Origin of the sequence: Marinobacterium jannaschii DSM 6295, from assembly GCF_000620085.1 — a bacterium.
GTDB lineage: Bacteria > Pseudomonadota > Gammaproteobacteria > Pseudomonadales > Balneatricaceae > Pontibacterium > Pontibacterium jannaschii.
In genome coordinates, this window is the sequence record NZ_JHVJ01000010.1 from 1 (window position 1) to 229,481 (window position 229,481).

Sequence of the window (229,481 nt, forward strand, 5' to 3'; positions counted from 1 at the left end):
CGTCGGGCTCATAACCCGAAGGTCATAGGTTCAAATCCTGTCCCCGCTACCAAATATAGAAAGGCAGCCTTTATGGCTGCCTTTCGTCGTTTTAGGGTAGTTCAAAATGCCCTGCGGGTTGTAAGCCGGAGAAGAGTACGCCGGACTCGGCTCTTTATAACGGCCGGGAAGGTCGTTGCTTCCAGTCCCGCCCCGTTACCAAGCTTAGGAAGGCTGTTTTGTAGATGGCCTCTCGTCGTTTCGGACAAGTCATAACTTCCTTCGGGTGATCGAACAGTTTGCGTCGTAGCCTTATTGCTCTCAGCAGTGATTGAAAAGCACTGGCTCTGTACTCGATACCTTCATAATTATTGATCGATATCTTTTAATCCTGCTGTTCCCTGTGCCACTATTATTGCCATAGAGGCCGTGGATTCTGACGGTCATTACCGGATGCAGGAGTATAGGGTGAGTACAGAAAGAAGAGGGGGGCATTGGTTGCTTGTGACCTTGCTGGCACTCGCTCTGACCCTGAGTCTGTCCTTACCTGAACTGCCTCAGTTATCTTCTATACCTGATGCCGTTATGCAGTGTTGTGATGCCGGCCAGGATTGTCCGGATTTGACCGACTGTAATGGCACGGTCTGTAATTGTGCGATGGCAACACTGCCAGGTCTTACGTCAGTCGATTTCGCAATAGAAAGTAACGCTCATATACAGCAGGTAGGTGTTGGCCTGTTTGGTAGCCGCGCACCGCCCCCATCCCCACCGCCGAAGTTGCTTAGCTGAATCTATCGGCATTCAGTTAATTCATTCGGAGCTATTACTATGAAAAAGCTAGTTATTCTGGTGGCGCTGGGCGCTGCATTCCTGCCGTTGTCTTCTGTTCAGGCCGCTGACCCTTTCTGGGCTGAGGGGCGCAATGCTGAAGTACATGATATTCGCGTATATCACAGTCCGACCTGTGGCTGCTGTAAGGCCTGGATCAGTCATCTGAAAGAACACAACTTTCAGGTGCAGGATATAGAGATGAATGATCTGAGCGAGTTGAAGCGCCGTCTCGGGGTGCCTAAGCAAGGCGCATCCTGCCACACCGCCGTCGTCAACGATAAGGTGATCGAGGGGCATGTCCCTGCACAGGATATTAAGCGTCTGTTGGCGGGCAAGAGCGATACCCGCCTGCTGACTGTCCCGGGGATGCCATCCGGCGGTCCCGGTATGGATATGCCCGGCGCCCGCAAGGATAGCTTTGCCGTCTATGCGGTCAGTAGCGGCAATGAGGTTTCGGTGTTCAACGAGTACCAGGCAGATGCTGAGCAGGGTTACCGCTAACCCGCCTGATTACGGAGGGCACGCCGGGCGTGATCGCTCCGCGCTTTACCCTGGGGTTCTATCCGGGAAGGGATAGAACCTGATCGGTGAACAGCCAGTCTTGTTAAGCTGCAGGGTGATTTACGGCTGTTCGTACCTGCTTTGGATTATCAAAGCGAAAACTTGCTCCAAACGGATAAACCGGGCGTGCCGGAACATGGCAATCTTGAGCCGAAGTTTGAGGGACAGAGATTATGAAAAAAGCACGTCTGGAAAAAGTTATCGCATCGATCGAAACCTGCCTGGAACGCCCGCTGTCTGTGACCGAACTGGCGCAGCAGGTGCACTGGTCCCGCTGGCAGGTGCAGCGGACTTTCCTCGCCTGTTTCGGTTACAGCCTGGGCTATTACAGCCGCTGTCGTCGTCTGTCGATTGCGGCGGCTGCGTTGGTTGATACGGAACGCGCCATTCTTGATATTGCGGTAGCGGCTGGATTTGAGACTCAGCAGAGTTTCAGCCGTGCTTTCAGTCAGCAGTTTGGATTGTCGCCCAACCGGTATCGGTTGCGTGGTCAGATCTGTGATCTCTTTCCTCGGCTTGATCCCGGCGTTGCCTTATCAAGAGATGGAGAGTTTAAGATGGAACCAAAAATTATCAGTCATCAGGCCAAACAGTTGTGTGGTCTGGATACCCGGTTTAATGCGTTCGGATCACCTGATCCTGATGCGATGGAATTACTGCCGAGGCTTTGGCAGCAGATGCAGGCTGAGGTCAAAAAGCAGAATATTGCTGCCACGGTATACTGGGGTGTGGTTGATTCCTCGACGGCCAATGATCAGCTGCAGGGAATGACCTATATGGCGGGCTTTGAGGTCAAGCCAGGTAAAAGCTGTGCGAACCTAAAGCGGTTTGAAATACCTGCGCAGACCTATGCCTGCTATACTCATCAGGGGCCGCTGAGCCGAATCGGTGAAACCATCGAAGCGATATTCCGCGACTGGCTGCCAGCCAGTGAGTATCGCCATACCGGCGGGCCCGAGCTGGAACTCTATGACGAGCGCTTTGCGTTTGAGCATCCGGATTCTATCCTGGAGTACTGGGTGCCGGTGGAGAAAATAGCTGCTTCAGATCGCTGACCCGCCCGGGGACACTGCGGATAAGGCGGTGTTCCTTTTCTCGCTTCAGCTGCGGTTACAGCTTTCGGGCTAACTTGCGGATCACAACCGGTCGATCGCATATACGATATACTGTGCGAAAACGTCTGTAAGGGATTCCGAGACTGCTATGAAAAAACTGCTCCTGCTTACCCTGAGTCATCTCGCCATCGCGTTCGCTGGTTTTTCCGCCGGTATCTACCTGTTACCCGTGATTACCGCGACTGAATCACCGGCCTCGGCGGTGATGCAGGCGGTGGCGGCGAAAGCTGAGTATGAAGGCGTGTTTAAGCGAGACCTGCAAGACAGTGACTTCCTGCACTGGGGTGAGGGAAAGCTCTCGGTGGCTGCCGATGCGATTGTGTTTCAGGGAGAGCTGGCACCCGGGCCGGACTACAAACTGTATCTGTCACCTGAATTTGTCGAGACTGAAGCCGACTTCAACCGTCTGAAGGATCAGATGGTACGGATAGGCGATATTGATAGCTTCGATGGCTTCCTGCTATCCCTGCCGGAAGGCCTGAATCCGGCCCGCTACAGCACGGCGATTATCTGGTGTGAAACCTTTGGTCAGTTTATCTCGGCGGCACAATATCGCTGAGGCCAGGCCTGAGCTGTTCAGCCTGAAATCAGCTTGAGGGTCTATACCTCAGGTAGATGATAAGGGCAGGGCGCTGAAGGCGGTTTCCGGGGCTTGTGGGCTATCGCTTCCCGCAGGTACCCGCCTATGCGTGTCTTACTTCTGGTGCTGCTGTTTCTTTGCAGCCCGCTGTTGCAAGCAAGAATCGGCCCTCACAGCAGCTTTTCAGAGATCGATCAGAGTCCCTTGCACCGCCCGCTTATTCCAGTGGTACCTTTCTATGTTCATTCGCAGGATCGCAGCAACTACCGCCTGATCTGGGTACGGGTGAACCGGCTGAAATTTTTCTACGACCGCGATGGTGACCTGATGCTGTTCGCCGGTTTTATCCGCCTGTGTAACCGGGGGGCCGATGGCTGTGTCTGGCAGACGGTGCCTGCAGTGCGTCCTGCCGCCTACAGGTTTAAGAGCTGCTGGTCTGATCCGGGAGGCAATTGCGGTCAATATCAACCCGACCGACTGCGCTATCCGGTGTTCTATAAAGTCCCGGTGATGGAGCGCTTGTCGGTGTCGGACTCCTTCCTCTCGGGCCGGCTGGCCTTCCATAAGCGGATCACGCTGCCGCACTGTGACTTCTGCCGTTCGCTTAAGCTGACGCTGGTGAAGGAATCGCGAGCGGACTAAGCGAGCTTTTAATCAGCAAGCCTAAGGTCGTCCTGGCTGAGACGCTGGTGTGAACTACGCCAGACCCGGCGATGATTATGCTGGCCGGGAGGGTGCCCGTCGGCACCCTTTTAGTGCCGGCTGGTCAGGCTGCCTCGCGGGCGCGGGCGAGAAAGTTAAGGTTGATGCGGCTGTCGGGTTTCAGCGCCAGACGCTCGTGGGCCATCGCCTCGGCCAGATCCGTCAGGCCGCCGCGCAGGGCTGACTCGGTCAGGGTCCAGTCGATAATATCGCGCTGTGCGTGGCTGCCGCCGAAGCGGTTGACGATAAAGCGCGCCTCATGCAACTGGTGCGCGGCCTTACGGAAATCGCCGTGCCAGAAGGAGAAGAAGCCTTCTATCAGCGGCAGTGCCACCTGAGTGGCCCAGGCGGCGCATTCGGTGTTGTTGCCGGCCTGGGTTTGGAAGGCGGCACGAATCTCGTCGACCCGGTCATAGCGTCCGGCCCCCAGATAAGCCATCACGGCGTGCCAGTCATTAAATGGGTAGAGCCGGGCATCGGCATGCTGGTCCCAGCAAGCGGCCAGCTCCTGCCAGCGCTCGCCGACATTCCGGCCGGCCAGTGACAGGCGCCAGAGCAGAGCGGAGGCGTCGACCATATCCAGCGCCACTTCGCTGCGTTCGCTGCGCACCGGGCCATCGTAGATCGCCAGTGCCTGATCAAACTGCTGCAGGTCCAGATGGCAAAGCGCCAGGTGCCACCAGTTGTGCACCTTAAAGAAGTTGTCCGGCTGGGCCCAGTGCAGCTCGCGCTCGCGCATCCAGCCGATACCTTCTTCGGTACGGCCCTGCATCTCCAGCACATGAGCGACAGCGTGGTGGGCCCAGCAATCACGGGGTTCCAGCTCGGTGGCTTTGTGTCCCATCGCCTCGGCACGGTGGTAGTCGCCGCTTTCCTCGATGCCGAAGGCATACATCCCCAGCACAATCGAATAGCCCGGCGTCTGCGGTGACCATTGCGGCAGTACCCGGGCGATACGGTCGCGCATATCGCGGGCATTGGCGCGGTAGAAATCCATCAGATGGCCGGATTGCAGCGCCACCAGATCCAGCGGATAGCTGACGTTATGGTAGTCCAGCGCAGTGGCGGCAGCGCCCCAGTTACCCTCGAGTAACGGTTGCAGGGCGTGCAGCAGCGACTGCTCGCGGGCGGACAGCGCCAGCGATTCAATATCGGCGGTAAAGCCCCGGGCGGCGCTGGCGGCGGCCGGCTCGGTGGCAAAGGCATAAAGATAGGCGCGCACTATATGCGCCATGCTGAACTGCGGTGCCTGTTCGATGGCGCTGTCCAGCAGGGCTACCGGATCATCGAGATAGAGGTTAAAGGCGGATAGCGCCTGATTGTAGAGTTCCAGGGCAGGCTCAGAGGCCCCGGTCAGGGGATGGCCCTGTGGATCAGAGAGCATGATTGATACCTCCCAGAGTACAGCGTTGTCTGGAAAGCCTTACATGGCAGTAGCGAACGGCGACAGCTTGGTGCCGGTTCGCGGCTAACGTCCGGCCGGATGGCAGTTTGTTGGGGTACTGCAAAGTGTAGTCGCGATAAGCCCGGCCGGCCCCGTTCGCGACTGCGATTTAAGCCTGCAGCAGCTCATCCCTGATTCGTCGCAGCAGGTAGATCTCCCGCTGCAGTGACAATCCCTTCTTCTCACTGTGGGCCCAGGTGTGCTCGTTATGGGCCAGTGCTGCATGGATATTGATCCAGACAGGCGTCATGCCGTTCTGCAGTTCATGGGGCTCCAGCCGGTTCGGTCCCAGCTCCGCATCGATCTGGCAGTGGTAGCAGTAGGAGTCCATATGCATTACATCATGGCCATCGCGATACCAGGGGCGAAACTCCTCATAGCGGCCGAAGGGAATGATATCGCGGATATTATGTGCCCCGGTTTCCTCCTGCAGTTCGCGGATCAGAGCGTCTTCCAGCGCCTCGCCCTCATCGACCCCGCCGCCGGGCAGGGTGTAGTCGTCGTAGCGCCGGGTGTACAGCAGCAGGATCTCTTCGCCCTCCAGGATAATGGCGCGGCAGGCGCGGCGATGCAGGGTGTTACCGTCGTCGGGAGAGGCTTCAGGATGGGTAGCGGTTTTCAGCAGGCGCATGGCGGATTCTGGCGATTTCTGTAGAAAAGCGGCGATTATCACAGGAGCCTGACCAGATAGCTATTCCTGACTGGGATCAACAGGGGGATCTCCTTTATAATTCCTGAGCGGTTCTACCGTTTCGCATTCACTCTCAGAAGCAGTTCCTGATGATCGTTCCTGTTGTTCTTGCCGGAGGCAGTGGTCTCCGTCTCTGGCCGCTTTCCCGTGTCCAGCACCCGAAACAGTTCCACTGCCTCAGCGGCGAGCAGAGCCTGTTGCAGCAGACCCTGCAGCGGCTGCCGGATTGCGGTATTGATGCCCCCATTGTGGTCAGCAATGAGGAGCACCGCTTTCTGGTGGCCGAACAACTGCGGCAGATCGGCATTCGGGCACGTATCCTGCTTGAGCCGGAGGGGCGGAATACCGCGCCCTCAATCGCGCTGGCGGCGCTGGATCTAGAGCAGAGAGGTACGGCGGACGCGGTAATGCTGGTGCTGGCTGCCGACCACCAGATCCGCAATACCGAGCAGTTTCAGCGCCAGCTGATGAAGGCGATCGATGCTGCTGCCGATGGCAGCCTGGTGACCTTCGGCGTGGTCGCCGACTCGCCCGCCACCGGCTACGGCTATATCCGGGCCGAGGCGATCCGGCCCGGGGCAGAGCTATGTCGTATCGCTGAGTTTTGTGAAAAGCCCGATGCGGCTACCGCGCAGCACTACCTCGATTGCGGTGACTATTACTGGAACAGCGGAATCTTCGTGTTCCGTGCCGACAGTTATCTGCAGGCGCTACGGCAGCATTGTCCGGCGGTTTTCCAGGCCTGCCGGCAGGCGATCGCTGCACCACGACAGGATCAGGACTTTATCCGCATCGCACCGGAACCCTTCTGCCAGAGCCCCGATATCTCTATTGACTATGCGGTGATGGAATACACCCAGCAGGGGCTGATGCTGCCGCTGGATGTCGGCTGGAGTGATCTGGGCAGCTGGGGGGCCTTATGGGATCTGCATGACAAGGATGCACAACAGAATGTGATCCGTGGTGACGTCATTACCGAGCAGACCCGCGGCAGCTATATCCAGGCCGGTCATAAGCTGGTGAGCACCCTCGGCGTCGAGGATCTGGTGATTGTTGATACCGCCGACGCCCTGCTGGTGGCCGACCGGAAGAAAGTACAGGATGTCAAAGGACTGGTTAGCCAGCTGGCCGCCGCCGAGCGGGCGGAGCGGCTGCATCATCGCCAGGTACTGCGTCCCTGGGGCTGCTATGAAACCCTGGCGCGGGGCGAGCGTCACCATGTTAAACGGATCACCGTAAACCCCGGTGCCAGCCTGTCACTGCAACGCCACCAGTACCGAGCCGAACACTGGGTGGTGGTGGAAGGCACTGCCAGGGTCCGTTGTGGTGATCAACTGATGATCCTCAGCGAGGACCAGTCCACCTATATACCGGTCGGCGAGATCCATCAGTTATCCAATCCCGGCGTCACCCCGCTTGAGATTATCGAGGTGCAGTCCGGCAGCTATCTGGGTGAGGACGATATCACCCGCTTTGATGATGACTATGGCCGCAGCTAAGTCAGTGCCCGCTTACATTGAACGGGCGCAGCTACTATAGGCCTGCCGGAATTCTGCCTGTAACCACTCCATCAGCAACCGCACCCGTTGCAGGCGGTGCCGTGCTGGTGGACAGACCAGTGACAGTGGCGTATCCAGTCGCCATTGCGGCAATACTTCGACCAGCTCGCCCCGCACCAGGGCCTGATCGACATAGATATCGATCAGCCGGGCGACCCCCAGGCCCGCCTTGGCGGCCTGTAGCATTACCCGGCCATTGGCGATACGAAATCCTTCACCGGCATGCACGATGCAGTGCTCCTGATCTCTATAGAAGTGCCACTCACGGATGCTGCCACAGATTAACGGTAACCTTTTCAGCTGCTGCGGGTGGTCGATCTCGCCCGCCCGGGCCAGAAAGTCCGGGCTGGCGACATAGCGGGTACTGACTTTGTGCAGGGGACGGGCGACCAGGCTGGAGTCCGGCAGCTCGCCGATCCGCACCACCAGATCGAGATTTCCGGCCAGCAGGTCTTCGCTGCGGCTGGAGAAATCCAGCGCAATCTCAATACCGGGATACTGTTGCTGGAAACGAATCAGCAACGGCGCCACCACCTCTTCACCGATCAGCCCTCCCACCGAGTTAACGTTGATCCGTCCGCTCAGGCTGCTGGTACTTTGTACCGCCCAGTCAGCGGCATCATTGAGCTGCTGCAGGGCGCGGCGGCACTGCTCGGCATAGCCTTCGCCCACCTCCGTCAGGCGCAACCTGCGGGTGCTGCGTAACAGCAGCTGCACGCCCAGCTGTTGTTCCAGCGCACTGACCTGCTGGCTGAGGTTGGACTTGGAAAAGCCGGTCGCTTCAGCAGCAGCGGTAAAGCTGCCGTGCTCTGCAACCGCCAGAAAGGAGCGAATGCCCTGCCAGTTAAGATTGTTCATTAGTAATTAACAGTAATTTCAGATTGGTCGTATTTATCAAATTATAGCGATCCCTACAATGGCAGCCATCATTCGGGCCCCGAATGCAGTTTCAGATCAGATAAGTTGAAGAGGATCAGTTATGAGTAAGCCATTGGTTGTGATTACAGGTGCCAGCTCCGGAATCGGCGCGGCGATCGCCCGTCAGTTCAGCGCGGCGGGTTACTCCCTGCTGTTGCTGGCGCGCCGGGTAGAGCGTCTCGAAGCGCTGGCACTGCCGGATACGCTCTGCCGTCAGGTCGATGTAACCGAGCGTGATGCGCTGCTGGCGGCGGTACGGGAGGCGGAAGCGTTGTATGGCCCGGCAGAAGGCATCGTTAATAACGCCGGCTGTATGTTACTGGGTCAGCTTGATCAGCAACATCCGGCCGAATGGCAGCAGATGTACGATATCAACGTGATGGGCCTGCTGAATGGCATCCATGCGGTGGTGGCGGATATGAAAGCGCGCCGCAGCGGTACCATTATCAATATCAGTTCCATCGCCGGGCGCAAGACCTTCCCGAACCATGCCGCCTACTGCGGTACCAAATTCGCGGTCCATGCCATCAGCGAGAACCTGCGCGAAGAGGTGGCCGATGATAATGTGCGGGTGATTACGATTGCGCCGGGCGCGGTAGAGACCGAACTGTTGTCGCATACCACCTCGGATGAGATCCGCGCCGGTTACGAAGCCTGGAAAGAGAGCATGGATGGGGTGATCAGCCCGGACGATATTGCCCGCTCAACCCTGTTTGCCTTCCAGCAACCGCAAGGCGTCTGCATCCGCGAGATCGTGATCGCGGCCACGCGTCAGCAGCCTTAAAGCAAGCGCACAGGTTCCGACGGGGATGCCGGAGATAAGGAATGCGCCAGCGGCCACTAACGGGGTGTTGTCGCGCTGTTACCCGGATGTTCAGAATCAGGGTGCTGAGAGTCACTGCTGATTCTGAGTGCAGAGCAAGATTGGTCAGGCGGTTTCTGTCAGGCTCTGAGAGAATACGGCGTCACTGAAAGAGAGCCGAGCATGAAGCAGACAGTACAGGGCGAAATGCCAGCCCCGATACAGCGGGTGATCGACTATATCGATCACCACCTCGATGAGGAACTGAGCCTCGACCGGCTGAGCCAGGTGGCACATATCTCCCGCTTTCATTTCCACCGCCAGTTTTCCGCCTGGACTGGGATGACACTGGCGCGGGTAATCCAGTTACAGCGCCTGAAACGGGCCTCCTGGCAACTGGTTTTTGATCCGCAACTGCGCATTATCGATATCGCCCTGGAGGCCGGTTTTGACAGCCCGGAGGCCTTCGCACGTGCCTTTCGCAAGGCCTTCAGCCAGACCCCGAGCGACTTCCGCCAGAATCCGCAATGGCAGCCCTGGGTGGAGAAATACAAGGCGCTGCCATTTCGTGGCAAGCGTGACCAGCAGGTGCAGATCGTCGACTATCCCGAGACCCGGCTCGCCGTCTACCGTCATCATGGCGACCCCGCGCTGATTTATCAGTCGGTGCAGCACTTTATCGCCTACCGCCGCAGCGTCGGCCTGGCGCCGGATAAGACCCGCACCTTTAACCTGATCTATATGGACCCGGAGCAGGTCGAGCCGGAGGCGTTCTATATCGATCTTGCCTGCAGCCTGACGGCGAACCGGATACCTGCCGGAGAAGGCATTGTCGAAGGGCTGATTCCGGGCGGGCGCTGTGCCCTGTTACGCCACCACGGCACCCTCGAGAACATCGGCGACAGCGTACGCTACCTCTACTGCGACTGGCTGCCGCAAAGTGGCGAGCAGCTGCGTGACGATCCCTGCTTCTTTCACCATCTGACGCTGATCCCTCAGGTACATGAGCATAAGAACATCACCGATATCTACCTGCCGCTGTGCTAGCAACTAATCTCCAGCAAAAAGTTACGGCACTAAACTCAGGTTAATTATTCCTCCTCCCAGCCCGGTTACTCTGGCCCCACCAAGTAAAGGAGTAACTGACATGACAACACTAAGCCACAACTACCTGCGCGCATTGGAGATCGATCCGGCCGACTATCACCTTGGCGAGAATGAGCTCGCCACGGACGGATTGGAATTGCTGCGCCTGATTCATCAGCGTCATGTCACCCGCTACAGCTTTAACAACCTGGCGGTGGCGCTGCAGCAGGAGATGCCGCTGGACACTGAGGCCCTCTATAACAAGATCGTGGTACAGCAGCGCGGCGGCTACTGTTTCGAGCACAACAAGCTGGCCTTCGAAGTCATGACCGAGCTGGGCTTTAATCCACGTATCCTGATGGGACGGGTGATCTATAACCGTGATGTCGAAGTGCCGCGTACCCACCGTATCAGCCTGCTGACCCTGGGCGACGAGGAATATATCGTCGATGTCGGCTTTGGCCATTTCGGCCCGCGCTTTCCACTCAAGCTGGAGTTGGGCCTGGTGCAGGATCAGGGGGACAACTGCTACCGCATCGAGCAAAACCAGCGCGGCGAATACTGCTTCCAGATCCTCAAGGAGGGCGAATTCTTCACCCTCTATACCTTCGACCGGGCGCGCTACAACGAGGCGGACTGCGAAACGGGACACTTCTACTCCCACAAGCACCCGCAGGCGGGCTTTGTGAATAACCTGGTGGTGTGCCGCAAGTTTGACGACCACACCCTGTCACTGCGTAACGGTGAGATCCATCACCTCAGCCGGGGCGAGACCCGCATCGAAACCATCGACTCTGCGCCTGCGTTGCAGGACAAGCTGGCCAGCCGGTTGGCGGTCGACCTGGACCTGGCGGTGGCCGAATACCTGTTCGATCGCTTTGTGAGGTCGCTATGAGCCATCCCGTCAATCAACCTGTAAGCCGCGGGGGCAGCCACCGGCAAACACTCTATGCCTGGCTGGCCCTGCTGACCTGGGTCAGCCTGCTGGCCTCCTCCTTTGTGATCTCGGCCGAGATGGTACGGCACGCCTCGCCGGTGGTGAGCACCGGGCTGCGATTCATGATCGCCAGCCTGATCATGCTGCCGCTGGTGGCCGGGCAGCTGAAGCGCTATGCCAGCGTCGCGGCGATCGCCCGCTACAGCTTCACCAGCCTGTTTATGGTGCTGTTCTTCCTCGGCCTGTTTGAATCGCTGAAGACCACCACCGCCCTGAATACCGCGGTGATCTATACCCTGGTGCCGATCTTCAGCGTGGCGATCGCCTGGCTGGCCCTGCGTAACAGCACCGCCTGGCTGCCATTGCTGGGCTTTATCCTCGGCTCAGCCGGCGCCGTCTGGGTGTTGCTGGCCAGTCGCGGCCAGTCATTGCAGCTACACAGCGGCGACCTGATCTGCCTGCTGGCCTGCGTCAGTCTGGCGCTGCATGTCGTGTTGGCCCGGAAATGGGGTCATCTTATGCCCGCCCCGGTAGGTGCATTCTGGATACTGTTCTGCGGCAGCCTGATGTTGCTGCCTTTCCTGCTGCTGGGCGAGGGACTGGCACAGGTACAGTGGCATGACATCGCCTTCTGGCAGCCGCTGCTCTACCTGACGGTGTTTACCACCGTGATCACCGCAGTACTGCAGCAGTACCTGGTGCGCGCCGTGGGGCCGAAGAAACTGCTGGCCTTCACCTACCTGGTACCGACGCTGGTGGTGCTGTGGCAGCAGGGTGCGGGGATATTTTTCAGCCTGTTAATACTGCCGGGAATTGCCTTAACCCTGCTTGCCCTGTTATTGATAACGACCCGGCCGGAAGAAGTGCAGCAGGAGGCAACCACGGTATGAATCAACAACAGGCAGAACAGCTGTTTCTGGAATACTTTCGCAGCAAGGGGCAGGGTTTCGACTGCCCCGACTTCAGCGTGCTGGGGCTGGAGCCCGTGCTGCGCCACTATCGCAAAGGCGAGTACCTGTTTCGCCAGGGCGAACCTGCCCCCAAGCTGTTCTTCCTCGCCACCGGACTGGTGCGCTATGCCAGCGTCTCACCCGAAGGCAAAGAGTTTACCCAGGCCTTTATCGCCGCCCCTTCCATCTCCGGCTCTACCCGCGCTATGGTGCGCCAGAGCGAAGCCCTGTTCAGCATCGAAGTGCTGGAACCGGTGATCTGCCTCGAATTCGAATGGCTGCCGTTCTACAATCAGATGAAGCAACAACCCGGCTTCCTGGAAACCTATGTTGCCATCCTCGAAGCCTTGTTTATCATGAAGGAAGAACGCGAAAGCGCCTTCGTCAAACTCAGCGCCGAACAGCGCTATTTGCAGTTCCTGGAACAGGACGGCCACCTCGCCGACCGCATCCCCCTGCAACAGATCGCCTCCTATATCGGCATCACCCCCGTCGCCCTCAGCCGAATCCGCAAGAAGCTGAAGAGCTAGCAGAAAGGGGCAAGTGGTAACTGGTCCGCCGTAAGCCGTGACGACCATCGCTGGCGCCCCCAGCCAAAAATAACACTCGAATCCCATAGCGGCGATTTCAAGCCTACCCAATCCCTCAGAGCCCGCTGAGCTTAGCCGCAGAAACAAGCCAGATATCCCGAACTATTCAAACTCAACAGCGCTTCTATTAGCCCGCTGGCTGTTTAGATCGCGATAGAGGCCCGGATGACGTGGCCTGACTCAAACAAAATAGTCTCCGGAATATCCGAGGCGGTTCAGTCTGGCCTCAGATAGGCGCTGATTTTTCTAAAGCAATAGCATTCCAGGCTCCGGTGCTGCAGATAAAGACGTCAAGCACGCCAAAGAACACCGGCCAGCGGAGCTTAGGACCTGATTACGATATCGGCGGACACCTTAAACAATAAGCACAAAAAACCCAGCCTAATCGCTGGGTTATTTGCTATAGCCAGACAGCGGAAGGGAACGCTGCCAGGCCTGCTGCAGTGAGCTTATGCTGTCAGAATCTAACTCTGAACTTAGCTCTCTGCTTAGTGCTGGGTGTAGAGTTCTGGATTATAGGCAGAAGAATCGGAGAAGCTGCTCAGTTCAACCTGCTCTTTACTTACAAAATGCGTGTTGCTATTGATTTCAACACCCGAGCCAAGCTGGCTCTGTTCAACACTAACACTGTTACCGTAACCAAAAGCACCTGCAGAAGCGGCACCAGTAAAGATAGCAGAAGCCAAAGCGAAAACAATTGCGACGTTTTTCATGTGTGTATCCTCAAATTAAGATCTTGTAAAACTTTCAGTTCAATTGGGTCCGGATGATTTATTAACCTCAACGCACCGACGTCATCAGCACTCTGTGTAAGCTCCAATCCGGATTGTGCTGCCATGCTGGCTTCAGTCAGGGAAAGCAGTAGTGCTGCAGCTACGAATACCATCTTGATCATGTTCATAAGAAACCATCGAGTCGCAGTTGAGATTAAGTATCATCCTGATAGAATTTAACTCTGGTGTGCAATTAACTTGCGCGCAACCAACTTGAGAGCTATCTTAATTTCATGTTTGGTTGTGCGCAAGTTAATTGCGCGCACCATTTATATCAAATAGGAATAAGAATATGCCTGTTAATAACAGCGAATCCGCCTTATGCCTTGAAAAGCAGAGCTGCTTTTCCCTGTACAGTGCAGCGAACGCAATGGTGAGGTCGTACCGAACTGCACTATTAGAGCTAGATCTGACCTATCCGCAGTATCTGGCGATGATGGTGCTCTGGGCTGAGGATGGCATCACCGTTAAAGCAATGGGCGAGAAACTCCATATGGATTCAGGTACGACAACGCCTCTGTTAAAGCGCCTTGAAGCCAAAGGACTGCTGGAACGGGTGCGCTGTAAGCATGACGAACGCTCTTGCCTGTTGCATCTCACCGACGAGGGACGTGCACTACAAGAACGCGCCTCAGCAATCCCCGAAGCGATGGCGTGCAAGGCATCCTTATCTGAAGAAGAATCGGCCCAACTGAAACATCTTTGCGACAAATTACGCTTGGATCTATGTGGCCAGTAATATGGGGCTATACCTATGGTGATAGCTATTGCAGGGCTTGGGTTAGAAAAGAATAGAAAAAGGACACCCACAGAATAGAAAAAGGACACCCACCAAAATTTACAGCCGGGCCTGGCTGATCTACCGTCAATCCCGGTAGCCACGGAATGGCTACAACAGATGAATCTCATGGAGGAGTTCAGATGACCCGCGCCCGCTGTGAGCAGGTAAGCCTGCCCGATACCCCTTATTACCACTGTATAGCCCGCTGTGTTCGCCGCGCCTTTTTGTGTGGCTACGATCCGTTTTCGGGTCAGTCCTATGAGCATAGGCGGCAATGGATTCTTGGCCGCATAAAGTAGAAAAAGGACACCCACCAATAGCAAACAATAGCAAAAGGACACCCACCAAAATTTACAGCCGGGCCTGGCTGATCTACAGTCAATCCCGGTAGCCACGGAATGGCTGCAACAGATGAATCTCATGGAGGAGTTCAGATGACCCGCGCCCGCTGTGAGCAGGTAAGCCTGCCCGATACCCCTTATTACCACTGTATTGCCCGCTGTGTTCGCCGCGCCTTTTTGTGTGGCGACGATCCGTTTTCGGGTCAGTCCTATGAGCATAGGCGGCAATGGATTCTTGGCCGCATTGCGGAGCTGGATGCGGTATTTGCGATCGATATCTGTGCTTATGCCATTATGTCCAATCACTATCACCTGGTGCTGCGGGTGGATCAGGCCCAGGCCGAAGACTGGACGGATGCTGAGGTGATCCGGCGCTGGAGGCTGCTGTTTACCGGGCCGTTACTGATTCAGCGTTTTCTGGACGGTACCTGTCGATCGCCAGCAGAGCTGGATAAGGTCGCAGAGATCGTCGCTGAATGGCGCAGTCGGTTGGGTGATATCAGCTGGTTTATGCGCTGCCTCAATGAGCATATTGCCCGGCAGGCGAATCAGGAAGATGGTTGTACCGGGCGCTTCTGGGAGGGGCGTTTTAAGAGCCAGGCCCTGCTGGACGAGCAGGGATTGCTGACCTGTATGGCCTATGTCGATCTGAATCCGGTGCGGGCCGCAATGGCTGATAGCCCGGAGCGTTCTGACTTTACCTCTATCCAGCAGCGTATTCGGGAATACCAACAGCAACCGGCACAAGCCGCTTTGCCGGTACTGAGGCCGCTGTCTCCGAAGCAGTCGGATATCGAGCGGGCAATTCCGTTCGATCTGGCAGACTACTTTGCACTGGTCGACTGGACCGGGCGTTGTTGTCGTGATGACAAGCGAGGCCATATTCCTGACGGTTTGCCACCGATATTGCAGAGACTCGGAATTGATGCCGAACAGTGGCTACGGGCGATGCAGCCACAAGGCTTACAACTCAGTCGCGCGCTGGGACGGATAGACAAGCTGAAGCGATATGCCGGGCAGGTGGGGAATCAATGGCTGAAAGGCCTGGCGCAGTCGAAGCGGTTGTATATGCCGGTATAGGTCGGTTGGCACTGGCCGTTTTGAGCCTGTGCTTTTGCAGGATATTTTTATGGGTGTCCTGCTGACACTGACAGGCTGCCGAGCAAAGTGAGAGAGGTCAGGGCCGCGAAAAGTGCGCTGAAGGCTAGACTCTGTACCAGGATTCTAATGTTGCCTTTTGCAGGCACAGGTTTTGGAGCATTTTATGAAGAACGTTGTGATAGTTACCGGCGGTGGTCGCGGCATCGGCGCTGCTACTGCGAAACGTCTGGCCGCCAGTGGCTATGCGGTTTGTGTGAATTATCGTTCCGATGCGGACAGTGCCGCAAAGGTGGTGACTGAGATTACGCAAGAGGGTGGCACCGCTTTTCCGTTTAAGGCGGATGTCTCTGTTGAAGCTGAGGTGGAGGCGTTGTTTGATGCCGTGGAGGCTAGATATGGCAGTGTTACCCATCTGGTAAACAATGCCGGGGTATTATTTACCCAGATGCCGTTGGAGGAGATGAGCGTTGAACGCTTTAACCGGGTGCTGACCACCAATGTCACCAGCTGCTTTCTTTGCTGCAGGGCTTTCCTTAAAAGGGCGCAAGCAGCCAGGGCGATTGTGAATGTTTCCTCTGCAGCTGCCCGTACCGGCTCTCCCTTTGAGTATGTCGATTACGCCGCATCCAAGGGTGCGATGGATACCCTGACCAAAGGGCTGTCGCTTGAGGTCGCGGCAAAGGGGATTCGGGTAAACGCCGTCAGGCCGGGCTTTATCTATACCGATATGCATGCAGATGGTGGCGAGCCGGGTAGGGTCGACCGTCTGGCCGCGCAGATCCCGTTGCAGCGCGGCGGCACGGCGGAGGAGGTTGCTAATGCGATTATGTGGTTGCTGTCGGATGACGCTTCCTATGTTACCGGCTCCTTTATCGACCTGGCCGGTGGTAAGTAGGCCTCTGGCGTCTCTGTTGCGCAGGCGTTTTGCGGAGGCGGAATTAAACCAACTGTAGGCGATAGCGTTGTTATGGAAATTTCAGAGTTTAACCCGGCGCAATCTCAGGAAGTGATCGGACTGTTTAGCGATGTGTTTGTCGATGCCGAGGGTGAGGCTGAAGGCCGGCTGATCGGAAGCCTCGTCGCAGAGTTGATTGACACGACTGACAAGGACGATCTGATCGGCTTTGTCGCCAGCTTAGATAACAGATTGACCGGCGCTATTTTCTTCAGTCGTTTTACCCTTCCGACCGATAAAGTCGCATTTCTGCTGTCGCCGGTTGCAGTTGCAACCGAATGTCAGGGACGGGGCGTCGGCCAGCAGCTGATCCGCTTTGGCCTTGGGCAGCTGCAATCCCGGGGTGTCGAGCTGGCGCTTACCTATGGCGATCCGAATTACTATGGCAAAGTCGGATTTCAGCCGCTCAGCGAAAACGTTATCAAAGCACCGCTGAAACTCAGTTTTCCACATGGCTGGCTTGCCCAGGCTCTGGATGGCTCTGAAATTGAAGCGGTAGCAGGAGAGACCTGCTGCGTCAGAGCCTTGGATGATCAACAGTATTGGTAACGTCAATTGAGGGGAGTGTTGGGATTCGTTCCTCATCCCAACCTACGAACAGTCAGAAAGGGATTTAACCTGTTGAAAACATTTGTTGTCGTCAGCTTTGCGGCATTTATTGCGGGCTGCTCAGCCAAACCAGATGTCGTGGCCTATTCGGGTACTTATTCGGGAGCTGGGCCACATAGACTCTATGTTGTCAGTCATGGCTGGCATACAGGCCTGGTGGTGCCTGCGCCGCCAATACAGGCTGAGATTCCGGCGCTGTATCAGCGATTTAGCGACACGCCTTTTATCGAGTTTGGTTGGGGCGATAAGGGGTTTTATCAGGCCAAGGAGATCACTACTGGACTGACGTTGCAGGCAATCTTCTGGCCGACAGCATCGGTGGTGCATGCCGTGGCGGTGCCTGATGATGTCGAGGGCTACTTTGCGCATAGTGAGGTCGAGCAGTTATGCCTCACTGAGGCGGAACTGGCGTCTCTGACGAAATTTCTGGCAGGAAGCTTTGCCCGCACGGAGCAGGGGGCTGTTGTGTCGTTAAAAAATGGCATCTATGGCAACAGCCAGTTCTTTCAGGGCACTGGCGATTATTACCTGACAAACACCTGCAATAAGTGGACAGCCAAGGGCCTGAAAAGCATTGGCATGGATGTCGATCCGGCTTTTAAACTGACGGCGGGTAGTGTGATGAGTTATTTAAAAAACAGGGTGAAATCCATAGGTGGTACTGGGGCGTCTTGTCAGGCGCAGGCTCAGCTATAGGCTGCGATTGGGTATAGCGTCATCTACAATCTATTACGTCAAACCGATATCAGTTAAGGGAATTAACTCGTGCGCAAGGCTACTGACTCGATACTTCAGATTTTTTGTGGTGGGCCGGCAATTGTATATATGTTTATGCCTGTGTACTTACTGATGGAGCTGCCAGGCGATAGCATTTTAGCCGCATATTTAGATAAGCCTGCTAGCCAGTTCGGCTTGATTGATCTCCTTTTTATCATTCTATTTTTTCTGATTTGGTTTCTGTACTTTTTGATTGTTCTGTATGGGAATGCTTATCTTTGGTTAAAGCTCTCAAGCAAAGTCATTGGGAAACAAAGGGCTGCTGATATTTTTCTGCAAACGTACCGTGCACCGAAGCGAGGTCTTTTTAGAAATTCGAGTCGATCGATTGTCGCTTGGGTGCTTGGTGATCCATACGTGTGACGGGTTTATAAATTTTTCATTCTCAGCACTCCGATGCCAATCGGATAAACGGATAAACGGACTTTCTATGAATCCACGAACCCTCTATATCTTTTCCGGCCTGCCCGGGTCTGGCAAGTCCACCCTTGCCCGGATGCTTTCCAGTCACCTCAAAGCCGTCTATCTTCGGATCGATACGGTGGAGCAGGGACTGCGTGATCTCTGTGATATGCAGGTCGTGGGGGAGGGGTATCGGCTGAGTTACCGTATCGCCCGGGACAACCTTGAACTGGGGCTGAGCGTGGTGGCCGATAGCTGCAACCCGATCCAGCTGTCGCGGGATGAATGGCAGCAAGTGACAACCGGGCTGGGTGAAAATTTTGTGAATATCGAGATTGCTTGCTCTGATGCCAAAGAGCACCAATACCGGGTAGAAAGCCGCGAGAGTTCAATCGAAAACCTGCGATTACCCAGCTGGCAACAGGTGCAGGAGCGGGAGTACAAAGCCTGGGGTGATGAGGTAGTCAGGATTGATACGGCGGGTAAAATGCCGGATGAGTCTTTCGCCGAATTGTTGGAGAAGCTGGCGGCGAGGTAGTTATCTGAGATGGATTTGTTGGGATGTATTCCTCGTCCCAAGCTGCGGACTGTTTAGCCCGGTAGGGGTTTAAAAAACCGCGCGCAGCGCAAAGTACGCCACGCGCAGCTGTATAACTCTTAGGCTTTTTCAGCCGCGATCACGGTGAATTCCACCAGGATCTCAGGGCGGGCCATGCGTGCTTCGACGCAGGCGCGGGCAGGCTTTTCACCTTCGGCAACCCAGGCATCCCATACCGCATTCATGGCGGCGAAGTCTTTCATATCGCGCACGTAGATGGTGGTAGACAGGATGTGGTTACGGTCGCTGCCCGCTTCTTCCAGCAGGGCATCGATCTTGTCCAGGCAACGCTGGGTCTGTTCAGCGATATCCCACTCGGCTTCGCCGGCGGTCTGGCCGCACAGGTAAACGGTACCGTTGTGCTTGACGATTTTGCTCATGCGTTGAGTGGAACCACTGCGTTCGATAGTCACTTATATTGTCTCCAGTTACAGAACTTTGCGCTCAAAGCGGTCGATTCTAAAGGCATCCAGTGCAAATGAGGATGCCCCGTTTAAAATTAATTGCGCCATTACCTTACCGATGATCGGTCCCATCTGGAATCCGTGGGCGGAGAAGCCGAAGGCATGCCAGGCATTATCGGCGTTAGGACTGGCGCCGATCACCGGCAGGTTGTCCGGCATATAGGCTTCCAGTCCGGCCCACATCCGGTTGACGGTGGCGGTACGCATGATCGGGAAAAACTCGATGGCGTTGCGTGCCCCAGTCGCCAGTTTGCTGTAGTCGAGCCGGGTGCGGTTGTTTTCGCGATCGGCAAAACCCTTGGCGCCACCGCCGATCAGCACGGTGCCGTTTTCAAACTGTTTAAATGACAATGGACGGCTGACAGCCCCCACTACCGGGGTGGCGAAGTGTGGCATCCGGGTGGTGATCATCAGCATCGGGGCGCTGTGGCAGAGCGGCACATTATCGCCGATCTTTACGGCGATCTGGTCGGCCCAGGCCCCGGCGCAGTTGACCAGGTGCAGCGCTTCATACTGCGCTTCTGCGGTCTTAATCAGCCAGTTGCTGCCGACCTTACGGATTGTCTCGACACTGGCGCCTTCGATAAAGCGGGCACCGTGGCGTTCGGCAGCGCGACGGTAGGCGAGGGTGGACTGGTAGGGAATGGCGTAGCCGTCATCCTCCGACACCACGCCGCCGACACAGTAATCGGCCACATGGGGCAGGCGCTGGCGCAGCTCCTGCTGGTCGATCATCTTCTCGTGGAAGTGCCCCAGCTGGTGCATCTGCTGCTGGCGCTTTTTCAGGGTTTCTATATCGGCCTCATCGGCGGCGATATTGATCAGCGAGCGGGCACGAAAGCCGGTATCGGCGTCCAGTTCATCGTCCAGTTGATGCCATATTTGCATCGCGGCCTTGCTCAGCTCGACCTCGGCGATATGCCGCCCCAGCACCCGCACACCACCGGCGTTGACACCGGAAGCGTGACGCGAGACCCAGTCCTTCTCCAGTACGGTGACACTGACACCGGCCTTGGCCAGCTGGTAGGCGGTGGCGCAGCCCTGGATGCCGCCACCGATAATCAGCACATCTGAGTTCATGCCTTATCTCCTTTGTCGGCGGCTGGATGGGTGGCGGGCTCTAGCCGGGTAAAGTGGCTTAGTTCGGTCAGGTTGAGCAGGCGCATCGGCGAGCGCAGGCGGTAGTAGCCGACCTTGTCGACCGGCTCGCCGCGCCACTTCGCCAGTAGCTCGCTGACGGTATGGCCGCACTGGCGGCCCTGGCAGGGGCCCATGCCGCAGCGGGTCAGGCCTTTCAGTTCTTGCGGGCCGTTGCCACCTTGGGCGAAGCCCGCCTGGAGTTGGGCCACGGTGCGCTCTTCACAGCGACAAACCACGGTATCCGGCTCGTCCGGAATGCGGTGGGCATCAAGTGGTCGGTAGAGGCGGTCGATAAAGCGGCGGAAACGGTTGAGGCGATCGAGTTGCCGTTGATCGGCCGCGGCCTGCTGCTGTAGCTGACCCCGTGGAATCAGGTTAAGCCGTGCCAGCTGCTGCAGGGCGGCAAGACGCCCCATCAGGGCAGCGCCATCGGCACCGACGATGCCACTGCCATCGCCAGCGACGGCGATATTGTCGACTGAGCTCTGGCCCCAGTGGTTGAGTGTTGGTTTCCAGCACAGCTGTTGTGGACACCAATGGTGATCCACACCGGCGGCGCGGCTGATATTAAGGTTAGGGATCACTCCCTGGTGCAGGAAGATATGCCCGGCATCGATGCGGTGGGACTGACCACCGCTGCTAAAGCTGATCGCTTCGGCCTGGTTCTCGCCTTCGATGCGTAGCTCGCGGGCATAACGGTAGTGCGCTACCCCCGCCTGGCGGATCTCGTTCAGCAGGCTGATCCCCTTGCCGATCATGCCGGGGGCTGAAAGGGCACCCGTGATCTCGGTGGCCGCCTGCAGGTAGTTCTGTTTCGGGGTAGTGTCGATCAGCGCTTTGACCTTGATGCCGAGGCGCAGGTACTGGGCGACGATCAGGTAGAGCAAGGGGCCGCTGCCGACAAACACAGGCTGGTCACAGACCAGGGCGTCGGATTTCAGCATCACCTGGGCGCTGCCCGCAGACATCACGCCGGGCAGGTGCCAGCCCGGAATTGGAAACGGTCGCTCCATGGCACCGCAGCTGAGGATAATCTCGCGGGCGTGGAGGCTATGTGTGGTCTGTTCGCGTGAGAACAGCACTTCGCCATTATCACCTAGGTGCCAGACAGATGCTTGCTGCAGCTTCTCTGCGCTGCACTGCTGATAGGCTTCAACCAGCGTCTGGCCCTTAAGGTAATCGGGGCCCAATAGCGCGGGATCGCGCAATGGGCTTTGCGTCACATTGCGGTAGATCTGGCCACCGGGCAGTGCTTTATCGTCCAGTACCACCACGGATGCGCCAGCCTTGGAGGCGGTGATGGCGGCTGACATTCCTGCCGGGCCCGCACCGATAATGGCGATATCGTAGCTTTTCACCGCCGCTTCTGTGGCGGCATGATAGAAGTTGTCGGGTTTCACTGAGTGGTTAGCCATAGTGTTGCACCTTCGCAGAGGCCGGGGCAGATAGCGGAGGCGTCAAAGCAGCCTGGCTGGATTCGGTAATGGTCTGGCGTTTCACCTGCATCCCTTCCTCTGCCTGGCGCAGGCAGGCCTGCTGGTTGGGCTGGCCATCGATCTCGACCAGGCACTCGAAGCAGACGCCCATGGCGCAGTAGGCAGAACGCGGCTGTTCAGTCACCGGAGAGAGGCGGGTCATGGTCTCTCCGGCCTGAGCCATCGCCGCCCAGACCGAGCTGCCTTCAGGCACGCGGACCGGCTGGCCGTTGATCTCAAGGCGGACCTGTGGCTTGTCGGGTTGTTGGAGGGAACGGAACATAGTCTTTCCTGAAGGCGGTTGGCCTGCGGGCGTTGACCTCAGGTCAGCGCCCGCAGTGATTCTAACGGGGGAGCATCCCGGCGCTCTGGCGGCAATAGCGGCCAGTACGACCGCCGGGATCTTGTGGCGTATGCCTTGGTGCTAAGTGGCAGGACGCCTTACTGGTTGATCTGGTTCAGGATGCCCTGACCCCATTCCTTACCTACGTCCTGCAGGATCTGTGGCCATACTTCGGCACGGACTTTTTCAGCGGCGGCGGCCAGCTGGGCATCGGACAGCTTGACGATGGTGGCGCCGTACTCCGCCAGTTTCTGCTCATAGGCGCTCTGGTCAGACTCGGCCTTGCCCCAGCGCTTGGTTTCGAAGTCGGCCGCTGCCTGCTGCAGTGCCTGACGATCTTCGTCATTCAGATCGGCCAGGGTTTCGGCGTTGACGATCATGTACCACACCTCAAAGTGGGTGTTGACCGGGATATAGGTCTTGGTCACGTCGCGGAAAGAGGCGTAGTAACCTTCGGCACCGGAACCGATCACACCGTCAACCACACCGGTCTGTACCGCAGTGAAGGCTTCGGAGAACGGAATTGGCGAGCTGATATAGCCCAGGGCGTCGGAGGTGAGCTGGAAGCTCTTGATGCCCGGTACGCGGACCTTGATGCCTTTGTCGGTGTTCGGGTCGCCCGGATTGACCGCCTCACGGTTCAGCGCCACGCCGCCGAAGTAAACCGGATAGGCCGCCAGCATGGCGATATCCTGCTGGGCGTAGAGGCCTTTCATCGCATTGTAGATAGCGCCGCCCGGGCCGTAGATCTTGCGGGCCTGAGCCCAGTTCTCAGCCACGTAAGGGAAGGCGCTGATCTGCATCTTACGGGAGGCCGCCGTTGCTGCTGGCTGTACCGCCATATCGATGGCACCGACGGAGATACGCTCCTGTACCGTGGTGTAGTCGCCCAGGGCGCTGGCCGCGAAGATCTTGATCTTCACATCGCCGTCGGTAGAGCTATCGACCTGTTTCGCGAACTCTTTCAGCTCAACATCGATAATCGCACCCTGTGGGCGGATATGGCTCACTTTCAGGGTGGCCGCTTCTGCGGTGGCAGCCAGTGACAGGGAACCGGCCAGCATGGCGGCGCTCAGGGCTTTGCTCAGTCGAGTCAGTTTCATCATTTCAGTCCTCATTTACTTCTTTTTGTTTTTCAGGCCCGCAGGCAGTGCCTGCGGGAACGGTTGAATCGGGATCAGTAGCCGAATACCTGCGGCAACCACAGCGACAGGTCAGACCAGAAGGAGGTCAGGAATACCACCGGCAGGTAACCGGTCAGGATCAGGATCATCGCCGGGCGGATCACCTTGGTGACCTGCACCTTGCCGATACGGGCACCGAGATAGAGGATCGATGCGTATGGTGGAGTCACGCCCCCCATGGCGGTGTTGACACCCATGATGGCGGCGAACTGGATCGGGCTGACGCCAATCGCTTCCATCAGCGGCAGCAGCAGCGGCGCAATCAGGATGATGGCGGTGACGTCGTTCACTACCATGCCGACCAGGAACAGCAGGATGTTGATCAGAATCAGCAGGATGGTCTTGTCTTCGGTGATCGCGAAGATCGACTCCACCAGGGCCTGCGGAATGCTCTCCAGCACGAACATCTGCGACAGGATCATCGAGAACAGGATCATCAGCATGATCGCGCCCACCGAGGTGGAAGCCTCTTTGCCAGCACCGAAGAAGGTTTTCCAGTCCAGGCCTTTGTAGATCAGGAAGCCCACCGGAATGGCGTAGATCACGGCGACAGCCGCGGCTTCGGTCGGGGTCATAATGCCGCCGTAGATACCGCCGAGGATGATCACCGGCATCAGCAGTGCAGGTGTCGCCTTCAGGCCACGGTTGCTGGCTTCGATGACGAATTCCTTACCCTTAGGACGCTCTTCCAGGTTCAGCGGGAACTTGCGTGCCAGCCAGACATTGACCACCGAGAAGTTGGCCATAATCAGCAGGCCCGGACCCAGGGTGGCCAGGAAACAGGCCAGGATAGAGGTATCGGTAACCCAGCCATAGACGATCATGGTAACGCTGGGCGGGATCAGCAGCCCCAGCAGAGACGCATTGGCGATCAGGGCGGTGGCGTATTCACGCGGGTAGCCCTGTTTCTCCATTTCGGGGATCAGCAGCGGGCCGATCGCCGCGACACCGGTAAGACCTGAACCGGAGATCGCGCCGATCAGCGCACAGCTGATGGTTGCCACTACACCCAGTCCGCCACGCAGATGACCGACGAAGATATTCACAAAGCGCAGCAAGCTGGCGGCGATACCACTGACACTCATAATGGTGCCGGCCAGGACGAACAGCGGAATCGCCAGCAACACCGGGTTACCCAGCTGCTGGAAGCCCCACAGCATATTACCTTTCATTACCACGTCGCCGAGGAAATACATCACCATCAGGCCACCGCCGAAACAGTAGGGCAGCGGGATGCCCAGTGTCAGCAGAATCACCAGAACGGCAACTGCAAGCAGTGCTACTTCAACCATGGTTATGCTCCTCTTCGGCAGACAGGCTGCGGATGTGTTTCACCAGATGCCATGCGGTGTAGAGCATCATCAGCACCAGGCCACTCAGCAGCGCCACATCGACGTAGAAGGTAGGGATATAAAGGGTTGGACTTTCTTTCCAGACGCGCAGGGAGTACTTGGTAAAGTCCCAGGCCCAGTAGGTGAGCCAGCCACCCACCGCGAGGCTGATCACTTCACCGACAATCGCCAGCAGCACAAGCTGGCGCTTGGTTTTCAGGAAGATCTCCAGCACGTTAGCGCGGATATGGGTGTTTTCGCGGGAGGCGTTGACGGCGCCCAGTACGTACAGCCAGAGGGTGGGATAGAGCAGGCTCTCCTCCAGCCCCATCACCGGCACCTCCAGTACGTAGCGGGTGATCACCTGGACAAATTGTCCCAGGGCCACCAGGCAGATCAGCCCCGTTAGGAGAAGACTGACAAAACGGTTCATGAGCGGGTTTCCTCGAATCACAATCGTTGTTGTTATTGAGGAAATGTTCGCGCTCACGGGGTATAAAATCAAAACGATAATATTGATGAGTCTATAGATTTTTCCTATGATTTACGGAATATCCCTTAAAGATTAGATGGTTATGAATCTCAGTTTTCGACAGTTACAGGCGTTCCGGGAAGTAATGCGCACCGGCTCAATCTCCGAGGCGGCCCGCGCCCTTAACCGCACCCAGCCCGCCGTCAGTGCCATGATCGCCAGCCTGGAGGAGGAGCTGGGCCTGACCCTGTTCGAGCGCCAGCGTGGCCGCTTGATCCGTAAGCCGGAGGCGCAGTACTTTCTCGGCGAGGCGGAAGCGATATTGGAGCGGCTGGCGCAGTCGACCCGCACCATGAAGGAGATCGCCGACCTGCAGGAGGGACGGCTGCGCATCGCCTGTATGCCCGCCTCGTCGCAGTTTATGATGCCGCGCCTGGTGGCGGACTTTATCCGCGATAAGCCGCAGGTGAAGGTGTCGCTGATGATGCGTGCCTCTTCGATCATCGAGGAGTGGGTCGCTTCGCAGCAGTACGATATCGGCCTGGCCGAGACTCCGCCGCCCAACCATGCCCTGACCACCGAAACCTTCGAGCTGCGCTGCGTCTGCGCCTTGCGCCATGACGATCCACTGGCGGCCAAGGCGGTGATCGGACCTGAAGACCTGGCGGGCAAGCCGCTGGCGGTGCTGCAGGAGGATCATCCCAACCTGGTCGCCAGCCGCGAGGTGTTCCGCAAGGCCGGGGCGGAGTTCAATCCCCGCTTCGAGCTGCGTAACTACCAGCCGGCGCTGATGCTGGTGGAGGAGGGGCTTTGCTACTGTATCTGTGACCCGATGACCGCCAGCAGCTACTTCGAATATAAGCAGGCGGAACCGGCACTGGTGTTCCGTCCCTTTGTGCCGGAAGTCCGGCTCTCGGTGTCGATCCTGCAACCGGCACACCGCCCGGCATCGTTACTGACAGCCAGTTTTGTCGAGATCCTGGTGGAGGCGCTGGAGGCGATCGACCGCCAGTTTCATCCCGGCGATGCGACTGCCTGATTGAGTCGTCCCTGTTCTATTCCCGACGCCGGAGGTCGTGTCCGTGCCTGCGCCGTTATAGAGTCGACAGACACTGAAGCCAGAGCAGGGCGCAAGCGGAATGAAGATAACCGATATTGAAGTGATCCAGCTGCGGGTGCCTCCGCTTGAAGCCGACTGTGAGTGGGGGGAAGATGCCGTCATCGTGCGGGTGCATACCGACGAGGGGATAGTCGGCCTGGGCGAAGCGGACAGCTCGCCCGCAGTGGTGGCGGCCTGTATCGACGCGCCGCAATCGAACTTTTACAGCCAGGGACTGAAACGGCTGCTGATCGGCGAGAACCCGCTGGAGATCGAGCGCCTGTGGCAGAAGATGTACAAGGACAGCAACTACATGGGCCGCCGGGGTGCCGGTATCCATGCCCTCAGTGCCATTGATATAGCCCTCTGGGATATTGCTGCCCAGTTTTACGCCGTGCCCCTGCATATCCTGCTGGGCGGGCGTTACCGTGAGCGTATCGCTGCCTACGGTACTTTTATCCCTGATCAAGACCCGGCCCGCAGTGGCGAGATCGCCCGCCAGCTGGTGGCTGATGGTTACCGCAGCCTGAAGTTTGGTGGCGGTGTCTTCGGCGTCGAGGCGGATCGCGATGTGGCGATCGTCAAGGCGGTGCGCGAAGCCGTGGGGCAGGATATCCAGCTGCAGATCGACCTGGCCGGTCGCTGGCGCACCCGGGCCCATACCCTGGAGATGGCGCAGCGGCTGACACCTTACAACCTCAACTGGATCGAGGAACCGGTGCTGTCCGACGATCTGGAGGGTTATGCCCGGCTGGCGTCGCAACTCTCCTGCAAGGTCGCCGGGGGCGAGTCACTGACGACTCAGTGGGAGTTCAGGCAGTTCCTGGAACAGGCGCAGGTGGATATCGTGCAGCCGGATATCACCCGTTGTGGCGGTATTACCGAGATGAAGCGGATCTATAACCTGGCGCAGCTCTACAGTACCGAACTGGTGCCGCATGGCTTCAGTACCGGGGTTCTGCTGGCGGCGTCGGTACATTTTCTCGCTGCCTGCGAGTTCGGCACCCTGATGGAATACTCCCGCAGCAACAGCCCGCTGTTTACCGATCTGGTGACCAATCCGATCCGTTTCGAGGAGGGCTATCTGCAGGTACCACAGGGGCCGGGGCTGGGGGTGGTTCTGGATGAAGCGGTGATCGAGCGCTACCGGTTAAGCTGACCGCTACGCAGCGGAGACTTTCGGCTCTTCATGGCTGCGGATACTTTGCGGCAAACCACTGCTGCAGAAAGTCGATGCACTGCACCAGCTTGGTGGGTACAAAATGCCGGGCCGGATAGAGGGCATAGAGAGTAAGGCGGGGCTTGCTGGCATTTGGAAGTATTTCGATCACCTCACCGCGGCTGATCGCGCTGTTGCAGACGAAGTCGGGAATAAAACCGATACCACGCCCGCTCCTGATCGCCGCCATCATAAAGATGGTGCTGTTCACCTTCAGCTGGCCCTGAATCGCCACGCCTTCCTCAACCGGCCAGGTATTTTTGCCTTTGAAGTAGCTGTAGACGAAGCAGTTGTGCTGCTGAAGGTCGCTGGCTGATTCGATCGGCGGGTTATGTTCCAGGTACTCTGGTGAGGCACAGATACGGTAGTTAAACTCGGTCAGTGCCCGGCCCACATAGCTGGAGTCGAAGGGCTCGCTGGAGGCGCGAAAACCCAGATCGAAACCCTGTTCGACCAGGTCGATGCTTTCGTCACCGAGGTGGATATCCAGCTCGATATCCGGATAAGCCTGCATAAAGTCGGCAAACATCTCTGCCAGGTCGGTGATGCCCAGTGCCATCGGGGCATTGATCTTCAGCTTGCCCCGGGGCTTTTGCTGCAGCTGCTGGACAAAGTGATCGGCATCTTCAAGCCGGGACAGTATCTCCCGGGCCCGCTGCAGATAGCCTTCGCCGACATGGGTTAGCTGTATATTCCGGGTCGAACGGTGCAGTAACCTGACCCCCAGTTCATCTTCAAGGCGGCGGATCTCCTTACTGATCATCGACTTTGACGCGCCGACCTGCTCTGCCACCTTGGTAAAACTGCCGACATCGGCCAGGCGCACAAACAACCTGATTGCTCTTAATTTATCCATAGCGATCTTTATACCCCGATCGACGGTGATAAACACTCAGATATTGTTTCCAATATGAGGACGGTTGGTTTTCATTGTTGCCATATATCAATCTAACGCCAGGCCCTAGAGTTGTTTCATCGAATTCAGACCAACCGAACAGATGAGGACTTCGCGATGTATAAACTTTATTACCTGCCGGGCGCCTGCTCCCTGGCAACCCAGGTTGTACTGCGGGAACTGGACCAGCGCTTCGAGCTGATCGATAAGCAGGCGGTGGATAACTTCAGTGCTATCAACCCGGTCGGCGCTGTCCCGGTACTGGTCGATGGTGACCAGACGCTGCGGGAGGGGGCGGCAATCCTGCTCTATCTGCTCGATAAGCATCCCAACAGCCTGTTGCCCGAGGCCCCGGTTGCGCGTCAGCAGGCGATCGAAAATATCCTCTTTGCCAATGCCACCATGCATCCGGCCTATGGCCGCTTGTTTTTTATCCAGCAGGCGATTGATGAAGGCGGTGCAAAGCAGGCGGCATTCGATGCTGCCGCCCAGGCGATATCTGCGCTCTGGCAGAGTGTCGACCAGCAGCTGCAGCAACAGCCGTTTCTCGGCGGTGACAGCCCCTCTGTCGCGGACATTATGCTGACTGTCTACTACCGTTGGGGTGGGTCTTTCCCGGTCGATATTGTTGTCAGTGAGCGGGTTGCCCGAATGACCGAAAAGGTGATGGCGATGCCGTCGTTTGTACAGGCGCAGGCGGCGGAGCAGCAGTGACTATAAGTGGCGGCTCGCTCAGGCGCTCCGCCGCTTTTTATGTCTCTGGAAAAGAGATCAGGAGGCTCATATGACACAACAGAGTACAGAGAGCGGCAGCGATTTCGCACAGGTCGAACAGATAGTGCAGGGCTATTTCGAGGGTTTGTATCAGGGCGATGTGGCCAGGCTGCGGTCGATCTTTCACCCCGATGCCTATCTGAAGGCACCCAACCAGCGCAGAAGCCTGAATGAGTGGCTGGATGCGGTTGCCAGCCGACCGGTACCGCAACAGCTCGGCAGTGACTACAACTTCCGGATACTGTCCATCGAGGTGATCCGGGACCAGGCGATGGTGAAACTGGAATGCCCGCTGTTCGAGTTCTTCTACATCGATTTCCTCGGACTGCTGAAGGAAAACGGACAGTGGCTGATCGTCAACAAGATGTATACCGATGTGGCGTCCGACCGGTGTCATATAGAACAACCTGGCAGATTAACGGAGAGTGACTGATGCCCTACGTAAATATTAAAGTGACCAATGACGGCGTCACTCCACAGCAGAAACAGCGCCTGATCGAAGGCACCACAAAACTGCTGGTGGAGGTGCTGGATAAGGATCCGGCGACAACCTTTGTGGTGATCGACGAAGTCGACACCGAAAACTGGGGAATAGGGTACGATCAGGTGAGTGAACTGAGAAAGAATAAAGGTGATTGACCGCAGGAGCGATTAACCTGAGGCAATCAGGGGGCAGCCCTTATATATCAATGAGTGGGCTGCTCATCGGTTTTTCAGAACAGACTGGGACAGGATGATCCAAATGACGATGCAACAGTTGTTAAATATCGAGCTACCGGTTATTCAGGCACCGATGGCGGGTGTGCAGGGCAGCGACCTGGCGATTGCGGTTTCTAATGCCGGAGGCCTGGGCTCGCTGCCTTGCGCTATGCTCAGCCCGGATGCGTTGCGCGCAGAGCTGGAAAAGATCCGCCGGGGCACCGACAGGCCGTTTAACGTTAACTTTTTCTGTCATACCCCGCCTGAGCCAGACCCGCAGGCCGATGCTGACTGGCAGGCGTTGTTGCGTCCCTATTACACCGAACTGGCTATCGATCCTTCCACTATTGCCAGCGGCGCGGGCAGAACCCCGTTCAATGCCGAGGCACTGGAAGTACTGAAAGAGTTTGAACCGGCGGTGGTCAGTTTCCATTTTGGTTTACCGGCGCCGGAGCTGCTGGACGGGGTGCGCAGTTGGGGAGCGAAAATCCTCTCCTCGGCTACCACGCTGGAGGAGGCGCTGTGGCTACAGAGTCAGGGCGTGGATGGGGTGATCGCCCAGGGGCTGGAAGCGGGCGGCCATCGCGGTATCTTCCTGACCCGGGATATGACTACCCAAATGGGCACCTTTGCCCTGACCCGCCAGCTGGTCGCGGCGCTGAACCTGCCGGTGATTGCGGCCGGTGGCATTGCCGATGCCGCCGGAGTGCAGGCTGCTATGGCCTTGGGCGCGGCCGGGGTGCAGGTCGGCACCGCCTATCTGTTGTGCCCGGAGGCGAGCACCAGTGCGATCCACCGTGAGGTTCTGGCCTCGGAGGCCGCACGGCATACTGCCCTGACCAACCTGTTTTCCGGTGGACCGGCACGGGGTGTGGTCAATCGCCTGATGCGTGAACTGGGACCGGTTAATGCACTGAGTCCGGCTTTCCCGCTGGCAACGGCTGCCATAGCGCCGTTACGCGCCGCCGCCGAAGCGCAGGGCAGTGGCGATTTCTCACCTCTGTGGGCCGGCCAGAATACCCGCGGATGTAAGCCGGTCGCCGCCGCACAACTGACCCGCGAACTGGCGTCTGCGCTGGATTAATGGCCTGATAACCGGGGTTGGCCTACCTGATCCGGCTCGCACTACCTCAGATATAAAAAAGCCCCCGTTACCTGAATCAGGCAGCGGGGGCGAAAGCCGAGGTAATCAGCAACGGTTTAGAGTTTCCTCAGAACGCCATTTCCGGCACATGCTCCGGGACTACTATCTCTCCGGCGGTCTTTTCGACAATCTCTTCAACGGATACGCCCGGCGCTCTCTCCAGCAGCCAGAACTTACCTTCTTTAATTTCAATAAAGGCCAGGTCGGTCAGTACCCGTTTGATGCAACCCGCGCCGGTCAGCGGCAGGCTGCATTCAGACAGCAGCTTCGATTCGCCGTGCTTGCTGGCGTGGGTCATGGTGACGATGATGTTATCGGCACCCGCCACCAGGTCCATCGCGCCGCCCATACCTTTGATCAGCTTGCCCGGAACCATCCAGGAAGCGATATTGCCCTGGGTATCGACCTCAAAGGCACCCAGTACGGTGAGGTCGACATGACCGCCACGGATCATGGCGAAGGAGTCGGCGGAGGAGAAGATCGAAGCGCCGGTAATCGCCGTCACGGTCTGCTTACCGGCATTGATCATATCGGCATCGACTTCATCTTCGGTCGGAAACTGACCCATACCGAGCAGGCCGTTCTCGGACTGCAGCATCACTTCGATACCGTCAGGAACATAATTTGCCACCAGGGTCGGGATACCGATGCCCAGGTTGACGTAGTAACCATCTTTGAGTTCGCGGGCAACACGCTGTGCCATCTGTTCGCGGGAAAGTGCCATGGTAATTCTCCTCTTATCCCTTATGCATCAGCCTGACGAACAGTGCGCTGTTCGATACGTTTCTCGAAGTTGCCCAGTACCACGCGATTAACGTAGATACCCGGCGTCTGGATCTGGCTCGGGTCCAGCTCGCCCGGCTCGACGATCTCTTCCACTTCGACCACGGTGATCTTGCCCGCGGTTGCCACCATCGGGTTGAAGTTCTGTGCCGTGTGGCGGTAGATCACATTGCCGTAACGATCGGCCTTCCAGCCTTTGACGATGGCGAAATCACCGGTAATCGATTCTTCGAGGATATAGTCGCGGCCATCAAACTGACGTGACTCTTTGCCTTCACCGATCGGGGTACCAAAACCGGTAGCGGTATAAAAGGCCGGGATGCCAGCGCCGCCGGCACGCAGCTTCTCTGCCAGGGTGCCCTGAGGTGTCAGCTCGACTTCCAGCTCGCCTTCCATCATCTGCTTTTCGAACAGCGCGTTCTCACCGACGTAGGAGGAAACCATCTTGCTGATCTGCTTATCTTCCAGCAGCACGCCCAGACCGAAGCCGTCGACACCGCAGTTGTTGGAGACCACGGTCAGGCCGCGTACGCCCATACGCTTAATCTGTGCGATGCAGCCCTCAGGGATACCGCAGAGGCCAAAGCCACCGGCCAGTACCGTCATATTGTTATCCAGGCCTGCCAGCGCCTCTTCGTAACTGTCTACCACCTTGTCAAATCCGGACACGGTCTGATCTCCCATTCTTATTTTGAGTACCGCTCGGGGCCGGTCTGGCAAAGCGGCGTGCAAAGGGGCTTTCTGTCTGTTCAGCCCCGTGGTTGGTTGCCTTCTAGCATCAATCAACTAGTATGATTTAACAATTTTAAAAAAATGAAGAATTAATTTAAAAAGTAAATGAATGTATCCGTTAAGCAGATCCGGGCTTTCGTCGCCGTGGCAAGCACCCGCAGCTTTGCTGAAGCCGCTACGCTGATCCATCTGTCGCAGCCGGCGCTGAGTATCGCTATCAAAAACCTTGAGGAGGCTGTCGGCGGACCTCTGCTGGTGCGCAGCACCCGCAGCCTGGCACTGACGCCGGAAGGGGAGCAGTTCCTGCCGGTGGCGCAGGGGCTGATCCAGGACTGGGATGGCGCGCTGCAGGATCTGCACAGTCAGTTCACCCTGAAAAGGGGGCACCTCAGTGTGGCGGCGATGCCGTCCTTTGCCGCCCATCAGCTGCCGGTGGTGCTGTCGGCCTATCGCCAGCGCTATCCCAATATCGGTATACGGGTGCAGGATGTGGTGGCGGAAGCGGTGGTGGATATGGTGCGCAGCGGCCGGGTGGAACTGGGCATCGCCTTTGAGGTTGATGCGGCGGAAGATCTCTCCTTTACGCCGCTCTATCCGGAGCAGTTTGTCGCCGTACTGCCGCCAGAGCATCCGCTGCTGCAATATGATGAGCTGCGCTGGCCGATGATCGCCGCCGAGCCATTCCTGACCCTGCAGGCACCGTCGATGGTACGCCAGTTGATACTGGAATCGGTGGCAGAACAGGGGATCGAGCTGGATATTGAGTTTGAGTCACATCAGCTGGTGACCATCATTCGTATGGTGGTCTGTGGTCTGGGACTGAGCGTGGTGCCCTCGCTCTGTATCCCTCAGATCGAGCAGCAGGGCGGTCACTGGCGGCCGATCGGTTCGCCCCGGGTCGGGCGTGCCGTAGGGATCTGGCAGCGCCAGCGCTACCCCTTATCCAGTGCGGCCGAGGCGATGATCCGGGTGCTGGAGCAGGAGATCAAAGGCAAAACGCCGCTGTGATCTATGCTTAAAGGGAGCATAGTGACACAGGCAGTATAACTATGGTGGATGACCCGCACGCCCCGATTATGCGCAGCGCCGAGTTTCGCTTCTATGAGGAGCTGAACGATTTTCTCTGCCGCGACCTGCGCAAAACCAGCTTCAGCTACCGTTTTAACGGTCAGCCTTCTGTTAAAGACACCATCGAAGCGATCGGTGTCCCGCATACTGAAATTGACCTGATACTGGTGAATGGCCACTCGGTACCCTTCGATCATAAGCTGCAGGGCGGTGAGCAGGTGTCGGTCTACCCGGTATTCGAGAGCTTTGATATCTCACCGCTGATCCGGCTGCGGCCGGCACCCCTGCGCATCACCCGCTTTATCGTCGACGTCAACCTCGGCAAGCTGGCGCAGAAACTGCGCCTGCTGGGGTTCGATACCCTCTACCGGCGTGATTTCGAAGATGACGAGATCGTCGAGATTGCCGGTATCGAAAAACGTATCGTCCTGACCCGTGATAAAGGGATCTTCAAATACAGCGCCGTCAGCCACGGCTACTGGGTACGCAGTATGCAGCCCAAGGAGCAGCTGGTGGAAGTGGTGAACCGGTTACAGCTGGAGGGCAGTTTTGCCCCTATGTCGCGCTGTTCCGACTGCAACCAGAAACTGGTGGAAGCCGACAAGGCCTCACTCAATGGCCGGGTGCCGCCGAAGACCTGGCAGAACTTCGAGCAGTTTTTCCAGTGCGAGGGCTGTGAAAAGATCTATTGGAAAGGTTCCCACTACAAACGGATTCACCAGTGGATTGCGACATTGCGCGAGGAAAGCCAGTCGCTGTAAGCTCCGGTTCTGGATACCGGATAGCCCTGCCAGAACGGCGGCTCCGGCGAGTTCTTTTCAGGGAGGTTTGAATGGCGATCACCGGCGAATGTTTTTGTGGCGAGATCCGTTACCGGATTGAGGGAAAGCTGCGCGATGCCCGCTCCTGTCACTGTTCCCGTTGCCGCAAGGTGTTCAGTGCCCAGGCCTCGGCCTATGCCGAAGTCGAGCCCGGACAGTTTCACTGGGAGGCGGGTGAGGAATTACTGACCCGCTATGTGGGACAGCAGGGTTTTGGCCTGCAGTTCTGCAGCCGTTGCGGCTCTACTCTATGCGGCACCTTTAACGGTCAGGTGCATGGCGTGACTTTGGGCTGTGTTAATGGCGATCCCGATATCGAGATCGGCATGCATATTTATGTTGGCTCCAAGGCGAAGTGGGAGCGGATGCCGGAAGGCGTGGTGCAGTTTGAGGAAGGCCCGCCATCGTCCTCTGAATAAACAAAAAAAGCCGCCTGAACAAGCAGGCGGCAAAGGCAATATCGAAGGGTATTACCCGACTGAAGCAGCGATCAAGCCCGGCAACCTGCGAGCGAAGGGTGAGGCTAAGCAGGACCGGGTGTAGCTTCTGGCAGTCAGTCAGCTACCAGAGCCAAAGGGTTCATAGTTAGCTTAGGAAGTCTGCTCAGAAGGTTCGGGAAACCGACAGCAACAGGGTGTCGTCGTTACGGAAAGCGCCGTTGTTGACCTCGTCGCTGCTATCCACAGAGTTGATCAGGTAGCTGACCGACAGATCCAGCCCGGCCGCCGAGCCAGACAGGCCGATAGAGTAATCCTCATAGTCATCGATATCGGTTGAGCCCCAGTAGTCACCAAACGAGTGGCCGGCGTGCATATCGAGGTTGATCATATCGTTGATCGCATAGCTGTAGTCCAGCGCCAGATACTGGGCCGATTCACCGCTGTTGCCGTAATCGTTGGTGTATCCGAAGCTGAAGCTCAGGTCACCATAGTAGAGCGCACCGATCAGCTCGGCGTAGTCGATATCTCCGGCGTCATAGCCGGGATAGCTGTAGTAGTTGAACGACAGGTCATAGCTCAGGCTGTCGTTGATATCCGCACCATATCCAACGTAGTAATCCACTTCCAGATTGGCATCATCACCGCTGCCGAAATCCAGGTTGCTGCCCCAGATACCGGCATAGACACCGTTGTCATAGGCCACATCCAGGCTGCCCTGAATTGCCGCATCACCGGCGGTCTGTGAGATACCGCGGAAGCGGTAATCATTGGTGAAACCGACGGTACCGCTGACCTCGGCGGCTTTGACACTGGCAGAGAGCAGCACCGCGCCGATGGCCGCAGCCAGCAGGGCCGGACTTTTCAGGGAGATGGCTTTTTTCATTATCATGATTTCCTGTTGTTATTGTTGAATGAATGATTTCATTCTGAAGAAAGCCGCCGCACTGGTGATATACCCTTGTGAGGGTAGGGAGTTTCCCGGTGGTTTCCTGGGGGCAGGTAAACGTTTCGTGGAAGATTGCTCCGCGCGTGATGATGGTGATGGCTATGGCACGGAATTCAATCGCGCCCGGAACGCGCTGTGACAACTGAATCATATGGCCGCTCACTGCTCGCCGCCTCTACCCCTTCAGGGATATATCTGTGTCACTGTTTTTGCTCTTAGACTCGGGGTATTAACCAGCAGGAGAGTCAAAATAATGAAAAGCTATTCCGAGTGGCAGGCGCTGAGTGAAACCCTGACATTCCGCAGTCAGGCCTATATCAACGGTGGTTTCCAGCCTGCTGAGAGTGGTGAAACCTTTGCCTGCGTTAACCCGACTAACGAAAAACTGCTGGCCGAAGTGGCAAGCTGTGACGAGGCTGATGTGAACCTGGCGGTGCAGAACGCCCGTGAAACCTTTAATTCCGGAGTCTGGTCTGAGATGGCGCCGAAACAGCGTAAGAAAATACTGCTGAAACTGGCGTCACTGATCGAACAGCATCAGGACGAGTTCGCGCTGCTGGATACGCTGGATATGGGTAAGTCGATCTCCGAGATGCTGGCAATCGATGTGCCGGACAGCATCGACTGCTTCCAGTGGACTGCCGAGTGTATCGATAAGATCTACGGCGAAATTGCCCCGACCGGCAACGATACCCTGGCGCTGATCAGCCATGAGCCGGTCGGTGTGGTCGCGGCAATCACGCCGTGGAACTATCCGCTGATGATGGCGACCTGGAAACTGGCACCGGCACTGGCGGCCGGTAACAGCGTGATCCTGAAACCATCGGAGAAGTCTCCGCTCAGCGCCCTGCGTCTGGCCGAACTGGCAACCGAAGCCGGTATTCCGGATGGTGTTTTCAATGTGCTGCCGGGCTTCGGCCATACCGCGGGTAAGGCACTGGCGCTGCACAATGATGTCAATGTACTGGCCTTTACCGGATCGACCCGCGTGGCCGGGATGCTGATGGAGTATGCCGGCCAGTCCAATATGAAACGCGTCTGGCTGGAAGCGGGCGGTAAATCCCCCAATCTGATCTTCGATGACTGCGCCGATGTAAAACAGGCTGCGGCGGCTGCGGCGGGCGCGATCTTTACCAATCAGGGCGAGGTCTGCATCGCCTGTTCCCGTGTCTACGTACAGAAGTCGATCAAGGAAGAGTTTGTCGCCGCGCTGGTCGAAGCCGGTGCACGCTTCCAGCCGGGCGATCCGCTGGACCCGAATACCAATATGGGGCCGCTGGTGGATGCCGCCCAGCTGGAAACCGTCAGCCGCTATATCCGCTCGGCTCAGGAAGAGGGCGGCGAAGTGCTGCTGGGCGGCCTGCCGGATTATGTTGAGGGACAGGGTTTCTATGCCCGGCCGACGGTGATCGACAAGGCCCACAACGGTATGACCTTCGTTAAAGAGGAGATCTTTGGCCCGGTGCTGGCGATCTGCGAATTCGATACCGAGGAGGAAGCCATTGCCCTGGCGAATGACTCTCAGTACGGTCTCGGGGCTGCGATCTGGACGGCGAACCTGTCCCGTGCCCACCGGGTCAGCCGAAAGCTGCAGAGTGGTATGGTCTGGGTGAATACCTGGGGTGAAGGCGACAGCACCGTACCGTTTGGCGGCGTTAAGGCTTCCGGCAACGGCCGTGATAAGTCCCTGCACGCGCTGGAGAAATACACTGAATTGAAAAACGTTCTGATTCGGCTGTAATTTATACCCATCGAGGTCGTGGGTTTCGCTGCGCTCTACACCAGGCTACAGAGAATGTAGCGTGGGTTGAGGAACGAAACCCACGACCGGTTTCGGCACCAGAGTCCCTCACTCGCGGAGCGAGCTGTTACAGTAGTCCCTCGCCGCAGCCCCTACCTTTCCTGTCTGGCTCCATACCCTTCGGGCCGCTGGCGCTAACCGCTTACTTTCTGCTCGCTGCACTATCGGGGATTCTTCAATCATTCCGATAACGAGCAGGACGCCCGCTGATGACCGATCTGTTTACAATGCCAGACCTTCCTTTGTGGCAGCTTGTGCTGGCGGCAGTGATCGTCTTTGCGGCGGCCATTATGCGCGGCTTCAGCGGCTTTGGCTTCTCGGCCCTGACGGTAACCAGCCTGGCGCTGTTTATGCCGCCCAAACTGATTGTGCCGGTGATCTTCTTACTGGAGATCGCTGCCAGTGCCCACCTTTTACCCGGTGTTTTACGTCAGATCGATCGCAAGCTGTTGTTGCACCTGAGTATTGGCATGATGCTGTTTACCCCCGGCGGGGTCTGGTTGCTGGCGCACCTGGATGCCGACTACACCCGTCTGGTGATCTCCGGCCTGGTGCTGCTGATCGCACTGGTCTTGCTGGCCGGTATCCAGCAGAAAGAGAACAGTCCCTCACTACCTTTTGTTACCGGTTGTGTCTCCGGAGCGGTCAACGGCGCAGCCGCCATTGGCGGTCTGCCGGTGGTATTGATGATGCTCTACAGCGGGATGTCCGCCATCGCCACCCGTGCCACGCTGGTGGCTTACTTCGTCGTTACCGATATCTATGCCATGGCCTGGATGGGGCATCAGGACTTGCTGACCGCTGAAGTGGTAAGTTTAAGTCTGCTGGTACTGCTGCCGATGACCGCGGGCATCGGCCTCGGCAGCTGGCTGTTCAGGCGCTCGGGGCAGGGCGGCTTCCGTACCCTGGCACTGGTTTTGCTCCTGCTGGTGTCTGGAATCGGTCTGGTGCGGGCCGGTATGGCGGTAATGGCGGGGTAATCCATAGGGCTGGCGGTGTATGAAGCTATGCTCTCCCACGGTGAGAGGCCGTGAAAGTATCACCAATGACTAGGATGTAGGCTGGCGGTGAGCTAGCGAACCCCAGCAAAGGGATCGAATTTCGGTAATATTGCCTGCTTCACGACGATGTTGGGCTTTGTCGCTACGCTCCTCAGCACCAACCTACGTATTCTTGCACCGCCTCAGACCGGGGCAACGAGGGCTAAGCGCTAAGGCTGTTGCCGCTGGCGGCTTCCAGCTCATTGAGGTGAGCCAGGAACAGGGTAAATATCTCTGACTGGGTGGAGGTGTTGAGGCGGGTGTGGATGTTTTTCCGGTGTACCTTCACCGTGCCCAGGCTGATGTTGAGCATATTGGCGATCGCCTTGGAGGAGTGGCCCTGCAGGATCAGGCCGGAGATCTCCTGTTCGCGCCGGGTCAGGACGCCGCTGCCGAAGCTGCTCAGGGCCTGTTTCATGGCGCCATCTGACTTCTCGTACTGCACATATTCCTGCGACTGAGAGATCCAGAACTGGCGTACCAGTGAGTTGATGACCGGGTAGATCTCCTGCAGCCGGTTGAGTTCGGCGCGGGTGATAGTACCGAGGCTGGATTTGCGTCCCAGTGAGATAGCGCAGGTGATGCTGTTATCCAGCTCAATCACCAGATTGATCTCATCCACCAGATCGAAGTTCTTGTAGCAACTCTGGTAGTACTCGGTGGTTTCAAAACTGTCGGGGGCAATCTCGATCAGCCGGCTGACTGCCGGAATTTCACTGTTCTGTATGGCGTTAAACAGCGGGTCGAGAATAAACGCCTTATTGACGTAAGTGTGCAGGGTAGGGCTCTGTTCCGCCGGATCGGTAGGGTAGAGGATGATCGGCTTGAATGACTTCTTGAAGGTCACCATCAGCATGGTATCGAAGCGACAGAGGCTGTGCAGGTACTCCGCCAGAGCGTGAGGAAAGCTGCGCAAGCGGATATGGTCGATCAGGGTGGCAAGGTCCCTCTGACCACTGGCTGCATAGTTGTCCTGGCTGTACTTATGTTGCATGGCGATCTTGTTCCCCGCTACGGCTGGAGGTTGTGTCTGCATTGTCTATGCCCGGAAGAAAGCGGGTGCTTACACACCCGCGTTCACCTGAGGCTGCTTAGCTAACCGATTTCAGGGTCAGGTCAAAGCAGGTCAGCGCTTTGGCGCACAGCTGGTCGACCTCTTCGCGGCTGATCACCAGCGGTGGCGACAGCACCATACGGATGCCGACGGCACGCATGATGAGGCCATTCTCGAAGCAGTGATCACGGCAGATCAGGCCGATATCCAGATCGTCCGGGAACAGCTCCTTGTTCTCCTTGTCTTTCACCAGCGCAATCCCGGCAACCAGGCCGGTGCCTTCGATATGTCCCACCAGTGGGTGATCGGCCAGGGTTTCCCGCAGCTGCTGCTGGAAGTAAGGACCGATATCCTCCGCCACGTAGCTGACGATATTTTCCTGTTTCATCAGGCGGATATTGGCGATCGCCACGGCGGCTGCGACCGGATGGCCGGAGTAGGTGAAGCCGTGGTTGAAGTCTTCATCGTGCTCGATAAAGGCGTTGGCGATACGGTCACCTACGGCGACTGCCGCGATTGGCAGATAGCCGGAGGAGAGGCCCTTGGCCATCGACATAATGTCCGGCTTAATGCCCAGGGTTTCGCTGCCGAACCAGTTGCCGGTACGACCGAAACCACAGATTACCTCGTCGGCGGCCAGCAGAATATCGTACTTATTACAGATCTTCTGAATCTCTGCCCAGTAGTTGGCCGGTGGCACTATGACACCGCCCGCACCCTGGATTGGCTCGCCGATAAAGGCGGCAACATTGTCCGGGCCCACCGCCAGAATCTTCTCTTCCAGCGCCTTGGCGCAGGCCAGACCGAACTCCTCTTCGCTCATATCGCCCGCTTCGCCATACCAGTAAGGCTGGCGGATACGTTCGATATTCGGTACCAGCGGCGCGCCCTGCTTATGCATGCCACTCATGCCACCCAGGCTGGTGCCGCCGATGGTGCTGCCGTGGTAGGCATTTTCGCGGCTGATAATGATATTGCGGTAAGGCTTACCCTTAATCGCCCAGTACTGACGCACCATGCGCAGGATAGTATCGACCGCTTCAGAGCCGGAGTTGGCAAAGAAGATATGGTTCAGGTCACCCGGCGTGACGCTGGCAATCTCTTTCGCCAGCTCGGCCGCCGGCGTATGCGTGGTCTGGAAAAAGGTGTTGTAGTAGGGCAGCACCTGCATCTGCTCGTTCGCCGCCTCGACCAGCTCTTTGCGGCCATAGCCCATATTGACACACCAGAGCCCGGCCATGCCGTCCAGGATCTTGTTGCCTTCGCTGTCCCAGATGTAGACACCTTCCGCTTTGGTAATGACGCGGGCACCTTTTTTATTCAGCGCCCCGGTATTGGTAAAGGGGTGCATATGGTGGTCGGCATCGACTGCCTGAATGTCTGCGGTCAGCGGGGAACTGTTGTTTTTATCTTCGGCCATCTTTCTCTCCCGACACTGTTTTCCGGCCTGAAGCAAAGGCTGGAAATCATGCTGTGTTTTTCAGTATGGGTTGTGATCATAAAAAACGGGAACTTGTTCCCGCCGTACTCAAAATCTTCCTTAATATTGTGATCACAAAATTGGAATGTCAACAGAAAAGCTTAGATTGGCATTGATTAAAGTATGATCGATCTGAGCACGGTGAAGGGGGTTAGGCGCGGCCGGAAATGGTTTGATGCATGATGGCCTTGGGTCTTGCCGGGTGTTGGGGAGGGTCTGCAGCCGGTGATCTGCCCGGCTGCGCAGAGGGCGAAAAATCAGCTGACGGGGGCGGCGGATTGCTCGATAAAGCGGTGCAGCAGCTCGGGGGTTGCGGCAAAGGCAAAGCCCTCGCGGATATCGGAGGAGATCGCCAGCTGCAGCGCCAGTGCATCCTGTTTTTCGATCGCCCGCATCGCTTCGTTATGACGGTCGATGACGTAGTGTTCTTCCAGTTTGCTGGTCGCCAGGCGCATAAAGGGCCCCAGTTGCAGCCACAGGCTTTCGATCAGCGGCAGGGTGACCTGATGGGGGTTGGCGGTATAGAGCGCGCGGTGAAAATTCTGGTTGAGGATGCTGATCCGTTCCAGATCCCCCTCTTCCTGGGCCAGGTCGATGCAGCGGTCCAGCTCGCGCAGTTGCTGCAGTCTGTCGTTGTCGATATAGGGCAGCGCACGGGCGGCTGCGTGGGATTCAATGGCGATTCGGGCTTCGCACAGCTCGCTGAATTTCATCGCTGTCATACGCGGTACCATGACCCGGCGGTTGCCCTGAATCTCTAAGGCGTTTTCGGCGGCCAGCTGACGCAGCGCTTCGCGTACCGGCATCGGGCTGACGTCGAGAATGGCGGCCAGTTCGCGGATGGTCAGTGCCCGGCCGGGCAGAATCTGGCCGTTCATCACCGCCGAACGCAGCGTCTGATATACCCACTGGGTGATAGTTACAGACTCATCACGCTCGGTTAAGGTGATTTCTATCGGGGATTTCTTGTCCATGACTTCACAGAACCTCTGATTAAGTCCATCGCGCTCAGGTTTACCTTCGGCAGAGGACTTTTTCATAAGGGGTAAGTCCTGAAAGCCGTTGTCGAACGGATCTGCAGGGTGCTGATCACCGAAGTCCTGGCGTTTTTTCTACCTATTCTAATGCGATCACGTTTTTCGGTGCACGCCTTTTTTATCAAAAGTCGGTATTGACCAAAAAACAGAGATGTGATCACATTAAGTTAATGTTTGTGATCACATTTGATGTGTCTGGGCTATGCTTACACCGTATTGAACGGCAGAGCACCCGGCGCGGAAACGTGCGCAAGAAGGTTTCTGGAGAGAATCTTATATGTCTTCTAATAACGATAAAGAATTCGACCTGTTTATTACCGATCTGAACGGTAATCTGCGAGGCAAACGTATGCCTGCGAATTCGGTAGGTAAGGTAATGGAAGAGGGCGTTAAGCTGCCACGTTCCGTTATCGGTTTTGATTTCTGGGGCGACGATGTACTGGATAACGGTCTGGTGTTCGAAACCGGTGACAGTGACGGCATCTGTATGCCGGTACATGATTCTCCTGTCGATGTGCCCTGGGCGGAGTCTCCGCGGGCGCAGATACTGGCAACGATGTTTAACCCGGATGGCAGCCGCTTCGGTGCCGATCCGCGTCAGGTACTGAGTGCCGTCGTTGACCGCTTTAAAGCCAAAGGCCTGACGCCGGTGGTGGCGACCGAGCTGGAGTTTTACCTGATGGATGGCAAGTCGGAAGAGACTCAGCGTCCGCGTCCACCGGTGCTGGTGGAAGGGCATGGCCGTCGCCTGTCCGAAACGGACTGCTACTCTATCGATGAGATGGACGGTCTGTCAGCGTTCTTCACCGAGGTGCGTGAAGTCTGCGACGCTCAGGGCGTACCTGCCGACACTATTATCTCGGAGCTCGGTCCGGGCCAGTTTGAGATCAACCTTAATCACGTGCCCGATCCGATGCTGGCCGGTGATCAGGCGATCATGTTCAAACGCCTGGTGCGCGGTATCGCCCGTAAACACGGTTATGCTGCGACCTTTATGGCGAAGCCTTACGCCAAGAAGAGTGGCAACGGTTTCCATGTTCACTTCAGCCTGCTGAACGAAGAGGGCATCAACGTCTTCGATAATGGCGGTGATGAAGGGACTGACCTGCTGAAACATGCGGTGGCGGGCCTGATGCACACCATGGCCGACAGCATGCTGACCTTCGCACCTCATATGAACTCCTACCGCCGCTTTATGGTCGGTGCCCATGCGCCGACCTGCGCCAGCTGGGGTTATGAGAACCGTACCGTGGCGATCCGTATCCCGGAAAGCCCGCCGGTCGCCCGTCGTATCGAGCACCGTGTTGCCGGTGCCGATGCCAACCCTTATCTGGTGCTGGCAGCGATTCTGGCCGGTGCCCTGTATGGCATCGACAACAAGCTGATGCCGCCTGCGGCGATCACCGGAGATGCCTATGCCGAAACCAATCAGGATCTGGTATTGCCGAATAAGTGGGATGATGCCACGTCTATCTTCAATAACAGCGATGTATTGAAGGAGTACCTGGGCGAGGAGTTTGTGCGTGTCTTTACCGCCGCCAAACGCCAGGAGCAGCGCAAGCTGCATGAACGGATCTCTGATGTGGAATATGAATCCTATCTCGGATTCCTCTGATCTGAAGCCTCGCATGCCTGGGCAGGCATATAAGCGGGGCTTTTTTATGGCGGTCTGTTGCTCGCATAGCGAATGCAGGCGGCCCTGAAGGTACAAATACCCCCACAAGGGTATATAGCGCCGGTAGCGGTGTAACGTACATTCAAACAGGCCCCGACAGGATTCGGGGCTGCTGGTCAGGTCGGTGGCAGCCTGCAGGTTGTTGCCGGGACTATAAAAACAACAAACGACTTTGCGGACCTTCGCGGGCGTAACACCGCTGGGGCCGCACAGAGAACGCCTGAAAATGGAGATTGTAGATGCACCATAAGAAGATTGGTTTGACTGCTGCTCTGGCACTGGCCCTTTCCACCTCAGCGATGGCTGAAGAGAAAGTCCTCAACGTTTACAACTGGTCTGACTACATCGATCCGAAAGAGATCAAGCAGTTCGAGAAAGAGACCGGTATCAAGGTTAACTACGACGTATACGATTCCAACGAAGTGCTGGAAGCCAAACTGATGTCTGGCGGCAGCGGTTACGATGTAGTGGTACCGACCGGAGCTTTTCTGGAGCGTCAGGTACAGGCCGGAATCTATGCTGAGATCGATAAGTCGAAGCTGAAGAACTACGGCAACCTGGATGAAGTGCTGGTCGAGAAAGTTGCCCGTCACGATGCCGGCAATAAGCACAATGTGCCTTATGCCTGGGGCACCATTGGCCTGGGTTACAACGAAAAGATGGTCAAAGAGCGTCTGGGTAATGTATCCCTCGACTCGCTGGACCTGATCTTCAACCCTGAGGTGGCGGCCAAGTTGGCGGATTGTGGTATTGGTCTGCTGGATTCTCCGGCAGAGGTGATGTCTATCGCCATGAACTATGCCGGAATGGACCCGAACTCAGAGAAGAAGTCCGACCTGAAGAAAGCCACTGAGCTGATGAAGTCGGTGCGCGGCAGCTACAAGTATTTCCACTCTGGTAAATATATCTCCGATCTGGCCAACGGCGAGATCTGTGTCGCGCTGGGCTACAACGGCGATATCCTGCAGGCACAGAGCCGTGCCGAGGAAGCCGGGCAGGGACATAAGATCAAATACGCTATCCCGCAGGAAGGCACGCTGGTCTGGTTTGACCTGCTGGCGATTCCGGCCGATGCGCCAAACAAGGAATCGGCCTACGCCTTTATCGACTTCATCCTGAAGCCTGAAACCAGCGCCAGCATCTCTAACTTTGTTTACTACGCCGTAGCCAACAAAGCCGCCGAGCCGCTGTTGAATAAGGATGTTATCGGAAATCCGGGAATCTACCCGTCTGATGAAGTGAAGGCTAACCTGTTTACCCAGAATGCCCACACCGCCAAGTTTGACCGCTTGCTGACCCGCGCCTGGACCGGCATTAAAACAGGTCGCTAAGCCTGTATTGATCGCTGCGGCGACCGGCGGTGGCAGTGTTGTCACCGCCGGACTGACCGGCCGTCAGCGGCGAGTGGCTAACTAAGTACTTTTTCGCGAGAGCGCTTACTTAGCCATTTCCTGAGGGACTACTGTGTGCCAGTAGCAGGATCTGATGTCCCTAATAAGAATAAATAATCGAGGGTTTGATATGACTTCGTCTCAGCCAATCGACCTGCAGAACAGCACCATCGCTTCTGCCAGCCAGCAACCACTCTGGAAACAGGAGGGTGCTGAACCTTTCCTCCGGATTGAGAATGTCACCAAGAAATTTGATGACTTCACCGCCGTCGATAATATCTCGCTGGATATCTATAAGAACGAGCTGTTCTGCCTGCTGGGCGGTTCCGGCTCGGGTAAGAGTACCCTGTTGCGTATGCTGGCCGGGTTTGAATCTCCGACCAGTGGCCGCATCCTGATCGACGGCATCGATATGGCCGGTATCCAGCCCTGGAACCGGCCGGTCAATATGATGTTCCAGTCCTACGCCCTGTTTCCCCACCTCAGTGTGGCGGACAACGTCGCCTTTGGCCTTAAGCGCGAGGGTGTCTCCCGCAGTGAAGTGAAACAGCGGGTGGCGCAGATGCTGGATATGGTGCAGCTGGGACATCTGGGCAAGCGTAAACCGCACCAGCTATCCGGTGGCCAGCGTCAGCGTGTCGCCCTGGCCCGCGCCCTGATCAAGCGTCCGAAGTTACTGTTGCTGGATGAGCCGCTGGGGGCGCTGGATAAGAAGCTGCGTGAAGAGACCCAGTTCGAGCTGATCAATATCCAGGAGGAGCTGGGCGTGACCTTCGTGGTTGTGACCCATGACCAGGAAGAGGCGATGACCCTCGCCACCCGAATCGGCGTGATGAATCACGGTGTGATTGTCCAGACCGACGAGCCGCACGATGTCTACGAGTACCCGAACAGCCGCTTCGTTGCCGAGTTTATCGGCTCGGTGAACCTGTTTGAGGGCAAGGTAATTGAGGATGAGCCGGACCGGGTACGGATCGAGTCGCCGGAAGCCGGTGCCACCCTGTATGTTAACCACGGCATCAGTTGCGCTCCGGAACAGATTGTCCATGTGGCGGTCAGGCCGGAGAAAATCAAGATCAGCCACAACCGTCCGCAGCAGCAGGACAACTGCATCCAGGGCGAGATCGAAGATATTGCCTATATGGGCAGCCTGTCGGTGTTCCGGGTACGCCTGCCGAACGGCAAGGAAGTGCGGGTAACCCAGCCGAACTTTACCCGTTCAATGGGTGACCGTTTCACCTGGAACGACAAAGTGTTTTTGTGCTGGGATGAAGAAAGCAGCGTGGTGCTGACCGCATGAGTATTCTTTCCAGAGCAGCGTTGATACACGACGCGTCATCGAGGATGACAAAATACGACTTTATCCGCCGGGTGAACTGGGGTAAGACCGCCGTGGTGGCGGTACCGGCCCTGTGGCTGGCGGTATTCTTCTTTATCCCGTTTCTGGTGGTGTTCAAGATCTCGCTGTCTGAGGCCGCCATCGCGGTGCCGCCCTACAGCGCATTGTTAGAGTGGGACTTGGAAGAGGCCTACCTGACCCTGAAGCTGAACATCGGCAATTACCTCTACCTGCTGGAGGATGCGTTCTATCTCGATGCCTATCTCAGCTCGATACGCATCGCTGCGGTGTCAACTTTTTACACCCTGATTCTGGCGTTCCCGATTGCTTATATGATCGCCCGTGCCGAGGGTGGTAAGCGGGCGCTGTTGCTGGCGCTGGTGATCCTGCCGTTCTGGACTTCGTTCCTGCTGCGGGTGTACGCCTGGATGGGCTTCCTGAAGAAGAACGGAATCGTCAATGAGTTCCTGATGGCGACCGGCATTATCGATCAGCCGCTGGTGATGCTGCAGACCGACTTCGCCGTCTATATCGGCATCGTCTATACCTACCTGCCATTTATGGTGTTGCCGCTGTACAGCGCGCTGGAAAAGATGGATATGACCCTGCTGGAGGCCGCTGAAGACCTGGGCTGCCGCCCGATACAGAGCTTCTTCCTGATCACCCTGCCGCTGGCCGTTCCGGGCATCATTGCGGGCTGTCTGCTGGTGTTTATCCCGGCGGTGGGCGAGTTTGTGATTCCGGCCCTGTTGGGTGGCTCCGATACCCTGATGATCGGACGGGTACTGTGGGATGAGTTCTTCCTCAACCGTGACTGGCCGATGGCCTCGGCGGTTGCCATCGTAATGTTGATTGTACTGGTGTTGCCGATCATGCTGATCCGTAACGGCCAGGGTAAAGAGGAGACTGTCTGATGAAACGCAGATCGATCTTTCTGAATGTTTCCGCGGGCTTCGGCTTTCTCTTTCTCTATGCGCCGATTATCGCGCTGATCATCTACAGCTTTAACAAATCCAAGCTGGTGACGGTGTGGGGCGGCTGGTCGCTGAAATGGTACGCCGAGCTGATGCAGAACGAGCAGATCATCAACGCCGCGCTGCTCAGTCTGAAAATCGCCTTTATCAGTGCCTCGCTGGCCGTGGTGCTGGGCACCATGGCCGGCTTTGTGCTCAGCCGCTTCGGGCCGTTCCGCGGCAAGATGATCCTCTCCGGCTGGATCACCGCGCCGCTGGTGATGCCAGAGGTAATCACCGGTCTCTCCCTGTTGCTGCTGTTTGTGGCGATGGAAGGGATGTTCGGCTGGCCCTCGGGCCGGGGCACCGGCACCATTATTATCGCCCATACCACTTTCTGTATGGCCTATGTGGCGGTGATCGTGCAGGCACGCTTGTCCTCGATGGATGAAACGCTGGAGGAGGCGGCGATGGACCTGGGTGCCAAACCATCCTCGCTGTTCTTCCTGGTGACCCTGCCGCTGATCGCCCCGGCGATCATCTCCGGCTGGCTGCTGTCCTTCACCCTGTCGCTGGATGACCTGGTAATCGCCAGCTTCGTCTCCGGGCCGGGTAACAGCACCCTGCCGATGGTGATCTTCTCCAAGGTCCGCTTGGGAGTAACACCGGAAGTGAATGCGCTGGCGACGCTGATGATCGCGGTAGTGGCGATTGGCGTCATCGCGGCGATGTTCCAGATGCGCCGCCAGGCACGACTGCTGGCCAAGCCGGAATAGGGCGCAGACAAGATAAAGACCCTGCCGGGCCGCCGGAATATCCGGCGGCAGGCTTGTTGTCATAACAGTAAGTAGACAGTTCTAAGGTTACAGAAATGAAGATAGGTATTCTTGCCACCGGTATTACACCGGATGAGTTGCTGGGCGAGTTTGGCTCCTACGCCGATATGTTTGTGCAGCTGTTTGATCAGGCCCGTCAGCACTTTGAGTATGAAGTGTTTGATGTCCGTGACGATCAGTTTCCCGGCGGTGCGGAACAGTGCGACGGCTGGATCATTACCGGCTCAAAGTTCAATGTCTATCAGAACCTGCCCTGGATGCTGCGCCTGAAAGAGCTGATTCTTGAGATCCATGCGGCAGGCAAGCCTCTGGTGGGGATCTGCTTCGGTCATCAGATTATTGCCGAAGCCTTTGGCGGCCATGTGGATAAATATCCGGGTGGCTGGGGTGTTGGCCTGCACAGCTACGAGCTGCGTGGCGCCAGCGGCTTTATTAAAAATGCCCCGACCTCATTCAGCATCAGCGCCATGCACCAGGATCAGGTACTGAGCAAACCGGACAATGCCGAAGTCTTCGCTTCCTCCGAATTCTGCCAGTATGCCGGCCTGATCTACGACGACCGCATTGTCACCTTCCAGGCGCACCCGGAATTCAGCTTGCCCTACGAAGATGCCCTGGTTGAGTTGCGCAAGGGCGCTGTGATCCCGGATGACGCCGCTGAAGCGGGGTTGATCAGCCTGCGTGAGCCGGATGCAGCGACCGACTCCCATCTGGTTGCCGGCTGGATGGCCGACTTCCTGAAGGAGCGCGCTACTTCGTAACAACCGAGTTTACCCTTGTGGATGACTTAGGCCCCGCCGGTGCAAACCGGAGGGGCTTTTTTTATTTGGGGGCCCTGGGAGGGTGGGGCCATTTTAATTCCCTCAACAAGGCTATCCCGCTGCGAGTCCCATCTCGATTGTTACGCACCGTGGGAATGCACAGCGGTGGAACCCTGCAAGGGGATATGGGCGCTCTGTAGCGTGGTGTTGAGGGTAGCGAAACCCACGGATCTTTGGTTGCGCCCATGGCGCTGGTTCAGGGGCTGAGGTTGTGAAGGTCTTACCCATGAATCGGTGTAGGCTGGTGATGAGCTTGCGAGTCTCGGCAAATGACTCGAATTCCTGTGTTCTTGTCGACTTCACGGCACTGTTGGGATTTGTCGCTTCGCTCCTCATCACCAACCTACAGGTTCTTGCACCGCCTCGGGGTATGGGAATCAGGCAGGGTGAGTTGGTTGTTGTGGGAGGCCGCTCTGCGGGCGAAGGGTTTGGCTGTGAGGTTCATTCGCGCACGGAGTGCACTCCTGCAATATGCCCAATCCAGAGCCGAGATCCCGTAGCGTGGTATTGAGCGCAGCGAAACCCAAGGGGAGCTGTTCTCGTTCACAGGGTCTTCTTGGCAATGCATAAAAAATCCCCGGCCGGGGCCGGGGATAAGAACGCCTTCGATGCACTTCAAAGGTGTTAAGCAAAGCGTTTAGCGGTTTTAGCGTCCTGTTTTGATATCGGACCAGAGGCGGTTTTTGATTTTCGCCAGTTTCGGCGTCGGCTGGCTGGCGACGAAGAGGCGGTCCATGGTGGCCTTATCCGGGTAGATCGCCGGGTCTGAGGCGATCTCCTTGTCGATCAGCGCGGTGGCCTCTTTATTCGGGTTGGCGTACCAGACGTAGTCGGTGATCTCGGCAATGATCTCCGGACGCAGCAGGAAGTTGATAAACTTATGTGCGTTGTCCGCATTGCCGGCATCAGCCGGGATCAGCAGCATATCGAACCACACTTCGCTGCCTTCCTTAGGAATGGCGTATTTCACTTCGACGCCATTACCGGCCTCCTCGGCCCGGGCAGCGGCCTGGAAGACATCGCCGGAGAAGCCGACTGCAACACAGCTGTCGCCGTTGGCCAGGTCGTTGATGTACTGGGAGGAGGTGAACTGCTTCACATAAGGCCGCACCGAGCGCAGCACCTTGGCCGCCGGGGCGTTGCGTTTATGGTCTGAGCGTTTCAGGCTGTTGGGATCCTGACCGGCGTAGAGCAGGGCGAAGGGGATCATCTCATCCGGTGAGTCGAGGAAGGTGACGCCACACTCGGCGAGCTTCTCCATATTCTCCGGCTTGAAGACCAGATCCCAGCTGTTGACCGGGGCATCTTCGCCCAGGGCTTCGGCCACCTGTTTCGGGTTGTAGCCCAGGCCCGTAGTGCCCCAGAGGTAAGGCACGCCGTATTTAGCGCCCGGATCTTTCTTCTCCAGCTGGGCCATCAGGGTGTCATCAAGGTGGGGCAGGTTGCTCAGCTTGCTCTTATCCAGCGGCAGGAAGATACCGGCCTTGATCTGCAGCTCCATAAAGTGCGAGCTGGGTACCACCAGGTCATAGCCTGAGTTACCGGCCAGCAGCTTGGCTTCCAGGGTCTCGTTGCTGTCGTAAACATCGTAGGTCACCTTGATGCCGGTCTCTTTCTCAAACTTGTCGATCGTTGCGTCGGCGATATAGTCAGACCAGTTGTAGATCTTCAGTACTTCCTGCGCCTGGGCCTGAATCGGTGCCAGGGCTGCGCTCAGGCCGAGGGCCAGGGCGGAGAGGGTAAATTTAACACCGGACGGTAAAGCTGTTTTCATTATTTTCGCCTCACTTACAGTCAAATTCGGATAAGATCCGGCTGCCTTGTCAGCCGGATGCCGTCGCCTTTATACGTTCATCAGCAGGTATTCACGCTCCCAGGAGCTGATCACCTTATTAAAGGTCTCAAACTCGGCACGTTTAACGCCAATGTAAGCCTTGATGAACTGCTCGCCCATGATCTCGCCCAGCTCCGGGCTTTCCTCCAGCAAGCGCAGCGCCTCTTCCAGCGTGCGTGCCAGTTCGACCATATCACCCTCTTCGGCGGCAGCGTCGAAGGTTGGCTTGGTGGGCTTGAGTTTCTCTTTTAATCCCAGATAACCACAGGCCAGGCTGGCGGCAATTGCCAGGTACGGGTTGCAGTCCGCGCCCGGGAAGCGGTTTTCAATCCGGGTGGCGGCCGCCGGTGCGTCGGGAGCACGCAAGCCGGTGGTGCGGTTATCGATGCCCCACTTCATATTTACCGGTGCCGAGATCTCCGGCTCGAAACGGCGGTAGGAGTTGACGTTGGGGGCATAGAAACTGATCGCGTTAGGGGTGTATTTCTGCAGGCCGCCTAGGAAGTGATAGAACTGCTCGCTGAATTTCTCATCCTTGCCGGCGAAGATATTCTCGCCCGTGGCGACATCGATCAGGCTCTGGTGGATATGCATCGAGCTGCCGGGCTCTGCCTGCATCGGCTTGGCCATAAAGGTGGCGTAGACCCCGTGCTTCATCGCCGTCTCACGCAGGGTGCGCTTGAACACAAACACCTGGTCGGCCAGTTTCAGCGGATCGCCGTGAAGGAAGTTGATCTCCATCTGGGCGGCACCCGATTCGTGGATCAGGGTATCCACCTCCAGCCCCTGGGCTTCGCAGTAGTCATAGAGGGTATCGATAATCGGGTCAAACTCATTCACCGCATCGATGCTATAGGACTGACGAGCCACTTCGCGACGGCCGGAGCGGCCGATGGCGGGCTTGAGTTCATAGTCCGGGTCGGTGTTCTTCTGGATCAGGTAGAACTCCACTTCCGGGGCGATGACCGGTTTCAGTCCCTCTTTCTCGTACAGCGCCAGTACCTTACGCAGCACCGAACGGCTGGAGAGGGGATGCAGTTCGCCATCGCTGGTATAGCAGTCGTTGATCACCTGTGCGGTGGGCTCGCCAGCCCAGGGAACCAGCCGCAATGTATCCGGGTCCGGCTTCAGCACCATATCGCGGTCGCTGGCATCAACAATGTCGTAGTGGTTGTCGGCCCAGTCACCGGTCACGGTCTGCACCAGCAGGGTTTCCGGGATACGTCCGCCTTTTTCGTCCAGAAACTTCTGGGTGGGGTAAAACTTGCCGCGGGCGTTGCCGGTCATATCCGGCAGGGTGGACTCTACTTCAGTTATGGCGTTCTCTTTGAGAAACCTGCGTACGGCTTCCATACATCACCTTCTGTAGTCTTTGCAGGCAGACAATCGGTTGTCTGCGTTGCTCTCATTGTGCTGCGCAGTGTGATAATTCGCCAGCGCAAAGCGGGATTATTTGGTTGAACAATGATTCGGATTGGAAAGTCTCTGAAGTGTCTTTCTAAGTCGAATCATTATTCGGCTTTAAGGCTATGTCATATCTTCCTGTGGCGCAATCAAAAAATAGAATAAATATTCGGCTTATGGGTTGTTGGATATTTCTTTAATTAGAAGTATTATTCGGTTTTGTGGCCCTGGCTGATATTTGTGCTGGCTAATCAGCATGGCAACGGGCACTATCCGGAACACCGCATTCGCAGACAGCTAACAGTGGCCTGCGGTGTCCGGCCGATCTCACCGCACGGAGACAGATTATGGGTTTGCAAGGTTACGAGTCCTCCTACTACGCCGATTCGGCCAATGAGAAAAAGAGCTATCCGCGGCTGCAGGGCGATACCGAAGCTGATATCTGCGTCATCGGCGGCGGTTTTACCGGCTTGTCGGCGGCGCTGCATCTGGCTGAGAAGGGCTATTCGGTGGTGTTGCTGGAGGCGGAGAAAGTCGGCTGGGGGGCTTCCGGACGCAATGGCGGTCAGGTCTGCCAGGGCCACAATATGGGCCATGAAGAGCTGGTGAAGAAGGTGGGCCGCCAGGCCGCCGATGCCCTGTGGCAGATGTCGCTGGAGTCGGTCGACCTGGTACGGGAACTGATCGAGCGCCACCAGATCGACTGTGACCTGAAGCGCGGCGTGCTGCATGTGGCTTCCAAGCCGGATCATGCCAGCGAGATGCGGGAAACGGTGGCGTACAAGCAGCGGGTACTGGGCTATGACGCCATTTGCTACCTGGAGAAAGCTGAAGTCTCGGAGATGCTGGGCAACGATTGTTACCACGGTGGCGAGTACTGGACCGATGCGGCCCATCTGCATCCGCTTAACTATGCCCTCGGGCTGGCAACTGCGGCGGACAAGGCGGGGGTGCGGATCTTTGAGGACAGCCGGGTTGCGCATTACCAGTCCGGTGCCACCTCCGAGGTGGTGACGGCCGAAGGGCGGGTCAGGGCGAAGTACCTGCTACTGGCCTGCAATGGTTATCTTGGCAAGCTGGAGCCGCGCATTGCCGGGAAGATCATGCCGATCAACAACTTTATTATCGCCACCGAACCGCTGGATGAAGCGACCTGTCGCCGCATCAACCGCGATGATGTGGCGGTGGCTGACTCCCGGTTTGTGATTAATTACTTCAAGCTCTCCGGTGACAACCGCCTGTTGTGGGGCGGAGGCGAGAACTACAGCAGTCGCTTCCCGTCAGATATTCCCGCCTTTGTACGCCGTTATATGCTGCAGTACTACCCTGAGTTGAGTGATGTGAAGATCGATTACGGCTGGGGCGGTACCCTGGCGATCACCCTGAACCGGATGCCCTATTTTGACCGGGTGGAGGATAACCTTTTCGTGGCGCAGGGCTATTCCGGACACGGCGTGGCGCTGGCTACCCTGGGGGGGAAACTGGTGGCGGAGGCGATCAGTGGCACGGCGGAGAAGTTTGATGTCTTTGCCCGGGTGCCAACGCCGGGCTTTCCGGGCGGTACCCTGCTGCGCTGGCCGGGACTGGTAGCGGGAATGCTCTATTACTCAATGCGTGATCGTTTTTTCTAGGGGCGTATCGGGCCATCTGTATATAATGGCGCTGCCATTCCGGCTTAGGCAGCCTCAGACAGCTTGATCATGACATCGAAATCCTCCCAGACGTGCAGCGCCGATACCAAGATGGCGGACCTGCCGAAAAAGAAGCCTCAGGATCTGAAGCCGCGTAATGCGCCGGTGCAGGGGCGCTCGAAGCAGCGCTCTAAACAGATTATCGAAGTCACCGGCGAGCTGCTGGAGCGGGTCGGACTGGATGACCTCAATACCATCCTGATCGCCAAAGAGGTCGGTATCTCGGTCGGCTCACTTTACCACTACTTCCCCAACAAACACGCCATCCTCTATGCGATGGGGTCGAGCTGGCTGGATAACGTCGAAGCAGCGCTGGATAAGATCGGCAGCTGGTCGATCGAGCAGATGGAACCGGATCAGCTGGTGGCGGATATGCTGCAGGAAAAGCTCAAGGTCTACCGCCGTCAGAAAGCAATCCTGACCCTGGTGCAGGCGATGTTTTCGGTGCCGGAGCTGCGTGAGCTGGACAGCCGCCATGACGAGCTGGAGATCGGACGGATGGCAGAGATCTTTAAGCGGATGGGGATCAACCGCCACCTGAAGGAGCGTGAACGCCTCGGGCGGCTCTATCTGGAGACCACCCATGCGATCTTCCTGGTGGTGGTGCATCAGAAAGGCGAGCGCGCTAAGCGCACGCTGAATGACCTGCAGTTTATGATTAGCAGCCTGCTGCGCCAGCAGCTGGCGCAGTCAGATTGATGCTGCCCGATCAGGCGTTACTTTCTTCCTGACCGTTCCCCATCGCCAGCAAGCTGTCCTGCTGCTGGCCGACCAGGCTATCCAGATCGATCGCCGCGCGGCTTTGCTGGATCATCGCCACCAGATCCCCGGCGTACTCTGAGGCGCGCTCCGAAGTCATCCAGTCGTTGTAATCCACCATCGCCAGGTTATCCTGCTCGCCGATCAGCCAGGCCGAGTCGATATACTTGATCACATCCTCTTCATGGGCCTTAAGCAGACCTTCAAGGGCACCGTTGCGGGGATGGATATCACCCTCAGCGGTGAGTCCGGGCGGGCGGTTAAAGCGGAAGTTATCCACCACGGTCTGCAGGTCCAGCCCCTGGGATTCATAGCCGGACAGGGCCTGGCGCACCAGCTTTTCCAGCCGCTCGGCACGTTGCACTGCCTGATTCATAATCTCCTGTTTGGCTTCCGGGCCCTGGCTCTGGTAATAGTCCAGCCCGGTCCAGATCCCCTCACGATGGATGCGGGCGTTCATGCCCTGTTCCCAGGGTTCCAGTCCGTACTGCTCAAACACCACTTGTTCAGCCTTACGGGCATTACTGTCAATGGCGAGCCACTCCTGGCGGGTTTTCGGCAGGTCATCCAGTTGCTGCTGCTTCTGGCCGACCGCTTCGAGGTTGTTGGCAAACTGGCTGGCGAATGTCTGGATCTTCTCGGCGTCGGGATGCAGGCTGCCATCATCCATCTGCGCCGGATCATTGCCGGCCGCGAGGTTATCCAGCATATCCTGCAGGCTGTAGTTGGGTTCCAGGTCACCTAGCCGGCCGTAGAAACTGTCAGACAGCGGTTGGTAGAGGGTCTGGTAGCTGGCCAGCATAGCGCTGCGTTCGTTATGCATCATCTCGCTACCGACCGCATACTTCATTCCAGCGGCATCGCCCATACGCAGGGATATCTCGATTGAACGCTGCATCAGGTCGCTGGCAGCCTTGCTGTCGTAGCGGTTATACAGGGCCGTATCGACAGTGTCGTTGAACACATTCAAGCCCTTGCCACTGTCACCGACAGTACCATCGCCGTGGCGACTCAGAATGGTTTGAGCACTGCTGACCAGGCCTTCACTGGCTTCAAAATTGCCGTTCAGGCCGCTGTAGCGGTGCTTCTCCACGATGCGGTCCAGCTCAGGTGAGCGCTCGATCTGTTTCTGATCCAGCCATTCTGAGAGGTGAGTCGGCGAGGCTTTCAGTGCTTCATAGCTGTCCAGCATCTGATTGATTTCAGATTCGTGCTGCGACCAGAATGCGTCGAGCACCTCGGCCTTGGGTAGCACCGAGCCATCGGCATTTTCGCTGGGTTTGCGCCCTTCGGCGACATTGTCCAGCAGCTGGTCGAGGTCAGCTGAGCGCGGATACTCGTCCTGCAGCATATTCGCCATCTTGTTGGAGAGGCTGAAGTAATCATCCAGATATTGGCTGGCATGGCCGCGCCGCTCGGCGGTCATCTGCTCCAGGTAGCCCGCCGCTTCCGCTCCGATATCGCCTTCGCCGATCAAGCCCCACCACTGGCTGTTGGTCTGCTCGCTCCATTGAGTGACCTGGAAGATGTCCATGCTATCCACCGACATCACATTCATGCCGCTGGTCTGTTTGCCGACCAAGCCTTCGGCAACCAGTTCCTGGACCTCTGCCCGGGTGGCCGAATGGGAGTGGATCTGGGCCGGTGCGACACCGGGAAGAAGAGTGGAAAGTGAGATATTCATTGCAAATCCCTGCCTGTTAATAAGGTTCCTTGTTTTCCGGTAATTGCGCTGCTTCAGCGGCAAGGCTTAGCCCGTTTGACCTAACCAGACTGCCGGTCGGCGGCAAGGGGTTGTGTAAAAGGGGCATTAAATACCGGAAAACAGATAACAGAGGGATTAGGGCAAGTACTGTGCCAGTGATTTTGAGTACCTATTCAACGTCTGGTTTCCAGCCCGGCGGTTTGAGCAGGTAACGGCCGAATTCGCCGATACCGCGGGCTTGCTTCAGGTCGGCATAGAGGCTGGCAAACTCATGGAACTGTACCTTCAGCGGATTGGTGCTGGTCATTGGTGTCGTCAGACCATAGGTTGGCAGGCGTTCTTCGGCCTGAAAAGTGCCGAAGATCCGGTCCCAGACGATCAGAATGCCGCCGAAGTTCTTATCGATATAGCGCTTCTCCCGACCGTGGTGAACCCGGTGGTGTGAGGGCGTATTGAGTATCCACTCCAGTGGCCCCAACTTGCCGATCATCTCGTTATGAATCCAGAACTGGTAGGCCTGCACCAGAACTTCGGCGGCAAAGATCAGTATGGGATTAAAGCCCATCAACACCAGTGGCAGATGGAACAGCACCGAAACCACCGGATCGAACAGGCTGAAACGGAAGGCGGTCGCCGTGTTGTAGACCCCGGAACTGTGGTGGACGGAATGGGCGGCCCAGAAGACACGAATCCGATGCAGGGCGTAGTGCTCGATATAGTAGGTCAGGTCTGCCAGCAGCAGCACCAACAAGGCGGTGTAGCCATTGACCGGTTGTTGCCAGGGGATATAGGCGTAGAGGCTGTAGTAAAGGTAGATGGCTGCGCCGAACACCAACAGCTCGGAAAAATAGTAGGGTACCTGGGTAAACAGGCTGGAGAGGGTTTCCAGACCACGCGCACCGGTGAAGCGGCGCGTCAGCACCTCATTGAGCAGTTCCAGACTCAAAAACAGCACCGCAAACACCAGCACCCAGTCGTAGATCATAAAGGCGCTATATTCGATATATTCCAGCCAGCTGGATTCATTCATGATCGGACTCCCTTATTTCATACCGATAAAGGCGGTGACTTCCACAGGTTGCAACACTGCTGATGTAGTTGCGGGGGAAGCGGAGGACGTCGGGAGGATGCTGTCGTAAGCCAGCGCCTGCCAACCGAGGAAGACAAACATAGCGACCATGCTCAGGCTATAGATCACCCGCAAAGCCAGGTTGCGTTTCGGCAGTGTCATCGATCAGATCTCCCAGACGAAGCAGGAGGTGGCGACCAGCAGCCAGAGTGACAGGGTGCTCCAGTAGGCCCAGGGCTCGTCACTGCGTTGAAACTCGCGGTGTAGCCAGACGCGGCCCCGTACCAGGTCGTAGCCAGCCCAGAGCAACAGTAGTATTCCCAGGATATAAGGCAGGCTCATCAGTGTGTCTCCGCTGTGGCGGGTGATTGTTGAAGTCGTTCCAACAGATAGCCTGCCGCGGTGCGGGCGGGCTGACGGTACTGGGCATTCATTCCCAGTGGCGCCAGGGAATCCAGGTTGAAGTAGATCGATACGATGCCGTAGGCGACCGCAGCCAAAGTAGCCGTTTCTGCCGCTGGATAATCGGCTTGCAGGATAGCGGCGATATCATCGGTAAAGCCCTGCAGCCACTGCTGCATCCGCTGTTGCAGGGCCGGATCCCGCCCCGCTGAGAAGATCAGGGACTCGATTACCAGCACATATTCGGCATCGCTGTACTGATCGCAGAACAGGGTATCCAGCAGTGCCTCCGGGCGCTGCTCTGCGGGTAGCGAGCTGATCATCGCCTGCCATTGCGCGGCGGACTGCTGTAATACCCGATCGACCAGCAACTGGACCAGTTCCTCCCGGTTACCGACAAAGTGGCGTACCAGGCTGCGTTTCAATCCGGATTCCTCGGCGATATGCTCCAGGGTGCTGCCTTCTAATCCATAGCGTGCGACACAGCGGTAAAAGGCATTGAGGATCTCCTCGGTACGTTCCTCTTTCTTGCTGGGGCGTCCCATGATTTGCTCTCAAGTTAAATTGTCATTTTCGACAATTTAACTTACTATCTCGTTTATTGTCAATTATGACAATTTAAATATGTAAACTTGGCTCGGACCAGAAGAGGGCTTACAAGGTGCAGAAATCACTGCCAGAGATATACCAGCAATCAGCCAGCGCAGGCGCGGATCAGGCGCACTGCCTGCCGTTTGCCGTTTACCACGATGCGGAAATCTTCGCACTGGAAGTGGCGCAGCTGTTCCACAATGACTGGGTGTTTGCCTGTGCCGAGGCGAAACTGTCTGAGCCGGGTGATTACTTTGCACTGGATATCGCCGGTGAACCGGTTGCCCTGTTACGGGGCCGTGATGGTGAACTGCGGGGACTGTCCAATATCTGCCGCCACCGGGGTACGTCACTGCTGGACGACGGCTTTGGCCGCATCGAGAAAAATATTGTCTGTCCCTATCACGCCTGGACCTATGGTGACAATGGCGACCTGAAAGGCGTGCCCTTCGATAGCGACAATCAGGTCGACAAAGATCGCCACTGCCTGCCGCATTTTGCTGTGGCTTGCTGGCAGGGGCTGGTGTTTATCAATCTGGCCGAGAAGCCGCGTCCGTTCAGCGAGCGCGTTAAGGGGCTGGATGACTATCTGGCGTTGTTTGATCTGTCGCGCTATCGGCATGGCTACCATGCCGAGGCGGAACACTGGAACGCCAACTGGAAGCTAGCACTGGAAAACGGCATGGAAAGCTACCATCTATTTAAGGTGCATAAGGAGACACTGGAACCGATGACGCCGAGCAAGCAGGCATATTATGTCGCAGGCAGCAGTGAATGGACCCTGACCGGTGGCGCCATGAAAGACAACCGTAGCAAGGTGGTGAAGTGGCTCAGTGGCAGCTATCCCGAAGCCTATAATCACTATCTGCTGCTTTCGTTGCCGCCATCACTGGTGATGGTGATCACCTATGAGGGTGTCGACTGGATTCAGGTACTGCCGGATGGCCCCGAACAGTGCCGGGTGATTCCGGGTGGCCTGACAGAAAAGCCGGTTGCCAGTTTTGACAGCCCTGAGTTTCAGTTCACGGCATCCTTTCTGGCTGAGGATCAGGCAATCTGCGAGCGGGTACAAAGGGGCATGCACGCAACCAAAGGGCAGGGGGGCAAGCTGGTGGAGATGGAACAGATTCTGGTGGACTTTCGCCACTACCTGGCAAACCGGCTATTCGCCAGCCCGCCGGCACCCTTTTCCCAGACTGAGGCGGCGCAGCTGTTCCTGAAATAGCTTGTTGGAGCGGCTTGCCGCCGCAGGCTGAAACAGGGATAGTAAGCGCCGAATCCGTGGAAGCCAAAAGACTATGATCGACGCCACCAACCGCAAGATAATCGCCGCCCTGCAGGAAAACGCCCGTATCTCCTTTGCCGAGTTGGGTAAGAAGGTTCATCTGTCCGCACCGGCGGTGGCGGAGCGTATTCGCAAGCTGGAAAGCGCCGGAGTGATTACAGGATACTCGGTGAAGGTGGATCTGGATAAGGTGGGCTATCCGATCGTGGCGCTGGTGCAGTGTAAGGTGTACCGCACCAAGGAGCGGGAATTTAAGGCATTGATGCTGAGTTACGATGAGGTGGTGGCCTGCTACAACGTGACCGGCGAGCAGGCCTTTCTGGTGAAACTGGCGGTTAAGTCGATGACCGAGCTGGACGAGATCCTTGAAGCCTTTATCGATCTGAGTGACACCAATACCATGATGATCCTCTCACAACCGGTAGACCGCGCCCTGCCCGATACCTTTTTTAAATAAATCGCCTGGAGTCCTGTCAGCTCTGGGCAACCGCTTCTTCTTCGCGTTTTCTACTTGGCCACTGGCTGACCAGCATACCCGCCAGCATCAGGCTGCAACCCAGTAGCTCCTTGCTTCCGAAATGTTCGCCCAGCAACATCCAGCCACCCAAGACCGCGAAGATCGCCTCAGTAGAGAGGATCAGTGCCGTCACACTCGGTTCGACCCGGCGCTGGGCAATAATCTGCAGGGTGCAGGCGATACCACTGGACGCGATACCGGCATAGAGCAGTGGCATCCAGGCAGCACCAAAGTCACCCAGGCTTGGCGTCTCATAGAGCATCGCAGCAATGGTCGCCCAAACCGCCGCCACCAGGAACTGGGTGATCGACAGGCCGATCGCATCCACCTTACGTGACAGCCAGCCGATAATAATTACATGCGCCGTCCAGAACAGCGCACCGATCAGCTCCAGCATATCACCGTAACCGATGGTCAAGTCCGGCCCGATCGACAGACTGTACAGGCCCAGCACCGCCAGGATCACCCCGGCCCAAACCTGCCGGTTAGTGGTCTGGCCAAGAAAGATCCCGGCAATCGGCACCAGTACGATATACATCCCGGTAATAAAGCCGGCATTCCCCGCCGTGGTATACAGCAGCCCGATCTGCTGGAAGCTGAAGCCGCCAAACATAATGGTACCCGCCGCCAGGCCTCCCCACAGCAAGGTCTTACCCTGCGGCAGGCGCTTCTTGCCCATCAGGAACCACAGCGGCACCAGCGACAAGGCTCCCAACAGGAAACGCGCAGCATTAAAACTATGCGGCCCCAGATAGTCCATCCCCGCACTCTGGGCGACAAAGGCAAAGCCCCAGATCGCCGCCACGCTCATCAGTAACAGATGTGATGGTGTAACAAATGCCATCTCTAAATTCCCCATAATAAACTGTCTCGAATGGTGGATAGTTTAGAGAGGAAGAGGGCTTTCAGAACATAGCGAAGCTAAGGATATAAAGGCTGTAGGCCTGGCTTTTTAATCTGAATTTACTTCATAGCTTTGGAATCGAAAGTTCAGGGTAGCTGGGACTCTAGCGCCTCGGTTTGCCGGTTATCCCTCCGCTGAGTCTTGCTGCGACAGAAGTGTTCTTTGGTCTGGTGAAGGTTCCTTAGTCTATGCTGAGCAATATTGCTCGTCTGACGCCGTGAAAGCCGCCAGCTTGGAATTGTGCGGGCAAATGTGTAGCCGCAAACTTTGCTGCATTGCTTGCAGGATGTCGGCGAGTCTGAGAACAGGCGCTAGTAACGGGGGGCGACCTTATCGATGACTTGAGTTGCCAAGAGATGGAATCAAAAAGAAACATGATTCATGGGTAAGAGATGAGAGTCCTATGGACAACCTTGCCCTAAATTGAGTTTTGCAGTTTTCGAGACGGCGAAATTGATGAGGTAGGTATGAAGATTATTAGCTTTTTAATTATGCTCTTTCTGACTTGGCTTCCTGCTATAGGCAATGCTGAAGTGGATGGTGATCAATCGATTTTCCCTCAACAACTAACAGCTCGTAATCTGTTAACCTACTGTGCATCGAGTTCAATGACAGAGCTTGGCAGGACGCGACAACGGTATTGCTGGGGATTCGTAAGCGGTGTTGAGGAGGCTATTCGCCTTCCGTTACAACTATCCGTGCAGTCACCTAAGAAGACGGTTTGCGTGCCTAAAGGTTTATCGTCCAGGGAGCTGGCTAAAGAGTATATTTCATATGCTGGACGTCGGGATGCTAATCTGGATCGCCCTGCTGCGCAGGTTGTAATCGAGGCGCTTTCACACGCATATCCCTGCCGTACTAAAAAATCGAAGAGAGACGTCTGATCAAGCGGGCTTTTACATCAAGTTTATAGAAGCTGGATTCAGCGTCAGGGGTTATGGAGTAAAGGATGTCCGAAAGCTGTAAATATGATCATTTAGTTCATATCAGGGATCACTCTGAGCTGGGGCTTTATGAACTGATTCCGAATGTTGTCTGGATATTCGACCTGGATAAACATGGCTGGTGGTGGGGTAACTCCGCTGCGGTATCGTTCTGGAATCTGAACACTCTGCAGGAGCTGATCGATAAGGATCTCTCCGGTGATACCCAGGGAGCACGGGATCGCACTTTGCAGACCTTTGAGTTAGCGGCAAAGGATGGCCTGACCGTTGATCCCTGGACCACCTATCCCAATGGTAAACCTAAGACGCTGCTGATGATGCACCGGGCGGTATTGCTGGGGCCTGATAAGCATCGTGGCATCATCGCCTATATCAATGAGCAGGTTAACCTGGGTGAACAGCCTGAAAACCTGCTGTTGATGGAAGCGATGCGCTATACCCGGGTACCTGCGACCAGCTTCACCTTCGAGGGTGAGCCGCTGGTTGAAAATCCCGCTGCTACTGATGCCTATAAGCATTTGCATGAGCAACCTATACCGCAGGGCGATTGTGCCTTTATCGCGCGCTTTGTTGATCGTGAGGAGGGGCGTGCCTGCCTGAAGAGGATTCAGGATGGGGAGGAGGGACGCTGGGATTTCATTATGCAAACCAGCGAGGGTTCGCGTCGCCATAGCCTGGATATTCGCCGTACCCGCCACCCTTTGAATGGCGATTTCCTGTTTCTGGTGGTCGAGTACGACTTTACCGAGTTGTATGAGGCGCTGGCAGAGGTCGAGGCTGCGCGGGCAGATCTGCATGAAATCGCCATGACTGATACCCTCACCGGCGTTAGCAGCCTGCATTATATGCAGGAGGTCGCCGCAGCGGAGATCGCTCAGGCGGCACGGGCTGATTACCAGTTGGCGGTGATGTTTATCGATTTAGATGGGTTTAAGTCGATCAACGATGCCTTTGGCCATGAAGTTGGGGATAACGTTTTGTGTGAAGTCGCACAACGCGTTAAGGCCACTATTCCAACCGAGGATATGCTGGCGCGTATCGGCGGCGATGAGTTTGTTGTGCTGCTCTCTCATGACGCCTGTGCAGCGGGTACTGAGTTTACCGCTAACAGAATACTGAAAGAGATAGAGCAGCCACTAGCCCTCAACGGATATGAGCTTAGTGTCAGCGCCAGTATAGGCATCGCCTTTTACCCTAATGATGGCCGGGACCTGGAAGCGCTGTTAAAAACCGCAGATGACGCCATGTACAGCGTTAAAAGAAATGGTAAAAATGCCTTCGCCTGTGCTTAGGTGTTTTCTAATCATCTGGTTAATAATGTTGGCCCCACTGCTGGATCAATAACTAGGCCTAATCAAAGAAGGGACATATGAAGCGATTTTTCTTCCTGCTGGTTTCTATCACTGCAACTGTTCTAAGTGGTTGCGCTAACCAACCTTTGGTTCGTAGCTATAGCGGTGAGGTAAATGTACGTACGCTTCAGGTGGAGCTCGCGCCTATTCGGGATCCAGAGCAAAATTTAAGTGAAGATTATTCAAAGCTCACTAAGATCCTGAAAGGGGCTCAGGAGGTAATGGATCTGTTTGAGCCTAAGCATCGGGATAGATTGATTACGCAGTTGCATACTTTTGAAACAACCCTGGTAGAGGGTATTCGTGATCGGGCGGGTATTCCACTTAAGGCTGCGCAGAATTCAGAAGTTAGTATGCAATATGGGGATGAGAATGAGCTTGTAAGTATCGAGTATGATTATCCGCTGGTAGAGGGGGCTTATGTAAATTTATTTGCCACGGTTTACTACACTGAACGGTCAGACTTGGCGCTAGGGGCCGCAGAGTACAACGCAAATTTTATTGAGCTCGTCCCCGAGATTATCCTACAAATCGATGGCTATAACGAAAATGGTGATCTGTTTTGGCGCCACACCGCACGCTATGAATCGAAACAGGCATATAAGTTTGGCGACCAGTATGTGCTGGGCGTACCCACCAAGCGCCTCGATGAAGCACAGATTTTCCTGGTGCCTATGGCGAAGGGAGTGATTGAGGAATTGGCTTCGGTTGAGTAAGGATCAGCAGCTAGGTTGGGATAAGCCGCTTCGCGGCGCATCCCAACGTCAGCCGGTAATCAGGCTTTCTTCACAAACTGTGCGGTGATCATCATCTCGCCCGCACCGTCCACTTTGCAGTCGAGCTGGTGGTCTTTGCCTTCGACGATGCGTCGAATCACGGCTTTAGTGCCGATCTTCAGTACCTGAGAGCTACCCTTCACCTTAAGGTCTTTGATAAAGGTGACCTTATCACCGTCTTGCAGCAGGGTGCCGTTGGAGTCCTTGGCGGTTGGGGCTTCATCTTCGGCAGGGGCTTCTGACGGGTTCCACTCATGTGCGCATTCCGGGCAGATCAGCAGTTCCTGATCCTGGTATACGAATTCAGAGTTGCATTTAGGGCATGGTGGCAGGGACATAGGGTATTACTTCTTCCAATTAATTTGGCGTATATGGTAATGGGGCGATGCTGTCTTGGCGAGGGCAATTATCAGGATGGAAGGTGGGGTTTTAGCCGGACAGCCTCGATTGCATATTCCGACCGGGCTGCCCGCTGATTCAACTAGCCTACCTCACTCAAACTCGATCCAGGTGGTTTTCAGCTCGGTGTAGTCATCCATGGCATGGATTGACTTGTCGCGGCCGTTGCCGGATTCCTTAAAACCGCCGAAAGGCACGGTCATATCGCCGCCGAAGTAGTTGTTGATGCCCATGGTGCCGGTGCGGATGGCGGCGGCGACTTTGTGGGCGGTGTTGATGTTATTACTCCAGACGGCGCCGGCGAGGCCGTAGGGGGAGTCGTTGGCGATGGCGATGGCATCGTCCCTATCCTTGAACGGGATCACCGAGATCACCGGGCCGAAGATCTCTTCGCGGGCGATACGCATCTGGTTATTGACGTCGGCAAAGATGGTTGGCTGGTGGTAGAAACCGCCCTCGGTTTCGATCACTTCACCGCCCAGTACCAGACGGGCGCCTTCCTCAAGGCCGATTCTGACGTAGTTCTGAATGGTATCCAGCTGTTTCTGGTCGATCACCGGCCCCATCGGGGTAGCCGGGTCGAGCGGGTTGCCCGGTACCCAGCGCTTGGCTTTAGCCAGCACCATCTGCAGGAACTCATCGTAGATCGATTCCTCTACCAGCAGGCGGGTACCGGCGGTGCAGGTCTGGCCGGAGTTGTAGAAACCGGCGATCACGGCCAGGGCGGCGGCTTTCTTCAGGTTGGCATCGGCAAAGACGATATTGGCACTCTTACCGCCCAGCTCAAGGAAGGTGCGCTTGAGGTTGGACTGGCCGGAGTACTGGGTCAGCAGTTTACCGACGGCGGTAGAGCCGGTGAAGGTCTGGCCATCGATATCCGGGTGCAGTGAGAGGTGTTTGCCGAGGTTGATACCATCCCCCGGGAGTACCTGCAACACGCCATCGGGCAGGCCTGCTTCGCTCGCCAGCTGGGCGATGCGCAGGGCGGTAAACGGGGTTTTCGGATCGGGCTTGAGGATCACTGAGTTTCCGGTGGCCAGTGCCGGGGCCAGTTTCCAGGCGGTGGTGGAGAGTGGGTAGTTCCAGGGCACGATAGCGGTAACTACGCCCAGTGGCAGCCGGGTGACCAGCGCCAGGGTGTCGTGGCCGGTGGGGGCGATCTGTTCATAGACCTTATCGATCGCCTCGGCGGTCCAGCGGAAACAGTTGATGGCGCCGGGGATATCCACGTTGGTGCTGTCGCTGATTGGCTTACCGACATTGAGAGTCTCCATCAGTGCCAGCTCTTCGGCGTGTTGCTGCATCAGGTCGGCCCAGCGTAGCAGCACGTTTTTGCGCTGTGTCGGTGCCAGTCCTGACCAGATGCCGGATTCGAAGGTGTTACGGGCGATCGTTACTGCCTGGTCGGCATCTTCCGGGCCGCAGTCAGCCACTTCGGCCAGCAGCTCGCCAGTGGCGGGGTTGTAGATCGGCGCAGTGTTGCTTGACAGGGCCGGGCAGTCGGCACCGTTGATATAGGCTTGGGTCGGCAGGTTCAGTTCTGCAGCGGTGTGCTGCCAATCGCTCAGGTTCTTCTCAGTCATCTTCGGTCCCTTGAATGCAGTAGTCAGAGGCAATGGTTTGATGGTGCGCCGCCGGGCAGGCTTTTGCAATCGTCAATTAATCGTCCGTACGGATGCTCGCTAATCGACGGTGGCGCTGTGATCCAGTGGCTTCACCGAGGCCTTGCGGCGATCGCCCAGCTCGGAAATCAGCATGCCACTGAGGATCAGACCGGCACCGAGCAGGCCGCTGCTGCCGAGGTGCTCATCCAGGTAGAACCAGGCAGATAGATGGGCAAATACCGGTTCGAAGGCAAACACCAGTGCAACCTTATGCGCCGGTAGCAGGGTCTGACAGGCGGACTGGGCCCAGAAGGCGTAGGCGGTACCGAGGATTGAGGCGACCAATATCGCCAGCAGGATCATCGGTGCCAGCAGCTGGTCCTGCCACTGCACCGCAGCGGCCTCGGGATGGTAGAACGCCGGATCGGGACTGAGCCATGCTGCCAGGCTGCTATAAAGTGCCACGGCCAGCAGCTGCACGATGCTGAGCAGGATCACCGGTAGCTGCTTTACCAGACGCCCGGTCAGTACGATATGGGTGGCGAAGGCGAAGGCGCAGATCAGTACCAGCAGGTCGCCCTGGTTCAGTGCCAGCGAAACGCCCTCGCCCGAGGTCAGCAGGTAGAGGCCAGTGGTAGCAGCCAGCACGCCAAACCAGACATTGCGGCTGGCATGATGGCGAAACAACAGAAATCCCAGCACCGGCACCAGCGGTACATTGAGGCCGGTGATAAAGCCCGCGTTAGAGACGCTGGTGAAGCGCAGTCCTTCGGTCTGGGTATAGAAGCCGACAAACAGCATAAAGCCCAGCAGCAACCCGGCACCGAGCAGTTTCTGCACTTGTCCCTGCGGCAGCCTCTCGCGGCTGAACCAGAGCAACGGCAGCAGTGAGAGCGCCGCCAGGGCAAAGCGGATCGCATTAAAGGTATGGGTTGGAATGCGGGCCACCGCCAGGTCGATCAGTACAAATTCCACGCCCCAGACAAGACTGACCAGCAGTAATAGTCCGAGGGCGACACGCGGTGAACGGATAGTCATGGTTTATCTCCCGGATAAGAAAACGCCCCCGGCCAGATCGCTCTGACCGGGGGCGTAGCAGCTCAGCCCTGAAGGGGAGCTGTTCAGGCCATCATAAAGCCCAGTACCAGCAGGGCGGCGAAGCTGAACACCGCACCGATAATGGCGTAAGGGATCTGGGTCAGGGCATGCTGCATCGGTGTACAACCGGAACCCTGTGACGAGAGTACGGTGGAATCACTGAAGAAGCAGGCATGGCTGCCGAAGGCGGAGGCCGACAGCAGTGCACCGACGGTCAGCGGCATCGACATATCCATTGCCAGCGCCATCGGGATCACGATCGGCAGCGAAACCACAAACACCCCCCAGCTGGAGCCGGTGGCAAATACCACCGCTGCCATGGCGGCAAACACCAGCGCCGGCAGCAGCTCTTTCGACAGGTAAGGCGACAGGGAGTCGATGATGTATGGGGTCATGCCGAGCTGGTCATTAACCTCCTTAAGCATAAATCCGGCGCAGACCACGGCGATCGGGTGCAGCATCACCTTGAAGCCATCCAGCATCGAATCCACCAGCTGGCCGAAGTTCAGCAGGCTCTGCCAGAAGTAGAGCACCATGGTAAACATCGAGGCGACCAGCGCCCCCAGCAGCAGGTCGATCTCATAGTAGACACTGGCTGCAACCAGCACGGCCATCGGCAGCAGGAAGTTGATCAGGCCGACTATCGGCGAGGTTTTCTTTATACCGCTGATATCAAAGCCATCCTGCTGGCTGCCTTCCGGAATCGGCTGGCCGGCCTGGGCGCGTTGCTCGGCCTGTTTCATGGCGCCGAAGTCACCGAGGATGCCCGCAGCCACCAGGAATACCACCAGCAGCGCAATCCAGCCGTAGGCCATATACGGAATGGCATCGATATAAAGCGACATGCCGTTGCCTTCGCCAGCGGCGCCGTTCTCTTCCAACAGGGCGGCGAAGTAAACCGCCCAGGTGGAGACGGGCACCAGGATACAGACCGGGGCGGCGGTGGAATCGACCAGAAATGCCAGCTTTTCGCGGGAGATCTTGTAGCGGTCGGTAAGGTTCTTCATCGAGGCGGAGACCGCCAGCGAGTTGAGATAGTCGTCGATAAACACCATTACCCCAAGGCAACAGGTCGTCAGCATGGTGCCGCGCTTGGTCTTGATCCGGCGTGCCAGCAGCTCACCGAAGCTGAGGACGCTGCCACCGCGTTCCAGCATATTGATCAGGCCACCCATCATGCCGCATACCAGCACGATCCAGGCGATGGTTTCATCCATCACCACGCCCATCGACAGGTCGCCGAGGCCGGAGACCAGGTTGGTCGGATCAAGCAGTAACAGACCGGCGACGATACCGGCGAAGATCGATTCCAGCGGTTTCTTGGTGATCACGGCCACCACCAGGATCAGCAGGGCGGGTAGCAGGCTGTAGAAGCCATAGCTTTCGCCTTCCGTGTGCTGGGTCGAAAGAAAGGCGAAACCGGCCATAATGGCGGCAAAGAAAATCAGCCAGCGGGTGGGCTGTTGCATGCCCGATGACGGGGACTCAGCTAAATGAGTAGTGCTCGGTTGAGCGGCCTCTGTACTCATGGTGACACCTGTTTATATTTGTTATCTATCAGTAATCATGGCCCGCAACAGCACCGGTTGCGCCGGGTGTCGTCGCGGGATTCAGCATTGGCTGTCAGGCCGGTTGAGCAGTTGAAATCAGATGCCCAGCTTGTCGCGCAGGTTGTAGTACCAGGCACCCATCGCGGTGTATGGAATTCGCAGGGCGCGGCCTCCCGGGAACGGGTACTGCGGCAGTCCGGCGAAGATATCGTAGCGCTCAGCCTGACCCTGAATCGCGTCGGACAGCACCTTACCGGCGAGGTGAGAGCTGGTCACACCGTGGCCGCTGTAGCCCTGGGCGTAGTAAATATTGCTGCCGATACGGCCGAACTGGGGCAGACGCATCAGGGTGAGCAGGAAGTTACCGGTCCAGGCGTAGTCAACCTTGACGCCCTGCAGTTCGGGGAAGGTCTTCAGCATCTTCGGAACTATAAGAGACTCGATCTTGCCCGGTTCCCGTGCGCCATAGGTTACGCCGCCGCCGTAGATCAGTCGGCCGTCGCCGGAAAGTCTATAGTAATCAAGCAGGTAGTTGCAGTCTTCGACGCAGTTGTCCTTGGGCAGCAGGGCTTTCTGCTGGGCTTCGCTGAGCGGTTCGGTGGTGATCACCTGGGTGCCACAGGGCATCGCCTTGGATTCCAGCTGCGGGATCAGGCCGCCCAGGTAGGCGTTGCCTGCCACCACGGTGTAATCTGCGGTGACGCAGCCACTGGCGGTATGGATTTTGACCGGACTGCCTTCCTCGACACGGGTGACGACCGAGTCTTCATAGATGACGCCGCCGAGGGATTCCAGCGCCGCGGCTTCGCCTAGTACCAGGTTGAGCGGGTGGAAGTGACCGCCGGAGTGATCCATCAGGGCGCCGCTGTAACGATCGGTGCCGATATAGTTCTGGGTGTCGTCGGCGGATAGCAGTTCGAGGTGCTGGTGACCGTGGGCCTCCCAGAGTGTCTTTTTTTCTTCCAGCTCGCGCAGCTGCTTGCTGTTACAGGCGGCGAAGATACCGCCATCCTTCAGATCGCAGTTGATATTGTAGTCGGCGACCAGGCGGCGGATGATCTTGCCACCCTCGAAGGCCATCTTGCCCATCTCGGTGCCGGTATTCTTGCCGTAATGCTTTTCGATAAAGTCGATATCACGGCTGTAGCTGTGCACGATCTGGCCGCCATTGCGGCCCGAGGCTCCGAATCCGATCCGGGTCGCTTCCAATACGACAACCTTAAAGCCATTCTCGGCCAGGTGCAGGGCGGTGGACATTCCGGTGAATCCGGCGCCGATAACACAGATATCGGCGCGCACGTCGCCTTTGAGGGCAGGGCGCAGACTCTTATCGTTGGCGGAGGCCGCATAATATGAGCTGGTGTGTGAAGGTACAGACATGGGCGTTCTCTTCTTATTTGCCGGCTCAGATCCCCGGCTTTTATTCGCTGTAGCAGTTTGTGCCCGGGTGGCAGAAAGAGTGTGCATTGCCTCCCGTGGCTGACTGTCTTAAACGATACGGCCACTGTCACCGCTGGAGATATACCTATCAGGGTATATTTTTGCGTGATGTTGCCAGGGGCGGCCGACAGCAGCCCCATATAGTGGCGCTTACAGGCTTTGTTGCAGGCAGTCGGTGAAGGCGCTGATCACCTGTTCGTTGCTGTGTTTCTTGCGCCAGATTGCCGTGAAGGTATTGGTGTAGCCGTATTCCCTGGCAAACAGCGGTCGCATAACAGCGTCGAGGTTCCAGCTTTTGGCCAGGTGCTTCGGCAGGAAGCCGAGATATCCGCCACTGAGGATCAGGGTGGCGCGGGCCTCCTGATGGTGGGCCTTGGCCTGCTTATTCCACAGTCGCATATCCGGATGCAGCTCGCGTCCCGGCATCAGGCGAGGCGATTCGACAAAGCGGTGTTGCAGCAGCTCTTCCTTGCGTAGCTTGGCTTCCGGCTGTTCATAAAGAGGATGGCCCAGGCCGCAGTAGAGCAGCATCTCCTCCTGAAACAGGTCCAGCGTGTTCAGCTCGCTAAAGGGATGCGGCAGTACGGTGACGCCGATGTCGACTTTCTTCTCCAGTACGGCGGTACTGACATCATCCGAGGACATGGTGGTGATCTGTACCCGCACATCCGGCGCCTTCTCGGAGAAGCGGTCGAGGGCGCGGACGATACAGGAGTTGTGTGCGCCCAGCATATGCTCGGCAAACCCCAGATGCAGCTGGCCGAAGATTCGGTTGTGGGAGCGGTTAACCCGGTTGCGGAACTGGTCGACCGCGGTCAGCAGTTCCAGTGTCGCTTCATAGACCTCGATACCCTGATCGGTGAGGCTGAAGCCGCCGCGCCCGCGGGCACAGAGGCGCATATCGAGGCGCTTCTCCAGGTCGGCGATATAGTTGGAAATGGTGGAGTTAGCCAGGTTGAGCTGGAGCTCGGCGGCGGTGAAGCCTCCGGCCTCGACCACGGCCCTGAATACCCGCAGCAGGCGCAGGTCGACATCGGCCAGCTGTCCGGAGATCGCTGCTTTTTTACGTCCCATCACTGACTCCTTATACCTTGGCCTGCGCTTATTCCCGAGGAATCAGCGGTCCCAAAGTCGCATATACTTTGGGATATTTAAAAGTGATTTCACAAAAATCATTATATAAGCCATAGGTATGCTGGTCTATAAAGTCTCTAAACGGGCCTGAACGTGAAGGTCGCTTCCCCGGAGAGAGGGGATGCCGCCAGGATCCGGAAGTATTTTTTGGAGAGTCTGATGAGCACAATTATCTATCCAACCACCAACCTCAAGGCGACAGAGAGCCTGACGCTGGAACGTGGCGACGGCGCTTATGTGTATGACAATAACGGTAAACAGTATCTGGAAGCGCTGGCCGGTCTGTGGTGCACCTCGCTGGGCTATAACAACCGCGAGCTGATCGACACTGCGGCTGAGCAGATGGGTCAGCTCTCTTACTCCCATATGTTTGGTGGGAAAACCCATCAGGTGGGCATCGACCTGTCTGACAAGCTGGCTTCAATGGTGCCGGTTGAAAACGCCCGGGTGTTCTTTGGTAACTCCGGCAGTGATGCCAACGACAGCCATGTGAAGATGCTGCGTTACTACTTCAATGCGATCGGCAAGCCGGAGAAGTTTAAGATCATCGCCCGCGAGCGCGCCTATCACGGTGTGACGGTGGCGTCGGCATCCCTGACCGGCCTGGTACCCAACCACACCCACTTCGACCTGCCGTTCGAAGCGCTGGGTATCCTGCGTACCGATGCACCGCACTACTACCGTGGCGCGCTGCCGGGTGAGAGCGAGACTGAGTTTGTCGAGCGGATCACCAACAATCTGGAACAGCTGATCCTGCAGGAAGGCCCTGAGACGATCGCTGCCTTTATCGCTGAGCCGATCACCGGTGCCAGCGGCGTGATCGTGCCGCCGGCCGGTTACTACGAGAAGGTTCAGGCGATCCTCAACAAGTACGACATCCTGTTCTGGGCGGATGAAGTCATCACCGGTTTCGGTCGTACTGGTAACGATTTCGGCTGCACTACTATGAATATCCAGCAGCCGGATATGATGACCCTGGCAAAGCAGCTGTCGTCGGCCTATATGCCGATCAGTGCCTCGGTGATCAAGGGTGATATGTATGAAGCGATGATCGAGCCAAGCGCCCAGGTGGGTGTCTTCGGACACGGCTACACCTACTCCGGTCACCCGGTGGCGGCTGCGGTATCGCTGAAAACCCTGGAGATCTACCAGCGCGATAACATCTTCGGCCACGCTGCGGAGATGGGTGAGTATATGCAGAAGCGCCTGGCGGAATTCCGCAACCATCCATTGGTGGGTGAGATCCGGGGTAAGGGCCTGATCGCCGCGATCGAGCTGGTCGCCAATAAGGCGACCGGTGAGTCCTTCGAAGGCGGCAGGATTGGTGGCTTCGCCATGCAGGCATGCCAGAACCACGGCATGATTACCCGTGCCGTGGCGGGTAACTCGCTGGCATTCTGTCCGCCGCTGATCATCACTGAGGCACAGATCGATGAGATGATCGATAAACTGACCCTGGCACTGGAAGACACCCTGGACTTCGTCACCCGCGAGAACCTGCTTAAGGCTTAACCCCACTCCGGACTTTCCGGTTCCAGGCTAACGGCCGCAGGCAGAGGCTCAGTCTGCTTGCGGCTATTAGCCTGTCGCTTACAGCTTTCTTTATTACTTTGGCAACTTTGCGTCTTGCAGGGGGATCCTTCAGATCCCCCATTTTTTTGCCTTCAGCTTTTCCCCTTCAACCTCTTTTCTTCAAAAGAGAGCATTGCCCGCCTCCCAACACAGCTTGCAGCCGGTCAGGAACAGGAAACCGTAACAGAACCGGTAGAACAGGGTTTCATCGACCCGACTGTGCAGCTTGATCCCCAGCCAGACCCCGAATGCCGCCAGCGGCATCAGCACCAGTGAGGTGGTGATATTGCCCGGCTGTAACAGCCCCAGCATGCCGTATGGAATCAGCTTCATATAGTTGATGGCGGCGAAGAACAGCACCGTGGTACCGGCAAACAGGGATTTTTCCAGCCGTTGCGGTAGCAGGTAGAAATTCAGTGGCGGCCCGCCGGCATGGACGCTGAAACTGGTAAAGCCTGCCAGCAATCCCCAGAAACTGCCTCGCCCGGGGCTGGCGGGTTTAGCTTCAGGTAGCTGTTTATTCAGCGCCTGCCAGAAGGTGTTAAGACAGAATGACAGCGTAACACCGCCGATCAGCAGCTTCAGGTGGTCTTCACTCAGCTGATGGAAGCTCAGGGCACCCAGCGTAATTCCCAGTGCTGCAGCGGGCAGCAGTATCTTCAGGTTATTGCGGTCGAAGCGGCCGCGAAAGCCCCACATCGCCACCAGATCCATCAGGCAGAGTATCGGCAGCATGATGGCTGCGGCCTGTGTCGGAGCGATCACCAGCGCCAGCATCGGTACCGCCACCAGTGCCAGGCCGCCGCCGAAGCCGCCCTTGGAAATTCCCACAATCAGTACGGCCGGGATGGCAGCCAGGTAAAACGACGGATCGGTCAGCATAGCAGGCGCTTCAGTCAGAAAAGGGAGGGCCAGCATACACCGCCCGCCGGCGGGCAAGAAACTGCAGAAATCTGTGCTTAGCCGGCGTCTTTATGACAGTGCAGGGAGGCATGGCCTAAGCGGTATAAGTTCTGGTTATGCCTATAAGCGGATTTTGGCTTTGGCATCAGTTTTTTCTTGGGCTGGAAACAAAGCGGACATATTGGCTGCGTAGATTAGCGGGCGTGGCCGGGCAGCCAGTTTCTGACTACAGCGCGACCCCGCCTACAGCTGTCCAGATTTTCAGCCAGCCAGTGTCATTGTTGCGGCTGGTCATCCAATTTAAAACTTAAAGGAATGGTTCGATGGCTACTAAGCTTTTGCTTCTAGGTGCTGCAGTTGCGATGGCGAGCAACGCAATGGCGCAATGTCCTGCAGTTGCCGGTCCTGATGCGGGGGGGACGTTTCCCCATCTTTATGAGCTGGCTGAATATGAAAAGGCAAATAGCTGCACCCTGACATTTTCTGAAAACCCGGCGATTGCCGCACTGAACGCCCGCATCGCCGGTAACCCGGAGATTAAACCCCTGGCCCAGCGTCTGCCAGCAGAGCCGCTGGTGATCGCGCCTTACAAGCAGATCGGTCAGTACGGTGGTGTGCTGGACGGTATCTCCAAAGCGACGGAATCCGGTACTTCAGACCTGCTGGCCGTGCGCCATGTGAACCTGACCCGCTTCAGCGATGACCTGGCAACGGTGGTACCTAACGTTGCCAAATCCTGGGAGTGGAACAAAGACTACACCCAGCTGACCATGAAGCTGCGCAAGGGGCATAAGTGGTCTGATGGTGAGGCCTTCACCGCGGCCGATATCGCCTTCTGGTACAACCATCTGCTGATGGATAAAAACGTGGTGCAGTCGCCAAAAGACCGCTTCCTCTCCAACGGTAAGCCGATGAAGGTTGAAGCGCTGGATAAAACCACCGTCCGCTTTACCCTGAATGTACCTAAGCCAAGCCTGACTGCGATGTTTGCTCAGGACTATGCTCAGCCATTCCAGCCGATGCACCTGTTGGGCAAATTCCACCCGGCACTGAATAAGGACGCTGACAAGCTGGCGCAGCAACTGGGTTTCGAGAACGGCTATGCGCTGGTGAATTTCTACTACGGCCAGTCCGATTGGAAGGATATCCCGACGCCCCTGTTGAAGGATAAAGCGGCCACCGAGCGTCTGGTGAAGGCAGGCCTTACTGCCAATATGCCAACGCTGGAAGCCTATATCGTGGTTGAAGATACCCTGGAAGGACGCCGTCTGGTGGCCAACCCTTACTTTCACCAGGTAGATACCGCCGGTAACCAGTTGCCCTATATCAGCGAGATCAACGAAGTCTTTATCGGCGACGAAGATATTCAGACGGCGAAAATGATCGCCGGTGAGATTGACTACAAGACCCAGGCAGTAAACCTGCCGACGGCACCGGTGCTGCTGGAGAACAAGGACAAGGGCAACTATGAGGTTGCGCTGCGTCCGAATATCTCCCAGACCACTTATGCCTTCAATATGACCGACAAGGATCTGGAAAAGCGCGCGGTATTCAACGACATCAACTTCCGTCGCGGTATGTCGCTGGCCATTAACCGATCCCAGATCAACGAGATCGCCTACTTCAACCTGGGCAAACCGACCCAGTACACCGCGTTTGACGGTGATACGGCACCCTTTGTGACGGATGAACTCAAAGGCAGCTGGATTCAGTTCGACCAGGCTAAAGCCGGCACGCTGCTGGATCAGGCCGGTGTGGTCGACAAAGATGGCGATGGTGACCGCGACCTGCCATCCGGCAGGAAATTTGAGCTGACTCTGCAGTACTCCACCCAGGGTGCCGCGACTGAAGTGGCGGAGATTATCGCCGCCAACTGGAGCGCTGTCGGCGTCAAAACCAGCCTTAAAGAGGTGACCTCCGACGAGTACCGTAACTCCCAGTCGGCCAACGACCTGAGCGTGCTGCTGTGGGAGATGGGCCGCCCGCTGGCCACCATGGCCACCAAGACCGAAGACGTACTGCCGCCTTACGGTACCTTCTTCGACCTGCGAACCGGCATGCTGTGGGACCAGTACCGCAAGAGTAACGGCGCTGAAGGGGTGCAGCCGCCGGCAACCGTCGATGCGATGGAGCAGCTGGCGAACCGTTTCGTGACCCTGAATATCGGCAGCGATGCCTCCAACGAAACCGGTTATCAGATGGCGAAGCGTACGGTCGATGACCTCTTTATCAGCGGCACGGTAAAAGCGGTTCAGCCGATCTATTACAGCCGCAAGCTGGGCAACTTTGAAGTGCCTAAGACCCACTCCTACGACTACTACTGGAACTACCCGTATATGGCGACCCAGTGGTTTCTGTCTGAAGAGCAGCGCGTAGCGCAGCAGTAACTGAGAGAGTTGGCCGGTCCGGGGCCGCCCGGTCCGGTCTTTTTTGTCGCTGTGTCTTATGGTGTCACCTGTTGAACTGGATTCCCGGATGATCAACTTTTTTTCTGAAACCTGGCTGTTGTGGCTGCTGCTGTTAACCGGCGGTTCACTGTTTTGGGCCTCCAGAAACAGCCAGTATTTTCACTATGTTTTTAACCGTTTCTTGATGGCGCTGGTGGCTCTGCTGAGTGTCAGCATCATCGTTTTTTCCCTGATGGAGGTCCTGCCCGGCGACTGTGCCGAGAAGTGGATCGCCTACAAAAGTACCCAGGGTGAGATGATCACCCAGGCGGATATAGATGCCGAGCGTGCCCGTATGGGGCTGGATCAGCCGCTGCCTGTTCGCTGGGGTGAGTGGGTTACCGGCCTGACCCTTAAGGGTGACCTGGGCTTTAGCTGTTCCAAGCGTCAGTCCGTGAATCTGGCGCTGGGCGACCGGTTCTGGCTCAGCTTTATGTTCTGTATTGCCGGACTGGTGCTGGCCTATGTGATCGCAGTGCCGTTTGGCATCCTCTCGGCCTATGTGCTGAACAAGCCCTGGGTTGATCACAACCCGCAGCATGGTTCGCTGAAGCGGCTGCTGAATACCCTGGGACTGGGGCTGGCCAAGATCAGCGATGTGATGCTGCGAATCGTCAGCTATCTGGGGCTGGCGCTGCCCAACTTCCTGCTGGCACTGACCATTATCCTGCTCTACGTGTTTGCCGGTGAACCGACCCCGACCGGGCTGTTCTCTGACGAGTGGCGCAGCGAGCCGTGGTTTAACGAATCCGGTTTCCAGTGGGGCAAGCTGAATGATTTCCTTGGCCATATCTGGTTGCCGATCTTCGTTATCGGCTGGGCGGCGACGGCGCTGCAGCTGCAGACGGTGCGGGCGCTGGTGGTGGATGAATCCAGCAAGCTCTATGTGGATGCCGCCCGGGCCCGCGGCGTCGATGGCCTCAGCCTGTGGGCTAAGTATCCAGTGCGTCACTCGATCAGCCCGCTGTTTAACAGCGTCGGCTTCGATTTCCAGCGGGTGTTTAACGACCTGCCGATTGTGGCTCTGGTGATCGGCCTGACCGATGCCGCCGCGCTGTTGATTGAAGCACTGGCGATGACCAACGATCAGGAGCTGGCCGCTGCCATCCTGTTTCTGGTGGCGCTGGTGGTGATTTCGATGAACTTTATTACCGATATTGTGCTGGCCGCGGTCGATCCCCGCGTGCGTAAGAGCGTGATGGGAGGCTGAGCATGCTGAGTATCAGTTCGATTTTCAGGGGGCGGGCCGCCCGTCAGACAGCATCGCAGGATGATGCGTATTACACCGCCGGTCAGTTCGCACTGATTAAAGCGCGCTTTATGAAGAAGACTGCCGGTCTGGTGGCGGGCTTTGTGCTGTTGCTGATGCTGTTGATGGGGCTGTTTGCGCCCTTTTTTTCACCGGTTGACCCGGGCATAGACGGCGCCGATGAAAGCTACCGTCGTGGCGCGCCGCAGGCGGTCTATTTCTGGGATCAGAATGGTTTCTCCTGGCGGCCCTTTACCTACACCTATGTAAAGGACCAGCCCAAGACCGATTTCGCGGCGCTGCTGCAAGGCGGAGGCGGGTTAGCGGCGCTGGATAAACTGACCTCCAGTGGTGCGCTGAATGCGTCCAGCCAGAATAAATATACTGTGCATGAAGATCAGCGCCGTTACCTGCAGTTTTTTGTCCGGGGCTGGGAGTACTCGATTCTGTCGATCGACACCCTGGGGATCGATATCCGCTGGGACCGGCATCTGGTCGGGGTCGAGCAGGGGATGATCCACCTGATGGGGACCGACGAAGACGGCAAGGATGTCTTCAGTCGCACCCTGCATGCAATCTGGGTCACCATCAGTATCGCCATCGTGGCACTGATCGTGAAGCTGTTCAGCTCGCTGCTGGTGGGTGGTGTCAGCGGCTATTTCGGTGGCAGGGTAGACGCGGTGTTGATGAGTATCACCGAAGCAGTGCGGGTGATACCGCCGATTCCGATCTACCTTGCCTGCGCCGTAGCGCTGGCCCAGATCGACCTGACACCGACCCAGCGTTACTTCGCGATTGCCGTGGTGATTGGCGCACTGGACTTTGCCACCCTGGGACGCCGCCTGCGTACCCATATTCTGGTAGAGCGCACCCAGGATTACGTGCTGGCCGCGCAGTTGTCCGGTGCCAGCCATATGCGGGTGATCTGGCGTCACCTGGTGCCCAGCTTCGGCAGCTACATCATCGTCGATACCCTGATCAACTTTCCCTATGTGATTCTGGCTGAGACCAGCCTGAGCTTCCTTGGCCTCGGACTGACCGAACCGGTGAACAGTCTCGGTGTACTGTTGCAGAAAGCGCAGGACCCGGATATCCAGCAGAACATGGTGTGGCAGTTTTTCCCGGTGGCAGTGTTTGTCGCGCTAGTGATGGCCTTTGTCTTTGTCGGTGATGCCCTGCGTGATGCGGCGGACCCCTATTCAGAGAGAAACAAATAATGATGGCACTGAACCCTATGACTCCCTTACTTGATATTCAGGACCTGACCATCGACTTTCGCACCGATGAGGGACTGGTGCGGGCTGTGAATAACGTCAATCTCAAGCTGCATGCCGGCGAGGTTATGGGGCTGGTGGGTGAGAGCGGTTCCGGTAAGTCCGCCACCGCCAAGGCGATTATGCGGCTACATCCGGGCAATGCGCTGATCCGGCAGCCGAGCCGGATTCAGCTGCACAACGGCAAGCAGCCAGTCAATGTGCTGGGGCTGTCCGGGCGTAATCTGCGCATGGTGCGTGGCGGACTGGTATCGATGATCTTTCAGGAGCCGATGGCCAGCTTCGCCCCGGCGATCCCGATCGGCGAGCAGATTGTCGAAACCATCTGCATCCACCTTGGGCATGATCGTAAAGAAGCCCGCCGTATCGGCATCGAGCTGTTTGAGAGGGTGGGTATTCCGCTGCCCGAAAAGCGTTTCGACCAGTATGTGTTTGAGCTGTCCGGCGGTATGCGCCAGCGCGCCATGATCGCCACCGCCCTGGCGACCCGGCCGAAGCTGCTGATTGCCGATGAGCCGACCACGGCGCTGGATGTCACTATCCAGGCCCAGGTGCTGGAGCTGATGATGGAGCTGCGTGAGCAGATGGGCATGTCGATCCTGTTTATCACCCATGACCTGGGCGTGATCGGCAAAGTGGCCGATAACGTCAGCGTGATGCGTCAGGGGAAAGTGGTTGAAGCGGGTGCGGCTGACCGCGTGCTCTATCAGCCACAGCACAGCTATACCCGCCGCCTGCTGGATGCGCTGCCACATATACACAGCCTGCCGCAGCCGCCGGCACAGACCCCGGCACCGATTGTCAGCATCGACAATCTGTCGATTGACTATCAGTTGGCGGGTAGCGGCCGCAAGGGCGAGAGCTTCAGCGCGGTGCGGGATATCTCGCTGGATCTGCCGCAGGGACAGATTATCGGCCTGGTTGGCGAGAGTGGCTCCGGTAAGACCTCGCTGGGCAAGGCGATCCTCGGGGCGACGCCGATGTCGCAGGGGCAGGTGCGCTTTCATACCGAAGCCCCCTTTACGCTGAAGGCCGGGGCCAAAATCAAGCGCCGGCAGGTTGCCAGTGTAGCCCAGATGGTGTTTCAGGACCCCTACAGCTCGCTCAACCCGCGTCTGACGGTGCGCGATATTATCGCTGAACCGCTGGAGGCGATGGGGTTGACCGGCTCCCGTCAGGAGACTGATGCCCGGGTGATCGAGGTGGCGAAACGCTGTCACCTCAATGTCGATCACCTGCGCCGTTTTCCCCATGCTTTTTCCGGCGGGCAACGCCAGCGTATCAGTATCGCCCGGGCGCTGATCTGCAATCCGCAGTTCTTGGTGGCGGATGAATCGGTGGCGGCGCTGGATGTCTCTATTCAGGCAGAGATCCTTGGTCTGCTGAAGGAGCTGAAGCGGGAGTATGGCCTGACCATCCTGTTTATCTCCCACGATCTCAGCGTCATTGCCAACCTCTGTGATCATGTAGTGGTGATGAAACATGGTGAGCTGGTCGAACAGGGCAGTGTACGTAAGATCTTTACGGCACCGGAACAGGCTTACACCCGACGGCTGATCTCGGCGATTCCGCTGCTGGATCAGGCGCGGCTGGATGCGCAGGTGAAACAGCAGGTGAGAGCCTGACCTGGCGCAGACTGAGCATGGCTGCCGCGCAGCCATCGGTGATTATACAGAGCGGTAGGAGGTGTGCAGTTGGATCTGTCGATGTCAGAAATCAGGGCCTTTAATGCGACAGTCCGCTGTGGCAACTTTACCCGCGCAGCTGCGGAGCTGGGGGTCAGCCAGCCCGCCGTCACCTCGCAGATCCAGAAGCTGGAAACACGTTTCAGTGCGGAGATCTTTCAGCGCGTCAGCAAGGGGGTGCGCCTGACCCGCCTGGGGCTGAAGCTGTACCAACTGACCCGCCAGTACGACGATCTGGAGTCTTCAATCCGGGCGCTGGCGAATCCGGAAACCCAGCTGGAAAAGCCGGAGCTGAAACTGGCCACCTCATCGCCACGTATATTTATGCCGCTGATAGCCCGTTACAAGGCGCTGTTTCCCCGGGTTGAGCTGAAGATTGTGTATGGCAGCACTCAGGAGTGTCGTCAGATGCTACTGGGACGGGAGGTGGATATCGGTCTGTTTCCGCTGGAATCTCCGGAGCCAAAGGAACCGAACCTCTCCTCGCTGTCCTTCCACCGTCATCGCCTGGTGGCGATACTGCCGGTAGAGCACCCCCTGTCCGCCCGGGAAACGGTATCGGTGCATGAACTGATCGAACAACCGCTGATCTTTCTGCGCAACAACTCCTATACCCAGGAACTGGTTGAAAAGATCTTTGCGGTGAACAACCTGACACCACGGCCGGATATCCTGATGAACTCACGCCAGCACATGTGTGAGGCCGTCTCCTACGGCCTGGGGCTGGGCTTCTCCCTGAGCGGTGATATCTACAGCAGTCCCGGTTACTGCTGTGTTGCGATTACCGAAGTGGCGGAAGAAACCACCGAGCATATCGTCTGGCTGAAAGCGCGCGGACAGATCCCTGAAGTGCAGGATTTCGTCAATATTGCACTGGATCAACTCTATCAGCAGCAAAAGGATCAGGCTGAGTAGAACACCACCCTGATAAATAGGTAACATCAGCCTGTGATTACCGTCGAGGCTTAAGCAAGATTTAGCTGCAGTATTTAGGGTGATTGTCAGGGGGTAGCATCTAATGATACTAAACCGGTGGCCGTTTAGATCACGATAGAGGCCCGTTTGACATGATCTGTAGATTGAATTTTACGGTGTGGCTGTCAGTCAGGTTAGTAAATTGGAAAGTGCTGTTTGTTATGAAGGTTAAAAATGTTCGGTTGGATTAGGAGATTTTTAAAGGTAAGGTTTAATAAGGCGCCAAAGTTATTGCTGCTAAATCATAGAGGTGCGAAAAAACTTTGTCTTTATATGTAATGAATTTATTGGGTGTGTCGATTTGATTGTTTGATTATTAAATTTGCACTGTTCCTGCTTGTTGAGTTGAAGATTGATCGTAAAAGTGGAAGACCCTTGTAAAGGAAAATAGGTCTTCCGGATAAGTGGTATTTTGCCCCCCCCCCTCCCTCTGTTATGTGGTGGCTTATGAATTATCGACCTCCAGTGAAGTGCTTTCTAGTTTATAGGTGCTTAATATCTGGTTGCTAATTAGCTCTTTTAACTTAAAGCTGCCTATAATCGATAAGTGGTCGTCATCAAAGTAATATGAGCTTTCTTTGTTTCCTACGGGGCATGTTTTATTTGTGCACATTTCACTAGTTGGATCGATTATTATTACATTGTCGTGCTTTTTTGCTTCATCAATAATTATTTTGTTTGTTTCTTTCTGAAAATTAGTATGTTTTTCAAGAGATACCGACTTTGAACCTAGCCTGCCCTCATTTATTGCTCCGCTTGATATTGAGCTATAGTAAATCTTATCTGGGCTCTTTTCTTGCATTGGTGTTTGGAGCATTAAAATAACATTAATCCCAAGTTCTGCGTATTTTTTTAATGTGCGGCTTATGCCCAGTTTGAATGCTTTTATTGAGCTGGCTTTGTTGATTTCACTATTGTTGTCTTCGGATATATACTGCATTCCGTTGCCTGAATATTCACCCTTTGTGTAATAACTCCACCTTGCTGCCAGGAATACATAGTCAAACTTGTTGTTTTTAATGTAGTTGATGACTCTTGTATTTAGAACGTTGCAGTTTTTATGGTCTTGGTCGCCGCGCCTAGGATATATGCCTATTAGTGGTGGGCATCCACTATATCCAGTGTATGTTAATTCTAGGTTATGATCTTTTGAAATTTTTTCTATTACTGGCAGTGACGAGTACGAGTGGCTATCTCCAAATGCAAATATTTTTTCTTTTCCGTTGGTTATTCTGCAAAAATCGCTATCAGTGTTATGTTGGTAAGCTTTGTCAAAGCATTCATAGCTGCCTCTTTTTATACTGCTTATAATAGACTCTGGCATTGGGTTTAAATAGGAGTTGGGCTTGTATGAAAATATTAATATGCTGGCTGATCCTATAAATATAGCTAGATGTATCGGTTTGCAGTTTAAATAGTCGGTGGTGTCTGTGAATTTTTTTCTGAAGTTTATGGACTCAATGTGTTTGTTGCTCAGGTATCCTAGAGTTAGAGAAAGCATTATTCCATAATAAATCCACTGGTTGCTTAATGAGAAGTAATAAACTGCAACAGCTAACGGCCAATGCCATAAATAGATTGAATATGACCATTTCCCCAAGCTCTGAAAGATAAAGTTTCCAGTAATAGGGCTGTTTTTTCGTTGAGCTTGAATTATTAAAAAGGTGCCTGTTGCTGGAATTAATGCTAGATATCCAGGCCATATTTCTTCTTTTGATATGAAGGCATAAGAAATAATTATTAAGGATAGGCCTATTCCTTCTAAGTATGCTTTTTTTCTATCGCTACAGTTTAATGGATAAATGTAAGCAATGCCTCCAAGCATCATTTCCCACGCTCTTGTAGGTAGAAGGTAATAGGAAGGGTTAGGCCATTTGTAAGATGCAACTACACAAAAAATGAATCCGAATATTGTTCCAATCAGAATGATGGGCTTAATTACTTCTAATGAAGTGTACTTTCGCATTGCAACAAGTAATATAGGATAAATCAAATAGAATTGCCATTCGACGGATAATGACCATGTATGTAAAAGCCACTTTTCATGTGAGGCAGTATCGAAGTAACCCGACTCTCTCCAATAGATGATATTGGAAAAAAATCCCATGCTACTCCCTGCGTGCTTTCCCAATACGCTATAATCTAGTGGGTTTAAATAGAACCAGCCAAAGGAAAGTAGTGCAAGACAAAGAACGGCTAGCGCAGGAATAATCCTGTTTGCACGAGCAATGTAAAATTCAAAAATTGAGAAATTTTCTTCTTCTAAGCCTCTGAATATTATTCCTGTCATCAGGAATCCAGAAATCACAAAAAATACGTCTACGCCTGAGAATCCGCCGGGTAGCCAGCTGGGGTTGAAATGAAATACCACAACAGCTATTACTGCAATGGCTCTTAGCCCATTTATATCGTTTCTAAATCTCAAAACACTACACCCGATGAATTAAAAGCTGGACGTATTTTATAGGAATTAGTAGGCAAGGCAAGAATGGCTTCCTGTATCGTAGGTGTTGGGAAATACTAACCTGGCGGAAATCTGATTGGAGCTTTAACCACGTGATTGCTAGACATAACTTTGATTGCATGGGGCACATATCAGGCGACACTATTGTGGTTCAAACAGTCCGGAGATTCATTTGGCTGGTAAGTCTCAACCATCAGAGAAGAGCCCAAAGACCAAAAGCTTTGATCGTTTACTCTTGAGAGCGAGCCTGAAGGAGGGTGTTCATAGTTCCGTGTCATTTCCGGGTAAAGAGAGGCCTATCCCGCAACAGCCATTGAGGATCTTCACGCAGCATCTGAACCGCCCCGGATATTCCGGAGACTATTTTGTTTGAGTCAGGCTGCTTCACCTGACTCTTCCAACTGACGATAGTATGCCATTTTCAGCTCTACTAGCGGTACATTTCCAATCGGTTCAAGTAATCGGCGATTGTTGAACCAATCTACCCATTCCAACGTCGCGTATTCCACGGCTTCGAGTCCTTTCCAAGGGCCACGATGGTGGATTACCTCTGTCTTGAACAGGCCGATGATCGTCTCAGCCAGTGCGTTATCGTAGGAATCGCCGGTTGTGCCAACAGAAGCATCAATACCCTCATCAGCCATGCGCTCGGTGTACCGGATTGATAGGTATTGGCTACCTCGATCGCTGTGATGGATAAGCGCCAGAGTACGTTTTCGCGCCCAAAGGGCTTGCTCCAGAGCGTCTAGTACCAGCTCTGTTTTCATCGATTTCGATACAAGCCAACCGACAATGCTGCGGGCATAAATATCGATGACAAACGCAACGTAGACGAACCCTGACCAAGTTGCTACATATGCGAAATCGGCCAGCCAAAGCTGGTTGGGGCGCGTTGCCGTAAAATTACGCTTGACCAGGTCCGGCGCACGCTCTTGGGCGGGATCACTTACCGTAGTGAGAGGACGCTGTCCTCGCACCACACCACGAATATCCAGATTACGTATGAGCCGTTCTACGGTACAGCACGCGACATCCATGCCTTCACGCCGGAGTTGACGCCATTCCTTTCTCACACCATATACACGGAGATTTTCCTCCCACACCCGCTGAATTTCAGCCATTAGAAATTCATCCTGACGGCACCGCTCTGACCTTCGTGCAGGATTAGCTTCGAGGGCTTTATGGTGGTAATACGTTGACAGGGCGGTAGGTAGCAAGGCACAAATCGGCTCGACCCCATACCGAGCACGATGCTCGTCAATAAATGACACTGTCACGTGGGTTTCGGTCGAGCTCCGCCTGGGCGAAAAAAGCAGCTGCCTTGCGGAGAATCTCATTGGCCTGCTTCAATTCGCGGTTCTCGCGCTCTAGCTGCTTGAGTCGCTCGCGTTCCGAGGGGTTTACTGGGCTACCTTCCTGCGAAGTCTCAGCGCGTTTACACCAAGCTCTCTGGTGTGCAGCCAATTTTACTGGTAATAGAACAAATTGCCGCCCATTTGGACAGGTATTCGCCTTGCTGTTCAATCACTAACCGAACAGCCCGTTCACGGACTTCGGGGGAATATCGTTTTGGTGAGTTCATGACTCCATCCTCTCAAGATATGGAGTCTCCGGTAAAGCCGGGGTGGTTCAGTTGATCTCTGCAGGTGGTTTTTATGTAGATCATCAAAAGCTGCTTGTGTCGTTGTAGGGGAGTAGGCTTACAACACTCTCATGGGACATGGAGATACAAAAATCATTTAGAACTCCGTGTGTATGCTTGAGTGTTGGTAGCCGCAAAAAAATCATACAAAGGTCTTAGTGGCCTGATATGCCGGGTATTTCAGGGAATTAACGCCGTTTCCGCCAGTATTTGCCGTATTTTGATCGACCCATCTCCCTGCCCTTTGACGGGTATCAACTTAGTCTGATCACGGTTAGCTATAGTTAATAAGTCTGTCAGTACGGCCATGGGATCTGATCCGGTTGTCCGTTTTCAGCGAATAGATGGAAATAGCAGCGGGCAGGCAGACAGGCGCTCAGTCTGAAACCGGGCATAACTTTCGGGGCACCGGATTAAGAAGCAAAAATTGGGAGGCTTCTAGATGACCATATTGAATGAACTGCATCAGGATCATATCAATCTGAATAAGTTGCTGGTGATTCTGCGGCATAAGGTTGAGAAGCTCAGATCGGGAGAGCATCCTAATTTCGGTTTGATGGGGGATGTGGTGGAGTATATTTCCACCTACGCTGATGCCTACCATCATCCGCGCGAAGACAGAATGTATGAGTACCTGCGGGGCAGGAGCGACAATCTTGATCTGGCCATTGACGATTGTATTGCTCAGCACCGGCACCTTAAAAAACTAGGTGAAGAGCTGTGTGAGTCTGTAGACAGTATCCTGCATGATGCTGTGATGCCGATGGATGAGTTCACCGACAAGCTGGCGGCGTTTGTCGAAGAACAAAGCACACACCTCAACTTTGAAGAAGGCTCTCTGTTTCCCCTGGTTCAGGGTGTTGCAACCGAAAACGACTGGGCAACGCTCAATAATGACCTGCCGTCAGTTGAAGACCCGCTGTTCGGTGAAAAACAGGCCGCGCGCTATGCCGAGCTCTATCAGGAGCTGCTGGTGGATTTCAACAACGATTAGGCGATCTTGCCGTCAATCAAAGGGGTGGCAGCTGTCACGGGAGTGCTAGCTACGCCCTTTTCGCTGTACGGGATATAGATGACCCGGTTACGACCCCGGCTCTTTGCATCGTAAACGGCCTGATCCGCCAGCTGAATCAGCCGGTAGGAGAGGGGGGTAAAATCTTCAGTGATACTGCCATCCGGCTGATAGGTGGTGACACCGATCGAGGCGCTCATCCTGAAGGCAGTGCCATCATCTGCTTTAAACACCAGTTGGCTGAAGCGTTCGCGCAATGTGTCGGCCACCTGCATGCTCTGGGTCTGATCGCAGTCCGGCAGTAACAGGGCAAATTCCTCGCCGCCGTAGCGGGCGATCACATCGGTCTTACGCAGCTGGTTCTTGAGAAAGGTGCCGGTAGCGCGGAGCACCCGGTCGCCGGTCTGGTGGCCGTAGTTATCGTTTACCAGCTTAAAGTAATCCAGGTCTATAAACACACAGCCCAGAGGCTGATTCCCCCGGACCGCCCGGGAAAGCTCCTGCAGGATCTCGTTGTCGAATGCGCGGCGATTGCGTACCCGGGTCAGCATATCAATGGTGCTGAGCCGGCGCAGATTTTCCTGAATGATACTGTTTTCAATACAGATGGAGATCACGGATGCCAGGTGCTGGATATAATCGTAATGGAACTGCTTGCTGTAGCGGTTCGGGTCGTGGCTGCCGAGGTGAAGGCTGCCGATGAGGCAGTTATCCCGGATCAGGGGAAGCAGAGCGCAGGACTGGATCTGCTGATTGTTATTAAACAGTTCCGGTCGCATGCCGCCGGGCAGTTCACCTACCGACAGCCGCTTGTTGGGGTGGAAAAATGACAGTAACCGCTGGTCTTTCACAAAGCGCAGGCTGTTCGCCGGTGGCGGGGGAACGTAATCATCCAGCAGCAGCCGGGCCGCCTGTTCCGGGTCGAACAGAATCAGCGATACCGCATTAAGGCGAAAATACTCTTTAAACTCGATGAGCAGCAGGTCGAGCAGATCGGACAGGCGGGTGCAGGAAAGTAGTTTCAACTCCATATCAAAAAAGCTTTTAATAATGGCGTCATTGCGTTCTGCTTTACTGGCCATCAACCGGATAGTGCGCTTAAGTTCGCGATTCTCGCGTTCCAGCGGCTTTTGGCTCATCGTTACCCCGTCTAAGGATCTACGTCTTCGATTAATATGCAGGACTGCTCAGGCGGCAGTCCAGGATATGGCTTCTGAGAGCTCTAAATATATCGGAAGCGAAGACGACTTGAACTCTTTTTTTGCCCGACTTTGATTGTTGAGTGATTTTATCCGACAAATTACTGAGAATTGTGACAGTTAGCAGCAATTGACAGACTATAGACCTGTTATTCGTAGGCTCTTTCGAGACTTGCGACGCTTAGCGCGGGTGCATTCTCTCCCTGACCTGTTCGATCAGGCTGTTTGGAAACTGACGATAATCCGGATAGGGCATCAGGATTTGCCGCTGCCGGATAAACAGTCGGCCGTTCTCATCCAGCGCTTCAAAAGTATCTGTCTTCCCGGGGGCATATCCGAAGGCTTGCCAGCAGGCTTTGCCGGCCAGCAGATGCCAGCCATCATGAGGGCGCAGCGTCGGGGCGAAGCTGATATTTCCCTGCTGCCGTAAAAGCCTGTGGTCACGAAAGTTACGCCAGTCATCGTCCGGGGCGCAGATCTTGGCGAATATCGTCAGGATTTTGCGCCAGTTGTTACCGTTCAGTGAGATGATCTGGTCAGTCAGCGAACCGGGGTCTGCTGTGTTGTCGGGTAACACTGGTGGTGTGCTGAGGTACAGCGTTATATCTGCCTGTTCAGGCCCGATGAGATGTTCCAATGCGGGGTTCAGTCCTGGAATATTGGGTATCAGATACCGGATTGATTGCCTGACATCAGCTTCAGAAATGACAGGGCCTGTGCTTCATTCATGACAGCGGGTGAGAACTCGGTCTGGCCCATCTCTTTCAACAGGCGATAGAACTCTGCCGAGCCGGCGGCGTATCCCATTTTCCACCGCTCAAAGGTGGGGCTGTCGACCTCGCAGTAGGATATCAGGGTAATCTCGTCGTGGCGCGGGTCCTCTGCGATATCCAGGTACAGCTCGTTTAATGCGCTGCGTTCTCCCTCCAGTGCCTGGAGGAAATAGCGATTTTCGTAACAGAGCATGCCGCAGACCTCCAGACTGTCATTGTTGGCGCGGGCCTTGCCGAGAATATCCTTCAGATCAGAAAGGCTCATATCGCGGGTAGCACGGCTGAAATAGAGTAATCGTACCTGAGTCATAGTCCCTTCCTGTCTATAGGATATTTTCACTGAGGGAAGCCGGTAAATCATTGCACGGCTTCGGGATTAGCGCTTGCCGTATTAACTAACGCCTATTGCCAAAAGTTGTAAAGATAACTTAACAGTTCAGTCAGTCGACTCAGAAAATATAGCTATAGTTGTTTCAGAGTTGCAAGGAGACGCAAGATGAATGACCACTCTGATTCAGATCCTGTCCTGTTGGTCGCGGATGAGCCTCAGTTAATGACAGGGTTGTTACCAGGCTCCCTTAAAGCCACCCACTGTAATTCGTTCCGGGCCTGTAAGAAGATATTCCGCCAGTTCAACCCCTGGCTGATCGTGATGCATATCTCTGATGATGCCAGTGAGCAACGGGCAGGCCAGGTCGCCGGTTTTATACGCGAGGGGCTGGCGGACAGGGATGCCCGTATGATTGTGGCTCACCCGCCGGAATATTCGCTGAATGCGCTGGACTGGATGGAGCGATGGGATATTAATGGCTTTATCTGCCTGGACGAGCAGCGGGGGCAGTTAAACCAGCGCCTTATTCAGCGTGAAGCAGACGATTGGCTAAGGGCTTTTCGGGTCCGCCAGCAACATCAGGCAGAGAGTGATCTGCTGATGTGCATCACCCGCTTTTCCCGCTGTAACAAGGGCTTGTCAGAACTGTTGCAGGAGTTCTCCGCCATTATGGCGCGTCTGAGTCATGCGACAGCCTATGCACATATCAAAATCACCGATGATGTGGCTGGTACTGTAGAGCTTGCCAGACCCGATACCGGTGAGTTCCGGGGATTGCTGAAGGAGGCGCTGGGCTTGCCTGCGCTGCCTCCGTTTCTGAAGCGGGCCTATAGTGAGAAAAAGCCGCAGATCGACTTGCTGCCTGAAGAGGGAGCGATCTCCTCGCTGGAAGCCAGTTTCGGGGTATCCCTGGGCTCCTGTCTGGTCTTTCCTCTGGTGGTTTACGAACGGGTAATCTGCCTGATGGTATACCTGATACCGGAGGAGGCTTTGGCAGATATATCGATGCGGCAAGTCGAAATAGTGACCAAGGCGTCCGAACAGCTGACCATGTTGCTGGAGCGCCGCGAGTCGGAGCGCCGCCTCAGAAAGCAGTATGCGCGCTTAAAAACCACGCTGGTTACGCTTAAAAACACCCAGCAGCAACTGGCCCATAGCGAAAAGATGGCCTCTATCGGGCAGCTGGCGGCAGGCATTGCGCACGAGATAAATAATCCGCTCTCTTTCGTGATGAGTAATTTCAGCTCTATGGATGAGTACCTTGAAACGATCACCCGTATGCAGGAGCTGAACAACCAGTTACTGGATGCTATCGATATGGGACAGCAGGAGAAGGGAGAACAGCTGAAGACTGAGATCTCTACGCTGCAGCAACAGTCCGATCTGGGATTCGTTATGGAGGATATCCGGGATATTGTTGTGGAATCCCGTCAGGGCTTGCTGAGGGTTAAGGATATCATTACGGACCTGCGGACATTTGCGCGTGGGGATGAGGCGCCGGTTCAGCTGATCGATCTGGAGCAGGTCGTGGCGGCGACGATCAAGTTGCTGAAATATCAGATTGATGATCATGTCACGCTGGAACAGCAGCTTGGCGGTGCGCGGCCGTTTCATTGCCACAGTGGCTTTCTTCAGCAGGTGCTGACCAATCTGATAAAGAATGCCCTGCAGGCGATGCGCTCGGCGGAGGTTGCAGCGCCTCGACTGAGTATCGCGGCAGACTGGCAGGAGCAGCAGCTTGTATTGAAAATCAGGGACAACGGCCCCGGACTCAGTGAGGTGATGCAGCAAAAGATATTTGAGCCGTTTTTTACGACGAAATCGGTCGGGGAAGGAACCGGGCTGGGATTGTCCGTTACCTACAACCTGGTGAAAAAACTCGGCGGGAATATCCGGGTGGAGTCTGAGGAAGGCAGTTATACCGAGTTTATTATTGATCTTCCCTATGACAACGAAACTGAAACGAGCGCCACGCCCGACCGGCTGATTGAATCCTGAGTTTCTGCCTGGTGGCTGTGACGGATAGGCCGATATGGAAGCGGGGTGGCCAGCAGGTCGGCGGAGGCTGTTCGTTTTGCTGAAACTGAGAACATACAAATTGAAGTTCAGGTGTTATTCAGGCCTGACGTACTGTCTCTCAACGGTTACACTAGGGCCTTATTGATTGTGACAGTTGTTCTTTCAGGAGCGCCGGTCTGATCCGATATCAGTTAACCACAATCAGTACCTCTGTGGAAAATAAGGAACCGCGCAATGAATGATGCTTGCTTCCAGCTAAAAGGAAGTGCCGTAACCGCGATCGTGCTGGAGCTTTACCGGCCTGACAGTGAGGGATTCCGGCAGCAGTTGTCCGCTAAGGTGGAGCAGGCACCGGCCCTGTTTGAACAGTCTCCGGTTGTGATCAGCCTGGAGAAGCTGGAAGGCGAGTGTCAGCCGGATCAACTAACGGCTCTGATCCGCAGTTGTGAGGATGTGGGGCTGAAACCGATGGCCTTGAAACTGACGGACGAGCAGCAAGCGCTGGCCTCTGCAGTGTCCTTGCCACGCGTACCGCTGAGTGGCTCATCACGCAGCAGTGAGGCCTCCGCGCCCCAGCTTGCAGCAGTTGCCGAACCTGAGGTTGTGGTCGAGCGGGTGGTTGAGAAAGTTGTGGAACGGGTGGTTGAGGAAAAACTGGTTCAGCGGCCGAGTAAGATCATTTCACGGCCTGTCCGTTCGGGGCAGCAGGTGTATGCCGAAGGCGCTGACCTGATTATTCTGGCGCCGGTCAGCGAAGGAGCCGAAGTGCTGGCCGATGGCAGTGTGCATGTCTATGGTCCCTTGCGCGGGCGGGCGTTGGCCGGAGTTAAGGGAGACACTTCTGCCCGAATCTTCTGCCAGAGTCTGGAAGCCGAGCTGGTCTCTATAGCCGGTAACTTCAAATTAAGCGACGCACTGCATGGTGAGCGATGGAAGGCGACAGCACATGTCAGCCTGCAGGACGATCAACTGAATATCACACCGTTGTAATTAACTGTTTACGGTGTCTGAGAGCGATTTAAGAAAGTGGAGGCGGATTTGGCAAAGATCATTGTAGTGACCTCAGGTAAAGGCGGGGTCGGAAAAACGACGAGCAGTGCGGCAATCAGTACCGGACTGGCTCAGCGTGGTCATAAGACAGTCGTGATCGATTTCGACGTAGGTTTGCGAAACCTTGATCTGATCATGGGCTGCGAACGCCGTGTCGTTTACGACTTCGTCAATGTCATAAATGGTGAGGCGACGCTGAATCAGGCTCTGATTAAAGATAAGCGCAACGAAAACCTCTATATCCTGCCTGCATCCCAGACCCGCGATAAAGATGCCCTGACAGAAGAGGGCGTACAGAATGTGCTGAATGAGCTGAGCCGCGAGTTTGAGTTTATTATCTGTGACTCGCCGGCCGGGATTGAGCGTGGCGCGCAGATGGCTCTGTACTTTGCCGATGCCGCGATCGTGACCACCAACCCGGAAGTCTCTTCGGTACGTGACTCCGACCGTATCCTCGGTATCCTACAGAGCAAGTCCCGCCGTGCCGAATCCGGTGAGGCGCCGGTCGAAGAGCACCTGCTGCTGACCCGCTATAACCCTGAGCGGGTTGAAGCCGGCGAGATGCTGAGTGTGGCAGATGTGGAAGACATCCTGGCGGTACCTTTGCTGGGTGTGATCCCGGAATCACAGGCGGTACTGAAAGCTTCAAACCAGGGTGTGCCGGTGATCCTTGATGCCGAATCGGATGCCGGACAAGCCTATGCTGATGCGGTTTCCCGCCTGCTGGGTGAGGAGCGCGAGCACCGTTTCCTTGAAGTCCAGAAAAAGAAAGGCTTCCTGAGCCGTCTGCTGGGAGGTAAATAGTGGGTATCTTTGACTATTTCCGTAGCAAAGCGGAGCCAACCTCCGCTTCCGTTGCCAAGGAACGGTTGCAGATTATTGTTGCTCATGAACGCGGTGCCCGTCAGGGGCCGAACTACCTGCCTCAGATGCAGCGTGAGATCATCGAGGTGATCCGCAAATATGTTGCCATCGATGAAAAGCAGGTACAGATACAGCTGGAGAACATTGATGACTGCTCGGTTCTCGAACTGAATGTCACGCTGCCGGACTGATCTGCCAGTACTTCCGGCCTGATACTTCCCGGGGCGGGACCGCACCGGGAAGTATCAGCTGAGCCATTTCGCTGTGGACCTCTCTTTGTCCCGGCTCAATTCTTTCCCGTCAATGCCATCTCATAATATCTGCTTCTACATCCTGTCTGGAGCCAGGGATGCGCGACGAGATCATTTTTGTTGAACAGCAGCGCAGCAATAGCCGTGTTGTGCTGAGCGGACGTAATGTTCTGATGTCGGCCGGTTATGGCCTGCTGGCCTTGTTGCTGGGCTTTTCCTGTCTGGCGATCTTTCGCTACCCTCCCGGTATTTTGCAGATGTTGCTACTGATAGCGACCGTGATTGCTGTCGCAGGCAGCTGGCGCTGGTGCTCGATACAACGCCGTCTGGAGATTAACTTTAGCGATAAAAAGCTGCTGTTGAGCGGCAGGGACTGGGGGGCGATGGAGGGGACGTCAGTGCCACTGCAGGGGCGGCTGCAGCTGAAAAACTGCAGCGGTGGCTATGACAATGCGATGCGCGGGCGTTTCGTTTTAGTGTTGTGCCTGGACGGCGGGGCTGAGTACCGGCTGGGCCTGCATAGCCTGGGCGCCTTCAACCGTCAGAAACTGGCTGAATACGCCCGGGAGTTACAGCAGCTGAGCGCTGAGGGGCTCAGGCAGGGTTGAATCAGAGGGTTTTGCTGTTCTCTTCAAGCAGTTGTTCATAGCGTTTGTCTGTCAGGGTGCGCATAAAAGCAACCAGCGCATCTATCTTGCGATCAGACAGCGCAGGACCGGATTCCAGCTCTTTCAGTGACAGGGTACCAGCGACCTCCGGTGTACCCCATGGCTTGTCACTTTCCGGATTGATCCTGCGCTTCTGGCTGCGGCTGTTGTATTTGTCATAGAACAGGACGACGGTGCGCAGGTCCTGGAACACGCCGTTATGCATGTAAGGACCGGTGACAGCAACATTGCGCAGGGTCGGAACCTTAAACTTGCCATCCTGTGCCGGGTCATCCACGGCCGGATTGTTCAGCAGGCCGTGATCGATATTTCCACTGGCCCCATTGATCTTCCGCAATGCGGTATGTTCGGGTACGCCGATATTGTGATACTGATAGTTGGTGAAGGTTTCCCCGGCCGCGACCGGCGAGCGTTTCAACTGGTGGCACTGGTTGCAGTTGGTAAATTGCTGCGAGAAGAACAGGGTGCGGCCCAGTTCCTCCTGCGGTGTCATCTTATACTCGCCCTTCAGAAAGCGGTCATACTTTGAGTCGAAAGGTGCGAAGGTGTCGGTACTTTCAAAGGCGGCAATGCTTTCTGCCATAGCCGCATAGGTCTGGTCGGCGCTGGCAAATATCTGCTCACCAAACAGGACTTTAAAGCGGCTGACATAGTCCGGGTTCTCCTGCAAGCGCGCTGCGACCGTCGCTTTGTCTGGCATCGCCATTTCGCCCGGGTTCAGTGGCGGTCCGCCGGCCTGTGCGGCCAGGTCTGCTGCCCGGCCATCGTGAAACTGTCCGCCGACATAAACGCCCTGACGGTTGAGATGAAAGTCGGGGCTGAAACGAGCGTAGGCGGCTGTCGGGGCGTTACGGTCGCCCAGAGAATGACCGTCGTCGCCAAGGGATGCGGCACCGCCAACCCCGTTATCCCTGCTATCGATAAAGCCTTTGGCCGGGTCATGGCAGGTTGCACAGGACTGGCTGCGATTGAGCGAAAGATTCGGGTCAAAATACAGTTGCTCACCCAGTTGCGCCTTTGCCGACGCCTGCTCGGGTGCAATCTGCTGGTTATTATCAGAGCTGGACTGAGCAGAGCAGCCCTGTAGAACGAGAGCGGAAAACAGCAGATGTCCGGCGTATCGGGATAGCATGACGAACCTTTATTCAACAAATGTTAAGGCGATTGATAATTAACCTTATTATCAACAGTGTCAATAAAGCCATCCTAATAACTTGATCCGGGTCAGATTCACGCTCCGGGATGGGCGTGACATAGCTGAAAAAAGGGCCAATCGGGTATTTGACAGGGTTTTTTCTAACAATAGGGGCGCAGAGTTGTCGACTGTCTATACTGCAGTGCAGGACAACGTCTGACACGGAGGTTTTTAATGGCGAGTCGACTGAATCGCAAGGGTATTGCCGGGCGTCTGATTTTCTACATCCTGGTCGCCAGCTCAATCATCACCCTGCTTATTACGGCTGTGCATCTTTATATTGATTACAACCGTGACCTCAACCTGATTGATGAACGCCTGCAACAGGTTGAGAGCAGCTATCTGCAGAGCCTGACCGGCAGTGTCTGGGTGGATGATCGTGAACAGATCGAAATTCAGCTAAAGGGCTTGCTAAGCCTGCCTGACATGCAATATGTCGCCATCCATGATGGCGCAGGCGTACAGTTTGAGTTTGGCTCCTTGCAGGCCGAACACCGCGTTCGCGCTATGTTTCCCCTCAACTATGAGTTTGACGGGCAGACGATGGAGCTGGCCGAGCTGGAGGTGATCTTCAGCCTCTATGGCGTCTATCAGCGACTGCTGGATAAAGCGCTGATTCTGGTCGTTACCCAGGGCGTCAAAACCTTTGTTGTTTCCTCCTTTATCTTTCTGATCGTCCACCTGCTGGTGACCCGTCATCTGGTGACGATGGCTGACTATATGCTGAACTTTAACCGGGCAAGCATGGATCAGCCAATGGATCTGCATCGTCGCAATGAGAAAGCGATGGATGATGAATTCAGTCAGCTGGTTCATTCCATCAATACCATGCGTGAATCGATACGAAGTTCATACGATGAGATGGAGCGTGCCCGTATGGCAGCGGAGGAGGCTAACCGCCAGAAAAGTGCATTTGTCGCTAATATGAGCCACGAGATCCGTACTCCGATGAACGGGGTTATCGGCATGGCTGCGTTGCTGAGTGATACCAAACTGACTACGGAGCAGCGCGACTATACCGAGACGATCTCAAACTCCGCTCAGGCGCTGCTGGGGATTATTAACGATATCCTCGATTTCTCGAAGATCGAAGCCGGCAAGCTGGATATAGAGGCGATCGAATGCAATCTGCATCAGTGTATTGAGGGCGTCGCCGAGCTGCTTAGCCTCAGGGCCGCAGAAAAAGGTGTTGAGCTGAATCTGTATATCGCCCGGGATGTACCCTGCCAGGTTGAGGTTGATCCGGTCAGGCTGCGTCAGGTACTGATCAATCTGGCGAATAATGCCGTTAAGTTTACGCAGATTGGTGGTGTGGTGATCCATGTCAGCTGCACCGACAGAAACGAAGACCGCGCCCGCTTGAAGGTGTCGGTGCGTGACACCGGTATCGGAATTGCCAGCGATAAACTGGAGGGCATTTTCGATGACTTCGTACAGGCCGATGTAACCACGACCCGGAATTTCGGTGGTACCGGACTTGGCCTGGCTATTTCTCGTAAGCTGGTGCATCTGATGGGAGGCGATATTCACGTCAACAGCGTCATCAACCAGGGGTCGGAATTCTGGTTTGATCTGCCGGTGAAGATAGGCGAAGAGGTTGGAAATGAATGCGAGAACCAGCCGGTGTCGCTGGAGGGGGTCCCGGTGCTGGTGATCGACGATTACAACGTCAACATCCGCCTGACCACGGAGCAGCTGAAGCACTGGGGTATGCGGCCTCAGGGCTGTCAGGACCCGGAAAGAGGGTTGCTTGATGTGAAGGCAAGGGATCTGCAGGGTGATCCCTATAAGATCGTGATTATCGACAAAGTGATGCCCCAGATGAGTGGTGAGGAAGTTGCGCAGCGTATCCGCGCCTTGCAACTGGCACACCAGCCCGCCTTGCTGATGCATACCTCGGTCCCTGACCAGTTTGACACCGACTACTGTCAGCAGGCCGGCTTCGATGCCTATCTGACCCGGCCTGCCCGCCAGATCGACCTGAAATCAATGCTGAACTCATTGTTGCAGCCGGATCTTGAGATCGCCAGCGGTAAGCTGCTGACCAAGTACACCCTGAGGGAGGCCGCGCCGGTAAAAGAGAAGAAAACGGTCGAAGCGGCTCCGGGCCGGTCGCTGAAAGTGTTGCTGGTTGAGGATGTGAAAGTTAACCAGATGGTTGCGACGGCTTTCCTGACCAAGCAGGACTGTCAGGTGGAGATTGCCAATAACGGACAGGAGGCGGTCGAAATCTGGATGCGCCTGAGAGGGGAGATCGACCTGATCCTGATGGATTGCCAGATGCCGGTCCTTGACGGCTACGATGCAACCCGTCAGATCCGTGCCAGTGAAGAGGAGCATGAGCATGTCCGGATTATGGCGCTGACTGCCCATGCCCTGCCCGAAGAGAGCCAGAAGTGTCACGATGCGGGTATGGATGACTTCCTGACCAAACCGCTGAACTTTAGCCTGCTGACCAGCAAGCTGGATGAGGTTCGCGAGCAGAGTTCAGTTTCAGATGGTGCTATTGAAGAGGTTATCGGTTGATCCGGTAACGACAGGTCTGTTCTGAAACAGACGTAGCACGTTATCTGAGGGCTAATGAGCCTGGCTGTAAGGGGTGGCGACCTTGACCCCGGCCTGCCAGCCTCTTAGGCTTCTCTTTCCTATAGCAGGCTTTTGGCAGTCTCTGCTTGCCTCAAGCCCAGCGCTTGTTCCCCCGGATAATCGATCTGCGTGCAGATTCACAAGGATAGCGAATGGATGTTTTAAGGATCTGGCCGGTTCTTCTGTTGATACTCGCCTGGCCCCTGCAGGCGGGGTTACTGACAACAGAGGAACAGAACTGGCTGGAACAACATCCGGTTATTCGCTTCGCGCCCGATCCCTCATACCCTCCCGTTGAATTCTTTGACGAGAACAACCGTTATCAGGGCATCACGGCTGACTTCACCCGCATTATTCAGGAGCGAATCGGGGTCAGCCTTCAGGTGATCCGGATGGAGAACTGGAATCGGGTGCTTGAAGCTGCAAAGACACGTCAGATTGATGTCCTGGGGGCTGTCGACAGCACGCCAGGGCGTCAGCAGTTTATGAACTTCTCCAAACCCTATATCAACCTGCCAGCGGTGATTATTGTCCGTAAGGAGGTTGAGGGGGTACTGACGCTGGATGACCTGGCGGGTATGACTGTAGCGGTGATTAAAAACTACAAGACCACAGAGTATCTTATGCAGGCGCATCCTGAACTGAACCGGATAGAGGTGCCTGATGCGGTGAGTGGCCTGAGGCTGGTGTCCTTTGGCGTTGCCGATGCGATTGTGGTCAATAATGCGGTGTCGATTTACTACATCGAGAAAGAGGGATTAACCAATCTGCGGGCCGCCGGCGAATCGGGATTCGAGTGGAAGCTGCATTTTGCGGCCCGCAACGACCACCCGGAGCTGATCAGCATTCTGCAAAAGGGATTGGACAGTATCAGCGAAGAGGAAAAGCGCGATATCTACCGTCGCTGGATCAATCTGGATTATCCGGACTGGCTGATCTCACGGGATACGCTTTATAAACTCGGCATCCTGCTGGCGGCCTTGCTGGCCCTGATCGGGATGCTGTGGAATGTAACTCTTCAGCAGAAAGTCAGGCGTAAAACCAAGGCCCTTGAGATGGAGCTGGAAGCACGCTATGAGATGGAACAACGGCTGCGCCTGCTGGCGACCACTGATGAGCTGACCGGTGTCTATAACCGTCGTCACCTGCTACAGATCCTTGATACGGAGCTGGAGCGTAAGCGCCGCTATGGCCGTGACTTTGCGGTGTTGATGCTGGACGTGGACCACTTTAAGTCGATCAATGACAGTTATGGTCATGCTGCCGGGGATCTGGCATTGAAGCGCATTGTCGAAATTACCCGGACCGAGCTGCGCGACAGTGATCACTTTGGCCGTATGGGCGGTGAAGAGTTTGTCATCCTGCTGACGGAGGTGAACCCGGCTTCGGCCAGAATCGTCGCCGAGCGAATCAGGAGCTCTATTGCCGATTGCGAAATTCTGCTGCCCGGCGGTCAGTCTCTGGTTGCCACCGTCAGTATCGGGCTGTCATTTTCCGATCAGCTTAAGCAGGCAGATGATCTGCTGCACGAAGCGGACCAGGCGATGTATGAGGCCAAGTCTGCCGGGCGCAACCGGATTCGTCTCGCACGGGGTGTTTTGGTAGCATCAGATCTGAAGTCGCAATTGCAGATTTTCTGACCGCGAGCACCGCTATGTTTCTGAATTACTTTGCCTATGGCTCCAATATGTCCGCACCGCGTCTGGCTGCCCGGGTACCGGGGCTGGAAGTGCTGACCGTGGGGCGACTTGCCGGATATGCACTGTGCTGGCATAAGCCCGGACGGGATGGTTCAGGCAAGTGCGATATCGTCCGCAGTAGCGGTCATGATGTCTATGGCGTGGTCTATCGCCTGCCGCAGCAAGCCAAGCCGATACTGGACCGCTATGAGGGGCTGGGTGTCGGCTATCACGGGCGGGAGGTTGTGCTGGACTGTGGCGGTGACAGCCTGAGCGCTTTCACCTATGTGGCCGCAGTGACAGAGCGCGGACTGAAGCCTTTTTCGTGGTATAAGCACCACACCCTGTTCGGTGCCCGGCAACGTTTGCTGCCGGAATTCTACATTGAACAGATCTGCCGGGTTGATTCGATGACTGATCCGGATTCCGAGCGCCACAGGCGTGAGCTTGCGATCTATAGCGAAGCCGAGCTGCAGGAACTAAACCGGGGCGGGGCCGCTTAACCGCCGCCCCTCCCGGTTCTGCATACAGCGATCAGAACGTATTGCACAGGCGCAGCGCATCGTAGATAGCTGCATGGATATTGCGTGACGAAACAGCGTCACCGATTCGATAAAGCTGGAAAGCTGATGGGTTAAGCTGACCGGCAGGTTGTGGTTCCCCGGCGATCAGGGCTTCATAATCGACGGCCCCGCCGTTGGCAGACTCCGTCTTCAGGTCGAAGTAGAGTTCATCCAGAGCCACCGTGCCGTGCTCAATCACTACCTGATCCACTTCGCGGTGCCACTCGCGTTCGCTGTAGTCACTGCCCAGGGTCGCGAGCAGGCGTCCGTTATGGCGTTCGATCCGTTTCAGGCGCTTATTGATGGTCAGCTGCACATCGTGGGCTTCAAAGGTCTCGGCATAGGTGACGTGATTCAGTCCGCCCACCTCAGGCGCGAAGAACCGCTCGGGGGTCACCAGTTCCAGTGTGCAACCGCGGTTGGCGATCAGCTCGGCGGCCTGCAGGCCCGGATGGCCGCCGTTATCGTCAAATAGCAGCACCGAACCTGTGGGCTTCACGTCCCCGGAAAGGATATCCCAGCTTGAAAGTGCCAGTTCGCTGCCACTGTCGATACATTCGGTGTCTGGCAGGCCTCCGGTGGCAATAATCACGATGTCCGGCTGCCCGGCGCGAATATCTTCAGCCTCGGCATAGCAGTTGTAACGGAACTCTACGCCCGCCATTTCACACTGCTGCAGCCGCCAGTCAATGATGCCAATCATCTCCGAACGTCGTTCTCCCAGTGCAGACAGCTTAACCTGACCTCCGGCATAGGGCAGGGCTTCAAACACGGTGACCTGATGGCCTCGCTCGGCTGACACCCGGGCGGCTTCCAGCCCGGCGGGACCTGCCCCCACAACCACGACTTTCTTTTTACCGCCGCCGCTACGGGCAATAATATGCGGCATGGTCGCTTCGCGGCCGGTAGCCGCGTTATGGATACAGAGAGCCTCGCCGCCTTCGTATATGCGGTCGAGACAGTAGGTTGCCCCTACACAAGGGCGGATCTGATCTTCGAGGCCTTGCTCGATCTTACGTACGATATGCGGATCGGCAATATGGGCGCGGGTCATGCCCACCAGATCCAGCTTGCCCTCGGCGATCGCATGACGGGCGGTCGCCACGTCATTGATTCGCGCTGCGTGGAATACCGGAATACCGGTGGCTGCCTTGATATCGGCTGAGAAGTCGAGGTGAGGCGCGGACGGCATGCCGTGAGTTGGAATAACCTTTACCAGGCCCGCATCGGTGTCTATATGGCCGCGAATAACGTTAAGGAAATCGACCTGACCACTGGCCGCAAGTTGCTGCGCGATCGAAATACCCTCTTCGCGGCTCAGCCCCTTGTCACATTGCTCGTCGGCGACCATCCGCACGCCGACAATAAATTCTGAACCAACGGCGCTGCGGATGTGATCGAGCAGGCGGCGGGTAAAGTACATCCGTTCCTCAAGGCTGCCTCCATACTGATCATCACGGTGGTTAGTGGCCGGAGACCAGAAGGCATCCAGCAGGTGGCCGTAAGCCTCAATCTCAATACCATCCATCCCCGCGGCCTGCATCCGCTGGGCTGCAGTGGCGTAATCATCCAGGATACGTTCAATATCCCAGTCCTCTATCGCCTTCGGGAAGGCGCGGTGAGCGGGCTCCCTGATTGCAGAGGGGGAGACCACCGGCAGCCAGTCTCCCTTATTCCAGCCGGTACGCCGCCCCAGATGAGTCAGCTGAATCATCACCGCCGTGTCATGTTCATGGCACTCATCCGTGAGGCGTCTAAGCCAGGGAACGATCTCATCCTTGTAGGCATGGAGGTTGCCGAAAGCGGCGGGGGAGTCCCGTGAAACCAGTGCCGAACCCGCCGTCATGTTCAGTGCGATACCGCCTTTGGCTTTCTCGACATGATAGAGACGGTAGCGATCCTTCGGCATGCCGTCTTCGGAGTAGGCCGGTTCGTGGGCGGTGGAGATAATACGGTTTTTCAGCTGCAGGTGTTTAAGCTGGTAGGGCTGCAGCAACGGATCCTTGTTTTGCATGGGCACCTCTGCACATTTTATTGTTATGACCTCATTGCAGCCGAAACCTGAGATGGCTGCATTGTTCCCTGCGACGGTCACTGTGTTCAGAGCGAAGACGACTGTTGTGTTTGCGACCAGAGGGTCGTACTTTAGAAGTAATCGCTAAAAATGGAATGGCAACCCGGAGTTGCATGTCAGCTAAGGAGAGACCGGATGGCGTCGGTAAAACATGGTCAGGGTTTGGGGCGCAGGCTATTGCCTGTCATCCTGGGAGTTCTGTTTTCATCAATCGTGATCACCGTGTTTTACCTGCAAGATCTCCAGTCCCGCAAAGCGTTGCGAAAGGCCGAGCTTAAGGTTCATGCGCAAAGTGTGGCCCAGTGGCTGGACCAGAGTTTCAGTGATGTAAACAAGGTGCTGCGCGGATTGCAGCATGAGCCCATGGACTGCAGTGCCGAAACACTCTACCAGCTGCGTTCAGGACTGTTTCTGTTGCCCCAGATCGTCGAACTGGGATTGGTCGATCAGTTTGGGCAGCTGCATTGCACCAGCTGGCAGATGCTGATTCCACCGCGCAAAGTTAATGTGCCCCCGGCGCATCGCGGGTTAAGGGTCTACTGGCCGCTGACCTCTGAATATCTGGGTAAGCCTGCCCTGGTGCTGGCACGAACCCGCAGCGATGGCGGTGAGATCAATGCACTGATGTTACAGGCATGGCTGAAGAATCAGTTGCGTCGTCAGGTCAGCCCTCTGGGCTTTATTGCGCTGGTCGATGCCGATACCGGCACTCCGGTGGTGAAGGACGGTGTTTACAGCCTGCCCATCGGGCTTCAACCGCCACTGTTTCCGTTGTATGAACCCAGAGAGTCGACAGAACCCTTTGACGACAGGCGGGAGCACTATTTCTATATCCAACCCCTGCTGACCCAGCCAAACCTGGCGGTGGTGATCAGTGAAGAGACGCAGTGGCTCTATCGTGATATCTATCGACCCTCCTACCAGCAGGTGGTTGTCGCGCTGTTTTTAATGGGCATAAGTGTCTTTCTGGCCTGCCGTTTTCGGCGCTGGGCGACCGATCCAGTGCGTGAGCTAAGGGCTGCCGTTGACCGAAACCAGTTCTATAACCTCTATCAACCGCTGGTGGATGCATCGGATGGACATCTGTGTGGTGTCGAAGTGCTGATGCGCTGGTTGCACCCGGAAGAGGGTGTGGTGATGCCGGGTAACTTTATCCCGCTGGCCGAGCGCTCGGGTTTGCTGCCCCGCATGACCCTGAAGCAACTGGAACAGGTGCAGACTGACCTGACACCTGTGCTGGAGATCTATCCCGATCTGAAGGTTTCAGTGAATATCAATGCCGACTTCCTGATGAATCAGGCCTGTGTCACAGAGTTAATCAGCTATCGATATGCCCTGCCCGGACTGGCGATTGAGATCACCGAGGGGCAGATGCTGCGGCTGGAAGAGGCACAGATACAGCAGAGTCTGAACCTGATCTCCGGGGCGGGTATCCAGATCGCCATTGATGATTTTGGTACCGGCTATTGCGGCCTCGCCTATCTGCAGTCTATCCCGGTCGATATCCTTAAGGCAGACCGTTGCTTTGTCACGGCACTGGGGACCGATTCAGTCAATGCCCAGGTGCTGGAAACAATTCTGGAACTGGCCGCCAGGCTTGAGCTGATCGTGATCGCGGAAGGTGTTGAGCACCTGGCGCAGTCGATACGGTTGCGTGAACTGGGTGTGGATATACTGCAGGGGTTCTACCACGGTTATCCGGCCTCTGCAGACGCATTGAAGCGACAGATCGAGGCCGGCCAGTTTCTTGCGGTACAGCAGAATCTGACCAGTGCCGTCTATATCTGATGTGGGGCTTTGTATCCGTGGCCAGATCCGGCCACGGAAGCCGAGGTTGTCCAGCTTACGCCCTGGCTTTGGTTGCCATGTAACGATCGACACTGTCGACCACCGCCTGGGTGTGGGCGTCGATCTCCAGGTTGACCATCTGGCCCTCAGCGGCTTCGCCAAATACGGTCAGTGACAGGGTCTCGGGAATTAAATAGACATTGAAACCCTGATCCGTCGTCTCTCCCACGGTCAGGCTGCAGCCGTTCAGGGCCACAAAGCCTTTCGGGAACACATATTTCATCCACTCTTCGGCGACGTCGAACCAGAGCACACAGTTATTTTCCGGGCGTTCGATACGGCTGATCGATACCTGGGTATGAACATGGCCGGACAGCAGGTGGCCACCGATCTCGTCGCCGAAACGCGCAGCGCGTTCGAAGTTAACTTCATCGCCGGGACTGAGCTGGCCGAGGTTGGTCACTTTCAGGGTTTCCATAATCAGATCAAAGCTGACCTGATTCCCGTCGAAAGCGGTAACCGTCAGGCAGGTGCCATTAACCGCAATGCTGGCACCCAGCTGCAGATTATCAGCCCTATGTGCGGGCAGCTCCAGGGTCAGTCGCATAAACTGATCGGATCGCTCCTGTGCGATAACGCTGGCCTTGCCTTGTACAATTCCGGTAAACATGTGAATTCTCTCGTATATTTTCCTAATCTTTAAGCGTATCAAATAGGAGTGAGCCAGCGAACAGCTTATTGCGTATGACAACAGTTGTATCTTGCAGGCTTAAGATAGCCCGGTCCGGGCGATTCAGGGAACAGGCAGGATGGTGGTAGTAATCCTGAAAAGGAGTGGTGAATAGATTATGAAAGTTCTGGTTACAGGTGGTACCGGTTTTATCGGGCAGGCCCTGGTGCGAACCCGCCTTGCAAAAGGCGATGAGGTGACCTGCCTGAGTCGCAGTCCCACCAAGGTTAAGCAAGCTTTTGGTGACAGTGTTCGGGCGGTGTCATCGCTGGATCAGCTGAACGGCTTTGAATTTGCCGCAGTGGTGAATCTGGCCGGTGAGCCGATTGCCGATGGCCGCTGGAGTGAAAAACGCAAGCAGCGTATTCGCCTGAGCCGGGTTGAGTTCACAGAAGCGCTGGTGCGCTGGATTGGCGAACAGAAGAGTAAGCCGGCGGTACTGGTTAGTGGCTCTGCAATCGGCTATTACGGCAGTCACCGCGGGGATGAAGAGCTATCGGAGCAGGGCAGCGTGGTCTCGGGCTTTACCCATAGCCTCTGTGCTGACTGGGAGGCACGCGCATCCCGGGCTGAAATGCTGGGCGTGCGGGTTTGCCAAATCCGCACCGGTGTAGTGATGGGGCACGGGGGCGGTGCGCTGAAAAAAATGTTACCGCCATTCAGGCTCGGCCTGGGAGGCCCGGTTGGGCATGGCCAGCAGTGGATGTCCTGGGTGCATCTGGCGGATGAGGTCAGGGCGATAGAGTTCCTGCTTGAACATGACACCCTGCAGGGAGCATTCAACCTGACTTCTCCCCATGCGGTACGCAACCGCGACTTCAGCCAGGAGTTGGCGAGGGTGCTTAAACGGCCCGCGGTGCTGCCTTTGCCCGGCTGGGTGGTCGGGCTGATGCTGGGTGAGGGGGCGGAGCTGCTGCTTGAGGGGCAGAGAGTTTATCCGCAGCGGTTGCTGGAAGCGGGCTTTGAGTTTGTCTATCCCGAATTGCCGGCGGCGCTGGAAGAGATTGTTGGTCGATAAACCACAAGGTGGTCTGAACCAATGCCTCAGCCGCCCGCAAGCTTTATCGCTACGGGCGTGACAGGTCAGGCCTCTTCTGCCATCTCCTCGCTGCGAAGCTGGCGATCGCGCAGCCTGGAAGCCGCGTCAATCAGCAGGTCGCCGCGCCACTGCTCGGTCTCGTTGTGGTAGATATGGTGTTCCAGGTCCAGTATCAGGAAGTCCAGGGTCTGATTGGCTGCAGTCGTGCAGAGTGTCTCACAATTGAAGATAGAGGCATCGGGCCACAGCTTCTGAGCCCATTCGATCAACCTCAGCTTGGCGATCTCCGGCTCGTTATTGTCGCAGGCCTCACAGAGCAGCTGGAAGGCGCGCTGCTCGGCACGATGTTGTTCGTCATAAACCTGGGGCAGGTCGGCGATATCGATCTCTTCCTCAATCACTTCGTACTGGTCGTCTTTCTGGCTGCGCAGCCGGGCAAAGCTGTACCACCACCCCAGTGTGGCCGCCACTGCGATGGCGGTCAGCAGCCAAATCAGCAGATTACTGTCAGGCAGCGGCTCGGCCGCCGTTTCTGTGCTGAGTTGTGGCTGCAGTATCGGTTTGACGGTGACCTCTGCGGTACTGGCGACGGTTGATGTCGATTCGACCTGCAGGCGCCTGGGGCCCAGGGTGGCGGTGCTGCCTTTATCCTGGGTGACATTCCACCAGGGAATCTCGATGGCGGCGAGGGTAATCTCGCCCCGTTCCAGCGGGATCAGGGTCAGCTCTTCGGTACGGGTGCTGATGATCCCTTCCGGTGTGACCTTTTCATCCAGCCTGACGTTATCCAGGCGAATCTCTGCCAGTTCATTCTTTAACTGGGAAAGTGCCGGCAGTTCGGCGGCGGGAATACCCCAGGCGGTCAGCGTGACATGGCGCTTGATCGCTTCGCCCTCTCTGGCAGCGGTGACGCTCTCCAGGTTATCGCTCAGCTCTACGCGGCTGGATGGAACCCAATAGCCGGGGCGTTTCTGGAATGCCTGTGGCAGCACGGCCAGTTCGATCGCTTCACTTGTCACGGTTTCGGTGCCCGGAGCGCCGCTGCTGAAACGAACCGGTTCGATCACCAGATTGCCGCTGTACTTCGGAAAAATACCGTAGTGGCGTTCAATAACATGGTAGGTCTGGCCTTTGACCTGAGTGTCATAACGCTTCTCATCACTCAGGGTGCGGATCAGGGCTTCCTCAGAGAGAGGATCACTGAGCTTGTCGCTGGCAGATTCCGGTCCCTGGTAGAGCAGTCTGACCTTCAGCAGGGCCTGGCTGTTGATATACAGCTCATTGGTATCCAGCTCGGTTTCAATAAACTGTGACTGTTTCTGCAGGCCCGGTACGGTCAGGTTATTGGCCAGTACCGTCACCATAAAGGAGGGGGTGTACTCGTTGCCCACCGGCAGCGCGGGCAGCTGCAGACTGCCGGCACGCAATGGACGCAGCATAATGCGCCAGCGGGTGCTGAAGCGGCTTTCCCCTTTACTATGACTGGAGATGCTCATCTGCTTAGAGCCGAGAATCCGGAAGTCCTGCTGCAGCAGGCGCAGGTCCGGGCGCTGGCGACTGCGCTGATCGGCCTCAATGGTCATCAGCAGGGATTCGCCCTCGGTCACGGTCAGGCGGTCGAGTTGGGCTGTAATGGTAGCCTGGGCTGATAGGCTGAGACAGCAAAGCAGCAGGAGCAGATGGCGCATAATTTTTATCGTCAGCCCTTTATCGACTGGCCGGACTGACTGCAGGCAGTTCAATACGCCTTTCTGCGTCCGGTGTTTGATTGGTTGCAGGTCCGCTAAGCCGGACATTAACGGGGGTTATTATGTTTAAAGCGCCCGGTTATATCAATCACTGCCCTGAGCTGTGCGAGTGTAGCGGATTGCCCCGGTCCTGTATTAATTCTCTTCTATACTGCTTTGATCCAATTATAAAAACCTAAGGGATTGACGCTATGTACCAGTACCGCAGTGAGAGTAAGGAAGCCTTGCTGGCTCAGCTGGATGAGATGATCGGCGAGCGTTTGCCGGAAGAGCGTGCAGCCGTGCTCAAACGCTTTGCTTCCATCTACTACCGTTCGGCCGCGGCAGAGGATCTGGCGCAATGGCGACTGGATGATCTCTATGGCTCGACGCTGGCCTGCTGGCAGTTCCTGCAACGCAGGGATCCCGGCAACCCGCGGGTGCGTGTCTTTAATCCGGATTATGAGCAGCACGGCTGGCAGTCCACCCATACGGTTATCGAGGTGTTGCTGGAGGATATGCCGTTTATCGTCGACTCACTGCGAATGGAGATAAACCGCCGTAATCTGACCATTCATGCCATCCATAATTCGGTACTGAACCTGTGCAGAAACAGTGATAACCAGCTGGAGAGCCTGCTGGAACCAGAGTATGTGGGTGAAGACGTCGTTAAAGAATCGCTGGTCTTTATCGAGATCGATCGTCATACCGATCAGTCCCAGCTGGTTGAACTGGAACAGATATTCCTGGCGATTCTGGAAGATGTCCGCCTGGCGGTGGATGATTTTTATCAGATGGTGGCGCAGTGCGAATTGCTACAGGCTGAGTTTGAAAATGATATACCGGGGCTGCCATCACCGGAAGTCACTGAAGTGCGTGACTTTCTGCAGTGGCTGGAGCTTAACTTCACTTTTCTGGGCTACGAGGCCTTTCGTGTCGCGACGCAGGGTGAGACCAGCGCGCTGGTGCCGGTGGAAGGCAGCCAGCTCGGGCTGATGAAACTATCGGGTTGTGCCGATCAGGTTGCGTCAGAGCGGGCGCATATGATGGATGCAGAGGCATTTGCGGCAACGCCTGAACTGCTGGTGTTTTCAAAGTCTTCGCGCAAGTCCCGGGTTCATCGTCCGGCATACCCTGATCTGATTCGTATCAAACAATTTGATAGTGAGGGTAAGCTTTGCGGCGAGGTGCATTTTCTCGGTCTCTATACTTCCAGCGTCTATATTCAGAGTTCGCGCTTTATTCCCGTGGTCCGGCGTAAAGTTGACGCAGTGATGGCGCTTTCCGGCCTGCACCGGCAGGGACATGACTGGAAGGAGTTGCTGCAGATTCTGGAGATCTATCCCCGTGATGACCTTTTTCAGGGCAGCGTAGAGGAGCTGGCACAGATCTCCCGGGGCATTCTGCATATCCACGAACGCCGTCAGATCCGCCTGTTTCTGCGCCGGGATAGTTTTGGACAGTACTTCTCCTGCCTCGTCTATGCCCCACGCGATGTTTACAGCACGCATTTTCGTCAGAAGGTCCAGGCGATCCTCTGTGAGGCGCTTGACTGCGATCTGGTGGAGTTTACCACTTACTTTTCCGAATCGATCCTTGCCCGGACACAGTTTATCCTGCGCAGCAGTGCGGGTGATGTGACGGATCAGGCCGACGTCGAACGACTGGAACAGCAGTTACGGGATGCCGGTCGCAGCTGGGCAGATCATTTTTACGATGCCCTGGTGGAGTCGTTAGGCGAGGAGCAGGGAATCCTGATCTATAACCGCTACAACAAGGGGGTTCCTGCAGGCTACTGTTCTGACTTCAATCCGCGCACGGCGGTGGTCGATATGCAGCACATCCGCAAGTTGTCTGCGCAGCAGCCGATGCAGCTGAGTTTTTACCGGGCGCTGGAAAAGCAGGCCGATACGCTGAACTTCAAGCTGTTTAACCTGAACCAGCCATTACCGCTCTCCGACCTGCTGCCGGTGCTGGAAAATCTGGGGCTGAGGGTGATCGATGAGCATCCCTACCGGATTGATGCGGATGATCACTGTGTCTGGATTCACGACTTCAACCTGATCTATACCGGGCAGGAGTCGATATCGCTGAACGAACTGAAAGACCTGTTTCAGGAGGCGTTCCTCAGTATATGGCGCGGCCGGGCCGCGAATGACGACTTCAACCGGTTGGTGCTGTCTGCCCGCATAGGCTGGCGTGAGGTGGCGATGTTGAGAGCCTACGCCGCTTACATGAAGCAGATTCGATTCCCGATCAGTAGTGAAGCAGTCAGCGCAACCCTGAACCATCAGGTGCAGCTGACGGCACTGTTGGTGAAACTGTTTAATACCCGGTTTGATCCCACTAAGAGCAGCGTGCGCCAGCACGTCACGATAAAACAGCAGTTGCTGGATGGATTGGATGAGGTTGCCAGCCTGAATGAGGATAAGGTGATCCGGCAGTACCTCAACCTGATTGAGGCGACGTTGCGAACTAACTATTTTCAGACCCAGGATGGCCAGTCAAAGGCTCATATGAGCTTTAAGCTGTCCCCTCGGGAGATCCCGGATATTCCGCTGCCGCGGCCGATGTTTGAGATTTTCGTCTACTCGCCGGATATGGAAGGGGTTCACCTGCGTGGCGGCAAAGTCGCCCGTGGCGGATTGCGCTGGTCTGACCGGCAGGAGGATTACCGTACTGAGGTCCTGGGGCTGGTGAAGGCGCAACAGGTAAAAAACGCGGTAATCGTGCCTGTCGGGGCTAAAGGCGGCTTCGTTGCCAAGAAACTGCACGAGGGGATGAGCCGGGATGAATGGCTGGCAGAGGGCGTGCGTTGCTATCGCACCTTTATCAGTGGTCTGCTGGATATTACCGATAATCTGAAAGACGGTGTGGTTGTCGCGCCGCCAGAAGTGCTGCGTCATGATGAAGATGACACCTATCTGGTGGTCGCCGCCGACAAAGGTACGGCGACTTTCTCGGATATTGCCAATGAAATAGCTGCCAGTTATGACTTCTGGCTCGGTGATGCCTTTGCTTCCGGCGGAAGTCAGGGTTATGACCATAAGAAAATGGGGATTACAGCCCGGGGTGGCTGGGTGTCGGTTGAACGCCATTTCCGGGAGATGGGCGTCAATACCGCAGAGGATAACTTTAGCGTCGTGGCGATCGGGGACATGAGTGGGGATGTGTTCGGTAATGGTATGTTGTTGTCCCGGCATATCTGTCTGGTGGCCGCGTTTAACCATCAGCATATCTTTATCGATCCCACGCCGGACCCTGCCCGTAGCTGGGAAGAGCGCAAGCGCCTGTTCGACCTGCCACGCTCCAGCTGGACTGACTATGACAGTTCGCTGATCTCGGAAGGTGGCGGCATATTCTCGCGCAATGCCAAGTCTGTCACCCTGAGTAAGGAGCTGCGCCAGCTGATTGGTGTGACTCAGGAACGGATGACGCCGACGGAGCTGATCCGGGCTCTGCTTCGGGCACCGGTGGATCTGCTCTGGAATGGCGGCATCGGCACCTATGTTAAGGCCAGTGACGAAACGGATATGGATATCGGTGATAAGGCCAATGATGCACTGCGTATTAATGGTCGGGAGCTGCGGGCCAAGGTGGTCGGAGAGGGCGGCAACCTCGGCCTGAGCCAGAAGGCGCGGGTTGAATATGCCTTGAATGGTGGCCGCATGAACACCGATTTTATCGACAATGCCGGTGGTGTGGACTGCTCTGACCATGAGGTCAATATCAAAATCCTGCTGGACCAGATCGTCGATGCCGGTGATATGACCTCTAAGCAGCGCAATCGGTTACTGGAAGATATGACGGAGGATGTCAGTCGCCTGGTGTTGCGTAACAACTATCGTCAGGTACAGGCGATCTCTCTGGCCGAGATGCAGGCGCTGAATAATATGTCGGAATACCGACGCTTTATCAGCGGGCTGGAGCATGACGGCAAGCTGGACCGTGAACTGGAATTTATCCCTGACGATGAACAGCTGGCCGAACGGCATATTGCAGGCTTTGGCCTGACCCGGCCTGAACTGAGTGTGTTGATCTCATACAGCAAGGCGGAGATGAAACAGGCGCTGTTGGAAACACCAGTGCCCGATGATGCTTATCTCAGCGGCGAGCTGCGCCGGGCTTTCCCGGGCAACCTGTTGCAGGATTTCAGCGCGCCGCTGGCGCAGCATCGCCTGCGCCGGGAGATCGTTTCTACCGAGATCGCAAACCATATCGTTAACTTTATGGGCATCAACTTCGTTGACCGGCTGATTAAGTCGACCGGTGCCGATGTGGCCCAGGTGACACGAAGTTATATTCTGGCCCGCGATGTAATTGGCCTGCAACAGATCTGGCAAGAGATCGAGTGGCTCGATCATCAGGTGGCGGCGCAAACCCAGATGAAGATGATGCTGGAACTGCAGCACTTGGCCCGGCGGGCTACCCGCTGGTTTGTACGCAACCGCCGTGGTGAGATTGATTGCGCGGCTGAAGTGCAGCGCTGCAGCCAGCAGCTGGAAAAGCTGGTGGCTAATATGTCTGCACTGCTCTGTGGTGAGCCACTTAAAGTCTGGCAGAGAGCCTATGACGGTTATATCGGGCAGGGGATTCCCGAGTCACTGGCTGCACAGGTGGCTGCCAGCCGTATTCTGAACAGTTGCCTCAGCATTATCGAGGTGGCGGCCGAAACCGGCGTGCCGGTGGAAGATGTTGCCCGGGCATTCTTTGAGCTTGATGAACGTCTGCAGCTGCACTGGTTCTCGGTACAGCTGGATCATCTGACGGTGGATAACTATTGGCAGGGAATGGCACGGGAGACGTTCAGGGATGATCTGGAACTGCAGCAACGACACCTGCTACACAACATCCTCAGTAGCTGGCAGCCCGGGGAGGATGTTAATGAGAGTGTTGCGGACTGGCAGCAACAGCATTCGGAGCTTATTTCGCGCTGGGGCGCAATGCTGGATGAGCTGAAAGGAGGGGAGCAGAAAGAGTATGCGATGTTTGCCGTCGCAGTGAGAGAGCTGGCGGACCTTGCGCGTAACAGTCATTGTATTAAAGGGGATGTTGCCGAACCGGTTTGTTAAGCTGGACCACTGTGCGCTGGCTGGTATTATTGCCATCGTACAGTGGTGTGAACCGGTGAATACGTCCTGGGTGCGCTCTGTAACTGAGAGCCTGGCCGGATTAAAGCTGTTAAGTGAAATTGTCGCCTGGCGTGGCAAACGGCTAGTAGCCTTAGCGCCCGCCCGGCGGGGCTTTCAGATTTTTCACCGGTTCCGTAGGCAGTCCGGACGCCGATTCAGGGCTGCAGGTTTCAAAGAATGATCTGTTTAAATGACCATGCAGGATATTACCTTCGACCTTTACCTCAGCTCTGATGAATTTCTGAAACTTTATCAGGGCACCGCCAAAGATATAGTGACCCGCGCCCTCGATGGCCGGACGCTGCGTTTTCCAGCCAGGGTGATGCGCCAGTTTCTGTTACATGACGGTATCAGGGGCCGTTTCCGGCTGTTCTTTGATGCACAGGGAAAGTTTGACCGCATCGAGCGCCTGCGCTGAATTTCATTGTCGGGTCAGGCCTGTTCGCTTCGGCAACAGGCTCATCACTATTAAATAAGCGCCTAGTCGCCTATAATTCGGGCCAAATTTTTTGTCAGCAGAGAGTGACCATGCTTTACCCTGTCGCACGTTCCCTGATGTTCCGGTGTGATCCGGAGACTTCTCATGACCTGGCTCTGAAGACGATGAACCTGAGCGCCGAGCTGGGTATGCATCATCTTCTGGGGGCGGAGGTACAAGAACATCCGGTAGAAGTGATGGGGTTAAGGTTTCCGAATCCGGTCGGTCTTGCCGCAGGCCTGGATAAAAACGGCATCGCCGTGGATGGCCTTGCTGCTATGGGATTCGGCTTTGTCGAAGTCGGCACAGTAACGCCGCGCCCTCAGGCGGGTAACCCCAAGCCGCGTATCTTCCGACTGCCGCAGCAAAATGCCATTATCAACCGCATGGGGTTCAACAACGATGGGGTGGATCAGCTGCTGAAGAACCTTGATCGTAGTCGCTACAAAGGCATCCTGGGTATCAATATCGGTAAGAATAAAGATACGCCCAACGAAAATGCCAATGATGACTACCTCTACTGCATGCGCAAGGTTTACGGTCGCGCATCCTATATCACGGTAAACGTCTCTTCTCCTAATACTCCGGGCCTGCGCACGCTGCAGTTTGGTGACTCCCTTAACAGCCTGCTGGATGCACTGAAGACCGAACAGATCAAGCTGGCGGGTGTCCACAATCGCTACGTCCCGGTCGCGGTAAAAATCGCACCGGATATGACGGAAGAAGAGGTCGGTATGGTGGCGGCATCGCTCAAAGCCTATGAGTTGGATGGTGTCATCGCAACCAACACCACGCTGTCGCGCGAAGGTGTTGAAGGTCTGCCGCACGCCAGTGAGGCGGGAGGCTTGTCCGGTGCACCGGTAAGGAATAAGTCGACACGCACGATTAAGGCGCTGTCAGAAGCGCTGGATGGCGCACTGCCGATTATTGGTGTGGGGGGTATCACCGATGGGCTTGATGCGGCCGAAAAGATTGAAGCCGGTGCCAGCCTGGTGCAAATCTACAGCGGTTTTATCTATCGTGGACCAGAGCTGGTCAGTGATGCGGTGAAGGCGATCGCAGCATTACAGCGTTAATCGGCTGATTGAAGCTGAACTAAGTAGGGGCTCCTTACAAAGCCCCTCCTCGAATCTGTGGTTGCTAGTTTAGTGAAGCGCCGGATTTAACTGGATGGCGGATACACCGTCCATGCCATCCCAGTGGGCCTCTCGACCCTCGCGCCAGCCGCTCATCCAGTGGCTGCGCAAATCAGTTGTACTAACAGGGCATGTGTCTCTGGACTTGCCGTCCAGGCCCGCCCTAAAGCCTCGATTGAACAGGGTGCTACTACGATCTCGCTTCTGTCTCTTCATATGGATAAAGCCTCGCTTGGTTCTATCGTTTATTAAGAGCGAATACCTGAGACAGGGTATTCGTCGCAGGCTGTGAACCGATCCTTCGATTTGGGCTTCACAGATCTCTATTTCTATAGAAAAGCAGACGGTTTGGCGATTTAATTTCACTATCCTGTTATATGGTTGTCATAAATCGACTTAGAGTGCAGTTGCAAAAAGTCGAGTGCTTTCATCAGGTTAGGGCAAATCCCGATAAACAGTTGTTTGGCTGAATAGTTTTCAGCAAAAATCGATTAATTTTGAACCAATTTAACTTTCAGGCTGTAAAGCTGGGGTAACTAAGTGTCAACCAAGAAATTCTTTTTAACCTGTCCCAAGGGTATTGAAGCGCTGTTAGCGGAGGAGCTGGCATCGCTGGGAATCAGTGATGTACGCCAGACCGTTGCCGGTGTCTGGTTCGAGGGCGAATTGGTTGATGCTTACCGCGTATGCCTCTGGTCCCGCCTGGCGAACCGGGTGCTGTATCCTCTGGCGGAGTGTGATGTCGCATCGGCGCAACATCTGTATGACGGTGTTCAGCAGGTTAACTGGCTGGACCACCTGCGTGCCAGTGGCAGCCTGACAATCGATTTTACCGGCCGTTCAGAGGTTATTAACAATACCCAGTTTGGCGCTCAGAAAGTTAAGGACGCGATCGTTGACCAGATCCGCACCCTGACCGGTAACCGTCCATCAGTCGACCGCAAGCAGCCTGACTTGCGGGTGAATGTACACCTCTCCCGCGACCGTGCAGTGATCGCGCTGGACCTGTCCGGAGACAGCCTGCATCGCCGGGGCTATCGCCTGCAGGCAGGCATGGCGCCGATGAAGGAGAATCTGGCATCTGCAGTGCTGATGCGTAGCGGCTGGCCTGGAATTGCCACTCAGCATCCCCTGATGCTGGACCCGATGTGTGGTTCCGGAACCCTGCTGATCGAGGCGGCCATGATGGTGGCGGACATCGCTCCGGGCCTGCTTCGTCGTCAGTTTGGCTTCGATCGCTGGCTGCTGCACCGCAAACCGGAATGGCAGGCCTTACTCGATGAGGCAGAGCAGCGTCGTGAAGCGGGACTGGCCACGTTGCAGCATCGCTTTGTGGGGCGCGATATGGACGGGCGGGTATTGATCAGCGCCCGCGACAACGCCAAGCGTGCCGGTCTTGATGCATATATCCAGTTTGAGAAGGGGCGTCTTGAAGACCTTAAGGCTGAATCACTGCCTGCCCATGAGGCTGGTTTCCTGATATCCAACCCGCCCTACGGCGAGCGTCTGGGAGAAAACAACCAGCTCAAATTCCTCTATCGTCACCTAGGTGATCTGCTGAAGCAGCAGTTTGGTGGCTGGCTGGCGAGTATCTTCACCGGTAATCCTGACCTGTGCAAAGTGATGGGGCTGCGGGCTGAGAAGCAGTACAAGCTCTATAACGGCAGTATTGAGAGTCGTCTCTACCTGTATCCGATAGCGAAGAGAGAGGCTTCAGAAGCCTCTGAGCAGCAGGCGCGGCCGCTTTCCGAGGGCGCACAGATGTTTGCTAACCGGTTGCGTAAAAACATTAAAGGGATGGCTAAGTGGGTTAAGCGCGATGGCATACAGGCATATCGCCTCTATGATGCGGATATACCGGAGTATGCGGTAGCGGTCGATCTTTACGGCGATCAGGTTCATGTGCAGGAATATGCTGCGCCGAAAAGTGTTGATCCGGTGCGGGCCTTCACGCGCCTGAACGATGTGATGAGTGCGATTCCCGATGTGCTGGGGATAGCGCCGGAACAGGTCGTGCTAAAGCAGCGTCAGCGTCAGCAGGGTAAGGCGCAGTACGAGAAGCAGTCTGAAACAGCGCGCTTCTTCGAGGTAAACGAGCATGGCTGTCGCTTGCTGGTTAACCTGCATGATTACCTTGATACCGGCCTGTTCCTGGATCACCGTCCCGTCCGTAAGCACCTCCAGGGCATGGCGGATGGCAAGGACGTACTGAACCTGTTCTGCTATACCGCCTCAGCCTCGGTGCATATGGCCGTGGGTGGCGCTAAAACCACAACCAGTGTCGATATGTCTGCGACCTATCTGAACTGGGCCGAGCGTAACCTTGAGCTGAACGGCTTTAAGGGTAAGCACCATGCGCTGGTAAAGGCAGACTGTATTAAATGGCTGCACAGCCAGTTCAAGCCTGCCTACGACCTTATCTTTATGGATCCGCCGACATTCTCCAACTCCAAACGTATGCAGGGGGTGCTGGATGTGCAGCGTGACCACGTCGAGCTTGTGCGCTCTGCCATGGCCCTGCTGAGGCCGGGCGGGACGCTGGTTTTCTCGAATAACTATCGACGCTTCAAGCTCGACTATGAGGCGCTGGGCGAGTACGACTGCAACGACATCAGTCATAAGAGTCTGGACCCGGACTTCAAACGTAATCAGCGAATCCACAGCTGCTTCGAGATTCGTCATAAGGGCTGACCTGTTTTGGCACACTCTCTGCATTATCCCGTGCACTGATAAGAAGAGATTGTGTGCTGCGATGGTGCCGGATGCGCTAAATCGGTGCTAAACAGACGCCTTGGTCCGCGCAACTACAGGGCTGAGGCGTTTATTTAGATCGACCGGGTCTGTTTTATGATCGATTCAGGTGCATGCAATCTCTGCAATATAACTAGAACAGCGCACTAAAATAGTGCCTCTCACGGAGGGGTGGCTATATTTTGGTGCGGATGGCCAAGTTGAAGCAGGAGATGCTTGTGGATAATGTTAACAGCGCAGTCGAGACGCTGATTCAAAGCTCAAATACGCTCTTTATTCTGATGGGCGCAATAATGGTATTTGCCATGCATGCCGGTTTTGCGTTTCTAGAAGTGGGGACCGTGCGTCGCAAAAACCAGGTAAATGCGCTGGTTAAAATTATTACCGACTTCGGGTTTTCCGCCGTTGCCTATTTCTTTGTGGGTTACTGGATTGCCTATGGCGTTACCTTTTTTGAAGATGCCGAAACCTTGGCTCAGGCAAATGGCTACGAGCTGGTTAAGTTCTTTTTCCTGATGACCTTTGCTGCTGCGATTCCGGCCATTGTGTCCGGCGGTATCGCTGAGCGGGCGCGCTTCTGGCCGATTCTGGCGGCATCCTCCCTGACTGTGGCGTTCGTATATCCTTTCTTCGAAGGCATGATCTGGAATGGCAATTATGGTTTCCAGGCATGGCTGGAGGCGAGCTTCGGTGCCGGCTTCCATGACTTTGCCGGATCGGTGGTGGTTCACGGTGTCGGTGGCTGGATCGCGCTTGTGGCCGTTGTCATGCTGGGTATCCGTAACGGGCGCTATAAGGGCGGTAAGCTGGTCGCTTTTCCACCTTCCAATATTCCGTTCCTGGCGCTGGGTGCCTGGATTCTGTCAATCGGCTGGTTCGGCTTCAATGTGATGTCCGCCCAGACAATGGATGGAATTTCGGGGCTGGTCGCCGTCAATACCCTGATGGCCATGGTGGGCGGCATTATTTCAGCCCTGATCATCGGGCGTAATGACCCGGGCTTTATTCATAACGGCCCCCTGGCAGGGCTGGTGGCGGTCTGTGCCGGATCTGATGTTATGCACCCGATTGGTGCGTTGCTGGTGGGTGTGGTTGCCGGTGCGATCTTTGTGTATCTCTTCACGCTGCAGCAGAACAAATGGAAGATTGATGATGTGCTGGGGGTCTGGCCGTTGCATGGTGTCTGCGGCGCCTGGGGCGGTATTGCGGCTGGTATCTTCGGTTCTGAGGCGCTGGGTGGTCTGGGGGGTGTCAGCCTTGTATCCCAGCTTATCGGGACCGCAGCCGGTATATTCGTGGCGCTGGTTGGCGGTGTGATTGTTTACGGCGGCATTAAGGCGGTTACCGGATTGCGGCTGGATGAGGAGCAGGAATTCAACGGTGCTGACCTCAGTATCCACAAGATCGAGTCTACTTGTGACAACTGAGTAAGCTGACGAGCTACGGATGTACAGGATATGCAAAAGCCGGATGCTGAAAGGGTCCGGCTTTTTTGTGTCTTGTCGGGAGAGTTATTGCGGCAGGATATGGGGATTGGAAAAGCAATGCTGGGGTGCTTGGTCTGGGGCTTGGGTCAGGCGGGCTGTCGGTGTCAGTGGCAATTAAACTGCACCTGCCTTTGTGAACTGATAAAGCGAATTGGTCTTTGCTTACGTGCCCGTTAATATAATGCTGCAGTGTACGTAAACTGATTATTCCGGGAATGTTCTGGTTGGGTTATTTCAATTTCATGGTGTGAGTTTGAAAAGTGCTTAAACAAAAAAGGCTGCCCGTGGCAGCCTTTTTGTTTTCAGGGCGATTACTTGATATCGCGCTTGCTCGGGCCAGTGTAAAGCTGACGCGGGCGACCGATCTTGTTCGGGCTGGAGTGGAATTCGCTCCAGTGTGAGATCCAGCCGATTGTACGGGACAGGGCGAAGATCACGGTGAACATGTTGGTCGGGATGCCGATCGCTTTCAGGATGATACCGGAGTAGAAGTCGACGTTCGGGTACAGCTTGCGCTTCACGAAGTATTCGTCTTCCAGGGCAATCTGTTCCAGGCGCTTGGCGATCTTCAGCAGTGGCTCGTCCGCTACACCCAGCTCGGTCAGAACCTCGTCGCAGGTCTTCTTCATCACTTTAGCGCGAGGGTCGAAGTTGCGGTATACGCGGTGACCGAAGCCCATCAGGCGGAATGGATCGTTAGGGTCTTTTGCCTTCTCGATGAATTCCGGGATGTTATCTTCGTGGCCGATCTCTTCCAGCATGGTCAGTACGGCTTCGTTAGCACCGCCGTGAGCCGGTCCCCACAGCGCCGCGATACCCGAGGCGATACAGGCGAACGGGTTGGCGCCTGAGGAGCCAGCCAGTCGTACAGTGGAAGTAGAGGCGTTCTGCTCATGATCGGCATGCAGCAGGAAGATGCGATCCATTGCTTTGGCCAGTACCGGATTTGGACGGTACTCCTCGCATGGAGTGCCAAACATCATGTGCAGGAAGTTATCAGCGTAAGCCAGTTCATTGCGTGGATACATGAACGGCTGGCCGATGGAGTACTTGTAACACATCGCCGCCAGGGTAGGCATCTTGGCGATCAGGCGGTAAGCACATACTTCTCGATGGTAGGCGTCGTTGATGTCCAGGGAATCGTGGTAGAACGCAGACAGTGCGCCAACGCAGGCAACCATGATTGCCATTGGATGTGCGTCGCGGCGGAAGCCGTTGAAGAAGTGGCTCATCTGTTCGTGAACCATAGTGTGGCGAGAAACGGTGTTAACGAATTTCTCTTTTTCTTCAGCGGTCGGCAGATCGCCATTCAGCAGCAGGTAGCATACTTCCAGGTAATCTGACTGTTCTGCCAGCTGCTCGATCGGGTAGCCGCCGTGCAGCAGAACGCCGTTGGCTCCGTCGATGTAAGTGATTTTAGATTCACAAGCAGCTGTAGAGACGAAACCCGGATCGTACGTGAACAGACCCTGGCCGGTCAGTGGGCGAACGTCGATTACGTCAGGACCTTCTGTGCCGGAATAGACGGGGAGTTCGATTGCTTCATCCAGACCGTCGACCATCAAACGTGCTTTTTTGTCAGCCATGTAAGTGGCTCCTATCATTCTTGTTTATTTGTGCGACTTTCTTCTACTGCATCTCAGCAGTTGCACCCGGCTGAGATACGTCGCGACTTATACGAGTCTTGGCCCGATTAATAGGACCCACCCAATATAGAGACTGAAGCGGAATTGTCAATCCGACCAACTAGTATAGTTACCGCAATGCAGCATAAAGTGCCAAGGATTTAACTAGTAAACCCCCAAAGCGAAAATAATATTTTAGTTGTACGAATTTTTATCAGGATTTTTGCGGTGCTAGACAAAGGGTGTAGATTGCTATTGGGTTGATTGTATTGTGAATTCTAAATGCTTATACTCTCGCCCCGAAGTTTATGTGCCCAAAAAACGCCCAGAGAGCCGTCTTACGGGACGTGAGCTTTGATCGAGGTACTTATCTTCTAGCACTTCCTAGCAACCGTGCTCTGCAACAGGGCAGCAAAGTGTGAACAAGAGCCGTGAATAAAAAAAGACCTGTAAATTTAGATCTGCGAACCATTAAACAGCCACTGCCGGCTATATCTTCAATCCTGCACCGTGTAACAGGTGTTGCGTTGTTCTTCGGCGCAATCCTGATGATGTACGCGCTGGGATTGTCATTGGAGTCTCCGGAAGGCTTCGCTGAAGCACAAGAGATGCTTTCCGAGGGCTTCTTTGCCCGTTTGATCGCCTGGGGTATGGTGTCAGCTCTGCTGTATCACCTGCTTGCCGGTGTTAAACATCTGATTATGGATTTCGGTCACCTTGAAGAGCTCGAAAGCGGTCGTATGGCTGCTAAAGCGACTCTGATTGCAGGTGGCGTAGCTGTCCTTCTGGCGGGGGTATGGGTATGGTAACAAGCATCACCAGCTTTGGCCGTAGTGGCCTTTACGACTGGATGATTCAGCGTGTAACCGCTGGCGTCCTTCTCTGCTACACAATCTTTATGATTGGTTATCTGGCGTTCGGCGCAGACCTTTCCTACGACATGTGGAAGGGCCTGTTTGAAGGAACTGCCATGCGCATCTTTACCCTGCTGGCCGTGCTGTCCTTTGCAGCACACGTCTGGATTGGTATGTGGTCCGTATCAACTGACTACATTAAACCAACAGGGGCTCGTTTCCTGTTCCAGTCTGCCTGTGGTCTCCTGACGTTTATCTACGTCGTATGGAGCATTCAGATTCTGTGGGGTGTCTAAAAGATGTCTAAACTGCGTACTCTTACTTTTGACGCAATCGTAGTAGGTGGTGGCGGTGCCGGTATGCGTGCCGCGCTGCAGCTGGCCCAGTCCGGCCTCAACACTGCCTGCGTAACTAAAGTATTCCCAACCCGTTCTCATACCGTGTCTGCTCAGGGCGGCATCACTTGTGCGATCGCAAGTGCTGATCCGAATGATGACTGGCGCTGGCACATGTACGATACCGTTAAGGGTTCCGATTACATCGGTGACCAGGACGCTATCGAATACATGTGTTCCGTAGGCCCACAGGCTGTATTTGAACTGGATCACATGGGTCTGCCGTTCTCCCGTACAGAAACTGGTCGTATCTACCAGCGTCCGTTCGGTGGTCAGTCCAAGAACTTTGGTGAAGGCGGTCAGGCTGCCCGTACCTGTGCTGCAGCTGACCGTACCGGTCACGCCCTGCTGCACGCCCTGTATCAGGGCAACATGAAGGCAGGTACTACCTTCCTGAACGAATGGTACGCTGTTGATCTGGTGAAAAACGCCGAAGGCGCCGTTGTGGGTTGTATCGCAATCTGCATCGAAACCGGTGAAACCGTTTACATCAAAGCCAAGGCCACTGTTTTGGCAACAGGTGGTGCGGGCCGTATCTACGCGTCCACTACCAATGCCCTGATCAACACCGGTGACGGTGTAGGCATGTCCCTGCGTGCAGGCGTACCTGCTCAGGACATGGAGATGTGGCAGTTCCACCCAACCGGTATTGCCGGTGCCGGCGTTCTGGTAACAGAAGGCTGTCGTGGTGAGGGTGGCTACCTGATCAACAAGGACGGTGAGCGCTTTATGGAGCGTTACGCGCCTAACGCCAAAGACCTTGCCGGTCGTGACGTTGTTGCCCGTTCTATGATCCTGGAGATTCTGGATGGCCGCGGCGCTGGTGAAAACGGCGATCACGTATTCCTGAAGCTGGACCATCTGGGTGAGGAAGTTCTGCAGTCTCGTCTGCCAGGTATCTGTGAGCTGGCGAAGACATTTGCTGCGACCGATCCGGTTAAAGAGCCAATCCCTGTAGTGCCGACCTGTCACTACATGATGGGCGGTGTTGTGACCAATATCGGCGGTCAGGCGATTGCGCCGGATGCTGACGGTAATGATCACATCATTGACGGTCTGTTCGCCTGTGGTGAAGTTGCCTGTGTATCTGTACACGGTGCAAACCGCCTGGGTGGTAACTCCCTGCTTGACCTGGTGGTCTTTGGCCGCGCAGCAGGTATGCAGATCGAGAAGCAGATGCGTGAAGGCTATGATTCTCTGGATGCTACTCAGGAAGATATCGATCGTGCCATGGCGCGTCTGGATCGCCTGAACAACTCCACCGGCGGTGAGAGCGTAGCGGACGTACGTAAGGATCTGCAGAGCTGCATGCAGCTGTACTTCGGTGTATTCCGTGACGGCGAAAGCATGGAGAAAGGTCTGGAGCTGCTGAAAGAGATTCGTCAGCGTGTTGAGAATGTGCATCTGGAAGATAAGAGCCAGGCGTTCAACACTGCGCGTATCGAAGCTCTGGAGCTTGAGAACCTGATGGAAGTTGCTGAGGCAACGGCCATCGCAGCTATCACGCGTACCGAGTCCCGCGGTGCTCATGCCCGTAACGACTATACCGAACGTGATGATGAGAACTGGCTGTGCCACTCCGTCTTCTATCCGGCTGACAAAACTATCGGCAAGCGCGCTGTTAACTTCGCGCCTAAGACAGTTGATGCCTTCCCACCAAAAGTTCGTACCTACTAAGGAGCAGCTGTCATGTTGGTAAGTGTATACCGCTATAACCCTGAGACTGATGACGCTCCTTACATGCAGGATATCCATATTGATATCCCGGGTGGTAAGGACATCATGGTGCTGGACCTGCTTCAGCTTCTGAAGGAGAAGGATACAAGCCTGGCGTACCGCCGTTCCTGTCGTGAGGGCGTTTGTGGCTCTGACGGCCTGAACATGAACGGCACTAACGGTCTGGCCTGTATCACGCCGCTGTCTGCTGTTGTCGAAGATGACAAGCTGGTGCTGCGTCCGCTGCCAGGTCTGCCGGTTATCCGCGACCTGGTCGTTGATATGACCCAGTTCTACCGTGCGTATGAGAAGGTGAAGCCGTTCCTGATCAACGATACCCCTGCGCCGGCTATCGAGCGTCTGCAGTCTCCTGAAGAGCGTGCTGAGCTGGATGGTCTGTACGAGTGTATCCTGTGTGCGTGCTGCTCGACATCCTGCCCGTCTTTCTGGTGGAACCCGGACAAGTTCATCGGTCCTTCCGGTCTGCTGCAGGCTTACCGCTTCCTGGCGGATAGCCGTGATACAGCGACCCGTGAGCGACTGGCTGACCTTGATGATCCGTTCAGCGTATTCCGTTGCCACGGCATCATGAACTGTGTCAGCGTTTGTCCTAAAGGTCTTAACCCGACCAAGGCGATCGGTAAGATCCGTAACATGTTGCTGCAACAGGCAACCTGATACAGAGGGCGGTGCTTCGGCACCGCCTTTTTTTTGCCTGCGATTTGTAAAGCTTATCGAAGGTAAAGAAAAAAATGGCGATATTCGCCAATTTAACAAAAAGAATGATTTAAAGCTTTGCGACAAGGCTTTAAGATTACACACCCGTGAAGACATGCTGCATGGGTGGTGTGTCTCAGGTGATAAAACCGGTAATTTCGAAGAGGGGTCGCTTCGGCCTGAAATTCAGGTGCCAGGAGCAATAAGCCCCCTGAGCCAGGGTGATAAAGAATGCAAGAAGGCATCATGGAGTTGATGTGGAAGAATGCCCATCTATACGGTGGCAACCTCTCCTACGTCGAGCAGCTGTACGAGACCTATCTGATGGATCCGAACGCCGTTCCACAAGAGTGGCGTGACGAGTTTGACCGACTCCCCAAGGTTGGTGAAAATTTCTCTCAGGATGTTCCTCATTCAACGATTCAGGAACATTTCCTTTACCTCGCTAAGAATCAGAAGCGTGCTAACCCCGTCGCTGTGAGCTCCGTGAGTTCCGAGCACGAGAAGAAGCAGGTTCGTGTGTTGCGGATGATCAACGCCTATCGAGTGCGTGGACATCAGAACGCTTCACTGGACCCGCTGAATCTGCAGGAACGTGAGCCAGTGCAGGATCTCGATCCTCGCTTCCACGAACTGTCTGCGGCCGATTACGACACAACTTTCCAGCTGGGCTCACTGTTCTTCGGACCGGAAGAAGCACCACTGAAAGATATTCTGGCAGATCTTAAAAAGACTTACTGCACCACTGTCGGTGCTGAGTATATGCATATCGTAGATACTCAGGAAAAGCGCTGGATTCAGTCCCGCCTTGAGCCAGTGCGCAGCCATCCCCAGCTGGAAGCTGCAGAGCGTAAGCATATCCTGGAGCGTCTGACCGCTGCAGAAGGCCTGGAAAAATACCTGGGTTCCCGTTACGCCGGTGCCAAGCGTTTCGGCCTGGAGGGGGGCGAAGCCATGATCCCTCTGCTGGACGAACTGATCCAGCGCTCCGGTCGCGACGGTGCCAAAGAGCTGGTGATCGGTATGGCCCACCGAGGCCGTCTGAACACTCTGGTAAACATCTTCGGTAAGAACCCGGCTGAACTCTTCGGTGAGTTCGAAGGTAAGAAGATGGTGGAAACCTCCGGTGACGTTAAGTACCACCAGGGTTTCTCATCAAACGTGATGACCTCGGGTGGCGAAGTCCACATCGCGATGGCGTTTAACCCGTCTCACCTGGAGATCTCCGCACCGGTAGTTGAGGGTTCTGTACGTGCCCGTCAGGACCGTCGCAGTGATCCGGTTGGCACGACCGTAGTACCGGTCAATATCCACGGCGACCAGGCGTTTGCCGGTCAGGGCGTTGTTATGGAGACATTCCAGATGTCTCAGACACGTGCCTACAAAACCGGTGGTACTGTCCATATCGTTGTGAACAACCAGGTTGGTTTCACAACCTCCAAACAGGAAGACTCGCGCTCAACCGAATATGCAACGGATGTTGCCAAGATGGTTTCTGCGCCGATCTTTCACGTTAACGGCGATGATCCTGAAGCCGTTCGCTTCGTGACTCAGGTTGCTCTGGACTACCGTAACGAATTTAAGAAAGACGTTGTGATCGATCTGGTGTGTTACCGCCGCCGTGGTCATAACGAAGCGGATGAGCCTTCCGGTACCCAGCCGCTGATGTATGCCCAGATCAAGAAGCAGAAAACCACGCGTGAGCTTTACGCTCAGCGTCTGATCGAAGACGGTGTGCTGTCCGCAGACGACGCTAAACAGATGGAGAAAGACTACCGTCAGGCGTTGGAGAACGGCGAGCACGTTGCGAATGCCCTGGTGCAGCAGCCGAACGAAGAGCTGTTTGTTGACTGGAAGCCTTATCTGGGGCACAGCTGGTCTTTCGATTGTGAGACCGGTGTCGATCTGAAGCTGCTGCAGGAACTGGGCGCCAAGATCTGTGAAGTACCTGAAGGTTTTGCAGTACAGCGTCAGGTTCAGAAAATTATTGAAGACCGTAAGCGTATGGCTGCGGGTGCCATGGAGCTGAACTGGGGTATGGCGGAGTCTCTTGCCTATGCCTCTATTCTGGCCCAGGGACACCCGGTACGTCTGACCGGTCAGGACGTTGGTCGAGGCACGTTCTCCCACCGTCATGCGGTTCTGCATAACCAGAAAGATGCGAGCACCTTCATGCCGCTGCAGAACCTGTCGTCCGACCAGCCGCGTCTTACGCTGCATGACTCTTACCTCTCTGAGGAAGCAGTGCTGGCGTTTGAATACGGTTACGCGACAACCATGCCAAACGCACTCGTAATCTGGGAAGCTCAGTTCGGTGATTTTGCCAACGGTGCTCAGGTTGTTATTGACCAGTTTATTACCAGTGGTGAGCAGAAGTGGCAGCGCCTGTGTGGCCTGACCATGCTGTTGCCTCATGGCTTTGAAGGCCAGGGGCCAGAGCACAGTTCTGCTCGTCTGGAGCGTTACCTGCAGCTTTGTGCTGAACACAATATCCAGGTTTGTGTACCGACAACCCCGGCGCAGATTTTCCATCTGTTGCGTCGTCAGGTTGTACGTCCGCTGCGTAAGCCTCTGGTGATCATGTCACCGAAGAGCCTGCTGCGTCACAAACAGGCTATCTCCTCCCTGGACGAGCTGAGCACCGGTGGCTTTAAGCCGGTAATCGCTGAGTCCGAAGCGCTGGATCCTAAGGATGTTAAGCGTGTAGTTTTGTGTAGCGGTAAGGTCTACTACGACCTGTACAACCGTCGTGCGGAGCTGGAGAAGAAAGACGTTGCTATTGTACGTATCGAACAGCTTTATCCGTTCCCTGAACAGGCTATGGCTGAGGCGATCGCAGAATACAGCAACCTGGAAACTGTTGTTTGGTGTCAGGAAGAGCCGATGAACCAGGGGGCGTGGTACTGCTCTCAGCATCATATGCGCTCTGTGCTGCACAAACACGATCCGCAACTGCACCTGGAAGGCGTTGGCCGACCACATGCTGCTGCGCCTGCTGTGGGTTACATCTCTGTACACCTTGAACAGCAGGAAAAACTGGTTAACGAAGCAATCAACGGTTAATCAGGCGATCCGACAAAATTAGTCGCCTGACGTGCAAAGACGGTAAAGGAAAAAACATGTCCATCGAAATTAAAGCGCCGACATTCCCTGAATCTGTAGCAGACGGTACGGTCTCTACGTGGCATAAACAGCCTGGCGAGGCTGTCGCTGCTGACGAGCTGATCGTTGATATCGAAACTGATAAAGTCGTACTGGAAGTTGTAGCGCCAGCTGACGGCGTACTGAAAGACGTGATCAAAGGCGAAGGCGATACTGTCCTGAGCGATGAAGTGATCGCAATGTTTGAGGCGGGCGCTGCTCCAGCTGCTGCCCCGGTTGCTGTAGAAGCCGCGACGGCTGAAGCTGCTGCTGGCGAAGGCGACAAAGTTGGCCCGGCTGCACGCAAACTGATCGAAGAGAACGGCCTGGATGCTGCGGCGATTCCTGCTTCCGGCAAGAACGGCGGTATCACTAAGGAAGACGTTCTCAGCTACCTGAAAAACAAACCGGCTGCAGCACCTGCAGCGGCGGCACCTGCACCAGCGGCAGCCGCTCCGGCTGTTAACGTTGCGGCAGGTGAGCGCGTAGAGAAGCGTGTTCCTATGACGCGTCTGCGTGCGACTATCGCTAAGCGCCTGGTTGAAGCGCAGCAGAACGCTGCGATGCTGACCACTTACAACGAAGTCAACATGAAGCCGGTTATGGAACTGCGTAAGCAGTACAAAGACCTGTTCGAGAAGACCCATAACGGCACACGTCTTGGTTTCATGTCCTTCTTCGTGAAAGCGGCAACTGAAGCACTGAAAAAATTCCCGGCTGTTAACGCATCTATCGACGGTAACGACATGGTATATCACGGCTACCAGGATATCGGTGTGGCCGTATCCACAAACCGTGGCCTGATGGTACCGGTACTGCGTGATACTGACAGCATGAGCCTGGCTGACGTTGAGTCCACCATCGCTGATTTCGGTAAGCGTGGTCGTGACGGCAAGCTGGGTATGGACGATATGCAGGGTGGCACTTTCACCATCACTAACGGTGGTGTGTTCGGTTCCCTAATGTCTACGCCTATCCTGAATCCACCACAGACCGCTATCCTGGGTATGCACAAGATCCAGGAACGTCCTATGGCAGTTAACGGCCAGGTTGAGATTCTGCCAATGATGTATCTGGCACTGTCTTACGACCACCGTATGATTGATGGCAAGGAGGCTGTACAATTCCTCGTGACAATTAAAGACCTTCTGGAAGATCCTGCACGTATGCTCCTGGAAGTCTGAGTCAGCCCTTACGAAAACGAGAGAATTGATAGGATAGGTTAAGAAATGTCTCAAAAGTTTGACGTTATTGTTATCGGTGCCGGCCCTGGCGGTTACGTAGCTGCAATCCGCGCCGCACAACTGGGCCTGAAAACCGCATGCGTCGAGAAATGGATCGATGAGAAAGGTGCTCCTGTACTGGGTGGTACCTGTCTGAACGTGGGCTGTATCCCTTCTAAGGCTCTGCTGGAATCCACTCACCAGTTCCATAAAACCCAGCACGCTGACGTGCATGGCATCGCTACCGGCGAAGTCAGCATGGACGTGCCTAAGATGGTTGCGCGTAAAGACAAAATCGTTAAGAACCTGACTGGCGGTATCGGCGGTCTGTTCAAGGCGAATGGCGTAACCACACTGCAGGGCATGGGTAAACTGCTGGCTGATAAGAAAGTCGAAGTGACTGCCGCAGACGGTACTGCTACTGTCTACGAAGCTGATAACGTGATTCTGGCTTCCGGTTCTGTTCCTGTGAACATCCCGCCAGCACCGCTGACTGAAGGCCTGATCCTGGATAATGCCGGCGCCCTGGACATCGACGAGACGCCTAAGCGTCTGGGTGTTATCGGTGCAGGCGTAATCGGTCTGGAGATGGGTTCCGTATGGGCGCGTCTGGGCACCGAAGTTACTGTTCTTGAAGCGATGGACGAGTTCCTGGGCGCAGCGGATAAAGACGTTGCCAAAGAAGCTGCGAAAATCTTCAAGAAACAGAAGCTGGATATCAAGCTGGGTGCTCGCTGCACCGGTACCGAGATCATCGACGGTAAAGAAGTACTGGTTAAGTACACTGATTCCGAAGGTGATAAAGAGATCGTCGTAGACAAGCTGATCGTTGCTGTTGGCCGTAAGCCGCAGACTAATGGCCTGCTGTCTGAAGACTGTGGCGTTAAGCTGGACGAGCGTGGCTTTATCTTTGTTGATGAGCAGTGTAAGACTGCAGCACCGGGCGTTTACGCGATCGGTGACTCTGTTCGCGGCCCAATGCTGGCGCACAAAGCATCTGAAGAAGGCATCATGGTTGCAGACATCATCGCTGGTCATAAGGCTCAGATGAACTACGACGTGATCCCAAGCATCATCTACACACACCCTGAACTGGCGTGGGTTGGTAAGACTGAGCAGGAACTGAAAGCTGATGGCGTCGCTATCAAAGTAGGTAAGTTCCCGTTCGCTGCTTCCGGTCGTGCGATGGCCGCTGACGATACCGATGGTTTCGTTAAGATCATTGCGGACGAAGCGACTGACCGCATCCTGGGTGTACACATGGTTGGTGGTATCGCTTCTGAGCTGATCGCTCAGGCTGCTATCGCCATGGAATTCTGCTCCAGCGCTGAAGACCTGCAGCTGACTGTATTCGCTCACCCAACCGTGAGTGAAGCCGTACACGAAGCCGCCCTGGCTGTAGACGGTCACGCGATCCATATCGCCAACCGTAAGAAGCGCTAAGCAATACCTGTTTAAAAATTTCGGCTGGCCACTCCCGTGGTTGGCCGATTGAGCAAGAAGCTTGTCGTTGAAAATCCCCTAGGGGCTGTATTACGTATTCTCTCCATATGTTTTACAGAATAATCATTAGTGACAACACAACGGATTAGAGCATGAACCTTCACGAGTACCAGGGTAAACAGTTGTTTGCCGAATATGGTCTGCCGGTATCCAAAGGGATCGCGGTAGATACTCCGGAAGCAGCTGCTGAAGCAGCTAATACAATTGGCGGTGACAAATGGGTTGTAAAAGCCCAGGTTCACGCCGGCGGCCGCGGTAAAGCGGGCGGCGTTAAGCTGGTTGACAGCCCTGCTGAAGCGCAGGAATTCGCAGCTAACTGGCTGGGTAAAAACCTGGTCACTTACCAGACTGACGAAAATGGTCAGCCAGTTTCCCGCATTCTGGTTGAAACCTGCACTGATATCGCCAACGAGCTGTATCTGGGTGCGGTAGTCGACCGTTCTTCCCGCCGTATCGTTTTCATGGCATCCACTGAAGGTGGCGTGGAAATCGAGACTGTTGCAGAAGAAACCCCGGAAAAAATCCTGAAAGCAACTGTTGATCCTCTGACTGGCGCTCAGCCATACCAGGGTCGCGAGCTGGCTTTCAAACTGGGTCTGCAGGGCGACCAGATCAAGCAGTTCACCAAGATCTTCATGGGTCTGGCGAAAATGTTCCAGGAAAAAGATCTGGCGCTGCTGGAAATCAACCCGCTGGTTATCACTGACGAAGGAAACCTGCACTGCCTGGACGCTAAAGTAGCGATCGATGGCAATGCGGTATACCGTCACAAAGACCTGCAGGAAATGCATGATCCATCTCAGGAAGACGAGCGTGAAGCACGCGCGGCTGAGTGGGACCTGAACTACGTAGCACTGGACGGCAGCATCGGCTGCATGGTTAACGGTGCTGGCCTGGCAATGGGTACTATGGATATCGTATCCCTGCACGGTGGTTTCCCGGCTAACTTCCTGGACGTTGGTGGCGGTGCTACCAAAGAGCGTGTAACTGAAGCGTTCAAGATCATCCTGGAAGACAGCAAAGTTAAAGCGGTACTGGTTAACATCTTCGGCGGCATCGTACGTTGCGACCTGATTGCTGAAGGTATCATCGGTGCGGTTAAAGAAGTGGGTGTAAACGTACCGGTTGTTGTACGTCTGGAAGGTAACAATGCTGATCTGGGCTCTCAGCTGCTGTCTGAGTCTGGCCTGGACATCATCGCGGCTACCAGTCTGACTGACGCTGCTCAGCAGGCTGTTAAAGCAGCGGAGGGTAAATAATCATGTCCGTTCTGATTAACAAAGACACCAAAGTAATCTGTCAGGGTTTCACTGGTGGTCAGGGTACCTTCCACTCTGAACAGGCTATCGCTTACGGCACCAAGATGGTTGGTGGTGTAACGCCGGGCAAAGGTGGTTCCGAGCACCTGGGTCTGCCTGTATTCAACACCGTTGCTGAAGCTGTTGAAGCAACTGGCGCTGAAGCATCTGTTATCTACGTTCCTGCTCCTTTCTGTAAGGATTCCATCCTGGAAGCGGCGAACGGTGGTATCAAACTGATCGTTTGTATCACTGAGCACATCCCGGTTATGGATATGCTGGAATGTAAAGTTAAGTGTGACGAGCTGGGCGTTCGCCTGATCGGTCCTAACTGCCCGGGCGTTATCACTCCGGGTGAGTGCAAGATCGGCATCATGCCGGGTCACATCCACCTGCCAGGTAAAGTGGGCATCGTTTCCCGTTCCGGTACTCTGACGTATGAAGCTGTTAAGCAGACTACTGATGCCGGTTTCGGTCAGTCCACCTGTGTAGGTATCGGTGGTGACCCGATTCCTGGTTCTAACTTCATCGACATTCTGGAAATGTTCGAGAAGGATCCACAGACTGAAGCGATCGTAATGATCGGTGAGATCGGTGGTTCTGCTGAAGAAGAAGCGGCTGCATACATCAAAGCTAACGTGACTAAGCCTGTTGTCTCTTACATCGCCGGTGTTACTGCACCTGCTGGTAAGCGTATGGGTCACGCTGGTGCGATCATCTCTGGCGGTAAAGGTACTGCTGACGAGAAGTTTGCAGCTCTGGAAGACGCTGGTGTTAAGACTGTGCGCTCCCTGGCTTCTATCGGCGATGCGCTGAAAGAAGTAACTGGCTGGTAATCACCGGTCAGATCAGAAAGGGCTGCTTCGGCAGCCCTTTTTTGTGCCTGACTGTCAGGCGGCACTGGATCGATCCGTCTTGGGTCCGGAGGTTCCTTGGCCTTGCTTATTCCGGCTGAACGGATCTCTGCACGACCGTATAATGGTGCTCTTTTTCTTCTCACTGAGAACCTGCTGATGTCTGCTACTACTACCCGACCGCGCCATATACTGCCGCTCCTGGTTCTGGCTCAGTTTCTGGGGACATCGGGCTGGTTTGCCGGCAATGCCGTATTGCCTGATCTGCAGCTGGCCTGGGGGCTGGATGATCAGGCCGTAGCGCCTCTGACTAATTCGGTGCAGCTGGGGTTTATCGCCGGGGCGCTGCTGTTTGCGGTGCTGGCGCTGGCAGATCGGATACCCCCGGCCCGGCTTTTCTTTGTCTGCTCGGCTGGCGGCGGGGTTTGCAGCCTGGCTATTGCCTGGTGGGCGGAGAGCCTGACCCAGTTACTCTGGTTGCGGTTTGTCGGTGGGGTGATGCTGGCCGGGATCTATCCGGTGGGTATGAAAATCGCCGCGGGCTGGTATCCGCAGGGGTTGGGGAGGGCGCTGGGGTACCTGATCGGGGCGCTGGTGATGGGGACGGCATCCTCACACTTGCTATCCAGCTTTGCCGAGGTGGACTGGCGCAGGGTGATCGAAGGGGTCGGGCTGATGTCTCTGGCCGGAGGAGTTGTGGTACTGCTTGGCGTGCCGGATGGACCTGCAGCTTTCCATGGCAAGGGCCTGTCGCTGGCTGATATTCGTATCGCCGCCGGTCACCGACCGCTGTGGCTGTCGGCGGGAGGCTATTTTGGACATATGTGGGAGCTGTATGCCGTCTGGGCAATTGCTCCACTCTGGCTGGCACGCTGGGCCGAGATGAATGCGGCCGAGCCGAATCTCTCTTTCTACGGTTTTCTGGTGATTGCTGCCGGCGGAGTGGGCTGTATCGCCGGCGGAATCTGGTCCGGGCGTTATGGCAGTCTGGGGGTAGCGCGCCTGATGTTGGCGCTGTCCGGACTCTGCTGCCTGTTGTCACCGCTGGTCATGCAGTCAGGCTGGCTGCTGGTTGTACTGTTCTGGCTGGTCTGGGGATTTACCGTGGTGGCGGATTCGCCGCAGTTTTCGGCCCTGTCTGCACAAAACGCGCCCGCCAGGGTTGTTGGATCTGCCCTGACGCTGATTAACTGCCTGGGATACAGCCTGACCGTGGTGGCGGTGCAGGTTGTCGTATTCGCTATGAACTGGTGGCCGGTTGAGTGGGTGATGTGGCTGCTGATTCCCGGGCCGCTGCTGGGCGTATGGTGCCTGTCGCAGCTCAGGAATCAGGTTGCAGGCCCTGCAGTCTAGCGCCTGACTCCGGATCTTTTATTGTGCGGCCGGGCGAGTTTAACTGATTCGACCAAAGTTCAGGTTTATTTGCGACTCCTGTTGCTCACAAGCGACGATACTGGTATTACATCGCGCCTTCAAGCGGAGTGTTGCTCCGTTTCTCAGCCGTTTTTACTTAAGAGAGCAGGTGTGAATACCAGACTTAACAACGCCGATATCTTCGGCCTTGGTTTTATGACCTTTGCGTTTTTTCTCGGCGCGGGCAATATTATTTTTCCACCCCTGGCGGGGTTACTGGCCGGCGATCAGGTGATTCCTGCTATGGCCGGGTTTTTGACAACCGCAGTGGGCTTGCCGTTACTTGGTCTGTTTGCGGTAGCGAAAGCCGGTGGCGGCATTCCGACCATGACCCGCGTTCTGCCGGGCTGGATCGGTGCCCTGATTGCTGTATCTATCTTTATTATCATCGGTCCGTTGATCGCAGCCCCCCGCACCGCACTGGTGGCTTTCGAGCTGGGTGTACAGCCATTTATGGCGCCGGACGGCGGCGGCCAGCTGTTCTACTCTGTGCTGTTTTTTAGCATTGCCATGTTGCTGGCGCTGTTTCCCGGAAAGCTGATGGATTCGGTAGGTAAGATCCTTACTCCCGTGCTGATCCTGCTGCTCGGGGTACTGGCGGTGTCGGTGTTTTCCGGTGATGCCGCTGACTGGGGTACGGCTGCCGGCAAGTATGCCGAAGGCGCTTATGCCGAGGGCTTCGTCGAAGGCTATAACACCATGGATGCCCTGGCTTCGATCATGTTCGGTATGCTGATTATCGACCTGCTGAAAAAGAAAGGGGTAACCACGGCGGCGGCACAGTACCGCTATCTGGTGATCGCGGCAGTGATCGCGGCGGCCGGACTGGCGTTTGTCTATATCTCACTGTTTATGCTGGGCGCGGGTTATGGCTCTCTGGCCGCCGATGCTGCCAATGGTGGCCAGATTCTGACTGCCTACGTGGAATCCCGCTTCGGGATGCCGGGAATGCTTGTGCTGGCCGCCGTCATCACGCTGGCCTGCCTGACAACGGCAGTGGGTCTTCTGAGTGCATGCTCCGACTATTTCTCCAGCCTGACCAAATCACTTAGCTACAGCCATTTTGTAATGATTAACTCTGTTGCCTGTGTGGCGGTCGCGAACCTGGACCTGAGTCAGTTAATCAGCCTGAGCATTCCTTTACTGGTTGCGGTTTATCCGATCGCCATCGCGCTGATTCTGTTCAGCCTGGCATCCGGCCTGATGGCCCGGCCGCGACTCGCGCTGACGGTGGTATTACTGGTTTCTGCCGCATTTGGTCTGCTGGAAGGACTGAAAGTGGCGGGATTGTCACTGCAGACGCTGGCCTTCCTGCCGTTGTTTGATACCGGTATGGCCTGGGTGCTGCCGACGCTGAGCGTGTTGCTGTTGTTTGCGCTGCTGGGGCGCTTCAGCCCGAAAAGCGCGGAAACGGCCTGATCGCAACAGCCCCGGGTGCATTTGATGTGCCCGGGCTGTGGTCCGGACTAGGAATTCTTCCTAATTTTCGATTCTTGGCGGTTCTTCGGTTGACCTGATGAGCGGTTTTGGCGTGAAATGTCTCTTCACTTATCTTTTTAAGAATATGGACTGGCAGATGATGCTCTCGTACATGTCGTATAAGAATATTATCAATCACGCGCGCACTCATGTGCCTGCGCGCTCCTGCCTGTCCGTGTGCTGAACGGTTAATCAACCCAGCCGCGGCCTTCTCTCCGCGGCGAATACGACACTCTCACTTTCTCCGCGCCAGTTGCCTCCGGCTAACCTATGGAGAAACGAAAATGACTATCCTGTCCCTTATTCTGGCTGTTTACCGCCGTCTGAACGAAGTTATGCAGCGCCGCCAGTCTTACGCCGAGTTGCGGCAGCTTGATGCTGCAACCCTGAAAGATATCGGCCTGCGTTTTGAAAACGGCCGTATCGTCGTACCAGACGACGATCTGAACGATGAGAACAAAGCCGCGCTGTCTGAGCGTGAACGCTGTTGTCGGGAGCGCGCTAGATAGCCTGGGTCCCTGCCGGAGATCTCTGGCGGGGACTTAGCAAGTGCCTCAGAACTTTTTGAGGCCCGGGAAGTCGATCTGTCTGATCAGGCTGATCACTTCCTCTTTCGGCGTTTTGCTGAAGCTGGCCCGGATCAGGAAACGCCCGCTGTACATCATGGTAATCTCTTTCTCTGTCACCAATGCATTGCTGCGCTTTATGCGTATAACTTCTCCCTGGCCTGATGCCTGGGCCAGAGCCGGGTTGGCCAGAATGGCGCCGTACTGATTTATCAATGGAGAATCGGCGGCGAGACTCAGCTCAATCTGCTTACTGCCCTGGGTGTAGCGAGCTGCCGCGATACTGCCACTGCTGCCGCCGAACATCTTGCCCATGGCAACGAATTCGTTGTCCTCACTCTTTCCCTTCTCCCAGCCATCGGGGGCAGGTGGCAGAAAGGCGGACAAGGTATTGGTTTTCAGCTTCTGTAGCAGCTGGGTGGCATAGTTCAGGCTCTCTATCGCTTCGCCATACGCCTCCTCTTCATAAGCCTCAATGGCTTCACCGATCACCTGCTTAACTTCATCGGCGGCTGCAGCGGCGGGCAGGCAGAGGTATAGCAGCAGGCCTGACAGTACAGATATTCGCTTCATAACGGTTCTCCCGGGTGGAGGGCATCAAAAATCCGCTTCTTAAAGGTGTAGCAGAAGCCCGGGAATCTGCCCTGTCAGCGCACCGTTATTCCGCCAGGCCATCCCAGCGATAGTGTTTCATCTGAACCCTGCCATTGATCAGGCTGATCCCTTCCGCTTCCAGCCGTTCGCGCTGGCGTTTATAGCCGTCACTGTCGATCGGAAAGGAGATTCTGCCCTGTGCATTAATCACCCGGTGCCAGGGCAGGCTGGTGTCTTTCGGTAGCCGGCTCATGGTGCGGCCTACTGCTCGCGCCAGCCCGGGCAGGCCGGCAAGTTCGGCAACCTGACCATAGGAGGCGACTTTGCCATAAGGGATCTGGGCGACCACCTGCCAGAAGCGCTGCTGGTGTTCCTGGTTTGCCATCTTGTTGCTCCGACTGCGCTGATGATCATTTCAGGCTGTTATTACCTGAGTAATTTGCTAGGGTATAGCCTGTCTACAGGAGATATTATGAGTGCTTCGCTTCACACACTGGAAGAGCTGAATTTTGACAACAGCTATACGGATTTTCCAGCCCACTTTTTCCAGCCCAAGCAACCGGAACCCCTTACTGATCCGTTTCTGATCAGTTTTAACCCGGAAGTTGCCAAGTTGCTGGATCTGGATCCCTGTCAGGCTCAGCCGGAGGCGCTGGCATACTATTTTGGTGGAGAGGGGCTGCTGCCGGGCAGCGAGCCGCTGGCGATGAAATATACCGGGCATCAGTTTGGCTACTATAACCCGGACCTGGGTGATGGCCGGGGGCTGTTGCTGGGCGAAGTGCTGAACAGTCAGGGCGAGCGCTGGGACCTGCATCTCAAAGGGGCCGGTAAGACGGCGTTTTCCCGCTTTGGCGACGGCCGGGCAGTGCTGCGCTCCAGTATCCGTGAATACCTGATCAGCGAAGCGATGCATGGGCTTGGTATTCCGACGACCCGGGCCTTGTCCCTGGTCGGCAGCCGGGACCAGGTGATGCGAGAGGGGATGATGGAGCCCTGCGCGGCGGTGCTGCGGGTAACGCGTTGCCATATCCGTTTCGGGCACTTTGAGTGGCTTTACTACAGCAAACGCCATGAAGACCTCAAGCTGCTGGCCGACTATGCCATTGAGCGCTATTTCCCCTCGCTGCAGCAAGCCGAAAACCCCTATGCCGCGATGTTCTCCGAAGTACTGCAGCGCAGTGCCTCTCTGGTTGCACAGTGGCAGTGCTATGGCTTCGTTCATGCGGTACTGAATACCGATAATATGTCCCTGTTGGGTGAGACCTTCGATTACGGCCCGTTCAGCTTTATGGACAGCTATAACCCGGACTTGGTCAGCAACCATAACGATGATCAGGCGCGTTATGCGTTTGCCCGACAGCCTGCCATCGTGCAGTGGAATCTGGCTTGCCTGGCCCAGGCTCTGCTGCCGCTGATCCCGCGGGAGTACCTTGAAGCTGAGCTAGAGCGCTTTCCCGGCCTGTATCAGGCCGCTGAGCTGACGCTGATGCGCCGCCGTCTGGGACTTCAGCAGGAGCACGAAGGTGACCGGTCATTGCTTGAACAGCTGAAAACGCTGTTCACGGCGCAGCAGGTGGATATGACCCGCTTCTTCCGGCAGCTCAGCTATTTCGATGACAGTGAGCCATCGCTGGAGCCGCTGTTCGGGCTAATTAGTACGCCTTCGGCGCTAAGTGACTGGCTGCGCCTCTATCGCCAACGCCTGATGCAGGAGCAGTGCTCCGAGGCTGAACGTAAAGCAGCGATGCTGGCGGTAAATCCGCGCCTGATCCTGCGTAATTATATGGCGGAAGAGGCGATCCGGGCTGCGCATGAGGGGGACTTTGAGCCGGTCAGTCAACTGATGGGGCTGTTACGTGATCCATTTGCAGAGGTCGCAGGCGATGAGCGTTATTGCAAGGCTCCTCCTCAGTGGGCGGCAGCTATCTGCCTGACCTGCTCCTCCTGAGGGCTTTGTCGCGTCAGGCTGAAAGCACGTATAACCCACACAAGTCCGCCCTGTGGATGCTGATGACAGCAGTCGTTACAGGGCGGTACCCGGCTACATATCCTGTATGTCAGGGATCAGCATCAGCAGGTCGGTAATGCCGACATCGATCTGTTGCTGGGAGAGCAGAGTAGTGACCTGACCGCGATGGTGGGTCTGATGGTTGAAAAAGTGCTGCAATAGCATGCCGAAGCGTTTCACCGACTCAACGCCTTTCATATTGGCGTAGTGAAGCGGCACATCCAGGTCGGCTTCAGTCAGCTCTTCACACCACTCAAGGATTAAGCTGTCGATCAGCTCCCGCTCTATCCGCAGGCTTTCAAGATCACTGAATGCAATCTCGTTAAGGGATTGCGGCGCTGCTACGCTGGCGAGGGGCTGCAGGGCCTGAAACTGTGCCGGGTGCTGGCTGAAACGTTTCAGCCAGATCTTATCGCCTGCCAGCAGATGATTCAGGGTGCCTGAAATAGAGTGGAAGTAAGCCCCCTGATCCTGATCCAGTACCTCCTGCGGCAGGCTTTCACAGACATCAAACAGGGTCTCATTCATCCACTGGTTGTAGCGGGCCATTAAACGGATATTGCTGAGTTCGCTCATTGCCAGACTCCTTCTAGTCCCGGTTACGACAACGCTCCGCCGGGACAAATAGCTGTTCCATCAGGTAACTTTTAAACCCGTCGGCATACGGCTGGCTTTGCAGGGCTTTCTCCATGCACAGTAACCAGGCATCCCTTTCTTCGATACCAATATCGATATGGCTGTGAGCAGCGGGAATGCGTATCGGGCCATACTTCTCGCGATACAGTTTAGGCCCTCCGAGCCAACCGCACAGGAAGCGCGCCAGCTTATCGCGCGATTCGTTGAGCTGGGTCGGGTGCATCGCTCTTATTTTCGATGCCTGGGGCAGTTGCTCCATCTGATCGTAGAATGCATCGACCAGGCGGCGAATACCGTCTTCGCCTCCCGCAGCCTGAAAGGAGGTGTCGCCGCTACCGTAAGCGGGTTGATTGCTGGAGTGGGGTTCTGATATCTGCATTGTCTGAGCCTTAAATGCGGTATGCGCCGAGTTGTATGGTACTGAGTTTTTCCCCCAGCATGATGGTGCGCCCCTGAAAGCGGTCATCACCGGTGGCGGTAAACTCAAAGTTATAGGAACGCCAGAACCGCAGCTGGCCACTGTCATCGCGCTTCAGCCAGAAACCGCGCAGGCCGATACTGTCGTCCAGTAGCTGCACTTCCATCTCTTCGCAGTGGCGGCGGGTATGGCGCAGGGCCAGTTCCTTAACCTTCTGCGCCCGCCACCAGTGGTAGCCGGTGAGCATCATCAGGCAAAGCCATACCAGGTCGGTCATTTCGATATACATAGCGTCTTCCTAACTGAGCAGTGTCTCTATCTTAACGTCGACATTCCGCGCTGTTAACGGGCAGATGAAGCTCAGGCGGTAAGCCACCAGCTGCAGCCCTGCGGTGTTCTTATTGCCTTTGCCGTAGCGGGGATCGCCCAGCAGCGGATGCCCGGCGTCAGCCAGGTGACGTCTGATCTGGTGTTTACGGCCGCTGTCGAGGCGAATATCCAGCAGGCTGCAATCATTGTCGTCATCGTAACTCAGGCGCTCAAAGCGGGTCGAGGCCGCCTTGCCGTCTAGCTTGCGCTCGATCCGGCCTTCTAGCCCAGTCCTGCCTTTAACCAGCGCTCGGTAATACTTACCGACCCGGTGTTGCTGGAACATCCGGCACAGGGCTGCCGCAGCCTTACCGTTGTGGGCCACGATGATCAGGCCCTCGGTTTCCCGGTCCAGCCGGTGTACAGACAGACAGTCTCGCCTGGGGCTCAGTTGCAGTTCGGCCTGGCGCAGAACCGAGTTGTGGTCGCCCCAGGGGCTGCTTTGGGACAGCATGCCGGCCGCTTTGTGCCAGATGCTGTAGTCGTGCCGGTCTTCCACCAGTATCAGGGGAGGGGGCTGTTGTGCCAGAATCTGTTCATCGTAATGGATCTCGACCCTGTCGCCGGGCAGGAGCTGACCGGTGGCACGCCGCAGGAACTTACGTTGCCGGCCGCGCTGATGAACCACTGCGCCTTTGTTCATTGCGTCTTTAATGCGTCCCTTGGGCAGGCCGGTTTCACTGGCAAGCAGTTCTGCAGCCGGGACTTTCTCGCAGACGCTGATCTTCTTTTCGATCTTCATGGTTGTTTGACAGCGATGATCAGGAACTCGGTATTCCCATCGCCGCCCTTGATCGGGCTTTCAAACCAGGCCTCCACCTTCAGGCCAAGTTCTGTGCAGCACTGGCGGATATTCTTCTCCACCACCGGATAGAGGCTGCTATCGCGCACAATCCCCCCACGGCCGATGCCCTCCTTACCGACTTCAAACTGCGGCTTAACCAGGCTGATCAGGTAGCCTTGGTCGGCGATCAGCTGGGCAAGGCCGGGCAGAATCTTGGTCTGGGAGATAAAGGAGACATCCATCACGGCCAGGTCAAAGCCGTTACCGCCACTCTCTGCACGCAGCTGCTCGATCGGCATATCGCGGCCGTTCACTCCTTCATGGCAGGTTACGCGCGGATCATTGCGCAGACGATCAATCAACTGGTCATGGCCAACCTCGATCCCCACCACCCGGGCCGCTCCGGACTGCAGCAGGCAGTCGGTAAAGCCGCCGGTGGATTGCCCTACATCAATGGCGACTTTGTGCTGAAGATCCAGCCCGAGATACTGCAGGGCCTTCAGCAGCTTGAGCGCACCACGAGAGGCGTAGCGATCAGCTTCATCCGGTGTGACTTCGAACTCGGTATCGGGGTCCAGCTTCAGGCCGGGCTTGCTCAGGGGCAGCCATTGCGTGCCCTGGCGGTATTTGACTTTGCCGGCCTTAAGCAGGCGTTGGGCATGGGTGCGGGACTGGGCCAGACCCTGTTCTACCAGTAGCAGATCTGCGCGTTGCATCTATGGGATTCCGATCGACAAATAGCGGGCCATTATAGGCAGCCGAGCACCGATTCGATAGCGCTATTGGCCGAGAAAAAGGGAGAGGAGGGAGCCGCCTGAGGGCAGGCGGCTGGGAAAGCAGAGATGGGAACATCTCATATCCGAGCAGGCCTGTGGGGAGGCTTACCCGGACGCATTCATACTAGGCGTTTTGTCTGAAATCAAACTGAAAACCCGACAGGGGTTTTCCGGCCGGTGGATAAACGCAAAGACCCCTGCCGGAGCAGGGGTCTTTGCGTCTTTTGCTACTTCTTTTACAGCAGCGCTTCAGCCGGGCTGAAACACTTCAGAGCAGGTTATTTGTTCTGGGGTGCCGCCTGTCCGGACTGGCGAGCGAAGTATTCGCGGGTCAGCGAGAATACAACCGGGCTCAGCAGTGCCAAGGCGATCAGGTTAGGCAGTGCCATCATCGCGTTCAGCGTGTCGGCTACCAGCCATACGAAATCCAGGCTCAGAGTCGCGCCGAAGAATACCGCCAGGATCCACAGCACGCGGTACGGTTTAATCGCTTTCACACCGAACAGGAATTCGATACAGCGTTCGCCGTAGAAAGACCAGCCGATAATAGTGGTGAAGGCGAAGATAGCCAGAGAGATAGCCACCAGATAGTTACCGACACCCGGCAGTGCTGCTGCGAAGGCGGCAGAGGTCAGGGCCGCACCGGATTCACCGCTGGTCCAGAGACCGGAGGATACGATCACCAGACCGGTGATAGTACAAACGATGATGGTATCCAGGAAGGTACCCAGCATCGCAATCAGGCCCTGACGGACAGGATCTTTAGTCTGCGCGGCAGCATGAGCGATAGGTGCAGAACCCAGGCCGGCTTCGTTGGAGAAGACACCACGGGCCACACCGAAACGGATCGCTGCCCATACGGCTGCACCGGCGAAACCGCCTTCAGCTGCATGACCGGTGAAGGCACTGTCGATGATCAGGGCGAACGCAGGACCAATCTGGTCAGCGTTGATGCTCAGAACCACCAGGCCGGAAACGATGTAAGCAACCGCCATCAGAGGCACCAGAGCACCAGCAACAGAACCGATACGCTTGATACCGCCAATCAGTACCGCACCCACCAGTACCATAGCAACAAGGCCAGTTACATAAGCAGGGACGGAGAAATTCGCTTCAATGACCTGAGCGATGGAGTTGGACTGTACCGTGTTACCGATACCGAAGCCTGCCACCGCACCGAAGACGGCGAACGCAGTACCCAGCCAGGCCCACTTTTTGCCCAGACCGTTTTTGATGTAGTACATCGGGCCACCAACGTGGTTACCCTCTTCATCGACTTCACGGTATTTAACGGCCAGTACGGCCTCGGAATATTTGGTAGCCATACCTACCAGAGCAGTCAGCCACATCCAGAACAGGGCGCCCGGGCCCCCGAGGAATACAGCGGTAGCTACACCTGCGATGTTACCGGTACCCACAGTCGCGGACATTGCGGTCATCAGAGCCTGATACGGTGGAATCTCACCGTTGTCTTCTTCGTCAGAGCCCGCCTTACGGCCGCCCCACAACAGTTTGAAGCCAGTACCAAGCTTTAGGATAGGCATCAGGCGTAAGCCGATGCTCAGAAAGAAGCCAACACCAAGAATGGCGATCAGCATTGGGGCACCCCAGACGATGCCGTTAATCGTACCGATAAAGGAACTTATCGCTTCCATTTAAGGAACCTCCCCTTGTTATTTTTATATGCGGAGAAGGCCTTGTGGGCCTTCGATCGCTGTCTGTGAATTGTTTCACAGGGACTTATGTAGGAAACCAAAATCTACTTTAGAACATAAGTTTCTTAAGTGAGTCATAGTTTCTGATAGTGAAAGCTATAGTTATTTGAGAAATTTTTCAAATAGTATTTTTAATAGCCTGCTCGAGATAGTGCTGATACTCCTGTTCTGGCACCAGTGAGCCACCGGTGGTCCAGATCAGGTGAGTGATCCGGTTTTCCTGTCCGATAAGCCCCTGCTGCTGCAGATAACGCTGCCCGGCATCAGTATTGAGCATAGCTGGCCCTGAGCAGCCTGCCGCCGCAGAAGGCTCGACTTCAATGTTTTCCCGTTCTTTCAGTGCCAGCAGTGAGCGGTAGAGGCTGTGATCCGCCACCGTGTACACGCCCGAGACCTGGTGACGCACCGAATCGCAGACCCATTGCGCCGCTGTGCCGACAGCCAGGCCGTCGGCATCGGTAGCAATGCTGAGGCCGAAATCATACACCGGTATTGGTGTGCTGCCGGGTTCGCCGGCAAGTCCCAGCATCATGCAGGGCGCCTGGGTGGGTTCGGCAAAGAAGCAGTGCACATGCTCGCCAAACAGCTGCTTCAGGCCAAAAGTGATACCGCCCGGCGCACCGCCAACGCCGGCGGGTAGGTAGACAAACAGCGGGTGCGCGGCATCCACCGGAATCCTGGCGCTTTCCAGTTGTTGCTGCAGGCGTCGGGCCGCGACCGCATACCCCATGAACAGGCGTGGTGAGTTCTCGTCGTCCACGAAGTAGCTACGCGGGTTGGCATCAGACTGGGCGCGGCCTGCAGCCACCGCGGCACCGTAGTCGGCATCATGTTCTACTACTGTAACGCCGCGATTTCTCAGGCGTTGTTTTTTCCATTCCTTGGCATCGCTGGACATATGTACGCTGGTGCTGAAGCCTAGCGCAGCGCCGATAATGCCGATGCTCAGGCCCAGGTTGCCGGTGCTGCCGACTGCCAGGTTGTGGCTTGCGAATAGCTGGCGTGCTGCATCGCGGCCAAGTTTCCGATAGTCGTCAGTGGTACTACTGATCAACTGAGCCTGCAAGGCCAGTTCTTCCGCCAGGCAGAGTACTTCGTGGATGCCGCCACGGGCTTTAATCGAACCGGCGACCGGCAGGCTGTGGTCGGCTTTCAGCAGCAGGCGTCCACCCTTGGTGTCTATAGTTTCGTTTAAGAAACTTGTTTCTAATAATGGAGATTCGATCAGCCCCTCTGAGGCCCGCAGTTCGGGAAACAGATCGCTCAGCAATGGCGCAAAGCGAAGCAGGCGCGCCTCTGCATCATCTATCCCGGCGAGGGCAGGCTGGCTTGGCGAGGCGTTCTGGTCGCCAAGGCGTGGATTAAGCCAAAGCAGGGGGCTGTTGCTGCGCAGCGCCTGCTGCTCTTCGGTGCTCAGGGACAGTAAGCTCATCAGGTCTCTCCGGTGATTGTTGTTATAGGACGTCTTGAATCAACTTCCCGGCCATTCTGGCTTTAGGGCGGGGCAGGGGACAAACGATAGTTGGTCAACAGCGCTATAGCCTGGCTAAAGTGTCGGTTGCTCTCATTTATACGCTGGCGCCTTGTGCAGCGACTGTCGAACGGCCGCCGGACTGGCTGTTTCTACGTGTGATTGCTGATATCACAGCGCCGCCACTGTTCAGTAAACTTATGCCAGATTACCCTTACCAGCGTTTTTTAATGGCCACAGAGCGGTTGTGACAGCGCTATTTCCACAGGTGGTTTGCGATGAAACTGAAAGCACAAACACTGGCCGCATTGAAAACCTTTGAAGCCGCTGCCCGGCTGCGCAGTTTTACGGATGCTGCGAAAGAGCTCTGTGTCACCACCGGCGCTGTCAGTCAGCAGATCAGGAAGCTTGAGGAATCACTGGGGATCGAACTGTTTGTGCGCCGCTCGCGTGGGATTGCCTTAACGGCGCAGGCGCAGGAATTGCTCACGGTAACGCAACAGTCGCTGCAGTCGATCGAAAAAGTGATCGACAGTTTCAGTCAGCAGGGCAGTGAGGAGGTCAGGCTGAAATCGACGCCTTCTTTCGTCTTTAAATGGCTGATTCCCCGTCTGCAGGCATTTCATGCCGAATATCCGGAGATCCGGGTAGAAACCTTTGCGGATGCGGCCCTGCTGGATCTGGAAGCGGGCGACTTTGACGTGGCGATTAACTACGGCTTTGGCAGCTATCCGGGTTTTGAGGCGGTGCGCTTTATGGGGGAGTCGCTGATTCCGGTGATGAGCCCCGATTACCAGCCGGAGATCGACTGGCAGGATTCTGCCTGCTGGCAGCAGGTTAACCTACTGCACGATGCCCTGCCCTGGCCGGATGCTGCGCGCGATGCCGAGTGGCGCTTCTGGCTGGATAAATCCGGGCTGGGTGCGGTAAACAGTGCCAGCGGCCACTACTTTAACCGGGTTGATATGGCGATAGCGGCCGCCTCGGCTGGCTTAGGCATTGCCCTGGCGCGTCGTTCACTGGTGGAAGAGGAACTTGAGACGGGGCGGCTGGTGGCTCCATTGCCTGCGATTGAGTCGGAGAGCAGTTACTACCTGCTGATACCTCATGCCGTAAGAAACAGCCCCTCTGTTCAGCGCTTGAAAAACTGGCTGTTGAAAGAGGCTGTACGGGACCCGCGCTGATGATTCAGCGCTCGTTGATCGGCAGTTCGTGAGATTCCTTCACTTCTTCCATAACGATGTAACTCTTGGAGTTCTTAACACCGGGAAGGGTCAGCAGAATATCGCCCAGTAGCTCACGGTACTGGGACATATCACTGATGCGTGCTTTGATCAGGTAGTCCGCATCACCGGACACCAGGTGGCATTCCAGTATATAAGGCAGCTGTGCCACGGCGGCATTAAAGCGCTCAAAGGCGTCCGGGCTCTGGTAGGAGAGAGAGATCTCAACAAACACCAGCATATTGTAATCCAGCGCCACTGGGTTGATATGGGCGTGATAGCCCTCTATCACGCCATCTTTCTCAAGACGCTTTACGCGCTCCATGCAAGGCGTTGTCGACAGGCCGACCCGGTCAGCCAGCTCGGTGTAGGAGATTCGTCCCTCACGCTGCAATATGCGCAGAATATTCCGATCGATACGGTCGAACTTGCGCTTCTTCAATGGGTTATGGTGGGTAGCCATAAAAAATCCCTGATTGGTTCATATCGCAAGAATTATCACCTTTATTCAAAAAAAATACAAAAAAATATTTTGCATTTTGTTGCTTAGAATAGCGATTAATGTCGTCGCCAATCTAAAAATAAATTAGGGTGAAATGATGCGAATCGTTATTCTGGGAAGTGGGGTGGTCGGTGTAACCAGTGCCTGGTATCTGGCTAAGGAAGGGCATGAGGTCACAGTGATTGACCGTCAGCCGTCGGCTGCGCTGGAAACCAGCTTTGCCAATGCCGGTCAGGTTTCTCCTGGTTATTCTGCTCCCTGGGCTGCGCCCGGTGTACCTGCTAAGGCAGTCAAATGGCTGATGCAGGACCTGGCTCCGCTGGCTATCCAGCCTAAACTCGATCCCGCTATGTACAAGTGGATGCTGAAAATGCTGTCCAACTGCAGCGAAGCGGCTTACCGGGTTAACAAATCCCGCATGTTGCGCGTTGCCGAATACAGCCGTGATTGTCTGGTCGATCTGCGTAACAGTTTAGATATTGATTACGATCAGCGCCAGCAGGGCACCTTGCAGCTGTTCCGCAGCGAAAAGCAGGTCGCTTCCTCGCTCAATGATCAGCAGATTCTGGACGAATGCGGTGTCGATTACCAGGTGATGAGTCAGGCGGATTGTATTGCCGCCGAACCTGCGCTCGCTCACGTTAAGGAGAAGATTGTCGGTGGTCTGCGCCTGCCGGGCGACGAAACCGGTGACTGCTACAAGTTTACTACCGCCCTGGCGCGCGAGTGCGAAGCGCTGGGTGTGACCTTTAAGTTCAATACCGATATCAATAACCTGGTGGTTGAAGGCGATGATGTGGTGGGCGTTGATACCTCCGCCGGGCGGATCACGGCCGACCGTTATCTGGTCGCGATGGGCAGCTACAGCCCGCTGCTGCTCTCCCAGGTCGGGATCAAGGTGCCGGTTTATCCGATCAAGGGCTACTCCCTGACCCTGCCGTTGCTGGATGAAAGCCGGGCGCCGGTCTCTACTGTGATGGATGAGACCTACAAGATCGCTATTACCCGTTTTAAGGATCGTATCCGGGTCGGCGGGACTGCCGAGATTACCAGCTATGACCTGGAGCGCCCGGAAAAACGCCGCGCCAATGTGGACTTTGTCGTTTCCGATCTGTTTGGCGGCGGGGGCGATCTGGAGCAGGCCGAGTTCTGGTGCGGGCTGCGTCCGATGACTCCGGATGGCACGCCTATTCTGGGTGGTACCCGCTATAAGAGCCTCTACCTGAATACCGGACACGGCACTCTGGGCTGGACCATGGCCACCGGATCAGGCCGCGTCGTATCCGACCTGATCTGCGGTAAGAAGACGGATATCGATACTGAAGGGCTGGGTGTCGAACGCTATAGCTGATCTTGAATGAATTAAAGGCTTCTTGTGTTTTACGGGGCGTAAGCCCCGCTTTTTTAAGCCTTGTCTGTGACCGTCCCGAAGCGTAGAAGAAGGGACGCACGCGTTGATTTATTTCAGAATCTGTGGATAGTCAGTCGACTGACGACTGGTTCCTTCAAATGGGGTGAACAGGCCCTACTAAGCGGTCTTTAAGCTGTCTATAAGTTAGAGCAGCGCCCTGTAACTCAACAAACTGTTTTCTACAGGATAAAACAATGAACAAAAGTATCATCAGCACTGAGAACGCGCCTTCTGCAATTGGTCCTTATTCTCAGGCTGTTAAAGCAGGAAACACCGTATACATCTCTGGTCAGATCCCGCTGGACCCTAAGACGATGGAAGTCGTTGAAGGTGGCTTTGAAGCTCAGGCGGTTCAGGTATTTGAAAACCTGTCTGCGATTGCCGAAGCCTCCGGTGGTTCCCTGTCTGACTTCGTTAAAGTCACCGTGCTGCTGTCTGACCTGGCGAACTTCGGTGTGGTTAACGAAGTGATGATGCGTTACTTCAGCGAGCCATATCCGGCGCGTGCCGCTTACGCCGTTAAGCAGCTGCCGAAAGATGTCGATGTAGAAATTGAAGCCATTATGGTTGTTGGCGAGTAATCGCCTGATATAAGGAGAAGCCCTCAGTGAGTCGTAAAGCACGTGCAGTCATCAATCTTGAAGCTATCCGGGATAACTATCGCCTGGCGCGTTCTCTGGCACCGGAGAATCGCGCGGTGGCGATCGTAAAAGCGGATGCTTACGGCCACGGTGCCGTGCGGGTAGCAGAGTATCTGGAGCCGGAGGTTGATGCATTTGGGGTCGCCTGTATCGAGGAAGCGATTATTCTTCGTGACGGCGGTATCCAGAAGCCGGTGCTGTTGCTTGAGGGCTTCTTTGATCCGTCTGAACTGCCACAGCTCGTCGAGCAGAATTTCTGGACCGCTATCCACAGCGAATTCCAGATCGACCAGCTGGCGCAGTTGCCAGATGACAGTGAACTGACTGTCTGGCTGAAGATGGACTCCGGTATGCACCGCCTGGGTGTATTACCGGAAAACTATGCTGCTGCGTACCAGCGTCTGCAGGCGCTGCCGCAGGTGAAAGAGGTGGTGATGATGTCCCACTTCTCCAGTGCCGATGACCTCTCTGATCAGACCACCCTGCGTCAGGTTGAGGTGTTTGCCAGGGCAACGGAAGGTCTGGATGGCGAAGTCAGTATCGCCAACTCACCGGCTACGCTGGGCTGGCCTCAGGCACGCGGTAATATCCTGCGTCCCGGCCTGATGATGTATGGCGCTTCACCTTTTACCGAGAGCCAGGAGAATGCCGCCAGGCTGAAGCCGGCTATGAGCCTGCTGTCGGAAGTGATCGCGGTGCGTGAGATTGAGGCCGGTGAATCTGTTGGCTACTCTGCCACCTGGACGGCTGAGAAAACCAGCCGTATCGGTACCGTGGCCATGGGCTATGGCGATGGTTACCCGCGTCATGCCAAGAACGGTACCCCGGTTCTGGTAAACGGCGTACGCACCTCGATTATCGGCCGTGTCTCAATGGATATGATTACCGTCGACCTGACCGATGTGCCAAACGCTGAAGTGGGTGCCGAAGTGGAGTTCTTTGGTGATAACCTCTCCATCAATGAAGTAGCCGGCTGGTGCGACACTATCCCCTACACCATGATGACCTGCCTGACGCCGCGCATCCTGCGCGTCTACGGCTAACAGAATTAACTATCCCGGCTGCTTTAACGGCAGCCGTTCAATCAGAAAGCCCGCCGGTTAACCCCCGCGGGCTTTTCTTTGCCTGTCCTGTGCCGCAGGCCCCTCCGGCACCTGCCAGGTGCGCCGTCGCTAATCCGCACCAGCCGGACTCTTTAGCAGCATCGCCGCGGCGGTTTTGCCCATCTCTTCCAGATCATCCCTGTTTACGTAGATACCGTCATTCAGCAACCTGCAGAGACCGTGCAGGGTGGCCCAGCTGGCCTGGGCTACACGCAGTGTCGGGTGTTGGTCGGTCAGTACCTTCTCGGTCTGCAGGACTTCAATCCACTCCAGCCAGTGCTGGAAGCACTGGCGTGAGGTTGCATGCAGGGCTTCAGAGGGCTGGCCCAGCTTCCAGATCTCCTTGCCGAACATCAGGTCGTAGGTTTCCGGGTTGCTGTCGGCAAAGCGGATATAACTCAGCACATACAGCTCAAACAGCGCGTGTTTATCCAGCTGCGGATGTTGCTGTGGCAGCAGGCTGACGACTTCAAAGTGCTGCTTGAACCCCGCTTCGGCAATGGCACACAGCAGTGCGTTCTTATCCTTGAAGTGGTGGTAGGGCGCGGTACGGGATACGCCGACATGGTCGGCCAGCTTACGCATCGACAGGGCATCGACGCCGCCTTCGCTGATGATGGCGGTGGCCGTGTCCAGTAATGTCTGGCGCAGGTCGCCATGATGGTAGTGCTTCTTGGTCTGGTTCATGGGCGGAATCTAACAATCGATCTTGACAGCGTCAAGAATGAGTAATAACTTGACACTGTCAAGATCGGTAGGTTCGCGATATCAGTGCGTTTTTATGGGGATTTGCTCTGGATGAAAGCTGATCGATCAACGGATGAGTAATGTGAGGACAATATATGAGCTACGCCAACTTCAGCCTGACCCAGGAAGGGTATATCGCACATCTGCAGCTCAGTCGGCCGGATGCCTATAACTCGATGGATCGGGCATTCTGGCGCGACTTGCCCGCGGTGATCCGCCGCATTGATGAAGCGGCTGAAGCGCGGGTCATCGTGATCAGCTCAACCGGCAAGCACTTCAGCGCAGGTATGGATCTGGATATTTTCACAAATCCGAACCCAACCCTGTTTCAGGGCGAACGTGGCCGGCAGGCAGAAGCCATGCGTCGCCTGGTACAGCAGCTACAAGCCTGCTTTAACGTCTTGGAGGAGGTGCGGATGCCGGTGATTACCGCCATTCAGGGAGGCTGTATCGGTGGTGCTGTTGATATGGTCTGCGCTGCGGATATGCGTTACTGCACAGCGGATGCCTATTTTCAGGTGAAGGAAACCGAATTAGGACTGGCTGCTGACCTTGGTACGTTGCAGCGCCTGCCGCGACTGATTGCGCCAGGGCTGGCGCGTGAACTGGCCTATACCGCACGCAAGATGCCTGCGGCTGAAGCGCAGCAGTCAGGCCTGGTAAACCGGGTCTTTGACGATCAGCAAGCGATGCTGGCCGAGGTGATGCAGATCGCACGGCAAATCGCAGCACGTTCGCCGCTTGCCGTCACCGGTACTAAGCAGATGATGAACTATGCCCGTGATCACAGTGTCGCCGACAGCCTGACGATGATGGCTACCTGGCAGGCGGGCATGTTCCAGCCAACCGATATGCTGCAGACCTTTACGGCCAGGATGGGCAAAACCACGCCTGACTATGAAGGCCTGCGTCCGATTACAGAGCCACTGAAATAGATCTGAGCCGACAAAATAAGAATCCAAAGGATCATCGAAATGAGTAATAAGTCACACCCGCACTATCCCAACCTGCTGCAACCGCTGGACCTGGGCTTTACCACGTTAAAAAACCGTATCCTGATGGGCTCGATGCACCTGGGATTAGAAGAACGCCCGCATGGCTTCGAGCGGATGGCCGCTTTCTATGCCGAACGTGCCCGGGGCGGCGTGGCGCTGATCGTGACCGGCGGCATCGCACCCAATGAAGCGGGGGTGGTACATCATGGTGCCGCCATGATGGCGGACGAAAAGGATGTGCAGAATCACCGGGTTGTGACCGATGCGGTACATCAGGCGGGCGCTAAGATCTGTATGCAGATCCTGCATACCGGACGCTATGCTTACAGCCCTCAGCTGGTGGCGCCCTCTGCGCTGCAGGCACCGATCAACGCCTTTAAGCCCAATCCGCTGAGTGCTGAACAGGTCGAACAGCAGATCGGTGACTTTGTCCGCTGCGCCACGCTGGCGAAGGAAGCCGGTTATGACGGTGTCGAAATCATGGGCTCCGAAGGCTACCTGATCAATCAGTTTATCGCCGCAAGGACTAACGATCGCGAGGACGACTGGGGCGGGGACTATAATCAGCGCATCCGCTTTGCGGTCGAGATTGTGCGCCGGGTCCGCGAGGCGGTTGGCGAGCAGTTTATTATCATCTACCGCCTGTCGATGCTGGATCTGGTTGAAGGCGGCAGCGCACTGGAAGAGATCGTCCGGCTGGGGCTGGAGATCGAGCAGGCCGGCGCCACTATTATCAACACCGGTATCGGCTGGCATGAGGCGCGTATTCCCACCATTGCCACCAAGGTACCGCGCGCGGCCTTTACCTGGGTCACCGCCCGGGTGCGACAGGAGCTGAGTATCCCGGTGATTACCTCCAACCGGATTAATATGCCGCAGGTCGCAGAAGAGGTGTTGGCGCGGGGGGATGCCGATATGGTATCGATGGCGCGTCCGTTCCTGGCCGACCCGGAGTTTGTGATGAAGGCGGAGCAGGGCCGGGCCGATGAGATCAATACCTGTATCGGCTGCAACCAGGCCTGCCTCGATCATATCTTTGCCGGCAAGCTGACCAGCTGCCTGGTTAACCCCAGAGCCTGTCACGAGACCGAGTTGCTGATCACCCCGGTCGCTGAGGCGAAGAAGCTGGCGGTGGTGGGGGCGGGGCCTGCCGGGCTGGCGTTCGCGACCACGGCGGCAAAGCGTGGTCATCAGGTCACCCTGTTTGATGCCCAGTCTGAGATCGGCGGCCAGTTTAATGTCGCCAAGCGGATTCCGGGTAAAGAGGAGTTCTACGAGACCCTGCGCTACTTTTCCCGTCAGCTGGAGCTGACCGGTGTCGCGCTGAAGCTCAATACCCGGGTCAGTGCTGATGCCCTTGAGCAGGGCGGCTTTGATGAGGTGATTATCGCTACCGGTATCGCCCCGCGCACTCCGCAGATCGAAGGTGTCGATCATCCGAAAGTATTGGGCTATCTGGATGTGATGCACGGTGCCGAGGTGGGGCAGAAAGTGGCGGTGATCGGTGCCGGTGGTATCGGTTTCGATATCTCCGAGGTACTGGTGCATCAGGGTGTGTCGAGCAGCCAGAATGTCTCTGCCTTTATGGCCGAGTGGGGCATCGATATGAGTCTCAGCGCCCGCGGTGGTGTTGAAGGCGTCAAGCCGGAGTTTGCACCGTCTGCGCGCGAGGTCTACCTGCTGCAGCGCAAGCCGACCAAGGTGGGCGCACAGCTGGGTAAGACCACCGGCTGGATTCACCGTACTGACCTGGCTAAGAAAGGGGTGCGGATGCTGAATAAGTGTGAGTACCTGAAAATTGATGATGCCGGTCTCCACCTCAGTGTCGATGGCGAGCCTCAGCTGCTGGCAGTGGATAATGTGATCATCTGTGCCGGGCAGGAGCCGAATAAAACCCTGGCGGATCAGATCAGTAACACACCGGTTCACCTGATCGGCGGGGCTGATGTGGCTGCCGAACTCGATGCCAAACGCGCCATAGACCAGGGTACCCGCCTCGCCGCGCAGATCTGATGGCGGCCCCGGTGCTGGTTATCCGGTGCACATAATTGTTAGCGGCCAGCGGTATCACGGCTGGCCGGTGCTTATTCTCCCTGGCATCACTGTGCTGTTCTTCGTGGCGATTGTGGTTTTCGCGGTAACGAAAAATGTCAGTGATGCTGGGTAGAAATGTCATTGAGGTTCCGACGATGTTACCTGAAACTGCATGATCAGTTTCTAACTACCCAACAAATATAATAACCGGGTTCCCTATGAGATTACCTGCGGCCTATTTAGCGGTGCTGGCATCGCTGCTGACTCTTTTCACCTTCTCCTATCCTGTTCAGGCTGACAGCAGTGACCGGCTGCAGCGGCGCGCTGAAACATTGCCGTTACCGGAGGGGCTGCCCGGCCAGAAGCTGCTGTTGCTGGACATCACCCGTGCCGGCGAGCGGCTGGTGGCCGTGGGCGAACAGGGCATTATTCTGCTCTCCGATGATGCCGGTCAGCACTGGCGTCAGGCGCAGGTACCGGTGGCCGTGCTGCTGACGGCAGTGCAGTTTATCGATGAGCGCACCGGCTGGGCGGTAGGACATGACGGGGTGGTACTGCACTCAGCTGATGGCGGCGAGCAGTGGCACAAACAGCTGGATGGCAACGCCATCAACCAGCTCCGTATTGAGGCGTTGCAGCAGGCGATGCAGCAACCGGATCGCTTGACCGGCAATGGCGGTCTGCCCCCGGAGGATCTGGAATACGCTCTGGAAGATGCACAGATCCAGCAGCAGGAGGGCCCCAGCGTGCCGCTGCTCGACCTGTGGTTTAAAGACCGCAACGAGGGCTATGTCACCGGTGCCTACGGTATGTTTCTGAGTACCCAAGACGGTGGCAACAGCTGGCAGAGCCTCGACCATCAGTTACCCAATCCCGATCGCCTGCACTTCAACAGTATTCATGCCAGTCGTAACGGCACCCTCTATCTGGCCGGTGAGGCCGGCACCCTGTTGCGCCGCCTGGGCCGAGACTGGCAACAGCTGGATAGCGGCTACGAGGGCTCCTTGCTGGCGCTGCACGATGCCCCTGACACCGAATCCGGACTCTATCTGATGGGCCTGCGTGGTCATCTTTTTTACTCAGCCGACGGTGAGCGCTGGCAGCCGCGGGCCTTACCGACCCGCAGCAGTATCAACGCCGCCCTGACGGATGCGGAAGGCCGCCTGATCCTGCTGGGACTGGGAGGCTTGCTGTTGCAGCAACAGGGCGAGCAGTTTCAGCCATTAGCGGGGGCGGGGCGCAGCAGTTTTTCTGCCGCCGTGGTTGCAGGGCCGCAACTGATACTGGTCGGCGATGCCGGACTAACCCGCGTTAATCTGAATTCAGCGCAGTCGGGAGGTGATATCTGATGAACACGGAACGCCTGTTACTGACACCGATCACCTGGACCGAAAGCCTGCTGGAACGCCTGCTGTTTCAGCGTCGGGGTCTGGTGATCACCCTGTTTATGCTGATTACTCTGGTGTTGGGCTGGCAGGCAAGCCAGATCCGCCCCGATGCCAGCTTTGTGAAGATGATCCCCTCGGCACATCCCTATGTGACAAACTTCCTTAACCACCGAGACGATCTGGCCGGACTGGGCAACAGTGTGCGAATTTCGGTCGAGGCGACCGACGGCGATATTTTCAGCGCCGGGTTTCAGGATACCCTGAAGCAGGTTACTGACGAGGTGTTCTTTATCCCCGGTGTCGATCGTTCGGCCCTGAAATCGATCTGGACACCCAACGTTCGCTGGACCGAAGTCACAGAAGAGGGCTTTGTAGGCGGCCCGGTGATCCCGCAGGCCTATGACGGCAGCGCTGAGGCGCTGGAGCAGTTGCGGATTAATATCCTGCGTTCGGGTCAGGTGGGACGGCTGGTGGCTAACAATTTCCGTTCGGCAATTATCCAGGTACCGCTGTTTGACCGCCATCCGCAAACGGGTGAAAAGCTGGACTACCAGCAGCTCTCCGGCCAGCTGGAAAGCCTGATCCGCGACAAGTACCAGCGAGCGGGGATCGAGATACATATTACCGGATTTGCCAAGATCGTCGGCGACCTGATCGACGGTGCCCGTCAGGTGGTGCTGTTTTTTGCCATCGCTTTCATCGTCACGCTGGTGTTGCTGTACCTCTATTCCCACAGTGTGGTAGGCACGCTGGTGCCGCTGGCCTGTTCGCTGATTGCCGTGGTATGGCAGCTGGGGCTGCTGCGCCTGCTGGGCTACGGGCTTGATCCCTACTCGATGCTGGTACCGTTTCTGGTGTTTGCCATTGCGGTCAGTCACGGCGTGCAGGTGGTGAATAATGTCACCCTGGAGTCGGCTCAGGGGGCAGATAAGCTGCAGGCGGCCAGGCGTGCCTTCCGCGCTATCTTTATCCCCGGACTGATTGCGTTACTCTCGGATGGTATCGGCTTTGTCACTTTACGGGTGATCGAGATCGAAGTGATCCGGGATCTGGCCATTGCAGCATCCCTCGGCGTAGCGGTGATTGTCCTCACTAACCTGCTGCTGTTGCCGGTGCTGCTGGCCTGCTTTGGCGTTGGCCAGCGGGCGGAACTGCGGGCCCGGCTGGCCTCAGAACGGTCGCACAGTCGCTGGCAGCTACTAACCGTATTCAGCCGCTGGCGCGGTGCGTTGGCGGCACTGTCGGTAGCGGCGCTGATGATGCTGGCCGGAATTATCCTCAGTCAGGACCTGAAAATCGGTGACCTGGACGCCGGGGCGCCGGAGCTGCGGGCCGACTCCCGCTATAACCGTGACAATCGCTTTATCAGTGAGAACTACGCTACCTCCAGTGATACCTTTGTGGTGATGGTGAAAACCGCACCGGAGCAGTGCAGCAGCTATAACACCCTGGCGCTGGTGGACCGCTTTCAGCACCGCCTGAACAGTGTTGCCGGGGTGCAGAGCAGCATCTCTTTGACCGATGTATCGGAGCGGGTAACCGCCGGACTGAACGAGGGCAGCCTGAAGTGGCGGGCCGTCAACCGCAACCAGCTGGTGATCAACGCCTCGCTGGCGTATGTGCCGGCAGGGTTGATGAATACCGATTGCTCACTGTTGCCGGTGATCATCTTCCTCGACGACCACCGGGCAGAGACCCTGAAGCAGGTGACCGCCGCGGTGGAGCGTTTTGCCAATCAGCATAACTCTGACCAGGTCAGCTTCCTGATGGCTGCCGGCAATGCCGGCTTTGAGGCTGCCACCAACGAGGTGATCGGTACAGCACAGTACCAGATGTTGCTCTGGGTCTATGGCGTGGTGAGCCTGCTGTGCCTGCTGACCTTCCGGTCGCTGAAAGTGGTGGCCTGTATTATCGCGCCGCTGGCCCTGACCTCATTGCTGTGTCAGGCGCTGATGGCACAGCTGGGAATCGGTGTCAAAGTGGCGACCCTGCCGGTGATCGCGCTGGGGGTCGGGATTGGGGTCGACTACGGCATCTATATCTATTCCCGGCTCAATACCTATCTGTCACAGGGCTATGACCTGCCACGGGCCTATATGCTAACCCTCAATACCACCGGCAAGTCGGTGGCCTTTACCGGCCTGACGCTGGCGATCGGGGTGGTGCTCTGGGTGTTCTCGCCGATCCGTTTCCAGGCCGATATGGGCATCCTGCTGACCTTTATGTTTATCTGGAACATGCTGGGGGCGCTGATCCTTATTCCGGCCCTGGCCTGTCTGCTGCATGAGCGGGCGAAGAAGCCGGTGACGGTGCAGTAGCGGGACTTGTGTTGACCTGAAACCCGCCATTCACGGGATGACCTGCACTCGGGTCATTCCTGCCTTTCCATAACGCCTCCTCTCCGGGAGGCGGCCCGTTTTCGATTTTCTGATCCTTGTGAACGCTTAAGTCGGTGGGTTTGTCTGTGCTTGGTTGTTTATTATCTGTTTGCTATCAATGGGTTAGTTGAATTTTGTGTTGTTGTGCTTATTTTTGTCACAAAAAATGGCAGCTTTTGTTATTGGCCGTTGCGCCACTTTGAACCATTCTTTTCATACACCATCAATGTTGGTCTTCAGCGATTCCGTAGCCAAATGCAGGCATCGCGCGACCCAGAAAAACAACAGGAATGAGGGACGGGTTATGCCGGAATATAAGGCCCCTTTGCGTGATATGAACTTTGTGCTGAATGAAATGCTGGCGATGGACAAGCACTACCAGAGCCTGCCCGGCTGTGAGGAAGCGACGCCGGATATGGTCAGCGCCATTGTCGAAGAGGGCGCTAAGTTCTCTGAGCGTGTGCTGGCGCCACTGAACCAGGTGGGTGATCAGCAGGGTTGCCAGCTGACGGAAGAGGGCGTTAAGACTCCGGATGGTTTCCGTGAAGCCTACCAGCAGTTTGTCGAAGGTGGCTGGCCTTCACTGGCACATGATACCGAGTGGGGCGGACAGGGGCTGCCGGAATCACTGGGTATCGTTATCAACGAGCTGGTGGGTACCGCCAACTGGGCCTGGAGTATGTATCCGGGGCTGAGTCATGGTGCGATGAATACCATTGAAGCCCACGGCACGGAAGATCAGAAATCGACCTATCTGACGAAGCTGGTCAGCGGTGAATGGACCGGCACCATGTGCCTGACCGAACCTCACTGCGGCACCGACCTGGGCATGCTGCGTACCAAGGCCGAGCCGAATGCCGATGGCAGCTACAGCATTAGCGGTACCAAGATCTTTATCTCCGCCGGTGAACACGATATGGCGGACAATATTGTCCATATCGTCCTGGCCCGCCTGCCCGATGCGCCGCGGGGTACCAAAGGGATCTCGCTGTTTATCGTGCCGAAGTTTATGCCGCAGGGTGAAGGTATTGGTGAGCGTAACGGCGTCAGCTGTGGCTCGCTGGAACACAAGATGGGTATCCACGGTAACTCCACCTGTGTGATGAACTTCGACGGCGCGACCGGTTACCTGATCGGCCAGGCCAACAAGGGCCTCAACTGCATGTTCACCTTTATGAACACTGCCCGTATCGGGACTGCCCTGCAGGGACTGGCGCACGCTGAGTGGGCTTTCCAGAACTCACTGGACTACGCCAGAGACCGTCTGCAGATGCGCAGCCTGAACGGCCCCAAGTGCCCGGAGAAGCCGGCAGACCCGATCATAGTGCATCCGGAAGTGCGTAAGCTGCTGCTGACCCAGAAAGCCTTTGCCGAAGGCGGCCGGGCGCTGATCTACTACACCGCCCAGTTGGTAGATAAAGTGAAACTCGCCTCCGAGGAAGAGCGCATCGAGGCCGATGGTCTGCTGGCCCTGCTGACACCCATTGCCAAGGCCTTTCTTACCGAGGTGGGCTTTGAGTCTGCCAACCACGGCCTGCAGGTGTTCGGCGGCCACGGTTACATTGCCGAGTGGGGGATGGAGCAGAACGTGCGCGACAGCCGCATCTCCATGCTGTACGAGGGCACGACCCAGGTACAGGCACTGGATCTGCTGGGACGTAAGGTACTGATGACTCAGGGCGAGTCGCTGAAACGCTTTACCAAAGTGATCCACCAGTACTGCCAGTCCCAGTCCGACAATGTCGACCTGAGGGAATTTATCATGCCACTCAACAAGCTGAACAAGGAGTGGGGCGATATCACCATGCAGGTGGGAATGAAGGCGATGCAGAACCGCGACGAAGTAGGTGCGGCTTCGGTGGATTACCTGATGTATTCCGGTTACGTCACCCTGGCGTATTTCTGGGCGCGGATGGCTGAAACCGCTCAGCGTCAGCTGGAGGCGGGTACCGATGAAGTGGCGTTCTATACCGCCAAGCTGACCACTGCACGTTTCTACTATCAGCGCCTGTTGCCGCGTACCCGCAGCCTGGTCGAGACCCTGCTGTCCGGTGCTGACAACCTGATGGAGCTGGATGAAACTCACTTCCGCTTCTAAGGCAGCTGATACAGATGCTTAAACAACTACTGAAAACCAAGGCAGGCCAGGCGCTGGTGCTGGGCCTGCTGCGCTTAAATGCCCGTCGACAGGGCCGGAATAACATCAAGGAAACAGATACCATGGCAGACCTGAACGCAATTTTTACCGAGATGAAAACCCGCTTTAACGCCGACGCTGCAGCCGGTACCGATGCTGTGTTCCAGTATGTGGTGGATGGCGATACACACTGGAGTGTCGCGGTGGCTGACAGCGAATGTCAGATCGCTGAAGGGACTCACGATGCGCCGACGGTGACGCTGAACCTGGACAGCACCACCCTGACGGAGGTGATGTCCGGCGAGCTGGATGGTATGCAGGCCTTCATGTCCGGTCGCATCCAGGCTGATGGCAACATCATGGAAGCCACCAAGCTGGCGCTGCTGTTTCCGGTACGCTGAACAGGGCCGGAGCCTGATCAACAATAAAAATAACAGTAAGTGAGGTCACAATGGACGGGCAGATTCCCGCTGCGGACACTATCCCTGTGGATATTAACCCACAGGGTTTCGAGACAATTCCCGATGTACTGGCCTGTGCGGTGGCGCAGTATCCGGATAACCCGGCCTTTACCAGCTTTGGCCGTACCCTTTGTTACGCTGAACTGGGGCAACTGGCGCAGGCATTTGCGCTCTACCTGCAGCGCGAGACCGACCTGAAACCGGGTGACCGGATTGCAATCCAGTTGCCCAACCTGATCCAGTATCCAGTGGTGCTCTACGGTGCCATGCTGGCCGGGCTGGTGGTGGTGAACACCAATCCGCTTTATACCGCCTCCGAGATGCAGCACCAGTTTAACGACTCGGGCGCGCGGGCGTTGATTATCCACAAGAGCATGGCGCACAAGGCAGACCAGATACTGGCCAGCACCGCGATCGACTATACCTTCGTCACTCAGGTGGGCGACCTGCATGATTTTGTGAAGCGCACCCTGCTGAATGCGGCGGTGAAATACCTCAAGCGGATGGAACCCAAATACCACCTGCCGGGGGCCATCCCGCTGCGCAGCGCGCTGCTGAAATATATGGGGGGCAAGCCCGATCCGGTCACCCGGGTAAGGGGGGATATCGCCGTACTGCAGTATACCGGCGGCACCACGGGTGTCTCCAAGGGGGCGATGCTGACGCACGCCAACCTGATCTCCAATATGCTGCAGGGACAGAAGCGGATCGATGAAAGCGGTTCCGGCTGGCAGCGCCAGCTGATACTGCCGTTACCCCTATACCATATCTACGCCTTTACCATCGCCCAGGCATCACTGATTTCCGGCGGTCATATCGTGCTGATCCCCAATCCGCGCGATCTGGATGGCTTTGTCAAAGAGTTGTCCAACTGGCAGCCATCGACCTTTATCGGTCTCAATACGCTGTTTGTCGCACTCTGCAATCATGAACGATTCCGGGCGCTGGATTTCAGCGCACTGCAGGTGACCTTCTCCGGTGGTATGGCACTGACCCATGCCGCGGCCGATCAGTGGCATCAGGTCACCGGCTGTCAGGTCGTGGAGGGCTACGGCCTGACCGAAACCGCGCCGGCGGTATGCATGAACCGGGTCGGCGCGCTGCAGATCGGCAGTATCGGCTTCCCGGTGATTCATACCGATGTGCGTATCCTTCAGGAGGGCGTCGAGCAGCCCGTCGAGCAACCGGGAGAACTCTGCGTCAAAGGTCCGCAAGTGATGCGGGGTTACTGGCAGCGGGAGGAGGATACCCGCGAAAGCTTTACTGCCGATGGCTACTTCAGAACCGGTGATATTGCCGTTCGGCAGGCTGACGGTTATATCCGCATCGTCGACCGGGCCAAGGATATGATCATCGTCTCCGGCTTCAATGTTTACCCCAACGAGGTGGAGGATGTGGTGAGCCTGCATCCGGATGTGTTGGAGTGTGCTGCTGTCGGCATTCCGGACCATAACAGCGGTGAAGCCGTCAAACTGTTTGTGGTCGCCAAAGCGACGGAGCTGAACCGTGAGTTGTTGCGTGACTGGTGTAAGGAACGCCTGACCCGCTACAAGGTGCCAAAGCACGTGGAATTTGTCGCCGAGCTGCCGAAATCCAATGTGGGTAAAATCCTGCGCCGGGCACTCAGGACACCGGCAGCAGAGCCTCAGCCGGCTGAAAAGCAACTGGAGGAGGTGAGCTGATGCCACTGTCCAAACCACAGCGCCGCAGCCTGGCGCATCACCGCAGCGTCAGCTGCTACGGCTACCAGCGTGAAGACGGGCTCTGGGATATCGAAGGCCATATGACGGATATCAAAAGCCAGCCGGTGGATAACCCTGAGCGCGGTGGCTATATCGCCGCCGGTGAAGCGTTTCATGATATGGGGTTACGTATCACCATCGACCAGGGGCTGCTGATCCACGAGGTTGAGGCGGTGATCGACCAGTCTCCGTTTCGTATGTGTCCGGGAGTGACCGGAGCCTTCCGTAAGCTGGAAGGCACACGTATCGGCCCGGGCTGGCAGCGTCAGGTGAAAGAGTTGCTGGGGGGCGTGCAGGGCTGCACCCACCTCAGTGAGCTGCTGGTTCCGATCGCCACCACCGCCGTGCAAACCCTGTGGCCCAGCACCCGGGATGACATTATGAAACTGGGAGCCCAGGTGATGCTGAACAGTTGCCGTACCTGGGCGGCCGACAGTGAAGTGATCAAAACCTACCTGCCGGAGCTATACCAGGCTGCCCCGGAATAGGCCCGAGCAGCACTAACCCCGTATTCCCTGTTTTGCATTCCCTTTCTGGCATTGCATTACCTTTTACCGGCCCCGCGCCGGTTTTTTATGCCCGCCCGCTACTTATTAAGTCGTAATGAAACAAAGTGTCACGTTTTCGTTGTTTGTTAGGCATTGATTTAAAAGGTTTTTATAGTTGGTGAATTCTTGTGTCACTAAAACAGCCCTATTTTGTCATTGCCGCAAACCGTCCGCGAATTAGTATCTAACTATCACCTGGGCCGGTTACCCGAGTCTGTAACCCGGAGTACCCGGCCCGTAACGGGATCTGTCGCTGCGCCGGAGGGCGTGGTAGAGAATAAAAATGAACGGAGCAAATCAGATGCTTTATCAAGGTCAGTCGATCCGTGTGGAAGCGGTTGAAGGCGGTATCTTCAACCTGGTATTCGACAATCAGAACGAATCGATCAATAAGCTGGATCAGGCAACACTGGGCGAGCTGCGTGATGCAGTGGCGCAGCTGGCTGCCCGTGACGATCTCAGCGGTGTGTTGTTCTCCAGCGCCAAGTCCTGCTTTATTGTTGGCGCCGATATTAAGGAATTTAACCAGATGTTCTCCTCCGATGAGGAGAGCATCGTAGCGGCGCTGCTGGAGCTGAACCAGATCTTCAACAGCATCGAAGACCTGCCTTGCCCGACCGTGACGGCGATCAACGGCATTGCCCTGGGCGGTGGCTGCGAGCTGTGTCTCAGTACCGATTACCGGGTAATGGCAGAAGGTGCAAAGATAGGCCTGCCGGAAGTGAAGCTGGGGATCTATCCGGGCTGGGGCGGTACCGTGCGCCTGCCACGCCTGATCGGTGTCGATAATGCCAATGAGTGGATCTGTGGCGGCGCTGAGAAACGTGCTGCTGCCGCACTGAAAGACGGTGTGGCCGATGCGGTGGTTGCGCCGGAGCTGGTGCGCGAGGCTGCGCTGGACCTGCTGCGCAACTGCATCGAGGGCAAGTTTGATTACCTGGCGCGCCGGGAAGAGAAAAAATCCCCGATCAAGCTCAACCAGATCGAGCAGATGATGGCCTTCGAGAGCGCCAAAGGCGTGATTGGCGGCAAGGCCGGGCCGCATTATCCGGCACCGCTGGCGGCTTTGAAAACCATCCAGAAACACGCCAGCCTGCCACGCGATAAGGCGCTGCCGATTGAAGCGGCGGGCTTTGCCAAACTGGCCCGTAACGAAGTGACCCGTGCACTGGTCGGCCTGTTTATGAAAGACCAGGCGATCAAGAAGATCACCGGCAAATATGAAGCCCAGGCCGAAGCGGTGCAGCAGGCGGCCGTGCTGGGCGCCGGTATTATGGGCGGCGGCGTGGCCTACCAGTCCGCTTCCAGGGGCACCCCTATCCTGATGAAGGATATCGCCGAACCGGCGCTGCAGCTGGGGCTGGATGAAGCCAATAAACTGCTCGGCGGCCAGCTAAAGCGCGGCCGTATCGATGCGGCGAAGATGGCGCAGACGATCAACCGCATCACCCCGACCCTCAGTTACGGCGACTTCAACCGGGTCGATCTGGTGGTCGAGGCGGTGGTGGAAAATCCCAAGGTGAAAAAGGCGGTGCTGGCGGAAGCCGAGCAGCACCTCAGCGAGGGCGCGGTACTGACCTCCAACACCTCCACTATCTCCATTACCGAGCTGGCCACCGCGCTGCAGAAGCCGGAAAACTTCTGCGGTATGCACTTCTTTAACCCGGTACACAAGATGCCGCTGGTGGAAGTGATCCGGGGCGAGAAAACCTCCGAAGCGACCATCGCCCGCACCGTGGCCTACGCCAAGGCGATGGGTAAGACGCCGATCGTGGTCAACGACTGCCCGGGCTTCCTGGTCAATCGTATCCTGTTTCCATACTTCGGTGGCTTTGCCCGCCTGATCAGCGACGGCGCTGATTTCCGTCAGATCGATAAAGTGATGGAAGGCTTCGGCTGGCCGATGGGCCCGGCTTACCTGCTGGATGTGGTGGGTGTGGATACCGCGCACCATGCCGATCGGGTGATGGCGGCCGGTTTCCCGGACCGGATGGATCATCAGGGTGAGAACGTGATCGATCGCCTCTATCAGCTTGAGCGTTTTGGTCAGAAGAACAGCAAAGGCTTCTATCGCTACGAGATTGACCGCAAGGGCAAACCGAAAAAACTGCCGGATGCTGAGATCGATACCCTGTTGGACGGTGTGGTCGGCGCTGCGACGGCGTTCAGTGACGAAGAGATCATCGAACGGATGATGGTGCCGCTCTGTATTGAGACCGTGCGCTGTCTGGAAGATGGCATCGTCGCCTCGGCGGCAGAGGCGGATATGGGCCTGATTATGGGCATTGGCTTCCCGCCGTTCCGCGGTGGCCCGCTGCACTATCTGGATCAGATGGGACTGGCGCGCTTCTGCGAGATCGCCGCCAAATACGAAGCGCTGGGGCCACTGTACCAGCCAACTGACAAGATGAAACAGATGGCCGCTGCCGGCGAAACCTACTTCGGTTAAGGATGGAGAGAGAACAATGAGTCTTAAACCCAATGATGTTGTGATTGTCGATGCGGTGCGTACACCGATGGGCAAATCAAAGAACGGTTCTTTCCGCAACGTCCGCTCTGAAGCGCTCTCCGCTGCCACGATGAAGGCACTGCTGGATCGTAATGAAGCCGTCAAGGCGGCAGAGATTGAAGATGTTATCTGGGGTTGTGTGAACCAGACCCTGGAGCAGGGCATGAACATCGGCCGTAACGCCTCCATACTGGCGGGGATTCCCCATACCGTATCGGCACAGACCGTCAACCGCCTCTGCGGTTCTTCGATGGCGGCGATGCACACCGCCGCCCAGGGCATCATGACCGGCAATGGCGATATCTTTATCGCCGGCGGCGTCGAGCATATGGGCCATGTCAGCATGATGCACGGTATCGATGTCAACCCGCAGATGTCGAAACAGGTCGCCAAGGCCGCCATGATGATGGGCGTAACCGCCGAGATGCTGGCTAAGATGAATGGCATCAGCCGTGAGATGCAGGACCAGTTTGGTGCCCGTTCCCACCGCCTGGCGCACGAAGCAACCCTGGAGGGGCGCTGGGCCAATGAGATCATCCCGGTGGAAGGTCATGACGAAAAGGGCTTTAAGAGCCTGCTGACCCAGGATGAAGTGATCCGCCCGGAAACCACCGTCGAGACCCTGGGCGAGCTGAAACCGGTGTTCGTACCTAAGGTCGGCACCGTCACCGCCGGTACCTCCTCCGCCTTTTCCGACGGTGCATCCGCGATGCTGCTGATGTCCGCCGCCAAGGCCGAACAGCTGGGCCTGAAACCACGCGCCCGCATCGCCAGCATGGCGGTAGCCGGCTGTGACCCGTCGATCATGGGCTACGGCCCGGTACCGGCCTCGCAGAAAGCACTGAAACGTGCCGGACTGAAGGTGCAGGATATCGATCTGGTAGAACTGAACGAAGCCTTCGCCGCGCAGGGACTGGCCGTACTGAAGAACCTTAACCTGCTGGATCAGATGGAGGAGAAGGTTAACCTCAACGGCGGTGCTATCGCCCTGGGTCACCCGCTGGGCTGCTCCGGCACCCGTATCTCCACCACCTTGCTCAACCTGATGGAAAGCAAGGACGCCACCTTCGGCCTGGCCACCATGTGTATCGGTATGGGGCAGGGGATCGCCACAGTGTTTGAGCGCCTGAACTGATCGCTGAAATCGCTTAACCCCTGAAAACCGGGCCCGACAAGGCCCGGTTTTTGTGTTTTGTTGTAGCAGCGACCTCCGGTCGCGTCCGCGCTTATAGCGCCTTCCCGTGGTTCCCACGCTCCGAGACTGTGAAAGTATGCGTAGGTTGGTGACGAGGAGTGCAACGACGAATCCCAACATTGCCGTGAAGCCGGTATTATTGCCGAAATTGATCCGGTTCCCTTGCCAGGGCTATCACTACTGCCTGACTTCTGTGGTGGCCAGCCTGCAATTCTGAGCATTCGATCTGACTTCAATCCAACATCGAGTCACGAGGTTGTTCATTTTCTTTGCTCACCCAAAGAAAACGAACCAAAAGAAAAGGTGCCCCACAACTTGTGGGCTGCGCCCATTCCCTGCGCTTGCCGCCTGCAGCGGGGCGGGCTGGAAACTCCTCGCTGCGCTCGTCAGACACCTAGCCCGCTTATCCCGCAGCAGCCATCAATGCTCGGCTGCGTCGAAGGGGAGGTGGGCACTCCGTAGCCTGGTGTAGAGCGCAGCGAAACCTACGGTGAATTCCGACTGCGATTCGCCATTGCTCCCGCCGCTTTTGTGGGAGCGCTTTCCAAGCGCGAATATCCGGGTTGGGAGTATTTTCAGGGCCATCAATGAGGCCTGATATTTGTGGTAACCCTGCTGTTGGTTCTGAGCATTCGATCCGGCTGCAAACCAACATCGATTCCTGAGGTTGTTCATTTTCTTTACTCGCATAAAGAAAGCGACCAAAAGTGCGCCCCACAACTTGTGGGCTGCGCCCATTCCCTGCGCTTGCCGCCTGCAGCGGGGCGGGCTGGAAACTCCTCGCTGCGCTCGTCAGACAACCAGTCCGCTAATCCCGCAGCAGCCATCAATGCTCGGCTGCGTCGAAGGGGAAATTGGCACTTCGTAGCTTAGCTTGGAGCGATCAGCTCATTTGAGAATGGGGATTGGATCAACCAATGGCCGATAACAGAGTTCGAGGGATTTCGTCGCAGATAGAGTTATGCGAGGATAGACACCACTTTGACGCTTTTTCACAGAAGGACTCTGGAGCCATGCTTTAGGATGCAAGCAGAATCAAATACTTACCCTCCGTTATTGAGTCTCCGTTTTGTAGATATATGTCAAATTGACGTGTTTAAATGCGTCAATTTGACATATATCTAGCTGTTATATATCGGAACCCATATGGACATAGCAAGTTTGGGATTGGGTGGTTTACTAGGTACCTTTCTAGGCCTGTTTCTTGGCCATAGATTGGCAATCCATCGAGATAAAATATCAAAGATTAATTCAGCAAAATATGCTTTTAGAGAGATAGTGTTTGGCGCTTTATCCAGAGCACAGACAAGTAGCAACTTAATCCATCAAGTATTGCAAGTGGAGTGTATCCGTATATATGAAGAAGGGCTTAAATTAACCGCGTATCTGTCAGAGTCTGAAAAATCAAGGCTAAACGATGCTCTCAATGAGCTTCTGATGTGGAATGACCTGGTTAACAATCGGGCAGTTGAGCATAGGCTCTATGGTGGAGATCCCGCTGAATATGAGCGGCTTAAAGAGTCAAAGCCAGAAACGTTACTGCTTAACTTAGTCGAAAACTTGAAAATATAACAAGTTGCAGCAGTTCGCAGCCGACGGGTGCCGGACTCGCTACGCTCGCCGCAGTGCAAGGCGTTATATCTTTCGGAGGTAGTGTTGAAACTCTACAAAACTATCCCAACTGGCAATGTTGGAGATGAATTTAGAACGGAAGTACTAAAAGAATCGTCAGATACTTCGGTTTTGAAGAAAGCCGGGTTCGAATTTGCGATGAGTATTGGAGCTGGTGATGTAGTGTGGAGCTATGGCCCGCTAACTGGGGATAGGATAGAAAGCAGCGCCGCAAAGTGGTTCATGTACTTGCCGGAAAACGTTGTGCTTACGATTAATGAATGAATTTTTCAGCTGAAAAGCGAATGAGGTTCTACTGTGGCTCGGGAACTATTGATAATTGGTGCATTGGCGAATTTTGAGCATGGACCGAATAAAAACTCGTTGCTTCAAGAAATCAACAATGAAGTTGATGGGTTCTACTTATATAAGCAAGTATTTGAGCCGGGTGTAGTCTATGCCTCATTAAACTGGCAGGGGGTCATAGGTACAGCAGCATCTGTTTCTTCAATTGCAGCACTTGCTTGGTCTATATATACCACCAAAATTCAGCCTCAAGAAAATAATCCAAGTAACGAACTTGAACCAAAGGTCGTTATTCAGATAAAGAACAGCGATGGTGAATTTGAAATGTTCAGCATTGATGGAAAGTATGAAAGCAAAGAGATATTTATCGAAGAGTTTACCCATAAAGTGGAAGTTCTTAGAGCCGGTGAAGATGGTAGCTCAATTAAAGAAACAATTGAAAAATCAGGTCGTTGGGTCCGCGTGAAATAAGTATATATAACAAGTACGGGCACGTTCAGCCACTGCGTGGTTTGGACTCGCTACGCTCGCCCGTGCCGTAAGCGTTGAGGCTGTCGGATAAGTCCTGAGTCCCTTGGTGCCGGGGGCTTTTCCTCGCTACAATCGCTGAAAAGAACTTTACCGCTGAGGGTGCAAGGGATGGCACGCTACAAACACTACGATTACAACCAGACCAAGATGATCCCGCTGCGGTTTGCGGATCAGATTCAGCCTGGCACCTTCGAATATACCCTCAGCCACGTGGTCGATCATGACCTCGACCTGTCCCTGTTTGAATCCCGCCATCGCAACGACTACAACGGTGCTCCGGCCTACGATCCGGCACTGCTGTTAAAGATTGTCCCGTTTGCCTATTCCCGAGGCATCACCTCCAGCCGCAAGATTGCGCAGGCGTGTCGTGAGAATGTGATCTTTATGGCCCTGTCCGCTGACAGTCAGCCTCACCACAGCACCCTCGCGGACTTTATCAGCCGGATGGACGATGTGATCGCACCGCTGTTTACCCAGGTGCTGACATATAGGGATAGCGAGATCGATGGCAAAGCCGTAGTCCGTTTCCAGGGCTACCGCAAAACCTGCCGGGTCTGCCCGTTGAAAAGCCAATGCCTGCGTAAGCCGAACCAGAAGGAAGGGCGTCAGGTCAGCTTCTATCCGAAAGCCAACACACCGAAAACCAGCTTTATGGATCGGATGAAAGAGAAGATCGACAGCCCGGTGGGGCGGCATATCTATAGCCAGCGACTGGGCACCGTTGAGCCGGTGTTCGGCAATCTGGAAACCAACAAGGGACTAAAACGCTTCACCTTGCGAGGTGAATCCAAGGTCAATGCCCAGTGGCTGATGTACTGCTTGGTACACAATATCGAGAAAATAAGTACCGCCGGGCAATTAAGACACTGAAAAGAAAAAACGGGCTGAATAACGGCTCGGATCAGTGTAAAAGACAATTAAAGCGTGTTTGAATCGGGTCTCCGTTGATAGCAGATGCATCGCTTCAAACTCACAACAGAACAAGGAGGGCTGTCTGAAATGGATATTTATAGGGTTAAATCTCTAATCCGACAGCCTCGTTAAGCGAAAAAGAATGAACACAAGATTCATACAAATAATTATAACCACCATTGCAGTCGTGATGGCATTGGTTCATACATACTTTCCAGAAATTAAAATTGATGGAATCACAGTTACGCTACTACTAGTTGCAATGCTTCCATGGCTAGCCCCGCTGTTTAGAAGTGTAGAATTACCCGGAGGCCTAAAGGTAGAGTTTCAGGACCTAGAGGCTGCAAAGAAGAAAGTAGAAGATGCTGGGTTATTGAAAGAGCCCGCTCACGATGAAGAAAGCGAACATCACGTATATGCCTTTCAAGCAGTAGCTGGCAATGACCCCAATCTCGCACTGGCGGGTTTAAGAATTGAAATAGAATCAAGAATAAGAGAGCTGGCAAAAAATCGTGGCATTCAGTCTGAGCGAATCCCTTTAAGAAAACTAACGCATGAGTTAATTCGGAAAGGAGCATTAAATAGTGAAGAGGTGGCTGCTATCGAAGACCTTCTACCTCTGCTAAATAGTGCAGCACACGGTGCTGGAGTAGATGATAGAGCTAGTGGATGGGCTTTGGAATTTGGGCCTAGGCTACTAGATGCGTTAGAAGATCGTCTTGGGGAAGCATCCATACCGAAGCTCGTTGAAAGTTGGAAGTCACGTGATGGTGCGGCTGTTGCAGAAATCGGATCTGAATTATCAAAGTCGTTAGCACAAGCTCCAAAAGCATTTTTTCAAGCAATGAAAACCGATCCTGATAGCTTTGAATCATGGTTAGAGGAGGTCCAGCACCATACATTTACGATTTACGAGTCTAGGAGTGAACTTGATGATGATCTATATATGGCCTATTACGAAAAGTTGAAAGCGTTAATGATCAAATCTACAAGATCAGTTCTTAATAGCGAGTTTGATGCTGAGGCACAACGGGTGCTGCAATCGTTAGAATCAGTAGAAGTTTCGCGGATATGGTAAAGCACTTAATCGGGTAGCCGAGGGTCTCTAGCCCTCAGCCCCCACAACACCCTGCATGCGGGTCCGCACAGGGCGTTTCACTTAGGGAACTAGAGAAAGGACACCCATCAAAATTTGCAGACGGTATGTACAATAATGATATTTCCCTGACGGATCGTCCTGGCATTACTAACCGCAGCACTCAATTCAATGTTCTTTATAAGTAAAAAAATGTCCCTAATCCAAACCAAAAACCCCCGTTTCTCTATCCGAATGGCAACGCCTGTTGATGCCGCACTGGTTGTCGACTATATGAAAAAGCTTGGCCGCTATCAGAAGATGGAGGACAAGATTGTCGCCACGCCTGAGCGGATCGAGCAGCTGCTGCAATCCAAGCAGGGTGAGGCGCTGTTTGGGCTTTGGGATGGCGAGGTGGTGGGCTTTGCCTATTTCCATGAGAAAAGCTCTGCCTTTACTGGACGCGCCGGGCTTTATATCGATGGCTTTCTGATCGACGATTCGATGCGTGGCGAGGGGCTGGGCAATATCGTAATGCAGTTCCTGTCCAGGCTGGCGGTGGATCGCGGCTGTGAGTTGCTGGAGTGGGGTTGCCTGGACTGGAACACTCCGGCAATTGAGTTCTACCGCAAACAAGGGGCTTTCTGCGTCGATAATATGCGGATCTATCGCTTTTCACCGGAAACGCTGCAGGCTAATGCGGCGTTGTTTTAGGGTTTTCGTGGGTTTCGCTGCGCTCTACACCACGCTACGAAGTACCCATCCCCCTTCGATGCAGCCGAGCATTGACGCCTGGGGCGGGATTAGCGGGCTGGGTGTCTGACGAGCGCAGCGAGGAGTTTCCGGCCCGCCCCGAAACAGGCGGCAAGCGCAGGGAATGGGCGCAGCCCACAAGTCGCGGGGCGCACTTTTGGTCGTTTTCTTTATGCGAGTAAAGAAAATGAACAGCCTCGTAACTCGCAGCTGGTTTGCAGTCAGATCGAATGGTGCAGAATCGACAGTTGGCCTACCACAGATATCAGGCAGCATTGATGGCCCCGAAAATACTCCCAATATTGCTATTCGCGCTTGGAAATCGCTCCCACTGAAGCGGAGACTGCACTCGTGGGTTTGTTACGGGGCACCATAAAAAAAGCAGAGCCGGGGGCTCTGCTTTGGTGGGGTGGAGAGAAACGGCTAGTTAGCGTTTACCCATACGGCGGATCGCCTGGGGGGTGAATTCCTTGTACTTAAAGCGCTGGCTGAAGTCGAAGCCGTTGCCTTCCTCGTTGGTCAGGCCGCCGACCAGGTAGCGGCCGGACTGCAGGTCGTAGAGGGTCTCGGCGGTGATCCAGGGGACCTGTACGTCACGGTACTGGAACTGGAAAGCTTCACCGACACGCCAGAGTTCGCCACGGCCGTCGAAGTGGTCGACAACGGAGATCTGCCAGCTGTCTTCATCCAGGTAGAAGGTGCGCTTGGCGTAGATATGGCGCTCGCCATCCTTCAGTGTGGCTTCTACTTTCCAGACCCGGTGCAGTTCATAGCGGGTCAGTTCCGGGTTGAGGTGGCCCGGTTGCAGGATCTCGTCGTACTTCAGGCTGCGGTCGGCCAGCTTGAAGTTGTTGTAGGGGATATACATCTCCTGCTTGCCGACCAGTTTCCAGTTGTAGCGGTCCGGCGCGCCGTTAAACATATCCAGGTTATCGGTGGTGCGCTGGCCGTCGGTGGCGGTACCCGGTGCGTCGTAGGCGATCTGCGGTGCGCGGCGCACCCGGCGCTGGCCGGCATTGTAGGACCAGGCCTGGCGTGGCTGGGTGATCTGGTCGATGGTCTCATGCACCAGCAGGACGTTGCCGGTAAGGCGGGTGGGGGCTTTTACCTGCTGCACGAAGTAGAACAGGATGTTGTCATTTTTCCCCGGTTTGTTGTTTTCCAGGTAGTTGGGCCAGGCCATCTTTTCGTAGATCTTCACCGGGGTGAAGCTGCCGTTGGCATTGACCGGCACCTGAACAAAGGTACGTGCCAGTGAGCCACCACGGTAGCGGGTCATATGGTTCCAGATCGCTTCCAGGCCGTTATTCGGGATCGGGAAGGCGACCCCCTCTGACAGCTGCTGGATGCCGTTGCCGTCATCGCTGAGGATAGCGCGCACGGCATTCTGGCGCATGCTGTGCTGGATATTGTCGGGCACTGCAGCGGTGCGGTGACTCGGATAGACCTTCATTTTGAAGCTGTCGGGATATTTCTGCAGCATCGCCAGCTGGCCCGGTGACAGCTTGTCTTTATGCTGTTCTGCGTTACCGGCGTTGATCTCGAACAGCGGCTGTTCATCGGCAAAAGGGTCCTGATAGCGATTGTCTGCCGGCGGCAGGCCGCCATTCCAGGCCGGGATGGTGCCTTCGGTATTGCCTGCCTGTTCGGCCCCCATCGGGGTCAGGCTCTGGCCCAGTCGGGCGGCGTCCTGTTCGGAGACGGCCGCCAGGGCGGTGCTGCTGCTCAGGATCAGGCCCATGCTCAGTAGCAGGCGGGTAGGTTTAAGGTTCATTGGATTCTCCTGAGACCGGTTAAAAGGATACAGATGCGCTGAGGGACAGGAAGTCCCGGTCAGACAGGGCGTTATAGTCACCGCCGAAGAAGTCGGTGTAGGCCAGCTGCACACGGTACTGGTTCAGATAGTCGGCGGTGAGGCTGAGGCTAACCGATTTTTCCCCCTCATTGAAGGCGGCACCCGGCTGCGGGCCATAGCCTTTGACGCCGTGCTTAAAGCTGACCTGTGGTGTCAGGCTGATACCGGCGAGGGTGTTGGGATAGACCAGGTTGGCCCTTGCCACGTAGCCGTAGGAGTCCTGGGTAACAAAGCCGTCGTTGTCACCGGCGGTATAGCCAAAGGCACCGGCGCGGCCGTATTTCAGTTCGTTTACGCCTTCATCGAGTCCGTGCACATGGGTCCAGCCCAGTTCGCCGATCAGGGTCATGCGGCTGGCGCCCAGCACCCGGTCGTAGAACTTGATAAAAGTACTCTGCAGCTGGGTAACGTCCAGCAGCGAGTAGCCCTGAATTTCTGAGCCGAGGCCGGCACCGGAGATCAGGTTATCCGCCCCGGCGTTGCCAATACCGCCGCTGAACTGGGTCAGGATGGCGCCAACCAGCAGCGGGCCGTTGATCTGTACCGGTACGTCTTTCTTATGGCTGATCTCACCCGACCAGGCGATGTCGCCAAGGCTGGTAGAGAAGCTCAGGCCTAGCATCCGGGTCTGTTCCGGGTAGCTGACAAAGTACTCGCTCATAAAGGGGGCGGCCGCAGCCTGTGCCTGAGCGGTGGCGATCGGCACGCCGGCACCGACCAGCGAGGTAAACAGGGCTGTCGGTGAGACGGCGGTATTGACGCCGCTGATCAGCGGCAGGCGGCTGTTGTACTGGGCCGCATAGAGGCCGAATTCAGTGTTGTTCAGCTCTTCGGCAAAGTAGCGCAATGCCAGCCCGAACTGACCATCATCGTCGGCTTCGCGGCGGCCGTTGGCGTGACGGTTTACCACCAGGGGGCCCTGGAAGTAGGCGCTGTCCGGTACCTGAGTCGCGGGAATCGCGGCGCTGGTGATACGGATGCCGTCACAGCCTTCGGCGGCGAAGTCATTGGTGGAGAAGTAGGTGCCGCAACCGTCGACAGCGGTGGGTTCCCATTCCAGCTGGTAGAAGCCTTCGATGCTGAGGTTATCGGTCAGGCCCAGTGAGGCAAAGGCCATATTGACCGGCAGCAGCCCCTCTTTGATCTCTGCGCCGGGGCGGCGGAAGGCGTTGACGTCGATCGGGTTGATGACGTTGATGCCGCCCTGAATAAAGGTGCTTTCTCCCCAGTTCACGACCTGACGGCCGATACGGATATCGAGTGGCTTGTCGCCGACATCCAGTTCGGCAAAGAAGTAGGCATCGAGGATTTCCGCCCCGGAGAATTTGGCATAGTCGTTAAAGCCGCGATCATCCAGGTCGCTGTTGGCACTGTAGCCGTTAACGGTGTTGCCGTGGTTCTGGGCATTGTCTTTCAGTTCGAAGTCATACCAGTATTTTCCCCTGACAAAAGCGCCCACATTGTCGTAGCGAAGTTCAAGGTCATGCACGCCTTTCAGGGTCTGGCTAAAGGCATCGCCCTTGTCGAAGTTAAGGCTGCCGTCATCGTAACTGCCGGAGTTGCGACTGGTGCTGCTGCCACCGTTGGCACTTGAGATCAGGTCTTTGTCAGGATTATCCATTCTCCAGCTGGCGCCGATCGAGAGCTGAGAGTCGAAGCGACCTTCGACTTCACCCAGCTGGAACTCCATGGCGGAACTTTGTGCGCTGCCGAGTACGGCTGCGATGGCGAGCGGTAGAAGGCGGAGCGTCATGCTCCCGGTTGAAGTCGCCTTACTGCAGGCGCTCCCTGTTGCTTGTGTCATGCGTTTCACCTTGAGTTTTTATTTTTGGCAGTGGTGAGTCGGTTGGCAGACCGTCGTTACAGCTGACTGGTTCGGGGCATACTGATGATCTGTCGTACCGGTTACTACCTGCGGGTAGCGATGGCTAATACTGGCTTTTTGGGGGGCTGGACGACAATAACATTAGCCGCCAGTTTTAATGACAAATTTGTTCCGGTGGGGTGTTGCATTGTGTCATCGTAATAGCGATAAATAAGCTCAACGTTTCGAGAGTAAAGGCCGGTCGCTGTCTGGCCGGGCAGGGGGAGTTATGAAAAACAGGGGCATGGTATCGACTAACTATGTGCGTCATCTGCTCAATCAGGCCCGCTCTCAGGGCTATGATGTGGATAGCCTGCTGCAGGAAGCCGGACTCAGCAGCGATGCGATCGATAAACGTGCTGAGTTTGCCGCTGATACCTTCGGCCAGCTTTACCAGCGGATGATGTGGATCGCCCAGGATGAGTATTTCGGCATGCTGGGCGGTGGCAAGGTGCCCAATGGCACCTTCCGCATGATGTGTTACAGCATTATCCATGCGAAGACGCTGGAGAAGGCGATCTACCGGGCCAGTGATTTCCATGAGATCTGCCGCGGCACCCAGGTGAAGCCGCTGCTGGTGCGCAAGGGTCGCTATGCCAAGGTATCGATTGCCGCCACCTCCGCCGCTTCACTGGATATCGACGAGATGTTGCGTAACGAGCAGCCCGAGCGTATCCGCACCTCGCTGTCGATGTGGCATAACTTTATCTGCTGGCTGATCGGCAGCCGGGTGGACCTGAAGGCGGTCTATTTCGGCTTTGATGAGCCGCAGGATACCGCGACCTACCAGCAGATCTTCCAGTCGGAAGTGCGATTCTGCCAGCATGACAGCGCTTTTGTCTTTCCGGCGTACTACCTCGATTACCCGATCGTCCACACCGATGACAGCTTACGGGTGTTCCTGAAAACGGCCCCGTATCAGCTGATTGTCACCGTCAATGACGACCGCAGCCTGACATCCCAGGTGGTGGCACTGCTGGGGCGGGACTTTACCCGCGAGGTGCTGAGTGCCGAGGAGGTGGCCGGGCGGCTGAACATGTCGGTTTCAACCCTGAGGCGCCGGCTGATGGAGGAGGGCAGCTCCTACCAGAAGATCAAGGATGAGTGCCGCAAGCAGGCGGCGATCGAGTATATGAACTCGCCACAGCTGTCGATCAATGATGTTGCCAGTCTGATGGGATTTGAAGAGCCGTCGGCGTTCTTCCGCTCGTTTAAGAAGTGGACCGGGATGACGCCGGGCAGTTACCGCAAGAGTGACGAGTACCGGGCACGCCTGGCCGGAATGGTTGCGGATGCCTGAGCTGGCCTTGGTGTATCGACGGGGATAATTGATAGGGACTAAAGTGCTGTTTCCCGCAGACTGCTGCTAAGTTATATAGGTAATATTTCTGATGAGCTTTTGCCGGGAGTGGTTATGCGATCGTATAGTTCATCTGCAACTAATCTGGCCCGCCAGCATCACCGACCGGTTGTCCGGCTGTTAAATCAGTTTGATGCCCTTACCGTTCGGGTGGATGTGATTGCGATTGAGTTTGGCGTGCACTGCTTTACCGTAGACAGCTGGAATTACAGCGATGCTGTCAGTTTTGGTCAGAGTGAAACTGACCCTGAAGTCTATCTCTATCGGGAGCTGAAGCTGTCGCTGAGGCTGGAGGGGCTGGCGGTTGTGCTCTGGATCAGCGATGAACTGAATATGGAACAGCCGTCTGTGATGCTATCGCCGGATTACGGTGAAGAGTGGCAGCAGGTTGAGCGTGCGCGGTTGCGCTTGTTATTTGGTGCCGAGATCACTGGCAATGAGTTGTCAGAGTGGCTGGAGATTCCGATTGCCCGTCTCAGATTGCGGGTGAATGGGCAGTTGCTGCGGGCCTGACCGGTGCGGTGTCGCTAAGGCGGTGATTCAGGGCTGCTGGGGTGTAGGGACGGGATATAGGACGCCGCCTGCAGCGGAAGGGGGAGCGTGCAGGCGGCGAAGGGGTTTAACTTTTTCAGCGAAACCGTTCAGACAAAGGATTAAGCTGTCGGCCTGATGCCAACAGCTTAACGATAGTATGTCTTACTTGTCCTGCTTTTTCGGTGCCGGACGGTCGCCACGGCCGCGGTGCGGACGCTTGTTACGTGCGTTGCGTGGCGGGCGACGACCGGAATCATTGGCAACCGATTCGATCTTCAGGCGCTGGCCGCAAACGTAGACACGTCCCAGGGCCTGCATCGCTTCTTTCGACATGCCTGCTGGCAGGTCGACCGTACTGAACTCGTCGTAGATCTCGATCTGACCGATAAATTCTGCTTTCAGGTTCGCTTCGTTGGCGATAGCGCCAACGATGTTTTTCGGCAGTACACCGTGCTCGTGGCCGACGGATACGCGGAAACGCTCCATTGCGACTTCTGGCTTACCTTTCAGCGGGCGGGCATCCTTAGAGAACTCACCACGACGACGATCACGACGCTGGCGGCCATCTTCACGATCGCCGCGGTCTCCACGATCGCCACGATCACGTTCCGGACGCGGCTCGCGCTCAGAGATCAGCAGCGGGGTTTTGCCCTGCAGCAGGTGAGCCAGTGCAGCTGCGATGTGCAGTGGATCTGAATCGTGTTCCTGCTGGTAGTCGGCCAGGATATCCAGGAACAGCGAAGTGTCCGTGCTATCCATGGTTTCGCTGATGCGCTGCTTGAAGCGGTCAACACGCTTTACGTTGATATCCGCAGCGCTTGGCAGGTCCATGCGTTCGATCGGCTGGTTGGTCGCGCGTTCGATAGAGCGCAGCATGCGGAACTCGCGTGGCGCAACAAACAGGATCGCTTCACCTTCACGGCCGGCACGGCCGGTACGGCCGATACGGTGAACGTAGGATTCAGTATCGTAAGGGATGTCATAGTTCAGTACGTGGCTGATACGCTCAACGTCCAGACCACGGGCAACAACATCGGTGGCAACCAGAATGTCTGTTTTACCGTTTTTCAGGCGCTCAACAGTACGTTCACGCTGCTGCTGGGACATGTCGCCGTTCAGGGCTTCAGCCGCATAACCGCGTGCGGACAGCTTTTCGGCCAGCTCTTCGGTTGCGGACTTGGTGCGCACGAAGGTCAGCATGGCATCGAACTGCTGCAGCTCAAGGATACGGGTCAGGGCGTCCAGCTTATGCAGGCCGCTTACACGCCAGTACTTCTGCTTGATAGTGGTTGCAGTAGCCGTTTTACCGGCAATCTTCACTTCCTGCGCATCGTTCAGGTATTTCTGTGCCACGCGCTTGATCTGAGACGGCATGGTGGCAGAGAACAGTGCGATCTGGCGGCCAGCCGGGGTGTGGTCCAGAACCCATTCCACATCATCGATGAAGCCCATGCGCAGCATTTCGTCGGCTTCGTCCAGTACCAGCGCTTCCAGGTTATCCAGGTTCAGGGAGCCACGACGGATGTGATCCATCACACGGCCAGGAGTACCTACAACAACCTGAGCACCACGACGCAGCTGACGCAGCTGAGAGTCGTAAGCCTGGCCGCCGTAAATAGGCAGTACGTGGAAGTCTGGAATGTATTTAGCGTAAGTCTGGCACGCTTCAGCAACCTGGATTGCCAGTTCGCGTGTTGGTGCCAGTACCAGCATCTGAGTGTTGTTGCTTTTGGTATTCAGGCGGCTCAGCAGCGGCAGCGCGAAAGCTGCAGTCTTACCGGTACCTGTCTGTGCCATGCCCAGAATATCGCGACCTTCGAGCAGGTGAGGGATACTAGCGGCCTGGATTGGAGTCGGGGATTCATATCCGACTTCATTAAGTGCGCGAAGAATTGGTTCTGCTACCCCTAGAGAGGTAAAAGTGGGCTGGCCGCCTTCAGACATGCAATGAATACCTGTGAATTTTTAAAGAGGAGTGTACTGCGGAGTGCAGATACACCGGGCTGGAAAAAGTGCGCCATTATACTGATCCGACAGGGCCGAGTCTATTACTTATTGGTAATGGACGGTCGTTTTCGGATAACTGTGCAATAAAGATAGATGAAAGCGGATAGTTGTCCAGCCGGGGAGGACCGAATCCGCTGCCATCCGCTTCTGCCTGCCGGAAAACCCTGATAAACAACAGTTTTCTGAGAGAGTCTCTAATACGAAGGGGTTACGACATTATTCTTATTTCTGGTTTATTTACTATTACTTCTTGCAGTAGTATTGCGCCGGCTCTGGTACAGACTGACTGGTCTGTATGGAGGGCCTGACTGGTCGTACGGGTGGCCTGACTGCCCGGCGTCGGCCGCAATCAGCAATAGACGATAAAGGGCGGACATCGAAACATGGGGCTACAACAGGGAGTGAGTGGACGGGAGGTCAATTACGCCGCTGACGTACGACTGATCTCAACCACCGATCTGAACGGAACGATCACTTATGCTAATAAAGAGTTTTGTGATGTCGCCGGCTACTCTGCCGAAGAACTGATCGGCCAGCCTCACAATATAGTCCGTCACCCGGATATGCCGAAGGAAGCGTTTCAGGATCTCTGGAGCCACCTTAAGCAGGGCAAGCCCTGGATGGGACTGGTCAAAAACCGCTGCAAGAACGGAGACCACTACTGGGTACAGGCTTACGTTATGCCGGTGTATGACGCCCAGGGCAGGCCTTCGGGCTACCAGTCCGTGCGCACCCGCCCGGACGAGGCCAAAAAGCGCCAGGCAGAGAAGCTCTATAGCCGGCTGCGCAATGGCGACCAACGTATGTTGCGTAAGCGGGTGCCGATGCAGGTCGAGATGATGTCGATCTTTGCGGCACTGATACCGGCGATGATTCTGGTGACCTCATTCGACCTGTCCGTCTGGTTCAGTGGCCTGTTACAGGCGCTGCTTATTATTGTTGCGGCCAGTATGGCCTATGCCCGCCTGCGTCCGTTACAGCAGTTGGCGGAGGAGTCGCTGGCCGTCTACAACAACCCGCTGGCGCAGGTTGTTTTCACTAACCGTGGCGACGAGGCCGGTGCGGCGGAGTTGATGCGGCAGACCTATCGGGCGCGGATGCGCACTTTGATCGGACGCCTGGAAGACTCTATCGATACGCTGGCGCGGGTCACTGACACCACCAACGATGCCCTGAGTGAAACCCGTCGCGGTATAGAGCAACAGAATGCGGAGACCAGCCAGGTCGCCAGTGCTGCCCACCAGATGGCCGCCTCGGCGCATGAGGTGGCTCAGCACACGGCTGAAACCTCGGATGAAACCCATCACGCCAAGGATGAGGCGCTGCGCGGTAAAGCCTTGCTGCTGACGGCGGTGGATTCGATCCGGCAGCTGCAGGATGAGGTGGTCGTAGCGTCCGGCAGTGCGCAGCAGCTGCGCAGCCAGATGGATGCCGTTGGCAGTATTGTCGATATGATCAATGATATTGCCGACCAGACCAATCTGCTGGCGCTGAATGCGGCGATTGAAGCGGCCCGGGCGGGTGAACAGGGGCGGGGTTTTGCGGTGGTGGCCGATGAGGTGCGGACACTGGCGCAGCGCACCCAGACTTCGACAGCGGAAATTCAGAGCACGATCGATCAGATGGGCAAGTACGTTAACCAGACCGTCGCCACCATGGAAACCAGCCAGCAGAAAGCGGAGCTGGGGATCGCTAAGGCGCATGAAGTGGATCAGGCGATCGATACCCTGACCGATCTGCTGAACGGTGTGGCGGATCGCTGCCTGCAGACGGCCAGTGCCTCAGAAGAGCAGTCCAGTGTGTCTGAAACCATCAGTCACAATGTCCTGGCGATCAGTCAGGCATCGGACAGCAACCTGAAAGCGGTTGAGACCACGACGGATGCCAGCCAGCAGCTACAGAAGCTGGTGGATGATCTGAACTCCTCTCTGCGGGCATTTAGTTAAGGAACCCGCGAATAGGCCCGAAACGCCTCTGGCCTTCAGAGCCATTCGAGACCAAGGCAGTGACCGGCGTTAAGCTGCCTGCCTGGCGAAAACCCTGTTTGTTCGGTCTGCATTATCCCTCGCCACGGTTGTATTCCGTCGGCGAGAGGATATGCAGCTTCTCCACGTAGAACAGCTCACAGGCGCCCTGGCCGGTGTCGTCCCGGCTCAGCGAGGTCTTCCAGAGACTGCCGTCCCTGCCCCGGGCATCCACCAGATAGCCTTCCATCGACACCACCTGATCCACATCGACCGATTTCAGCGCGTCTGAGACCTGGTCGTTGGCCGGGATCATATGGACGTTGGCGCTGCTGTTACGCACCTGGCGTCGCGCGATCGGCAGGTTATAGCTTTTCCAGTAATACCAGCGATTGGACTGAGAAATCTCAAACTTCTCCAGCACGCTGGAATCTGACATCGGGCCCCAGCCCAGGGCCAGGTCGGTGGGGGATATATCGGATTCCTTGTCGAGGAAATAGTCTTCGCGCGCCAGTACCCGGGCGGTGATCAGGTAGAACGCCTTGGGCGAAAGCTGGAAATCACGGTACTCAATATCGGTCAGGTTAGACTGTTTCAGCTGAACGGGCGCGCGCGGGGCCAGTTCACCGGCGGGCAGCTCGCCGGGTTCGCGGTCGATCCAGGCGATGCTTAGCGCGGCGATAAAGATAACAAGCAGGATGCGGAACATCGGGCACCTCAGGGCAGATCTTTGCAACAGTCTGTGTCCCCCAGGTCAGATCAGACGGCAGATCAGCCCTTTATTCAGCCACTGTTGCAGTGTTTCAAATAGTAAAGCCCCGGCTTCCTGCTCGGGTATCAGTTGCAGCAGGTGATCGGCAGCCCCGGCCAGCGTATCACCCTGCAGGAAACGTTGCAGAAGTAATCGTTCCGGCGCGTCCAGCGAACTGAACTCGGTCAGCCGCTGTCTGTTGCGCCAGAGCATCCAGTGGTTTTCCCGCTGGCGCAGTGGCGGCGGTGGCCGTTCGGCTTTCAGCGCCTGCCAGATCTCGACAACGTTGTAGTCACTACTAAATAGTTGCAGGCCGGGGTGAAAGCGCAAGTGCAATCCGGGCCATTGTTCGGCCGGCAGCTGTTGCAGCTCAGACAGTTCAGCCTGTGTGGCATCGGGAGCGTCGAACACATCCATCAGCAGGCGTTCAAAGCGGGCCAGGCCGGCAATCTGGGGATGCTCACAAAAGGGCGCCTGACTGGCAAGGAAGGCCGGCAGGTTGTCGGCAAAGTGGCGTAGCGAGCGGTATCGCGAGGGGTATTGCTCAATATAGCCCGCCACCATCTGGCGATAGAGATCGTCGCCCAGGTACTGGCCCAGTACCGGCAGGTCGCTGTCGAGGGTTTCCCTCAGCCGCACCCGGTAGGCGTTATGGTAGATGCCCAGCCTCAGTTCGGTGCTGATGTTACCCTGCTGACCGATATGTGCCGCTATATCGCTGGAGTGGCCGCGCAGGTAGTCCAGCAGCTGTCGTTGTCTCTCTTTCAGGCTGTTCACAGGCGGGCTTCCCGGGCCTGGGGGTGGCAGTCGGGGCGGGCGAAGAGTGCCGGGCAGGTTTCATGGGCGATCGTTCTGGCCTGGTCCAGCTCCCGCAGCAATTCTTCGAGGGGCGGGATATGGTCGTCACGTTCGATCATGGTGCTGACTGCACCGAAGCGCTTCAGGGCGTCGGCATATAGCTGCCACACCGGATCGACCACCGGGTGGTCGTGGGTGTCGATCACGTAGTCGCCGTAATCGCTATGGCCGGCAAGATGGAACTGACGTACCGGGGCAACCGGGATGGCGTTAAGGTAATCCAGCGCATCAAAGCCGTGGTTGCGCGCGCTGACATAGATATTGTTGATATCCAGCAACATCAGGCAGTCCGCCTTTTCCACCACCTGACAATAGAATTCCCACTCGGTCATCTCCGATTCCCGGTAGGAGAGGTAACTGGAAACATTCTCCAGCAGAATCTGGCGGCCAAGATAGTCCTGTACCTGGCTGATGCGTTCTGCCACATGATTCAGCGCTTCTTCGGTGTAGGGCAGCGGCAGCAGGTCGTGGCTGTTCAGGCCATCGACCCCGGTCCAGCAGAGATGGTCAGAGATCCATTGCGGCTGTAGCTCGTTGGCCAGCGTTTTCAGGCGGCGCAGGTAATCCCGGTCGAGGGGATCGGTCGAACCGATCGACATCGAGACGCCGTGCATCACCATCGGATAATGTTCGCGTATCTGGTGCAGGTAGTAGCGGGGTTTACCGCCATCCACCATAAAGTTCTCAGAGATCACTTCAAGCCAGTCGACCTGCGGCCGCTCTGGCTGCAGAAAGTCATGGAAGTGCTGGGTTCGCAATCCGAGCCCGAAACCGAGGAAGTGATCCTTCATAGAAATGCTCCTGCAGATAACAGACCGGGAGGGCAGGCCTCCCGGATAACAACCTGGCTGTTAATACGCCTTAGCTGGTGCTGCCGCCAATGGCTTCGCAGGACTTTGCAGTGGTCATGACAAAGCCCTGGCCCTTACAGGATGCCTGACCGGCACAGGAGTTGCTCGCAGTCTTACAGTCGTTGTGGCCCTTGCACTGGTTAACACCGAAGCACTGGGTCAGGTCGGCCTTGGCGATCGCGCCACGCCAGTCATCTTCCATTCGGCCGCCGACATCGGCACAGGCCTTGGATGGCATGCCGACGAACCCGCTGCCTTTACAGGAACCCTGGCCGCCGCAGGCGTTATTGGCACCGCCGCAGTCATTATGGCCCTTACATTTGTTGACGCCGTAGCAGTGAATCAGATCAGACTCGGCATCGGCGGCCCCATAGGCCTGACTGTTATCTTTAGGTGCAGTGGAAGAGCAGGCGGCCAGACCGGCTGCAGCCAGTGCGACGGAGATACCACCTAATTTAGGACTGAGGTTTGTTTTCATTGTTGTAGATCCTTGGGTCAGGGTTTATCTGAACCTCTGCCAGCGGCAATGCAGTTTACAGTCACTCGGTTACCCGTTGTCGGAGTACCGGCCACCAGCCTGAAAACATCCTCCCCATCTGGGGCTGACGCTGCCTGATTCAGCTATGAAAAGGGTACGGCTGCATGGAATGTCGCGTTTGCTGCGGTCCTTGCGGCTGTATCCTGAAGTTTTGTTCAAAAGTTGGAGTGGGGCAGGTGGAAATTTGTTCAATAAAAATTAAATTTTTTTAATCTTTGGTCGGAAGGGTATGCGGTGCAGGGGATACCGTCATCCTGCAGACAAGAAAAAGCCCGCAGTTGGGGGACCGCAGGCTGAGAAGAAAGGAGATTACTCCTGACACTGACAGCAGCTGTTGGGGATAGCTGCCGAAAGCGATGAAAGTAAGCTTATTGTTTTTAATGTGCCCGATAAATAGCGGTTTGTTTAATAGATTGTTGCAGAAAATGATATTGAATCGATTTTTGATCTGTCTGGTGGTGGATTCACTGAGGGCGCTGCAGGCACAATAGCCCCTTTTTCAGGCCCGACCGACTCCTATGCGAATCCTGCTGTTATCTGCTTACGATGCCGCCAGTCATGGTTACTGGCATAAGGCACTGACTGCTCAGTTTCCGTCTGCTGACTGGACCGTACTGACGCTGCCGCCTCGCTACTTCGCCTGGCGATTGCGAGGCAACAGCCTCAGCTGGGCCTTCGGTGAACGGCAAACGCTGGAGCAGGGTTATGACCTGGTGATCGCCACCTCGATGACCGACCTGTCGGCACTGCGCGGTTTTGTCCCGGCGTTGGCAAGCACGCCGACGATCGTCTACTTTCACGAAAACCAGTTCGCCTATCCGGAATCGGGCAAGGAGTACGGCAGCGTCGAGCCGAAGATCCTCAATATCTACACCGCGCTGGCGGCGGACCGGGTGCTGTTTAACACCGACTACAACCGCCAGACCTTTCTCAAGGGGGCCCGTGCGCTGCTGAAGAAGCTGCCGGATCAGGTCCCGGCCGGGTTGATCGACCGTATTGAAAAGTCTTCTGCGGTGCTGCCGGTACCGCTGCCAGAGCCGGTTTTCCTGCCCCATCAGCCGCAACCGGGGCCATTGCAGCTGATCTGGAATCACCGCTGGGAGTTCGACAAGGGGCCGGAACTGTTACTGGCGATGCTGGCCGAACTCGATCAGCGGGGTATTGATATCCGCCTGCATATGGTGGGGCAGCAGTTCCGCCGCATGCCAGCGGTGTTCGATCAGATTCTGGCCGACTACCCGCATTTGCTGGGCCGTAGCGGCTTTATCGACTCGGTGGCGGAATATCGCCAGCTGCTGCAGCAATCCGAAATCGTCCTCTCCACCGCGCTGCATGATTTCCAGGGTATCGCGGTGCTGGAAGCTGTTGCGGCCGGTTGTATCCCGCTGGTGCCAGACCGGCTGGCCTATCCTGAGCTGTTTCCGGCCGATTGCCTCTATCGCAGCGGCAAGGGCGAGACAGAGGATCTGGTGGCGCGTATTGCCACTTATGCAGCAGCCAAAGCCAAAGCTGAGATGAGGTCGGCACCGGCTATTCATAACCTGGGCTGGGACCAGCTTCGCCCGGATTATGCCAATGAAATGGCGACAGTCAGCGGCTTCGGTATCGACTGAAGTAGCCGGGGGAGACTATAGGCGCAGCGTCAGTTTGCCATCACGCTGGATCATCTCCAGGTGGCGCATAAAGCTCATCCCCAGTAATACCGTATCGCCGTGCATATGTGGATTGATATTGGCGCGGATATTCCGTAGCCGGATGGGGCCGATGGCGACGCTGTCGAGGCTGATGTTTTCCACCGAGATAGTGCCGTTGGCGGTGTTGACCCGGCTGTAACCGTGACCGTCCAGTTGCAGGCGATCGGCCACTGCTGCGGGGATGCTGATGGCGGTTGCGCCGGTATCGAGCAGGAAGGTCACCGGTTGGCCATTGATGCTGCCGGAGACCACGTAGTGGCCATAGCTGTTACGTTTCAGTACGACTTCGCGGCCTTCGCCGGTAGTGCTGAGCTGTGCATTGGGATTGAGACGATCGGCGTGCCAGTTGTTAAAGGCGATGGTCAGTACCGCCAGCAGCGTGATCCAGAAGGCATAGAACATATAGCGCCCGGCGGCGTATCCGGGCTGGTCAGATTCTCTCATGCGCGCATCCCCCTGCCTGTTCCTTTCGCAATCAGGCGTTTCCACTTGGTTCCCTTTTAAGATAGCCGCGAGCCGATCCGGAATAAAGTTTAATTTCAGGGACTTGGCGCTGATTCAGGACGGAACGCAGCGCCGGAAAGGCCTGGATAGCAGAGGATAGGTGGCGGTCAGTCTGCCGTGAGGGCGAACCGGATCGCACTGTCGGCATGGATCGCCGTGGTGTCATACAGCGGCATCGTCGTGTCTTCGGGGCTGACCAGCAGGGCGATCTCGGTGCAGCCGAGGATCACCGCCTCTGCCCCCTGTTGCCGCAGCTGTTCGATGATCTGCAGGTACTGCTGGCGGGAGTCATCGCGGACCTCGCCCAGGCACAGCTCGTCGTAGATCACCCGGTGTACCTGCTCCATACCCGCATCGTCGGGAATCACCACCTCGATACCAAAGTGATCGCTCAGGCGCTGCTTATAGAAATCCTGCTCCATGGTGAAGCGGGTACCGAGCAGCCCCACCCGACGCACCCCATCCTTTTGTAACTGCTCTGCCGTGGCATCAGCAATGTGCAGCAACGGAATATTGATGGCGTCACAGACCGGCTCTGCCACCTTGTGCATGGTATTGGTACAGATCAACAGGCAGTCGGCCCCGGCGGCCTCGACCTGAGCGGCTGCCTGCGCCAGTAATTCACCTGCACGGTGCCAGTCGCCCCGGTGTTGCAGAGCTTCGATCTCGGCGAAGTCGACGCTGTAGAGGGCGATCTTTGCCGAGTGCAGTCCGCCCAGTTGCTGTTTAATGCCGCGGTTGATCGCCTGATAATAGCTCAGGGTGGATTCCCAGCTCATACCGCCCAGTAGTCCGATGGTTTTCATTCCCTCGATTCCCCGCTTGAATTGATTGGCTGGAAGCAGCATGCCAGCCTTGTATCCGGCTGTCTTGTACGAATTTGTCCTGTGTCCTCAGAGCCACCGGCAGCGTTGGCCGATTTATGGTTTAATGCCCCAAATTTTCTGTGCAACAGGTTAACGAGCTATGCAGATCTGGGTTGATGCGGACGCCTGTCCCAAAGTGATTAAAGAGATTCTGTTCCGGGCGTCTGATCGTACTCAGGTGCCGGTGACGCTGGTGGCGAACCAGTACCTGCAGACACCGCCCTCCAAGCTGATCAATGCGATTCAGGTGCCGGCCGGGTTTGATGTGGCGGACAATCTGATTGTCGAGAAGCTGGCACCGGGTGATCTGGTGATTACGGCGGATATTCCGCTAGCGGCCGAGGTGATCGAGAAGGGCGGTCATGCCCTGAATCCCCGTGGCGAGATGTACACCCGGGACAATATCCGCCAGCGTCTGTCGATGCGCGACTTTATGGAAACCCTGCGCAATTCCGGTGTTGAGACCGGTGGCCCGGCAACCATGAATAATCATGACCGTCAGCAGTTTGCCAATAAGCTGGACCGCTTTCTCGCCAAGCATCATAAAGGATGAACAGATTGCGTAACCTGATGGTGCAGGGCACCACTTCCGATGCGGGTAAGAGTACTGTGGTAGCGGGCCTGTGCCGGGCGCTGCAGCGTCGTGGCGTACAGGTGGTGCCGTTTAAGCCGCAGAATATGGCGCTGAACTCCGCGGTGACCGCCGAGGGCGGCGAGATCGGCCGCGCCCAGGCGGTGCAGGCCCAGGCCTGTCGCCTGAGGCCCCATGTGGATATGAACCCGGTGTTGCTGAAACCTAATAGCGATATCGGTGCCCAGGTGATTATCCACGGCAAGGCGGTGGGCAATATGGAGGCGCGCGTCTATCACGGTTATAAGCCCACCGCGCTGAAGAAAGTACTGCAGTCCTGGCAGCGCCTCAACGACCAGTACCAGACGGTGATGGTGGAGGGGGCGGGCAGCCCGGCCGAGATCAACCTGCGCGAGAACGATATTGCCAATATGGGCTTTGCCGAAGCGGCTGATTGTCCGGTGGTGATCGTGGCGGATATCGATAAGGGCGGTGTCTTTGCCTCGCTGGTAGGCACGCTGGAGCTGCTCAGTCCTTCCGAACAAGCCCGGGTCGAGGGCTTTATCATCAACCGCTTCCGTGGTGATATCAGCCTGCTCCAGCCGGGGCTGGACTGGCTTGAACAGCGTACCGGTAAGAAGGTGTTTGGCGTGCTGCCCTACCTGATGGGCTTTCACCTGGAGGCGGAAGACGCGATCAGCCACCCGCAGCGTAATCAGGGCGCCGGGCTGAAGGTAGCGGCGCTGACCTACCCCCGCACCAGCAACCATACTGACCTGGATGCCCTGGCGCTGCATCCGCAGGTTGACCTGAGTATTGTCAGATATGGCGACTCGATTCCGGACTGCGACCTGATCCTGTTGCCGGGCAGTAAGAATGTCCGCAATGACCTTGAGGCGCTGCGTCAGCAGGGCTGGGAGGGGCAGATCCGGCGTCACCTGCGCTACGGCGGCAAGGTGCTGGGTGTCTGCGGTGGCTTCCAGATGCTGGGCCAGACCATTGCTGATCCGCAGGGGATCGAAGGCGCACCGGGCAGCAGTGCCGGACTGGGCTGGCTGCAGATCGATACGGTGCTTGAGGCCGATAAGCAGTTACATCAGGTACAGGGGGCGCTGAATCTGATGGGGGACGAGGCCAGTATCACCGGCTATGAGATCCATTGCGGCATCAGTCAGGGCGCGGATTGTGACAATGCGCCGGTGAGCCTGCCGGGCCGCCGTGATGGCGCCCTCAGTGCCGATGGTCAGGTGATGGGCACCTATCTGCATGGCCTGTTTGATGACAAAAATGCCCTGGCGCTGATCCTGCGCTGGGCCGGGTTGTCGCAGCCGCAGGCGTTCGATTATGAGGCGTTGCGCGAAGCAGAGATCGACCGGCTGGCGGACTCGGTAGAGCAGCACCTGCCGGAACTGCTGGCTTGGATCACGCGATAAAGCCGTTCTGATCGCCGGGGCATAGGCTATTTCAGCCTCTGCGCCTCGCTTTCACCACCTGACTGCCCGGTGATGCAGGTATCACACCTGATAAGCCGGGTTACTCCCCCAACGCAGGACGGGTTACTCGCCCCAGCGCAGGAACAGTTCCGGGTTTTCCATCACGTATTCGATGCGTTGACGCAGCAGGTCGGCAAACTCCAGGGTGATCATCGACGACGGTGTATCGGACGGAAACATAAGACCGATCCGCAGATAGACATCGGGCTGGAAGCGGCGGAACACCACTTTGCCAGGCTGGGCGTAGGTGGTGTAACCAAATGCTGAGATCGGATCGACCACCGATACTCCCAGTCCCCGTTCAACAAACTTAAGGGCCGGAATAAAGAAGCGGGTTTGCAGGCAGACATTCATCCGGTGTCCGCTGGCTTCGAACAGCTGCATCAGGTCGTGGAAGATCATATGATCCGGGTGCAGGGTGATCATCGGTTCCTCATCCAGCATCGCCGGTGTTATCACTTCGTGCTCGGCTAACGGATGGTCTGCGGGCAGTGCGCAGGTACACAGCAGTTCAAACATCTGGTTGTTGCCGACATTGGACTGGTGCTTGGACATCTCCGCCAGGCCCAGATCGTACTGGTTAGAGGCAATCCACTCCACCACCGCATCGGAGGTACGGGTTTGCAGGGAAGCCTGAATCTTGGGATGGGCCTCTAGAAAGTCGGCCAGAATATCCGGTATGAAGAAGTTGGACGGACCCGGCATGCAGCCGATGCGCAAAAAGCCGTACTGCTTGTTCTGGATATCCTGAACAGTCTGGCTGAGGTCCTGAATTCGGGAGAAGATCGCTTCTACCTCCTTGTAAAGGTAGTTAGCCTCCGGGGTCGGGTAAAGGCGCTTCTTGTGCCGCTCGAACAACTGGAAGCCGATCTCCTCTTCCAGCGAGCTAACCATCATGCTGACGGCGGGCTGGGTCCGAAAGAGCTGCTTAGCCGCCTGGGAAACCGAACCGGTCAACATAACGGCACGAAAGGCTTCCATCTGTTTGAGGTTCATTGTTCTGCCTTATTATCAGTTGCGCTGATGTTTTGCCCAGAAAACGGGTTTGGGAATTATGTTATAGGGTGATTAACGCTGTATAGCAACTGTTGCGGAGACGTTGTTGGCGGTCGGGGCTTTCAGCTGGATGCTGGTGCTGGCAGGGGCTGCGGTGGTTGTGGGAGAGAAACAGCGGCAACCCGGTGTTGCAGGATAGGGGCCGGGTTGCCGCTGGTATCGAAGCTAAGGTGTTACTTCTTCACACGCAGAGCTTCATTTTTGTAGATGCTGTAGGTCGCTTCAAGGTCTGCGATCCATTCAGGGCCGTGACGGAAGTCCACCAGGGCGCCGATGTTTTCGTAGGCTTTCAGTACTGCAGGATCTTTCATGACCTTGGCTGTCGCCGCTGCCAGCTTGTCTACAACTTCCTGAGGCACGCCTTTAGGTGCGAATACGCCGGACCAGCCGCCGAAGCTGCCCTTGATACCGTAGTCAGCATAGGTTGGCACGCCCGGGAAGGCATCCATCTTCTGGTCTATTACCAGTACGCGGGCACGGTCAGCTTTGACGTGCGGGCCGAATGCAGGCGGGAAGGACACGGCAGAATCGATGTGACCACCTACCACTTGTACCATGGAGTCCGCCGCACCTTTGCCGTGTACGTACTTAACCTTGTAGCCGGCCTGGTTGCCGATGATGTTCGCCATGATAGTGCCGGAAGATGACGCCCCCCAGGAACCCTGGGTGACAGTCTTGTTCTTCGCACCGGCGATGAAATCATCAAATGTTTTGTAAGGGCTGTCCTTAGATACCACAACGGCCAGCGGCACAGCGGTGTATTTTACAACCGGCTGGAAAGTGTCGAAGTTGTAAGGTGTCTTGGTGAAGTTAGGGGTCACCATCATGTTGCTTACGCCGGCGTTGATCAGCGTGTAGCCGTCAGCTTTAGCGCGAGCCACGAAAGAGGTACCCACGACACCGCCACCACCGGTCTTGTTGATAACAACCACTGGGACACCCAGCTCTTTCTCGACCGCGTCGGCCCAGATGCGGGTGGTCAGGTCGGAGTCACCGCCAGCGCCCCAGGGTACGATCACTTTGATCGGCTTCTCCGGGTAGTCTGCCATTGCAGCGCCCGCGGCGAAGGTCATGGTTACTGCGGTAGCGATGGATAGCAGGGTCTTTTTAGTGCTTTTCATACTTACTTCCTTCGATTTATTTTTATTTACGCTTGTTTGTCTTCACAGGGCTCAGGGCCTTTTTGTGGTCAGGTTGCCGCCCTGTGAAGGGATTCTTTTTACTTCCTCAGGCCGGTTTTTCCTCGGCCGGAGCAGGCACTTTTGACGCTTTACGTTTCGCACGCATGCTTGAGTAAACAAAGCATGCGGACAATACGATAAACACCCATGCGAACGGTGAAGCGAAGAAGCGCATGTAGTCGTCACCCACGATGGCGAATGCCTGATCCAGGTTCTGCTCAAGGAACGGTGTCAGGATGAAGCCGATAATGAATACCGCCGGGTTCAGTCCCACCATGCGCATGCCATAACCCATTACGGTAAAGGCGATCAGCACCAGGATGTCGTTAATGTTCTGGCCGGCAGTGAAAGCACCGGTGAACGCGAACACGGTTACGCATGGGAAGATGAAGTAACGCTTCAGGGACGCCATCTTCACAAAGAACTTGAAGCCTGAGCGGGCGATGCCCAGCAGGAACAGATCGGTGATCAGGAAGCCTGCGAAGATCGCGTAGATGGTTTCAGTGTGCTCGAAGAAGATCATCGGACCCGGTGTCAGGCCGTGGATCAGGAAGGCACCCATCAGCAGCGCAGCCACGTCATCACCCGGAATACTCAGGGTCAGCATCGGGATCATGCTGGAGCCGCAGACCGCGTTGTTGGCGGATTCGGCTGCAGCGATACCTTCGACGGAACCCTTGCCATATTCTTCTGGCTTCTTAGAAGTACGCTTGCCCTCACCGTAGGCGATAAAGGCGGCAGTACTGGAACCCAGACCGGGCAGGGCGCCGATAAAGGTACCGATACCACTGGATTTCAGAATGGTACGGAATACTTTTTTGAACTCGGCAAAGCTGATGCGGTTATCGGCCGGGTTCGGCGAATGGGTGATGGCCAGTTCGTGGTGCGGCACCTTGCGGCGACGGATCACGTTGATCACCTCTGGCATCACCAGGACACCGATCAGCATCGGCGTGAAGGTAAAGCCGCCGATCAGTTCATCAATACCGAAGGTGAATCGGGCGGAGCCGGTGATGGAGTCCATACCCACCATTGCGAACAGCATACCCAGGCAGCAGGAGAGCAGGCCGCGTGGGATGGATTCACCCGCCATCGAACCGATCACGGTAAAGGCGAACAGCAGCAGGAACACTTTCTCAATCGGGCCGGCCTGCAGGGAGATTGCAGAGATCGGCGCCGCCACCAGAATCAATACCAGCGTGGCAATCATCTCACCGGAGACGGAGGCGAACAGCGACATATCCAGCGCCTTGCCCGCTTTACCCGCCTTGGTCAGGGCGTGACCGTCCTGAGCCGTCAGGAAGGATGCCGCCGCACCTGGCGTATTAATCAGGATCGCTGAGATCGAACCGCCATAGATGCCGGCTTTATAGACCGCCAGCAGCATAGTGATACCGATAATCGGATCGACATAAAAGGTCATCGGCAGCATGATGGCGATCGCCATGATGCAGGATATACCCGGAATGGCACCGAAGATAATACCGATGAAGACACCGGCAATGATGCCCAGGATCGGGCCGACTGCCAGGATTGCTGAAAAACCGCTAAGAATATTATCAAACATCAGAATAACTCCCCTTACAGCGTCCAGGTTGGCAGGTAGACGCGCAGGAACTCACGCGATCCGTAATAGATCAGTACGGGGGTAATAACTGACATGGCAATGATCGGAATCCAGTTCCGGCCACCCAGCAATAACGCTACGCCGAGCATGACAAATGGCGTGGTGACCATGAAGCCCAGGTGAGGTACGGCAAGCCAGTAGACGATGAAGATACCGATATAGATGAAGATGCCGGAGAAGCCTTCAGTGGAAATCACTTCCTGGCCTTCCAGTTCAGCACCCTTAGACAGCTTCATAAACGACTGGATAGCAATAGTGGCTGCAAAGATAAGGATGAAACCCGCTACGACACGTGGCAGAAACATGATGCCCAAGTCGCTTTCGGCACCACCGTCTGCAAGATTGTCGTTGGTCAGAATGATCACCGCAGCGATCATCAACAGCGTCGACAGGACGACGTCTATTTTTCTTCTATCCATTGTAATACCTGAAGTATTTCTTATTTTTATCGGCCTGAAGCCAGCCCCTCTGAGGTGGGCTTTGGTGGTCAATCAGTCAGTGCTACACAACTGAATTTTCCACGCCACAGATCGTTGATGGATTCAGTGTAAATAAACTGAATATAGATACAATTCTAAAAAATATTTGATTATATAAGTTTCGCTTATGTTCTGGGTGCTGCCTAAGCCTGCGCTAATCAGCTTGCGCTGGGGCACGGGCGCTGACGTCGCCGGCATCATCTTGAGATGCGCATCCGTCCGTCGGAGGTGCCCGGTTACCTATAAAAAGAAGCCCGCCTTAAACCAAAGTATTAGTCAGGTTCTTTCAGTCCGGCAGCAAGTCGGCCCCGCTGTGGCTGACAGACACTTCGCAACATCGCTCGCCGGATAATTCAGATGCCGGTCCCGCCCGGCCAATGGTGTCCGGTCGTTAACCGGGCTTGTCGCCTGGTTTTGACTGCCTTTTGCCAGAGTCGTCACTGAATATAAGCAAATCTGATGAAATGTTAAAAATTAACGATTTGGCATTATGTTTTGTGACGCAAATAATATTCCCATCAACGCCCTGACCTGAATCGACTCAGATAACAGGCCGCATAAGCAGTAAGAGAAGACCCCGATTTAGCCGTCGAATGAGGCCGGATGCCGGAGCGATCCCTCCGCAGACTCCGTGGCTCGATACTTCTCTACTGTGGATTCGGCATGCTGCTTATCTGAGGCCATCGCGCGCCGTACTGCCGCCAAAAGCGGCTGCTGTGATCGCAGGCATGATTCCGGTTGCTGTTTGATAGGCGCCCCGGCAACGGGGCGCTGACAAAAGACGAAGACACAAGACGAAGACACAAGACGAAGACAAGGAAGCACCGGGCTGACGGCGTGGCCGGGCCCGGTTAACCAGCTGTAGCAACCAATAACAAGAGAGTATGAAATGATCCAACGCCAACATTCCAATCAACGTATGAGTCAGCTGGTGAGCGTCGCCAACCTGGTATGGACAGCCGGACAGGTAGCAAAAGACCCTTCTGAAGATATGGCAGGGCAGACCCGCCAGATCCTGGCCCAGATCGATGCGCTGCTGGCTGACGCTGGCAGCAACAAGAGCCAGCTGGTCAGCGCCAATATCTGGGTGTCTGATATCCGCCAGTTCGCGCAGATGAATGAAGTCTGGGATGCCTGGGTCGACAGCGAAAATGCTCCGGTGCGGGCCTGTGTAGAGTCCCGTCTGGCCCGGCCTGAACTGCTGGTGGAAATTCAGGTGGTGGCGGTCAAAGCCTAAGATACTGAGGCGTGGTGATCTCATCACGTAGCGAATATGCAAAGTACACATATTGCGATTATCGGTGCTGGTGTGGTCGGCCTCTCGACCGCTCTGTGCCTGCAGAAGGCGGGTTACAGGGTCACTATCATCGACAAGGAAGCGCCGGGAATGGGGGCTTCCTTTGGCAACGCCGGCCTGTTTGCGGATTACGCCCGTTTGCCGTTCGCCAAGTTTGCGATGATGCGCAAGATGCCCGGGATGCTGCTGGACAAAACCAGCCCGCTGTCGATGCAGGGCAGCTACCTGCCTGCACTGATGCCCTACGGCTGGGAATTCGTGAAAGCCTGCTTTCCGGCGAAATATGCCCGCGGCAAGGCGGCGATGAAATCGCTGCAGGAGCACGCCAGGCTGGCAGATCAGGCCCTGCTGGATCTGACCAATGCCCGGGATCTGATTAAGTCAGAGGGATGTCTGGGGCTGTTTGCCACAGAACAGGGTTTTGCCACCGCGCAAGCCGGAGACCTGCAGGAACGACGGGATCAGGGCGTAAACCTTGAATTTCTGACGGCAGCTCAGGTAAGCGAGCTGGAACCGGACCTGGCCGGTTTTCATGCCGGTGGCGTTTTCTATCCGGATACCCGGTTTACGGTGAGTCCGCTTGAACTGAGCCGGCGCTACGCCCGCCACTTCACGGACAACGGTGGCCGTATCCTGCAGGACAGGGTGAAGGCTCTGTCACCTGATGAGGCTGGCGTTAATGTCAGCCTGAGCGACAGCAGTGTCCGATTTGATCGGGTCGTCGTCTGTACCGGCGTCGCATCCAGAGAGATCCTGGCGCCACTGGGTGTCAGAATGCCGCTGGTGAGCGAACGTGGTTACCATCTGACCCTGGATATCGGGACTAAGGCCCTGAGCCGTCCGGTGGGCTGGCTGGATAAGGCGGTATTCCTGACCCCGATGGAAGATGGTGTGCGGCTGGCAGGGATGGCTGAGTTTGCCTTCGCTGATGCGCCGATTAATCCTCAGCGTGCCGATGGCATGTTGCAGCACGCCAAAGTGATGCTTGGCTGTAACCCGTCGATTAAATCGACCTGGGTCGGCAGTCGGCCAACGACACCGGATTCATTGCCGGTGATCGGGGCTCTGGATAAACACCCCCGGGTGACTGTGGCCTTCGGGCATGGTCATCTTGGCCTGACTTTCGGCGCAGTGACCGGCCAGCTGATTACAGAGACTATTCTGGGACAGACCCCGACGGTCGATCTGTCTCCCTTTTCCGCTGCGCGTTTCAGCTGATTGGCAGCGGGTTCAGAACAACAATAAGGAATACATATGATTATTAAAGGCGGCATCAATATCTGTGGGCTGACCATCGGCGTGATCTCACTGGAATCCTACTTTCCAAAACCTGATGGGCATATAAAACACCCGGCCAGTTTTGATTTTCCGGTGTTTTATAAGACGGTGCAGGGCGCGACCATCGACCGGCTGATCCGCGAGCGTGATCCTGAACTACTGAAGCCGTTTATTGCCGCGGCACAGGAACTGGAGCGCGAAGGCGTGAAGGCGATTACCGGCAGCTGCGGCTTTCTGGCGCTGCACCAGAAAGAGATTGCGGATGCGGTGGATATTCCGGTGTTTATGTCCAGCCTGATCCAGGTGCCGCTGGTCTCACGCATGCTGAAGCGTGACCAGAAAGTCGGTGTGGTGGTCGCCAACAGCGATGCACTGTCGGCAGATCACCTGCGCGGCGTCGGCATTGCCGACGAACCAATGGTGGTCGCGGGCATGCAGCATCAGCAACAGTTCGCGGAGGTGATTCTGCGTGGTGAGACCGATGACCTGGATATGGCGCTGTTTGAACAGGAGCTGTGCACAGTGGTGAAGGGCATGCTGGATGACAATCCGGATGTGGGGGCTATTGTGCTGGAATGCACCGATCTGTCGCATTTCGCACCGGCACTGCAGGCAAAGTTCGGCCTGCCGGTATTTGACCTGAGCAGCCTCACCCGCATGGTGGCGGCCGCTGTGGATCGCCAGATCGCCTGATTTCAGTTGCTGTCTTTCCCCGATCGACAGGGCTCAGGTTGAGCGGTTGACCTAAGGGAAAAACACCAAAAAATCCGACCCGGGCTGCACCCCGGGTCGGATTTTTTCTTACTGAAGTCTGCTGAGGGCACTGCGGCTGTCTCGCCGTAGGGGCTGCGGCTGTCTCGCCGTAGGGGCTGCGGCTGTCTCGCCGTAGGGGCTGCGGCGGCTTCGTTAACGCTTAATTTAATCTGACGGATGCGCAGGCAAGCTGCGTGATTCGTTATTCCAGCCATCGTTTATTTTATTCTGTAATCCAAAATGCACCGATCTAATCTTCTGCAGGGTGGCCTGCTATGGACCACCTGCGCCTATGTTATCTGGGGCCTGACGCCACTCTTTTACCAACATCTGCGTGGGGTGGAAGCCATGGAGATCTTTTCGTTGCGGGTGCTCTGCTCGGTACCGCTGATGGCGCTTTTACTTTGGGTGACTGTTACGCCGCTTCGGGTATTTAAACTGCTGATGGAGCCGAAAACGTTTTTCTGGCTGTTCCTGTCAACCGCCTGTATCTCTACCAGCTGGTACCTGAATACCTGGGGCGCGACCAACGGCCAGGTGCTGATGGTCAGCCTGGCCTATTTCCTGACGCCGCTGATCAGTATCCTTATCGGTGTGTTCTACCTGCGGGAGCGGCTGACGCCCCTGCAGCGGGTGGCGCTGGTGCTCTGCGCCTCGGGGTTTCTGTATGCCTGCCTGAGCCTGAACAGCTTTCCCTGGCTGACCATTGGTATTGCGCTGGCGTTTGGTTTTTACGGTGTAATCAAGAAACAGGTCAGGATCGATACCCTCAACGGCCTGACTGCAGAAACGCTGCTGATGGTGCCGCTGGCGCTGTTCTACCTGATCGGTACGGCAGGGCATACCCAGTGGGAGGCCGGTGACGATAGCATCCGTCTGTTACTGATACTGACGGCTCCGATGACCGTACTGCCGCTGGGATTATTCGCCTTTGGCGTAGCGCGGATGAATAACCTCACCACCATTGCGATTCTGCAATATATAGAGCCGACCCTGTACTTCCTGCTGGCGGTGTTCGTATTCGGCGAAGTGATCGATATGCAGCGTCTGACAACCTTTGGCCTGGTCTGGGCCGGCTTTATCGTCTTCTCAATCGACGCCGCCCGGCGTGCCAAGCTGGCTAAGCCCGCCAAGCCCGCAGCCGCCGGGCTCGAACCGGAAACCGCGTAGATTGCCCGTCGCCGCTGTGTATAATGGATGATGACAGCTGAGCTGAACTTTATGCTGTCTGTTTTACAGCGGCGTCGTTATTTGTCTATTTTTAATGGTGACCATTCTGTATCTGACAAAATAACCGGTCGGGTTGCTGGCTCCGGGCCAGCGGCAGCCTCGCCGGATTTGTTAGCCGTATAACTGCCGCAGAGGAGCAGGGGTGTGACGAAGATTCTCTACCTGATAGCCGGACTGACCTGCCTTTTGCTGGGGCTGGTCGGTGTCGTGCTGCCGCTGCTTCCTACCACTCCCTTTGTGTTGCTGGCGGCGTTTTGCTTTTCCCGCAGCTCAGAATCCCTGCATCGTAAACTGCTCGAAAACAAGCTGTTTGGCCCGCTGATCCGCGACTGGGAAGATAACGGCGTTATCCCCCTGAAAGCCAAATGTATCGGCAGCAGCATGATGATCCTGATGGTCAGCTATCCGCTGATCTACCGCGACTTTGCTATCGAGCTGAAGGCGCTGGTGGTGCTGACTATTATCTGCGTGCTCTGTTACATCTGGAGCCGCCCCAGCGTGGCAGTGATCACGGCCAAAGCCGGGATCAACAGCGGCCGCTGAAGGCCGGCCCGTCACAACCATCAGACTGCTTTGACCACCAGATCGCTGAGCGGTATCGAGCTGCAGGCGAGCACTACACCCTTTTCCTTTTCTGCCTCCGATAAGGGCCCCGTTGCCAGTTGCCGCACCTGCCCGGAGACCAGCTGAACCTTGCAGGTGCCGCAGATTCCGGCGCGACAATTGCAGTCCATGCGGATGCCCTGTTCATCGGCCTGTTCCAGCAGCGTCTGGTGATTGTTGCCGTGGATCAGGGCGTCGTGGTTCTCCAGCCGGATCGCCAGATCGGCGAACGGCAATTGCTGATCCTCCTCTGACAGCGCAGGGGCCTTGAAGCTCTCCTGAAACCAGCGTTGCTCGGCCAGGCCCAGCTGGCGTGAGGCTTCACGGGCCTGGTCCATAAACCCCTTGGGACCGCAGCACATAACCGCGCGTTCGGTCAGGTCCGGCACCAGTGAGATTAGCAGATCGCGTTCCAGCCGGCCTGATGGCCCCGCCCAGGCGCTGTCCGGCTGACTAAGGCTGAATATCAGCTTCAGGTGCGGGTTCTGTGCCGCCAGCCAGGTCAGTTCGGCACGGCAGATCAGGTCGGCCTCGGTGCGGGCCTGATGCAGAAACACAATGTCGCGGTGACTGTGGTTGTCGCTCAGGTAGCGGCAGATCGACAACAGCGGGGTGATACCGCTGCCGGCGGATAGTAGCAGCAGCTTCTCGGCGCTGCTGCTGTTGACGTTGAACTGCCCCATCGGTCCCAGAGCGGAGATCTCATCTCCCGGTTGCAGGTTGTCGTGCAGCCAGCGGGACACCGTTCCATCGGGCTGGCGCTTGACCGTAATCGCTAGGTCGGACGGACGGGAGGGCGAGGAGGAGAGGGTGTAGCAGCGGTTAACGGTTTCGCCATCAATCTGCGGTTGCAGGGTGATAAACTGCCCGGCCTGATAGTCCGGCTGCAGTGTCGGTGGCAGGGCGAAGCGGAAGCTGACCACATCCGGTGTTTCCTCTACCCGGGCGACACAGCGGAGCCGGGCCGGTTCATTTGCCTGCCAGCGGGCTGACGTTGCAGGCAGCGGTGCCGGACGGATGATCAGGCTGTGATTCGCATACTCAGGCGGCGGCGCTGTCTCCAGCACTTCAAGGCTGTCGCCCCGGGCGATCCGGCCCTCATTGAGCGGAATCAGGTTCTGCCCGAAGTAGACTTCGTTATCCTCGCCTTTACGGTAGCGCTGCAGGGTCTGCAGCGGCTCGCCATCGCCCACCGGCTGGCCGGTATCCGGATCGTAGGTGGTCATCACACACCGCGAGCAGGGTTTCACCAGCGCAAACTCCACCTCACCGATTCGTACCCGTTTCCAGCCATCCTCGGCAAACGCCTCGGTGCCGCTGATCACCAGGTTGGGGCGGAACTGCTCCATACGGTTGATCCGCTGGCTGCGCTGATTCAGATCCTGCAGTGACGCCTCCGAAATCAGCAGCAGCGGGTAGCCATCGGCAAAGCCCACCGGTTTGTCCGGCTGGCGTGAGGTAAAGCGCTGCGACTGCGGGCCAAAGAAATGTAACCGCGCCGGTCGCCCCAGTTTGCTGCTCAGCCACTCATTCTGCTCTTCATTGAATTGCTGGGCGCTGACCTGATCGCCCCAGACCTCCACATTCCGGTAGTGCTCAGCCAGCCGGTGCAGGTCGATGCTGATCCGCTCGCCGTCCGGGGCGATCAGTAACAGCCCCTGTGGTATCAGCAGGGTTCTAAACCCCAGCAGCTTCGGACACTCGCGGGCGGTGATAAAGTGGCCGTCCGGGGCGCTGATCATCAGGCGACGGTCGAAGCTCAGCCCGGCCTGCTCGACAAAGCTGCTGCTGAGGCTGATGCCGGCGGTGGACTTAATCGGATAGATATGGATAGCAGAGAGCTGTGGCCCGGTCATGACGGTGTCCTTTCGTAAGGCTGGGGGAGGGTGCTGAGGTTGAATCGCACCCGGGCTAGTAGGGCAGTTTGCTACTGATCCTGTCAAGGCGGATGCGCAGTTGCTCGCCGGACGGGCTTTCCGCGATCAGGTACTCTTCGCCACGTTTATTCTCCAGATCGAGGAAACGTAGCGGCTGTTGCCGGGTCGTGCCGCTTTCATCCAGCCAGGTGACACTGTGGATCGCATGGCGCATACAGGCCAGTTCATAGCCATCGTGAACTTCGCAATTGATCGGTTGGTATTGAGTATTCATGCCGGTTCCTCCTGCTGCTATGACCATCATTTGCCGACAAAGCTCACTATAGCAGTGGAAAAGTACAGGATCTGCAGGGATTCAGGGCTTACGAAACAGCAGGATCTGGCCTTGCAGCATTTCGCCGTGCTCCTTACGCAGCGGAATTCCCGCGCTCAGCAGCAGCTCAAGTCCCTGCGTTTCGGCCAGTTGCTGCAGGTAGGCTTCACTATGGCGGAAACGGCCGCTGGGAGTCAGCTCCGGGGTCAGCTGCTCGCCAAGCTCCAGAGTGCAGGCGAAAGTTCCGCCATCGTTAAGCCAGTGCGGCAAGCGGATAAACAGCGGCTTCAGGTCGCCGAGGTAGATCAGTACATCGCTGGCGGTGATCAGGTCGAACGGGCTGTCCGGCTCGAACCCCAGGATATCGTCACAGATCAGTCGCTGGTAGCAGCCTTTATTGCGGGCCTGTTGCAGCATCTGTTGTGACAGGTCCACGCCGGTAATCTCGGCGGTCTCAAACTGCTGGCGCAGTGCCTGCCCCAGCAGTCCGGTGCCACACCCCAGGTCAAGAATCCGTGCCGGTAGTCCGGGCAGCCAGTTTGGCAGCAGGCTGGCCAGCCTGGCGGGCGCATCGTAGCCCAGCCTGCCGAGCAGGCGCTGTTCAAACTCGTCGGCGTGGCGGTCGTAGAGTCCGCTGATATAGGCCGCCGGGGCACGGGACTGTCGCTGTCCCGCCTGTGCCGCCAGCAGATAACGAGCCGGTTCGTCATCCGGTCGCAGCTCCAGCCCTTTGTGGTACAGCTGTATTCCGGCGTCGCAGGCGCCGGCCTCAGACACATAGTGCGCCAGCTCGAACCGGCTGTCGGCATCCAGCGCGATACTGTCGATAAACTGCAACAGGCTGTCCGATTGCCCGCACAGACACAGGTTTAACGCCCACTCCTGCAGCCAGTCAAAATCACGCTGGCTGTCACTGATCGCTGACAGCAGTGTCAGGGCTTGCTGCGCCTTGCCCTGCTGGCGCAGGCACACGGCCATGCTGATCTTCGCATCGGTCAGTTGCGGCTCCAGCTGCAATGCCTTTTGCAGGTCCAGCTGCATCTGCTGCCACTGTTGCTGGCGCTCATGCAGGTTGGCGCGGTTGAGCAGGAAGGGTGCATTGTCCGGAAACAGGCGCAGGGCCTGATTAATAGCATTCATCGCGGCCACCTGATCACCGGTCTGCAACCGGGCCTGGCTCAGGTTGCTGAAAGCCTGGGCGCGGAATTTATCTGCTGCCTTAAGCTGGCTGGCCGTCTCCAGCTGTTCACAGGCGGCGACCGGTTCACCGTCTTTCAATAGGGCGACACCGTAGAGATGGACGCTGTTGAAATCCTGCGGATTACTATGGATGAGTTTGCGACAGATAGCGCGGGCCATCGATAGCTTGCCCTGACTGAGCAACCGCAGTGCCTTCTGGAGTAGCTGTTCCTGATTCATGTCTAAACGCTGGAAACGGTTGGGTAGTGGATAGGATTGGGCGTAATATAGTCGGCCGCGAATCCACTCTCAATATGTTGAAGCCGCCGACGCAGCCGATCTGTATCGATGTGGGCATCGCGCTCTCCAGAAATCAGCCTTGAATCCCGTGATGAACGACCTGAACCCTGAAATGTTGTTGAAACTGGCCCTTATGCAGATGCCCTTCGGTAAGTATAAAGGCCGCGTACTGATGGATCTGCCGGAACCTTATCTGCTGTGGTTCAGCAATAAGGGCTTTCCTCCGGGCGAACTGGGTGAGCTGATGGCCCTGATGCTGGAGATCCAGATTAATGGCCTGGAAGAGTTGCTTACGCCACTGCGTCGTTAACGCGGTGCATAGCTTCCGCTGTCTCCGGGCTCCAGCTGGCCTGAATTAGGGATTAGACCATGTTGCGCGGTTTTCTGATTTTAATGTGTTTTCTGCTACTGGGAGAGAGCATCAGCTTTCTGCTGGCTTTGCCGGTCAATGGCGGGGTGGTGGGGATGCTGCTGTTAACGCTGTGGCTGATGATTAATGGTGATGTCAGTGCCGACCTGGTTTCGGCCAGCCAGAAGCTGATATCGGTGCTGGTGTTTCTGATTATGCCCGGTGTGGTCGGGGTGTTTTTTCTTGCTGATGAGTTCACTTCTCAATGGTTGCCGGTGATCGTTGCCCTGTTGCTCGGTACCCTGCTGAGTGTGCTAACCACATTCCTGCTGATGCGCAGCCTCGGTAATGATAAGACGGAATCCCGGCATCATGACTGAGCTGCCTCAACCTTTCCCTGCACTGTTGCTGCAGTTGATGGAAACCCCTTTGCTGGCGATCACCCTGTCGCTGGCCGCTTACTTTGCCGGCCGTACCCTGTTTCGCTGGCTGAAACAGCCGCTCTGGTGCCCGGTGGCGTTATTGTCGGCCTCGCTGCTGGCGGCAACACTGGCATTGTTATCGATCAGCTATGAGGACTACCGCCGCGAGGCCGAGTGGCTGACATTGTTGCTTGGCCCGGCCACCGTGGCGCTGGCGGTTCCCCTCTACCAGCAGCTGCATCATATCCGCTCCGCCTGGCGGCAGATCCTGATCACTCTGCCGGTGGCGGCAAGCTGTGCCGCCCTTTATGCCGTGTTGCTGGCGATCTGGCTGGGCGCTTCAGCGGATGTGGTGGCGTCGCTGGCTCCGAAATCGGTAACCGCACCCATCGCTATCGGCATCGTTGACCAGCTGGGCGGTTCCGTCGCGATGATGATGGGCGGTTTGCTGATTACCGGTGTTGTATCGGTGCTCTTCGTCGAGTTGCTGGCCCCCAGGCTGAACATCCGCGATGAGCGTATCATCGGTTTCGTGCTGGGCATCAATGGCCACGCCATCGGTACCGTACGCGCCTTTGAAATCAGTCAGCTGGCAGGCGCCTTCGCCTCGCTGGGCATGAGCCTGACCGGCGTCTTCACCGCCATCTGGCTGCCGCTGGTCTGGACGTTGCTGGCGTTTTAGTGCCGCTATCCGGTGCGACTATGACTGCGCCGGGATGGCTCCGCCAGGTAGTATGGAAGCAGCAGTAATGGGCCAGACGTGGTGGATCAGTTGTACAGGGGCTGTCGATATCAGTACCGGAATGCTGGCTGGCGCGGATCATCGCAGCATTGCCGCCACGATTGCTTCCGGCGCATCTTCCTGCATCAGGTGCCCCGAATAAGGTACGGTGGTTAGCCTGCCCCCGGTTAATAAGTCCGCCAGTTTGTGTCCCTGCGTGACCGGTATCCACTCATCTTTCTCACCCCACAGTATCTGCACCGGTTGCTCCATGGGGGCATAGCGTATCTCTATCTCATCGGTATAACGCTGATCCATCTGGGCGATCTGACGGTAAAACGCGGCTTGTCCTTCTGGGCCTTGCCAGGGGCTCATGTAAATCTGCATCGCTTCCTCACTGAGTGGGTTAAAGGCCGCGCCCTGCAGATAAGCACGTAGCAGGGCGTCGTGCGCGTAGGCGGGTAATCCGGTGAACGCTTCCTGGTGTTTGCGAATATGGGCTACAAAAGGGGAGCCCCAGGGGGCCAGTGCCACTGGGTCGATAATCGTCAGGCGCTTGATGGCGACAGCGTTGAGATAGTGCGCGCGTAATACGGTGGCACCGCCAAAGTCATGACAGAGTATCTCGGGTTGATCGATGCTCCAGTGCCTGAGCAGGGCAGCCAATAACCGGTTTTGTACCCCGAGTGAGACATCCTGACCGGCTTTCATTTCCGACTGGCCATAGCCCAGCAGATCAAAGAAATAGAGTTGCCACCGATCTGCCAGCAGTGGCGCGATCTTACGCCAGACCTGCGAAGAGAATGGCGTACCATGAACCAGTAGCAAAGGGTCTCCCTGGCCGATACTGCCCCAGGCTACGGATTGGCCTTCGAATTCAAAGCGGTTTGGAAGATTAAGCATCACAGTACGCTCCTTGAAACCATTAATTTGAAATTAAAGGTTACGATGTTGAAAAAATGGCTGCAACCATTAAATTGGAATAAATGGTTATGGATGGTTGGGGCTTATGAAAGAGTGGGATGAAAAGGCGTTTGTCGGCGGGCATCCGGTACTGGACTTTATTAATACAGTTGAGGATGTGGATAAGTCGCGAACGATCAGTCGTATTGCCCGTTGGCCGGAGTTCTGTGCCTGGGCGAACGCCTCGACGATGTTTAATAGTGAGCAACTAAATGGCCTTAAAGATCTGGCAAAGCAGACCGACACCTCAGTGATACTGCAACGCCTGCATCGGCTGCGGGAATTGCAGTATCAGGCTTTAGCCCGGATAGCGGCAGGTGAGGGTGGACAAGAAGCTGAGCTAACTGAGCTTGAAGTGGCTATCCGCCAGGCACTGCAGCGATCGCACTTGCAGGCGGCAGAGGCCGGTTATCTTTGGCAACCGGATCTGAATCATGAGGACTGGGTCAGTGATCTGTTGCTGCTATCGCTGGAGCACCTTTTAAGGTCAGGCCAACTTGCCAGGCTAAAACAGTGTGGCCGCTGTTCCTGGCTGTTTCTCAACAAGGGGCGGGGCAAGGGGCGTCGCTGGTGTGATATGAGTACCTGTGGCAACCGCGCCAAGCTGGAGTCATTCAGAAACAAGGAGCATTAGCAAAAAATGGCCGCTCGCCTCTACCGCGGAATCTCCTGCGGCCGGGATCTCAGTCTGTTACAGAGCACGCTGCGGTAACGATTGCGCTGTCCAGTCCAGTCCAGTCCAGTCCAGTCCAGTCCAGTCCAGTCCAGTCCAGTCCAGTCCAGTCCGGGACCTCGATCTCGGGGCTGTTTATCGCGGGCGTTGGCCCCGGGCTGTTGATTCTGGTGATGTTCTCACGCTACTCATACATCTATGCCAGCCTCAAGCCGATCCCGACCGTACCGCGTGCCAGCTGGCGACAGCGCCGGTTCCGCTGTCCGGCTGAAAGCGGGACTCCCGCCGAAGCCTGAGACGAATCAGCTTTCCGCGCCGCCATCTGATGACTGGCAAGCTATCCTGAAGAGGTAATCAACCCCCCGGAGGTATGCCTATGTTCTGGTTCAAGACAGTGGCGGCCTCCTTAGTGCTGAGTGTGCTGATGATCAGCCCGGCCGTTGAGGCTGCTTCCAGGCAGGAGATCGACGCTAAGGTGAAGGCTGCGCTCGATACGTTTTATGAAACCACGGCGGCCGGACGAGAGCTGGCTGGCAAATCCGTGGCGATGCTGGTGTTTCCGGATGTGGTCAAAGCCGGGTTCGGTATCGGTGGTGAATACGGTGAAGGTGCCTTACTGCGGAACGGCCGTACCAGCGGCTATTACAGTATTGCCTCGGCGTCGATCGGCTTTCAGTTCGGTGCCCAGGTAAAATCCGAGATTATCCTCTTTATGACATCCTCCGCGCTGAACGGCTTTCTCAGCAGTGATGGCTGGGAGGCCGGTGTTGATGGCAGTGTGGCGCTGGCCACCCTGGGAGCCGGCGGAGAGATCGATACCCAGACGGCGCAGCAGCCAATTATCGGTTTTATCTTTTCCAATAAGGGCCTGATGTACAACCTGTCGCTGGAGGGCGCTAAGATCTCCGAAATCGCCCGTTAAGCATAAGCGCCGGTCAGACCGGTTATGCTCCGGCTGGTCAGGGATTTAACCGCAGCGCTATAATCGCCCGCCACGATGAATTTCCAGAGGGATCGCTCTATGACTCCGGCGATTAATGCCGCCAAGAAAGGCAAGGTGCAGTACCAGGTGCATGAATACCAACATGATCCCAATGCGGAATCTTTCGGTGAGGAAGCCGCGACGCTGATGGGGCAGGACCCGGCGCGGGTATTCAAGACCCTGCTGGTGGCGATGAACGGCGATAACCGTAAGCTGGCGGTGGCCGTGGTACCGGTGGCGGGCAAGCTGGATCTGAAAGGGATGGCGAGCGCCCTGAAAGCCAAGAAAGTCGCGATGGCCGAGCCGGACGATGCGGAGCGGGCGACCGGTTACGTGGTGGGGGGGATCAGTCCGCTGGGACAGAAAAAGCGCCTGCCTACGGTGCTGGATGACAGCGCGGCTGCATTCGACAGCATCTTTATGTCTGCCGGCCGGCGTGGGCTGGAGATCGAGATGGCGGCATCAGATCTGGTCAAGCTGACCGGTGCCGTGCTGGCACCGATCGGTCGCGGTTAACGCACCTATATCCGTTCGCAGGCTGCTTAGCTGGCCTGTTGCTCTACCGACTGCTGTTTGAACACCGCCGGTTCCAGCTGGTGCTTGCTCAGCAGCTTGTAGAAATCGGTACGGTTACGTCCGGCGATACGGGCCGCCTGTGAGGCGTTGCCTTCGGTGATCTGCAGTACCTTGCTCAGGTAGCGTTTTTCGAAGGCGCTGCGGGCATCGTTAAAGCTCGGGATTACCTGCTCCTGGTTGGCCAGCGCCTGGGCGACGGCACCTTCACTGATGATCGGTGTCGGGCTGAGGGCGGTGACCTGCTCCACCACGTTTTCCAGCTGACGTACGTTACCCGGCCAGGCGGCCTGGGCCAGCTTATGCAGGGCGCCTTTGGCCAGTCCTTTTACCTTGCTGTTATGACGCTGTGCGGCTTTCTCGACAAAGTGTCGTGCCAGCAGCGGGATATCCTCCGGGCGTTCGCGCAGGGCGGGCAGGGTGACATTGACGACGTTGAGGCGGTAGAACAGGTCTTCACGGAAGTCCTCTTCCTTCATCGCCAGCTCCAGGTCCCGGTGGGTGGCCGAAAGTACCCGCACATCAATCTTGATATCTTCGGTACTGCCCACCGGGCGGATAGTGCGCTCCTGCAGGGCGCGCAGCAGCTTAACCTGCAGCGGCTGGGGCATATCGCCGATTTCGTCCAGAAACAGGGTGCCGCCGTCGGCCGCCTGAAACAGGCCGGTGTGGCGATTGACCGCGCCGGTGAATGCGCCTTTGGCATGACCGAACAGCTCTGACTCCAGCAGCTGCTCGGGCAGGGCACCACAGTTGATGGCGATAAAAGGCTTGTCGGCGCGGGCGGAAGCCTTGTGCAGGGCCCGCGCCAGCAGTTCCTTACCACTGCCGCTGGGGCCGCTGATCAGCACGCTGACATCGGAACGGGCAATTCGCTGCACCTGGTCCAGCACCTGGTCCATGGCATCGCTGCGGGCGATGATCTCCTTGCGCCAGTCCGCGCAGCGATTACGCTTGCCCTCCAGGGCGGAGTCGATGGTCTCCAGCAGCTGCTCGCGGTCGATCGGTTTGGTCAGGAAGCCAAAGACGCCCTGCTGGGTAGCGGTCACGGCTTCAGGAATCGAGCCGTGGGCGGTGATAATCACCACCGGCAGTTCCGGTCGCAGCTTCTGCACTGTGCTGAACAGCGCCATACCATCCATCCCTTCCATACGCAGGTCGGTGAGGATCATATCGACGCTGTCATCCAGTTGGGTCAGTGCAACGCGTGCGCTTTCGGCACAGGTGACCTGATAGCCGCTGGCTTCCAGTCGAATACTTAATAATTTCAACAGCGATGGATCGTCATCCACCAGCAGGATATGGCCCTGGCTCATTGGATCTGCTCTCGCTCCTGTTCAAGTTCACTTTCGATCGCCGTCAGTGCTTCGATCTGACGGCGCAGACGGTGGATAATGCCCTGTTGTTTCTCGTCATTCTGGCGCCGTGCCAGCAAGAGTTCGGTCTGCTTCTTCCGCAGCAGCAGGTAACGGTCGCCGACGCAGGCTTCATGGTCGCGCAGGCCCTGCTTGTTGTACTGCACCAGTGCAGCGGCCAGAGAGTTGCTGTCGGAAGATACTTGGGACAGCAACAGGGCGGTCTGGGCATAGTCCTGCGCCTTGCGTGATTCACTCAGCATGCTCTGGCGTTCGCCCTCAGCGGCCTGGATAAAGCGCAGTTCGCGGGCCAGCAGATTGAGGTGACGTTTGCCGGCGATATAGCAGAACAGCTGCTTTTGCTGCTTGGGTTCCACGACCGTGGGCTGCTTGCTTTGGCTGTTCGCTGCCGCGGCGGCCTTGTTGCCGTCAGCGCTGTTGTCCTGGGGCTTCAGGGGCAGCTGACAGCCGCCGAGCAGCAGCAGAGGGAGCAGGCAGGATAGTGTCTTTCTCATGATTCAATTAGCGTCATTCAGTGTTAGGCGGAAACAGACCCGGTTGTCGGCGTTGTATTTGAGGCTTAGTTCGGCCCCCAGCGCTTCCGCCGCATCGCGGGCGATACTCAGCCCGATTCCAGAGCCCTTAACCGGGCCGGAGCGTTTGTTTTTACCCTGATAAAAGGGGTCGAACAGCCGCGGCAGATCCTCGTCCGGAATCGTCGGTCCGCTGTTCTCCACATCGATCATCAGCTGGTCTTCGGCCTTATTCAGGGCAATATTCAGTTTGCCCCGGTCGGTGCCGTACTGGGCGGCATTGGAGATCAGGTTACTGATCACCCGCAGCAGCATCGCCCGGTCGGTAGGCCAGTATACCTCGTCGGGAGGCAGACTGACCTGAATCTCTTTCTGGTTGAGGAGCAGACGGTTGGGATCGAGTGCCTCGCGCATCAGGGTACGGATCGCCTGGGGTTGCATATCCACCGGCTCATACTGCTGCATGCGATTGTAGTCGAGCAGTTGTTCAATCAGCGACTGCAGCTGGCGGGCACCCTGTTGCAGCAGGTTGACGATCTCCTGTTGCTCGGGGCTGAGCTCTCCGGCGACCCCTTCGGCCAGCAAGTCGGAGCCTTCGCGCAGTGTGGTCAGCGGGGTTTTCAGCTCGTGCGACATATGACGCAGGAAGCGTTGTTTCTCGGTTTCAGCGGCCTGCAGCTGTTCGCTGAGCCAGTCCAGCTGCTGGTTCAGCGCTTCCAGCTCTTTGGGCCCGCCAATACGCCGTCCCTGGCTGCGTTCGCCGCCGCCCAGGGCCTTGATACGTCCCGCCAGCAATCGCACCGGGCGGGTCAGCCGGGCAGTGAAGAACAGGATCAGCACGGCGGACAGGCTGATCAGCAGCGCCGACAGCATAATCAGTTTCTGCTGGGTATCCTGGGCTTTCTGGTTCAGCGCCTTCAGCCGCTGGTTCAGTTCGGACTCCAGCTGTTCATTGAGGGCCGCTGTCCGTGACAGCAGGGCGCGGGCGTTCTCCTCCACGGCCTGCAGTTTCTCCAGCTCCATCAGGGTACTTTGCAGGGGCTCGCTGGCGCTGCTTTTTTCCAGGATAAAGCTCTGCACCGCCAGCAGCTTGTGATACTCACTGACCTGCTGTTTCAGGCGTTCGAGGATATCGTCCCGGCGCAGTATCTGATACTGGCGGGCGGCGCGGTTCACATTCTCGGCCAGCCTCAGCAACTGCTGGCCGCGCTGGCTCATCTCCAGCGTATGCTGGGCAATGGTGCGGCCCTGCTGCGACTGTTTGACCAGGGCATTACCCGCCTGATAGAGCAACACGCCCAGTGGCGTGACGACCAGCAGGAATGCCAACAGGATCTGTTGGGTCAGTGAAGCGGAACGCCAGAAATTGGATGACTTGGGCATGTACAGCTGATTAAAAATTGAACGGGTGCGCATTATCTACCAAACCCGGGATGAGGTTAAGTGTTTTTGCCAGATCGTGGTCACAGTGGAGGCCTCCGGAAAAAGGTAGGGCCGCAGCGAAAGAGGGGGTGCTGCGGCCCTTCAGGGGATAGACAGGAAACCCTCTGGAGGGTAGGGGATGGGATCGGGTCACCTGTCCGGTCTGCGCTGGCCAGTCAAAAACCATCGCAGTACCTAACGTCTGGGGGGACGTCAGATAAAGTACCTTTGCGCGCCGGGGCGCACAAAGTGTGTCTTTCAGGACACCAGGACGGAAAACTCCTCCTGGGTCAGGTAACCGTCTTTATTGGCATCGACTTCTTCAAACTGTTTGACCAGTGCAGGAACTTCCTGCGCTTCCGGGATACTAATCTTGCCGTCAGCGTCTTTATCCAGCGCGGTGAATGCGCTGCTGGCGGATACCGGTGCGTCGATAGTTTCAGCGCTATCCTGCGCAAACGCTGTCAGTGGAGCAGTAAGAACAAGAGCGGTTAAAACGACAGCAGAAACTTTCATGGTGCTTCTCCTTGTTGATGAACATGTTGAATAAGAGCTGTCTGGTATATAGCGAAGTCCGTGCCAGTTTTTAAAAGTCGTTTTAAATCAATTGCTTATATTTTTTCTGATGCGAAGGCGGGATTCTCGGGCAAAAGATGCCTGAAAACAGAGTGAATACTGTCGCATAATGGCGACATTAATCTGCTGTTCATTTTATATTTCAAATAAAACAAAGAGTTAGGTTGTTTCTGATCGGCGACAGCAGAGGCCGGGTTGGGGTGTAAATAGCGACAGATGCAGCAAATCCCCCTGCCAGCAGGTGCGGCAGGGGGCTCAGGCGTCTTCAGTACAGCGGGGTATCTTCCGGCTCTTCGATGACCGGGTTGCTGAGACGGCCAATACCTTCGATTTCGACGGTAACCCGGTCTCCCGGTTTCATATAGCCGCGGGGTTTCATCTTTACGCCGACGCCGGAGCAGGTGCCGGTGGCGATTACATCTCCCGGTTCCAGCGTACAGACCTGAGTAAGAGTTTCCACCAGCTGATAACAGTCGAAGATCAGCTGATCGGTGTTGGAGTGCTGGCGCAGTTCCCCATTCACCCAGGTGCGCAGTGCCAGCGTATGCGGATCGAGTGCGTCGGCGGTGACAATCCAGGGCCCCATCGGCCCGTGGGTATCAAACGACTTGCCCAGCGTCCAGGTGGGCGCCTTTATCTGCCAGTCGCGAACTGAGACATCGTTGACGATGGTATAACCGGCGATCACCCTGTGCGCCTGGTCTCGCGGCACATGGCGGCAACGCTTACCAATCACCAGCGCCAGCTCGCCCTCATAGTCCAGTTTTTCCGACAGGCGCGGCCGGTGAATCGCTTCATCCGGGCCGATGACACAACTGTTCTGCTTGTTGAAGATGGTTGGAAACTGAGGTGTCTCCAGTCCGGTCTCTTCAATATGATCGGCATAGTTAAGACCCACGCCGAGGTATTTGTCCGGCTTCTGTACCGGTGCCAGCAGGGTAACCTCAGACAACGGGATGGCGCTTGCGCTGGCGCAGAGTTGCTGCAGACGTTGTGGTTCGTCCAGGCTCAGGCTGAGCAGTTCGGGCATCTGGTCGGGCAGGGCCGGATCTGCTGTCGCACTGTAAACCTTATCGTCTGCGACGATGCCCGCATGAGTCTTGTCCTGATAGCGAAAGGTAGCCAGCTTCATCGGAACTCCTTTGTCTGATTTGCATTGCTGCTTATAAGCGTTTGCCGCCTATTTTGAAGCACTACGAAACTTGTCGCTATAAAAACAATCTATGCTTTGATGCATTCACGGTCGCTCAATAAGGGGAGTGTAGAGATGGGGCAGATGAGTAGGATTTGGCTATCGGCCTGCGTAATGGGCATTGCGACAGGCGCGGTAGCGGCAGAGCGGGTGGTGATTCCGGCCGGTAACTTCCAGATGGGCTGCTCAGTTGGCGATGCTGACTGTGAGCGGGACGAAGGTGTGGCAGGCGGCATCAGCGTGTTTGTGCCGGCGTTTCAGCTCGATCGCTATGAGGTCTCTGTGGCGGAGTATCAGGCCTGTATAGAGGCGGGTAAATGCGAGAGACCTAAAGACCACGACCGCAACCAGTACTGCAATATCGGTGCGCCGGGACGTGACGATCATCCGGCCAACTGTGTCGACTAGCAGCAGGCGCTGGATTACTGCCAGTGGCAGGGGGGACGGCTGCCGTATGAAGCCGAGTGGGAAAAAGCCACCCGGGCGGAGAGCCGCAGTCGTTATCCCTGGGGAGAGCAGGTGAGCTGCAAAAACGCGATCCTCGATGATGGCGTAACCATGGGCTCGGTGGCCGGAGAACCGGATGGCTGTGGCGAAGACCGTACCTGGCCGCGCGGCAGTCGCGCCGCCAATGCCTTTGGCTTGTTTGATATGCAGGGCAACGCCGGTGAGTGGACTATGAACTGGTATGCGGGCAATGCGCTGGAACAGTATGCCGCCGGTAACCTGAAGGGGCCGGAAAATGGTCGTCAGCGGGTGGTTCGCGGGGGCTCCTGGGATGAGAATGTGGCCAACCTGCGCAGCTCATTCCGTAACGTCAAGCCGCCGGTCAGCGGACGCGCTATCTATGGATCTATCGGCTTTCGCTGTGCCTGGGATGGGGCTAAGCCCTGAGGGGAGATCGGTCGCGGAAGCGCTTTGCACAGGGCGGGGTAAGACGGATCGCAGCGGAGTGACTTCAGCCTGCAGGGAGGCGTGCAATATGGGCGGCGTTGCTAAAGACTTTTTATCCGGCGGATATTCAGGCTGTGTGTCAGAGATCAGCCTGAATATCCGCCGGTACTCGCCGGGCGGCTTCAGGCCTGCAACTGTGCCAGCAGGTGACTGGTGACCGCGCCGTAGGCCTGAGGGTCAGGCCGGGTGCTACTCATAACGCGCATACCCCAGATACCGGTCATCAGGAGTTTCGCCAGACTGGCCGGGTCTTTTGCCGCACTGATCTGACCGGCTGCTTTCGCCTTTTCAAGCGTACTGATAAATTCGCCTTCAATCTCGTTCAGGTAATCGGTAATGCGGATGCGGATCTCGTCATCCTCAGTTGCCAGTTCCAGTAACGTATTGATAATGAAGCAGCCTTTGCCGATCTCATCTGCTGCTAAATCGCTACAGAAATGATCAAAATACAGATGGATGGCATCCAGTGGGTTTTCGGTGCTATTGAGGCAGGTTTTTGCGTTGTTCAGACCACGGTTGGTGTAAGTATCGATTACTTCCATGAACAAACCGCGTTTACTATTAAATGCGCCGTAAAGTGAACCTGGTTTCAGGCTTGTGGCCTTTACCAGATCGGTAACAGAGGTCCCGGAATACCCGGTCCGCCAGAACACTTCCATTGCCTTGTCGAGCACTTCCTCTCGAACAAACTCAGCGGGTCTCGCCATCTTCATATCCTCCTTGTAGATAGGGCGATTATCCGTTCTATAACTGGTACTTACAATACGCTTAGGTCATGATACGAAATATTATTTAGCGAGTGCTTTATTATCGGGCTCTAATATGGAACGAAAACTACAAAAACTTGTAATTCACCTGTTTTTTGTAATGTTATTTACCGGCTGTACGACCTTAACGGATGGTCAGAAAAGCATCACCGACACCGGGATTGAACGCTTCCAGCGGGGGTTACTGCAGCGCCAGGGCGAGGAGCTGAGCTTTCGCGCCTGTGACAGCGACTTCTTCGATCCGGTCACTCATCCCTCGGCTGAGTTAACGGCGCAGTATGACCAGCTGAGCGCCGGGATGGGGAGCGCGCTTTACGTAGAATTCAATGGCCATCAGGATGCGCTGGGACGCTGGCAGATCGCTCAGCTGGAAGTTGCCGGTGGTGGCCGGGGACGTTGCAGGGAGCGCCTGCCGGGTATCGCTTACCGGGTAAAAAGCGCAGCGGCTGACTGGGTGGCCGATGTGTCGGACGACCAGATCCGGTTACGGTTACGTGAGCAGAACCGCACCCTGTTATTTCCCATCTCCGGCCAGACCGGGCAGACCGGGCAACGGCAATGGCGCAGTGAAATATCTGCCGACCGGCTGTATATGCTGGAGCTGACATTGTCTGACACTGGATGCTATGCCGCTGATGGCACTTATTACAGTCTGGCCGCCCGGATGATGCTGAATGGCGCATTCAGTGATGGCTGTGCCCGCCGGGGCGAGCTGGACAGCCGCCTGGTGGCCGGTGAATACCTGATGCAAACGCCGCAACGGCTGATCCGGCTGGTGCTGAACCGGCAGGGGGATGCAATCCTGCAGCAGGATTACCTCAATGATCAGCCGATGCTGAGTGACCGGGGACGCTGGAAGCGACTGGAGAGTGGTCAGCTGATGCTGCTGTTACAGGCCGGTGCCGGAAGGCCACCGCGTCCGCTGCTGTTTGAGAGCCATTCCGGCGTATTGCAGCAGCGAGGTTTCAGTCCCGATTTCGGTCAGGATGGCCTCAGGCTCTACCGCATCGATGTAGCGAATTAGGGCAAACTGTCTTGACCCGGGCAACGGTTAGGCCATAATCGATCGCTATGTATACAGATATTACTTCACTCACTCTTCAGAACTCTTATGCCGCAGCCGCCTGGATGCCGGTGCGACTGCGCGTTGCTCTGATCTGTGCTGTGGAGCGCTTAACTGAACCCGTTAGCTGATAACGATTCAGTCGAAGAAAGGCCGCAGCTTACCACTGCGGCCTTTTTTGTTGCCGTCGCAGCGGGCTCCGAATCCGGATGATGCGGTCAGGGATTACCAACTTAAAAACGAAGGAGTTACAAAAATGTCAGTGCAGGCAGCTTATGTCGCTGTGTTACTCATCTGGTCTACCACCCCGCTGGGACTGGCCTGGAGCGCCGAATCCCTGGGCAGTGCCCTGGCGGGTCTCGGTCGTATGGCGCTTGCACTGCCACTGGCCCTGTTGCTGATGCGTGCGATGGGGCTGCGACTTCCCTGGCACCGCAAGGCAGTGCATTCCTACTTGGCTTCAGTGGTGATGCTGTTTGGTGCTATGTACAGCGGTTATGTCGCCAGCCAGTATATTCCATCGGGCTTGCTGTCGCTGATCTGGGGCTTGTCACCGCTGCTGAGCGGCCTGGTGGCGATTCCATTGCTGGGTGAGCGCAGTATGACACCGGCCCGTCTGGTGGCCTTGCTGATCGCGCTTGCCGGGCTGGCCGTGGTGATGGCGGATGATCTGGTGCTGGGCGAAGAGGGGATCTTTGGCGTGACACTGGTGCTCTGTGCCGTGTCGATCTATAGCGTCTCCAATGTGCTGGTAAAGAAGATCGATGCCGGTATCCATCCCCTGGCACAGACCACCGGTGCGCTGCTGTTCGCCCAGCCCCTCTATCTGATCGCCTTCTGGCTGGAGGGCGGAGAGATCCCGCAGGTCGCACTGGATGATCGCGGTCTCTGGGCGATGATCTATCTGGCGGTGTTCGGTTCCATCATCGGTTTCCTCAGCTTCTTCTACCTGCTGAAGCGGCTCAGCGCCACCACGCTGAATCTGGTGACACTGGTCTGTCCGGTATTTGCCCTGGCACTGGGTAATCTGGTGAATCAGGAGCTGCTGAGCTTCAACCTGCTGGCCGGTGCTTTACTGGTGATCAGCGGGCTGGCCTGCTATTTCTGGGGCGACCGGGTTTTCCGGCGGCTGTCCGGCGGGCGTCAACCAGCGGCTGTCGATCCGGTTAGCAAGTAGACGCCGGCAACTGAGCGGCCGGTGACTCTGACCGGCCGCTTTCTTGTGCCTGAACGTGCTCAGTAAGGTGCCATATTGTCGAGGTCGATATCGCTGAAGATAGTGCCTATGGTCTGTAGCAGCAGGTCCTTTGCACGGTTAGGCTGCGATGATTTTTTGCTGATCACCGCGCCGCCAAGGGAGAACGAACGGGTTTCGGCGGCGATCTTCTTTAGCGTGCTATTGGCGACATAGGGCGCCGCCACGGCTTCCGGCAGGAAGCCGATAAATTCGCCCGACAACAACATGGCAATGCGGGTTTCGTAATAGTAAGAGACGCCACTGGGGTTGAGGCTGGAGAGCTGGTCATAGACCTCCTGATGGGGTTTGAGCCCGGCATGGGCGAGGCGTGCCTGACTGATCATCTCATCGTTTAAGGCCTCACTGCTGAGCGTATAGAAGGGGTGATCCTGGCCGCAGTAGAGGTAGTTAAGATCGGTAAACAGGTGCATATAGTCCAGCCCCTTCAGCGGACGGTGGTAGGGGATAATCGCCACATCGATCTCATCGTTCAGCACCTTACGTTCCATATCCATCATCTGCTCGACGCTGATAATCAGTTCCACGTCAGGGGCCGCGCGACAGAAATGCCTGATGATCTGCGGCATGCGACAGCGTGGATCCAGGCTGAAGGCGTCACTGGTTGCCAGTTTCAGCTGGCCGGAAGGACTGGCGCCGAGATTGTTGATGGTGTTCCTGAGGTTATCCAGCACCTCCAGCAACTGATTGGTCTGGTCATACAGGACCTGACCCTCTTCCGTGAGAGAGAAGCCTGCCCGGCCGCGCTTACACAGCGTCATATTGAGGCGGGATTCCAGGTTGGCAATGTTGGTGCTGATTGTCGGTCGACTGATATTCAATGCCGTCTCTGCGGCAGAGAAGCCGCCGCAATCCGCCACCGCCTTGAATATCTTCAGCTGCTTGATTTCAAAATCGCCGACCTGACCCAGCGCGTAATTCTTCATATTGGTTACCTGTACTTAATCTCAGTCAGCCGTGGAGTGCAGGGTCGCGCTGTCCACTAAACCTGCGATGACCGGGTAATTCTAGCCGGCCGGCAGGTTGAATATACAAACGTATCAGATGTTTTACGTAAAGAAAGCCGAACCTTTAGGTCGGGACGGCTGGATTTATCGGTGCCCTTGGTTTTGGAAAGATTGCTCTGTATCGCAGCTTCTGTTGAACAGAAGATAAATAACAACAAAATGCAGGTATCTGACATGTTTAAGACGATCAAGCATCTGAAGAAAAAACTCACCCTATCCGCACTGGCCCTGACCCTGGGAGCCGGCGCAGTTGCCACCGAAGTGTCCGCTGCAGAGCACAACTGGCGCTTTAGTAATCTTTACAGCCGGGGTACTGCCTTTGGTGACCTGTATGAAAGTCTGGCGAAGAATATCGAAACCCGGTCCGGTGGCCGCATCAAGGTTCAGGTGCTGTATTCCGGTGAAGGGGTGGGTACCTCCGGCCTGCTGGGGGCGGTGAAATCCGGTTTGATTACCATGGGCGCACCCTTCCAGTCGATGCACGCAGGCGAGTTGCCGGCCGGTATCGTTGAGATCGGCCTGCCCGGTGGAACGGACGACCCGCAGGAACTGCAGTCACTGTTTCATGAAAAGGGCTGGGGCGAGGTGCTGACCAAGGCCTACGGCGCTCAGGGCATGGTCTGGCTGGAACCTTACATTCAGCCCCCGGTATATATCCTCACCAAGAAGAAGATCAACTCAGTCGAAGACTTCAAAGGACTTAAGATCCGTGCACCGGGCGCCTACGGCAAGTTCCTGCGCAACCTGGGTGCTGCTCCTGTCTCCCTGGCCTGGAGCGAGATCTATACCAGCCTGGCGACCGGTGTAATCGATGGTTCTATCGGCAGCAATATGATTGATCACCGCGACGGAAACCATGTTGAGGTTGCCAGATATATGTATCGCCTGCCGCTGGCCGGTGCCCAGGTTCTGCCAATCGTCGTAAACCGAAATGCCTGGAAAAAGTTGCCGGATGACCTGAAAGCGGCGGCACGCGCGGCGACCGAAAAACACGCCGAAGACCAGCTCAACTTCTCCCGCAAGTGGGAATCTGAAGCCGTTGCCGAGATGGAATCCAAGGGTATGCAGTGGAGCCCGCAGCCTTCCGACGCCGATCGCAAGGCCTGGGCAGCAGCCGGAGCAGGTCTCTGGGATCAGTATGCTGCACAGGACAAGTACAGCAAGCAGCTGATCGATATCCTGCGTAACAGCCAGTAACACTTCGACCTGAGTACCCCGTCACTTGACCGTGGCGGGCTCCTCACCGGAGCTTCTCTATGATGATTAAAGTACTGAAAGGCTATTGTGGCTTTGTCGGCGTGGTAGTGATGGCGGCAGGCAAGGCCGCGGCACTGTTGATGCCGCTGCTGGCCGGCGTGGTTGCCTATGAGGTTTTCTCCCGCTACTTCCTCGGGCAACCCACGATCTGGGCCTTTGACCTGTCGCTGTTTATGTTTGGTTACATTGCCGCCCTGGGGGGCGCCTGGGCGCAGCAACAGCGGGCACATATCAATGTCGATATCCTCTACCTCAGCGTATCGCGTAAGACCCGGGCGCTGTTCAACCTGATCTCCTATGCGCTGGCGATCTTCTTCTTGCTGGTAATTGCCGAGATGGGGCTGGTCAAGCTGGAGGAGGCGCTGGAATACGACTACCGCCGCCAGAGTGAGTGGGCACCGCCGATGTTTCATTTCTGGGCCATGCTGGTGCTGGCCTGCGTTCTTTTTATTGCTCAGATGAGCCGCGATATGCTGGCCGAAGGCTATCACCTGATCAGCGGCCAACATCTGCTGGAGCAGGAGTAAGCTGATGGGTATCGAAGTATTAACCGGCATTCTGCTGCTGTGTATCCTGGTGTTCTTTGCCCTTGGTGCCCCGGTTGGCCTGGCGCTGGGTGGTATAGCGATGGCCGTGGGCTATTTCACCTGGGGGGAGGGGATCTTCAACATCGTTCCTTCCACCATCGAGTCGACCTTCTTCAGCTTTATCCTGCTGGCAATTCCGCTTTATATCTACATGGGCCAGCTGCTGACCAAGTCCGGTATCGGTGATGCCATGTTTAATGCCAGTCAGATGCTGATCGGCCGGGTGCGCGGCTCGTTGGCGATCAGCGTTATCTGGGTCTGCTCGATGATCGGTGCCATGGTCGGCATTATCGGGGCCGGTATTATGACCTCTGGCAGTATCGCCCTGAAGCCGATGCTGGAGCGTGGCTATGACCGCAAGCTGGCGCTGGGCGTAATCATGGCCGGTGGCGGCCTGGGTATTCTGATCCCGCCCAGTATTCCGATGATTATGTTTGCCGCCTCGACTCAGAACTCGGTGGGACGGATGTTTCTGGGTGCGATGATGCCGGCACTGCTGATGATCTCTCTGCTGGTGGCCTATGTGGTGATCAGCTGCCGCCTGAACCCGGAGAAAGCGCCTCTGGACCAGGAGTTGCAAGACACAGTTGAGTTGCCGCCGCAGCAGAAATTTCGTATTGCCCGTGACGGTTTCTTCTCGATCCTGCTGATCGTAGTGGTACTGGGCAGCATCATCAGCGGTATCGCGACGCCAACCGAGTCGGGTGCGATCGGCGTGGTGGGCGCTATATTGCTGTCGATTGTATTTAAGCGCTTTAAGCTGGAGATGTTCCAGACAGCCGGAATGCAAACGGCAATTCTGGTCAGTGTGGCGATGTGGATCATCTTCGGGGCCTCGGTGTTCAGTAACTTCCATCTGCTGATGGGGGTGCAGAATATGGTGGCAGGCTTTACCGAGGGGCTTGATCTGCCGCCGATCATGATCATTATCATGTTCCAGCTGATTATGCTGATGCTGGGATTCATCATCGATGAGTTCATTATCGTACTGATGTGCGCGCCGCTGTTTACGCCAATCGCGGTCTCGCTGGGCTATGACCCGATCTGGTTTGGGGTGCTGATGATTATTAATATCCTGATCGCAGTGCAGACACCGCCCTATGGCTTTGCGCTGTTCTACCTGAAAGGCATTGCGCCGGCCGGAGTCGGTATGGCGGATATCTACCGCTCGGTGACGCCGTTTATCCTGCTGAACCTCTGTGTACTGGTGCTCTGCATGGTCTTTCCGGAGATCGTGTTGTGGCTGCCGAATAAAGTGATGGGCTAGAGGGGAATTGTGATGTTTCAGAATATTTTGCTACCGGTCGACCTGTCCCATCTGCAACAGCAGGATCGCCTGCTGGATACCGCGCGAACGATCTGCGGTGGTCTGGATGCCCGGCTGCACCTGCTGTTTGTCGATCAGAGTCGGATCCATCAGGCAGGTTCACCGCATATGGACAGCAGCCTGATGCAGCGCCACCGGGAGGATGCGCTGCAGCGGCTGGAGGCGATTAAAGCGCAGCTTAAGTCGCCTCAATTCAGTGCGCAGGTGCATGTGACACAGGGCGTAGCGCACGACCAGATACTGGAAGTCGCAGAGCGCCTGAACTGTGACGCCATCGTGATGATGGCGCGAAAGCCGGGTGTCAGCAGCTACTTTATCGGTTCTAATGCCGAAAGGGTGGTGCGTCATGCCGCCTGCTCGGTGTTTGTCGTCAGGGACTGACACCGGGGCCGGTCTTTAAGGCGATTCCCCAGCGTAGAAAAAAGCCCCGCTCTGCACTGCGCAGGCGGGGCTTTCTATCATCAGCTGACCATCTGGCCCATGAGGCGGGCTGTTGTGGTCTAGGTTAACTCGGACGGATCGATCACCACGCCCAGTGAGTTCTTGTCGATCAGCTTCTCTTTACTGGCTTCGCGGTAACGGAAGGTCACTTTCTTGCCCAGCTCGATAGCGATCTCCTGATCGACCGACTGATAGCGGTATTTCTCGCCATCAACCGTAATATGGTGGACGTAGTACTGAGGCATCCCTACCCAGTCGTTGAAGGGGCCTTCGGTTTCGATCTGCTCCAGGGTGCCGCGGGCGCTCAGTTTCTGGTTGGTCTTACCGTATCTGGACTTGCCCCGGCTGTTAGGATTCCACGCCATAGTTTCTCCTGTTTAACGCGCTGTGGATTCAATCGCTATAGGCTAGCACAGAGGCATTTCCGGTGCGCTTGAAAAATGCCTTTGTGGGCGAATTCCGGCCGCTTCAGGCCTTCAACAGCTGATCCTTGGCCTGATTGATCTTCGCGGCCAGGTAATCGCTGCCGCCGCGATCCGGATGCACCTTCTGCATCAGGCGGCGGTGGGCGTCGATGACCTCCTGCTCAGAGGGATCGCTGTTCAGCCCCAGAATCTGGCAGGCCTCTTCATTACTCATGGGGCCGCCCGGTTCATGTGCCTGTTGCTGACCATTGCCCGGATCATCCTGCCGCCAGCTGTCGCCGAAGCGTTTGTCCAGATAGGCCTCCAGCAGCCGGGCAGATTCATTGTCCTGTCGGCGGCATTCGCTCAGCAGCTGCATAAACTCCTGTTCGCTGAGGCCGCTGAGCGGTCGTCCCTGCAGCTGGCCTGCGGTGACGCTACCCTGCATCTGGCCGGAGTCGTGATCCAGTATCATCGTCAGCATCGCGGTACTGACCTCGGAAGTGTTACCGCTGGAGCTATGGCCCGGGTTGCCGCTTCGTTTCAGCAGGCTGCCGAAGGGGATAAGCCGCAGTAAAAGAGGGAACAGCTTTTTCAGGAACGGCAGCACGGCCACAATCAGCGCGCCAAGCCAGTGCAGCCGGCCCGTGACCGCCAGATAGATCAGGGCCAGTACCACCACCAGCATTGCCAGCTTCAGGCTGGCGCTGCGCTGTTGTTTTGCGGGCTGGCTGCGTACCCAGAAGTAACCGCAGATCAAAAACAGGCTGAGGAGGAATAATCCGAAGGGGTGCACAGTAACTCCTGATTAAATGAACTGATTATCAGTATAGAGTGGCCAGGGGGCCTTAGTTTCCGGTCAGTTTTTTTGCGCCGCTGAGTAGGAGCAGAATCAGGCCTCCGGCGATCAGTCCGGCCAGCGCATTCAGCAGGGTCGGTGTCAGCACCGCCAATAGCGGGCCGATGGCGGCGATGGACGCTACAGCTTCTGTGACAGGGTGGATCAGCTCATGTGAGCCGGGTATGCCATGCATCAGAATACCGCCTCCCACCATAAACATGGCGATGGTACCGACCACCGTCAGCAGTTTCATCAGCCGCGGTGCAAAGGCCAGCAACTGTTCGCCGAACCAGCGTTGCAAGCCGCCGTTCTGATCCCGTTCGGCGCGGTTAACCAGCCAGAGCCCGGCATCGTCCAGCTTGACGATGCCAGCCACCAGACTGTAGACGCCGACGGTCATCAGCAGGGCGATGGTTGAAATCACCATAATCTGGGTGATCAGTTCCGCCTGTTGTACTGTTCCCAGGGCGATAACGATAATCTCGGCGGAGAGAATAAAGTCGGTGCGGATTGCCCCCCGGATCTTTTCCCGTTCGAAGCTCACCATATCGGTGCTCGGGTCGTTCAGGGCCTGGCTGATTTTCTGCCGCGCGGCGGCATCCTCTTCGGCGCTGTGCAGATACTTGTGGGCTACCTTCTCGAAGCCCTCGTAACAGAGGAAAGCGCCGCCGAGCATCAACAGGGGGGTGATCAGCCAGGGAATAAAGGCACTGATCAGCAGCGCTGCCGGAACCAGGATCAGCTTATTGCGAAACGAACCCTTGGCCACGGCCCAGACCACCGGAATCTCACGCTCCGCACGCACGCCAGACACCTGCTCGGCATTCAGGGCCAGGTCATCGCCCAGTACCCCGGCCGTTTTGCGGGCGGCGACTTTAGACATCACGGCAACATCGTCCAGTACGGTGGCGATATCGTCTAGCAGGGTTAACAGGCTGGCTCCGGCCACGGCAGATCTCCTTAATCTCTGAATAGCTGCCGCTATTGTGGCATAGGCGCCTGCGGCTGCGAATCAGCTATTCCACAAAATAAAGATGACAGACAGGGCGATGGCGGCAAAACCCGCATACTCCCTGGGGCTGTGTTGCTCCTTAAACCAGCGTGCAGACAGCAGGAGCATAAAGAAGAATTCGATCTGGCCGACGGTTTTAACCAGCGCGGCATTCTCCAGTGTCATGGCGGTAAACCAGCCCGCTGAACCGATAACGCTGGTGATGCCGACCCGGATAGAGAGCCCGCGATGGCGGAACAACAATCGTAACGGGTCGGGCGAACGGAGCAGCATGTAGATCAACAGCATCATTGTCTGCAGGCTGATCATGGTGGCCAGCGTTACCGCCGCATTGAGTATCCACTGATCGCCCAGGCTCAGGCCCGCCTGGCGGACCCAGAGTGAGGTCAGGGCGAAGCCCAGTCCACTGCATAAGCCCAGCCCGGTGGTGGCCATGCCGTTGCCCTGCCTGAAGTTGATCCCCTTGGCCGGACTCAGCAGCAGTACACCGGCGGCACCGATCATCACACCAACCCAGCCGCTGAGTGCTAAGGGATCGCTGAAGATCAGAAAGCCGAGCAGGGCGATCAGCAGGGTTTCGGTCTTGGCGAAGGTGGTGCCGATGGCGTAATTACGTTGGGCAAACAGCCGTACCATTAAAACGGTGGCGATAATCTGGGTCACGGAGGCGGCGATACTGTAACCCCAGAACGCCGCGCTGAACTGCAGCGGAGCCTGTTGGCTGGGTAGCAAGGCTGCCAGATAGAGCCAGGCGAATGGCAGGGCGAAAAGGTAACGGGCCAGCGTGGCGGCGGTGGCACTGCTCTGTTCGGCAAGTTGTTTCTGATACGCGGTACGCACGGCCTGCATAGCTGCTGCGACCAGCGTGCAGATTATCCATAAGGGCATCGGAGCATCCTCGTCTTGGGAATGCTCAGTGTAAAAATCCGCTGCTATGACGTAAAACGGTGATTTCTACTTCTTTAGATTCCTGTCAGGAATCAAAAAGCTGGTGGGTCAGTTTCAGGACTTCGCCCTGCTTGCGCCGGGCAAAATCCTCCAGGGCTTTGCGGCCACCGGCGGCATAGATCGCCACCGCCGCCAGCAGATCATGCAGGATCTTAGCGCTGTGGCTGCCAAAGCTGCTGTAGGCGCCGCCGGACAGGCGGGCGATCTGTTTAAAGCAGCGCTTGGCGACCAGCTCATTGCCCTCCTGGAAGACAAACACCGGCGTACCCAGCAGCCCCAGCTCGCCGGCCTGCTGACAGATCTTATCCACGGACTCCTCGACACAGTCGCCAATATAGATGATCGCCTGCACTTTTCGCAGCCGGGTTTCGAACAGGGCATGGTTAAGCAACCGCTCAATCTGGGTATGACCGGCCATACACTGTACGCCATTCATCTGTTTAAGCAGGGTGTTGGTATTGCTCAGCCAGTCGCTGTGATAGAAATCGCCGAAGCCGCGAAAATAGCACAGTTGCACCTGCAGTCCGCCGATGTCAGCGGCTGCCCGGAACATCTCACTCTGCAGATGGCAGGCGTGATCCCAGGTGGGCTGGCGGCTGGCGGTGGCATCCAGGGCAAACACCAGACGTCCGGCATCTTCAGTAGTGACTACGGCGGGAGCCCGCTGTAGCTGATCGATAAAGGCATCAATATCCTGTCGGGAGGAGGTTGTGACCGGTGGCTTGGACTGACTCATAACGGGCTGCTCGGTTGGCGGATATGGTCATTATAGCGTTTGTACCCGTCTGCCAACCGAGATGTTAAGGGGCGGGCAGTCCCGGGGCCGATCTCAGGGCATCTACAGATAAGCCGGGCATGCCTGCAGGCAGCCCGGCTTTGGAACACGATTGGGGAGGGGGCAGTGCGCTCAGGCTGAATTGAACTCGGGGCTGCGGCTTACCTCTGTGCCCAGATAGCGATTCCGTTTCTTGGCTTTTACGTATTCCATATCGACCAGCACCAGGCCGTCGACACAGTAGTTGAAATCGGCATCGACACCGAAATCAAGGAAGCGAACGCCACCCGGTTCACACAGCTCGCTGTACTGCTTGTACAGGGTCGGCACGCTGACACCGAGGAACTCCAGCTGCTCTTTCAGGATGCGGAAATCCGCCTTGTAGTCATCGCCACTGAACAGGCGCGCCATATTGCGTTCGGTCTCGCTGTCGATCTGGTAGGGAGAGCGGGAACGGCCGAGGTCTTCCTGATCGGAGAAATAGTGGCGGTAGAACCAGATCAGCATATCCTTGGCCGCCTTGGGGTAGGCGTTGCTGAGACTGACCGGGCCGTACATATAGCGTACCTGGGGATGGTTGCGCAGGTAGGCGCCGATACCATACCAGAGGTAATCCAGGCTGCGCTTACCCCAGTACTTGGGCTGTACAAAGCTGCGTCCCAGCTCGATACCCTGCTCAAAGTAGGGCTTCATCTGTGCTGAATAGTTGAACAGGGTGCCGCTGTAGAGCAGGTTCTGGTCCGCATCCAGCTTCCAGCTTTCCGCCAGGCGGTAGGCGCCGGCGATCTCCAGTTCCTCTTCATCCCAGAGGATCAGGTGGCGATAGTACTGGTCATACTGGTCGAGGTCTTTCTTCTCGCCGGTGCCTTCACCGACACAGCGAAAGGCGATCTCTCGCAGGCGGCCGATTTCGGCAATCACCGCCGAGTCGGGTTTGAAGTCGAACAGATAGATCTTTTTACCGTCGGAAGTCTCACCCAGGCGCTGGGCTTCGCGCAGTTCCTGTTTCAGGCTCTGGCGATCCTGAGGGTGGGCGATAGTCTTTTCGGTGATAAACAGCGGCTTTTTGTTTTTAGCGATCCGATACAGGTGCTTTTTCAGTAACTTGGTCTTTTCTGCGGTGGAAACAGGTACCGCGTCCAGCTGGCTGAAAGGGATGGTTTCGCCGACCCGCATCCGGATGGAAATGGACTTCTTGTTAAACATCTCCCGCGCCAGCAACAGGGTCGAGGCATTACGGTTAATGTAGGAGACGCCGTAGAACAGCGAGGAGTTTTTACCACCGATATAGATCGGCAGAATCGGAGCATTGGCTTTTTTGGCAAAGCGCAGGAAGCCACTGTTCCATTTACCATCTTTTATACCGGTAAATCCGGCGCGGGAAACCTCGCCTGCCGGGAAGACGATTACCGCCTCCTCGTTCTGCAGTGATTCGACAATACGGGCGATATCCCCCTTACGGGTGCTTTTGCTCATATTGTCCACCGGCAGGAACAGACGTTTCAGCGGGTCGAAGTGCATCAGCAGGTCGTTGGCCACGATCTTTACATCCCGGCGTACCTCGCCGACCATTTTCAGCAGTGCCAGGCCATCAAGCGCACCCAGCGGGTGGTTGGCGACAATCACTACCCGGCCGGAGGAGGGGATATTTATCCGGTCCTTATTGCTCAGGGTGTAGCCAAAATTGAAGTGATCCAGCACCCGGTCGATAAACTCAAAGCCGGTGGCATCGCTGTTGGTTTGCAGAAACTGGTTAATTTCATTCTCATGCACCAGCTTTCGTAACAAAAACAGGGTAGACCGTTTCAGAGGCGTCGGTTTTTCAACAAAAGTGGGATATTTGTTGCTAATCGCTTTTTCAACGTTGATCACGTTGCAGACCTTCTCGTTCTCATTTCCAATGATGAACAATCTATGAGAGATTTGTGACTGCAGCTTGACCGCCTTTTGACCCTTTTGTGACAGGGGCCGGTTTCAATTTCAGGGGATTTAAGGGAGCAGTGGATGTTTGTAGTATCCAACCGGGTTTATGTTAATGATGGCTGGTGTGATGAATTTGAAGCGCGCTTTCGCAAGCGGGCGGGTGAAATCGATAAGCAACCCGGATTTGTAAAGATGGCGGTACTGCGTCCGGCAAAGCCCGGCGCACCTTATGTGGTTCAGACCGAATGGCAGGACCGGGCGGCGTTTGATGGCTGGGTTGGTAGTGAGGATTTTCGTAAGGCCCATGCCAATCCGATGCCCAAAGACGCTTTTGCCGGCGGTGGCGGCATTGAGATGCATGAGGTCATTATCTCGACCGATCAGTAAGTCGCCCTGAACAACAGGTTCAGAAATAATCCGGTTAACGCGAAGGATGCACAGATGGAAAGGGTTTCAGAGGGAAATGCGGAGCAAAGGGAGCTGCCGGGCTGGTTGCCGTCGCTGATCGGGAGTATCGGTTCTCAGTCAGGGCTGAGCCTGCTGGTGGCGCCCGACCGGGTGCTGGCCGCCAGTGCCGGCTGGATCGGCTGCTTCGGCACTCCCGCTACTGAAACCAGTCCTCTGGACTGCCTGTCCGGCAGCATCGGCCTGTCATCCCCGGACTGGCGTCGATTACTTCAGCATCAGCAGCTGAACACCGGACAGGCCCAGTCGGGTCCGGTGGCTCAGAACTGGAGTCTTCAGCTGCACTGGATCGACCCTCCCGCTCCGGATGCATTAAATCCGCGCACCGGCATTGCCATCATCAGTCTTCAGCAGCCGGATCAATTACTGGTTAATGACCGCTCGATGAGCCGCCTGGTAGACCGCATAATCAATCTGCACGGTCAGGCGCTGTATGACGAACTGGTCACGGCGCTGACGCAAGAGTTACCGATTGATGTCGCCATGCTGGGCATTCTGGACGGGGAGAACCAGGACAGTGTGCGCAGCCTGGCGCTGATGGCCGACGGCCAGTTGCAGCCGGTGCTGACCTATGCGCTGCAACATACCCCCTGTGCTGAAGTGTTGCGCGGTATTCCCTGCGTATACGACAGCAACCTGCAGCAACAGTTTCCCGACGATCTGCTGCTGCAGGAGATGGCGGCCGAAAGCTATCTGGGAGTGCCGCTCAAAGGCCGAAACGGCGAATCTCTGGGGCTGCTGGTATTGATGGCCCGCCAGCCGATGCGCTTTTCCAGCGGTGTGCTGATGTTGCTGAAGATGATCGTCAGCCGTATTGATGTGGAGCTGGAACATGCCCAGGCCGCAGACCGGCTGGCGCTGAATGAGCTGAGCCTGCTGAAGGCCGAGCAGATGGCGCGGTTGGGGGGCTGGGTGCTGAATCCGGTCAGCCAGACCCTGTACTGCACCGAAGCGATGTGCCGGTTGTTTCAGCTGCCGGACCATCAGCGGGCTTTCCATCGTCATATGCTGCTCGACCGGGTCCATGCCGACGACCGTGACCAGCTCCGGCAGGTGGCCACCGACGCGATCCAGACGGGCAAGCCGTTCACCCGGGAACACCGGATCTGCCTGCCGGATGGCGGCGAGCGCTGGATGCGCACCCAGGCCGAGGTGGTGCGCGATCGTTCCGGGGCAACGGTCAAACTGCTGGGGATTAGCCAGGATATTACCCGGGAGGTTGAATCCGGGCGGCAGATCTTTAATTCGGAAAGCCGCTTGCGGGAGCTGATTGCCGCATCGCCCTACGGTATTACCCAGATCGATACCGACCTTAACCTGACCTATGCCAACCGCATAGCGCACGAATTTCATGGCTATGACGAGGGGGAGATGGTGGGACGGCCGCTGGCCGACTTTATCCATCCCGATGAGCAGGCCCATTACCTGCAGCAGCTGGCTGCGCTGGACCTCAAGCACGATCGGCTGACCTATCAGCGCCGTGGCCTGCGCAAGGACGGATCGGTGATGCATCTGGATGTGGCGATCAGCGTGATGCATAGCGAAGAGGGCGAGCATCTGGGCTACATCGGTTTTATCACCGATATCACCGAGCGACTGCAATCCAGCACCCTGTTGCGGCAGCTGTCCACGGCGGTCGAGCATTCACCGGCCGGAATTCTGATTACGGACCTGGACGGACTCGTTCAGTATGCCAACCCCTCCTTCTGTACCATCAGCGGCTATAGCCTGAAACAGATTACCGGACAGGCGCTGGAGGTACTGGAGTCAGAGCGGTCTTCGGGCGTCTATCAGCAGATGCTTGCCACGCTCAGTGCTGGCCAGAACTGGCAGAATGAGCTGAGTTGCAAACGCCAATCGGGTAGCAGCTACTGGGGGCTGGTCAGCGGTGCGCCGATTACCGGGGATGACGGGCAGATCTCTCACTTTGTCGTCATTCAGGAAGATATCTCCCTGCGTAAGGAGCAGGAGGAGTTGCTCGCCTATCAGGCCAGCTATGATGCGGTCACCGGCCTGCCAAACCGTATTCTGGCGATGGACCGCCTGACGCAGGGAATAGAGGCATCCCGGCGCGACGATCGCCATACGGTGGTGATGTTTATCGACCTTGACCAGTTTAAGCGCATTAATGACACTTTCGGTCACAGTACCGGCGACGAGTTGCTGGTGAATGCCGCCAAGCTGCTCCGGGATGCGGTGCGCGAGGTGGATACTGTTGCCCGCTTCGGCGGCGATGAGTTCCTGGTGATTATGGATCGGGTCCCTAATCAGGAAGCGGTGGAAAAGGTCTCGGAGAAGGTACTGAATGCGTTCAACAAGCCGGTCTATCTGGGCGATCATGAACTGCTGATTACCGCCTCCATTGGTGTCTCCGTCTATCCACAGGATGGCATCGATGCCGAAACCCTGCTGAGTAACGCTGATGCTGCGATGTATTCTGCCAAGGCGCGGGGGCGGAACTGTTTCCATTTCTTTACGCCGATGATGAACCAGATGGCCGAGGAGCGGCTGCGTATCGAAAGCCACCTGCAGCGGGCCCTTGAGTTTAAGGAGATGCGTCTCAACTTCCAGCCGGTGGTATGCCTGAAGAGCAACCGGGTGACGGCCGCCGAAGCGCTGTTGCGCTGGGATTGCCTGAAACTGGGGCCGGTTTCGCCGGATCGCTTTATCCCATTGGCTGAGGACCTGGGCTTTATCGAAGAGTTGGGCCGCTGGGTGATCAGCCGGGTGCTGGAGCAGTATGCGGGCTGGCGGGCGGAAGGCCTGCTACCCCGTGACTTTAAGATCGCCATCAACGTCTCGCCCAAGCAGTTTCAGCGTGGGCAACTGGCCGAATTCGTGATGGCGGAGTTGAAACGAACCGATATAGCGCCTGAGCGGCTGGAGCTGGAGGTCACCGAAGGCCTGCTGATGGAACGCTGGCCCGAGGTTGAGGATCAGATAAAACGCCTCGACGATGCCGGTATCAGCCTGTCGATCGATGACTTCGGCACCGGTTTCTCCTCCATCAGTTACCTGCGCAAGTATCCCTTTAAGACGCTGAAAATAGATCGTTCCTTTGTGCAGGACGTACTGGACGACCGCGATGATGCCACGCTGGTGCAGTCGATCATCGCACTGGCGCGCAGTATGGGGATGAACACCATCGCGGAGGGGGTCGAAACCGAGGGCCAGCACCACTTCCTGCAACAGGCTGGTTGTGACTGGATGCAGGGGTATTTCTACAGCAGGCCGCTGGAGGGCGATGACTTTGCGGCACTGATGCGCTCGCAGGCGGAGTTTCTGCGCCGGGCCGGTATTCCTGAAATGTAG

206 protein-coding genes, 3 pseudogenes and 1 other annotated feature are annotated in these 229,481 nt (G+C 56.3%); of the genes and pseudogenes, 124 read left to right on the plus strand and 85 right to left on the minus strand.

Translation table 11 applies throughout. From position 1 onward, the window contains the following. Window positions 1-807 precede the first annotated feature (807 nt). From Q354_RS0107865 to Q354_RS0107880, 4 genes are all read left to right on the plus strand, one after another. Window positions 808-1,311, plus strand: a complete 504-nt coding sequence (locus Q354_RS0107865; protein WP_027857121.1) for a DUF411 domain-containing protein — start codon at window positions 808-810, stop codon at window positions 1,309-1,311. Between the two features lie 233 nt (window positions 1,312-1,544). Continuing rightward, entirely contained in the window at window positions 1,545-2,426 is an 882-nt protein-coding gene (locus Q354_RS0107870) for an AraC family transcriptional regulator (protein ID WP_027857122.1), read from the plus strand. 148 nt (window positions 2,427-2,574) lie between these two features. Continuing rightward, window positions 2,575-3,045: a DM13 domain-containing protein gene (locus Q354_RS0107875; RefSeq protein WP_027857123.1), complete on the plus strand. Its 471-nt coding sequence runs from the start codon at window positions 2,575-2,577 to the stop codon at window positions 3,043-3,045. 126 nt (window positions 3,046-3,171) lie between these two features. After that, window positions 3,172-3,708 (plus strand): hypothetical protein, encoded by a 537-nt coding sequence (locus Q354_RS0107880; RefSeq protein ID WP_027857124.1) that lies wholly within the window; start codon window positions 3,172-3,174, stop codon window positions 3,706-3,708. A 124-nt stretch (window positions 3,709-3,832) separates the two neighbouring features. Here the strand turns inward: Q354_RS0107880 and Q354_RS0107885 are convergent, their stop codons facing one another. Together Q354_RS0107885 and Q354_RS0107890 are read right to left on the minus strand one after the other, a co-directional pair. Further along, a complete protein-coding gene (locus Q354_RS0107885; protein WP_027857125.1) occupies window positions 3,833-5,152 on the minus strand; it encodes a tetratricopeptide repeat protein in 1,320 nt (439 codons plus the stop codon). A 169-nt stretch (window positions 5,153-5,321) separates the two neighbouring features. Continuing rightward, on the minus strand, window positions 5,322-5,843 hold the full coding sequence (locus Q354_RS0107890) for an NUDIX hydrolase (protein WP_027857126.1): 522 nt from the start codon (window positions 5,841-5,843) through the stop codon (window positions 5,322-5,324). A gap of 149 nt (window positions 5,844-5,992) precedes the next feature. On the opposite strand from Q354_RS0107890, the gene Q354_RS0107895 reads away from it, so the two are divergent. Then, window positions 5,993-7,402 (plus strand): mannose-1-phosphate guanylyltransferase/mannose-6-phosphate isomerase, encoded by a 1,410-nt coding sequence (locus Q354_RS0107895; protein WP_027857127.1) that lies wholly within the window; start codon window positions 5,993-5,995, stop codon window positions 7,400-7,402. A 12-nt stretch (window positions 7,403-7,414) separates the two neighbouring features. Here the strand turns inward: Q354_RS0107895 and Q354_RS0107900 are convergent, their stop codons facing one another. Continuing rightward, window positions 7,415-8,320 (minus strand): LysR family transcriptional regulator, encoded by a 906-nt coding sequence (locus Q354_RS0107900; protein ID WP_027857128.1) that lies wholly within the window; start codon window positions 8,318-8,320, stop codon window positions 7,415-7,417. 121 nt (window positions 8,321-8,441) lie between these two features. Here Q354_RS0107900 and Q354_RS0107905 point away from each other — a divergent pair, with 121 nt between their 5' ends. The 5 genes from Q354_RS0107905 to Q354_RS0107925 all read left to right on the plus strand — a co-directional run bounded on the left by Q354_RS0107905 (window position 8,442) and on the right by Q354_RS0107925 (window position 12,685). Further along, entirely contained in the window at window positions 8,442-9,164 is a 723-nt protein-coding gene (locus tag Q354_RS0107905; protein ID WP_027857129.1) for an SDR family oxidoreductase, read from the plus strand. Between the two features lie 201 nt (window positions 9,165-9,365). Next, window positions 9,366-10,229, plus strand: coding sequence for an AraC family transcriptional regulator (locus Q354_RS0107910; protein ID WP_051559982.1), 864 nt, complete (start codon window positions 9,366-9,368; stop codon window positions 10,227-10,229). A gap of 100 nt (window positions 10,230-10,329) precedes the next feature. Next, window positions 10,330-11,163 carry an arylamine N-acetyltransferase family protein gene (locus Q354_RS0107915; protein WP_027857131.1) on the plus strand — a complete coding sequence of 278 codons (834 nt, stop codon included), beginning with the start codon at window positions 10,330-10,332 and terminating at the stop codon, window positions 11,161-11,163. Continuing rightward, entirely contained in the window at window positions 11,160-12,095 is a 936-nt protein-coding gene (locus tag Q354_RS25010) for a DMT family transporter (protein ID WP_084332516.1), read from the plus strand. Before Q354_RS0107915 ends, Q354_RS25010 begins: the two co-directional genes overlap by 4 nt. Beyond that, entirely contained in the window at window positions 12,092-12,685 is a 594-nt protein-coding gene (locus Q354_RS0107925; RefSeq protein WP_027857132.1) for a Crp/Fnr family transcriptional regulator, read from the plus strand. The genes Q354_RS25010 and Q354_RS0107925 overlap by 4 nt, the downstream gene beginning before the upstream one ends. A gap of 548 nt (window positions 12,686-13,233) precedes the next feature. Here Q354_RS0107925 and Q354_RS0107930 read toward each other — a convergent pair. Next, entirely contained in the window at window positions 13,234-13,458 is a 225-nt protein-coding gene (locus Q354_RS0107930; protein ID WP_027857133.1) for a hypothetical protein, read from the minus strand. 352 nt (window positions 13,459-13,810) lie between these two features. Here Q354_RS0107930 and Q354_RS0107940 point away from each other — a divergent pair, with 352 nt between their 5' ends. The 7 genes from Q354_RS0107940 (at window position 13,811) to Q354_RS0107970 (ending at window position 19,022) form a co-directional block, all read left to right on the plus strand. Further along, the gene (locus Q354_RS0107940) at window positions 13,811-14,257 is read left to right on the plus strand and encodes a MarR family winged helix-turn-helix transcriptional regulator (protein ID WP_036229022.1); all 447 of its coding nucleotides are present in this window, start codon (window positions 13,811-13,813) and stop codon (window positions 14,255-14,257) included. A 476-nt stretch (window positions 14,258-14,733) separates the two neighbouring features. Next, a complete protein-coding gene (locus Q354_RS0107945; RefSeq protein WP_027857136.1) occupies window positions 14,734-15,720 on the plus strand; it encodes a hypothetical protein in 987 nt (328 codons plus the stop codon). Between the two features lie 184 nt (window positions 15,721-15,904). After that, on the plus strand, window positions 15,905-16,636 hold the full coding sequence (locus tag Q354_RS0107950; RefSeq protein WP_027857137.1) for an SDR family oxidoreductase: 732 nt from the start codon (window positions 15,905-15,907) through the stop codon (window positions 16,634-16,636). Between the two features lie 72 nt (window positions 16,637-16,708). Then, window positions 16,709-17,245 (plus strand): GNAT family N-acetyltransferase, encoded by a 537-nt coding sequence (locus Q354_RS0107955; RefSeq protein WP_027857138.1) that lies wholly within the window; start codon window positions 16,709-16,711, stop codon window positions 17,243-17,245. Between the two features lie 72 nt (window positions 17,246-17,317). After that, entirely contained in the window at window positions 17,318-18,001 is a 684-nt protein-coding gene (locus Q354_RS0107960) for a TIGR02117 family protein (protein ID WP_027857139.1), read from the plus strand. Window positions 18,002-18,070: 69 nt separating this feature from the next. Then, entirely contained in the window at window positions 18,071-18,445 is a 375-nt protein-coding gene (locus Q354_RS0107965; protein WP_027857140.1) for a hypothetical protein, read from the plus strand. Window positions 18,446-18,512: 67 nt separating this feature from the next. Continuing rightward, window positions 18,513-19,022, plus strand: a complete 510-nt coding sequence (locus Q354_RS0107970) for an AAA family ATPase (protein ID WP_027857141.1) — start codon at window positions 18,513-18,515, stop codon at window positions 19,020-19,022. A gap of 119 nt (window positions 19,023-19,141) precedes the next feature. Here Q354_RS0107970 and Q354_RS0107975 read toward each other — a convergent pair whose 3' ends face one another. From Q354_RS0107975 to Q354_RS0108005, 7 genes are all read right to left on the minus strand, one after another. Then, complete coding sequence (locus Q354_RS0107975) at window positions 19,142-19,495, minus strand: RidA family protein (protein ID WP_027857142.1); 354 nt, start codon at window positions 19,493-19,495, stop codon at window positions 19,142-19,144. Window positions 19,496-19,510: 15 nt separating this feature from the next. Further along, window positions 19,511-20,626: an NAD(P)/FAD-dependent oxidoreductase gene (locus Q354_RS0107980; RefSeq protein ID WP_027857143.1), complete on the minus strand. Its 1,116-nt coding sequence runs from the start codon at window positions 20,624-20,626 to the stop codon at window positions 19,511-19,513. Continuing rightward, window positions 20,623-22,101 (minus strand): NAD(P)/FAD-dependent oxidoreductase, encoded by a 1,479-nt coding sequence (locus Q354_RS0107985; RefSeq protein ID WP_084332517.1) that lies wholly within the window; start codon window positions 22,099-22,101, stop codon window positions 20,623-20,625. Before Q354_RS0107985 ends, Q354_RS0107980 begins: the two co-directional genes overlap by 4 nt. Next, window positions 22,094-22,444: a (2Fe-2S)-binding protein gene (locus tag Q354_RS25015; protein ID WP_051559983.1), complete on the minus strand. Its 351-nt coding sequence runs from the start codon at window positions 22,442-22,444 to the stop codon at window positions 22,094-22,096. Before Q354_RS25015 ends, Q354_RS0107985 begins: the two co-directional genes overlap by 8 nt. Before the next feature lie 158 nt (window positions 22,445-22,602). Then, window positions 22,603-23,610 carry a TRAP transporter substrate-binding protein DctP gene (gene dctP, locus Q354_RS0107995; protein ID WP_245601010.1) on the minus strand — a complete coding sequence of 336 codons (1,008 nt, stop codon included), beginning with the start codon at window positions 23,608-23,610 and terminating at the stop codon, window positions 22,603-22,605. A gap of 71 nt (window positions 23,611-23,681) precedes the next feature. Next, on the minus strand, window positions 23,682-24,980 hold the full coding sequence (locus Q354_RS0108000) for a TRAP transporter large permease (RefSeq protein ID WP_027857146.1): 1,299 nt from the start codon (window positions 24,978-24,980) through the stop codon (window positions 23,682-23,684). Next, on the minus strand, window positions 24,973-25,452 hold the full coding sequence (locus Q354_RS0108005) for a TRAP transporter small permease (RefSeq protein ID WP_027857147.1): 480 nt from the start codon (window positions 25,450-25,452) through the stop codon (window positions 24,973-24,975). Before Q354_RS0108005 ends, Q354_RS0108000 begins: the two co-directional genes overlap by 8 nt. A gap of 142 nt (window positions 25,453-25,594) precedes the next feature. On the opposite strand from Q354_RS0108005, the gene Q354_RS0108015 reads away from it, so the two are divergent. Both Q354_RS0108015 and Q354_RS0108020 read left to right on the plus strand, forming a co-directional pair. Further along, window positions 25,595-26,530, plus strand: coding sequence for a LysR substrate-binding domain-containing protein (locus Q354_RS0108015; protein ID WP_027857148.1), 936 nt, complete (start codon window positions 25,595-25,597; stop codon window positions 26,528-26,530). Window positions 26,531-26,630: 100 nt separating this feature from the next. After that, window positions 26,631-27,749, plus strand: coding sequence for a mandelate racemase/muconate lactonizing enzyme family protein (locus Q354_RS0108020; protein ID WP_027857149.1), 1,119 nt, complete (start codon window positions 26,631-26,633; stop codon window positions 27,747-27,749). A gap of 28 nt (window positions 27,750-27,777) precedes the next feature. On the opposite strand, the gene Q354_RS0108025 is transcribed toward Q354_RS0108020, so the two are convergent. Further along, window positions 27,778-28,665, minus strand: coding sequence for a LysR family transcriptional regulator (locus Q354_RS0108025; RefSeq protein WP_027857150.1), 888 nt, complete (start codon window positions 28,663-28,665; stop codon window positions 27,778-27,780). Window positions 28,666-28,821: 156 nt separating this feature from the next. Between Q354_RS0108025 and Q354_RS0108030 the strand changes: the two genes are divergently transcribed. The 4 genes from Q354_RS0108030 to Q354_RS0108045 all read left to right on the plus strand — a co-directional run bounded on the left by Q354_RS0108030 (window position 28,822) and on the right by Q354_RS0108045 (window position 31,261). Then, window positions 28,822-29,418 (plus strand): glutathione S-transferase family protein, encoded by a 597-nt coding sequence (locus Q354_RS0108030; RefSeq protein ID WP_027857151.1) that lies wholly within the window; start codon window positions 28,822-28,824, stop codon window positions 29,416-29,418. Window positions 29,419-29,488: 70 nt separating this feature from the next. Continuing rightward, complete coding sequence (locus tag Q354_RS25020) at window positions 29,489-29,911, plus strand: nuclear transport factor 2 family protein (RefSeq protein WP_036229026.1); 423 nt, start codon at window positions 29,489-29,491, stop codon at window positions 29,909-29,911. Beyond that, window positions 29,911-30,117, plus strand: a complete 207-nt coding sequence (locus Q354_RS0108040; protein WP_027857152.1) for a tautomerase family protein — start codon at window positions 29,911-29,913, stop codon at window positions 30,115-30,117. Before Q354_RS25020 ends, Q354_RS0108040 begins: the two co-directional genes overlap by 1 nt. A gap of 103 nt (window positions 30,118-30,220) precedes the next feature. After that, window positions 30,221-31,261 carry an NAD(P)H-dependent flavin oxidoreductase gene (locus tag Q354_RS0108045; protein ID WP_027857153.1) on the plus strand — a complete coding sequence of 347 codons (1,041 nt, stop codon included), beginning with the start codon at window positions 30,221-30,223 and terminating at the stop codon, window positions 31,259-31,261. A 127-nt stretch (window positions 31,262-31,388) separates the two neighbouring features. Here Q354_RS0108045 and Q354_RS0108050 read toward each other — a convergent pair whose 3' ends face one another. Both Q354_RS0108050 and Q354_RS0108055 read right to left on the minus strand, forming a co-directional pair. Continuing rightward, complete coding sequence (locus tag Q354_RS0108050) at window positions 31,389-32,045, minus strand: CoA transferase subunit B (protein ID WP_027857154.1); 657 nt, start codon at window positions 32,043-32,045, stop codon at window positions 31,389-31,391. A gap of 20 nt (window positions 32,046-32,065) precedes the next feature. Next, complete coding sequence (locus tag Q354_RS0108055) at window positions 32,066-32,773, minus strand: CoA transferase subunit A (protein WP_027857155.1); 708 nt, start codon at window positions 32,771-32,773, stop codon at window positions 32,066-32,068. 168 nt (window positions 32,774-32,941) lie between these two features. Between Q354_RS0108055 and Q354_RS0108060 the strand changes: the two genes are divergently transcribed. The 3 genes from Q354_RS0108060 (at window position 32,942) to Q354_RS0108070 (ending at window position 35,144) form a co-directional block, all read left to right on the plus strand. Beyond that, window positions 32,942-33,844, plus strand: a complete 903-nt coding sequence (locus tag Q354_RS0108060) for a LysR family transcriptional regulator (RefSeq protein WP_027857156.1) — start codon at window positions 32,942-32,944, stop codon at window positions 33,842-33,844. Between the two features lie 41 nt (window positions 33,845-33,885). Next, window positions 33,886-34,665: a Mut7-C RNAse domain-containing protein gene (locus Q354_RS0108065; RefSeq protein ID WP_027857157.1), complete on the plus strand. Its 780-nt coding sequence runs from the start codon at window positions 33,886-33,888 to the stop codon at window positions 34,663-34,665. Window positions 34,666-34,736: 71 nt separating this feature from the next. Continuing rightward, on the plus strand, window positions 34,737-35,144 hold the full coding sequence (locus Q354_RS0108070; protein WP_027857158.1) for a GFA family protein: 408 nt from the start codon (window positions 34,737-34,739) through the stop codon (window positions 35,142-35,144). Window positions 35,145-35,328: 184 nt separating this feature from the next. Here Q354_RS0108070 and Q354_RS0108075 read toward each other — a convergent pair whose 3' ends face one another. Further along, the gene (locus Q354_RS0108075; protein WP_051559984.1) at window positions 35,329-36,048 is read right to left on the minus strand and encodes a TorF family putative porin; all 720 of its coding nucleotides are present in this window, start codon (window positions 36,046-36,048) and stop codon (window positions 35,329-35,331) included. Window positions 36,049-36,076: 28 nt separating this feature from the next. On the opposite strand from Q354_RS0108075, the gene Q354_RS28205 reads away from it, so the two are divergent. From Q354_RS28205 to Q354_RS25025, 3 genes are all read left to right on the plus strand, one after another. Continuing rightward, window positions 36,077-36,250, plus strand: a complete 174-nt coding sequence (locus Q354_RS28205; protein ID WP_156948267.1) for a hypothetical protein — start codon at window positions 36,077-36,079, stop codon at window positions 36,248-36,250. Between the two features lie 114 nt (window positions 36,251-36,364). Continuing rightward, window positions 36,365-37,852 carry an aldehyde dehydrogenase gene (locus Q354_RS0108085; protein WP_027857160.1) on the plus strand — a complete coding sequence of 496 codons (1,488 nt, stop codon included), beginning with the start codon at window positions 36,365-36,367 and terminating at the stop codon, window positions 37,850-37,852. Between the two features lie 269 nt (window positions 37,853-38,121). Beyond that, the gene (locus Q354_RS25025; RefSeq protein WP_051559985.1) at window positions 38,122-38,892 is read left to right on the plus strand and encodes a sulfite exporter TauE/SafE family protein; all 771 of its coding nucleotides are present in this window, start codon (window positions 38,122-38,124) and stop codon (window positions 38,890-38,892) included. A 223-nt stretch (window positions 38,893-39,115) separates the two neighbouring features. Here the strand turns inward: Q354_RS25025 and Q354_RS0108095 are convergent, their stop codons facing one another. From Q354_RS0108095 to Q354_RS0108105, 3 genes are all read right to left on the minus strand, one after another. After that, window positions 39,116-39,946 carry a helix-turn-helix domain-containing protein gene (locus tag Q354_RS0108095; RefSeq protein ID WP_027857161.1) on the minus strand — a complete coding sequence of 277 codons (831 nt, stop codon included), beginning with the start codon at window positions 39,944-39,946 and terminating at the stop codon, window positions 39,116-39,118. A 97-nt stretch (window positions 39,947-40,043) separates the two neighbouring features. Then, complete coding sequence (locus Q354_RS0108100; RefSeq protein ID WP_027857162.1) at window positions 40,044-41,426, minus strand: aspartate aminotransferase family protein; 1,383 nt, start codon at window positions 41,424-41,426, stop codon at window positions 40,044-40,046. A 317-nt stretch (window positions 41,427-41,743) separates the two neighbouring features. Next, on the minus strand, window positions 41,744-42,526 hold the full coding sequence (locus Q354_RS0108105; RefSeq protein ID WP_245601011.1) for a GntR family transcriptional regulator: 783 nt from the start codon (window positions 42,524-42,526) through the stop codon (window positions 41,744-41,746). A gap of 274 nt (window positions 42,527-42,800) precedes the next feature. Between Q354_RS0108105 and Q354_RS0108110 the strand changes: the two genes are divergently transcribed. From Q354_RS0108110 to Q354_RS0108135, 6 genes are all read left to right on the plus strand, one after another. After that, window positions 42,801-44,138, plus strand: coding sequence for a glutamine synthetase family protein (locus tag Q354_RS0108110; protein WP_027857164.1), 1,338 nt, complete (start codon window positions 42,801-42,803; stop codon window positions 44,136-44,138). A 299-nt stretch (window positions 44,139-44,437) separates the two neighbouring features. Further along, complete coding sequence (locus Q354_RS0108115) at window positions 44,438-45,529, plus strand: polyamine ABC transporter substrate-binding protein (protein WP_027857165.1); 1,092 nt, start codon at window positions 44,438-44,440, stop codon at window positions 45,527-45,529. 190 nt (window positions 45,530-45,719) lie between these two features. Continuing rightward, window positions 45,720-46,889 carry an ABC transporter ATP-binding protein gene (locus Q354_RS0108120; RefSeq protein ID WP_027857166.1) on the plus strand — a complete coding sequence of 390 codons (1,170 nt, stop codon included), beginning with the start codon at window positions 45,720-45,722 and terminating at the stop codon, window positions 46,887-46,889. Between the two features lie 44 nt (window positions 46,890-46,933). After that, window positions 46,934-47,842, plus strand: coding sequence for an ABC transporter permease subunit (locus Q354_RS0108125; protein ID WP_245601012.1), 909 nt, complete (start codon window positions 46,934-46,936; stop codon window positions 47,840-47,842). After that, window positions 47,842-48,657, plus strand: coding sequence for an ABC transporter permease subunit (locus Q354_RS0108130; RefSeq protein WP_036229029.1), 816 nt, complete (start codon window positions 47,842-47,844; stop codon window positions 48,655-48,657). Before Q354_RS0108125 ends, Q354_RS0108130 begins: the two co-directional genes overlap by 1 nt. 95 nt (window positions 48,658-48,752) lie before the next feature. Continuing rightward, window positions 48,753-49,478: a glutamine amidotransferase-related protein gene (locus Q354_RS0108135; RefSeq protein ID WP_027857169.1), complete on the plus strand. Its 726-nt coding sequence runs from the start codon at window positions 48,753-48,755 to the stop codon at window positions 49,476-49,478. Between the two features lie 706 nt (window positions 49,479-50,184). Here Q354_RS0108135 and Q354_RS0108140 read toward each other — a convergent pair. Next, window positions 50,185-51,312 carry a polyamine ABC transporter substrate-binding protein gene (locus Q354_RS0108140; RefSeq protein ID WP_051559986.1) on the minus strand — a complete coding sequence of 376 codons (1,128 nt, stop codon included), beginning with the start codon at window positions 51,310-51,312 and terminating at the stop codon, window positions 50,185-50,187. Between the two features lie 69 nt (window positions 51,313-51,381). Continuing rightward, complete coding sequence (locus Q354_RS0108145; RefSeq protein ID WP_027857171.1) at window positions 51,382-52,725, minus strand: glutamine synthetase family protein; 1,344 nt, start codon at window positions 52,723-52,725, stop codon at window positions 51,382-51,384. Window positions 52,726-53,123: 398 nt separating this feature from the next. On the opposite strand from Q354_RS0108145, the gene Q354_RS0108150 reads away from it, so the two are divergent. Both Q354_RS0108150 and Q354_RS0108155 read left to right on the plus strand, forming a co-directional pair. Continuing rightward, entirely contained in the window at window positions 53,124-54,407 is a 1,284-nt protein-coding gene (locus Q354_RS0108150; RefSeq protein WP_027857172.1) for an NAD(P)/FAD-dependent oxidoreductase, read from the plus strand. A 69-nt stretch (window positions 54,408-54,476) separates the two neighbouring features. Continuing rightward, entirely contained in the window at window positions 54,477-55,166 is a 690-nt protein-coding gene (locus Q354_RS0108155; protein WP_245601013.1) for a TetR/AcrR family transcriptional regulator, read from the plus strand. Between the two features lie 10 nt (window positions 55,167-55,176). Here Q354_RS0108155 and Q354_RS0108160 read toward each other — a convergent pair whose 3' ends face one another. The 5 genes from Q354_RS0108160 to Q354_RS0108180 form a co-directional block, all read right to left on the minus strand. Continuing rightward, window positions 55,177-56,910, minus strand: a complete 1,734-nt coding sequence (locus Q354_RS0108160) for a hypothetical protein (protein ID WP_027857174.1) — start codon at window positions 56,908-56,910, stop codon at window positions 55,177-55,179. Window positions 56,911-57,100: 190 nt separating this feature from the next. Then, window positions 57,101-57,961: a sterol desaturase family protein gene (locus Q354_RS25030; protein ID WP_051559987.1), complete on the minus strand. Its 861-nt coding sequence runs from the start codon at window positions 57,959-57,961 to the stop codon at window positions 57,101-57,103. A gap of 12 nt (window positions 57,962-57,973) precedes the next feature. Next, window positions 57,974-58,162, minus strand: a complete 189-nt coding sequence (locus tag Q354_RS0108170; protein ID WP_027857175.1) for a hypothetical protein — start codon at window positions 58,160-58,162, stop codon at window positions 57,974-57,976. 3 nt (window positions 58,163-58,165) lie between these two features. Further along, the gene (locus Q354_RS28450) at window positions 58,166-58,342 is read right to left on the minus strand and encodes a hypothetical protein (protein WP_169828870.1); all 177 of its coding nucleotides are present in this window, start codon (window positions 58,340-58,342) and stop codon (window positions 58,166-58,168) included. Further along, window positions 58,342-58,947, minus strand: a complete 606-nt coding sequence (locus Q354_RS0108180; RefSeq protein WP_027857176.1) for a TetR/AcrR family transcriptional regulator — start codon at window positions 58,945-58,947, stop codon at window positions 58,342-58,344. Before Q354_RS0108180 ends, Q354_RS28450 begins: the two co-directional genes overlap by 1 nt. Before the next feature lie 116 nt (window positions 58,948-59,063). Here Q354_RS0108180 and Q354_RS27285 point away from each other — a divergent pair, with 116 nt between their 5' ends. Both Q354_RS27285 and Q354_RS0108190 read left to right on the plus strand, forming a co-directional pair. Then, on the plus strand, window positions 59,064-60,218 hold the full coding sequence (locus tag Q354_RS27285) for an aromatic ring-hydroxylating oxygenase subunit alpha (RefSeq protein ID WP_051559988.1): 1,155 nt from the start codon (window positions 59,064-59,066) through the stop codon (window positions 60,216-60,218). Window positions 60,219-60,291: 73 nt separating this feature from the next. Continuing rightward, window positions 60,292-60,735 carry an Lrp/AsnC family transcriptional regulator gene (locus Q354_RS0108190; protein ID WP_245601014.1) on the plus strand — a complete coding sequence of 148 codons (444 nt, stop codon included), beginning with the start codon at window positions 60,292-60,294 and terminating at the stop codon, window positions 60,733-60,735. 16 nt (window positions 60,736-60,751) lie between these two features. On the opposite strand, the gene Q354_RS0108195 is transcribed toward Q354_RS0108190, so the two are convergent. Further along, window positions 60,752-61,639, minus strand: coding sequence for a DMT family transporter (locus Q354_RS0108195; RefSeq protein ID WP_156948268.1), 888 nt, complete (start codon window positions 61,637-61,639; stop codon window positions 60,752-60,754). 527 nt (window positions 61,640-62,166) lie between these two features. On the opposite strand from Q354_RS0108195, the gene Q354_RS28210 reads away from it, so the two are divergent. The 3 genes from Q354_RS28210 to Q354_RS0108205 all read left to right on the plus strand — a co-directional run bounded on the left by Q354_RS28210 (window position 62,167) and on the right by Q354_RS0108205 (window position 64,711). Beyond that, a complete protein-coding gene (locus Q354_RS28210; RefSeq protein ID WP_156948269.1) occupies window positions 62,167-62,583 on the plus strand; it encodes a Rap1a/Tai family immunity protein in 417 nt (138 codons plus the stop codon). Between the two features lie 65 nt (window positions 62,584-62,648). Then, window positions 62,649-63,935, plus strand: a complete 1,287-nt coding sequence (locus tag Q354_RS0108200) for a GGDEF domain-containing protein (RefSeq protein WP_027857179.1) — start codon at window positions 62,649-62,651, stop codon at window positions 63,933-63,935. A gap of 77 nt (window positions 63,936-64,012) precedes the next feature. Further along, the gene (locus Q354_RS0108205; protein ID WP_027857180.1) at window positions 64,013-64,711 is read left to right on the plus strand and encodes a hypothetical protein; all 699 of its coding nucleotides are present in this window, start codon (window positions 64,013-64,015) and stop codon (window positions 64,709-64,711) included. Between the two features lie 59 nt (window positions 64,712-64,770). Here the strand turns inward: Q354_RS0108205 and Q354_RS0108210 are convergent, their stop codons facing one another. The 6 genes from Q354_RS0108210 to Q354_RS0108235 form a co-directional block, all read right to left on the minus strand. Next, window positions 64,771-65,109, minus strand: coding sequence for a zinc ribbon domain-containing protein YjdM (locus Q354_RS0108210; protein WP_027857181.1), 339 nt, complete (start codon window positions 65,107-65,109; stop codon window positions 64,771-64,773). A 153-nt stretch (window positions 65,110-65,262) separates the two neighbouring features. Further along, window positions 65,263-66,753, minus strand: a complete 1,491-nt coding sequence (locus Q354_RS0108215; protein WP_027857182.1) for an aldehyde dehydrogenase — start codon at window positions 66,751-66,753, stop codon at window positions 65,263-65,265. Between the two features lie 99 nt (window positions 66,754-66,852). Continuing rightward, window positions 66,853-67,812 (minus strand): DMT family transporter, encoded by a 960-nt coding sequence (locus tag Q354_RS0108220; RefSeq protein WP_027857183.1) that lies wholly within the window; start codon window positions 67,810-67,812, stop codon window positions 66,853-66,855. Window positions 67,813-67,895: 83 nt separating this feature from the next. Then, window positions 67,896-69,401, minus strand: a complete 1,506-nt coding sequence (locus tag Q354_RS0108225) for a Na+/H+ antiporter NhaC family protein (protein WP_027857184.1) — start codon at window positions 69,399-69,401, stop codon at window positions 67,896-67,898. Between the two features lie 117 nt (window positions 69,402-69,518). Further along, window positions 69,519-70,802: an NAD(P)/FAD-dependent oxidoreductase gene (locus Q354_RS0108230; RefSeq protein WP_027857185.1), complete on the minus strand. Its 1,284-nt coding sequence runs from the start codon at window positions 70,800-70,802 to the stop codon at window positions 69,519-69,521. A 210-nt stretch (window positions 70,803-71,012) separates the two neighbouring features. Continuing rightward, window positions 71,013-71,936, minus strand: a complete 924-nt coding sequence (locus Q354_RS0108235; protein WP_027857186.1) for a LysR family transcriptional regulator — start codon at window positions 71,934-71,936, stop codon at window positions 71,013-71,015. A 219-nt stretch (window positions 71,937-72,155) separates the two neighbouring features. On the opposite strand from Q354_RS0108235, the gene Q354_RS0108240 reads away from it, so the two are divergent. Beyond that, the gene (locus Q354_RS0108240; protein WP_027857187.1) at window positions 72,156-73,508 is read left to right on the plus strand and encodes an aminotransferase; all 1,353 of its coding nucleotides are present in this window, start codon (window positions 72,156-72,158) and stop codon (window positions 73,506-73,508) included. A gap of 180 nt (window positions 73,509-73,688) precedes the next feature. Here the strand turns inward: Q354_RS0108240 and Q354_RS0108245 are convergent, their stop codons facing one another. Continuing rightward, window positions 73,689-74,486, minus strand: a complete 798-nt coding sequence (locus tag Q354_RS0108245) for a sulfite exporter TauE/SafE family protein (RefSeq protein WP_245601015.1) — start codon at window positions 74,484-74,486, stop codon at window positions 73,689-73,691. Between the two features lie 308 nt (window positions 74,487-74,794). On the opposite strand from Q354_RS0108245, the gene Q354_RS0108250 reads away from it, so the two are divergent. The 5 genes from Q354_RS0108250 to Q354_RS0108270 all read left to right on the plus strand — a co-directional run bounded on the left by Q354_RS0108250 (window position 74,795) and on the right by Q354_RS0108270 (window position 82,041). Further along, the gene (locus Q354_RS0108250; protein WP_027857189.1) at window positions 74,795-76,858 is read left to right on the plus strand and encodes an ABC transporter substrate-binding protein; all 2,064 of its coding nucleotides are present in this window, start codon (window positions 74,795-74,797) and stop codon (window positions 76,856-76,858) included. 88 nt (window positions 76,859-76,946) lie between these two features. After that, the gene (locus tag Q354_RS0108255) at window positions 76,947-78,128 is read left to right on the plus strand and encodes an ABC transporter permease (RefSeq protein ID WP_027857190.1); all 1,182 of its coding nucleotides are present in this window, start codon (window positions 76,947-76,949) and stop codon (window positions 78,126-78,128) included. 2 nt (window positions 78,129-78,130) lie between these two features. Further along, window positions 78,131-79,384, plus strand: a complete 1,254-nt coding sequence (locus Q354_RS0108260; RefSeq protein WP_051559989.1) for an ABC transporter permease — start codon at window positions 78,131-78,133, stop codon at window positions 79,382-79,384. Beyond that, complete coding sequence (locus Q354_RS25040) at window positions 79,384-81,066, plus strand: dipeptide ABC transporter ATP-binding protein (RefSeq protein ID WP_211252229.1); 1,683 nt, start codon at window positions 79,384-79,386, stop codon at window positions 81,064-81,066. Before Q354_RS0108260 ends, Q354_RS25040 begins: the two co-directional genes overlap by 1 nt. Window positions 81,067-81,147: 81 nt before the next feature. Further along, complete coding sequence (locus Q354_RS0108270; RefSeq protein ID WP_156948270.1) at window positions 81,148-82,041, plus strand: LysR substrate-binding domain-containing protein; 894 nt, start codon at window positions 81,148-81,150, stop codon at window positions 82,039-82,041. A gap of 505 nt (window positions 82,042-82,546) precedes the next feature. Here the strand turns inward: Q354_RS0108270 and Q354_RS27290 are convergent. Beyond that, window positions 82,547-84,526, minus strand: coding sequence for an acyltransferase family protein (locus tag Q354_RS27290; RefSeq protein ID WP_051559990.1), 1,980 nt, complete (start codon window positions 84,524-84,526; stop codon window positions 82,547-82,549). A gap of 413 nt (window positions 84,527-84,939) precedes the next feature. Further along, window positions 84,940-86,147, minus strand: a pseudogene (locus tag Q354_RS0108280) (IS3 family transposase). After that, window positions 85,765-85,880, minus strand: a sequence feature (AL1L pseudoknot). Its footprint overlaps the pseudogene before it by 116 nt. A gap of 502 nt (window positions 86,148-86,649) precedes the next feature. On the opposite strand from Q354_RS0108280, the gene Q354_RS0108290 reads away from it, so the two are divergent. Beyond that, window positions 86,650-87,201 (plus strand): hemerythrin domain-containing protein, encoded by a 552-nt coding sequence (locus Q354_RS0108290; RefSeq protein WP_027857194.1) that lies wholly within the window; start codon window positions 86,650-86,652, stop codon window positions 87,199-87,201. On the opposite strand, the gene Q354_RS25050 is transcribed toward Q354_RS0108290, so the two are convergent. From Q354_RS25050 to Q354_RS0108305, 3 genes are all read right to left on the minus strand, one after another. Beyond that, window positions 87,198-88,358: a sensor domain-containing diguanylate cyclase gene (locus Q354_RS25050; protein ID WP_084332518.1), complete on the minus strand. Its 1,161-nt coding sequence runs from the start codon at window positions 88,356-88,358 to the stop codon at window positions 87,198-87,200. The two genes, Q354_RS0108290 and Q354_RS25050, sit on opposite strands and share 4 nt — an antisense overlap. Window positions 88,359-88,599: 241 nt before the next feature. Then, window positions 88,600-89,055: a DUF6942 family protein gene (locus Q354_RS25055; protein WP_036229034.1), complete on the minus strand. Its 456-nt coding sequence runs from the start codon at window positions 89,053-89,055 to the stop codon at window positions 88,600-88,602. Window positions 89,056-89,084: 29 nt separating this feature from the next. After that, on the minus strand, window positions 89,085-89,501 hold the full coding sequence (locus Q354_RS0108305; RefSeq protein ID WP_027857195.1) for a BLUF domain-containing protein: 417 nt from the start codon (window positions 89,499-89,501) through the stop codon (window positions 89,085-89,087). Window positions 89,502-89,687: 186 nt separating this feature from the next. On the opposite strand from Q354_RS0108305, the gene Q354_RS0108310 reads away from it, so the two are divergent. From Q354_RS0108310 to Q354_RS0108330, 5 genes are all read left to right on the plus strand, one after another. Continuing rightward, window positions 89,688-91,520, plus strand: coding sequence for a sensor histidine kinase (locus tag Q354_RS0108310; RefSeq protein ID WP_027857196.1), 1,833 nt, complete (start codon window positions 89,688-89,690; stop codon window positions 91,518-91,520). Window positions 91,521-91,775: 255 nt separating this feature from the next. Next, window positions 91,776-92,531, plus strand: a complete 756-nt coding sequence (gene minC / locus Q354_RS0108315) for a septum site-determining protein MinC (protein WP_027857197.1) — start codon at window positions 91,776-91,778, stop codon at window positions 92,529-92,531. A gap of 48 nt (window positions 92,532-92,579) precedes the next feature. Further along, entirely contained in the window at window positions 92,580-93,395 is an 816-nt protein-coding gene (gene minD, locus Q354_RS0108320) for a septum site-determining protein MinD (RefSeq protein WP_027857198.1), read from the plus strand. Next, a complete protein-coding gene (minE, locus tag Q354_RS0108325) occupies window positions 93,395-93,646 on the plus strand; it encodes a cell division topological specificity factor MinE (protein ID WP_027857199.1) in 252 nt (83 codons plus the stop codon). Before minD ends, minE begins: the two co-directional genes overlap by 1 nt. Window positions 93,647-93,804: 158 nt before the next feature. Next, window positions 93,805-94,314 (plus strand): hypothetical protein, encoded by a 510-nt coding sequence (locus Q354_RS0108330; protein ID WP_027857200.1) that lies wholly within the window; start codon window positions 93,805-93,807, stop codon window positions 94,312-94,314. Between the two features lies 1 nt (window position 94,315). Here the strand turns inward: Q354_RS0108330 and Q354_RS0108335 are convergent, their stop codons facing one another. Beyond that, window positions 94,316-95,506, minus strand: coding sequence for a cytochrome-c peroxidase (locus Q354_RS0108335; RefSeq protein ID WP_027857201.1), 1,191 nt, complete (start codon window positions 95,504-95,506; stop codon window positions 94,316-94,318). 237 nt (window positions 95,507-95,743) lie between these two features. Between Q354_RS0108335 and Q354_RS25060 the strand changes: the two genes are divergently transcribed. From Q354_RS25060 to Q354_RS25065, 3 genes are all read left to right on the plus strand, one after another. Then, window positions 95,744-98,095: a response regulator gene (locus Q354_RS25060; protein ID WP_051559992.1), complete on the plus strand. Its 2,352-nt coding sequence runs from the start codon at window positions 95,744-95,746 to the stop codon at window positions 98,093-98,095. A gap of 212 nt (window positions 98,096-98,307) precedes the next feature. After that, entirely contained in the window at window positions 98,308-99,795 is a 1,488-nt protein-coding gene (locus Q354_RS0108345; RefSeq protein WP_027857202.1) for a transporter substrate-binding domain-containing diguanylate cyclase, read from the plus strand. A 14-nt stretch (window positions 99,796-99,809) separates the two neighbouring features. Beyond that, the gene (locus Q354_RS25065; RefSeq protein WP_036229038.1) at window positions 99,810-100,337 is read left to right on the plus strand and encodes a gamma-glutamylcyclotransferase family protein; all 528 of its coding nucleotides are present in this window, start codon (window positions 99,810-99,812) and stop codon (window positions 100,335-100,337) included. A 31-nt stretch (window positions 100,338-100,368) separates the two neighbouring features. On the opposite strand, the gene Q354_RS0108355 is transcribed toward Q354_RS25065, so the two are convergent. Then, on the minus strand, window positions 100,369-102,411 hold the full coding sequence (locus tag Q354_RS0108355; protein WP_027857203.1) for an NADH:flavin oxidoreductase: 2,043 nt from the start codon (window positions 102,409-102,411) through the stop codon (window positions 100,369-100,371). A gap of 195 nt (window positions 102,412-102,606) precedes the next feature. On the opposite strand from Q354_RS0108355, the gene Q354_RS27295 reads away from it, so the two are divergent. Then, a complete protein-coding gene (locus Q354_RS27295; RefSeq protein WP_027857204.1) occupies window positions 102,607-104,259 on the plus strand; it encodes an EAL domain-containing protein in 1,653 nt (550 codons plus the stop codon). Between the two features lie 55 nt (window positions 104,260-104,314). Here the strand turns inward: Q354_RS27295 and Q354_RS0108365 are convergent, their stop codons facing one another. Continuing rightward, on the minus strand, window positions 104,315-104,929 hold the full coding sequence (locus Q354_RS0108365; RefSeq protein WP_027857205.1) for a riboflavin synthase: 615 nt from the start codon (window positions 104,927-104,929) through the stop codon (window positions 104,315-104,317). Between the two features lie 178 nt (window positions 104,930-105,107). Between Q354_RS0108365 and Q354_RS0108370 the strand changes: the two genes are divergently transcribed. Continuing rightward, window positions 105,108-106,007 carry a TIGR01777 family oxidoreductase gene (locus Q354_RS0108370; RefSeq protein WP_027857206.1) on the plus strand — a complete coding sequence of 300 codons (900 nt, stop codon included), beginning with the start codon at window positions 105,108-105,110 and terminating at the stop codon, window positions 106,005-106,007. A gap of 65 nt (window positions 106,008-106,072) precedes the next feature. Here Q354_RS0108370 and Q354_RS0108375 read toward each other — a convergent pair whose 3' ends face one another. Beyond that, on the minus strand, window positions 106,073-107,716 hold the full coding sequence (locus tag Q354_RS0108375; RefSeq protein ID WP_169828871.1) for a BatD family protein: 1,644 nt from the start codon (window positions 107,714-107,716) through the stop codon (window positions 106,073-106,075). A 251-nt stretch (window positions 107,717-107,967) separates the two neighbouring features. Between Q354_RS0108375 and Q354_RS0108380 the strand changes: the two genes are divergently transcribed. The 3 genes from Q354_RS0108380 (at window position 107,968) to Q354_RS0108395 (ending at window position 114,441) form a co-directional block, all read left to right on the plus strand. After that, window positions 107,968-112,827 carry an NAD-glutamate dehydrogenase gene (locus tag Q354_RS0108380; protein ID WP_027857208.1) on the plus strand — a complete coding sequence of 1,620 codons (4,860 nt, stop codon included), beginning with the start codon at window positions 107,968-107,970 and terminating at the stop codon, window positions 112,825-112,827. 250 nt (window positions 112,828-113,077) lie between these two features. Beyond that, window positions 113,078-113,305, plus strand: a complete 228-nt coding sequence (locus Q354_RS0108390; protein ID WP_245601016.1) for a DUF2835 domain-containing protein — start codon at window positions 113,078-113,080, stop codon at window positions 113,303-113,305. 110 nt (window positions 113,306-113,415) lie between these two features. Then, the gene (locus tag Q354_RS0108395) at window positions 113,416-114,441 is read left to right on the plus strand and encodes a quinone-dependent dihydroorotate dehydrogenase (RefSeq protein WP_027857211.1); all 1,026 of its coding nucleotides are present in this window, start codon (window positions 113,416-113,418) and stop codon (window positions 114,439-114,441) included. Window positions 114,442-114,510: 69 nt separating this feature from the next. On the opposite strand, the gene rmf is transcribed toward Q354_RS0108395, so the two are convergent. Then, entirely contained in the window at window positions 114,511-114,717 is a 207-nt protein-coding gene (gene rmf / locus Q354_RS27855) for a ribosome modulation factor (protein WP_084332527.1), read from the minus strand. Between the two features lie 324 nt (window positions 114,718-115,041). Between rmf and rlmKL the strand changes: the two genes are divergently transcribed. Together rlmKL and Q354_RS0108405 are read left to right on the plus strand one after the other, a co-directional pair. Next, window positions 115,042-117,192 (plus strand): bifunctional 23S rRNA (guanine(2069)-N(7))-methyltransferase RlmK/23S rRNA (guanine(2445)-N(2))-methyltransferase RlmL, encoded by a 2,151-nt coding sequence (gene rlmKL / locus Q354_RS0108400; RefSeq protein WP_027857212.1) that lies wholly within the window; start codon window positions 115,042-115,044, stop codon window positions 117,190-117,192. Window positions 117,193-117,470: 278 nt separating this feature from the next. After that, window positions 117,471-118,679 carry an ammonium transporter gene (locus Q354_RS0108405; protein WP_027857213.1) on the plus strand — a complete coding sequence of 403 codons (1,209 nt, stop codon included), beginning with the start codon at window positions 117,471-117,473 and terminating at the stop codon, window positions 118,677-118,679. A gap of 371 nt (window positions 118,680-119,050) precedes the next feature. On the opposite strand, the gene gltA is transcribed toward Q354_RS0108405, so the two are convergent. Next, window positions 119,051-120,325: a citrate synthase gene (gene gltA / locus Q354_RS0108410; RefSeq protein ID WP_027857214.1), complete on the minus strand. Its 1,275-nt coding sequence runs from the start codon at window positions 120,323-120,325 to the stop codon at window positions 119,051-119,053. Between the two features lie 470 nt (window positions 120,326-120,795). Between gltA and sdhC the strand changes: the two genes are divergently transcribed. The 12 genes from sdhC (at window position 120,796) to Q354_RS28455 (ending at window position 135,466) form a co-directional block, all read left to right on the plus strand. After that, the gene (sdhC, locus tag Q354_RS0108415) at window positions 120,796-121,173 is read left to right on the plus strand and encodes a succinate dehydrogenase, cytochrome b556 subunit (protein WP_027857215.1); all 378 of its coding nucleotides are present in this window, start codon (window positions 120,796-120,798) and stop codon (window positions 121,171-121,173) included. Next, window positions 121,167-121,514, plus strand: coding sequence for a succinate dehydrogenase, hydrophobic membrane anchor protein (gene sdhD / locus Q354_RS0108420; RefSeq protein ID WP_027857216.1), 348 nt, complete (start codon window positions 121,167-121,169; stop codon window positions 121,512-121,514). Before sdhC ends, sdhD begins: the two co-directional genes overlap by 7 nt. Before the next feature lie 3 nt (window positions 121,515-121,517). Beyond that, window positions 121,518-123,290 carry a succinate dehydrogenase flavoprotein subunit gene (gene sdhA / locus Q354_RS0108425; RefSeq protein WP_027857217.1) on the plus strand — a complete coding sequence of 591 codons (1,773 nt, stop codon included), beginning with the start codon at window positions 121,518-121,520 and terminating at the stop codon, window positions 123,288-123,290. A gap of 12 nt (window positions 123,291-123,302) precedes the next feature. Continuing rightward, a complete protein-coding gene (locus Q354_RS0108430) occupies window positions 123,303-124,007 on the plus strand; it encodes a succinate dehydrogenase iron-sulfur subunit (protein ID WP_027857218.1) in 705 nt (234 codons plus the stop codon). A 270-nt stretch (window positions 124,008-124,277) separates the two neighbouring features. Then, window positions 124,278-127,109, plus strand: a complete 2,832-nt coding sequence (locus tag Q354_RS0108435) for a 2-oxoglutarate dehydrogenase E1 component (RefSeq protein ID WP_027857219.1) — start codon at window positions 124,278-124,280, stop codon at window positions 127,107-127,109. Between the two features lie 56 nt (window positions 127,110-127,165). Further along, window positions 127,166-128,371, plus strand: coding sequence for a 2-oxoglutarate dehydrogenase complex dihydrolipoyllysine-residue succinyltransferase (gene odhB, locus Q354_RS0108440; protein WP_027857220.1), 1,206 nt, complete (start codon window positions 127,166-127,168; stop codon window positions 128,369-128,371). A gap of 45 nt (window positions 128,372-128,416) precedes the next feature. Further along, the gene (gene lpdA, locus Q354_RS0108445; protein WP_027857221.1) at window positions 128,417-129,853 is read left to right on the plus strand and encodes a dihydrolipoyl dehydrogenase; all 1,437 of its coding nucleotides are present in this window, start codon (window positions 128,417-128,419) and stop codon (window positions 129,851-129,853) included. Between the two features lie 152 nt (window positions 129,854-130,005). After that, window positions 130,006-131,172 (plus strand): ADP-forming succinate--CoA ligase subunit beta, encoded by a 1,167-nt coding sequence (gene sucC, locus Q354_RS0108450; protein ID WP_027857222.1) that lies wholly within the window; start codon window positions 130,006-130,008, stop codon window positions 131,170-131,172. A 2-nt stretch (window positions 131,173-131,174) separates the two neighbouring features. Beyond that, window positions 131,175-132,047, plus strand: coding sequence for a succinate--CoA ligase subunit alpha (gene sucD, locus Q354_RS0108455; protein ID WP_027857223.1), 873 nt, complete (start codon window positions 131,175-131,177; stop codon window positions 132,045-132,047). A 177-nt stretch (window positions 132,048-132,224) separates the two neighbouring features. Next, a complete protein-coding gene (locus Q354_RS0108460) occupies window positions 132,225-133,418 on the plus strand; it encodes an MFS transporter (protein WP_027857224.1) in 1,194 nt (397 codons plus the stop codon). A gap of 171 nt (window positions 133,419-133,589) precedes the next feature. Beyond that, a complete protein-coding gene (gene brnQ / locus Q354_RS0108465; RefSeq protein WP_027857225.1) occupies window positions 133,590-134,897 on the plus strand; it encodes a branched-chain amino acid transport system II carrier protein in 1,308 nt (435 codons plus the stop codon). A 344-nt stretch (window positions 134,898-135,241) separates the two neighbouring features. Continuing rightward, a complete protein-coding gene (locus Q354_RS28455; RefSeq protein WP_027857226.1) occupies window positions 135,242-135,466 on the plus strand; it encodes a DUF1127 domain-containing protein in 225 nt (74 codons plus the stop codon). Window positions 135,467-135,511: 45 nt separating this feature from the next. On the opposite strand, the gene Q354_RS0108475 is transcribed toward Q354_RS28455, so the two are convergent. Both Q354_RS0108475 and Q354_RS0108480 read right to left on the minus strand, forming a co-directional pair. After that, window positions 135,512-136,096, minus strand: coding sequence for a hypothetical protein (locus Q354_RS0108475; RefSeq protein WP_027857227.1), 585 nt, complete (start codon window positions 136,094-136,096; stop codon window positions 135,512-135,514). 85 nt (window positions 136,097-136,181) lie between these two features. Further along, window positions 136,182-136,502, minus strand: coding sequence for an MGMT family protein (locus Q354_RS0108480; protein ID WP_027857228.1), 321 nt, complete (start codon window positions 136,500-136,502; stop codon window positions 136,182-136,184). A gap of 87 nt (window positions 136,503-136,589) precedes the next feature. Here Q354_RS0108480 and Q354_RS0108485 point away from each other — a divergent pair, with 87 nt between their 5' ends. Then, window positions 136,590-138,068, plus strand: a complete 1,479-nt coding sequence (locus Q354_RS0108485; protein WP_027857229.1) for a protein adenylyltransferase SelO — start codon at window positions 136,590-136,592, stop codon at window positions 138,066-138,068. A gap of 93 nt (window positions 138,069-138,161) precedes the next feature. Here Q354_RS0108485 and Q354_RS0108490 read toward each other — a convergent pair whose 3' ends face one another. The 7 genes from Q354_RS0108490 to Q354_RS0108520 form a co-directional block, all read right to left on the minus strand. Further along, window positions 138,162-138,704: a DinB family protein gene (locus Q354_RS0108490; protein ID WP_027857230.1), complete on the minus strand. Its 543-nt coding sequence runs from the start codon at window positions 138,702-138,704 to the stop codon at window positions 138,162-138,164. 13 nt (window positions 138,705-138,717) lie between these two features. Next, window positions 138,718-139,143 carry a group II truncated hemoglobin gene (locus Q354_RS0108495; protein ID WP_036229043.1) on the minus strand — a complete coding sequence of 142 codons (426 nt, stop codon included), beginning with the start codon at window positions 139,141-139,143 and terminating at the stop codon, window positions 138,718-138,720. 10 nt (window positions 139,144-139,153) lie between these two features. Continuing rightward, on the minus strand, window positions 139,154-139,471 hold the full coding sequence (locus tag Q354_RS0108500) for a DUF3301 domain-containing protein (protein WP_027857232.1): 318 nt from the start codon (window positions 139,469-139,471) through the stop codon (window positions 139,154-139,156). A gap of 9 nt (window positions 139,472-139,480) precedes the next feature. Then, window positions 139,481-140,293 carry an RluA family pseudouridine synthase gene (locus Q354_RS0108505; protein WP_027857233.1) on the minus strand — a complete coding sequence of 271 codons (813 nt, stop codon included), beginning with the start codon at window positions 140,291-140,293 and terminating at the stop codon, window positions 139,481-139,483. After that, window positions 140,290-141,051: a TlyA family RNA methyltransferase gene (locus Q354_RS0108510; RefSeq protein WP_027857234.1), complete on the minus strand. Its 762-nt coding sequence runs from the start codon at window positions 141,049-141,051 to the stop codon at window positions 140,290-140,292. The genes Q354_RS0108505 and Q354_RS0108510 overlap by 4 nt, the downstream gene beginning before the upstream one ends. 338 nt (window positions 141,052-141,389) lie before the next feature. Further along, complete coding sequence (locus Q354_RS0108515) at window positions 141,390-142,766, minus strand: alanine/glycine:cation symporter family protein (RefSeq protein WP_027857235.1); 1,377 nt, start codon at window positions 142,764-142,766, stop codon at window positions 141,390-141,392. 178 nt (window positions 142,767-142,944) lie between these two features. Continuing rightward, window positions 142,945-144,258, minus strand: a complete 1,314-nt coding sequence (locus Q354_RS0108520) for a D-serine ammonia-lyase (RefSeq protein ID WP_027857236.1) — start codon at window positions 144,256-144,258, stop codon at window positions 142,945-142,947. A 317-nt stretch (window positions 144,259-144,575) separates the two neighbouring features. Here Q354_RS0108520 and Q354_RS0108525 point away from each other — a divergent pair, with 317 nt between their 5' ends. Continuing rightward, complete coding sequence (locus Q354_RS0108525; RefSeq protein ID WP_027857237.1) at window positions 144,576-145,481, plus strand: LysR substrate-binding domain-containing protein; 906 nt, start codon at window positions 144,576-144,578, stop codon at window positions 145,479-145,481. Window positions 145,482-145,485: 4 nt separating this feature from the next. Here the strand turns inward: Q354_RS0108525 and Q354_RS0108530 are convergent, their stop codons facing one another. Further along, window positions 145,486-145,983 (minus strand): Lrp/AsnC ligand binding domain-containing protein, encoded by a 498-nt coding sequence (locus Q354_RS0108530; RefSeq protein ID WP_027857238.1) that lies wholly within the window; start codon window positions 145,981-145,983, stop codon window positions 145,486-145,488. A 136-nt stretch (window positions 145,984-146,119) separates the two neighbouring features. Here Q354_RS0108530 and Q354_RS0108535 point away from each other — a divergent pair, with 136 nt between their 5' ends. The 3 genes from Q354_RS0108535 to alr all read left to right on the plus strand — a co-directional run bounded on the left by Q354_RS0108535 (window position 146,120) and on the right by alr (window position 149,117). After that, window positions 146,120-147,373: a D-amino acid dehydrogenase gene (locus tag Q354_RS0108535; RefSeq protein WP_027857239.1), complete on the plus strand. Its 1,254-nt coding sequence runs from the start codon at window positions 146,120-146,122 to the stop codon at window positions 147,371-147,373. A gap of 254 nt (window positions 147,374-147,627) precedes the next feature. Beyond that, complete coding sequence (locus tag Q354_RS0108540) at window positions 147,628-148,014, plus strand: RidA family protein (RefSeq protein ID WP_027857240.1); 387 nt, start codon at window positions 147,628-147,630, stop codon at window positions 148,012-148,014. 26 nt (window positions 148,015-148,040) lie between these two features. Further along, a complete protein-coding gene (alr, locus tag Q354_RS0108545; RefSeq protein ID WP_027857241.1) occupies window positions 148,041-149,117 on the plus strand; it encodes an alanine racemase in 1,077 nt (358 codons plus the stop codon). A gap of 129 nt (window positions 149,118-149,246) precedes the next feature. Here alr and Q354_RS0108550 read toward each other — a convergent pair whose 3' ends face one another. Beyond that, window positions 149,247-149,864, minus strand: a complete 618-nt coding sequence (locus Q354_RS0108550) for a TetR/AcrR family transcriptional regulator (RefSeq protein WP_027857242.1) — start codon at window positions 149,862-149,864, stop codon at window positions 149,247-149,249. A gap of 155 nt (window positions 149,865-150,019) precedes the next feature. Between Q354_RS0108550 and Q354_RS0108555 the strand changes: the two genes are divergently transcribed. The 16 genes from Q354_RS0108555 (at window position 150,020) to Q354_RS0108635 (ending at window position 170,460) form a co-directional block, all read left to right on the plus strand. Continuing rightward, complete coding sequence (locus Q354_RS0108555) at window positions 150,020-150,859, plus strand: crotonase/enoyl-CoA hydratase family protein (RefSeq protein ID WP_027857243.1); 840 nt, start codon at window positions 150,020-150,022, stop codon at window positions 150,857-150,859. Between the two features lie 39 nt (window positions 150,860-150,898). Beyond that, window positions 150,899-152,932 (plus strand): NADPH-dependent 2,4-dienoyl-CoA reductase, encoded by a 2,034-nt coding sequence (locus Q354_RS0108560; RefSeq protein ID WP_027857244.1) that lies wholly within the window; start codon window positions 150,899-150,901, stop codon window positions 152,930-152,932. A gap of 239 nt (window positions 152,933-153,171) precedes the next feature. Next, window positions 153,172-154,302, plus strand: coding sequence for a WD40/YVTN/BNR-like repeat-containing protein (locus Q354_RS25075; RefSeq protein ID WP_051559993.1), 1,131 nt, complete (start codon window positions 153,172-153,174; stop codon window positions 154,300-154,302). Then, entirely contained in the window at window positions 154,302-156,659 is a 2,358-nt protein-coding gene (locus Q354_RS25080; RefSeq protein ID WP_051559994.1) for an efflux RND transporter permease subunit, read from the plus strand. Before Q354_RS25075 ends, Q354_RS25080 begins: the two co-directional genes overlap by 1 nt. A gap of 364 nt (window positions 156,660-157,023) precedes the next feature. Further along, window positions 157,024-158,817: an acyl-CoA dehydrogenase C-terminal domain-containing protein gene (locus Q354_RS0108575; protein ID WP_027857245.1), complete on the plus strand. Its 1,794-nt coding sequence runs from the start codon at window positions 157,024-157,026 to the stop codon at window positions 158,815-158,817. A gap of 14 nt (window positions 158,818-158,831) precedes the next feature. Beyond that, on the plus strand, window positions 158,832-159,257 hold the full coding sequence (locus Q354_RS0108580) for an SCP2 sterol-binding domain-containing protein (protein ID WP_245601017.1): 426 nt from the start codon (window positions 158,832-158,834) through the stop codon (window positions 159,255-159,257). Window positions 159,258-159,307: 50 nt separating this feature from the next. Further along, window positions 159,308-160,999, plus strand: a complete 1,692-nt coding sequence (locus Q354_RS25085) for an AMP-binding protein (protein WP_036229049.1) — start codon at window positions 159,308-159,310, stop codon at window positions 160,997-160,999. Beyond that, a complete protein-coding gene (locus tag Q354_RS0108590; protein WP_027857247.1) occupies window positions 160,999-161,547 on the plus strand; it encodes a DUF2889 domain-containing protein in 549 nt (182 codons plus the stop codon). Before Q354_RS25085 ends, Q354_RS0108590 begins: the two co-directional genes overlap by 1 nt. Before the next feature lie 361 nt (window positions 161,548-161,908). Next, window positions 161,909-164,056 carry a fatty acid oxidation complex subunit alpha FadB gene (fadB, locus tag Q354_RS0108595; protein ID WP_027857248.1) on the plus strand — a complete coding sequence of 716 codons (2,148 nt, stop codon included), beginning with the start codon at window positions 161,909-161,911 and terminating at the stop codon, window positions 164,054-164,056. A gap of 16 nt (window positions 164,057-164,072) precedes the next feature. Next, the gene (gene fadA, locus Q354_RS0108600) at window positions 164,073-165,251 is read left to right on the plus strand and encodes an acetyl-CoA C-acyltransferase FadA (RefSeq protein WP_027857249.1); all 1,179 of its coding nucleotides are present in this window, start codon (window positions 164,073-164,075) and stop codon (window positions 165,249-165,251) included. 1,206 nt (window positions 165,252-166,457) lie between these two features. Further along, the gene (locus Q354_RS0108610) at window positions 166,458-166,883 is read left to right on the plus strand and encodes a hypothetical protein (protein WP_027857251.1); all 426 of its coding nucleotides are present in this window, start codon (window positions 166,458-166,460) and stop codon (window positions 166,881-166,883) included. 84 nt (window positions 166,884-166,967) lie between these two features. Next, the gene (locus tag Q354_RS0108615; protein ID WP_156948272.1) at window positions 166,968-167,207 is read left to right on the plus strand and encodes a hypothetical protein; all 240 of its coding nucleotides are present in this window, start codon (window positions 166,968-166,970) and stop codon (window positions 167,205-167,207) included. 33 nt (window positions 167,208-167,240) lie between these two features. Next, window positions 167,241-167,699, plus strand: coding sequence for a hypothetical protein (locus tag Q354_RS0108620; protein WP_027857253.1), 459 nt, complete (start codon window positions 167,241-167,243; stop codon window positions 167,697-167,699). A gap of 168 nt (window positions 167,700-167,867) precedes the next feature. Further along, a complete protein-coding gene (locus Q354_RS27300; RefSeq protein WP_051559995.1) occupies window positions 167,868-168,629 on the plus strand; it encodes a transposase in 762 nt (253 codons plus the stop codon). A 184-nt stretch (window positions 168,630-168,813) separates the two neighbouring features. Continuing rightward, complete coding sequence (locus Q354_RS0108630; RefSeq protein WP_027857254.1) at window positions 168,814-169,749, plus strand: hypothetical protein; 936 nt, start codon at window positions 168,814-168,816, stop codon at window positions 169,747-169,749. A 210-nt stretch (window positions 169,750-169,959) separates the two neighbouring features. Next, on the plus strand, window positions 169,960-170,460 hold the full coding sequence (locus Q354_RS0108635) for a GNAT family N-acetyltransferase (RefSeq protein WP_027857255.1): 501 nt from the start codon (window positions 169,960-169,962) through the stop codon (window positions 170,458-170,460). Window positions 170,461-170,926: 466 nt separating this feature from the next. On the opposite strand, the gene Q354_RS0108640 is transcribed toward Q354_RS0108635, so the two are convergent. Together Q354_RS0108640 and Q354_RS0108645 are read right to left on the minus strand one after the other, a co-directional pair. Then, on the minus strand, window positions 170,927-172,273 hold the full coding sequence (locus Q354_RS0108640) for a DUF1329 domain-containing protein (protein WP_027857256.1): 1,347 nt from the start codon (window positions 172,271-172,273) through the stop codon (window positions 170,927-170,929). A gap of 19 nt (window positions 172,274-172,292) precedes the next feature. Further along, window positions 172,293-174,158, minus strand: coding sequence for a DUF1302 domain-containing protein (locus Q354_RS0108645; protein ID WP_084332521.1), 1,866 nt, complete (start codon window positions 174,156-174,158; stop codon window positions 172,293-172,295). Between the two features lie 289 nt (window positions 174,159-174,447). On the opposite strand from Q354_RS0108645, the gene Q354_RS0108650 reads away from it, so the two are divergent. Continuing rightward, on the plus strand, window positions 174,448-175,518 hold the full coding sequence (locus Q354_RS0108650) for an AraC family transcriptional regulator (protein WP_027857258.1): 1,071 nt from the start codon (window positions 174,448-174,450) through the stop codon (window positions 175,516-175,518). A gap of 114 nt (window positions 175,519-175,632) precedes the next feature. Continuing rightward, window positions 175,633-176,091 (plus strand): hypothetical protein, encoded by a 459-nt coding sequence (locus Q354_RS0108655; RefSeq protein WP_027857259.1) that lies wholly within the window; start codon window positions 175,633-175,635, stop codon window positions 176,089-176,091. 183 nt (window positions 176,092-176,274) lie between these two features. Here Q354_RS0108655 and Q354_RS0108660 read toward each other — a convergent pair whose 3' ends face one another. Then, window positions 176,275-178,056: a DEAD/DEAH box helicase gene (locus Q354_RS0108660; RefSeq protein ID WP_027857260.1), complete on the minus strand. Its 1,782-nt coding sequence runs from the start codon at window positions 178,054-178,056 to the stop codon at window positions 176,275-176,277. 446 nt (window positions 178,057-178,502) lie between these two features. Here Q354_RS0108660 and Q354_RS0108665 point away from each other — a divergent pair, with 446 nt between their 5' ends. Continuing rightward, window positions 178,503-180,065: a methyl-accepting chemotaxis protein gene (locus Q354_RS0108665; protein WP_027857261.1), complete on the plus strand. Its 1,563-nt coding sequence runs from the start codon at window positions 178,503-178,505 to the stop codon at window positions 180,063-180,065. A gap of 112 nt (window positions 180,066-180,177) precedes the next feature. Here Q354_RS0108665 and Q354_RS25095 read toward each other — a convergent pair whose 3' ends face one another. The 4 genes from Q354_RS25095 to bufA2 all read right to left on the minus strand — a co-directional run bounded on the left by Q354_RS25095 (window position 180,178) and on the right by bufA2 (window position 183,021). After that, window positions 180,178-180,792, minus strand: a complete 615-nt coding sequence (locus Q354_RS25095; protein ID WP_051559996.1) for a hypothetical protein — start codon at window positions 180,790-180,792, stop codon at window positions 180,178-180,180. 45 nt (window positions 180,793-180,837) lie between these two features. After that, window positions 180,838-181,611, minus strand: a complete 774-nt coding sequence (locus tag Q354_RS0108675; RefSeq protein WP_027857262.1) for an HvfC/BufC N-terminal domain-containing protein — start codon at window positions 181,609-181,611, stop codon at window positions 180,838-180,840. Then, the gene (gene bufB / locus Q354_RS25100; protein ID WP_036229056.1) at window positions 181,608-182,483 is read right to left on the minus strand and encodes an MNIO family bufferin maturase; all 876 of its coding nucleotides are present in this window, start codon (window positions 182,481-182,483) and stop codon (window positions 181,608-181,610) included. Before bufB ends, Q354_RS0108675 begins: the two co-directional genes overlap by 4 nt. Before the next feature lie 70 nt (window positions 182,484-182,553). Beyond that, window positions 182,554-183,021, minus strand: coding sequence for a BufA2 family periplasmic bufferin-type metallophore (gene bufA2, locus Q354_RS0108685; protein ID WP_027857263.1), 468 nt, complete (start codon window positions 183,019-183,021; stop codon window positions 182,554-182,556). 578 nt (window positions 183,022-183,599) lie between these two features. Between bufA2 and Q354_RS25105 the strand changes: the two genes are divergently transcribed. Continuing rightward, complete coding sequence (locus Q354_RS25105; protein ID WP_036229059.1) at window positions 183,600-184,694, plus strand: tRNA-queuosine alpha-mannosyltransferase domain-containing protein; 1,095 nt, start codon at window positions 183,600-183,602, stop codon at window positions 184,692-184,694. A 15-nt stretch (window positions 184,695-184,709) separates the two neighbouring features. Here the strand turns inward: Q354_RS25105 and Q354_RS0108695 are convergent, their stop codons facing one another. Together Q354_RS0108695 and Q354_RS0108700 are read right to left on the minus strand one after the other, a co-directional pair. Beyond that, window positions 184,710-185,219, minus strand: coding sequence for a retropepsin-like aspartic protease family protein (locus Q354_RS0108695; RefSeq protein ID WP_027857264.1), 510 nt, complete (start codon window positions 185,217-185,219; stop codon window positions 184,710-184,712). Between the two features lie 167 nt (window positions 185,220-185,386). Beyond that, window positions 185,387-186,085, minus strand: a complete 699-nt coding sequence (locus Q354_RS0108700) for an aspartate/glutamate racemase family protein (RefSeq protein ID WP_027857265.1) — start codon at window positions 186,083-186,085, stop codon at window positions 185,387-185,389. A 160-nt stretch (window positions 186,086-186,245) separates the two neighbouring features. On the opposite strand from Q354_RS0108700, the gene Q354_RS0108705 reads away from it, so the two are divergent. Both Q354_RS0108705 and Q354_RS0108710 read left to right on the plus strand, forming a co-directional pair. Next, entirely contained in the window at window positions 186,246-186,698 is a 453-nt protein-coding gene (locus tag Q354_RS0108705) for a YaiI/YqxD family protein (protein ID WP_027857266.1), read from the plus strand. Continuing rightward, complete coding sequence (locus Q354_RS0108710; protein ID WP_027857267.1) at window positions 186,695-188,149, plus strand: cobyric acid synthase; 1,455 nt, start codon at window positions 186,695-186,697, stop codon at window positions 188,147-188,149. The genes Q354_RS0108705 and Q354_RS0108710 overlap by 4 nt, the downstream gene beginning before the upstream one ends. Window positions 188,150-188,272: 123 nt before the next feature. On the opposite strand, the gene Q354_RS0108715 is transcribed toward Q354_RS0108710, so the two are convergent. The 4 genes from Q354_RS0108715 to Q354_RS0108730 form a co-directional block, all read right to left on the minus strand. Beyond that, on the minus strand, window positions 188,273-189,205 hold the full coding sequence (locus Q354_RS0108715) for a LysR family transcriptional regulator (protein WP_027857268.1): 933 nt from the start codon (window positions 189,203-189,205) through the stop codon (window positions 188,273-188,275). Window positions 189,206-189,438: 233 nt separating this feature from the next. Further along, the gene (locus Q354_RS0108720; RefSeq protein WP_027857269.1) at window positions 189,439-190,386 is read right to left on the minus strand and encodes a Bug family tripartite tricarboxylate transporter substrate binding protein; all 948 of its coding nucleotides are present in this window, start codon (window positions 190,384-190,386) and stop codon (window positions 189,439-189,441) included. Between the two features lie 106 nt (window positions 190,387-190,492). Further along, complete coding sequence (locus tag Q354_RS0108725; protein WP_027857270.1) at window positions 190,493-192,013, minus strand: tripartite tricarboxylate transporter permease; 1,521 nt, start codon at window positions 192,011-192,013, stop codon at window positions 190,493-190,495. Window positions 192,014-192,027: 14 nt separating this feature from the next. Next, window positions 192,028-192,492, minus strand: coding sequence for a tripartite tricarboxylate transporter TctB family protein (locus Q354_RS0108730; RefSeq protein ID WP_027857271.1), 465 nt, complete (start codon window positions 192,490-192,492; stop codon window positions 192,028-192,030). A gap of 949 nt (window positions 192,493-193,441) precedes the next feature. Between Q354_RS0108730 and Q354_RS0108735 the strand changes: the two genes are divergently transcribed. The 5 genes from Q354_RS0108735 to Q354_RS0108755 all read left to right on the plus strand — a co-directional run bounded on the left by Q354_RS0108735 (window position 193,442) and on the right by Q354_RS0108755 (window position 197,653). Continuing rightward, window positions 193,442-193,789: a RidA family protein gene (locus tag Q354_RS0108735; RefSeq protein WP_027857272.1), complete on the plus strand. Its 348-nt coding sequence runs from the start codon at window positions 193,442-193,444 to the stop codon at window positions 193,787-193,789. Window positions 193,790-193,825: 36 nt separating this feature from the next. Further along, window positions 193,826-195,067 (plus strand): NAD(P)/FAD-dependent oxidoreductase, encoded by a 1,242-nt coding sequence (locus tag Q354_RS0108740; RefSeq protein ID WP_027857273.1) that lies wholly within the window; start codon window positions 193,826-193,828, stop codon window positions 195,065-195,067. Window positions 195,068-195,103: 36 nt separating this feature from the next. Beyond that, a complete protein-coding gene (locus Q354_RS0108745) occupies window positions 195,104-195,820 on the plus strand; it encodes an aspartate/glutamate racemase family protein (protein ID WP_027857274.1) in 717 nt (238 codons plus the stop codon). A gap of 300 nt (window positions 195,821-196,120) precedes the next feature. Then, complete coding sequence (gene rarD / locus Q354_RS25110) at window positions 196,121-197,050, plus strand: EamA family transporter RarD (RefSeq protein WP_084332523.1); 930 nt, start codon at window positions 196,121-196,123, stop codon at window positions 197,048-197,050. Between the two features lie 204 nt (window positions 197,051-197,254). Continuing rightward, on the plus strand, window positions 197,255-197,653 hold the full coding sequence (locus Q354_RS0108755; protein ID WP_027857275.1) for a YbaN family protein: 399 nt from the start codon (window positions 197,255-197,257) through the stop codon (window positions 197,651-197,653). A gap of 20 nt (window positions 197,654-197,673) precedes the next feature. On the opposite strand, the gene Q354_RS0108760 is transcribed toward Q354_RS0108755, so the two are convergent. The 3 genes from Q354_RS0108760 to Q354_RS27305 form a co-directional block, all read right to left on the minus strand. After that, window positions 197,674-199,569 (minus strand): hybrid-cluster NAD(P)-dependent oxidoreductase, encoded by a 1,896-nt coding sequence (locus Q354_RS0108760; protein WP_027857276.1) that lies wholly within the window; start codon window positions 199,567-199,569, stop codon window positions 197,674-197,676. A gap of 55 nt (window positions 199,570-199,624) precedes the next feature. After that, window positions 199,625-199,864, minus strand: coding sequence for a Rho-binding antiterminator (locus Q354_RS0108765; RefSeq protein ID WP_027857277.1), 240 nt, complete (start codon window positions 199,862-199,864; stop codon window positions 199,625-199,627). Window positions 199,865-199,945: 81 nt separating this feature from the next. Next, window positions 199,946-201,322: a methyltransferase gene (locus tag Q354_RS27305; RefSeq protein ID WP_027857278.1), complete on the minus strand. Its 1,377-nt coding sequence runs from the start codon at window positions 201,320-201,322 to the stop codon at window positions 199,946-199,948. 151 nt (window positions 201,323-201,473) lie between these two features. Between Q354_RS27305 and Q354_RS0108775 the strand changes: the two genes are divergently transcribed. From Q354_RS0108775 to Q354_RS0108785, 3 genes are read left to right on the plus strand one after another with little or no spacing between them, the layout of a single operon-like run. After that, on the plus strand, window positions 201,474-201,692 hold the full coding sequence (locus Q354_RS0108775; protein WP_036229074.1) for a DUF3820 family protein: 219 nt from the start codon (window positions 201,474-201,476) through the stop codon (window positions 201,690-201,692). Between the two features lie 59 nt (window positions 201,693-201,751). Beyond that, window positions 201,752-202,111 (plus strand): CidA/LrgA family protein, encoded by a 360-nt coding sequence (locus tag Q354_RS0108780; protein ID WP_027857280.1) that lies wholly within the window; start codon window positions 201,752-201,754, stop codon window positions 202,109-202,111. Further along, complete coding sequence (locus Q354_RS0108785) at window positions 202,104-202,835, plus strand: LrgB family protein (RefSeq protein ID WP_036229077.1); 732 nt, start codon at window positions 202,104-202,106, stop codon at window positions 202,833-202,835. The genes Q354_RS0108780 and Q354_RS0108785 overlap by 8 nt, the downstream gene beginning before the upstream one ends. A 138-nt stretch (window positions 202,836-202,973) precedes the next feature. On the opposite strand, the gene Q354_RS0108790 is transcribed toward Q354_RS0108785, so the two are convergent. Then, window positions 202,974-203,777, minus strand: coding sequence for an alpha/beta fold hydrolase (locus tag Q354_RS0108790; protein WP_027857282.1), 804 nt, complete (start codon window positions 203,775-203,777; stop codon window positions 202,974-202,976). A gap of 106 nt (window positions 203,778-203,883) precedes the next feature. Between Q354_RS0108790 and Q354_RS0108795 the strand changes: the two genes are divergently transcribed. The 4 genes and pseudogenes from Q354_RS0108795 (at window position 203,884) to ybaK (ending at window position 206,008) form a co-directional block, all read left to right on the plus strand. After that, window positions 203,884-204,471 carry a CGNR zinc finger domain-containing protein gene (locus Q354_RS0108795; protein ID WP_036229080.1) on the plus strand — a complete coding sequence of 196 codons (588 nt, stop codon included), beginning with the start codon at window positions 203,884-203,886 and terminating at the stop codon, window positions 204,469-204,471. Window positions 204,472-204,614: 143 nt separating this feature from the next. Beyond that, window positions 204,615-204,761 (plus strand): annotated as a pseudogene (locus Q354_RS28990) (TRAP transporter large permease subunit); the annotation flags it as partial. Between the two features lie 125 nt (window positions 204,762-204,886). Next, window positions 204,887-205,432 carry a BPSL1445 family SYLF domain-containing lipoprotein gene (locus tag Q354_RS0108805; protein WP_036229083.1) on the plus strand — a complete coding sequence of 182 codons (546 nt, stop codon included), beginning with the start codon at window positions 204,887-204,889 and terminating at the stop codon, window positions 205,430-205,432. A 99-nt stretch (window positions 205,433-205,531) separates the two neighbouring features. Next, window positions 205,532-206,008, plus strand: a complete 477-nt coding sequence (gene ybaK / locus Q354_RS0108810; RefSeq protein ID WP_027857285.1) for a Cys-tRNA(Pro) deacylase — start codon at window positions 205,532-205,534, stop codon at window positions 206,006-206,008. Window positions 206,009-206,034: 26 nt separating this feature from the next. On the opposite strand, the gene Q354_RS0108815 is transcribed toward ybaK, so the two are convergent. The 5 genes from Q354_RS0108815 to Q354_RS0108835 form a co-directional block, all read right to left on the minus strand. Continuing rightward, complete coding sequence (locus Q354_RS0108815; RefSeq protein WP_027857286.1) at window positions 206,035-207,381, minus strand: sigma 54-interacting transcriptional regulator; 1,347 nt, start codon at window positions 207,379-207,381, stop codon at window positions 206,035-206,037. Continuing rightward, window positions 207,378-207,935 (minus strand): hypothetical protein, encoded by a 558-nt coding sequence (locus Q354_RS0108820; protein WP_027857287.1) that lies wholly within the window; start codon window positions 207,933-207,935, stop codon window positions 207,378-207,380. The genes Q354_RS0108815 and Q354_RS0108820 overlap by 4 nt, the downstream gene beginning before the upstream one ends. Before the next feature lie 3 nt (window positions 207,936-207,938). Continuing rightward, the gene (locus tag Q354_RS25120) at window positions 207,939-209,336 is read right to left on the minus strand and encodes a sensor histidine kinase (protein WP_036229181.1); all 1,398 of its coding nucleotides are present in this window, start codon (window positions 209,334-209,336) and stop codon (window positions 207,939-207,941) included. Between the two features lie 297 nt (window positions 209,337-209,633). Further along, on the minus strand, window positions 209,634-209,891 hold the full coding sequence (locus Q354_RS0108830) for an EF-hand domain-containing protein (protein ID WP_027857288.1): 258 nt from the start codon (window positions 209,889-209,891) through the stop codon (window positions 209,634-209,636). Window positions 209,892-210,216: 325 nt separating this feature from the next. After that, a complete protein-coding gene (locus Q354_RS0108835; RefSeq protein WP_027857289.1) occupies window positions 210,217-211,083 on the minus strand; it encodes a fumarylacetoacetate hydrolase family protein in 867 nt (288 codons plus the stop codon). A gap of 174 nt (window positions 211,084-211,257) precedes the next feature. Here Q354_RS0108835 and Q354_RS28540 point away from each other — a divergent pair. Then, window positions 211,258-212,037: pseudogene (locus Q354_RS28540) on the plus strand (formylglycine-generating enzyme family protein). Window positions 212,038-212,219: 182 nt separating this feature from the next. Here the strand turns inward: Q354_RS28540 and Q354_RS0108845 are convergent. Then, complete coding sequence (locus Q354_RS0108845; RefSeq protein ID WP_027857290.1) at window positions 212,220-212,804, minus strand: TetR/AcrR family transcriptional regulator; 585 nt, start codon at window positions 212,802-212,804, stop codon at window positions 212,220-212,222. Between the two features lie 115 nt (window positions 212,805-212,919). Between Q354_RS0108845 and Q354_RS0108850 the strand changes: the two genes are divergently transcribed. Continuing rightward, window positions 212,920-213,888: a hypothetical protein gene (locus Q354_RS0108850; RefSeq protein WP_027857291.1), complete on the plus strand. Its 969-nt coding sequence runs from the start codon at window positions 212,920-212,922 to the stop codon at window positions 213,886-213,888. A gap of 295 nt (window positions 213,889-214,183) precedes the next feature. After that, a complete protein-coding gene (locus tag Q354_RS25135; protein WP_036229092.1) occupies window positions 214,184-215,104 on the plus strand; it encodes a DMT family transporter in 921 nt (306 codons plus the stop codon). Between the two features lie 59 nt (window positions 215,105-215,163). Here the strand turns inward: Q354_RS25135 and Q354_RS0108860 are convergent, their stop codons facing one another. Further along, the gene (locus tag Q354_RS0108860; protein WP_027857292.1) at window positions 215,164-216,108 is read right to left on the minus strand and encodes a LysR family transcriptional regulator; all 945 of its coding nucleotides are present in this window, start codon (window positions 216,106-216,108) and stop codon (window positions 215,164-215,166) included. Window positions 216,109-216,363: 255 nt separating this feature from the next. On the opposite strand from Q354_RS0108860, the gene Q354_RS0108865 reads away from it, so the two are divergent. The 4 genes from Q354_RS0108865 to Q354_RS0108880 are packed head-to-tail and all read left to right on the plus strand — an operon-like array spanning window position 216,364 to window position 219,741. Next, window positions 216,364-217,386 (plus strand): TRAP transporter substrate-binding protein, encoded by a 1,023-nt coding sequence (locus Q354_RS0108865; protein ID WP_027857293.1) that lies wholly within the window; start codon window positions 216,364-216,366, stop codon window positions 217,384-217,386. A 59-nt stretch (window positions 217,387-217,445) separates the two neighbouring features. Continuing rightward, a complete protein-coding gene (locus Q354_RS0108870; protein WP_027857294.1) occupies window positions 217,446-217,973 on the plus strand; it encodes a TRAP transporter small permease subunit in 528 nt (175 codons plus the stop codon). A gap of 4 nt (window positions 217,974-217,977) precedes the next feature. Beyond that, entirely contained in the window at window positions 217,978-219,300 is a 1,323-nt protein-coding gene (locus Q354_RS0108875; RefSeq protein WP_027857295.1) for a TRAP transporter large permease, read from the plus strand. A gap of 12 nt (window positions 219,301-219,312) precedes the next feature. After that, the gene (locus tag Q354_RS0108880; RefSeq protein ID WP_027857296.1) at window positions 219,313-219,741 is read left to right on the plus strand and encodes a universal stress protein; all 429 of its coding nucleotides are present in this window, start codon (window positions 219,313-219,315) and stop codon (window positions 219,739-219,741) included. A gap of 119 nt (window positions 219,742-219,860) precedes the next feature. Here Q354_RS0108880 and Q354_RS0108885 read toward each other — a convergent pair whose 3' ends face one another. The 6 genes from Q354_RS0108885 to Q354_RS0108910 all read right to left on the minus strand — a co-directional run bounded on the left by Q354_RS0108885 (window position 219,861) and on the right by Q354_RS0108910 (window position 225,653). Further along, window positions 219,861-220,166: a hypothetical protein gene (locus Q354_RS0108885; RefSeq protein ID WP_027857297.1), complete on the minus strand. Its 306-nt coding sequence runs from the start codon at window positions 220,164-220,166 to the stop codon at window positions 219,861-219,863. Window positions 220,167-220,269: 103 nt separating this feature from the next. Beyond that, window positions 220,270-221,001, minus strand: a complete 732-nt coding sequence (locus tag Q354_RS0108890; RefSeq protein ID WP_027857298.1) for a J domain-containing protein — start codon at window positions 220,999-221,001, stop codon at window positions 220,270-220,272. 52 nt (window positions 221,002-221,053) lie between these two features. Beyond that, window positions 221,054-221,995, minus strand: a complete 942-nt coding sequence (locus Q354_RS0108895; RefSeq protein ID WP_027857299.1) for a DUF808 domain-containing protein — start codon at window positions 221,993-221,995, stop codon at window positions 221,054-221,056. A gap of 63 nt (window positions 221,996-222,058) precedes the next feature. Further along, window positions 222,059-222,946 (minus strand): DMT family transporter, encoded by an 888-nt coding sequence (locus Q354_RS0108900; protein ID WP_027857300.1) that lies wholly within the window; start codon window positions 222,944-222,946, stop codon window positions 222,059-222,061. Between the two features lie 85 nt (window positions 222,947-223,031). Beyond that, window positions 223,032-223,742: a hypothetical protein gene (locus Q354_RS0108905; protein WP_027857301.1), complete on the minus strand. Its 711-nt coding sequence runs from the start codon at window positions 223,740-223,742 to the stop codon at window positions 223,032-223,034. Between the two features lie 171 nt (window positions 223,743-223,913). After that, a complete protein-coding gene (locus Q354_RS0108910; protein ID WP_027857302.1) occupies window positions 223,914-225,653 on the minus strand; it encodes a GNAT family N-acyltransferase in 1,740 nt (579 codons plus the stop codon). Window positions 225,654-225,785: 132 nt separating this feature from the next. Between Q354_RS0108910 and Q354_RS0108915 the strand changes: the two genes are divergently transcribed. After that, window positions 225,786-226,091, plus strand: coding sequence for an antibiotic biosynthesis monooxygenase family protein (locus Q354_RS0108915; RefSeq protein WP_027857303.1), 306 nt, complete (start codon window positions 225,786-225,788; stop codon window positions 226,089-226,091). A 54-nt stretch (window positions 226,092-226,145) separates the two neighbouring features. Continuing rightward, window positions 226,146-229,481: a bifunctional diguanylate cyclase/phosphodiesterase gene (locus Q354_RS27315; RefSeq protein WP_051559998.1), complete on the plus strand. Its 3,336-nt coding sequence runs from the start codon at window positions 226,146-226,148 to the stop codon at window positions 229,479-229,481.

What these genes read in the sequence shown, in the direction of transcription:
- Q354_RS0107865 (WP_027857121.1), top strand. Translation starts at nt 808, where the DNA reads ATGAAAAAGCTAGTTATTCTGGTGGCGCTGGGCGCTGCATTCCTGCCG.
- Q354_RS0107870 (WP_027857122.1), top strand. Translation starts at nt 1,545, where the DNA reads ATGAAAAAAGCACGTCTGGAAAAAGTTATCGCATCGATCGAAACCTGC.
- Q354_RS0107875 (WP_027857123.1), top strand. Translation starts at nt 2,575, where the DNA reads ATGAAAAAACTGCTCCTGCTTACCCTGAGTCATCTCGCCATCGCGTTC.
- Q354_RS0107880 (WP_027857124.1), top strand. Translation starts at nt 3,172, where the DNA reads ATGCGTGTCTTACTTCTGGTGCTGCTGTTTCTTTGCAGCCCGCTGTTG.
- Q354_RS0107885 (WP_027857125.1), bottom strand. Translation starts at nt 5,152, where the DNA reads ATGCTCTCTGATCCACAGGGCCATCCCCTGACCGGGGCCTCTGAGCCT.
- Q354_RS0107890 (WP_027857126.1), bottom strand. Translation starts at nt 5,843, where the DNA reads ATGCGCCTGCTGAAAACCGCTACCCATCCTGAAGCCTCTCCCGACGAC.
- Q354_RS0107895 (WP_027857127.1), top strand. Translation starts at nt 5,993, where the DNA reads ATGATCGTTCCTGTTGTTCTTGCCGGAGGCAGTGGTCTCCGTCTCTGG.
- Q354_RS0107900 (WP_027857128.1), bottom strand. Translation starts at nt 8,320, where the DNA reads ATGAACAATCTTAACTGGCAGGGCATTCGCTCCTTTCTGGCGGTTGCA.
- Q354_RS0107905 (WP_027857129.1), top strand. Translation starts at nt 8,442, where the DNA reads ATGAGTAAGCCATTGGTTGTGATTACAGGTGCCAGCTCCGGAATCGGC.
- Q354_RS0107910 (WP_051559982.1), top strand. Translation starts at nt 9,366, where the DNA reads ATGAAGCAGACAGTACAGGGCGAAATGCCAGCCCCGATACAGCGGGTG.
- Q354_RS0107915 (WP_027857131.1), top strand. Translation starts at nt 10,330, where the DNA reads ATGACAACACTAAGCCACAACTACCTGCGCGCATTGGAGATCGATCCG.
- Q354_RS25010 (WP_084332516.1), top strand. Translation starts at nt 11,160, where the DNA reads ATGAGCCATCCCGTCAATCAACCTGTAAGCCGCGGGGGCAGCCACCGG.
- Q354_RS0107925 (WP_027857132.1), top strand. Translation starts at nt 12,092, where the DNA reads ATGAATCAACAACAGGCAGAACAGCTGTTTCTGGAATACTTTCGCAGC.
- Q354_RS0107930 (WP_027857133.1), bottom strand. Translation starts at nt 13,458, where the DNA reads ATGAAAAACGTCGCAATTGTTTTCGCTTTGGCTTCTGCTATCTTTACT.
- Q354_RS0107940 (WP_036229022.1), top strand. Translation starts at nt 13,811, where the DNA reads ATGCCTGTTAATAACAGCGAATCCGCCTTATGCCTTGAAAAGCAGAGC.
- Q354_RS0107945 (WP_027857136.1), top strand. Translation starts at nt 14,734, where the DNA reads ATGACCCGCGCCCGCTGTGAGCAGGTAAGCCTGCCCGATACCCCTTAT.
- Q354_RS0107950 (WP_027857137.1), top strand. Translation starts at nt 15,905, where the DNA reads ATGAAGAACGTTGTGATAGTTACCGGCGGTGGTCGCGGCATCGGCGCT.
- Q354_RS0107955 (WP_027857138.1), top strand. Translation starts at nt 16,709, where the DNA reads ATGGAAATTTCAGAGTTTAACCCGGCGCAATCTCAGGAAGTGATCGGA.
- Q354_RS0107970 (WP_027857141.1), top strand. Translation starts at nt 18,513, where the DNA reads ATGAATCCACGAACCCTCTATATCTTTTCCGGCCTGCCCGGGTCTGGC.
- Q354_RS0107980 (WP_027857143.1), bottom strand. Translation starts at nt 20,626, where the DNA reads ATGAACTCAGATGTGCTGATTATCGGTGGCGGCATCCAGGGCTGCGCC.
- Q354_RS0107985 (WP_084332517.1), bottom strand. Translation starts at nt 22,101, where the DNA reads ATGGCTAACCACTCAGTGAAACCCGACAACTTCTATCATGCCGCCACA.
- Q354_RS25015 (WP_051559983.1), bottom strand. Translation starts at nt 22,444, where the DNA reads ATGTTCCGTTCCCTCCAACAACCCGACAAGCCACAGGTCCGCCTTGAG.
- dctP (WP_245601010.1), bottom strand. Translation starts at nt 23,610, where the DNA reads ATGATGAAACTGACTCGACTGAGCAAAGCCCTGAGCGCCGCCATGCTG.
- Q354_RS0108000 (WP_027857146.1), bottom strand. Translation starts at nt 24,980, where the DNA reads ATGGTTGAAGTAGCACTGCTTGCAGTTGCCGTTCTGGTGATTCTGCTG.
- Q354_RS0108005 (WP_027857147.1), bottom strand. Translation starts at nt 25,452, where the DNA reads ATGAACCGTTTTGTCAGTCTTCTCCTAACGGGGCTGATCTGCCTGGTG.
- Q354_RS0108015 (WP_027857148.1), top strand. Translation starts at nt 25,595, where the DNA reads ATGAATCTCAGTTTTCGACAGTTACAGGCGTTCCGGGAAGTAATGCGC.
- Q354_RS0108020 (WP_027857149.1), top strand. Translation starts at nt 26,631, where the DNA reads ATGAAGATAACCGATATTGAAGTGATCCAGCTGCGGGTGCCTCCGCTT.
- Q354_RS0108025 (WP_027857150.1), bottom strand. Translation starts at nt 28,665, where the DNA reads ATGGATAAATTAAGAGCAATCAGGTTGTTTGTGCGCCTGGCCGATGTC.
- Q354_RS0108030 (WP_027857151.1), top strand. Translation starts at nt 28,822, where the DNA reads ATGTATAAACTTTATTACCTGCCGGGCGCCTGCTCCCTGGCAACCCAG.
- Q354_RS25020 (WP_036229026.1), top strand. Translation starts at nt 29,489, where the DNA reads ATGACACAACAGAGTACAGAGAGCGGCAGCGATTTCGCACAGGTCGAA.
- Q354_RS0108040 (WP_027857152.1), top strand. Translation starts at nt 29,911, where the DNA reads ATGCCCTACGTAAATATTAAAGTGACCAATGACGGCGTCACTCCACAG.
- Q354_RS0108045 (WP_027857153.1), top strand. Translation starts at nt 30,221, where the DNA reads ATGACGATGCAACAGTTGTTAAATATCGAGCTACCGGTTATTCAGGCA.
- Q354_RS0108050 (WP_027857154.1), bottom strand. Translation starts at nt 32,045, where the DNA reads ATGGCACTTTCCCGCGAACAGATGGCACAGCGTGTTGCCCGCGAACTC.
- Q354_RS0108060 (WP_027857156.1), top strand. Translation starts at nt 32,942, where the DNA reads ATGAATGTATCCGTTAAGCAGATCCGGGCTTTCGTCGCCGTGGCAAGC.
- Q354_RS0108065 (WP_027857157.1), top strand. Translation starts at nt 33,886, where the DNA reads ATGGTGGATGACCCGCACGCCCCGATTATGCGCAGCGCCGAGTTTCGC.
- Q354_RS0108070 (WP_027857158.1), top strand. Translation starts at nt 34,737, where the DNA reads ATGGCGATCACCGGCGAATGTTTTTGTGGCGAGATCCGTTACCGGATT.
- Q354_RS0108075 (WP_051559984.1), bottom strand. Translation starts at nt 36,048, where the DNA reads ATGAAAAAAGCCATCTCCCTGAAAAGTCCGGCCCTGCTGGCTGCGGCC.
- Q354_RS28205 (WP_156948267.1), top strand. Translation starts at nt 36,077, where the DNA reads ATGAATGATTTCATTCTGAAGAAAGCCGCCGCACTGGTGATATACCCT.
- Q354_RS0108085 (WP_027857160.1), top strand. Translation starts at nt 36,365, where the DNA reads ATGAAAAGCTATTCCGAGTGGCAGGCGCTGAGTGAAACCCTGACATTC.
- Q354_RS25025 (WP_051559985.1), top strand. Translation starts at nt 38,122, where the DNA reads ATGACCGATCTGTTTACAATGCCAGACCTTCCTTTGTGGCAGCTTGTG.
- Q354_RS0108095 (WP_027857161.1), bottom strand. Translation starts at nt 39,946, where the DNA reads ATGCAACATAAGTACAGCCAGGACAACTATGCAGCCAGTGGTCAGAGG.
- Q354_RS0108100 (WP_027857162.1), bottom strand. Translation starts at nt 41,426, where the DNA reads ATGGCCGAAGATAAAAACAACAGTTCCCCGCTGACCGCAGACATTCAG.
- Q354_RS0108105 (WP_245601011.1), bottom strand. Translation starts at nt 42,526, where the DNA reads ATGAAAAAGTCCTCTGCCGAAGGTAAACCTGAGCGCGATGGACTTAAT.
- Q354_RS0108110 (WP_027857164.1), top strand. Translation starts at nt 42,801, where the DNA reads ATGTCTTCTAATAACGATAAAGAATTCGACCTGTTTATTACCGATCTG.
- Q354_RS0108115 (WP_027857165.1), top strand. Translation starts at nt 44,438, where the DNA reads ATGCACCATAAGAAGATTGGTTTGACTGCTGCTCTGGCACTGGCCCTT.
- Q354_RS0108120 (WP_027857166.1), top strand. Translation starts at nt 45,720, where the DNA reads ATGACTTCGTCTCAGCCAATCGACCTGCAGAACAGCACCATCGCTTCT.
- Q354_RS0108125 (WP_245601012.1), top strand. Translation starts at nt 46,934, where the DNA reads ATGACAAAATACGACTTTATCCGCCGGGTGAACTGGGGTAAGACCGCC.
- Q354_RS0108130 (WP_036229029.1), top strand. Translation starts at nt 47,842, where the DNA reads ATGAAACGCAGATCGATCTTTCTGAATGTTTCCGCGGGCTTCGGCTTT.
- Q354_RS0108135 (WP_027857169.1), top strand. Translation starts at nt 48,753, where the DNA reads ATGAAGATAGGTATTCTTGCCACCGGTATTACACCGGATGAGTTGCTG.
- Q354_RS0108140 (WP_051559986.1), bottom strand. Translation starts at nt 51,312, where the DNA reads ATGAAAACAGCTTTACCGTCCGGTGTTAAATTTACCCTCTCCGCCCTG.
- Q354_RS0108145 (WP_027857171.1), bottom strand. Translation starts at nt 52,725, where the DNA reads ATGGAAGCCGTACGCAGGTTTCTCAAAGAGAACGCCATAACTGAAGTA.
- Q354_RS0108150 (WP_027857172.1), top strand. Translation starts at nt 53,124, where the DNA reads ATGGGTTTGCAAGGTTACGAGTCCTCCTACTACGCCGATTCGGCCAAT.
- Q354_RS0108155 (WP_245601013.1), top strand. Translation starts at nt 54,477, where the DNA reads ATGACATCGAAATCCTCCCAGACGTGCAGCGCCGATACCAAGATGGCG.
- Q354_RS0108160 (WP_027857174.1), bottom strand. Translation starts at nt 56,910, where the DNA reads ATGAATATCTCACTTTCCACTCTTCTTCCCGGTGTCGCACCGGCCCAG.
- Q354_RS25030 (WP_051559987.1), bottom strand. Translation starts at nt 57,961, where the DNA reads ATGAATGAATCCAGCTGGCTGGAATATATCGAATATAGCGCCTTTATG.
- Q354_RS0108170 (WP_027857175.1), bottom strand. Translation starts at nt 58,162, where the DNA reads ATGACACTGCCGAAACGCAACCTGGCTTTGCGGGTGATCTATAGCCTG.
- Q354_RS28450 (WP_169828870.1), bottom strand. Translation starts at nt 58,342, where the DNA reads ATGAGCCTGCCTTATATCCTGGGAATACTACTGTTGCTCTGGGCTGGC.
- Q354_RS0108180 (WP_027857176.1), bottom strand. Translation starts at nt 58,947, where the DNA reads ATGGGACGCCCCAGCAAGAAAGAGGAACGTACCGAGGAGATCCTCAAT.
- Q354_RS0108190 (WP_245601014.1), top strand. Translation starts at nt 60,292, where the DNA reads ATGATCGACGCCACCAACCGCAAGATAATCGCCGCCCTGCAGGAAAAC.
- Q354_RS0108195 (WP_156948268.1), bottom strand. Translation starts at nt 61,639, where the DNA reads ATGGCATTTGTTACACCATCACATCTGTTACTGATGAGCGTGGCGGCG.
- Q354_RS28210 (WP_156948269.1), top strand. Translation starts at nt 62,167, where the DNA reads ATGAAGATTATTAGCTTTTTAATTATGCTCTTTCTGACTTGGCTTCCT.
- Q354_RS0108200 (WP_027857179.1), top strand. Translation starts at nt 62,649, where the DNA reads ATGTCCGAAAGCTGTAAATATGATCATTTAGTTCATATCAGGGATCAC.
- Q354_RS0108205 (WP_027857180.1), top strand. Translation starts at nt 64,013, where the DNA reads ATGAAGCGATTTTTCTTCCTGCTGGTTTCTATCACTGCAACTGTTCTA.
- Q354_RS0108210 (WP_027857181.1), bottom strand. Translation starts at nt 65,109, where the DNA reads ATGTCCCTGCCACCATGCCCTAAATGCAACTCTGAATTCGTATACCAG.
- Q354_RS0108215 (WP_027857182.1), bottom strand. Translation starts at nt 66,753, where the DNA reads ATGACTGAGAAGAACCTGAGCGATTGGCAGCACACCGCTGCAGAACTG.
- Q354_RS0108220 (WP_027857183.1), bottom strand. Translation starts at nt 67,812, where the DNA reads ATGACTATCCGTTCACCGCGTGTCGCCCTCGGACTATTACTGCTGGTC.
- Q354_RS0108225 (WP_027857184.1), bottom strand. Translation starts at nt 69,401, where the DNA reads ATGAGTACAGAGGCCGCTCAACCGAGCACTACTCATTTAGCTGAGTCC.
- Q354_RS0108230 (WP_027857185.1), bottom strand. Translation starts at nt 70,802, where the DNA reads ATGTCTGTACCTTCACACACCAGCTCATATTATGCGGCCTCCGCCAAC.
- Q354_RS0108235 (WP_027857186.1), bottom strand. Translation starts at nt 71,936, where the DNA reads ATGGGACGTAAAAAAGCAGCGATCTCCGGACAGCTGGCCGATGTCGAC.
- Q354_RS0108240 (WP_027857187.1), top strand. Translation starts at nt 72,156, where the DNA reads ATGAGCACAATTATCTATCCAACCACCAACCTCAAGGCGACAGAGAGC.
- Q354_RS0108245 (WP_245601015.1), bottom strand. Translation starts at nt 74,486, where the DNA reads ATGCTGGCCCTCCCTTTTCTGACTGAAGCGCCTGCTATGCTGACCGAT.
- Q354_RS0108250 (WP_027857189.1), top strand. Translation starts at nt 74,795, where the DNA reads ATGGCTACTAAGCTTTTGCTTCTAGGTGCTGCAGTTGCGATGGCGAGC.
- Q354_RS0108255 (WP_027857190.1), top strand. Translation starts at nt 76,947, where the DNA reads ATGATCAACTTTTTTTCTGAAACCTGGCTGTTGTGGCTGCTGCTGTTA.
- Q354_RS0108260 (WP_051559989.1), top strand. Translation starts at nt 78,131, where the DNA reads ATGCTGAGTATCAGTTCGATTTTCAGGGGGCGGGCCGCCCGTCAGACA.
- Q354_RS25040 (WP_211252229.1), top strand. Translation starts at nt 79,384, where the DNA reads ATGATGGCACTGAACCCTATGACTCCCTTACTTGATATTCAGGACCTG.
- Q354_RS0108270 (WP_156948270.1), top strand. Translation starts at nt 81,148, where the DNA reads ATGTCAGAAATCAGGGCCTTTAATGCGACAGTCCGCTGTGGCAACTTT.
- Q354_RS0108290 (WP_027857194.1), top strand. Translation starts at nt 86,650, where the DNA reads ATGACCATATTGAATGAACTGCATCAGGATCATATCAATCTGAATAAG.
- Q354_RS25050 (WP_084332518.1), bottom strand. Translation starts at nt 88,358, where the DNA reads ATGAGCCAAAAGCCGCTGGAACGCGAGAATCGCGAACTTAAGCGCACT.
- Q354_RS0108305 (WP_027857195.1), bottom strand. Translation starts at nt 89,501, where the DNA reads ATGACTCAGGTACGATTACTCTATTTCAGCCGTGCTACCCGCGATATG.
- Q354_RS0108310 (WP_027857196.1), top strand. Translation starts at nt 89,688, where the DNA reads ATGAATGACCACTCTGATTCAGATCCTGTCCTGTTGGTCGCGGATGAG.
- minC (WP_027857197.1), top strand. Translation starts at nt 91,776, where the DNA reads ATGAATGATGCTTGCTTCCAGCTAAAAGGAAGTGCCGTAACCGCGATC.
- Q354_RS0108330 (WP_027857200.1), top strand. Translation starts at nt 93,805, where the DNA reads ATGCGCGACGAGATCATTTTTGTTGAACAGCAGCGCAGCAATAGCCGT.
- Q354_RS0108335 (WP_027857201.1), bottom strand. Translation starts at nt 95,506, where the DNA reads ATGCTATCCCGATACGCCGGACATCTGCTGTTTTCCGCTCTCGTTCTA.
- Q354_RS25060 (WP_051559992.1), top strand. Translation starts at nt 95,744, where the DNA reads ATGGCGAGTCGACTGAATCGCAAGGGTATTGCCGGGCGTCTGATTTTC.
- Q354_RS0108345 (WP_027857202.1), top strand. Translation starts at nt 98,308, where the DNA reads ATGGATGTTTTAAGGATCTGGCCGGTTCTTCTGTTGATACTCGCCTGG.
- Q354_RS25065 (WP_036229038.1), top strand. Translation starts at nt 99,810, where the DNA reads ATGTTTCTGAATTACTTTGCCTATGGCTCCAATATGTCCGCACCGCGT.
- Q354_RS0108355 (WP_027857203.1), bottom strand. Translation starts at nt 102,411, where the DNA reads ATGCAAAACAAGGATCCGTTGCTGCAGCCCTACCAGCTTAAACACCTG.
- Q354_RS27295 (WP_027857204.1), top strand. Translation starts at nt 102,607, where the DNA reads ATGGCGTCGGTAAAACATGGTCAGGGTTTGGGGCGCAGGCTATTGCCT.
- Q354_RS0108365 (WP_027857205.1), bottom strand. Translation starts at nt 104,929, where the DNA reads ATGTTTACCGGAATTGTACAAGGCAAGGCCAGCGTTATCGCACAGGAG.
- Q354_RS0108370 (WP_027857206.1), top strand. Translation starts at nt 105,108, where the DNA reads ATGAAAGTTCTGGTTACAGGTGGTACCGGTTTTATCGGGCAGGCCCTG.
- Q354_RS0108375 (WP_169828871.1), bottom strand. Translation starts at nt 107,716, where the DNA reads ATGCGCCATCTGCTCCTGCTGCTTTGCTGTCTCAGCCTATCAGCCCAG.
- Q354_RS0108380 (WP_027857208.1), top strand. Translation starts at nt 107,968, where the DNA reads ATGTACCAGTACCGCAGTGAGAGTAAGGAAGCCTTGCTGGCTCAGCTG.
- Q354_RS0108390 (WP_245601016.1), top strand. Translation starts at nt 113,078, where the DNA reads ATGACCATGCAGGATATTACCTTCGACCTTTACCTCAGCTCTGATGAA.
- Q354_RS0108395 (WP_027857211.1), top strand. Translation starts at nt 113,416, where the DNA reads ATGCTTTACCCTGTCGCACGTTCCCTGATGTTCCGGTGTGATCCGGAG.
- rmf (WP_084332527.1), bottom strand. Translation starts at nt 114,717, where the DNA reads ATGAAGAGACAGAAGCGAGATCGTAGTAGCACCCTGTTCAATCGAGGC.
- gltA (WP_027857214.1), bottom strand. Translation starts at nt 120,325, where the DNA reads ATGGCTGACAAAAAAGCACGTTTGATGGTCGACGGTCTGGATGAAGCA.
- sdhD (WP_027857216.1), top strand. Translation starts at nt 121,167, where the DNA reads ATGGTAACAAGCATCACCAGCTTTGGCCGTAGTGGCCTTTACGACTGG.
- sdhA (WP_027857217.1), top strand. Translation starts at nt 121,518, where the DNA reads ATGTCTAAACTGCGTACTCTTACTTTTGACGCAATCGTAGTAGGTGGT.
- Q354_RS0108430 (WP_027857218.1), top strand. Translation starts at nt 123,303, where the DNA reads ATGTTGGTAAGTGTATACCGCTATAACCCTGAGACTGATGACGCTCCT.
- Q354_RS0108435 (WP_027857219.1), top strand. Translation starts at nt 124,278, where the DNA reads ATGCAAGAAGGCATCATGGAGTTGATGTGGAAGAATGCCCATCTATAC.
- odhB (WP_027857220.1), top strand. Translation starts at nt 127,166, where the DNA reads ATGTCCATCGAAATTAAAGCGCCGACATTCCCTGAATCTGTAGCAGAC.
- lpdA (WP_027857221.1), top strand. Translation starts at nt 128,417, where the DNA reads ATGTCTCAAAAGTTTGACGTTATTGTTATCGGTGCCGGCCCTGGCGGT.
- sucC (WP_027857222.1), top strand. Translation starts at nt 130,006, where the DNA reads ATGAACCTTCACGAGTACCAGGGTAAACAGTTGTTTGCCGAATATGGT.
- sucD (WP_027857223.1), top strand. Translation starts at nt 131,175, where the DNA reads ATGTCCGTTCTGATTAACAAAGACACCAAAGTAATCTGTCAGGGTTTC.
- Q354_RS0108460 (WP_027857224.1), top strand. Translation starts at nt 132,225, where the DNA reads ATGTCTGCTACTACTACCCGACCGCGCCATATACTGCCGCTCCTGGTT.
- Q354_RS28455 (WP_027857226.1), top strand. Translation starts at nt 135,242, where the DNA reads ATGACTATCCTGTCCCTTATTCTGGCTGTTTACCGCCGTCTGAACGAA.
- Q354_RS0108475 (WP_027857227.1), bottom strand. Translation starts at nt 136,096, where the DNA reads ATGAAGCGAATATCTGTACTGTCAGGCCTGCTGCTATACCTCTGCCTG.
- Q354_RS0108480 (WP_027857228.1), bottom strand. Translation starts at nt 136,502, where the DNA reads ATGGCAAACCAGGAACACCAGCAGCGCTTCTGGCAGGTGGTCGCCCAG.
- Q354_RS0108485 (WP_027857229.1), top strand. Translation starts at nt 136,590, where the DNA reads ATGAGTGCTTCGCTTCACACACTGGAAGAGCTGAATTTTGACAACAGC.
- Q354_RS0108490 (WP_027857230.1), bottom strand. Translation starts at nt 138,704, where the DNA reads ATGAGCGAACTCAGCAATATCCGTTTAATGGCCCGCTACAACCAGTGG.
- Q354_RS0108495 (WP_036229043.1), bottom strand. Translation starts at nt 139,143, where the DNA reads ATGCAGATATCAGAACCCCACTCCAGCAATCAACCCGCTTACGGTAGC.
- Q354_RS0108500 (WP_027857232.1), bottom strand. Translation starts at nt 139,471, where the DNA reads ATGTATATCGAAATGACCGACCTGGTATGGCTTTGCCTGATGATGCTC.
- Q354_RS0108505 (WP_027857233.1), bottom strand. Translation starts at nt 140,293, where the DNA reads ATGAAGATCGAAAAGAAGATCAGCGTCTGCGAGAAAGTCCCGGCTGCA.
- Q354_RS0108510 (WP_027857234.1), bottom strand. Translation starts at nt 141,051, where the DNA reads ATGCAACGCGCAGATCTGCTACTGGTAGAACAGGGTCTGGCCCAGTCC.
- Q354_RS0108515 (WP_027857235.1), bottom strand. Translation starts at nt 142,766, where the DNA reads ATGGAAGCGATAAGTTCCTTTATCGGTACGATTAACGGCATCGTCTGG.
- Q354_RS0108520 (WP_027857236.1), bottom strand. Translation starts at nt 144,258, where the DNA reads ATGAGCTTACTGTCCCTGAGCACCGAAGAGCAGCAGGCGCTGCGCAGC.
- Q354_RS0108525 (WP_027857237.1), top strand. Translation starts at nt 144,576, where the DNA reads ATGAAACTGAAAGCACAAACACTGGCCGCATTGAAAACCTTTGAAGCC.
- Q354_RS0108530 (WP_027857238.1), bottom strand. Translation starts at nt 145,983, where the DNA reads ATGGCTACCCACCATAACCCATTGAAGAAGCGCAAGTTCGACCGTATC.
- Q354_RS0108535 (WP_027857239.1), top strand. Translation starts at nt 146,120, where the DNA reads ATGCGAATCGTTATTCTGGGAAGTGGGGTGGTCGGTGTAACCAGTGCC.
- Q354_RS0108540 (WP_027857240.1), top strand. Translation starts at nt 147,628, where the DNA reads ATGAACAAAAGTATCATCAGCACTGAGAACGCGCCTTCTGCAATTGGT.
- Q354_RS0108550 (WP_027857242.1), bottom strand. Translation starts at nt 149,864, where the DNA reads ATGAACCAGACCAAGAAGCACTACCATCATGGCGACCTGCGCCAGACA.
- Q354_RS0108555 (WP_027857243.1), top strand. Translation starts at nt 150,020, where the DNA reads ATGAGCTACGCCAACTTCAGCCTGACCCAGGAAGGGTATATCGCACAT.
- Q354_RS0108560 (WP_027857244.1), top strand. Translation starts at nt 150,899, where the DNA reads ATGAGTAATAAGTCACACCCGCACTATCCCAACCTGCTGCAACCGCTG.
- Q354_RS25075 (WP_051559993.1), top strand. Translation starts at nt 153,172, where the DNA reads ATGAGATTACCTGCGGCCTATTTAGCGGTGCTGGCATCGCTGCTGACT.
- Q354_RS25080 (WP_051559994.1), top strand. Translation starts at nt 154,302, where the DNA reads ATGAACACGGAACGCCTGTTACTGACACCGATCACCTGGACCGAAAGC.
- Q354_RS0108575 (WP_027857245.1), top strand. Translation starts at nt 157,024, where the DNA reads ATGCCGGAATATAAGGCCCCTTTGCGTGATATGAACTTTGTGCTGAAT.
- Q354_RS0108580 (WP_245601017.1), top strand. Translation starts at nt 158,832, where the DNA reads ATGCTTAAACAACTACTGAAAACCAAGGCAGGCCAGGCGCTGGTGCTG.
- Q354_RS25085 (WP_036229049.1), top strand. Translation starts at nt 159,308, where the DNA reads ATGGACGGGCAGATTCCCGCTGCGGACACTATCCCTGTGGATATTAAC.
- Q354_RS0108590 (WP_027857247.1), top strand. Translation starts at nt 160,999, where the DNA reads ATGCCACTGTCCAAACCACAGCGCCGCAGCCTGGCGCATCACCGCAGC.
- fadB (WP_027857248.1), top strand. Translation starts at nt 161,909, where the DNA reads ATGCTTTATCAAGGTCAGTCGATCCGTGTGGAAGCGGTTGAAGGCGGT.
- fadA (WP_027857249.1), top strand. Translation starts at nt 164,073, where the DNA reads ATGAGTCTTAAACCCAATGATGTTGTGATTGTCGATGCGGTGCGTACA.
- Q354_RS0108610 (WP_027857251.1), top strand. Translation starts at nt 166,458, where the DNA reads ATGGACATAGCAAGTTTGGGATTGGGTGGTTTACTAGGTACCTTTCTA.
- Q354_RS27300 (WP_051559995.1), top strand. Translation starts at nt 167,868, where the DNA reads ATGGCACGCTACAAACACTACGATTACAACCAGACCAAGATGATCCCG.
- Q354_RS0108630 (WP_027857254.1), top strand. Translation starts at nt 168,814, where the DNA reads ATGAACACAAGATTCATACAAATAATTATAACCACCATTGCAGTCGTG.
- Q354_RS0108635 (WP_027857255.1), top strand. Translation starts at nt 169,960, where the DNA reads ATGTCCCTAATCCAAACCAAAAACCCCCGTTTCTCTATCCGAATGGCA.
- Q354_RS0108640 (WP_027857256.1), bottom strand. Translation starts at nt 172,273, where the DNA reads ATGAACCTTAAACCTACCCGCCTGCTACTGAGCATGGGCCTGATCCTG.
- Q354_RS0108645 (WP_084332521.1), bottom strand. Translation starts at nt 174,158, where the DNA reads ATGACACAAGCAACAGGGAGCGCCTGCAGTAAGGCGACTTCAACCGGG.
- Q354_RS0108650 (WP_027857258.1), top strand. Translation starts at nt 174,448, where the DNA reads ATGAAAAACAGGGGCATGGTATCGACTAACTATGTGCGTCATCTGCTC.
- Q354_RS0108655 (WP_027857259.1), top strand. Translation starts at nt 175,633, where the DNA reads ATGCGATCGTATAGTTCATCTGCAACTAATCTGGCCCGCCAGCATCAC.
- Q354_RS0108660 (WP_027857260.1), bottom strand. Translation starts at nt 178,056, where the DNA reads ATGTCTGAAGGCGGCCAGCCCACTTTTACCTCTCTAGGGGTAGCAGAA.
- Q354_RS0108665 (WP_027857261.1), top strand. Translation starts at nt 178,503, where the DNA reads ATGGGGCTACAACAGGGAGTGAGTGGACGGGAGGTCAATTACGCCGCT.
- Q354_RS25095 (WP_051559996.1), bottom strand. Translation starts at nt 180,792, where the DNA reads ATGTTCCGCATCCTGCTTGTTATCTTTATCGCCGCGCTAAGCATCGCC.
- bufB (WP_036229056.1), bottom strand. Translation starts at nt 182,483, where the DNA reads ATGAAGGATCACTTCCTCGGTTTCGGGCTCGGATTGCGAACCCAGCAC.
- bufA2 (WP_027857263.1), bottom strand. Translation starts at nt 183,021, where the DNA reads ATGAAAACAAACCTCAGTCCTAAATTAGGTGGTATCTCCGTCGCACTG.
- Q354_RS25105 (WP_036229059.1), top strand. Translation starts at nt 183,600, where the DNA reads ATGCGAATCCTGCTGTTATCTGCTTACGATGCCGCCAGTCATGGTTAC.
- Q354_RS0108695 (WP_027857264.1), bottom strand. Translation starts at nt 185,219, where the DNA reads ATGAGAGAATCTGACCAGCCCGGATACGCCGCCGGGCGCTATATGTTC.
- Q354_RS0108700 (WP_027857265.1), bottom strand. Translation starts at nt 186,085, where the DNA reads ATGAAAACCATCGGACTACTGGGCGGTATGAGCTGGGAATCCACCCTG.
- Q354_RS0108705 (WP_027857266.1), top strand. Translation starts at nt 186,246, where the DNA reads ATGCAGATCTGGGTTGATGCGGACGCCTGTCCCAAAGTGATTAAAGAG.
- Q354_RS0108710 (WP_027857267.1), top strand. Translation starts at nt 186,695, where the DNA reads ATGAACAGATTGCGTAACCTGATGGTGCAGGGCACCACTTCCGATGCG.
- Q354_RS0108715 (WP_027857268.1), bottom strand. Translation starts at nt 189,205, where the DNA reads ATGAACCTCAAACAGATGGAAGCCTTTCGTGCCGTTATGTTGACCGGT.
- Q354_RS0108720 (WP_027857269.1), bottom strand. Translation starts at nt 190,386, where the DNA reads ATGAAAAGCACTAAAAAGACCCTGCTATCCATCGCTACCGCAGTAACC.
- Q354_RS0108725 (WP_027857270.1), bottom strand. Translation starts at nt 192,013, where the DNA reads ATGTTTGATAATATTCTTAGCGGTTTTTCAGCAATCCTGGCAGTCGGC.
- Q354_RS0108730 (WP_027857271.1), bottom strand. Translation starts at nt 192,492, where the DNA reads ATGGATAGAAGAAAAATAGACGTCGTCCTGTCGACGCTGTTGATGATC.
- Q354_RS0108735 (WP_027857272.1), top strand. Translation starts at nt 193,442, where the DNA reads ATGATCCAACGCCAACATTCCAATCAACGTATGAGTCAGCTGGTGAGC.
- Q354_RS0108740 (WP_027857273.1), top strand. Translation starts at nt 193,826, where the DNA reads ATGCAAAGTACACATATTGCGATTATCGGTGCTGGTGTGGTCGGCCTC.
- Q354_RS0108745 (WP_027857274.1), top strand. Translation starts at nt 195,104, where the DNA reads ATGATTATTAAAGGCGGCATCAATATCTGTGGGCTGACCATCGGCGTG.
- rarD (WP_084332523.1), top strand. Translation starts at nt 196,121, where the DNA reads ATGCACCGATCTAATCTTCTGCAGGGTGGCCTGCTATGGACCACCTGC.
- Q354_RS0108760 (WP_027857276.1), bottom strand. Translation starts at nt 199,569, where the DNA reads ATGACCGGGCCACAGCTCTCTGCTATCCATATCTATCCGATTAAGTCC.
- Q354_RS0108765 (WP_027857277.1), bottom strand. Translation starts at nt 199,864, where the DNA reads ATGAATACTCAATACCAACCGATCAATTGCGAAGTTCACGATGGCTAT.
- Q354_RS27305 (WP_027857278.1), bottom strand. Translation starts at nt 201,322, where the DNA reads ATGAATCAGGAACAGCTACTCCAGAAGGCACTGCGGTTGCTCAGTCAG.
- Q354_RS0108775 (WP_036229074.1), top strand. Translation starts at nt 201,474, where the DNA reads ATGAACGACCTGAACCCTGAAATGTTGTTGAAACTGGCCCTTATGCAG.
- Q354_RS0108780 (WP_027857280.1), top strand. Translation starts at nt 201,752, where the DNA reads ATGTTGCGCGGTTTTCTGATTTTAATGTGTTTTCTGCTACTGGGAGAG.
- Q354_RS0108785 (WP_036229077.1), top strand. Translation starts at nt 202,104, where the DNA reads ATGACTGAGCTGCCTCAACCTTTCCCTGCACTGTTGCTGCAGTTGATG.
- Q354_RS0108790 (WP_027857282.1), bottom strand. Translation starts at nt 203,777, where the DNA reads ATGCTTAATCTTCCAAACCGCTTTGAATTCGAAGGCCAATCCGTAGCC.
- Q354_RS0108795 (WP_036229080.1), top strand. Translation starts at nt 203,884, where the DNA reads ATGAAAGAGTGGGATGAAAAGGCGTTTGTCGGCGGGCATCCGGTACTG.
- Q354_RS0108805 (WP_036229083.1), top strand. Translation starts at nt 204,887, where the DNA reads ATGTTCTGGTTCAAGACAGTGGCGGCCTCCTTAGTGCTGAGTGTGCTG.
- ybaK (WP_027857285.1), top strand. Translation starts at nt 205,532, where the DNA reads ATGACTCCGGCGATTAATGCCGCCAAGAAAGGCAAGGTGCAGTACCAG.
- Q354_RS0108815 (WP_027857286.1), bottom strand. Translation starts at nt 207,381, where the DNA reads ATGAGCCAGGGCCATATCCTGCTGGTGGATGACGATCCATCGCTGTTG.
- Q354_RS0108820 (WP_027857287.1), bottom strand. Translation starts at nt 207,935, where the DNA reads ATGAGAAAGACACTATCCTGCCTGCTCCCTCTGCTGCTGCTCGGCGGC.
- Q354_RS25120 (WP_036229181.1), bottom strand. Translation starts at nt 209,336, where the DNA reads ATGCCCAAGTCATCCAATTTCTGGCGTTCCGCTTCACTGACCCAACAG.
- Q354_RS0108830 (WP_027857288.1), bottom strand. Translation starts at nt 209,891, where the DNA reads ATGAAAGTTTCTGCTGTCGTTTTAACCGCTCTTGTTCTTACTGCTCCA.
- Q354_RS0108835 (WP_027857289.1), bottom strand. Translation starts at nt 211,083, where the DNA reads ATGAAGCTGGCTACCTTTCGCTATCAGGACAAGACTCATGCGGGCATC.
- Q354_RS0108845 (WP_027857290.1), bottom strand. Translation starts at nt 212,804, where the DNA reads ATGGCGAGACCCGCTGAGTTTGTTCGAGAGGAAGTGCTCGACAAGGCA.
- Q354_RS0108850 (WP_027857291.1), top strand. Translation starts at nt 212,920, where the DNA reads ATGGAACGAAAACTACAAAAACTTGTAATTCACCTGTTTTTTGTAATG.
- Q354_RS25135 (WP_036229092.1), top strand. Translation starts at nt 214,184, where the DNA reads ATGTCAGTGCAGGCAGCTTATGTCGCTGTGTTACTCATCTGGTCTACC.
- Q354_RS0108860 (WP_027857292.1), bottom strand. Translation starts at nt 216,108, where the DNA reads ATGAAGAATTACGCGCTGGGTCAGGTCGGCGATTTTGAAATCAAGCAG.
- Q354_RS0108865 (WP_027857293.1), top strand. Translation starts at nt 216,364, where the DNA reads ATGTTTAAGACGATCAAGCATCTGAAGAAAAAACTCACCCTATCCGCA.
- Q354_RS0108870 (WP_027857294.1), top strand. Translation starts at nt 217,446, where the DNA reads ATGATGATTAAAGTACTGAAAGGCTATTGTGGCTTTGTCGGCGTGGTA.
- Q354_RS0108875 (WP_027857295.1), top strand. Translation starts at nt 217,978, where the DNA reads ATGGGTATCGAAGTATTAACCGGCATTCTGCTGCTGTGTATCCTGGTG.
- Q354_RS0108880 (WP_027857296.1), top strand. Translation starts at nt 219,313, where the DNA reads ATGTTTCAGAATATTTTGCTACCGGTCGACCTGTCCCATCTGCAACAG.
- Q354_RS0108885 (WP_027857297.1), bottom strand. Translation starts at nt 220,166, where the DNA reads ATGGCGTGGAATCCTAACAGCCGGGGCAAGTCCAGATACGGTAAGACC.
- Q354_RS0108900 (WP_027857300.1), bottom strand. Translation starts at nt 222,946, where the DNA reads ATGCCCTTATGGATAATCTGCACGCTGGTCGCAGCAGCTATGCAGGCC.
- Q354_RS0108905 (WP_027857301.1), bottom strand. Translation starts at nt 223,742, where the DNA reads ATGAGTCAGTCCAAGCCACCGGTCACAACCTCCTCCCGACAGGATATT.
- Q354_RS0108915 (WP_027857303.1), top strand. Translation starts at nt 225,786, where the DNA reads ATGTTTGTAGTATCCAACCGGGTTTATGTTAATGATGGCTGGTGTGAT.
- Q354_RS27315 (WP_051559998.1), top strand. Translation starts at nt 226,146, where the DNA reads ATGGAAAGGGTTTCAGAGGGAAATGCGGAGCAAAGGGAGCTGCCGGGC.